The organism is Pseudomonas sp. GW531-T4 (genome assembly GCF_017349615.1).
In the GTDB taxonomy this organism is placed as follows: domain Bacteria; phylum Pseudomonadota; class Gammaproteobacteria; order Pseudomonadales; family Pseudomonadaceae; genus Aquipseudomonas; species Aquipseudomonas chlororaphis_I.
This window is the reverse complement of record NZ_JACMZT010000002.1, coordinates 56099-280697: the sequence shown is the minus strand read 5'-3', so window position 1 is coordinate 280697 and position 224599 is coordinate 56099. Positions and strand designations below refer to the sequence as shown.

The following is a 224599-nucleotide window of genomic DNA, read 5'->3' as shown; positions in this document are numbered from 1 at the left end:
TTCTGTAGGAGCGAGCGGGCGGCGATCCGGCTTGCCCGCGATCAGGCTATTTCAGGCTGGCCTGCACAGCCGCCACGCCATCCTTGCCGTCGAAGCTGCTGACCCCGGCCAGCCAGCGTTGCAGGTCCTCGGGGTGCTCGCGCAGCCATTGCCGCGCCACGTCCTGGGGCGTCTTGCGTTCCATGATCGGCACCATCAACTGGCTTTCCTGGGCCGCGCTGAAGGTCAGGTTTTCCAGCAGGCGCTGGACGTTGGGGCAGCGCTCGGCGAAGTCCGGCGCGGTGACGGTGGACACGCTGGCCGCGCCTTCGTTGGGGCCGTAGACGTCTTCGCTGCCGGTCAGGTATTCGATCCGCATATTGATGTTCATCGGGTGCGGGGTCCAGCCGACGAAGACCACGAACTCCTTGCGGTTGATCGCCCGTTGCACTGCCGCGAGCATACCGGCCTCGCCGGACTCCACCAGCTTGAAGCCCTTGAGGCCGAAGCGGTCGCTGTCGATCATCGTCTTGAGGGTGGTGTTGGCGCCGCTGCCGGGCTCGATGCCATAGATCTTGCCGCCCAGTTGCTCCTTGAAGCGGGCGATGTCGGCAAAGGTCTTCAGGCCCGCGGCGGCGACATAGTCCGGCACGGCGAGGGTGGCCTGGGCGTCGGCCAGGCTCGGCTTATCCAGGACCTTGACTTGCCCGGCCTCGAGGAACGGCGCGATGTTCTTGTCCATCGCCGGTTTCCAGTAGCCGAGGAAGATGTCCAGGCGCTTGTCGCGGATGCCGGCGAAGATGATCTGCTGCACCGCGCTGGTCTGTTTGCTGTCGTAGCCCAGGCCGGTCAGCAGCACGTCGGCCATGCCGCTGGTGGCGATGACGTCGGTCCAGTTGACCACGCCCATGCGCACGGTCTTGCAGGAAGCGGGCTCGCTGGCCCAGGCATTGGCGCCGAGCAGCAGGGCGCCGCAGAGAAGCGGGAGACAAGGCTTGAACAGGGTTTTCATCACAGGGTCTCGTCCGGCAGGTCGTTATTGTCAAAGGCGGCGTCTTGTTGCGCCGTGGGGGTCTGTACGAAAAGTGGCTGCGCTCGGCCATGCTGCGTTAAAAACAGGCTCGGAATGCTCATTTAGGCCCCTAAACTCCGCTTCCTCGCCTGTTTTTGCCTTGCCTGGCCATCGCTCGCCGACTTTTCGTAAAGACCCCAGCACCACTTTAGGTAACGCAGACCGTTATGAAAGCGCCCTGAGGCGACCGGCTCTTGCACTGGGGCGACTCAGTTCAGGCCCACAGGCTGGCCCAGGCCGAGGCCAGCAGCAACAGCGCCATGCCCTGGTTGAAACGCTGCATGGCCCGCGGCGAGCGCAGCAGCTGGGCGGAGCCGGCACCGAGCAGCGCCCAGGTGCCGAGGCAGGGCAGGGACACCAGGAAAAACACCAGCGACAGGTACAGCACCCGGCCTTGGTGTTCGCTGCCGTTGCCGGCGAACACGCTGGCCACGACCAGGGCCATCATCCAGGTTTTCGGGTTGACCAGTTGCAGGCTGGCGGCGCCGAGCAGGCCCAGGCGTCGGTGTGGGGTATCGGCCTGTGGGTCGAGGGACGGGGCCGGGGCGCGGAAGATCTGCCAGGCCAGGTAGCTCAGCCAGATCACCCCGGCCCAGCGCATGGCACTCGGCAGCCCGGGCACTTCCATCAGCGTGCGGCCGAGGCCGCTGCCCACCAGCATGACGATGCCGGCGGCGGCCACGCAGGCGCCGAGCACGATCGGCAGCGCGGCCTTGAAGCCGTAGCGGGCGCTGTTGCTCAGCACCAGGATATTGGTCGGCCCCGGGGTGATCGAGGCGACGAAGGCGAACAGCAGGAAGGGCAGCAGGGTGGATAGGGAAGACAACATCGCAGGCAGGCTCCAGTGAAGATCGATGAAGGCGATCTTCGCCGGCGCGGGTTCAGGCGTCTGGAAGGTTTGAGCAGCGCTTGCGGTAGGCCGCCGGGGTCAGGCCGTAGGCGCGGACGAACCAGCGGCCCATATGGCTCTGGTCGGCGAACCCCAGGGCCATGGCCACCTCGGCCGGTTGTGCGCCGCGGGCCAGCAGGCGCCGGGCCTTGGCCAGGCGCAATTGCACCAGGTAGGCGTGGGGCGGCAGGCCATAGGCGGCCTTGAAGGCGCGGGTCAGGCGGAAGCGGTCGACGCCACAGACCGCGCCCAATTCGTCCAGGCTGATGTCCTGCTGGGCATGGGCATGCAGGTAGTCGCGGGCCTTGTGCGCCACCAGCGGCAGGCGCGGGTCCTGGTGGTAGCGCTTGCGCCAGTGCAGGTGGCCGGTGAGCTGGTCGAGCAGTTGGTCCATGGCACTCTGGCGAACGATGCGCAGCTCGCCGTGGTGCAGGCTGTGGAAGGCCGTGCTGGTGGCCTGGGCCAGGCGCTGGTCGCTGGCCAGGGTGCTGGCGAAACTCAGCTGGCTGTCGGCCGGCGCCTCTTCGAACAACGCGCTCAGCTCACGCTCCAGCCACTGCGGGTCGAGGTACAGCATGCGGTAGGTGAAGCCGCCTTCGGTGGGCGCGTCGCCGTCGTGGATTTCCCCGGGTTCGAGCAAAAACACCTTGCCCGGGGTGCTGTGAAAACGCTCGCGCCGACAGTGGAATTGCTGCACGCCTTCTTCGGTCACGCCCACCAGGTAGCTGTCATGCCAGTGGGGGTCGTAGGCATGGCCGGTGAAATGGGCGCGCAGGGTCTCGATGCCGGTGTCGGCGTCCTGGGCCAGATCGATCCAGTTGTGCGCGTTCATGGAATATCCGTGACGAGGGTTGGACCGCCAGTTAGCGCCCGCCGGCCGGGGCAGATCTAGAACATTTGTGCGGCATCAGCCGAACAGCCCGGCGGCGATGTTGATGGAAAACCCGAGAATCGCGGTGTTGAACAGAAAACCGATCAGCGACTGGGCCAGGACGATCTTGCGCAATTCGCGGGTGGCGACGCCGACGTCGGAGGTCTGCACCGCCACGCCGATGGTGAAGGAGAAATACAGGAAGTCCCAGTAATTGGGGGTGGTCAGGCCTTCGGCGAAACGCAGGGCCGGTTCCTTGCCGCCCCAGGTGTAGTAGAGGCGGGCGTAGTGCACGCTGAAGATCACCCCGATCAGCAACCAGGAACCCAGCACCGTGAGGCCGGTAAAGGCGTAATGCAGCAGGCGTCGGCCGGTTTCCAGGTCCTTGCTGCCGGCCAGGGAGAAGGTGATGGCGGCGAGGCTGGCGATGGCCGCGATGCACACCATGAACAGCACCAGCCCGGCGTTTTCGTCCTCGACCTCGGCGATGCGTTTCACGTCGTCGGCCCTGGACCGTGCGGTGAGCCAGCACATCAGCGCCAGGTAGCTCCAGACCCCGGCGTTCCAGCCGATGAGAATCTTGCTGATCAAGGTGTCGGCCGGCACCAGGATGCCCGCGGCCAGGCCGATAAAGGCGCCGATAGTCAGGCGAGGGTGGGTACGTACAAGAAGGGACATGACGGCTCGCTGTGGCGGATTTGCCGCAAACCTTAGCATGCCGGCCCTGTAGCCGCAGGGCCGGCGGCACCCTGCGGTCACATAGGTCTTCTGCTGTAGGAGCGAAGCTTGCTCGCGATAAGTCCTCAACAATAACGCGGTGCGTTGAAGACCCGCCACATGACTATTCGGCAGCTCCTGGCGCCGTGACGCCCGCTTGTTTGTCACTGCGGCGCCTGACCAGCTTCATCACCACCACGAAGAACACCGGCACGAACACCACCGCCAGGGTCGCGGTGATCATGCCGCCGATCACCCCGGTACCGATGGCCTGCTGGCTGGCCGAGCTGGCGCCGCTGGCGATGGCCAGGGGCACCACGCCGAGGATGAACGCCAGCGAGGTCATGACGATCGGCCGCAGGCGCAGGCGCGCGGCCTGCACCGTGGCGTCCACCAGGTCGTGGCCTTCGTCGTACAGGCTCTTGGCGAACTCGATGATCAGGATCGCGTTTTTCGCCGACAGGCCGATGATGGTGATCAGCCCGACCTTGAAGAACACGTCGTTGGGCATGCCGCGCAGGGTCACCGCCAGTACCGCGCCGAGTACGCCCAGGGGCACCACCAGCAGCACCGAGGTGGGAATCGACCAGCTCTCGTACAGCGCCGCCAGGCACAGGAACACGATCAGCAGCGACAGCCCCAGGAGCAGCGGCGCCTGGCTGCCGGACAAGCGTTCCTGCAGCGACAGGCCGGTCCATTCCTGGCCCAGGCCGGCCGGCAGCTGGCTGACCAGGCGCTCGATTTCCGCCATGGCCTCGCCGGTGCTGTGGCCCGCGCTCGGCTCGCCGGAAATGCTGATGGCCGGGTAGCCGTTGTAGCGGGTCAGCTGGGTCGGGCCCTGGGTCCAGCGCGCCTGGGCAAAGGCCGACAGCGGCACCATCTTGCCGAGGTTGTTGCGCACATGGATCTTCAGCAGGTCTTCCACCTGGCTGCGTCGATCGCCCTCGGCCTGGACCACCACCCGCTGCATCCGCCCCTGGTTGGGGAAGTCATTGATGTAGCTGGAACCGACCGCGGTGGACAGCACATTGCCGATGTCGGCAAAGGACACGCCCAGGGCATTGGCCTGCTTGCGGTCGACTTCCAGGTGCACCTGCGGCGCCTCGGCCAGGGCGCTTTCGCGCACGTTGACCAGGATCGGGCTCTTTTCCGCGGCGGCCAGCAATTCGGTGCGGGCCTGCATCAACGCGGCATGGCCGATGCCGCCGCGGTCCTGCAGGCGGAACTCGAAGCCGCTGGAGGTGCCCAGGCCGTCCACCGGCGGTGGCAGCACGGCGTAGGAAACCGCGTCCTTGATTTCACTGAAGGCGGCGTTGGCCCGGTCGGCGATGGATTGCGCCGAATCGTCGCTACCACGCTGTGACCAGTCCTTGAGGGTGGTGAAGGTCAATGCGGCGTTCTGCCCGCTGCCGGAGAAGCTGAAGCCGAGAATCACCGTGCTGTCGCCGACCCCCGGTTCGCTGGCGTTGTGCGCCTCGATCTGCTCCACCACCTGGATCGTGCGGTTCTTGCTCGCGCCCGGTGGCAGCTGGATGTCGGTGATGGTGTAGCCCTGGTCTTCCACCGGCAGGAACGAAGAGGGCAGGCGGCTGAACAGCAGCCCCAGGCCCACCAGCAGCACCCCATACACCAGCAGGTAGCGGCCGCAGCGTTTCAGCGCATAGGCGACCCAGCGCTGGTAGCCGTCGCTGAGGTGTTCGAAGCGCCGGTTGAACCAGCCGAAGAAGCCGCCTTTTTCATGGTGCTCGCCCTTGGCGATCGGCTTGAGCAGGGTGGCGCACAGGGCCGGGGTCAGGGTCAGGGCGAGGAAGGCCGAGAACAGGATCGAGGTGGCCATCGACAGCGAGAACTGCTGGTAGATGACGCCCACCGAACCCGGCATGAAGGCCATCGGCAGGAACACCGCCACCAGCACCAGGGTGATGCCGATGATGGCGCCGGTGATCTGCTGCATCGCCTTGCGCGTCGCCTCCCGGGGCGACAGGCCCTCGCTGACCATGATCCGCTCGACGTTCTCTACGACCACAATGGCGTCGTCCACCAGGATGCCGATGGCCAGGACCATGCCGAACATGGTCAGTACGTTGATCGAGAAACCCAGCGCCAGCATGGTGGCGAAGGTGCCCATCAGCGCCACCGGCACCACCAGGGTCGGGATCAGGGTGTAGCGGATGTTCTGCAGGAACAGGAACATCACCGCGAACACCAGCAGCATGGCTTCGCCCAGGGTGTAGATCACCTTGGTGATCGAGACCTTGACGAAGGGCGAGGTGTCGTAGGGGATCTTGTATTCCACGCCGGCCGGGAAGTAGCGCGACAGCTCGTCCATCTTCGCCCGGATCAGGGTCGCGGTGTTCAGGGCGTTGGCCCCCGGCGACAGCTGCACGCCGACCGCGGTGGAAGGCTTGCCGTTGAGGCGGGTGGAGAACTGGTATTCCTGGCTGCCGACTTCCACCCGGGCGACATCGCCGACGCGCACGGTGGAGCCGTCCGGATTGGCCCGCAGGACGATGTCGGCGAACTCTTCCGGGGTCGACAGCTGGCCCTTGACCAGCACCGTGGCGGTGATTTCCTGGCTCGAGCTGCCCGGCAGGTCGCCGATACTGCCGGCCGAGACCTGGGCGTTCTGCGCGACGATCGCCGCGTTGACGTCGGCCGGGGTCAGGTTGAAGCCGATCAGCTTCTGCGGGTCGATCCACACCCGCATGGCGCGCTCGGCGCCGTACAGCTGGGCCTTGCCGACCCCGTCCAGGCGGCGGATCTCGTTCATCACGTTACGCGCCAGGTAGTCGCTGAGCGCGGTGTCGTCGAGCTTGCCGTCGTTGGAGGTGAGGGTGATCAGCAGCAGGAAGCCGGCCGAGACCTTTTCCACCTGCAAGCCTTGCTGGGTCACCGCTTGCGGCAGACGCGGCTCCACCACCTTGAGGCGGTTCTGCACGTCGACCTGGGCCATTTCCGGGTTGGTGCCCGGCTGGAAGGTGGCGGTGATGGTGGCACTGCCCAGGCTGCTCTGGGACGAGAAGTACAGCAGGTGATCGGCGCCGTTGAGCTCTTCCTCGATCAGGCTGACCACGCTTTCGTCCACGGTCTGCGCCGAGGCGCCCGGGTACACGGCGTAGATCTCGATGCTCGGCGGGGCGACGTCGGGGTACTGCGCCACCGGCAACTGCGGGATGGAGAGGGCGCCGGCCAGCAGGATAAACAGGGCGACCACCCAGGCGAACACCGGACGGTCGATAAAGAATTGCGGCATGAGGGTTCCTACCTACTGTCCAGTGGTCTGGGCAAGGGGAAGAGGGCTGTCGTCGATCTGCACCTTTTCGCCCGGACGGGCGTGCTGCAGGCCCTCGACGACGATACGGTCGCCGGCCTGGAGGCCGTTGCTGACGATCCAGCGGTCCTTTTGCGCGGCGCCCAGTTGCACCGGGCGCTGCACCACCCGCTGCTCGGCATCCACCAGCAGCACCTGGGCGATGCCGGCGCTGTCGCGCTGGATGGCGCGCTGCGGCACGCTGATGCCCTGGCGGTTCACCGCCTGCTCCAGGCGCACGCGAATGAAGCTGCCGGGCAGCAGGTCGAGGTCCGGGTTGGGAAACTCGCTGCGCAGGATGATCTGGCCGGTGCTCGGGTCGACGCTGATGTCGGCGAACAGCAGCTTGCCCGGCAGCGGGTAGAGGCTGCCGTCGTCCTGGATCAGCGTGGCCTTGGCCTGGTCCTGGCCGACCTGCTGCAACTGGCCGGCGCGGAAGGCCCGGCGCAGGTCGTTGAGCTCACGGGTCGACTGGGTGAGGTCGGCGTGGATCGGGTCCAGTTGCTGGATCAGCGCCAGCGGCGTGGTTTCGTTCTGGCCCACCAGCGCGCCCTCGGTGACCAGGGCGCGGCCGACGCGCCCGGAGATCGGCGCGGTGACGGTGGCGTAGCCCAGGTTCAGCCGGGCGCGCTGCACGGCGGCCTGGTTGGCCGCCACCTCGGCGGCGGTCTGGCGCGCGTTGGCCCGGGCGTTGTCGTATTCCTGGGCGCTGATCGCCTTGTCTTCGATCAACTGGGCGTAGCGCTGCTCCTGCAGCCGCGCCTGGAAGGCATTGGCCTCGGCCTTGCGCAGGCTGGCCAGGGCGCTGTCGAGGTCGGCCTTGAACGGTGCCGGGTCAATGCGAAACAGTACGTCGCCCTGCTTGACGTCGGTGCCTTCGCGGAAGGTCCGTTGCAGCACCACGCCGGCCACCCGCGCACGGACCTCGGCGATGCGCGGCGCGGCGATGCGCCCGCTCAGTTCGCTGCTGATCGACAGCGGGCGAGTTTCGATGGTTTCGATCCGGACCTTGGCCAACGGCGCCTGTTCCTCGGCGGTGGAGGCCTTGTCACAAGCGCTCAGCGCGGCTGCCAGCAACAACAGGCAGAACGGCGCAAACAGGTTTTTCGACATGCTGATACCCCAATGATGACTGCGGCATGCTAAGGGCAAGCCGCAAGAACCGCTGTGAAGCTGTGTAGGTGCTGTGTGAAAAAGTGTGAAGCGAATGCTCGGGCGCGCGCGAGGTTGTATATCCTTTGTGCCTCGCTGATCGGGCGACGGCTTTCCAGGGAACACTCCAAGGAACGTTGTCGCTGTGTTTTTCTTCACTCAAAGACGCTCATTCCCATGCCCAACATTCTTCTGGTCGAAGACGACCCCGCGCTCTCTGAACTGATCGCCAGTTACCTGGAGCGCAACGGCTATCAGGTCAATGTCATCAGCCGCGGCGACCAGGTGCGTGAACGGGCGCGGGTCAATCCGCCGGACCTGGTGATTCTCGACCTGATGCTGCCGGGCCTGGACGGCCTGCAGGTCTGCCGCCTGCTGCGGGCCGACTCGGCGTCGCTGCCGATCCTGATGCTGACCGCCCGTGATGATAGCCACGATCAGGTGCTGGGTCTGGAAATGGGCGCCGACGATTATGTGACAAAACCGTGCGAGCCGCGCGTGCTGCTGGCGCGGGTACGTACCCTGTTGCGCCGCAGCAGCCTCGGCGAACCGCAGACCGCCAGCGACCGGATCCTCATGGGCAACCTGTGCATCGACCTGTCGGAGCGCACCGTGAGCTGGCGCGATCAATTGGTGGAACTGTCCAGCGGCGAGTACAACCTGCTGGTGGTGCTGGCCCGGCACGCCGGCGAGGTGCTGAGCCGCGACCAGATCCTGCAACGCCTGCGGGGCATCGAGTTCAACGGCACCGACCGCTCGGTGGACGTGGCGATCTCCAAGCTGCGGCGCAAGTTCGACGACCACGCCGGCGAGGCGCGCAAGATCAAGACCGTATGGGGCAAGGGCTACCTGTTCAGCCGTTCCGAATGGGAATGCTGAGTCGATGCTGAGAATCCTGATTCGCCTGTACCTGGTGACCATCGTCTCGTTCAGCGCGGCGATCTACCTGGTCCCGGAGCTGGTGGTGAAGGTCTTCCACGAGCGTTTCATCACCTACAACCTGGACTATTCCCGGGGCCTGCAAAGCCTGATCGTCAAACAGTTTCGCGGCGTACCCTCAGAGCAGTGGCCGGCCCTGGCCGCGGAAATGGACCAGGAGTTCCAGCCGCTGCACATCGTCCTGACCCGCAACGACGATGCCGATTTCACCCTGTACGAGCGCGAACGCCTGCAACGCGGCGAGAACGTGGTGCGGGTCGGCGACTGGGGCTGGCGCACCCTCGCGGTGGCGCCGCTGGACGAGCAGATGGCGGTGCAGATGGTGGTGCCGCCGGACCCGATCGACGTCAGCCTGCTGTACTGGAGCATCAACGTGCTGATCGGCGCGACCATGCTTGCCTGCCTGTTGCTCTGGCTGCGGCCGCACTGGCGCGACCTGGAACGCCTGAAACACGCCGCCGAGCGCTTCGGCAAGGGCCACTTGAGCGAGCGCACGCAGATCCCCTCGAGCTCCAACATCGGCAGCCTGGCCAATGTCTTCGACACCATGGCCGGCGACATCGAAAACCTGCTGAACCAGCAACGCGACCTGCTCAACGCGGTGTCCCATGAGCTGCGCACGCCCTTGACCCGGCTCGACTTCGGCCTGGCCCTGGCGCTCTCCGACGACCTGCCGGCGACCAGCCGCGAACGCCTGCAAGGGCTGGTGGCGCACATTCGCGAGCTCGACGAACTGGTGCTCGAGCTGCTGTCCTACAGCCGGTTGCAGATCCCGGCGCAGTTGCCGGAGCAGGTCGAGGTGTCGCTGGACGAGTTCATCGACAGCATCCTCGGCAGCGTCGACGACGAGCTGGAATCCCCGGACATCGTCATCGATGTGTTGCTGCTCGGCAGCCTGGAGCGTTTCACCCTCGATCCGCGGCTGACCGCCCGGGCGATCCAGAACCTGCTGCGCAACGCCATGCGTTATTGCGAAAAGCGCATCAAGGTCGGGGTGCAGGTCAGCGACAGCGGCTGTGAAATCTGGGTCGACGACGATGGCATCGGCATTCCCGACGATGAGCGTGAGCGGGTGTTCGAGCCTTTCTACCGCCTGGACCGCAGCCGCGATCGCGCCACCGGCGGCTTCGGCCTCGGCCTGGCGATCAGCCGCCGGGCCCTGGAAGCCCAGGGCGGGACCCTGACCGTCGAGGCCTCGCCGCTGGGCGGCGCGCGTTTCCGTCTGTGGCTGCCGACGCCGGCCTGAGCCATACCGGGCATCCCCAGCGACGGGAAGGCCCGGCAGTCGGCGTTATGGAAGAGGCTGCATCAGCACAGCGCGGTCGGCTGTAGCTCGCTGGCCTTGATCAGGTTCACGCCTGCCGCGCGCATCTGCCGGGTGGCCTTGTCCAGCGAGCCGTCCATGTCGATGGCCCGGCAGGCGTCGACGATCACGAAGGTATTGAAGCCCGCCGCCCGCGCATCCAGCGCCGACCAGGCCACGCAGTAGTCCAGGGCCAGCCCCACCAGATACACCGTGTCGATGCCGCGCTGGCTCAGGTAGCCGGCCAGGCCGGTCGTGGTGCTGCGGTCCGCCTCGACGAAGGCCGAGTAACTGTCGATATCCGGATTGCAACCCTTGCGCAGGATCAGCTGGGCATGGGGCAGGTTGAGTTTCGGGTGCAGTTCGGCGCCACGGCTGGCCTGCACGCAATGGTCCGGCCAGAGCACCTGCGGGCCATAGGGCAGCTGGATGATGTCGTTCGGCGCGTGGCCTTCGTGGCTGGAGGCGAACGAGATATGCCCGGCCGGGTGCCAGTCCTGGGCGATCACCACCTGCTTGAAGTGGCCGCCCAGGCGATTGATCAAGGGCACGATCTGGTCGCCCCCCGGCACCGCCAGCGCGCCGCCGGGGATGAAGTCGTTCTGTACGTCGATGACCAGCAGCGCCTTGCGTGAGCGACGGCTGCTGGAGGTTTTGGTCGTAGGCATGTGCAAGCTCCCTGGGGTTGAACGATCAGTCCATTCTCCGAGAGCATAGCGCGCCCGGTCCATGGCACCGCTCCGCCGGTCAGGGCGTGGGCGCTGCCTGACGTCAGGTCCGGTTGCCAGCCACAATGGCCGCTTCGTCGCGGCCCTGTTGGGCCAGGCGATTGGTGTAGTCGCCGCGCTCGGCGTCCGGCAATCGGGTGGTGCGCTGGCTGACGCAGCGCTGGTTCCTGCTGTCCCAGACCTGGCCGTCCGGGCAATTGGGGGCGGCCGCCAGCACGCTCGCCAGCAGGCTGCCGGCGAGCAGCAGCGGGGCGCCGAAGACGAGGGGAGGGAGGTTCATCGCGCAGTCTCCATTCGGATAGCGGTCCCCCCATTAAAGGTCCATCGTCCTGGCCGCGCCGCCCAAACTGACAGATTTTTCATGCCGTCAGTCGCCTGGGCGGGGCTATGCTGGGCAGCATTGGCCAATGACCTGGAGGCGACCGATGAAAGACCCGCAACCTTCGATCCATCACGCTGCCGCCGACGGCTACAAGGGCGCGGCCGACACCTATGTGCGTGGCCGCCCGGATTACCCGCCGGCGCTGGACCAGTGGCTGCGCGCCCGCCTGGGCTTGCAGGCCGGCCAGGTGGTGGTCGATCTCGGCGCCGGCACCGGCAAGTTCACCGGGCGTCTATTAGCCACCGGGGCGCGGGTGATTGCCGTGGAGCCAGTGGCGCAAATGCTCACCAAACTCGCCGCCAGCCATCCCCGGGCCGAAGCCCTGAGCGGCTCCGCCACTTCTATTCCGCTGGCCGACGAGTCGGTGGACGCGGTGGTCTGCGCCCAGGCCTTCCACTGGTTCGCCAGCCATGAGGCGTTGAACGAAATCGCCCGGGTGCTCAAGCCGGGCGGCTGCCTGGGCCTGGTGTGGAACCTGCGCGATGCACGGGTGCCGTGGGTGCAACGCCTGGACCGGATCGTCAACGCCCTGCAAGGCGATACGCCGCGCTATTACACCGGAGCCTGGCGCCAGGCCTTTCCCCATCCGCTGTTCACGCCCTTGCAGGAGCAGCATTTCAGCAACAGCCACAGCGGCGCGCCGGAGAATGTGATTTTCGACCGGGTGCGCTCCACCAGTTTCATCGCCGCCTTGCCGGATGCGGAGCGGGCGCAGGTCGACCGGCAGATCGCCGCCCTGATCGCCGAGGAGCCGGAGCTGCGAGACAAGTGCGTGGTCAGCGTGCCTTACGAAACCGCGGCGTTCTGGGCCCACAAAATCCCGTGATCGCGCAATCCCATTGCCCGCAACCTTCCTGTAGGAGCGAGCTTGCTCGCGATGAGCGCAAAGCGCTCGCCTTGAAGATCACCCGTTTAACCTGTGAGTACGCGCGGGTCAGGAATTGAGCGCTACGCGCTCTATCGCGAGCAAGCTCGCTCCTACAGGGGGCCGCAGTGTTGCCAGTCCCGGTTTTGGCCGATGCGCTGCCTTACTGCGCGGCACGGGCCCTTGCTATAGTTCGGGCCTCATTTTTTTGCCCGGTAAGGAATGCTGCCCATGTCCGAATATCAAGCCTTTCGCGTCGAACTTGCTGACAACATCGCCCATGTGCAGATCAATCGTCCGGAAAAGATCAACTCGATGAACGCCGCGTTCTGGAGCGAGATCGTCGAGATCTTCCGCTGGATCGACGACACCGACGCGGTCCGCGTGGTGGTGTTGAGCGGCGCCGGCAAGCACTTTTCCTCCGGCATCGACCTGATGATGCTGGCCGGGGTGGCCAACGAACTGGGCAAGGACGTCGGGCGCAACGCGCGCCTGCTGCGGCGCAAGATCCTGCAGCTGCAGGCGTCCTTCAATGCCGTCGACAACTGCCGCAAGCCGGTGCTGGCGGCGATCCAGGGTTACTGCCTGGGCGGCGCCATCGACCTGATCGCCGCTTGCGACATGCGCTACGCCGCCGCGGACGCGCAATTCTCGATCAAGGAAATCGATATCGGCATGGCCGCCGATGTCGGCACTTTGCAACGTTTGCCGCGTATCATCGGTGACGGCATGCTGCGCGAACTGGCTTACACTGGACGCACCTTCGGCGCCGAGGAAGCGCGCAGCATCGGCCTGGTCAATCGCACCTACGCCGACAGCGAAAGCCTGCTCGACGGCGTGATGGGCATCGCCTGGGAAATCGCCAGCAAGTCGCCGATCGCCGTCAGCGGTACCAAGGAAATGATCAGCTACATGCGCGACCACCGCATCGACGACGGCCTGGAATACATCGCTACCTGGAACGCCGCCATGCTGCAATCCACCGACCTGCGCGTGGCCATGGCCGCCCATATGAGCAAACAGAAACCTGAATTTCTGGATTGATTGAACATGACTTCACGCTGGACCACCGCAGTACTGGATATCGATCTTCCCGGCGGCTGGGCCGTGGCCCGCGGCCCGCAGGGCTTTCTGTTCGACGACAACGGCGCGCTGTTCCCCCGCGAATGGCTCAAGCGCCAGGACCTGCCGATCCTCGCCGAGCACGGCATCGGTCACCTGGATGGCGAGCCGGTCTACCTGCTGGAACTCAAGAGCGTTTCCGAGGTGCCGGGATGCAACTGGAAAGGCCTGCGGGCGTTCATGCTCGACGGCGACCACACCCTGTACAAAGTCCTGGGCTATGCCGCGCAGATCGGCACCTGGGCCCGCGAGCATCGCTTCTGCGGCAACTGCGGCCAGCCCATGACCCAGGTGATGCGCGAGCGGGCGATGTACTGCGAGCCCTGCGACCTGCGCAGCTACCCACGGATCTCGCCGAGCATGATCGTGCTGATCACCCGTGGCGACGAGGTGCTGCTGGCCCGTTCGCCGCGCTTTGTCCCCGGGGTCTACAGCACCCTGGCCGGGTTCGCCGAGCCGGGCGAGTCGGCCGAGGACTGCCTGGTGCGCGAGGTGCGCGAGGAGGTGCAGATCGAGGTCAAGAATATCCAGTACATCGGCAGCCAGTGCTGGCCGTTCCCGCATTCGATGATGCTGGGGTTTCATGCCGAGTACGCCGGCGGCGAGATCGTGCCGCAGGAAGACGAGATCGAGGATGCGCAGTGGTTCAACGTGCATGCGTTGCCGCCGCTGCCGGCGTCGCGCTCGATTGCTCGCTACCTGATCGATCTGTATGTGGCTCGGCGCCTGGGGCTGGCGGAGCCTGTATTGCCGGGTTGAGCTCCGGCTGGAAGGAAGCTGGAAGAAAACGGGGCGGGCGAATCCATTGGGTTCGCCCGCTGTCGTTTCAGGAGGTCAGACGGCGCTGAACCAGTGCTGCCAGGCCAGGCGCACGGTCAGGCCCAGGACCACGGTGATGAACACCGGGCGAATGAATTTAGCGCCGCCGCTGATGGCGGTGCGGGCGCCGAAGAAGGCGCCGACCATCAACGACAGGCCCATGCTCAGGCCGATGGCCCAATCCACCTGGCCCGAGAAAATGAAGATCGACAGCGCCGCGGCGTTGCTGACGAAGTTCATGCTGCGCGCCACGCCGCTGGCCTTGACCAGGTCGATGGGGTAGAGCAGCAGGCTGCTGACGGTCCAGAAGGCGCCCGTGCCGGGGCCGGCCACGCCGTCGTAGAAACCGAGGCTGAAGCCCTGGGTCGATTGCCACTTTTTCTTGATCGGCGCCTCGCTGTCCAGCGGCGCTTTTGGCGTGCCGCCGAACAGCAGGTACACGCCACAGGCGAAGACGATCACCGGCAGCATCTTGTTCAGCCATTCGGCCGGCAGGTAATGGGCTACCACCGCGCCGGTCAGCGCGCCCACCAGCGTGCCGACGATGGCGTGGGTCCATTGCCGCGGGTGGAACAGCTTGCGCCGGTAGAAGGTGAAGCTGGCGGTGGCCGAGCCAAAGGTCGAACTCAGTTTGTTGGTGCCCAGCACCAGGTGCGGCGGCAGGCCGGCGGTAAGCAGCGCCGGTGTGGTGAGTAGGCCGCCACCGCCGGCGATGGCATCGATAAAGCCGGCAATGAAGGCAACGAGAGCAAGAATGGCGAGGGTGGTCAAATCTACGCTGAGTTCGAAAGGCATGGGATCGACTTATTTCGGCGGGGCGCAGAAAAGCTGCGCGAAGGGTCGGTATCTTACCCATAACCTTTCACGCCCGCGACCGCCCGATACCGGTAGGAGCGAGGCTTGCCCGCGATGAGGCCCTTATAAACGCCACAATTCTTTAAGGATAGCGGCGCGGCCACTGACGCCATCGCGGGCAATCGAGCGTCGACCGGCCGCTCCTACAGGAGAGCCTGTGAGGCTGCTATTGGCGTTCGGGCCCGTTGCCGATCTGCCACACGAACGGCGGTTCGCTGCCATTGATCGCCCAGTCGCCGACGATGCGCGCCTTGTAGATCACCGGGTTGTGCGACGACACGGTGCGGGCGTTGCGCCAGTGGCGGTCGAGGGCCTTGCCCTGGCGGATGTCCGAAGCGCCGAGGGCATTGAACAGTTCGCTGGTGGCGCGCTGGATCAGCTCGGTGACCACCACCTGGGCCGTGGCCGACTGGATTTCCGCCGCGACATTGGCCGCCCGTTCCGCCTCGTCATTACCGGCAAAACGCGCCAGGTAGGCCTGCTGCGCCGGTTGCGCCGCGCGCACCGCGCTGGCCTCGGCGGCGTACACCAGGGCCGAGATCTCGCCGACCACCTGCTGCACCTGGGCATCCTCGCTGACCCGTGGCGCATTGCCGTGGCTGTAGATGCGCTTGCGGGTGCGCACCTCGTGGGCCACATCGCGCACGGCGGCGCGGCCGATGCCCGCCAGCGTCGCCAGCAGCACCAACTGGTAGAAGGCGGTCTGGTATTTGAAGCGGGTGGCGAAGTCGATGAGGTTCTCGGCTTCCACTTCGGCATCGACAAAATGCGCGGTGCCGCTGCCGGTGGTGCGCTGGCCGAAGCCGTCCCAATCGTCGCTCTGCACGATGCCCGGCTGGCGGGTGCGCACCGCGGCGATCACGTCGCCACCGGTGTCGCTGCGGCGGGCGTAGACATCGATCCAGTCGGAGAAAATGCTCCCGGTGCTGTAGAACTTCTCGCCGTTGAGCCGCCATTTGTCGCCATCCGGCGAGACCCGGGTGATCACGTCGCCGATGGCCACGTTGCCGATCTCGGTCCAGGCGCAGCCGACGATGTCGCCGTCGACGAAACGCTTGAACCACAGGTCCCGCGCCGGCCCCGGGGCGGCGTTGAGCCGGTCCTCGGCAAAGGCGAAGTGCCCGCGCAAGGCTTGCGGCACGTTGGAATCGGCCTCGGCCAGTTCGATCAGCAGTTGGAACAATTGCGGCAGGGAGGCGCCGCCGCCACCGTATTCCACGGGCACCCGCACTGCGCCAAAGCCGGCTTCCTTGAGCCACAGGATCGCTTCGTACGGCAGGCTGCGCGATTGCTCGCGGGCCACCGCGCCGGCGGCGATCCGGCTGAAGATCGGCCGGAAGCGCCCGGCCAGGGCTTCGTAGTCGACGCCTACGGACAATGGGTTGATTACCTGGTGTTCGGTCATGGGCACAGCTCCTTCTCAGCAATAAATTGGCTCGGCAGTGAAAAGCGTGACTTCTGCGGAGCGGATTGCACGGTCCGTGCCGGGAGGCGGGTAGCCGTAATCAGCGGGCCGGGCGCAGGAAGGCTCGCCGGCAACTGTTGCCCAGCCAACAGTGCATCAACAAATCGACCTGTTGATGGAGGAGACGACGGTCTACCTGTAGCCGCTGCCGCAGGCTGCGATCGGCTGCGCAGCAGACGCCGCTTTTGCCGACGCAGGAAGGCCCTTCGGGCCTTTGCGCAGCCTGCGGCAGCGGCTACAGGGCCTCGGGTGTCTGGCGCCTTCTGGCTGGCACGGTTGCTGCTCTATTCCCCGGACACTTCAGTCGCGAGGACAAGCCAATGAGTCAGCAAGCCGTGAAATTTGCCTACTGGGTGCCGAACGTCAGCGGTGGGCTGGTGGTCAGCAAGATCGAGCAGCGCACCCACTGGGGCATCGACTACAACCGCAAGCTGGCGCAGCTGGCCGAGGCCGCCGGGTTCGAATACGCCCTGACCCAGATCCGCTTCACCGCCGGCTATGGCGCCGAGTTCCAGCATGAGTCCGTGGCGTTCAGCCATGCGCTGCTGGCCGCCACCGAGAAGCTCAAGGTGATCGCCGCGATCCTGCCCGGCCCCTGGCAGCCGGCGTTGGCGGCCAAGCAGCTGGCGACCATCGACCAGCTGACCCATGGCCGGATCGCGGTGAACATCGTCAGCGGCTGGTTCAAGGGCGAATTCCAGGCCATCGGCGAACACTGGCTGGAGCACGACGAGCGTTATCGGCGTTCCGAAGAATTCATCCGTTCCCTCAAGGGCATCTGGAGCCAGGACAATTTCAGCTTCCGCGGCGACTTCTATCGCTTCGACAACTACAGCCTCAAGCCCAAGCCGCTAGGCCAGCCGGAAGTGTTCCAGGGCGGCAGCTCCCGGGCCGCGCGGGACATGGCCGCGCGGGTGTCCGACTGGTATTTCACCAACGGCAACACGCCGGAAGGCATCAAGGCCCAGGTCGACGACATTCGCGCCAAGGCCGCGGCGAACCATCATTCGGTGAAAGTCGGGGTCAATGCCTTCGTGATTGCCCGCGACACCGAGGAAGAAGCGCGCGCGGTGCTGGCCGAGATCATCGACCAGGCCGACCCGGAAGCGGTGAATGCCTTTGGCGATGCGGCGAAACAGGCGGGCAAGGCGTCGCCGGAAGGCGAGGGTAACTGGGCCAAGTCCACCTTCGAGGACCTGGTGCAGTACAACGATGGGTTCAAGACCAACCTGATCGGCACGCCACAGCAGATCGCCGAGCGCATCGTCGCCTTGAAGGCGGTGGGCGTGGACCTGGTGCTGGCGGGGTTCCTGCATTTCCAGGAAGAGGTGGAATACTTCGGCAAGCGCGTATTGCCACTGGTGCGCGAGCTGGAAGCCAAGGCGGCGCTGAAGCGCGAGGATGCCGCGGCTTGAGAGGGACAATTGTAGGAGCGAGCTTGCTCGCGATGCCGGCACCGCGGTCTGTCCGACAGACCGCTATCGCGAGCAAGCTCGCTCCTACAAGGGGATTACAAGCCCAGTTCGGACAGCCCCGGATGGTCATCCGGGCGCCGGCCCAGCGGCCAGTGGAACTTGCGCTCGCTTTCCTTGATCGGCATGTCGTTGATGCAGGCGTAGCGGTTGGACATCAGGCCGTGCTCGTCGAACTCCCAGTTCTCGTTGCCGTAGGAGCGGAACCAGTTGCCCGAGTCGTCGTGCCATTCGTAGGCATAACGCACGGCGATGCGGTTGTCGGTAAAGGCCCAGAGTTCCTTGATCAGGCGGTAGTCCAGCTCCTTGGCCCATTTGCGGGTCAAAAAGCCCTTGGCTTCTTCGCGGTTGTGGGCGAACTCGGCGCGGTTACGCCATTGGGTGTCCAGGGTGTAGGCCAGGGACACCCGCTGCGGGTCGCGGGAGTTCCAACCGTCTTCGGCCAGGCGGATCTTTTCAATGGCCGATTCGCGGGTGAAAGGGGGAAGTGGCGGACGAACTTCAGCGTTAGATGACATGTAAAGTCTCCAATGAAAGTTGAGGTTCAGCAGGGTGTCGAACTTGTTTTAAACGATTACAGGTCCAATAACTTTCGCGCCATGCATTGCGCATTATCGGCGGCACTGCGATCACCCATCACAAGTGCAACGGTAATGGCGCCGTCGATCAGGATCAGCAGCTGTCTGGCTTGCTCCTCCGGATCCTCGGTGCCGTGTTTTTCAGCAATGTGTGCCTTGCAGAGCTCGAGCACGTAGTCGAGCAGTTTCTGTTTGTGTTCCCTGGCCACCACCCGTACCGGGTCCTGCGGGTCGCCGGTTTCGCCGCTGGTATTGATGAAGGCGCAGCCGCGAAAGTCCTCGGAGGCGAACCAGTCGCCCAGCACCGTGAACAGGTTGAGCAGGCGCGCGGCCGGCGTCGGGGCCTTGCCCACCTCGCTGGTGAACCAGTGCATCCAGCGCAGGTCGCGGCGTTGCAGGGCGGCCACCACCAGCTCGTCCTTGGTGGTGAAGTAGCGGTAGATGCTCTTTCTGGAGACGCCGGCGGTCTTCACCAGAAGATCCATGCCAGTGGCGGCGATGCCACTTTTGTAGATCAACTTTTCGGTGACATCCAGAATGATGTCGCGTGTGTCGTTGCTAGTGATTTCGTTCATGTGGCGTACAGTAGAACGATCGTTCTCCTTGGTCAATAAGTTATTTTTCCACTCGCGAAATTATTGTCGTCGCTTATCCAGTTGCGAGCGGTTGTGCGGCGGGGACGAGGGACAGGCGACAAATCTTCACAGCGACCCGCAAGACCCGAACCGGCACCTTGGTGTAAGCTCTTGCGCTCTTTTGGATTCGACCTTCTGCGAGCCCTATGCCGTCGCTTTTCAAACGTTCCCTGCTGCCCAAATTGCGCAGCTTCCCGCTGGCTGCCGATGACCTGACCATCCTCAATGGCGCCGCCGAATTCCGCCGTTGCCTGCTGGAGAAAATCGCCCAGGCCACCCGGCGCATCTATATCGTCGCCCTGTACCTGCAACAGGACGAGGCCGGCCAGGAAATTCTCGATGCCTTGCACGCCGCCAAGGCCGCGCGTCCGGAGCTGGACGTGGTGGTCGTGGTCGACTGGCTGCGCGCCCAGCGCGGGCTGATCGGCGCCGGCAAGCAGCCGGGCAACTCGGCCTGGTACCAGGAAATGACCCGTACCCACGCCAGTGAGGTGCCGGTGTACGGCGTGCCGGTACAGACCCGCGAGCTGTTCGGCGTGCTGCACCTGAAGGGTTTCGTGATCGACGATTGCGTGATCTACAGCGGCGCCAGCCTGAACAACGTGTACCTGCACAAGTTCGACAAATACCGCTTCGACCGCTACCACCTGCTGCACAACCGCGAGCTGGCCGACTCCATGCAGCACCTGGTCCAGCATGGCCTGGTGGCGTCGCGGGCGGTGCATCGCCTGGACCTGCCGAACCTGCCGACCACCCGCAGCCTGCGCAACGACATCGGCGACCTGCGCAGCCGCCTCAAGCACGCGGCCTACGACACCAGTGCCGGTGGGGTGCTCAAGGACACACTGTCGGTCAGCCCGCTGCTCGGGGTGGGCAAGAACAACCCGCTGAGCCGGGTCATCTGCGAACTGATCGCCAGCGCCCAGCAGCAACTGACCATCTGCACGCCGTACTTCAACCTGCCGCTGGCGGTGACCCGGGAAATCAACCGCGCCCTGGCGCGCGGGGTGAAGATCGACATCATCGTCGGCGACAAGACCGCCAACGACTTCTACATTCCGCCGAGCGAGCCGTTCAAGGTCATCGCCGCGCTGCCTTATCTGTACGAGATCAGCCTGCGGCGCTTCGCCAAGCGGCATCAGAAGGCCATCGACAGCGGCCGCCTGAACCTGCACCTGTGGCGCGACGGCGACAACACCTACCACCTCAAGGGCATGTGGGTGGACCAGCGCTACACCTTGCTCACCGGCAACAACCTCAACCCGCGGGCCTTCCGCCTTGACCTGGAAAACGCCTTGCTGCTCGACGACCCCAAGGGCGAGTTGCTGGAGCCGCGGCGCCAGGAGCTGGAAACGATCTTCCGCCACACCCAGCGCATCGAGCACTTCCAGCGCCTGGAAACCCTGGTGGACTACCCGGCGGCGGTCGGCAAGTTCCTGCGCCGGGTCAGCCGGGTGCGGATCGAGCGGTTGCTCTACCGCATCCTCTGAGGTCCGCGGCGAACGATCCACGATGGGGTCGTTCTTGCTGGCCCTGAAGCCCCTGCGGGGCTTATCGCAACCTGCGGCAGCGGCTACACGGAGCCAGGCCCCGATCCCTGTAGCCGCTGCCGAGCCCGCGAGGCTGCGACAAGGCCCGCAGGGCCTTCATCGGTCTCGAGATCGCCGCACCCTTCGGGACGTACGCAGCCTGCGGTAGCGGCTACACGAAGCCAGACCCCGATCCCTGTAGCCGCTGCCGAGCCCGCGAGTCTGCGACAAGGCCCGCAGGGCCTTCATCGGTCTCGAGATCGCCGCGCCCCTTCGGGACGTACACAGCCTGCGGCAGCGACCACGTGAAGCCAGACCCCAATCCTGTAGCCGCTGCCGAGCCTGCGAGGCTGCGACAAGGCCCGCAGGGCCTTCATCGGTCTCGAGATCGCCGCGCCTCTTCGGGACGTACGCAACCTGCGGCAGCGGCTACATGAAGCCAGTCTCCGATCCTGTAGCCGCTGCCGAGCCCGCGAGGCTGCGACAAGGCCCGCAGGGCCTTCATCGGTCTTGAGATCGCTGCGCCCCTTCGGGACGTACGCAACCTGCGGCAGCGGCTACAGCGGTATCGGCGCCCGTATCAATTGGGGCTTTTCGCCGCCGGCCAGCTCGCCACCAACAGCAGCAACAGCGTGGCAATCAGGTAGGGCAGGCGCGGTTCGACGGCGTAGATCAGCGAGCCGGCCAACGGGCCGATCACCACGCCGAACCCCTGGGCCGCACCAATCGAACCGGCGGTGGCGCCTTGTTCGGAGGCGTCCACGGCGTTGGCTGCCAGGGCGGAGAAGGACGGGAAGATCGCGCCCATGCCCGCCGCCGAGACAAAAAAGCCCAGCCACAGCCCCCAGGCATTTTCCACCAGCATGCAGCCGGCAAAGCCACTGGCGGCCAGCAGCGCGCCGGCGCGGATCATCCGCAGCGGTGGCCATTCGAGTTTGCGCACCACCAGTTGCGAGCAGATCAGCGCCACGCCGACCATGGCCAGGGCGATGCCGGCGGCCTGGGCGGCGTCGGCGCTGTCCAGGCCCAGGCGGTCGAGGGCGTAGAAGCTCACGGTGATCTGCGCGATGGACACGCAAAGCATGGCGACGAAGGCCACCGCCATCGGCCGGCGCAGCCGCGGATCGCTCAGGCGTACCGAGCGCGGCGCCTGCTTGAGATGCAGTTCCTGGCGCGGCAGCTTGTACAGCAGCACCAGGAACGCCGCCAGCGGCAGCACGGCCATGGCGTACAGCGGCAGGCTCAAGCTGACGCGGGCGAGCAGCGCGGCCACGGCCGGGCCCAACACCAGGCCGACGGCATTGGCGGCGCCCAGGGTGGCCATGGCGCGGGCCCGATGCTCGGGCTCGACGTTGTCGGCGATCAGGGCAAAGCCGCCCACCGGGATGGCCGCGTAGAACACCCCGATCAGGCCGCGCCCGAGCATCAGGCCGATAAAGGCCAGCCACATGCCCGGCAGCAGGTGCAGCGAGACATCGATAAACAGGCACAGCGCCCAGTAGGCGAGGGTGAAGCCAGCGGTGCCGAGCAGCAGCACCCGACGGCGCCCGAAACGGTCGCTGGCCTGGCCCCAGGGCCGCGCCAGGAGCATCCAGATCACCCCGGACACGGTCACCGCCGCGCCGGCCTGCCAGGTGGCCAGGCCGAGCACACGGACGATCGGGCCGATCAGCGAGACGAAGGCCATCATCGACATGGTGCAGGCCATGTAGGCGAGCATCAGCGGCAAGAGTTTGAACGGGGCGGCGGTCTGCGGCGGTTGGGCCGTTGGGGTGGACATGCAAAATCTTCCATGAAAGTCAGGAGTGCGCGGGACGTTATCGCTAAAACGCGCCGCCGCCCAGGGTTATCGGCGCAGGTGAGGGTAGATCAGCAGCCTGGGTGATGGGGCAAGTCATCAGCACGCCGGCGCTTGTCTGTAGGAGCGAAGCTTGCTCGCGATAGCCGCGCAGCGGCGGTTTAAATGTCACCGCGTTGTCCTGGCGGGTTTATCGCGAGCAAGCTTCGCTCCTACGAAAGATCGGGCCGGGTACCCGAAGCTCAGTTCAGTCCCAACTTGCCGCGCAGGGTCGAGAGGTCTTCGGCCAGGGTGTTGACCGGACCCACCAGCGCCTTGCGGTCGCTGTCCTTGACCTTGTCGTAGGTCTCGAAGCCGCCGTCGGCGGTTTTGTACCTGGCCAGGATCTTGTTCACCGTGGCGAAGTTCTTGTCGACCTTGGCGACGAAGGCTGCATCCTGCTGCTCGATCTGCGGACGGAACAGGTCGACGATTTTCTTCGCCCCGTCGATGTTGCCCTGGAAGTCGTAGAGGTCGGTGTGGCTGTAGCGGTCTTCTTCGCCTGAGACCTTGGTCGCAGCCACTTCCTCCAGCAGGGCGGCGGCGCCGCCGACGACTTTCTCCGGCGGGAAGGTCAGGCCGGCGACGCGGGCCTGCAGGTCCTTGACGTCCTTGTTCAGGCGGTCGGCCAGGGCGTCCAGGCCCTGGGTGGAGTTCTGGGCGAACAGCGAATACTCGATGCGGTGGAAGCCGGTGAAGTCCTCGGCCTCGACGCCTTGTTCGTGGTCGTCGACCCGCGAGTCGATGGCCGCATCGAGGTCGCTGAACAGCTCGGCGATCGGCTCGATCGACTCGTAGTACACCCGGGTCGGGGCGTAGAGCTTCCTGGCGGTGGCCAGGTCACCTTTCTTCACCGCGTCGGTGAAGGCCTGGGTGTGGCTGGCCAGCTCGTCGAGCTGCTCGGTGACGTAGATCTTGTAGTCGGAAATCGGCCCCACCAGCTCCAGCGGCGATGTGGCGGCCACAGCCGACAGTGGAACATGGAGCAAGCCAAGGGTCAGCAACACAGCGAGAGGCGACTTTTTCATGGGACGTTTCCGTGGGGGGGGTGAGTGGTGGTCAGGCGCTGGTTTTCGCTTGGGTGGCCTCGAGCAACCCGCGGCCGAGGAAGTCGCGCTCGCCAGTGACGCCGGGCAGGGTGAAGAAATACCCGCCGCCGACTGGCTTGAGGTATTCCTCCAGGGGCTCGCCGTTGAGGCGGGTCTGCACTGAGATGAAGCCTTGCTCCAGGTCGGCCTGGTAACAGATGAACAGCAGGCCCATGTCCAGTTGGCCGTTCTTGTTCACGCCGTTGGAGTAGTTGAACGGCCGGCGCAGGATCAGGTTGCGCTGGGTCTCGGCGGTGCGCGGGTTGGCCAGGCGGATATGGGCGTCGAGCTTGGTCAGCTGGCCATGAGGATCCTTGCGGTAGTCCGGCACCTGGTGTTCCTGCTGGCCGTCCATGGGCGCGCCCGAGGCCTTGACCCGGCCAATGATGCTTTCTTGTTCCTGCAAAGGCGTGCGGTCCCAGCGCTCGACGAAGTTGCGGATGATGCGCACCGCCTGATAGCTGCCGTGGGCGGCCCAGGCCGGTTCGTCGCTGCCGGGCTGGACCCAGACGATCTGCTCCATGGCCTTGCGGTCGTTGGAGTCGGGGTTGGCCGAGCCGTCGCGAAAACCCAGGAAGTTGCGCGCGCTCTGCGCCGGCTCACCAGGATGCGCCGGGGCCTGGGGCGGCACGCTGCCTTCCTGCTTCCAGCGCACCAGCAGCAGGTCCGGGAGGTTTTTCACGATGTCGCGCAGGGCGTGGATATTGGTGTCGGCGGTGTTGGAGCAGAACTGCAGGCTCAGGTCGCCGTGGCAGCAGTCGGGTTCCAGCGCATCGTTGGGGAAACCGACCATGCGTATCAGGCGCTTGGGTTTGGCCGCGGCCAGGCCGAAGCGTTCGTCGAACAGAGAGGCGCCCACCGAGACGGTGATGGTCAGGTTGTCCGGGGTCACCACCGGGCCGAGGATGCCCGAGTCCAGCGGCGGCAGTTTCGGGTCGACCTGGGGGACCGGGCCGCCGGTCATGAGGAATTTGATGCGCTGGTCGAGGGTGCGCAGCAGTCGCTCCAGGTCTTCGCGATCGCTGGCCAGCACGTCGAACGACACCAGCATGCCGGCCGCCGGGCGCGGGGTGACGATGCCGCTTTGATGCTGGCCGTGGAAATCGTGGCGGTCCTGGGTCTTGTCGCTGCTCGGGGCTTCTGTGACCTGGGCGGTGGTTTTCCCGGTCTGGGCTGCCATTGCCGGGCAGCTCAGGCTGCTGCCGGCCAGGGCGACACCGGCGGCGCCCATGCCCAGCAGCACGCGGCGGCGTTGGGCGGAGAAAGCTGGATTGGATGGATCTGAGTCGTTCATCGGGCGGGCGTCTTCTGCTTACAGGCCTGAGAGGTCAAGGGCGGGATCGATTCCATCGAGTGCATCGGCCAGAACCTTGGCCTGGTCGGCGATCCGCTTGCGCTGATCGGCGCCGACACTGTCGTAGGAGGCATAGCCCTCGGCGCTGCGCAAAGCGCCGTACTGGCTGTCGAGGGCGCCGAGGGCGCTGTCGATCTGCGCCAGCAGCGGGGCGGCGGGCTTGGCCAGCAAGGGGCGCAGCAGGTCGACGACCTTGCGGGTGGTCTCCAGGTTGGCGGCAAAGCCGTTGAGGTCGCTGTGGCTGTAGCGTTCTTCTTCGCCGCTGCTGGCGCGCACCTCGGCGATGCTGCGCTGGGCGCGCGCGACCAGGCTGACCAGTTGCTCCGGTGGCAGCGACTGGGCCAGCAGTTGTTGCTTGAGTGTGGTGACATCGCTGAGCAGGCGCTGGGCGATCGGCGCCAGGCCGCTGAGGTCGCGTTGCTGGAACAGCGCGTATTCGAGGCGGTGGAAGCCGACGAAGCCGGGGTCCTGCTCGCGTTTTTCGAAGTAGTCGGCGCGCGCGTTGATGCTGTTGTCCAGCTCGCCCAGGCGCTGGGCGGCCGGGGCTAGGCGCTGGTAGGCCGCGCGCGCCGGCAGGTACAAGGCCTGGGCCTGGGCCAGGTCGCCGGCCTGGATGGCTTGCTCCAGGGCGCTCACGGCCTTGATCAGGGTTGTGCCCTGGCTGCTCAGGTAGACCCGGAATTCCGACAGCGGGCCGATAAAGGCGACCATCGACGGCCGGGCCTTGGCCTGGGCGTCGGATTCGGTGGTCGGGGTCACATGCAGGGTGCCGCGCGGGTTGCTCAGCAGGCCGCAGGTGATGGCGTAGTCGCCGGGTTGCAGCCTGGCGTTGATCACCTGGCTGAGGCCCGGCGCGATGTTTTCCCGTTCTTCGACCACCAGTACGCCGTCGAGGATTTCCCACTCCACGGCGCGGTCCGAACGGTTGACGATACGGAAGCTCGCCAGCCCGGCCGGCACGCTCAGGGCGTTCGGCTCGCAGCTGTGGGGGTGGATGGTCACGGTGATTTCGTCCTTGTGCGCCTGGCGCTTGCTGGCGGCCAGCTGCGAGGCGTAATAGAACAGCCCGCCGGCGGCGATCATCACCATCACGGAACCCGCGAGCGCCCAGCGCAGGGCGCTCGGTGCCGGGGGCTGTGGGGAGGCTTGCTGGGTCATGGAAAGGCCTTAGTGGCTGGAAACGGAAGACGATGGGCTGGCGACGGGTGCCGCGCCGGGCAGGAAAAACAGCGCCAGGGTCACCAGCAGGTAGAGCAGGTAGGCGCCCAGGGTGCTGACGGTCGGGGTGTCCTGGTAACCGAACATGCCGGCCAGCACCGAGCCCAGCGGGCCGTCCATCGGCAGGCTGGCGCTGAAGTCGAACAGCACGCTCTGCAGGTGGTTCCAGACCCCGGCTTCATGCAGGGCCTGCACCGAGTTGGCGAGGATGCCGGCGGCCACCACCAGGATGAACAGGCCGGTCCAGCGGAAGAACGCGCCGAGGTTCAGGCGCATGCTGCCGGTGTAGATCAGCACGCCTGCGACGATCGCCAGCGCCAGGCCGAGCAGGGCGCCGATCGGTGCCGCCGGGCCTTGGCTCTGCTGGAACACGGCGAGGAGGAAGAACACGGTTTCCAGGCCTTCGCGGGCCACGGCGAAGAACACCATGGCGATCAGCGCCGTGACCTGGTGCCGGGAGCCGGTCAGCGCCTGGTCCAGCGAGGCTTGCAGGGAGTGTTTGATCGAACGCGCGACCTTGCGCATCCAGAACACCATGGAACTGAGGATGCCCACGGCCACCAGGCCGACGATGCCTTCGAAGAGTTCCTGCTGCTTTTGCGGAAACTCGGCGCTCATCAGCTCCAGGCCGCCGCCCACCAGCAGGGCCAGGGCCGCGGCGAGAAACACGCCGATCCACACGGCCGGCATCCACTGGCCGCGCCCGGTCTGTTGCAGGTAACTGGCGATGATGCCAACGATGAGCGCGGCTTCGATCCCTTCGCGCAGCATGATCAGAAATGGAACGAGCATTCAGCACCGGCGGGCAGATAGATAGGGAGCTAAGTTGTAACATGTTGATACGTATTCGCAAATGACTATGGTTGCTATTTGCTGAACGTCAGCTGAACGGAGCGCGTTTGCCAAGTCGGCCTCTGGTCTTTGAGGGTGAGGCTTTTTGTAGGAGCGAGCTTGCTCGCGATAGCGCCAGATCAGATGCCCGCGGTGCTAACTGGATTGATCGCGAGCAAGCTCGCTCCTACAGGGGGCGGGGAGGTCAGGCCAGGTTCTGTTCGGTCAGGCGCTGCACGGCCAGGCGCCGGTAGTGGGAAGGGGTCATGCCCTTGAGTTGCTGGAAGCGCCGGTTGAAGTTGGAGATGTTGTTGAAGCCGGACTCGAAGCACACGTCGGTCACCGGCTTGTCGCCGTCGGCCAGCAGTTCACAGGATTTGCTGATGCGCAGGCGGTTGACGAACTCGACGAAGCAGCGGCCGGTGGCCTGCTTGAACACCCGGGAGAAGTAGGTGGGTTTCATGCCCAGGTAGTCGGCGACTTCTTCCAGCGGCAGCTCGCGGGCGTAGTGGGCGAAGATGTAGTCCACCGCGCGGTTGGTGCGGTCGACGTTGTGCTCGTCGGCCAGTTGCACGTTGGTGGCGCCGGACAGCAACTGGTAGTCGTCACAGGCCGCCAGCAGTTCCAGCAGGATGAAAAAGTGCCCGAGGCGAGTGATGCCGCTGGAGTCGGCGATGCGCTGCATCAGGTCCATGGCCTGGGCGATGGTGCGCTTGCAGCGGAACTCGATGCCGCACTGCGCGCGCTCCAGCAGCGGGGTCAGGCTCTTGAGTTCGGCGAACACCTGATAGCCGCTTTCGAACAGCTCGTCGGTGAAGTTCACCAGCATGTCGCGCTTGGGCACCACTTCGTCCTCGGCCACCTGGCTGATCCAGTTGTGGGGCAGGTTGGGGCCGGTGAGGAACAGCGATTCGGGGTAGAAGTTGCCGATGTAGTCGCCGATGAATACCTTGCCGGAGCTGGCGACGATCAGGTGCAGCTCGTACTCCTTGTGGAAATGCCAGCGCACCAGGGGGCAGGGGAAGCCGTGCTGGCGATAGATGATCGACAGACCGTTGTGGTCGTCCATCAATTCGTAGGAAGGGTCGGTGACTCTCGCTGATCGGCTCATGGCGCTGCGCTTTCTTATCGTTGTTGCGCCAGATCATGCCTCCATCGGATATCCAGCACCAGTGCTGGCCAGGAGATCCCTGCAGGCGCTCGGGCGCGGCGTTCTCAAGATCGCTGAGGGCCTGCGGCCCTATCGCAGCCTCGCTGGTGCCCGGCAGCGGCTACAGGGTTTGTGCCGGCTGACAGATCGAGGCACGGCTCGGTTTCTGTAGCCGCTGCCGAAGGCTGCGATCGCCCCGAAGGGGCGCGCTCTTGACGCCTGCGGCAGCGGCTACAGGAGCCTCAGGCCAGGCGGTTTTTCGCCTCGATCCACTGCGCCATGTACTGGGTGCTCTTGTGGTGATGGTGACGCAGCATGCCACCGGTGAAGTTGTCGCGGCGCAGTTGCGCCAGGTTCGCCCGGCAGTGCTGCAGGCGCTCGATCAGGGCCGGGCCGTGGACCTGTTGCCGATAGCGCGCAAGCAACAGCTGGCGACCCTGTTCCTGGGCCGCGCTCCACAATGCCTGGTCCTGATACAGGCGCACCGCCGCCGCGGCGATGGCGCTGGCCGACTCGGCCACCGCTCCCGGCCAGGGCGCGTCGCCGTGCATGGCTTCGGCGCCGACCGGGGTGGTGACACTCGGCGTACCACAGAGCATGGCGTCCAGCAGCTTGCCCTTGATGCCCGCGCCGAAACGCAGCGGCGCCAGGCAGATCCGCGCGGCGGACATGACCTCCAAGGCATCCTCGGCCCAGTTCATCACCTGGAAACCCTGGGCCGGATTGTGCAGGGCCGCGGCCTTGGGCGGGGTGTAGGCGCCATAGATATGCAGTTGCGCGCCCGGCAGTTGCTGGCGGATCAGCGGCCAGACGGCGTTTTTCATCCACAGCACCGCATCCCAGTTCGGCGCGTGGCGGAAGTTGCCGATGCTCAGGAAGTGCGCCCGTTCGGCGAAGGGCACATAGCTGTGCGGCATCTGCTCGGGCATCAGTGGGCACCAGTGCAGCAGGGCCGGCGGCAGGCCGAATTGCTTGACCAGCAGATCGATTTCGAACTCGGAGATCATCAGGCTCAGGTCGCAGCGGTACAGCGCGGCGATCTCGCGCCGGGCCTGGTCGGTCTCGGCCATGCCGGCGAACTCCTGCTCGGCGACGGGGGCGAACAGGGCGCTGAAGTCATCGTTGTCGTCGCAGGCGCCCAGGCGCTCCTTGAGGCGTTGATGGCGGGCGTGACGCAGGCTCTGCAGGTCGGAAGTCTCCAGCACGCGCAGGGCGCCGGGGCACTGCTGCTCGACGCGCCAGCCGAACTGTTCCTCCATCATGAACTGGTCGAACAGCACGATATCCGGCGCCAGTTCGGCGATGAAGCGGTCGAAACTGCTGTTGTTCAGTTCGATCGGGCACTCGCGGATGCCCAGGGCGCTGAGGTCTTCCTTGTGCTCGCCAGGGTTGGCCGGGCTGCTGAAGGTGATGTCCCAGCCTTGCCCGAGCAGGACCTGGAGGATCTGCATCAGGTGCCCGCTGGCCGCCGAGGAGCGGGGTTCGGGCCAGACGTAACCAATGACCAGGACTTTGGTGGCGGCGGTCGGACTCATGGGTGGGTATTCCTGAAAAAAGCGGGGGTGTTTGCGGGGGCGCCATTAAACCACAGGAGGGCGCTGGCGCGGCCGTCCCTGCGCCCATGGCCCAGGCGCTGGTCGGCTCGGAGCGGGTTACCGGGGGTTCAGCCGAGGATGGCGCGGACCTTGTCGCGCAACTGGTCGATGGAGAAGGGCTTGCCGATCACCGTCATGCCGGCGGGCACCTCGATGTTTTCCGCGTAGCCGCTGGCGAACAGCACCGGCAGCTCCGGGCGCAAGGTGCGGGCATGGGCCGCCAGTTCCTTGCCGTCCATGCCGGGCAGGCCGACGTCGGTCATCATCAGGTCGATTTGCAGCGTGCTGTCCTGCAACCGGGTCAGGGCTTCTTCGCTGCCCGAGGCTTCCAGCACCTTGAATTCCAGCTCCTCCAGCACATCGACAATCAGCATGCGCACGATGGCGTCGTCTTCGACGACCAGGATGGTGGAATCGGTGGGGGACATGGCAAGGCTCTCGAAAAAATGGAAAAAAAGGACGGCGGCGGAAAAAGGTGCTTGTCTCTTGCATCAGTAAATGACGCGCAATGACAAGTTCCCGAAGCTGTACAAAAAAGTAATTCTGTACAAGCTGTGCCAGAATAACCTGTCTGATCGAGGGCGGGCAGTGCAGGATGAAAAATTGCCACCGAGCTTGTCGGAAGAATAGATGCGCTGCCCCCCTTTGGGGCAAACTCCATGGATTTTGACACTTCACCAAGGCCTTTCAATGAGCTCCCCGTCTTCGGTTGATGAACAGAGTTTTCGCAAGCTGCTAAGCCGCAACATCGCGCTTCCCCTGGGGGTGGGCGTGCTCAGCGCGGTGGTCTTCGTGTCCCTGATCAGCTATCTGCTCTCGGCGATCCAGTGGGTCCAGCACAGCGACCGGGTGATCAACAGCATCAACCAGGCCGCCAAGCTGACGGTCGACCTGGAAACCGGCATGCGCGGCTTCCTGATCACCGGCGACGAGCATTTCCTCGACCCGTATGAAGTGGCCAAGCCGCAGATCTTCAGCGAGCTGCGCGAGTTGCGGGGGCTGGTGGCGGACAATCCGCAGCAGGTCGATCGCTTCAAGCGCCTGGAAGCCTTGCAGGAAGAGTGGGGCCTGCACGCGAAAAGCATGATCGAGATGCGTCGCCAGGAGGGCGATTATCGCCGCTCGGTGCAGTCCGGCCGGGGCAAGCGCCTGACCGACCAGATGCGCAAGGAATACGACGAAGCAGTGGCGATGGAGCAGCAGCTGCGGGTCGATCGCAACGAGAACGTCACCCGTACCACGGTCCTCAGCGTGGTCCTGTACCTGCTGTTCGTGGTGGTTATCAGTGGCCTGCTGGCCTTTATCGGTCGCCGCGACCTGCTCAACCTGTCGAAGAGCTACAGCGCCAACCTAGCCGCCCAGCAGAAAAGCGCCCAGAGCCTGGCGCAACAGGCCTGGCTGCGCAGTGGCCAGACCGAACTGGCCGAGCAGTTGCTCGGGCAACTGACGCTGAACCTGCTGGGGCGCAATATCCTGCAGTTCTGCGCGCAATACCTGGGCAGCGCCGTGGCGGCGCTGTACGTGCGTGAAGAGCACGGTGGCCTCAAGCGCGTGGCCGCCTATGGCTTCTCCCGCGAGCAGGAAGAACGCGAACAGTCGATTTTCATCGGTGAAGGCATGGTCGGGCAGGCGGCCCAGCAGGATCGGCTGATCCGCCTGGACGAGGTGCCCGTCGATTATTTCAAGGTCAGCTCCGGCCTGGGCGATGGCGTGCCGCGCAGCGTGCTGGTGGTGCCGACCAGCGACGACGACCGGGTCAACGGGGTGATCGAACTGGGCTTCCTGCGCGCCCTCAGCGAGCGCGATGTCGAGTTCCTGGAGCTGATCGCCGGCAATATCGGCACCGCCATCGAAGCCGCGCGTTATCGCCAGCGCCTGCAGGAAGTGCTGGCCGAGACCCAGCAACTCAACGAAGAGCTGCAGGTGCAGCAGGAAGAACTGAAGACCGCCAACGAAGAGCTCGAGGAACAGTCGCGGGTGCTCAAGGAATCCCAGGTGCACCTGGAAGCCCAGCAGGTGGAGCTGGAACAGACCAACGAGCAACTGGCCGAGCAGGCCCAGGCGCTGGCGCAGCAGCGCGACGCCATGGACCGCAAGAACGGCGAGCTGAACCAGGCCCAGGTGCAGTTGCAAGAACGCGCCGAGGAGCTGCAGCGGTCGAGCAAGTACAAGTCGGAATTCCTCGCCAATATGTCCCACGAGCTGCGCACGCCGCTGAACAGCTCGCTGATCCTGGCCAAGCTGCTGGCGGAAAACCCCCAGGAAAACCTCAGCGCCGAACAGGTGCAGTTCGCCGAGTCGATTTATTCGGCGGGCAACGATCTGCTCAACCTGATCAACGACATTCTCGACATTTCCAAGGTAGAAGCCGGCAAGCTCGAAGTGCGTCCGGAAAACACCAGCGTCGCGCGCCTGGTCGAAGGTTTGCGCGGGCTGTTCCAGCCGTTGACGGCGGACAAGGGCCTGGAATTTCGTGTCGAGTTGCAGCCCGGTACGCCGCAGATGCTGTTCACCGACCGCCAGCGGGTCGAGCAGATTCTCAAGAACCTGCTGTCCAACGCCGTGAAGTTCACCGAGAAGGGCCAGGTCAGCCTGAGCGTGTCGCAGCAGCCCGAGGCGGGCATTGCCTTTATCGTGCGCGACTCGGGCATCGGCATCGCCCCGGAGCAGCAGGAAAGCATCTTCGAAGCCTTCCGCCAGGCCGACGGCACCACCAACCGCCGTTACGGCGGCACGGGCCTGGGGTTGTCGATTTCCCGTGACCTGGCGGCGCTGCTCGGCGGTTCGATCACGGTCGCCAGCGAGCCGGGGCAGGGCAGTGTCTTCACCCTGGTGCTGCCGGAGCAGTACGTCGAGCGTGCGGCAGAGCAACAGGGCGAACTCAAGCCAGTCGCTGCGCCGCTGACCCAGGCGCCGAGCCAACCGGCTCCGGCGCCGGCCCCCCTGGTGCCTGAGCTGGAGATTCCGCGTTTCGCCGACGATCGCGACAAGGCGCCGTTCGCCACCCGCTGCATCCTGGTGGTGGAGGACGAGCCGAACTTTGCCCACATCCTGTATGACCTGGCCCACGAGCTGGGTTACCAGTGCCTGGTGGCCCACGGCGCCGACGAGGGCTACAGCCTGGCCGAGCAGTTCGTGCCGGACGCGATCCTGCTGGACATGCGCCTGCCGGATCATTCCGGCCTGACGGTGTTGCAGCGCCTCAAGGCGCACGCCAGCACCCGGCACATCCCGGTGCATGTGATTTCCGTGGAAGACCGGGTCGAGGCCGCCATGCACATGGGCGCCATCGGCTATGCGGTCAAGCCCACCACCCGCGAAGAACTCAAGGACGTGTTCGCCCGCCTGGAAGCCAAGCTCACCCAGAAGGTCAAGCGCGTGCTGCTGGTGGAGGACGACGACCTGCAGCGCGACAGCATCGCCCGGCTGATCGGCGACGACGACATCGAGATCACCGCCGTCGGCCTGGCCCAGGAGGCCCTGGAGCTGCTGCGCGACAACCTCTACGACTGCATGGTCATCGACCTGAAGCTGCCGGACATGCTCGGCAACGACCTGCTCAAGCGCATGTCCACCGAGGACATCTGCTCCTTCCCGCCGGTGATCGTCTACACCGGGCGCAACCTGACCCGCGACGAAGAGGCGGAGCTGCGCAAGTATTCGCGCTCGATCATCATCAAGGGCGCGCGCTCGCCCGAGCGCCTGCTGGACGAAGTGACGCTGTTCCTGCACAAGGTCGAGTCCCAGCTGTCCCATGAGCGGCAGAAGATGCTCAAGGCCGCCCGCAGCCGCGACAAGGTCTTCGAGGGGCGCAAGGTCCTGCTGGTGGACGACGATGTGCGCAATATCTTCGCCCTCACCAGCGCCCTGGAGCAGAAGGGCGCGATCGTGGTCATCGGCCGCAATGGCCGTGAGGCGATCGCCAAGCTCGATGAAGTCGAGGATATCGACCTGGTGCTGATGGACGTGATGATGCCCGAGATGGACGGTTACGAAGCCACCCTGGAAATCCGCAAGCAGCCGCGCTGGCGCAAGCTGCCGATCATCGCGGTGACCGCCAAGGCCATGAAGGACGATCAGGAGCGTTGCCTGCAGGCCGGCGCCAACGATTACCTGGCCAAGCCGATCGACCTCGACCGGCTGTTTTCCCTTATTCGAGTCTGGTTACCCAAGATGGAAAGAATCTAGTGGAGCGCAATACCGAGATCGAACTGCGCCTGTTGATCGAAGCTATCTACCTCAAGTACAGCTACGACTTCCGCGATTACTCCGGCGCCTCGATCAAGCGCCGGATCAACCATGCGCTGCGCCAGTTCGAATGCAAGACCATTTCCGCCCTGCAGGAGCGGGTGCTGCATGATCCGGGCGCATTCATGCAACTGCTGCAGTTCCTGACGATCCCGGTCAGCGAGATGTTCCGCGACCCGTCGCACTTCCTGGCGATCCGCCAGGAAGTGGTGCCGCTGCTCAAGACCTATCCCTCGATCAAGATCTGGATCGCTGGCTGCAGCACGGGCGAGGAGGTCTATTCGATGGCCATCCTGTTGCGCGAGGAAGGGTTGCTCGAGCGCACCATCATCTACGCCACCGACATCAATCCCAGCTCCCTGGAGAAGGCCAAGCAAGGCATCTTTTCCCTGGAGAACATTCGCGCCTACACCCAGAACTACCAGCAGGCCGGCGGTTTGCGCTCCTTTGCCGACTACTACACGGCGGCCTACGACTACGCGATCTTCGACAAGACCCTGCGCGAGAACGTGACCTTCGCCGACCACAGCCTGGCGACCGACAGCGTGTTCTCCGAAACCCAGCTGATTTCCTGTCGCAACGTGCTGATCTATTTCAACAAGAAGTTGCAGGACCGCGCCTTCGGTCTGTTCCACGAGTCGCTCTGCCACCGGGGCTTCCTGGTGCTGGGCAGCAAGGAAACCCTGGACTTCTCGGCCTATGCCCAGCACTTCGAGCCGCTGGTCAAGCAAGAACGGGTCTACCGCAAATCATGAACGACGACGTCATCAGGCAATCCGCCTTGCCGCGGGTCGAGGCCATCGTGATAGGCGCGTCGGCCGGCGGCGTCGAGGCGCTGCTGAAAATCTTCAGCGCGTTCCCCGAGGGTTTCAGCCTGCCGATAGTGGTAGTGCTGCACCTGCCCGAAGAGCATCGCAGCCAGTTGGCCGAGCTGTTCGCCCTGCGCCTGGCGCTGCCGGTGAAAGAGGCCCGCGACAAGGAGAGCATCGAGCGCGGCACCCTGTATTTCGCCGCGCCCGGTTATCACTTGTCGGTGGAGCAGGACCGCAGCCTGTCCCTGAGCCAGGAGGAGCGCGTGCATCATTCGCGTCCCTCGATCGATTACCTGTTCGACTCCGCCGCCGATGCCTATGGCCCGCGCCTGGCCGCGGTGCTGCTGACCGGGGCCAACCAGGACGGCGCCCATGGCCTGGCCCAGGTCAAGCGACGCGGCGGCCTGAGCATTGTCCAGGACCCGGCCGAGGCCCAGGTGGCGACCATGCCCGAGGCGGCCATCGCGCTGCACCGACCGGATTACATTCTCCCTTTGCACGGCATCAGCCGTCTGCTTGTCGAGCTGGAACGAATCGCATGTTAAGTAATATCCAAGCCAAGCTGCTGATCGTCGACGATCTGCCAGAGAACCTGCTGGCCCTCGAAGCGCTGATCAAGCGCGAGGATCGCCAGGTGTACAAGGCGCTGTCAGCGGACGAGGCGTTGTCGCTGTTGCTCGAGCATGAGTTCGCCATGGCCATCCTCGATGTGCAGATGCCCGGCATGAACGGCTTCGAGCTGGCCGAGCTGATGCGCGGCACCGAGAAGACCAAGAACATCCCCATCGTGTTCGTCAGCGCCGCCGGGCGCGAGCTCGACTATGCCTTCAAGGGCTATGAGAGCGGCGCGGTGGACTTCCTGCACAAGCCGCTGGATATCCATGCGGTGAAGAGCAAGGTCAATGTGTTCGTCGACCTGTACCGGCAGAGCAAGGCCATGAAGCAGCAGGTCGAAGCCCTGGAGCAGAGCCGGCGCGAGCAGGGGGCGCTGCTCAAGCAGTTGCAGGCGACCCAGAACGAACTGGAGCAGGCGGTGCGCATGCGTGACGACTTCATGTCGATCGTCGCCCACGAGGTGCGCACGCCGTTGAACGGCCTGATCCTGGAGACCCAGCTGCGCAAGATGCACTTGGCCCGCGACAATGCTTCCGCGTTCACCCTGGACAAGATGCAGGCCATGGTCGAGCGCGACGAGCGCCAGATCAAAAGCCTGATCCGCCTGATCGAAGACATGCTGGACATCTCGCGGATCCGGACCGGCAAGCTATCGATCCGCCCGAGCCAGGTCGACCTGGTACAGCTGGTGCGTGGCCTGCTGGAGAATTTCGCGCCCCAGGTCGAGGCCGCCGAATCCTCGATCGCCCTGAGCGCCGAAGGCTCGGTGCTCGGCCAGTGGGACGAGTTCCGTATCGAACAGGTGATCTCCAACCTGCTGACCAATGCCTTGCGGTATGGCGCCAAGAGCCCGATCGAAGTGCGGGTCTACAGCGCGGACGGGCAGGCGCGGGTCGAAGTGCGCGATCACGGGATCGGCATCAGCGAGGAAAACCAGGCGCGTATCTTCCAGCAGTTCGAGCGCGTCTCTGTCAATCATGCGGTGGCCGGGCTCGGGCTGGGGTTGTTCATTTCCGAGCAGATCGTCACCGCCCATGGCGGCACCATTGAAGTCGACAGCAGGATCGGCGAAGGTGCGCTGTTTCGCGTTTGTCTGCCGCTGTAGGAAAACACCGGCGCCCACGCAACCTTCTGGATGACCGGATGGTCGTATCAGCAGCTATTGACCGAACAAAGGCTTCTCATGAGTGAAGATGCACAAGACGTCGTACTGATCGTCGAAGATGAACCGGTGATTCTGATGTTGCTCGCCGACTACCTGTCGGGCCTGGGCTACCGGGTGTTGCAGGCGGAGAACGGCGAGCAGGCATTCGAGATCCTCGCCAGCAAACCGCACCTGGATGTAATGATCACCGACTACCGGCTGCCGGGCGGGATTACCGGGGTGATGATCGCCGAACCCGCGGTGAAGCTGCGTCCGGACCTCAAGGTGATTTTCATCAGCGGCTATCCCACCGAGATTCTCGAATCCGGCAGCCCGATCGCCAGAAGCGCGCCGATCCTGGCCAAGCCCTTCGACCTCAACAGCCTGCAAGAGCAGATCCAGCGCCTGCTGGCGTGACACCCCCGAGCCCTGTAGCCCTGTAGCCGCTGCCGAGCCCGCGAGGCTGCGATCGGTTGCGTAGCAACCGCAAGACCGGGCTCCACGATGGATCAGGTAAATCTTGCGCCTGCTACGCAGGCGATCGCAGCCTGCGGCAGCGGCTACAGGGGCGGGTGCGACATTGAAATATCGTCCGGCGGCGCGGGTTTACAGGCCTTGCTGCAAGGCCGGATCGTCGGGGTTCTGTTGTTCCAGCTGGGCCAGGAGGATCTGCACGTTCTGCAGCTGGCCGCTTTCCTTCCAGTATTTGATCAGCAGCACCCGCGCCTTGCGGTTGGCGGGTTGGCGCTGGACGATTTCCTCGAGCTGTTTCTGCGCCGCTTCCAGCTCCTCTTCGCTGTGCAGGGTGGTGGCCAGGTCGTAGCGGTAGTCGGCGTTGTTCGGCTCCAGCTCCACGGCGCGGGACAGGCCGAGCAGGGCGAACTCGCTCTGGTCGTGGTGCAGCAGCCACATGCCCAGGGCGTGTTGCAGGTAGGCGGAATCCTGTTGTGCCTGCAGTTGTTTGGCCAGCAGCTTGCGGGCATCTTCGCTGCGGCCCTGGCGGTCCAGCACCTCCAGTTGCAGGATCACCGCTTGCAGGTTGTCCGGTTGCAGGCTCAAGGCGTGCTCCAGCGTCTGCTGGGCCTGGTCCAGGTTGGCGTTGTGCAGGTACAGGCGCGCCAGCTGGTATTGCGCCTCGACATTCTCCGGCTGGGCCTTGAGCACCTGGGTGTACTCATCGATCACTTGCTGCAGCGGCCCGAAATACAGGCCTTGTTCATCCGGCGACAGGCCGAGCAGGGCGGTGACGGCGGCGAAGCGCACGCTTTGCACTTCGTCGTCCAGCAGCGGGCCGATCAGCAGGCTGCGCTGGCGCGCCGGGACCAGGCCGAGCACTGCCTGAATGGCTGCCTCGCGGACCTCGGGCTCGGCGTGGTGCAGGTCGGCGTCGGCCAGTTTCAACGCCTGCGGGCTGGGGTAGTTGTGCAGCTCGGCGAGCAGGCGGATGCGCCGGCTGTCCGACAGGTCGGGCCGCCCCAGCTGCTGATACAGCACTCGCGCGGCGCCGGGCTGGCCGTTGCGCGCCTGTTCCAGCGCCTTGCCGTAACCGTGCTTGATCGCATCCGGCACCACCGGCGGCGTGGTGCGCAGGAACAGCCACGCCAGGCCCAGGGCCAGGACGACGAGAAGGCTGATCAACAGGGTGCGGCGGGGCTTGGTCATGCAGGCATCCATGGCAGGGGCGGCTTTACGAAGGCGCAAGCTTCGGTCAGGTTCCCCTCGGAGTCAAACCCGCTTGCGGGTCGATGGGCACGACTCGGGTTTTCGCGCCGGGGCCAGGCCGCAAGAGCGGCATCGGCTGGCCCAATCACTCTGCTTGCCCACGCGATTGGCGCGAACGATCGACAGTTCGGGAAAAATTGCCTTCCTGCCGGGAAGGCCGGGACGATAAGCTTTCCCGGCCGCAGACTGACTACGCTAGCCGCAGGTGCCCCTTTGCCCAGAACCCACTCATGCAGCCACTGATCAACTACTTCAAGGTCGTCATTCACCCGGGAGGTGCGGTGCTGCGTTTTGCCCTGCGCACCATCATCGCGGGCCTGCTGACCCTGTACCTGGCGTTCATCTTCGACCTCGACCAGCCCAAGTGGTCGCTGATGGCGGTGATCATCGTCAGCCAGCCCCTGGCGGGCATGGCCCTGGCCCGCAGCTTCGGCCAGGTGATCGGCACCACCCTGGGGGCGGCGGTGGCGGTGCTGATCATGGCGATCTTCCCCCAGGCGCCGCTGCCGTTCCTGGTCACCCTGGGCCTGTGGCTGGCGTTGTGCACCGCCGGCGGCACCCTGTTGCGCTACACCAGTTCCCAGGCGTTCGTGCTCAGCGGCTACACCGCGGTGGTGGTGGCGATGCTGGCGATCCCCGAGCAGGGCAATACCCTGACGCTGGCGATTACCCGGGTCACCGAGACCCTGCTGGCGGTGGCCTGCGTCTGTGTGGTCAGCCTGCTGACGGCGCGCCCGGAGGCCGTGGCCCACGGTTACTTCGCCAAGATCGACCAGGTGCTCAAGCTGCTGGCAACCCACGCCGCGGCGGCGATTCGCACCGACGAAAGCGAGGCCGACTTCCACAAGCGGCAGATGCAGCTGCTGGGCGAGATCAGCGCCCTGGAAGGGTTGCGCCGCCACCTGTATTTCGACGCGCCGCGCCTGCGCAGCGCCGACGGCCTGGTGCAACTGCTGGGCAACCAGCTGGTGCTGCTGACCTCGCGCCTCAGCGTGCTGCGCCACCAGCGCGAACTGCTGCGGGCGCGCTGGGTCGGCGAGCTGCCGGAGGCGATCCAGCAACTGCGCGCCGACGAGCTGGCGTTTCTCGATGAACTGGCGCAGCACGGCCGTGCCTTGCCCGCCGCCTCGCGGCAGCAGTTCGCACAATTGCAGCAGCGTTTCGATGAACAGGCGCGGCGCGCCGAGCGCGAGGCCGACGCCTTGCCCGCCACCTTGCGTTCCCTGGCCTGGGCCCTGCGCTGGGAGCAGGCGCGGATGCTCAAGCAGCTCGAAGACATTCTCGAGTTCAGCGATGCCATCCAGGACGGTCGCCAGGCCAGTTGCCTGTACCGCCAGGGCCGGGCCAATCCGTTGCACCTGGACTGGCCGCTGGCGGCGATGAATGCGCTGCGGGCCTTCACCGCGCTGCTGGTCGCCGGGCTGATCTGGATCGAAACCGCCTGGGACGGCGCGCGCTCGAGCATGGTCCTGGTGGGCATTCTCTGTTCGCTGATGGCGACCTTCCCGCGGCCCTTGGCGGCGGCGCAAAGCTATATGCGCGGCCAGGCCCTGGCGCTGGCGATCTCGGCGGTCTACGTCTTCTCCCTGGTGCCCTTGATTGGCGATTTCGAGTGGCTGGCGCTGTTGCTGGTGCCGCTGCTGTACACGGTCGCGGTGGGCCTGGCCAGCCCGATGACCGCCGGCATCGGCATGGGCCTGGGGCTGTCGAGCCTGCTGATGATCGGCCCGCAGAACATCGGTGCCTGGCAGAACAGTGCCATCCAGTGGTTCGAGTTCGCCGGGGCCTATGTCAGCGGCGGGGTGCTGTCGTTGCTGGTGTACGCCTTTATCTTCCCGTTCAACCCGGTGCTGCGCATTCGCCGCTTGTTCCGCGACACCCGCGAGCAGGTGTACGCCTTGCAGAAAACCACGGCCAGCGACGAGGAGCAGTTTGTCTTCGAGAGCCGCATGGTCGACCGCCTGACCCAGATGCTCGGGCTGTTGCCCGCCGCCGGCGACCGCGCTTCCGCCGAGCGTTTCGAAACCAGCCTGGCCTGCATGACCCTGGGCGTGGCGATGAACCAGCTCAAGCAGCAGAGCCTGGACAACCCCTGGCTGAGCAGCGCGACCAACGCCGACCTGCAGCAGTTGCTGCGGCGGATCGGGCGTTATGTGGCCGGGCGCTCGGCGCTGGAGGTGGATGAGCTGCTGGCGCGGCTGCGGGAGCTGGGCGACTACCTCGACCAGTTGCACACCGACGACCGGCCCCAGGCCCACGAACAGCTGTGGTCGGTGTTCCGCATGCGCGTCTCGCTGCTGATCGTCGGCGCCTTCCTGGAGCGCTACAGCCCCATGCTGCAACCCACGGAAACAGGAGAACCGGCCCTTGCCCATTGATTTCGAATTCGGCGGCGTCTACCTGCCGCCCATCGCCCAGGCCCTGTTGCTGGCCTTGCCGATTTTCCTGCTGCTCGACTGGGGGCTGCGGCGCCTCGGTGTGTTGCGCTTCGTCTGGCACGAAGCGTTGTTCGAAGGGGCGCTGTATGCCTGCGTCTGCGCCACGGTCATTTTGCTGATGGGAAGCCTATGAATCTGAAAAACACCCTGGCCCGCTCGATCACCCTGGTGGCGGTAGTGCTGGCGCTCGTGCTGGGCTGGTTCGCCTGGGAGCATTACACCCGCGCGCCCTGGACCCGCGATGCGCGGGTGCGGGCCGATGTGGTGACCCTGTCGGCGGACGTCGCCGGGCGCATCGTCAGCCTGCAGGTGCAGGACAACCAGCACGTGGACAAGGGCCAACTGCTGCTGGAGATCGACCCGGCGCAATATGCCCTGGCCGTGGAGCATGCCAAGCGTTCGGTGGAAGTGGCGGTCGCCACCCTCGGCCAGTCCGAAGCGGCGATCGCCGCCAGCGCCGCGCAGCTCAAGCAGCGGCAAAGCGAAGAGCGTCGGCGCCGGAGCCTGAAGCAGGGCTTCGCGATTTCCGGCGAGGAGTGGGAGAAGTCCAATACCGATGTGGCGGTGGCCCAGGCCGACCTGTTGCGCGACCAGGCCAATCTCGGCCTGGCCCAGGCCAACGTGCACCTGGCCCAGGCGGCGCTGAAACAGGCCGAGCTGGACCTGCGGCGCACCCGGGTCGAAGCCCCGGTCAGCGGCTACGTGACCAACCTGCAGACCCGCCAGGGCGATTACGCCAGCGCCGGCGCGGCCTTGCTGGCGCTGGTGGACAGCGACTCCTTCTATATCAGTGGTTACTTCGAGGAGACCAAGCTGCCACGGATCGAGGAGGGCAGTGCGGTGCGCATCCAGCTGATGAGCGGCGAGACCTTCGGCGGCAAGGTGCAGAGTATCGCCTTCGCCATTACCGACCGCGAGAACTCCCAGGGCAGCCGCCTGCTGGCCAACATCAACCCCAGCTACACCTGGGTCAAGCTGGCGCAGCGGGTACCGGTGCGGATCGCCATCGACCCCGATTACCCGGGCAAGGACAGGTTGCGCGCCGGGACTACGGCGACGGTGACGGTGCTGGAATAGGCGAGAGGTTGTTGTGGATGAACGATCTTATCGCGGGCAAGCCTCGCTCCTACGGACAGTGGCGTCTGTGGGAGCGAGCGGGCGGCGATCCGACTTGCCCGCGATGCTTTTTTTGAGGCAAAAAAAGCCCCGTGACCGAATGAGAACACGGGGCAAAAATTTGGTTGGTTGCGGCCAACCAAAGGAGCTCGGTTGAAGCCTTACTTGCTGGCGACCGTCTCAGGCTGCCAGCCGCCACCCAGGGCCTTGTAGATGGCGACGATGCCACGGTACAGGTCGACCTCGGCCTGGGCCTGGGAGTCTTCGGCGGCCAGGCGTTCGCGCTGGGCGTCGAGCAGCACCAGGAAATCGACGGTGCCTTCGCGATAGCGGATTTGTGCCAGGTCGGCCGCGGCGCGGCTCGACTCGCTCTGGCGAATCAGCGAGATCAGCCGTTGCTGGCGCTTGCCGTAATCGCTGAAAGCGTTTTCCGACTCTTCCAGGGCCAGCAGCACTTGCTGCTCGTAGGTCGCCAGGGCGCCGTCGGCGTCGGCATTGGCGCCGCGCAGACGGGCGCGCACGCTACCCAGGTCGAAGGCGGCCCAGGTAATGCTCGGGCCCAGGGCCCAGGCATTGGCGGCCGAGGAGCCGATCTGCGAACCACGGCCGGCGGTGAAGCCGAGGAAACCACTGAGGCTGACCCGGGGGAACAGGTCGGCCTTGGCCACGCCGATCCGCGCGGTGGCGGCGGCCAACTGGCGTTCGGCGCTGAGGATGTCCGGACGGCGTTGCAGCAGCTCGCCCGGGTCGCCGATCGGCAGGGCCTTGGCAATCGCCGGCAGCTGCGCGGGCGCAAGATCGACGCTGAGCTTGTCCGGACGCTCGCCCAGCAGGGTGGCGATACGGTTGCGCTGGCGCACCTGTTCGGCCTGCAGTTGCGGCACGCTGGCCTCTACCGCGGCCAGGCGCGCATCGGCGCGGACCACGTCGAGCTGATCGCCGACGCCGGCGTCACGCAGGCTTTCGGTGATCTTGCGCGACTCCTGCTGGTTGCTCAGGTTGGCCAGGGCGATCTTTTCCCGCAGCTGGGCGCCGCGCAGCTGGCCGTAGGCATCCACCAGCTCGGCAATCATGGTGACTTGCAGCTGGTAGAGGTCGGCCTCGGCGGCCTGCTGGTCGGCTTCGCTGGCTTCCAGGTTGCGCTGGATGCGGCCGAACAGGTCCAGTTCCCAGGCCATGTCCAGGCCCAGGTCGTAGCGTTCGCTGTTGACCCGGCGAGTGGTCTGGCCGGGGATCTGACCCTTGGCCAGGTCGCTGCTGGCGCGGCTGGTGATGGTCGGCATCGCATCGTTGCTGGCGTCGTCGCGAATCGCCCGGGCGGCCCGCAGGCGGGCGAAGGCCACGCGCAACTCACGGTTGCCCTGCAGGGACCGGGTCACCAGTTGGTTGAGCACCGGGTCGTCGAACTGTTGCCACCAGATGCCTTCGAAACGCGCGCGGTCGAAATTCTTCTGGCCCGCGGCGCCATCGGTGGCGGCCGTGATGTTGGCCGCCTCGGTCGTCGGGGTCTGGTAGTCCGGGCCGACGGCACAGGCACTCAGGGCCAGTACCAGCAAGCTCGGCAGGAAGACTTTCAGGCTCATTGTTGCGCCTCCAGTTTCAGGGCACGGGTCGCTTTGCGGGCTTCGCTGCGCTCCACATAGTTGCGGATCAGGACGTAGAACACCGGGGTCAGCAGCAGGCCGAAGAAGGTCACCCCGAGCATCCCGGAGAACACCGCGACACCCATGGCATGACGCATTTCCGCACCGGCGCCGCTGGAGAACACCAGGGGCACCACACCCATGATGAAGGCGAACGAGGTCATCAGGATCGGCCGCAGACGCAGGCGGCAGGCTTCCAGCACCGCGGCCAGCGGGTCGAGGCCTTCTTCCTGTTTGTCCTTGGCGAACTCGACGATCAGGATCGCGTTCTTACACGCCAGGCCCACCAGTACGATCAGGCCGATCTGGGTGAAGATGTTGTTGTCGCCACCGGACAGGATCACCCCGGCGATGGCCGACAGCAGGGTCATCGGCACGATCAGGATCACCGCCAGCGGCAGGCTCCAGCTCTCGTATTGCGCGGCCAGTACCAGGAACGCCAGCAGCACGCAGAGCGGGAAGACGAACAGCGCGGTGTTACCGGCAAGGATCTGCTGGTAGGTCAGCTCGGTCCATTCGTAGGTCATGCCGTTGGGCAGTTCTTCCTTGAGCAGTTTCTCGATCGCCGCTTCCGCCTGGCCGGAGCTGTAGCCCGGTGCGGCCGCGCCGTTGATTTCCGCGGTGACGAAGCCGTTGTAGTGCATCACGCGGTCGGGACCGGCGGTGTCACTGACCTTGATGAAGGTCGCCAGCGGGATCATCTCGCCCTTGTTGTTGCGCACTTTCAGCTGGCCGATCTGCTCGGCTTCGAGACGGAACTGCTGTTCGGCCTGGACGTTGACCTGGTAGGTACGGCCAAAACGGTTGAAGTCGTTGGCGTACAGCGAGCCCAGGTAGACCTGCAGGGTGTCGAAGATATCGCTGATGGCCACGCCGTGGGTCTTGGCCTTTTCCCGGTCGATAGCCGCGTCGACCTGAGGCACGTTGACCTGGTAGCTGGTGAACAGCCCGGCCAGTTCCGGCACGCTGCGACTCTTGGCGATGACGTTCTGCACTTCCTTATACAGCTCTTCGTAACCCATGCCGCTGCGGTCCTCGACCTGCAGGCGGAAACCGCCAATGGTCCCCAGGCCCTGTACCGGCGGCGGTGGGAAGATCGCCATGTAGGCTTCCTGGATATCGGCGTACTTGCCGTTCAGGGCGCCGGCGATGGCCCCGGCGGACATGCTCGGGTCCTTGCGCTCGTCGAAGGGCTTGAGGGTCACGAACACGATGCCGTTGTTCGGGCTGTTGGTGAAACCGTTGATCGACAGGCCCGGGAAGGCCACCGCGCTTTCCACGCCCGGTTGCTTCAGGGCGATGTCGGACATGCGCTTGATCACGTCCTCGGTGCGGTCCAGGCTCGCGGCGTCCGGCAGTTGGGCGAAGGCCACCAGGTATTGCTTGTCCTGGGCCGGGACGAAGCCCATCGGCGTGTGGGCGAAGCCGAACCAGGTCAGCACCATCAGGCCCGCGTAGAGGAACAGGGCGATGCCGCTGCCACGGATCACCCGGCGCACGGTGCCGACGTAGCCATGACTGGCGCGGTCGAAGAAGCGGTTGAAGGGTTTGAACAACCAGCCACCCAGCAACTTGTCGAGGAACCTGGAGAAGCGGTCCTTCGGTGCGTGGTGGTCCTTGAGCAAGACCGCGGCCAGGGCCGGCGACAGGGTCAGGGAGTTGAAGGCCGAGATCACCGTGGAGATCGCGATGGTCAGGGCGAACTGCTTGTAGAACTGCCCGGTCAGGCCGCTGATGAAGGCCGCCGGCACGAACACCGCGCAGAGCACCAGGGCGGTGGCGATGATCGGCCCGGTCACTTCGCGCATGGCGCGTTTGGTGGCTTCCACCGGGTTCAGGCCGAGGCCGATATTACGCTCGACGTTTTCCACCACCACGATCGCGTCGTCCACCACGATACCGATGGCCAGGACGAGCCCGAACAGCGACAGGGCGTTGAGCGAGAAGCCGAACAGGTGCATCACGGCAAAGGTACCGATCAGCGAGACCGGCACCGCCACCAGCGGGATGATCGAGGCGCGCCAGGTCTGCAGGAACAGGATCACCACCAGCACCACCAGGATCAGTGCTTCGAACAGGGTATGCACCACTGCCTCGATGGAGCCACGGACGAAGATGGTCGGGTCGTAGACGATGCTGAAGTCCATGCCTTGCGGGAAGCTCTGCTTCAGCTCAGCCATCTTGGCCCGCACTTCGTTGGAGATCTGGATGGCGTTGGAGCCAGGACGCTGGAAGATCGGGATCGCCACCGCCGGCTGGTTGTTGAGCAGCGAACGCAGGGCGTACTGGTTGGAACCCAGTTCGACCCGGGCGATGTCTTTCAGGCGAGTGATCTCGCCGTTGTCGCCGGAACGGATAATGATGTTCTCGAACTCTTCCTCGGTCACCAGGCGACCCTGGGTGTTGACCGACAGCTGGAAGCTGGTGGCGCTCGGTGCGGGCGGGGCGCCCAGGGTACCGGCGGCGACCTGGCGGTTCTGCTCGCGAATGGCGGTGACCACGTCGGTGGCGGTGAGGTTGCGCGAAGCGGTCTTGTTCGGGTCGAGCCAGACCCGCAGCGAGTAGTCGCCCATGCCGAACAGCTGCACGTCGCCGACGCCGCCCAGGCGCGCCAGCTCATCCTTGATATTGAGGATGGCGTAGTTGGACAGGTAGAGCATGTCGTAGCGTTTGTCCGGCGAGGTCAAGTGCACGACCATGGTCAGGTCGGGCGATGCCTTGTCCACGGTGATACCGATGCGCGTCACCTCTTCAGGCAGCTTGGGCTCGGTCCGGGTCACGCGGTTCTGCACCTGCACCTGGGCGTTGTCCAGGTCGGTACCCAGGGCGAAGGTGATGGTCAGGGTGATCTTGCCGTCGGCGGTGGACTGCGAGGACATGTAGAGCATGTTCTCGACCCCGGTGATGGCCTGCTCCAGGGGCGCGGCCACGGTTTCGCCGATGACTTTCGGGTTGGCGCCCGGGAAGTTGGCGCGTACCACCACGGTCGGCGGTACCACTTCCGGGTATTCGCTGATGGGCAGCTGGAACAGCGAGATGGAGCCGGCGATCAGGATCAGCAGCGACAGCACCGCTGCGAAGATCGGCCGTGAAATGAAGAATTGGGAGAAATTCATCTTGAGTCTTTTCCCTTAACCGCGTGGAGTCGCAGCGCTGGCCAGTTTCGCAGCCGCTTCAGGCGCGCCCTTGGCGGGGGCGACTTGAGGCAGGTTGCTGGCTTCCAGGGCTTGTCGTTGTTGCGCCAGGGCGGCGAGGGTTTCCTTGCTGGCCATCGGCACTACTTCAGGGCTGACCGGCGCGCCCGGACGGGCTCGCTGCAGACCCTTGACGATGATGGTGTCGTCCTTGTTCAGGCCGTTGCGCACAATGCGCAGGCCTTCGATCTTCGGCCCCAGCTCGACGGCGCGGTACGCCGGCTTGTTGTCGGCGTCCATCACCAGCACGAACTTCTTGCCCAGGTCGGTCCCCACCGCTTCGTCGTTGATCAGCACGGCGGAGTAGGTGCCGCTGCCCACCAGTTTCAGGCGTGCATAGAGGCCCGGGGTGTAGCTGCCGTCGCTGTTGTCGAACACCGCGCGACCGCGGATGGTGCCGGTCTGCGGGTTGACCTGGTTGTCGACGAAGTTCATCTGGCCCAGGTGCGGGTGGCCATCCTCATTGGACAGGCCGAGGTAGACCGGGGTGGTCTGGCCGCGCTGGCCCTGGCGGGCGAGCTGGGTGTACTTGAGGTACACACGCTCGTCGGCGTCGAAGTAGGCGTAGACCTTGTCGGTGGAGACCACGCTGGTCAGCGGGGTGACGTCGGCGGTCACCAGGTTGCCGGCGGTGATTTCCGCGCGGCTGACGCGACCGCTGATGGGCGCGGTGACCCGGGTGAAGCTCAGGTTGAGCTTGGCCACGTCCAGTTGCGCCTGGATCGCGTCGACCCCGGCGCGGGCTTCCTGGGCGGCGCTGGTGCGGGTGTCGGCCAGTTCGGCGGAAATCGCGTTGCTGGTCAGCAGGCGCTGGCCGCGCTGGGCTTCATTGGCACTGCGGGTGGCGGTGGCGCGGGCTTGTTGCAGCTGGGCTTCCAGGCGGCGTACTTCGGCCTGGAACGGCCGTGGGTCGATCTGGAACAGCAGGTCGCCTTTCTTCACCAGGGCGCCTTCGGTGAAGGCCACCTGGTCGATCTGGCCGGAAACCCGTGGGCGGATCTGGACGGTTTCAGGCGCCTCGAGGCGCCCGGTGAACTCGTCCCATTCGTTGACCGGTTGCTCCAGCACCTTGGCCACACTGACTTTGGCGGCGGGCATGTTGGCGGCCGTTTGCGGTGCCTTGCCACAGGCGCTCATCACCAGCACAGCCAATAATGCGAGAGGGAAGCGTAAGTGTTTGAGTGACTGTTCCATGGATCATCCGCCAATGTATTTGAGATGGGCGGATGATGCTCGGCAGGGGTTGTATCGCACGAATCGAATGAGCCGAAGGTAACTATCATTCGGAATGATATAAGCGCGATGAAAGCTCTCTAGCATGCACCTTTAGTTAGGGTGCTATCAATTCCTTAAATGGAATTTCATTGTTTCCCGGATTGCAAGGGTGGGGAGAGGGGAGGAGTCCCATCGCGAGCCATTGAGCATCGACCCACAGCTTTCTGTACCGGACTTATAAAAGCATCCCTTACGCCTGCTGTAGCGAGCCTGCTCGCGGTGCGCCCGGGTTACCGGGGCGAGGGCTTGGGCGTGCGTGTTACGACAGGGCTGTCTTTAAATGCAAGTTTTGCATATTAAGTTATTCCTAAAATGACTTTTACAGCGCTCCTTGGTGTCGTTAGCTTATAGGCTGTGGTTTTTAAGGTTTCTCCTTATATAACCAAATAAATGACAGCCCCGACTTTCGACTTCCTGGAGATTGCCTTGCGTACACTTCTGCAACTGGCCGCCGCCGCGCTGGCCGCGTCCATCAGCCTCGGTGCCTCGGCGCTCACCCTCACCGTCGGCGACCAAAGCTACAACACCCGCGCGGTGATGGATGCCGCCGGCGTGCTCGACAACCTGCCGTACACCCTGGAATGGAAGCAGTTCACCGCCGGCTCGCCGGTGGCCGAAGCGCTGAACTCCGGCAGCCTCGACCTCGGGCTGTTGGGGGATGCGCCACCGCTGTTCCTCGGTGCCCTGGGGGCGCCGATCAAGGTGATCGCGGTCACCCGGCAGAATCTTTCCGGGGTGGCCATCGTGGTCAACCAGGATTCGCCGATCAAGACCGTCGCCGACATCCGTGGCAAACGCGTGGCGATCTGGAAGGGTTCCTGGAGCCAGCAACTGCTGTTCAGCGCGCTGGACCAGGCTGGTGTGCCCCGTGATGCGGTGGACATCCGCTACCTCAGCGCCCTCGATGCCTTCCATGCGCTGGAAGGCGGCTCGGTGGATGTGATCGCCACCTGGGAACCCTACGTGACGCAACAGGAGCGGCGCGGTGGCCGGGTGATCGCCACGGCGCAAGGGCTGATCCCGGCGCAGAGCTTCGTGGTCGGCAACAACCGTTCCCTGGAAGAAAAACGCGCGGCCATCGGCGACTTCCTGCAACGGCTGAAAAAAGCCCGGGCTTGGAGCGTCAACGATCCTGCCCACAGCGAGGCCTATGCCGATGCCTGGGCCGAGCGCACCCGCGCCGACCGGGAGATCGCCCGTGCCTGGTTCCGTCGGGCGCAAACCGACGTGGGGCCGATCAGCCCGCAGAACATCGCCGACGCGCAGAAGACCGTGGATTTCTTCAGTGGCATCGGCCTGATCAAGTCCTACCCGGCCGCCAGCCTGTTCGACACCTCCTTTAATGCCGCCTTGCAGAATCCTGCTGTGACGGTTCAGGCCGCGCCGTAACCATCAAGGACCTTCCATGAGCACACGACAACTGAAACTGGGCGCCCTGACCATGGGCGTCGGTGGCCCCGGGCGGCACAACCTGTGGCTGGACCCCGAATTGCCGGCCGACGCCAGTGTCAATATCGACTGGTACATCGACATTGCGCGCCAGGCCGAGGCGGCGTTGTTCGACCTGATCTTCATCGTCGACAGCCAGTTCATCACCCCGGGCTCGCCGCCCCATTACCTGAACCGCCTGGAGCCACTGACGCTGCTCTCGGCGCTGGCGGTGAGCACGCGGCATATCGGCCTGGTGGGCACGCTCACCACCTCCTATAACGAGCCGTTCAACGTCGCCCGCCGCCTGGCGTCGCTGGACCTGATCAGCAAGGGCCGCGCCGGCTGGAACGTGGTCACCAGCGGCGACGCCGGCACCGCCGGCAACTACGGGCGCGACGAGCACTACGACTACGACACCCGCTATGGCCGGGCCCGGGAGCATGTGCAGGTGGTGCAGGGCTTGTGGCAGTCCTGGGAGGACGACGCCTTTGTCCGGGATCGCGCCAGCGGGCGTTATTTCGACCCGGCCAAGCTGCACGCGCTGAACCACAAGGGCGAGCATTTCTCCGTGGTCGGGCCGCTCAACCTGCAACGCTCGCCGCAAGGCCAGCCGGTGATCTTCCAGGCGGGGGACTCCGAACAAGGCCGCGAGCTGGGCGCGGCGATTGCCGACGTGGTCTTCACCCATGCGCCGAGCCTGGAGCAGGGCCAGGCGTTCTACCGGGAAATCAAGGAGCGCGCGCTGCGCCAGGGCCGCGATCCGGAACAGGTGCTGGTGCTGCCGGGGGCCGAGGTGTTCGTTGGCGATAGCGACGAGCAGGCGCGGGAACTCGAACGCCATTATCACGCGGCCGATCACAGCTTCGAGCAGGCCCTGCTGGAGTTCGGCCGTTCCTTTGGTTGGCACGACTTCAGCCAGTACGAACTGGATGCACCTTTCCCGGCCCAGGCCCTGGAGTTCGCCCGCAGCAGCTTTTTCACGCTGGCCAAGCGCATCACCGAGCGCGCGGTCAGCGAAGGACTTAGCCTGCGCCAGGCGGTGCAGGCCTCCCGACAGCTGCGCCCCGGCGCCTTTGTCGGCAGCGCCGAAACCGTCGCGGCGAAGATGAGTGAATGGTTCGAGGCGCGGGCCGTGGACGGTTTCAACCTCTACATCGGCCACCCGGGGCAGTTTCGCCGGTTCACCGAGGAAGTAGTGCCCTTGCTCCAGGAGCGCGGGGTGTATCGCCGCGAATACCCGGGCAGCACCTTGCGCGAAAACCTCGGGCTGAGGATTCCGCGCAACCTGCGCTGACGCACAGAAACCCCAGATAGCCAGAGAGTTTTTTACTCTCTAGCAACCACAAAAATCATAATTTCGGCATTTCCCGCCTTCTCCCAGAATGCGTCCTACACCTCCCACGGCTGCCTACGTGGGATCACTCAGTAGGGCGCAGACATGACAACCCATAAAACAACAATCGATACGCTTGTAGTGGGCGCCGGCCAAGCCGGCGTGGCCATGAGCGAACACCTGAGCCGCCTGGGCGTGCCGCACCTGGTGCTGGAACGCAACCGCATCGCCGAAGCCTGGCGCACCGGGCGCTGGGATTCGCTGGTGGCCAACGGCCCGGCCTGGCACGACCGCTTTCCCGGCCTGGAGTTCGAAGGCCTGGACCCCGATGCCTTTGCCGGCAAGGACCAGGTGGCCGACTACTTCGAAACCTACGCCCGCAAGTTCAATGCGCCGATCCGCACCGGCGTCGAAGTCAGGAAGGTGGTGCGTAACGCTAACCGCCCGGGCTTCACCGTGGACACCAGCGACGGTGTGATCGAAGCCCGCCAGGTGGTGGTGGCCACCGGTCCGTTCCAGTGCCCGGTGATCCCGCCGATCGCCCCGCAAGATCAGCGCGTACTGCAGATGCATTCGGCCGCTTACCGCAATCCGCAACAGCTGCCCGAAGGCGCGGTGCTGGTGGTGGGCGCGGGCTCCTCGGGGGTGCAGATCGCCGATGAACTGCAACGCGCCGGCAAGCAGGTCTACCTTTCGGTCGGGGCCCATGACCGCCCGCCGCGGGCCTACCGCAACCGTGACTTCTGCTGGTGGCTGGGGGTGCTCGGCGAGTGGGATGCCGAGACCATGCAGCCGGGCAAGGAGCACGTGACCATCGCCGTCAGCGGCGCCCGTGGCGGGCACACCGTGGACTTCCGTCGGCTGGCCCACCAGGGCATGACCCTGGTCGGCCTGACCAAGGCCTTCGAGAACGGCGTGGCCCGCTTCGAGGCCAACCTGGCCGAGAACATTGCCCGCGGCGACGAAAACTACCTGGCGCTGCTCGACGCCGCCGACGCCTACATCGCCCGTAACGGCCTGGACCTGCCGCAAGAGCCCGAAGCGCGGGTGATGCTGCCGGATCCGCCGTGCCTGACCCAGCCGATCCTCGAGCTCGACCTGGCCAAGGCCGGCGTCGGCACCATCATCTGGGCCACCGGTTATTCGGTGGACTACAGCTGGCTGCAGGTCGATGCCTTCAAGGACAACGGCAAGCCCCGCCACCAGCGCGGCGTGTCCAGCGAGCCCGGGGTCTATTTCGTCGGCCTGCCGTGGCTGTCGCGCCGTGGCTCGGCGTTTATCTGGGGCGTGTGGCACGACGCCCGGCACATCGCCGAGCACATCGTCAAACAGCGCCTCTACTTCGATTACCGCGACGCCGCGCAGCGTCAAGCCGAGCGCGAATCCTCCGTTCAATCCGCCAGCCTCATGGGAGCCCGCTGATGCCTACGCATACCCGCATCCGCATGTTCAACACCAAAGACACCTACCCGAACCAGAGCCTGGACAACGACCTGTGCCAGGCCGTGCGCGCCGGCAACACTGTGTATGTGCGCGGCCAGGTCGGCACCGACTTCAATGGCCAGCTGGTCGGCCTCGGCGATCCGCGGGCCCAGGCCGAACAGGCCATGCGCAACGTCAAGCAATTGCTGGAAGAGGCCGGCAGCGACCTCAGTCATATCGTCAAGACCACCACCTACCTGATCGACCCACGTTACCGCGAGCCGGTCTACCAGGAGGTCGGCAAGTGGCTCAAGGGCGTGTTCCCGATCTCCACCGGGCTGGTGGTCAGCGCCCTGGGCCAGCCGCAGTGGCTGATGGAAATCGACGTGATCGCGGTCATCCCCGAATAAGGAGTTCGCCATGACTTTCTCCATCGTCGGCCGCTGCGCCGAAACCGGCCAGCTGGGCATCGCCATCAGCTCGTCGAGCATCGCCGTCGGCGCCCGTTGCCCCTGGCTGCGCAGCGGGGTGGGCGCGGTGTCGAGCCAGAACATCACCTTGCCGGCCCTCGGCCCGCAGGTGCTCGACGGCCTGGGCGAAGGTCTGGCGCCCGCGCAGGCCCTGGACCGGGCGCTGACCCGCAACGGCTACAGCCAGTACCGCCAGGTGGCGGTGGTGGATGCCCAGGGGCGCACGGCGGTGTTCAGCGGCAATCATGCACTGGGCATTAACAATGCGGTGGCCGGTGAGCAGTGCGTGGCGGCCGGCAACCTGCTGGCCAACAGCACAGTGATCGAGCGCATGGTCGAGGCCTTCGAAAGCAGCGAAGGCTGCCTGGCGGCGCGGCTGCTCAGCGCACTGCAGGCCGGGCAGGATGCCGGGGGCGAGGCGGGCGCGGTGCATTCGGCGGCGCTGTCGGTGGTCGGCGAGCTGGTCTGGCCGATCGTCGACCTGCGGGTGGACTGGGCCGAGGCCAACCCCATCGGCGAGTTGCAGAAACTCTGGAGCGCCTACGAGCCGCAGTTGCAGGACTACCTGACCCGCGCCCTCAACCCGACCCTGGCGCCGAGCTACGGAGTGCCGGGCGATGAGTGAGCTGCGCAGCCGCGCCTTGTTGGCCAGGCTGGTGGGCTTTGCCACGGTCAGCCGCGATTCGAACCTGGCCCTGATCGAGTTCGTCCGCGACTACCTGCACGACCTGGGCGTGAGCTGCGAGCTGATCTACAACGCCGAGCGGACCAAGGCCAACCTGTTGGCCAGCATTGGCCCGGCGCTGGAGGGCGGCGTGGTGCTCTCGGGCCACACCGATGTGGTGCCGGTGGACGGCCAGCCCTGGACGTTCGAACCCTTCAGCCTGACCGAGCGCGACGGCAAGCTCTACGGGCGCGGCACCGCCGACATGAAAGGCTACCTGGCCTCGGTGCTGGCCGCAGTGCCGCTGTTTCTCGCAAGCCCGCTGCGCCGGCCGGTGCACCTGGCGTTCTCCTATGACGAGGAGGTCGGCTGCCTCGGTGTGCGCAGCCTGCTGGAGCTGTTGCCACAGCGCATTCCTCAACCGGCGCTGTGCCTGATCGGCGAGCCCACCGAGCTCAAGCCGGTGCTCGGCCACAAGGGCAAGCTGGCCATGCGTTGCCATGTGCACGGTGCGCCGTGCCATTCGGCCTATGCGCCTTACGGGGTCAACGCCATCGAGCAGGCGGCGCGGCTGATCGGCCGGCTGGGGGAGATCGGCCAGCGCCTGGCGGCCCCCGAGCATCACGACGGCCGTTTCGACCCGGCGTTCTCCACCGTGCAGGTCGGGGTGATCCAGGGCGGCACGGCGCTGAATATCGTTCCGGCCGACTGCCGCTTCGACTTCGAGGTGCGTGCCTTGCCGGCCTTCGAGCCCCAGGCGGTGGTGGACGAACTGCAAGGCTATGCCGAACAGCAGCTGTTGCCGGCGATGCAGGCAATCAAGGCCGACACGGCGATCCGCTTCGAAGCGATCTCGGCCTATCCGGGGTTGGCGACTGCCCCTGAAAGCGCCGCCGCGCAACTGGTGGCGCAACTCTGTGGCAGCGCGGCCTTCAGCACCGTGGCCTTTGGCACCGAAGGCGGACTGTTCCATCAGGCCGGGATTGCGGCGGTGGTCTGCGGCCCCGGCAGCATGGACCAGGGTCACAAGCCGGACGAATTCGTCAGCGTCGAGCAGATGGCGGCCTGCGACCGGCTGATGGAGCGCCTGGCCGAATACCTCTGCAACCCTTCATGACAACTCATAAGAACAAGGAATCCGCGGTGAAAGATTTCAACGAGTGGACAGCCCTGGCGCAACGCCAACGCCTGATCGACAGCGCCTTTATCGACGGCGAGGCGTGCCAGGCCGAGAGCGGCGCGCGCTTCGCTGTGGTCAACCCGGCCACCGAGAAACTCCTGGCCCAGGTGGCCGCCTGCGGTGAGGTCGAGGTCGACCGGGCGGTGCGCAGCGCCCGTCGTGCGTTCGAGCAGGGCCCCTGGGCCAGGATGGCGCCGGGCGAGCGCAAGGCGATCCTGCTGCGCCTGTCGCGGCTGATGCTGGAGCACCGCGACGAACTGGCCTTGCTCGACTCCCTGAGCATGGGCAAGCCGGTGATGGATGCCTGGAACATCGACGTACCGGGCGCCGTCCAGGTGTTCGCCTGGTACGGCGAAAGCCTCGACAAGCTCTACGACCAGGTGGCGCCGAGCGCGAGCAATGTCCTGGCGACCATCACCCGGGTGCCGCTGGGGGTGATCGGCGCGGTGGTGCCGTGGAACTTCCCGCTGGACATGGCCGCCTGGAAGCTGGCCCCGGCCCTGGCCGCCGGCAACAGCGTGGTGCTCAAGCCGGCCGAGCAGTCGCCGTTCTCGGCCCTGCGCCTGGCCGAGCTGGCCATTGAAGCCGGGATTCCCAAGGGCGTGCTCAACGTGGTGCCGGGCCTGGGCGAGGAGGCCGGTCGTGCCCTCGGCCTGCACATGGAGGTGGATGCCCTGGTGTTCACCGGTTCCACCGAGGTGGGCAAGTACTTCATGCAGTACGCCGCGCAATCGAACCTCAAGCAGGTCTGGCTAGAGTGCGGCGGCAAGAGCCCGAACCTGGTGTTCGCCGATTGCCAGGACCTGGACCTGGCGGCCGAGAAAGCCGCATTCGGCATCTTCTTCAACCAGGGCGAGGTCTGCTCGGCCAACTCGCGCCTGCTGGTGCAGCGCTCGATCGCCGACGGGTTCATCGAGCGCCTGGTGGCCAAGGCGCGCCAGTGGCAGCCGGGCAATCCGCTGGACCCGGCGAGCCGGGCCGGGGCCATCGTCGATACGCGGCAGACGCAGCGCATCAGGCAGTACATCGAACAGGCCCAGGCCGAGGGCGCACAGCTGGTGTGCGGCGGTCGGCAACTGAGCTTCGACGGCTCGAGCAACTTCATCGAGCCGACCATCTTCACGGGCGTGACCGCCGACATGACCCTGGCCCGCGAAGAAGTGTTCGGCCCGGTGCTGGCGGTCACGTTGTTCGACGACGAAGACCAGGCGGTGGCCCTGGCCAACGAGCACATCTATGGCCTGGCCGCGTCGCTGTGGACCGACGATCTGAACCGCGCGCACCGGGTGGCACGGCGGCTGAATGCCGGGACGGTGTCGGTGAATACCGTCGACGCGCTGGACGTGACCGTGCCCTTTGGCGGCGGCAAGCAGTCGGGCTTTGGCCGCGACCTGTCGCTGCATTCCTTCGACAAGTACACCCAGCTGAAAACCACCTGGATTCAATTGCGGGGCTGAGGGCCCCGAGCGCAGCACCGATCTTCCAAAAAATAGAACAACAAGACGGAGCAACCGATGAACAGCAATGCAAGCGTGCAAACCGGCGTTCTGGCGCCGCCCGCGAGTCGCAAGAAACTCGGCCTCACCGCACTGTTGGCGGTGGCCATCGGCCTGGTGGTTTCACAAGGCGTGATGGTGCTGATGCTGCAAGGCGTCGGTATCGCCGGCCTGGGCTTTATCGTGCCCCTGGGCCTGGCCTACCTGCTGGCCCTGAGCTACGCCTGTTCGTTCTCCGAGCTGGCGCTGATGATCCCCCGCGCCGGCAGCCTGAGCACCTACACCGAAGTCGCCATCGGCCAGTTCCCGGCGATCCTGGCGACCTTTTCCGGCTACGTGGTGGTGGCGATGTTCGCCCTGTCGGCCGAGCTGTTGCTGATGGAATTCATCATCGACAAGGTCTACCCGCACTCCATGCCACCGCTGACCGTGGCCCTGGCGGTACTGGCGCTGTTCACCGTGCTCAACCTGTTCAACATCGACATCTTCGCCCGCCTGCAAACGGTGCTGGCGGTGGTGATGACCGTGGTGTTGCTGGTGATGGGCCTGAGCGCGATGAACAGCGACATCGTCGCGCCCAACCCGACGCTGTTCGACAGCGCCCACTGGAACCCCATGGGCCTGGGGGTGATCGCCCTGACGGCGATGGCGGTCTGGGGTTTCGTCGGCGCCGAGTTCGTCTGCCCGCTGGTGGAAGAAACCCGGCGCCCCGAGCGCAACATCCCGGGTTCGATGATGCTCGGCCTGACCATCATCTTCGTGATCATCAGCCTGTACGCCCTGGGCGCCTTGCTCACCGTGCCTCAGGCGGAACTGGCCAGCAACGGCCTGCCGCATTACCTGTTCGCCACCACGGTGTTCGGCGAGGCGGGCAAGGTGTTCCTGGTGACCGCGGCGATCACCGCCACCTGCAGCACCCTCAACAGTTCGCTGGCGGCGATCCCGCGCATGCTGTTCGGCATGGCCCGCAACGGCCAGGCCTTTGGCGTGTTCAAGCGCCAGGGCAAACGCACCGGCGCGCCCTGGGTGGCGGTGCTGTTCATTGCCGCGGTCACCGGCCTGCCGTTGCTGTTGATGCACGACCATGCCGATGCGATCAACCAGCTGCTGCTCTCGGCGGCCCTGGCCTGGCTGCTGGCCTACATCATCACCCACGTCAACGTCATCGCCCTGCGCCGGCGCTACCCGCAGGTGGCGCGGCCGTTCCGCACGCCGTTCTACCCCTTGCCGCAGTTGTTCGGCATCGCCGGCATGCTGTTTGCGATCTGCAACGTGTCGCCCAGCCCGGAGATGACCTTTTCGATTTTTGCCTACGCAGGTCTCGTGCTGCTGATCGTCTCGGTCATCGCCGTGCTGTGGATCAAGGGCGTGATGGGCAAGCCACTGTTCAAGCCGGAGCCGCTGGCCAGCGTGCTCGGCACCCTCGATAAAAAACCGCAAGGAGACTCGCAATGACCGCTCAAGTGAAACCCGTGCGCAGCACCGGCGACTACCAGGCCGCGGATGCCGCGCACCACATTCATGCGTTCCTCGACCAGAAGGCGCTGAACGCCGAAGGACCGCGGGTGATCGTGCGCGGTGAGGGCCTGGCGCTCTGGGACAACGACGGCAAGCGCTACCTGGACGGCATGTCGGGCCTGTGGTGCACCAACCTCGGCTACGGCCGCAAGGACCTGGCCGCAGCCGCCAGCCAGCAGCTCGAACAGTTGCCGTACTACAACATGTTCTTCCACACCACCCACCCGGCGGTGGTCGAGCTGTCGGAGCTGCTGTTCAGCCTGCTGCCTGCGCACTACAGCCATGCGATCTACACCAACTCCGGCTCCGAGGCCAACGAGGTGCTGATCCGCACCGTGCGCCGCTACTGGCAGATCCTCGGCAAGCCGCAGAAGAAGATCATGATCGGCCGCTGGAACGGCTACCACGGCTCGACCCTCGGCGCCACGGCGCTGGGCGGGATGAAGTTCATGCACGACATGGGCGGGGTGATCCCGGACGTGGCGCACATCGACGAGCCGTACTGGTTCGCCCACGAAGGCGACCTGACCCCGGCCGAGTTCGGCCTGCGCGCCGCGCGGCAGCTGGAAGAGAAGATCCTCGAACTGGGCGCCGAGAATGTCGCGGCCTTTGTCGCCGAACCCTTCCAGGGCGCCGGCGGCATGATCTTCCCGCCGGAAAGCTACTGGCCGGAGATCCAGCGCATCTGCCGCCAGTACGACGTGCTGCTGTGCGCCGATGAAGTGATCGGCGGTTTCGGCCGCACCGGCGAGTGGTTCGCCCACCAGCATTTCGGTTTCGAGCCCGACACCCTGTCGATCGCCAAGGGCCTGACCAGCGGCTACATCCCCATGGGCGGGCTGATCCTCTCCAGGCGCATGGCCGAGGTGCTGGTGGAGCAGGGCGGGGTGTTCGCCCACGGCCTGACCTATTCCGGCCACCCGGTGGCGGCGGCGGTGGCCATCGCCAACCTCAAGGCCCTGCGCGACGAAGGCATTGTCAGCCGGGTCAAGCAGGACACCGGGCCTTACCTGCAGCGCTGCCTGCGCGAAGTCTTCGACCACCACCCGTTGATTGGCGAAGTGCAGGGCGCCGGGCTGGTGGCGGCCTTGCAGTTCGCCGAAGACAAGGCCAGCCGCAAGCGCTTCGCCAACGAAAACGACATGGCCTGGCGTTGCCGCACCATCGGCTTCGAAGAGGGCCTGATCATCCGCTCGACCCTGGGCCGGATGATCATGGCCCCGGCCCTGGTGGCCAGCCACGCCGACATCGATGAACTGGTCGACAAGACCCGTACCGCCGTAGACAGGACCGCCCGCGAATACGGTCGTCTGTAGGCCCAAAAGCGGCCGGCGCGCGCGGGCGCGTCGGCCTGTTAGAGGAACCGCTACATGTCCAGATCCTTGCGTTGCTGTGTTCCCTTTGCCCTGGCCCTGTTGTGCAGCGCTGTTTCGGCCGCACCGCAGAGCCTCACCGTCATCTCCTTTGGCGGTGCCACCAAGCAGGCCCAGGACAAGGCCTACTTCCAACCTTTCACCGCCAGCGGCGCAGGACGCGTGGTCGCCGGCGAGTACAACGGGGAGCTGTCGAAAATCAAGGCCATGGTCGATGTCGGCCATACCAGTTGGGACGTGGTCGAAGTCGAAAGCCCGGAGCTGTTGCGCGGCTGTGACGAAGGCCTGTTCGAACGCCTCGACCCGGCGCGCTTCGGCGACCCGGCGCAGTTCGTGCCGGGGACCCTGAGCGAATGCGGGGTGGCCACCTATGTCTGGTCGATGGTCATGGCCTACGACCAGGACAAGCTGGCCAAGACGCCGACCTCCTGGGCGGACTTCTGGAACGTCGCCGACTTCCCCGGCAAGCGCGGCTTGCGCAAGGGTGCCAAGTACACCCTGGAAATCGCCTTGCTCGCCGACGGGGTCAAGCCGGAGCAGCTGTACAAGGTGCTGGGCACTCCCGAGGGCGTGACCCGGGCGTTCGCCAAGCTCGACCAGATCAAGGGCAATATCCAGTGGTGGGAGGCGGGCGCGCAGCCGCCGCAATGGCTGATCGCCGGCGATGTGGTGATGAGCGCGGCCTACAACGGCCGGATTGCCTCGGCGCAGAAGGAGGGCATGAAGCTGAGCATCGTCTGGCCGCAAAGCCTGTACGACCCGGAGTACTGGGCGGTGGTCAAGGGCACGCCGAACAAGGCATTGGCCGAAGACTTCATCGCCTTCGCCAGCCAGCCGCAGACCCAGAAGGTGTTCTCCGAGGAGATCCCCTACGGGCCGGTGCACCGTGATGCGCTGGGGCTGCTGCCGACGGCGGTGCAACAGCAACTGCCCACCGCTGCAGCCAACCTGGCCGGGGCGCGGGCCGTGGACGCGGAGTTCTGGGTGGACCATGGCGAGGAACTGGAGCAGCGCTTCAACGCCTGGGCGGCGCGCTGAAATTGCGGCATCGCCGGGCTTGCGAGAGCGGGTAAATCCGCTCCCGCAAGCTCGCTATTTCAGGCCAGCCAGGCCTTGAACTGTTCCTTGCAGTAATCGACGAACAACTGCGCAGGCTTGGTCAGCTGCGCCCGTTTCAGCCAGCCTGCCACCAGCGCCGAACCGGTGACATCCTCGGCAATTTCCACACAGACCACTTCCTGGCCGTCATAGGTGCTGTTGCCATGGGGCCTGGTCACCAGCAAGGCAAAGCCGAACCCCTGGCCGACCATGCCGCGCACCATCTCGATCGACGGCGAGCCGAAGACGATGTTCGGCGTCAGTTGCAGCTCCTCGAAGATGCTCACGAAGTAGGTGCGGCTGGGCTGCACATCCAGCAGGATCATCGGCTCCAGCACCAGGTCGCGCAGTGACACCTGGGCCTGCCCGGCAAAACGGTGCCCGGCCGGCACCAGGGCATAAGGCCGTTGCGGCGCCATCAGCGCCTCGGTCTCGATGGTGCTGTCCAGGTCGTGCTCGTAGAAGATCGCCAGGTCGAAGCGCCCGCCGGTCAAACCCTGCACCAGTTCCTGCTGCTCGCCGTCCTGCAGGCGGATCTCCACCCCCGGAAAGCGTTCGCGAAAACCGGCGATCAGCCGCGGCAGGTAGAGCGGGGCGACGGTCTCGAAACACCCGATATCGATCTGCCCGCACACCACGTCGTTGTCGGCCAGGGCGTTCTGCTCGAACTCATGGGCCATGCGCAGCAGTTCCTGGGCCTTGCGGTAGAAACGCGCGCCGCCGGGCGTCAGGGACACGCCCTGGGCGTGATGACGGATCAGCAACTGCACGCCGAAGCTGTCTTCCAGGCCCTTGACCGCCGTGGAAATCGACGGCTGGGCGATATACAGCTTGCGCGACGCCTCGGCGACGCTGCCACAGTCGACGGTGGTGACGAAATACTTCAATTGACGCAAGGAATAGGACGCCACAGTGCACCTCTGGCTGATTGTTTGGCTCCCACGATACCCGCTCCGCGGGCTGGCACTGCAGCGGATTTTGCTCGGTAGTGGGCATATTTTCGCTGGGTAGGCGCGCAGTGCCGCAAAGGCTTGCGGGTAGAGGTACAGCTTCCAGGTGCCGCCTGGACATGTAGGACTTTTACCTCAAGTTGGGTAGGAGAAATCCTGGAGTACTGGTTATATATCCAGTATTTTCGGGCGATTCCTCTACCAGCGTGATGCAGAACGAAAAATGGGCGCGTGGACAGAAATTCCAGCTCGGTTAATTTGCAGACCTCTCCTTTGGAAAGGGAGAGTTTCTTAAATCAATGGAGTAATAAACATGAACCAACCACAAACCCAATCACCGCTTCGCCATGGTCGCGTCACCTCCCCAGCCTCCCGTGGCGCAGTCGCCATCGACCTGGGCCTGCTGGGCGGCTGGCAGGTCAATGAGATGGAAGGCGGCAAGAACTTCCCGGCCCTGGCCGCCGGTCCGTTCCCTGCACCGTTCGACTCGGACAACCCAAGCGTCGCGCCGCCGGCCGATGGCTTCATCCTCAGCGGTGGCAAGGCCGATGCCCGGGACTGCGTCAACTTCACCGATGAGGAAATGAGCAAGAAGCTCAACCGCGCCTTCACCTGGCCGCTGCTCAACGTCGACCCCGGCCAGATCTTCAAGGTGACCTGGCAGTACACCGCACCGCATACCACCCGTGGCTATCGCTGGCTGATCACCAAGGACGGCTGGGACCCGAAACAGCGCATCACCCGCGCCCAACTGGAGGCCCAACCTTTCGCCGAGGACTTCTATCCGCAGGTGCCTTACTACAGCCATGCCGGCGAATTGAAGGCCAAGGTCGATCACCAGGTGAAGCTGCCGGCCAACAAAAAGGGCCGTCACGTGATTGTCCTGATGTGGATCGTGGCCAATACCGGCAACGCCTTCTATCAGGCCTTCGACGTCGACTTCAAATAAGTCTGCGGATCATTCAAACGTTCTGAAGGATTAGAACATGTCACAGATTGACTTTACCCAACTGAAAGCGCCGCAGGACGATGCCGCGTCGCGGATGCCGAGCCTGGATGGCAAGAAAGTCCTCATGGGCTACTGGCACAACTGGCCGGCCGGCCCCTCGGACGGCTACCAGCGCGGGCAGTTTGCCAATATGAACCTGGAGGATGTGCCCCGCGACTACAACGTGGTGGTCGTGGCGTTCATGAAAGGCAGCGGTATTCCGACGTTCAAGCCGTACAACCTGTCCGACGCCGAGTTTCGTCGCCAGGTGGGCGTGCTGAACAGCCAGGGCAGGGCGGTGCTGATGTCCCTGGGGGGCGCTGACGCTCATATCGCATTGAACCCGGGCCACGAACAGCCGCTGGCCAATGAAATCATCCGTCTGGTGGAAACCTACGGCTTTGACGGGCTGGACATCGATCTTGAACAGAGCGCGATTGACGCTGCCAGCAACAAGATCGTCCTGCCTGCCGCGCTGAAGCTGGTCAAGGATCACTATGCTGCCGAGGGCAAGCATTTCATCATCAGCATGGCGCCGGAGTTCCCCTACCTGACCGCTGCCGGTCGATACGTCGACTACCTCAAGGCGCTGGAGGGCTATTACGACTTCATCGCGCCGCAGTTCTACAACCAGGGCGGCGATGGCCTCTGGGTTCAGGAGGCGAACAACGGCAAGGGGGCCTGGATCGCCCAGAACAACGAGGCCATGAAAGAGGACTTCCTCTATTACCTGAGCGAAAGCCTGGTGAGTGGTACTCGCGGTTTCACCCGGATTGCGCCTGACAAATTCGTCATTGGCCTGCCCGCCAACGTCGATGCCGCTGCCACCGGGTACGTGGTCAACCCGACGGCCGTTTCCAATGCGTTCAAACGCCTCCATGCCAAAGGGCTGTCGATCAAGGGCCTGATGACCTGGTCGGTCAACTGGGACAACGGGTTCAACAAGGACCACGTGCCCTACAACCAGGAATTCAGCCGGCGCTACGGGCCGTTGATCAGCGGTGGCAAGCAGTCCCCGTCAACGCAGGATGAGCCCCTCCCGCAGACCGCCCGCTAGTACTCGATCAAGGAAACATCCGGCAGACGTGCCTGATGCTCCAACAGTCAAGCCTGTTGACTGATCGATGAGGGTAAGCAATGAAAATCCGATGCCTTCCGGCATCGGATTTTTTTTGGCTTTCAAGATGGGTGCCGTCCACCAGGTCCTGGCAGAGGACGGCAGCGTGGAGGACCCGGCTACCGGGTCATTGCAGCTGCTGCGCATCAGTGCCGGCGACAGGCTTGCCTGGGCGCTCAACTGATGAAGATGATCTTCGACACCAGCTCTGCACTGTTCTTGGCCTGAAGCTTCTTCATCAGCCGGGCGCGGTGGACTTCCACGGTGCGGTGGGAAATGCCCAGCTTGCGCGCCACTTCCTTGCAGGTCAGGCCATTGACGATATGCAGCGAGATTTCCCGCTCGCGCGGGGTCAACTGGATCATCGGCGCCGGCTGGCGGTCCAGGCGCTCGAAATGCCAGACCATCAGCTTGAAGGGATCCTCGGCCGTCAGGGAAAAACCGTGGGCGCGGGCCCAGAACACCTCGCCGTTGCGATGCTGCATGAAGCGCTCGTCGGAGTAGAAGGCGCCGGGTCCGTTGCGCAGCCAGTGCTCGCTGCGTTCGCCGATGCTCTGGTAGTCGGCCTGGGAGGGGTACAACAGCAGGGTCAGGTGGCCCTGCAACTGTTCGCGTTCATAGCCGAACAGGCGAACGAAGGCCTGGTTGCAGTCGAGCATCCGGCGATGCCCGGTGATCATCTGCGGTGCGGGGGAAACCTGGAAGGCCAGGCGCTCGAGGTCCTGGAATTGCTGGGCGTATAGGGTCATCAGGCATCCTGCCTCGGGTTTATCGGCGCGTCCCTTTTTTGGGGGGATACGTACTACTTACTGCCGTACGTAGTTGCCCCAACTAGCGTGTGATTCGGGTGCTGAATCATTGTATGGAATACCCGCTTCAAGGACAGAAGAAAATCACCATGACTCACGATTCCGTATCCATCGTCGCTGCCGCCCATAGCCCTTTCGGGCGCCTGGACGGCTTGAACCTCGAAGACCTGATCGTCCAGGTTACCCGCGAGGCCCTGGCAGACGCTGAGATCGACGCTGGACAAATCGACGCGCTGTTTCTCGGGCACTTCAACTCCGGGCTGGTGGCGGATGGTTTCCCCGCCTCGCTGATGCTCCAGGCCGACCCACAACTACGCTTCAAGCCCGCCACTCGCTGCGAGAACGCCTGCGCCTCCGGTTCGGCGGCGATCCAGGCCGGGATCCACGCGATCCGCAGCGGCGCCGCCGAGCTGGTGCTGGTGGTCGGCGCGGAGAAAATGACCGGCAACAGCACCGTCGAAGTCACCCGCGCCCTGGCCGGCGCCGGCTACCAGAACGCCCTCCAGGAGGCCGGCCTGAGTTTCGCCCAGCTGTTTGGCCAGGTGGCGCAGCAGTACGCCGACCGCTACCACAGCCCAATGGCCTCGATGGCCATGATCGCGGTGAAGAACCACGCCAATGCCATGGCCAACCCCCTGGCGCAGATGCACCGCGTGATGGATTTTGAACACTGCAACAACGTTTCCCAGGGCAACCCGCTGATCGCACCGCCGCTGCGCCTGACCGACTGCTCGCTGATCAGTGACGGTGCGGCGGCGATCATCCTGGCTTCGCCGCGGCGCGCCCGTTCGATGCGACGCCAGGTGGCGATCCGCGCCATGACCCAGGTGAACGACTTCCTACCCTTGTCGCGCCGCGACGTGCTGGCCTTCGAGGGGCCGAAACGGGCGATCCACGGGGCCTTGCGCCAGGCTGGCGTGACCCTCGGCGACCTGAGTTTCGCCGAGGTACACGACTGCTTCACCATCGCCGAACTGCTGATCTACGAAGCCATGGGCCTGGCGCCCAGGGGCGAGGGGCACCGGGCCCTCGACGACGGCACCGTGCGCCAGGGCGGACGCCTGCCGGTGAACCTGTCCGGCGGGCTCAAGGCCAAGGGGCATCCGGTGGGCGCCACCGGGGTATCGATGCATGCCCTGGGCTTTGCCCAACTGATCGGCAAACCCATCGGCCTGGGGGTGCCCGGTGCCGAGTTCGGCTTGCTGTTCAACATGGGCGGCATGGCGGTGGCCAACTACGCCAGCGTCCTGCAAGCGGTCAAGGTCTGAGGATGAACATCGCCCATTGGCTGCGCGATGCGGCCGAGCGCTGGCCCCGGCGGCCGGCTCTGTTCGAGGGGCGCCGCCAGGTCGCCGACTACCAGGCGTTTGCCGCGCAGGCCCGGGCCCGCGCGCTGCAACTGCGCCACGCGCACGGCATTGTGCCTGGCGACCGGGTGGCGCTGCTGATGCAGAACAGCTGCGCTTATCTCGAACTGTTGTATGCCATCTGGTGGAGCGGGGCGGTGGCGGTTCCGATCAACAGCAAGCTGCACACCCAGGAAGCCGCCTGGATTGCCGGCAATGCCGGGGCCCGGCTGATCTACACCGATGAGGGCCGAAGCTTCGACGCTGCGACCCTGCCGGCCGGCTGCCGCGAACTGGCCGCGTCCGGGTTGGCCATGCAAGGCCTGGCGCCGAGCGATGAGCTGGTGGAGCCGCACTTGCGGGAGGACACCGACCTGGCCTGGCTGTTCTACACCTCCGGCACCACCGGGCGCCCCAAGGGTGTGATGCTGTCCCATGGCAATCTGATCGCCATGTCCTTGTGCTATCCGCTGGACGTGGATCCGGTGGCCGCTGATGACGCCGTGGTCTATGCCGCGCCGATGTCCCACGGCGCCGGCCTCTACAACTTCATCCACGTGCGCTGTGGCGCCCGGCACGTGGTGCCGGCGTCCCGAGGGTTCCAGGCGGCGGAGTTGTTCGAGCTGGCGCAGGCGCTGGGCCAGGTCAGCCTGTTTGCCGCGCCGACCATGGTCAAGCGCATGGTGGAGCAGGCCCGGCAGCAGGGCTATTGCGGCGAAGGCATCAAGACCATCGTCTACGGCGGCGGCCCGATGTACCTGGCGGACCTCGCCCAGGCCCTGGATACCTTCGGCCCGCGCCTGGTGCAGATCTACGGCCAGGGCGAATGCCCGATGACCATCAGCGCCCTGTCGCGGGAGGCGATTGCCGACCGCGGGCATGCCGACTGGCCGGCCATTGCCGCCTCGGTAGGGCGCGCCCACGCCTGTGTCGAGGTGCGGGTGGTGGATGCTACCGGCCAACCCCTGGCCCCCGGCGAACCTGGGGTGATCGCCGTGCGTGGGGCTGTGGTGATGCAGGGCTACTGGGGCAATCCGCAAGCCACCCGGGAGGCCCTGGTGGACGGCTGGCTGCTCACCGGCGACATCGGTTTCCTGAACGAGCGGGGTTACCTGACCCTGACCGATCGCAGCAAGGATGTGATCATCTCCGGCGGCAGCAACATCTACCCGCGGGAAGTCGAGGAAGTGCTGATCCAGCACCCCGAGGTGTTCGATGTGTGCGTGGTGGGGGAGGCCGACGCCCTGTGGGGCGAGTCGGTGGTGGCCTTCGTGGCCCTGCGCACGGCCGGCAGCCTCGATGCGCAGGCGCTCGAGCAGTGGTTCCTGGCGCGCATGGCCTCGTTCAAGAAACCGAAGAAGTACCTATTTTGCGCCGAGCTGCCGAAAAACAGCTATGGCAAGATTCTCAAGACCCGATTGCGCCAGTGGTTGCAGGACCCCACGGGGCCCTTGAACAACCTCTGAAACGCTGCATTTCATGGATAACACGACGACAGGAGTCACCGACATGGATGTGTCACCTTCCAACTTCCAGCGCCAGCGGCGCCGAGCCTTCATCGGCGCCACTTCCGGCCACTTGATCGAGTGGTACGACTATGGCGTCTACGGCTTCCTGGCCTTGTATATAGGCAAAGCCTTCTTCGTCTCCGACGATCCCACCAGCAGCCTTCTGGCGAGCTTCGCGGCCTTTGCCCTGAGCTTCTTCATCCGGCCCTTGGGCGGCCTGTTCTTCGGCCCCCTGGCCGACAAGATCGGCCGACGCAAGACCCTGATCACGGTGCTGGTGATGATGGCCGGCTCCACCTGCCTGCTGGGCCTGTTGCCGACCTACGCCAGCATCGGCATCGCTGCGCCGGTGATCCTGGTGCTGATCCGCTGTGTGCAGGGCTTCTCCGCCGGTGGCGAGATCGGCACCATCACCAGCTTCATTTCCGAATACGCCGGCCCCGGGCGCCGGGGTTTCGCCACCTGCTGGCTGATGGTCACCGCCGTGCTCGGTCTGCTCCTGGGCGGCGCCGTGGCCAACGGCATGACCTGGGCCCTGGGCGCCGAGCTGATGCAGGAGTGGGGCTGGCGGATCCCGTTCCTGCTCGCCGGTCCCCTGGGCTTCATCTCGCTGTATATTCGCCTGAAGCTGGAAGACAGCCCGGAGTTCCTCGCCCTGGTAGAGGCCGGGCAGACCTCCAAGGCGCCGCTGCGCGAGGTCTGGCAGTGGAAGCGCTCGATCGCCCTGGTGTTCTTCATCATTACCCTGCACAGCTCGATCTTCTACCTGGTGCTGACCTTCGCCTCGACCTACATGTCCAACACCCTCAAGTTCGACAGCGGCACCACCTTGCTCTATGTGTTCGTCGCCAGCCTCTCGGCGGCGGTGGTCATGCCCTTCGGTGGCGCCTTCACCGATCGCTACGGGCGCAAGCCGTTCCTGATGGTGATCGGTACCCTGGCGACCCTGGCCATGTACTGGTTCTTCAAGACAGCGCCCAACGCCACCCCGGCCACCCTGTTCTGGCCGCTGATGGCCGTGGCGATCCTGTTCGGGCTCTACGCGTCCTCGACCTACGCGCTGATGAGCGAGCTGCTGCCGACCCGCATCCGCTCCACCGGCATCGCCGTGGCCTACAACATCCCGGTGGCAGTGTTCGGCGGCAGCGCGCCGCTGATTTCCACCTGGCTGATCAAGCTCACTGGCGACATCACCGCGCCCTGGTACTTCTACGTGGCGACCGGAGTCGCGTCGCTGCTGGCCCTGGTAGTGCTGCGCAAGGAGGACTTCGTCGCCTGTACCCACGACGCCCGGCCCCAGGGCCGCGGGGCTGCGCAACTCCTGGTCAACCCGCAAGCTTGAGCCCACCTGTCGGCGCCGGCCCCGGCTGACTGACGCCACCCGGCCGCGCGTCGCGGCCTGGCGGCCAGGACGTCGGTATGGGGCAGTGGTGGGCAATGGCATCGGGCGGGTCGAACAAGCGCATAGCTGCAACGCTCGGTGTCAGCTCGGAAACAGGAAAGTCCCGCGAGCGGCCAGTCAGGACTGGCCCCTTTTGTCTATGGCAGGGGATCCGGTTTATGGATCAAAGGCTGTCTGGGTCGCCGAAAAACATCTGGATCCGCGAGCGCAACCAGCGTTCGCCCGGGTCGTTGTCCTGGGAGCCGCGCCAGGCCATGTGCAGGTCGAAGGTGCGCGCCGGCAGGGGCAGGTCTTCGGCGCGCACGCCGCCGGCGGCGGTCAGGGCGTCGGCGGTGTAGTCCGGCACGGTGGCGACGATGTCGGTGCCGCTGAGCAGGGTGCTCAGGCCGTTGAACTGCGGCACCGCGAGCACCACGTGACGCTTGCGCCCGAGTTTTTCCAGCTCTTCATCGATAAAGCCACTGAGGTCGCCGGCGAATGACACCAGGGCGTGGGGGCGGGCGCAGAAGTCGTCGAGGCTCAGGGCGCCGGGCATGCTGTCGGCCCGCAGCAGCTTGGGCAGGCTGCGACGCAGCACCTTGCGCTTGGCGTTGGCCGGCAGGTCCTGGGTGTAGCTGACACCAATGGATATTTCGCCGGAGGCCAGCAGGGCCGGCATCAGCAGGTAGTTGGCGCGGCGCACCACCAGCACGATCCCCGGCGCTTCGGCGCGCAGGCGCTTGAGCAGCATCGGCAGCAGGGCGAATTCGACGTCGTCGGACAGGCCGATGCGGAACACCGCGGTACTGGTCGCCGGGTCGAATTCGGCGGCGCGGCTGACCGCGGTGGAGATCGAGTCGAGGGCGGGCGAGAGCAGGGCGAAGATTTCCACCGCCCGGGCCGACGGCTCCATGCTGCGCCCGGTGCGCACGAACAGCGGGTCGTCGAACAGGCTGCGCAGGCGCGACAGCGCCGCACTGATGGCCGGCTGGCCGAGGAAGAGTTTCTCCGCCGCCCGGGTCACACTGCGTTCATGCATTAATGTTTCGAACACGATCAACAGGTTCAGGTCGACACGACGCAGGTCATTACGATTCATCTTGAGTCCTGGCAGAGTCAGCAAACTTGACGAGAGCGACCATATGAGAACAATGGCCGGCATGAATCTTACGGGGAAAGGCTGCTACTCTGCACCGGCTAATTGTTTTTTCCTGTAAGGAAGCCTGCGCTCTGGCACGCTGTTTATCGTTGTTGCAGGTGCCGCGGAATCAATGACAGGCATGTCGACTATTAATAGCCACTGATGGTCTTGGCCAGAAAGCCCAGATAGAGTTCAGGGCATTAGAGGTTACTTTGACGAGGTTTGCGATGTCCCGCACGATCCGTTTTCACAAGTTTGGTCCGGCCGAGGTGCTCAAGTGCGAAGAGCATGCGGCCGCTCTGCCTGCGCCAGGCGAAGTGCAGGTGCGTGTCGAAGCGATCGGCATCAGTTGGTACGACGTGCTCTGGCGCCAGAACCTGGCGTCCTCCCATGCCCGCCTGCCTTCCGGCCTTGGCCATGAGATGGCCGGCGTGGTGACTGCGGTCGGCGAAGGCGTCGATGATCTGGCCGTGGGCGACAAGGTGGCCAGCTTCCCGGCCGAAAGCCCGAACGATTATCCGGTCTATGGTGAGCTGATTGTCCTGCCACGCTCGGCGCTGACCCGCTATCCCGATGTGCTCAGCCCGATCGAAGCAGCGGTGCATTACACGCCGCTGCTGGTGGCCTACTTTGCCTATGTCGACCTGGCGCGGGTCAAGCCCGGGCAGTTCGCCCTGGTTACCGATGCCAGCCACTGCGCCGGTCCGTCCTTTGTCCAGCTGGGCAAGGCACTTGGCGTGCGGGTGATTGCCGCGACCAAGACCGCTGAAGAGCGTGAGTACCTGTTGTCCCTGGGTGCCGAGAAAGTCATCGTCACCGAAGAGCAGGACCTGCTCATGCAGATCAACAAATACACCGACAACCGTGGTGTCGACGTGGTGTTCGATGGCCTCGGCGGTCCGCAGATGTCGATGCTCGGCGACGTCCTGGCCCCACGCGGCAGCCTGGTGCTGTACGGCCTGCAAGGCGGCAACCAGACACCGTTCCCGGCCTGCGCGGCGTTCCAGAAGAACATCCAGTTCTTCGTGCACTGCATCGGCAACTTCACCGGCAAGCCCGAGCTGGGCATCATCCAGGACCAGGTGGCCTTGCAGCGCGCCTTGCGCGACATCAACCAGCTGACGGCGGACCGTGTGCTGCTGCCGCTGAAGACCCGGGTCTTCCCGTTCAACGAGTTCGTCGAAGCCCACCGCTACATGGATGAATGTCCTTGTCGCGAACGGGTCGCACTGCAGGTCGAACCGGCCTGATCCTGACGCCAGGGTTCGCCATCGCGCACTCTGGCGTTTCTGTCTTTGCGGTCACTCCCTTCTTTATTCCTGCCTCGATCCTGAGAGGCTTGCGCGCAGCTGCCGACCATGGCCTGTATCAAGCTGGCCATAGCTGCCTATTGTGCGAGCCGCCACGGATAGATCCCGTCGCGTTGCGGTCAAACTGCCAGTAAACTGCGCAGCACTCACCGAACCATCCATTTCCCGAGGTTTTGCATGACACTCAGTCCTTTTGCGGGCAAACCGGCACCGACAGAATTGCTGGTCGATCTTCCGCGACTGGTAACGGCCTACTACACCGGCCAGCCCGATGCCGCCATCTCTACCCAGCGGGTCGCCTTCGGCACCTCGGGGCATCGTGGCAGCTCGTTCGATCTGAGTTTCAACGAATGGCACGTCCTGGCCATCAGCCAGGCGATCTGCCTGTATCGCCAGGCCCAGGGCATCGATGGCCCGCTGTTTGTCGGCATTGACACTCACGCGCTGTCCACCCCGGCCGGCGCCAGCGCCCTGGAAGTGCTGGCCGCCAACGGCGTGACCGTGATGATCGCCGCGGGCGACGAGTACACCCCGACGCCGGCGGTGTCCCACGCGATTCTCTGCTACAACCGTGGTCGCACCAGCGGCCTGGCCGACGGCATCGTGATCACCCCGTCGCACAACCCGCCACAAAGCGGTGGCTACAAGTACAACCCTACCAACGGCGGCCCGGCCGACACCCACATCACCAAGTGGATCGAAGCCAAGGCCAACGAACTGCTGGCCAACAAGCTGGCCGGCGTGAAGCGCATCAGCTACGAGCAGGCGCTGAAAGCCGACACCACCCATCGTCATGACTACGTCAACACCTATGTCGCCGACCTGATCAACGTTATCGACCTGGATGCCATCCGCAACGCCAAGCTGCGCCTGGGCGTCGATCCGCTGGGCGGAGCAGGGGTGCGCTACTGGTCGGCGATTGCCGAGCACTATCGCCTCGACCTGGAAGTGGTCAACAAGGAAGTCGATGCGACTTTCCGTTTCATGTCCGTCGACTGGGATGGCCAGATCCGCATGGACCCGTCGTCCGGCTATGCGATGCAGGGCCTGATCGGCCTGAAGAATCGTTTCGACGTGGCTTTCGGCTGCGATCCGGACCACGACCGCCACGGTATCGTGACCCCGACTGGCGGCCTGCTGGCGCCGAACAATTACCTGGCGGTGGCCATCGACTACCTGTTCCAGAACCGCCCGCAATGGCGCGCCGACGCGGCCGTGGGCAAGACCGTGGTCAGCAGTGGCCTGATCGACCGCGTGGCCGCGCGCCTGGGCCGTCGCCTGTACGAAGTGCCGGTGGGCTTCAAGTGGTTCGCCGACGGCCTGTTCGACGGCTCCCTGGGCTTTGGCGGTGAAGAAAGCGCCGGTGCTTCGTTCCTGCGCAAGGACGGCGGCGTCTGGAGCACCGACAAGGATGGCCTGATCCCGGCTTTGCTTGCCGCGGAAATGACCGCCCGCACCGGTCGCGACCCGAACCAGGCCTACCGCGCCTTGTGTGACGAGTTGGGCGAGCCGTTCTCGGTGCGCGTCGATGCCAAGGCCAATCCGCAGCAGAAGGCGCTGCTGAGCAAGCTGTCGCCGCAGCAGGTGACTTCGACCCAGCTGGCCGGCGAAAGCATCCAGCAGATCCTCAGCCATGCGCCGGGCAACGACCAGGCGATCGGCGGCCTCAAGGTCATGACCGAGAACGGCTGGTTCGCCGCGCGTCCATCGGGCACCGAAGACATCTACAAGATCTACGCCGAGAGCTTTATTGGCGACGAGCACCTGAAGCAATTGGTGCAGGAAGCGCAGACCCTGGTGGACGGCGCGATCAGCGGTTGATCCGCGATAAGACCCGTAAGCCGGACAAAAAAAGGGGCGACCAGATGGTCGCCCCTTTTTATTGCTGCTGTGTCTTGTAGGAGCGAGGCTTGCCCGCGATGGCTGCCGTTTGAGCGACAACGATCTTCAGCTAGTACGGGAAGGGCGGCTTTGCCGCCCATCGCGAGCAAGCTTCGCTCCTACAGAAGCCGACCGTTTCTTCGCTGTCTCAAGCCAGGTCCACCAGGACGATTTCGCTGTCCTCGAGGGCGGTGACCCGCAGCAGGCGTTCATCCTCGACCGCGACACCGTCTCGAGCTTCGGCGCGCAAGCCGTTGACTTCAATCACCCCGGTCGCCGGTACCAGGTAGGCTCGGCGCCCGTTGTCCAGCGAGTACTCGGCAGACTCGCCGGCCTTCAGGTTGGCGGCCACCAGCCGCGCATCGGCACGGATCCGCAGGCTCTGGTCATCGCCTTGCTTGCCGCTGGCCAGGGTCACGAAACCCTCGCGCTGGCCTTTGGGGAACGGCTTGGCGCCCCAGGACGGCGCCGAACCGGCCTCGTTGGGGATGATCCAGATCTGGAAGATCTTGGTTGCGCCGGCTTCCAGGTTGTATTCGCTGTGGGCGATCCCGGTGCCGGCGCTCATCACCTGCACGTCGCCAGCCTCGGTACGGCCCTTGTTGCCCAGGTTGTCCTGGTGGGTAATCGCGCCTTCACGGACGTAGGTGATGATCTCCATGTCGCGGTGCGGGTGCTGCGGGAAACCGCTGCCGGGGGCGATCACGTCGTCGTTCCACACGCGCAGGTTGCCCCAGTTCATGCGTTTGGGGTCGTAGTACTCGGCGAACGAAAAGTGGTGGTGGGCATCCAACCAGCCATGATGGGCGCCGCCCAGGGATTTGAAGGGTCTGAGTTCAAGCATGATCGTCTCCTGTCAGGGTTCGTCATGGGCGCCTTGATTGAGCCGCAGAACGAGACCGGTGGGTTGATGGCGCCCATCATCCATCAGCCAAACATCGATAAAAAGCGCAAAAAATGCCGTAATCCGATCTAATAAGTAGATATATTTTGTAACCTTTCTTCTGCTTTCAAACATTCAATTGATGGCTTAAGTGAATGACCTGTAAGCATTTCACTAGAAGTCATCGACGAATGAAGCGACCATACCGCCCCATACAGCCTCACACCCTGGAGTCAGCGTGCCGCAACACACACCCGATCTTCCTCCCGAACTCTTGCCCCTGGCCGAAATGCCGCTGCTCAAGCGCTTGGCGGCCAGGTTCTTCGGTCACGGCCTCAGCCGCCTGCGCGCCCAGCATCGCGCGTCCTGGTTGCACGGCCAGGCGGATGGCTTTCGCAGCGGGCACACCGCCGGGGTGGAGTACGGTTACCAGGAGGGCAAGGCCGAAGGCCTGGAGCAGGGCCGTCAGGTCCTGCTGATTCGCGACAGCCGCTCCACCGAGCATCCGGCGCCCGGCGTCGACGATCATCTGTTCGACGATTGGCGCCTGCCGCTGAGCGCCGAGCTGAAGAAACGCATCAAGGCTGACGTTGGCCGCCTGCTGCCGGCCCATGCCCAGCCCAGCAGCGCGCAATGGAAGATGATCTTCAGCGAAACCCCGTCGACCTCGGTGATTGCCGGCGCGGGTGCGGGCAAGTCGACCTCCCTGGTCCTGCGCATCCTGCTGCTCAATCATTACCTGGGCTTCGAGCTCGACTCGATGACCGTGGTGACCTTCACCCGCGAGTCGCGCAAGGACTTCATCAACAAGCTGATGGAGGTGTTCGCGCTCTGGGGCCGGCCCCTGGGGCTCAAGGAGGCGCGGGAACTGGTGCGCACCTTCCACTCGCGTATCCTGCCGATGGTCCGCAGCCTGCCGGGCTTCGAGCGCCTGCAGGCGTTCGAGAACCTCAGCGATCGCCCGGTGGCGGGGGATCTGGAGGTCGACAGCAATCCCTTCGACCTGCGGATCAACGACGCCCAGCGCAAGCACCTGAATGCCTGTTATCAAGCCTTGCATCGGCGCGACGGGCGTTTCCGCGAGGCGATCAAACCGTTGCTGCGCCACGCCCTGCAACTCAAGGAACTGGAGCGTGATCACCCGGATGTGCAAAAACGCATGGCCGTGACCGAACTGGCGGCCAAGCGCGACGAAGAGCTGTGCGACACCCTCGAAGACCTGTGGTTTCGCGCCGGGGCCTGGCCGATCAAGGGCATCGAGCCGAACCGGCAGACGGTGGAGATCAACGGCTCGCAATTCCACTGCCATGGCTACATCGCCGAGCTGGATGCCTGGGTGGTGCTGGGGTTCGATCCTCGGGAAAACCCGCAACTGAGTCGCCCCGGATCGAAGCTTTCGGTACGTGCGGAGTGGGCGGTAAAGCGCACCCTGTTTCAAGCTTTATGTCGTAAACCTATGATTTGGCTGGATAGTTACGATTCAGCAAAGCGGGTTTTGTCGTCTCTGGCCGGCGACGCCACGGCCGGGCCGGGCTTCGATTACAAGGTCAAGGGCGAGCTGGCTTCGGCGCCGCTGCTGGACTGTTTTGTCGCCGCGGCCGGGTTTATCGAGAACCTCGGGCTGGATGTGTCGGTGGCCGTGGGCCAGATGGTTTTCCCCCAGGACGACCCGGATCGCTACTTCTTCGAGGCCCTGAGCCTGTTCTGGCGGGCGCTGGACGACCATCTGCTCGACCAGTCGCCGCCGATCATGAGCTACAACCGCATGTTCTCGCTGTTCGGCGAGAACACCCCGGAGAACTTCAAGCTGCTCAGCGATGAGCGGCTGCGGCCGATGTCGCACCTGATGATCGACGAATTCCAGGACGTCTCGCCGCAGATCGTCTCGTGGATTCGCGCCAGCCTGCGCGAGATCCGCAGTCGCGGGCCGGCGATGCATGTCGGGCGTGGGGCGCAGCGCTCGTCGTTGCTCTGCGTGGGGGACGACTGGCAGTCGATCTACGGCTGGCGTGGCAGTTCGCCGAAGTACTTCATGGAGTTCAACAAGGAATTCCCGTCGCCGGCCACCAGCCGGGTGATGCTCAGTGAGAACTATCGCAGCCATCAGCACATCATCGACGCGGCGGAACATATCGTTCGCGCGGCGCCGGCGATTGCCGGGAAGAAGGCCAAGGCCAGCGGCGAACCCAAGGAAGTGTTGCCGGTGAATGTGCTGGACCGCGACGACCAGGGGCTGGCAGCGCGGCTGGCGGAGCACTATCGCAACGGTGATTCAATCTTGATGCTGTTTCGAAAAAGTAGCGATAAGTTATTGATAGAAGAGCATATTTTACCAATAGTTAATGTTGATTCTAGGTTGCCGGCGGAAGAGCGACGCCTCAAACAGCTGACCTACCACAGCTCCAAGGGCTTGCAGGCGGATGCGGTGTTCCTGCTTGGTGACTGCCAGCACCTGACCAGTTCGCCCTACAAGAACCAGGTCTATCGCATGGCCGGGCTGGGCAAGGATGGCGACAGTGAGCCCTACGACAATGCGCAGAAGGACGAGACCCTGCGCCTGGCCTATGTCGGCATCACCCGGGCGGTGAAACATTGCTACTGGTATGTGGACAGCCCGGACACCCAGGCGGCCAACGCGCCCAAGGCGTCGGACCGGATTCCCCAGGGCAAGCCGTTCTTCGCCGACCTGCGGGCATGAAAAAGCCCGCGCAACGGCGGGCTTGAGAACAACCTGGGGCGGGTCAAGAAAAGAGAGCGGCCCTAGGCTTTCAGGGCGAGTGGCGGCATGAAGGCCTCCAGCTCGTCTTCCACCGCCTCGATTATTCGTTCGACATCGGTGGCGTTCATCACAGTGGCGCAGGGGATGCCGGCAATGGCGATCATGGTCTCCCCGCTGGCACGATCGAAGAGCCGGGCGATCATGCTGCCGGGTGCATCCATGCTGGCCTCGAAGCCCATGGGGTGAAAATGCCAGCGCATCAGCTGGCAGGCGTTGGGAAAGGTGACTTTGCTGGCGGAGACTCTATTCATGGATTGCCCACCTTGTTCATTGAGCGCTTCCTTGTGCTCGCGGTAGGTATGGAAGGACCGTCAATGGACCAACCTGTGGAGCTTTTAAAAATAGCACCGGGATATGACATTCAACGGCTTTTTTTCAGGCCGTTTGGCAATTGCCTTGCACTTTTTTGATGCAGGTCATTTCCGCTAGCGGTTTAGGCAAAACGCCAGTATCCAGGGGCCATGCATTGGCCATTGAAGCGCTGGACGAACTTCGGCAAGCTGCGCCTTTCCGTCCCCCGAGTACCTTAATGTCTGCCCTTGATGATGGCCCGGCGCAAACCCAGGCCACCGGCGAGACGGTGCTGCGCTATCACCTGTGCTGGAAGCACCGCGACCTCGATGGCGTCATGGCGCTGTATCACCCGGAAATCCAATACAACGACTTTTTCCAGAACCGCACCCTGGGCCTGGACGAGTTGCGCGAATACGTGCGCAACAGCATGCCGCGCGCGCCCGACGAGGCCCTGGAGCACAGTGACCGCATCCGCCTGGACGGCAATACCGCGTTCATTCAATACCAGGTGACCCTGCGCGGCGGACAGGGTCTGGTGTCGTTTCGCGCCAGCGAGGCGATCACCGTGCGCGACGGCCTGATCTGGCGCGTCAACGAATACGCTTCCCTGGTGCGCGAGGCGGCGCTGAGCAAGGCCGGTGGCGGCGCGCGGCCGGCGGCCAGCCGCCTGGGCCTGTCGCCGCGCCAGCTGAGCTTCATGGCCGAGGACCTGCAGCAGTACTTCGAGCGCCAGCAGCCGTACCTCGACCCGGAGCTGGACCTGCAGCGGGTGGCGAAGGAGTGCGGCTACAGTCGCAACCAGATCTCCTACCTGCTCAACCAGGTGCTGGGGCAGAGTTTCTACCGCTACGTGAACCAGGCACGCTTGCAGCATTTGCTGGCGGCGCTGGACCAGGCCGCGCCGCCGGTGCGTATCGACGAGCTGGCGTTCGACGCCGGCTTCAATTCGCTGTCGGCGTTCTACAGCTGTTTCCGCCAGCACACCGGCCTGTCGCCCAAGGCTTATGCCAAGCAAATTTCTTTGCGTGCACGCGCGCAAGACAGCCCCTGAGCCCAGGCACTAGGATCGCCGCCATCGAAGTTCGGGTGGCGGAGTGCGTGTATGCCAGCGTGGCGCAACATCAGTTTATGGATGGATCAGCTCGACGAGCCGCTGCTGGCCCGGCCGTCGCTGGAGCAGGACCTGGATGTCGACGTGGCGATCATCGGCGCCGGTTATACCGGGCTGTGGACCGCCTATTACCTCAAGCGCCTGGCGCCGACCCTGAACATCGCCATCGTCGAGGCGCAGACCGCCGGCTTCGGCGCCTCCGGGCGCAACGGCGGCTGGCTGATGGGCAACCTGCTGGGGGAGGACCGGCTGCTGGCCGGGCTCAGCGCGCAGCAGCGCCGCGCCTCCTTCGACTTGCTGCACGGCATTCCCGATGAGGTGGCCAGCGTCCTCGAGCGTGAAGGCATCGACTGCGATTACCGCAAGGGCGGGGTGCTGTACTGCGCCGCGCGTTATCCCGAGCAGGAAGTCACCCAGCGCCGCTACCTGGACAAGCTCTACCGCCAGGGCCTCGACGAGCGCGACTACCGCTGGCTGAGCCCCGAGCAACTGGCCCGGCAGATTCGCGTGGCCAAGGCCTACGGCGGCATCTACGCGCCCCATTGCGCGACCATCCAGCCGGCGAAGCTGGTGCGTGGCCTGGCCCGGGCCGTGGAGCGCCTGGGCGTGCCTATCTACGAAAACAGCCCGGTCAGCCACTGGCAGTCCGGCAGCCTGCAAACCGCCACGGCCAGCGTGCGTTGCCGCTGGATAGTGCCGGCGGTGGAGGGCTATTCGGTAACCCTGCCGCCCCTGGGCCGTTACCAGCTGCCGGTGCAAAGCCTGCTGGTGGCCACCGAGCCCTTGCCAGCCGCGACCTGGGACGAGATTGGCCTGAGCCAGGGCCAGGCGTTCAGCGAAAGCAGCCGCCAGGTCACCTACGGCCAGCGCACCGCGGATAACCGCCTGGTGTTCGGCGCCCGCGGCGGCTACCAGTTCGCCGGCAAGCTGCGCCACGACTTCGACCTGACCCGCAGCGAAGTCGAGCTGCGGCGCTACCTGTTCAGCGAGCTTTTCCCGCAGCTGAAAAACGTGCGGATCACCCATTCCTGGGGCGGCAACCTGGGTATGTCGCGGCACTTCCGGCCGCACATGCTCTGCGACCGCCGGCACGGCATCGCCTTGTCCGGCGGCTACGGCGGCGAAGGCGTGGGCGCCAGCAACCTGGGCGGGCGGACCCTGGCCGAGCTGATTCTCGAGCGCGACAGCGAGCTGACCCGCCAGCCCTGGGTGATCCCCGAGGGTGGCCTCGACGCCTTGCGCGCCTGGGAACCGGAGCCGTGCCGCTGGCTGGGCTACAACGCGATCATTCGCAGCTTCGTCCATGAAGACCAGACCCTGGCCAACCCGGCCACGCCGCCCTGGCGCCGCCGGCTGGCCAGCCGGGTGGCGGGTTTCATGGAAGGGCTGATGCACTGAGCCAGGTTTTTTACAGCAGTTTCCACAGCGGTTTTTCCATCGACAGGTAGCGCCATGAGCATCACTCAATTCAAGAACACCGCCCACGCCACCCTGGAGCAATCGGCCCCGGTGGCCGTGCCCCTGGGCAGTCCGGTCGCCGTGACTTCGGTGACCTGTGTCGAGCGCAACGACGGCGTCGAAACCGGCATCTGGGAGTGCACGCCCGGGCGCTGGCGGCGGCAGATCGTTGCCCAGGAGTTCTGCCATTTCATCCAGGGGCGTTGCACCTTCACTCCGGACAACGGCGAACCCCTGCTTATAGAAGCCGGCGATGCACTGATGTTGCCGGCCAACAGCACCGGGACCTGGGACATCCAGGAAACCGTGCGCAAGACCTATGTGTTGATTTTCTGATCCTTTGATTGCCTGCCAATAAAAACAACCCACACAGGAATCGCCCCATGATCCGTAAAAAACCGGCTTTATCGCTGTGCGTGCCGTTGCTGCTGGTGGCTTCCTTTAGCCAGGCGGCCGAGACCGTGAAGATCTACAACTGGTCGAGCTACATCTCCCCGGACACCCTGAAGAACTTCCAGAAGGAAACCGGCATCGGTTTCAGCTACGACGTCTACGACAGCAACGAAACCCTGGACGGCAAGCTGATGACCGGCCGCTCCGGTTATGACGTGGTGTTTCCCTCCAACCACTTCATGGCCCGGCAGATCGAGGGCGGGGCGCTGAAGAAACTCGACAAGAGCCAGTTGCCGAACTGGAAGAACCTCAATCCGGTGCTGCTCGAGGCCTTGCAGACCAACGACCCGGGCAACGAGCACGGCTTCCCGTACCTCTGGGGCAGTACCGGGATCGGCTACAACGTCGCCAAGGTCAAGGCGGTGCTGGGGGACAACGCGCCGGTGGATTCCTGGGACCTGATCTTCAAGCCCGAATACATGCAGAAGCTGCAGAAGTGCGGGGTGGCGATCCTCGACAACGGCCCCGAGCTGCTGCCGGCGGCGCTGAATTACCTGGGCCTGCCGCACCACAGCAAGAACCCCGAGGACTACAAGAAGGCCGAAGCGTTGCTGCTGAAGATCCGGCCTTACGTCAGCTACTTCCATTCCTCCAAGTACACCGGCGACCTGGCCAATGGCGATATTTGCGTAGCGGTGGGCTTCTCCGGCGATGTGCTGCAAGCCGATAGCCGGGCCAAGGAAGCCAAGAACGGCGTGGAAATCGGTTATGCGATTCCCAAGGAAGGCGCGCCGATCTGGTTCGACATGGTGGCCATGCCCAACGACGCGCCGGACGAAAAGGCCGGGTACGCCTACATGAACTACCTGCTGCGCCCGGAGGTGATGGCCGAGATCACCAACCATGTGCACTAGTAAGTTAAGTGGAATGCTTTTCTCCCTGAGCTATGCTGAGTCGCTCAATGTCAGGAGGCGCGACTATGGCTTCCCACTTGTCCTACCAGCTGATCTTGGACCGGCACCCAACGGTCCAGGACTGGTTATTCATCCTTTCGAGTCTGGGGCGCACACCGGCGACCGTGGATGCCTATGCGCGGGCGTTAGCGCATTACCTTGGTTATTGCGAAGCTCTCCAGTTAACACCAGAAAACGTCAGGCTCGAGCAGATTACGTTGTACATCCGCGAGTTGTTGCCCGGGCAACCCGAGGCGGTGGCCAACTCGACGCTGCATCAACGTTTGACGGCCATTCGATTGTGGTATGACCACCTTGTTTTTTTAGGTCTTTGCGAGAAAAACCCGCTGCCCCGTGGCCAATATTCACCGCAACGGTCGCTCACCAGTCACTCAGGATTTAGCCGAGGACTGGTAGCTCGGTTAATTAAACTGCCTGCTGTCCCGAATGACGATGACTGGTTGCGCATTGTGGCAGTAGCATCCCGGGCATCACTTCGAGATAGATTGATGCTTGCTCTTGCTTACTATGGGGCATTACGTCGTGCTGAAGTAGTGGCATTACAGTTGGAGGATTTGGATCTTGCGCATCGTTTGATGACTTTGCGAGCAGAGACGACTAAAAGCAGACGCAGCCGCATAGTCTGTTACAGCCCAGCGGTTGCACCTATGTTGTGTGAGCATCTTCGGCATTTACACGCAGCTGGTTGGCGCAGCGGGGCGCTGTTTCGCTCGGACTCTGACCGCAATCGGGGGCAGCCCTTGACGCGTTGGACTTGGAGTAAAACCGTAGCCGGATGGGCTAGCGCGGCCGAGCTCAGGGACTTCAGTACGCACAGTTTACGTCATTTACGCTTGACCCATCTCGCACGCGCCGGCTGGAAACTACACGAGCTTACAACCTATGCCGGTCACAGTGACCCTAAGACTACCTTGGTCTACCTCCATCTGTCGGGTATGGACTTGGTCTTTCGAATGGCACAATCGGTAGCCGTTCAGGATGCTCAGTTAGTGGATACTCTTTTTCGTTGTTCGGAGTAGCTATGAACGACTTTTCGCTGATTGAGCAAAGAAAAAATGCTACCTATCAACCTTTTAATCTTTCTGGATTTAATCTTTCTCCCATCTGTAGCGAAGTTGAGTTGCAAGCCATCGCTTCGCGGCTGCAACGATCAAACTGGGAGTGTCTGCAAACAACTGCACCGCGGTTGCTGGAGCCGTTGTTGGCGGTCGTTACGCTCAGTGGTGTCTCAATAGAAGTCGCCAAACTATCGATTGCAGCACTACTTTGGCGTACCAGCAAAAGCAAAACTCCATGTTGGCGTTGGTCAGAAGCCCAGTGGCTAGACTTGTTGAACTCGTCCAGTGGCTCTCGAGTGTATCTGGCGGCTGTGGCCTATCATTTGAGCGGTTTTCGGTCATTTAAGAAGATTAAAAAGTTTCGTCAGCCGGCCCTCTATGCCGTGGCCATCTTTGGGCATTCGATTGTTATGGTCGAGCAGGCGCGTCTTACGAAGGTTCTGCATTCTCAGGGGTATGCGCAACAAAACTTAGACCTATTTTTGTCCAACGCTCTTGGCACCTTAATGCTTGAAAACGGCGATCCTCGTTTGGATAGTTTTACTGCAGATTTACTACGCAGCGGGCAAGCTCATCGCCAGGAAAACGTGGCTCGCGCCATCGGCAAGATTTCACGAGGTCTAGCCGCAATGGGGATCATTGATCATCCACTACATATGAGAGGGTATGTAGGCTGGCGGGAGAAGAGCATCGAGGGGGTGAGTTTTCAATGGGTTGAGTGGTGTCGCCGTTGGCGAGATACCTCAACGCTACGACCAAGAACTCGGGAAAGCAATTACAGTCTGATTTTAAGAGCTGGGCTTTGGTTGAGCCAAACAGCTCCTCACATAACATCTCCCTCTGATTGGGAAATGGCCACGTGTGCCGATTTCATTGCCGCCGTGGATCGAATGGTCATAGGTGAGTGGTCATTGGAATCGGCGCCGGCCAGGCGCCCGCCGGGGCTAGGAGAACCGATCGCGGCGAACTCCAAAAAGGGCTTTTTGCACGCCATGCGGCGATTTTTTATCGACGTGGAACTGTGGGGATGGTGCCGACTACGCTTCAGCCCTCGTTATCATCTGGCGACGCCACGGACGATAGCCTTTAGCAGTGGCGTCAATCCTCGAGTGATCGACGATTCCATCTGGCTTAAGCTGATTTGGGCCAGCTTGCACCTCGAGCAGGAGGACTTACTTTCTGAGATCCATTACCCGCTGAGCATGATTAAGGCCATGGCTGTCATATGGACCCATGCAGGGTTGCGCAGTAATGAAATTATCCGCCTAGCCCGTGGATGCACTCATGCTCAGGATAATGACATCGTTCATGACGACGGATCCTTGATCAAGGCGGGAACCCTCTGTTATCTCGATATCCCTGCCAGTAAAACCTTTAAAGAGTTCGTCAAACCGGTTGCAGTAGTAGTCAAGGCATGTGTCGATGCATGGCTGCTTGAGCGTCCCGAGTATCAAGCTCCGTTGCTGGATGAGCGGACTGGTGAGCGAGTTGAGTATTTATTCCAATATAGGGGTAAGCGCATGGGCACCTCGATATTGAACAAGACAATTATCCCGATCCTCTGCGCCAAAGCCGGGGTTGGGTTGCAGGACAGTCGAGGGCAGATTACTAGTCATCGTGGCCGGGCCTCGGCGGTGACGGCGTTAGCCAATGTGCCACAGGGGATGTCCTTGATCGAGTTGATGCAATGGTCAGGGCATAATTCGCCAACTTCCACCATGCATTACATCCGCATTCGTCCAACCAAACTCGCCGCTTCGTTTGTCAAAGCGGACCAAATGTCTCATATGGTTTCACTGCTGATTGATCACGACGTCATTGCCCGTCATTCGGACGAGCCTTATGCCTTTTACGATCTAGGCGATTCATACTGTGCCAATCCTTTTTGGAGCCGTTGCCCGCATCGCATGGCCTGTGCTGGTTGTGACTTCAACCTGCCAAAAGCCAGCGCAAGGGCTCAGGCCTTGGAAAGCAAAGTTTCCATTGGGCGATACCTGGAGGCAGTGCCGCTGACGATTGATGAGCGGGCAATTGTGGAAGGTGATTTGGAGAAGTTAGACAGTCTTATTCGAAAGCTGGACAATGTCCCAACATTGGATGGTCGTACGCCAAATGAAATTGAGATGAAAAAAGTCTGAACTTTAGAGGGTGTAGACAAGATAAACTAAACGTTCAACATCCCGAGCGAGCAACGGGCTTCGATATGGCTGTAGCCCTGATCGGACATTAGGGCTGTGCAGCCTCGCGTTTGAGCTCAGCGGAAAAGGAAGGATGTTGCTTGGTCATTAGGCACCTCTATCTGGTGAGTATTCTCATCTAAATAAGTGTCCGGTTTAATTAGATCACTATATGACGGGTAGAAGTTGGCGAGAAGCTAGGCTGATAGCTGAGCGTAATGGCTTATGGCGTCTTGTTTCAGCGTCGCTTCATTGACGTCATGCTGTCTTTTTTGTTGCCTCTTGAAGCGCTCGTTTGAGCCGCAGTAGCGTGGCCAGACCGGTTGTCCGGTTGATCCTCATGCTCCGCGTTTTTCATGGTCTCAAAATGCTACTATTCGCGATCGAATTGTGACACTACGTGAACGCGAGGGACGGCATTTGCAAGATCATGAATATTCGGTCATAGGCCATAGCAGGAGCACTGTTGGCCGCTACCTCGGCATGCTGGCCACCGTTGTTGTCTCCTTGCTTCCCGCCGTGGGTATTGGATTGTCAGAGGCGATGGCTAAGATCGGGCTGCCGGAGTGGGGGAAATATTTCCTCGTCATTCCCGTCACCGCAGGTGTGATCTACAGCATCATCCACTGGTGCTTCAACAAATTCGCTTGGCGCCCTCTTAGCCACCTCTCACATATCCCTTATATCGCAGGCCAATGGCACTGTGAAGGAAAGACGTATGCGGACGATGGAAGCGTTGCTCATCACTGGGAAGCGGAACTGAACATTTCCCAGACCTGGGAAAAAATCCGTGTCCGGCTCGAAACCAAGTCATCCATTTCGCACAGCATCTCGGTCGCCCTGATTCCCGAAGCTGATGGCTGCTGGATGCTCATGTACAGCTATATGAACCAGCCCAAGGTTGGCAACCTCGGCCTCAACTCTCATAAGGGCTACGCGGAAATGAGGTTTGCCAAAGGACTGAAAGCTGCGGAAGGCGAATATTTCACGGCGAAGAGCCGTGGAACGGTTGGGTCCATGAAGTTCACTAGGAGACAAGGATGAGTAAGGATGTAAGTCGAAGGCTGTCTGATCTGAAGGCCCGACGGCAGGGTAGTCCTGTGACGCTGGACAGCATTTTAGCTAACAGAGCGGGCATGGAAAGTTTTGAGGCCCGTTCGACCGGCGAATGGGCGAAGTACACTCTTGGGATCATGCAAGAAGTCGACTCCAAGTACACGGCGAACTCGGTCGCTGAGGGCGAGCGTGTAAAGAATCAAATCAAGAACCGCATCAATACTACTGTAGCGTTCGAATATCAGGGCTCTGTTCCTCTGAATGTGCATATTCGTGGCGTCAGTGATATCGACATTTTGGTTCTGCTGGATAGCTACCTGACTTACGATAGAACCGGTTCGCGAGCGTCGGATTATCTTCCTTGGAGCGGCCCTAGCGGTATCGACCTGCTCGTCAATCTGCGTAGAGAACTGGAGGTTGAGCTAAAGGCCGCTTTTCCCCAAGCGGAAGTGGATATTTTGGGTGATAAGGCCATCGGGCTTTCGGGGGGAAGCCTTACGAGAAAGGTTGATGTCGTACCTTCGCATTGGCACGATTCGGCTACGTATCAAGCGAGCCGGAATAAGAAGGATCGCGAGGTCTATATTTTCCAGAAACATACCCGTACAACCTTTGGGAATCGGCCTTTCCTCCACATCGATAAGGTGAATGAGAAGGATCGCCGCTGTAATGGAGGGGCGAAAAAGATCATTCGCATGCTCAAGAACTTGAAGGCGGATAGCGATAATCCTTCGTTAATCTCGGTGAATAGCTACGAGATCGCCGGGCTCGTCTATCACTTCGAGGATCAGCCGATCAGTCTGCCCGTTTATAGGGAGCTTGCGTTGGTCGCTGCGACGAAGCAGCAACTGGATCGTATGATCGACAACAAACTTTGGACGATGGGGCTCACGACGCCAGATGGCATTCGTAAAATCATTGATTCCGAAGCGAAATTCAACTCTCTGAAATTGCTTCAGGCCGAGGTCAACGAGCTGGTTAAAAACCTGGCCATCGAGCTTACTAGGCGTTACTGGGTTGACGACCGTGAGGCAATCCGCGCACTCCAAGAGTCGTATGTTTCCGAACATTGATTGATCTAGAGGGCTGCGCGCATTATTGGCTAGTTTTTCCTAACCGAATTTCAGCCGTATTGCGCAGCCTTCTTTTAGCGATTTTACGCGAAGCTAGTGTCCCGTATGGTTAGTTCATTAATCTAAAAACACTGGAATCACGGGGCAAAGCAATTTAAATAGATAAACGAATTACCCACTCTGGGCACTAGGTCGAGATTAACCACCGCTAATATAGTTACTGTCATCAACAGTTACACGGTGAAGGTGCTTGAAGGAAGCCTGCACCGACCGGATCGTAGCGCGCATCGACCTGCCGGGAGCACATTGCAACCATAGCTTGTTGATCGACCCGCGTGACCGGCTGGCCTTTATCGTGTGCGAAGGTAACGACAAACTCCTCGTCCTGGACATGCGCACGATGCAGGTTATCTAGGCGTTCAATACAGGGGAAACGCCTGACGTCCTGGCATTCGATCCCGTGCCGGGCACACTTTATGTGGCTGGAGAGACCGGCATTGTCTCGATGTTCCAGGTCAAGGAGGCAGTCGTCACGAAAATCGGCAGTGGCCGCGTCGGCCCGCTCGCGCACGTCGTTGCCGTCGACTCCGCGACGCATCGCTCGTATTTCCCACTCAAGGATATCGACGGGCATCCGGTGCTGCGGATTATGGAGCCCCGCTAGCGCATCCGTGCTGCGGCACTGTCGAACGTAAAGGCTCAATTGGCAACGATTTTAGAGCTACTTTCAAAACACAGCCCATAAAAAAGGCAGCCGTCAATGGCTGCCAACAGCCGCGAGGCACCCAACTGAACAGGCGTAACGGTGGGCATTAGCCTAAAATAAGGCTGTCCCGCCAGGGAGAGTTTGACCCGGTCAATGGGAGACAGGGTGACGATCAGAAGGAACCAGTTTGTTGAGTTTCTACGAGTCTGTAGGAAGTAATACATAAATATTGAGGAACCAACACGCCAGACCAAAGGCGGCGCATGGACTCTCGGTCTTGGGAGCGCACGAAGTTTCCGCTACTACGGATTGAGAATGTGAAAGCTGCCAGTGCCATGGCATCTCTTGCAGCCGCGGTCGCCATCACCACAAGACGATGTGGAGGCAACTATGGATACACATGTGCATCAACGCCTACAAGAGATACTGAAGCGGCTTGCAAACGCGGTGCTACCGCTTGAACAGTTGCTGCTCGATGCGCAGAGCCAGAAGCCGAGACCGCCACCGCCGAACGGAAGCCTGATCCCGCCGGTTCAGACGTTGCCGTGGCGGCCGTCAGGTGGGGCGGCCACTCTGGCGCCCGTTGCAGATGCTGCGATGGCTTTTTTCGACGACCTGTTCGAGCGCGACAGTTCCAACGAGCATGTTGCCTCTCGCTGGCTGATGCTTCGGACCAATCCGCTGACACACTTCCTCCCGGCGCAGGGAACGACGAGTGCATGGCGTACTGGCCGTAACCTCAGCCCGTCCGCAAGGTTCGGCGCGTTCGAAGGTGAAAGCGTCAATAGCCCCTACACCGAAACTCTGCCAGATGGTTCGAAGGTGCCGGTGTCGCGGCAGGTCTTCTACGCTGCCTGTTGGGAGCCATTGATGGAGGTCGTCTATGGCTGGAACCAATCGGTCGGCGCAGTGGATCTCAACAAGGTCGACTGGACCGCATTGGCGGCGCAGATGCTCGGAGATGGGCCGACGAACATCTGGCCATTGACAAGCCGAGTCTCCTCGCGTGAGTTCATCAGGCGCTTCGCGGTCGACCTCCTCGTCGCGTGCCTGGGACAGCGCAATGTGGTGTTGGAGCAGCGGGGAGCACCGTGGGGGCGGGCCGTTCTCATTGAGGTGGCAGAGAACCGTCATGTGGGAAATACCTTCTCGCTGGACGATGTGGCGGCCGCGGTGGCCACGCTCGAATCAAAGCTAGGTGTGAAGCCTGTGCCTGCGGGCGCCAATGGAGGCCAGCCATGAAGACTGACGCGACATTCGTGGTTGTGGGCAGCGGTGGTGGGGGCGGTACGATTGCGTGGCTCCTGGCTCGTGCCGGCTACAAGGTGCTCCTACTCGAACAGGGGCCCGATTTCGCGAAGGACAAGCGCAACGACAAACTCGATTTCGATCCGTCGCTGCACGACGAGCACTACTTCCGCCTGCGCAAGCCCGATCCGAAGCGTCGGCTCCGCGGTGACTACAACACCTTCATGGAGCGCGACAAGGATGCGGCGGCGCTGCCGTTCGGCGGCGGCTGGACCGGGTCCATCGTCGGTGGGGGGTCCGTGCTTTGGGGCACCTGGGCGTTCCGTGCCCTACCGATCGACTTCAGGTTGAAATCCTATTACGAGCGGACCAAGGAGTTTGATGGGCTCAAGAATGCGGGCTACTCCATCGTCGACTGGCCCATCTCGTACTCCGAGATGCTGCCGTTCTATACAGTCGCCGAAGCCATGATGGGCGTCAGCGGCGATCGAAGTGCAGTCAACGAGAGCATCCGAAACAGCTGTTGGTTCAAGCACCTCCAGGACATCGGAATGGCTGGCAGCGAGGAGGAGTGGTTCCCCAAACACCCGTACCCGATGCCGGCTTATCCGATGACGCCTGTCGGGCATCTGGTGGCAACAGGTATGGCGGCGGCCTCCAAGATAAAGATGAAGGCGTTCTCGACACCGGTTGCCATCGTGAAGCCCGGCTCGCCGGGTCTGAAGACCAGAGACGCAATCGCAGCGGCTCTTGCGACCAAGGAGGGCGCCGTCGGTGGAGTCTCCCCCTGGACCGCGAAGGCTGACGCGATCTGGTCCGATCAGGTCCGACAAGCCTGCAATATGTGCGGCTTTTGCGGGGAGTACCTCTGCTGGGGCCGTACAGGTCCTAAGTGGGGAACCCAGGACACCGTGCTGAGAGAACACTTGGACCAGTTGACGGTCCGGCCCAATGCCAAGGTGGTCGAAATTCTCTATGACACCGCAAGCAAGCGAGCGACAGGGGTGGCGTACCTCGATCTGGGCGATCCGGACCATCCACACCGTCGTGAGGTCTCTGCAGACTATGTGATCGTGTCCTGCGGAGCGGTCCAATCTGCAAGGCTTCTCCTCATGTCGGGCCCGCCGGCCGGCCTGGGTAACTCAACCGATCAGGTCGGCCGCAATGCAACCTTTCACTTGTTTGGCCTTGGCACCAAGATCACCTTGAATCCAGACTACGACGGCCTGCTCCACGGAGAGTTCGGGCCGACGGGAAATCAGTCAACGTTCGGCACGTACTTCATTCCGGGTGAGTCAGGCTCGTGGATCAAAGCAGGGCATACAACGAGCACGGCGAAGAAGAATCCGCTCGAGGATGCCATTGGTGCCGTGAATCGCGACAGCAAGATCGGGCGCGGCCTGATCGATGCGATGGCCGAACATAACCGAAAGTTGGAGGTGCGACTGACCGCCGATGACTTGCCGATGCCCAGCAACCGCGTCACGCTGGACCCGACCTACGTCGACGAGTACGGCGTGCCAGTGGCCCGGATCGCCCGCAAGTTCGGTGACAACGAATTGCGCCTATTCAAGGCAGCAAGGGCTCCCCTCGAATCGATCTTCACCGATCGACCCAACTGGCAAGGTGTATTCAAGAAGGACTCGATGGTCACCACTGATGCTGACGTCAAGCTGATCGGCGATCATCAGATGGGCACTTGCCGCATGGGTGATGATCCCAAGAGTTCGGTCGTGAACCGCTTCTGTCGGCTGCATGATACGCCCAACGTCTTCGTTGTGGACTCAAGCTTCATGCCGACCGGTCTCGGCCTGAATCCGATGGTCACCGTAGTGGCTAACGCCCTTCGTGTCGGTACACACATCGTCGATCGTCTCGCCAAAGGCCAAGTGCCCGGGACACCGTAGGCAACCACGCAGGAGTAAGCATGATGCGACTCGCGACCTTCAATGTCGAGAACCTGTTCGAACGGCCGAAGATCATGAACCTGCCCAAGTGGTCGGACGGACAGGCCGTGCTTGATGACTACAGAGTGCTTACGGCCGTCCTGCAGAAGCCAGTGTACGCGGCGGCCGACAAGACAAAGATCAAGAAACTGGTGCAGAAGTACGATCTTCAGGATCGGCGGGCCAAGCACGAGTTCATCCAGCTGCGAGAGAACCGTAGTCATCTGATCCAGAATCACAATAATGGCACGTTCGATGTCGTCGCGAACGGCCGTAGCGACTGGGTCGGGTGGGTCGAGTTAACACGAGACTGCATCACCGACGTGGCGTTGAAGAACACCGGCCGGGTCATTGCCGAGGTAAACGCCGATGTCATCGTGTTGGTGGAGGTCGAAGACCGCCTGGCACTTGATCGCTTCAACACGCAGATAGTGTCCCCACAGTTGGAAGCGTTGAACCGGGTGCCCTACCGGTTTAACATGCTCATCGACGGCAATGACGAGCGCGGCATCGACGTTGGCATCCTGTCGCGCTTTCCGATTGTGTCGATGCGCTCGCACATCGACGAGCAGCTGCTTGGTGAAACCAAGCCAGTCTTTGCGCGCGACTGTCCGGAGTATTACCTCGACCTTGGCGGGGGAAGCATGCTGGTGCTACTCGTGAACCACTTCTCAAGCCAGGGTGGCGGTTCAGCAGCAGCCAAGTGGCGAGGCCAACAAGCAGCGCGGGTGCGCGAGATTTATGAGGCCCTGGTTGCCAAGTTCCCCAGCACCATCGTTCTCGGCGATCTGAACGCGCCGCCCGGAGAGAAGCCGACACCTTCGCTCGCACCGTTGCTGAGCAATACCGATCTGGTCGACGTGATGGGCCTGCCGCAGTACGCCCACCCAGATCTGCCCGGCACCTTCCACTACGGCAACGCCAGCGACAAGCTCGACTACATCCTGCTGCCACCAGCGCTCGTCCCCAAAGTGAGCGCGGTAGATGTAGAGCGCAGGGGCATCTTCGTAGCGAAGAAGTGGGTGCCCTTCGACACCGTAACCTCAGACGTTCAGAACGCGTCAGATCACGGTTGTCTGTGGGTTGACCTCGCGCTGCCGTAATGCGTGGCACACAAACGCAGTAGACACTCGAATTACGGCGGTGTTGGCGTAGAGTTAGTAGGCTAGAGCCCGCCGACTTGTCGGGGCTTTTCTATGCCAGTTCTCCGTGTGGCCTGCAGCACTTCTGGGGGGCTAAGGCCGCTTCCTCTGTGGGGGGCCGTAGGTGCATGCAAACGCGGCCTCTTTTTCAGTCGTTGTCGACTCATATGCAGACAGTAAATAGGCTGGAGCTGTTCGATCGGCTATCGATCTCTTCTCTACACCCTGAGACCTTCAGCAAGATCAGGCACTAACGGCATGGATATCACCTGAACTGAAATCCTCGCCCGGGTTTGCGCATATTTCTTAAACTCAATACGCCGCTCTAGAACAGTGGTTCTGCTGGTTTCTGCGGAAGATATCTTCACATTTTTTTCGCATATTTCCGCCAAACTGATTGTCGTTCCCGAAAAGCCCGGGCGCATGCTCCCAACAGAGGAAAGGCTCCCTTACAGTAGCAAATCGACCGGGGGGAAGCGTCCTGACCGCCCTGCAAGAATACATTCCCAACCCCAGGTTCGAAGTGCAGATTGAGCGACTGCTAAAGGCGGCCAAGCTACGTGAATCGGAAGCGACCCTTGAAAACATTGAGTTCAAAACCAATCGCGGGCTAGATCGCAACGAAGTCATGGCCCTGGGTGAATGTGAGTGGCTGCGGCGTTGACAAAACATAATCATCACCGGTGCAACCGGTACCGGAAAACCTAGTTGGCTTGCGCCTTTGGAAGTTAGGCTTGCTGGCTCGGCTCCCATACGGTTTATAGAACCGCCACAAAATATCCCTGTCTTATGCGGATCACACGCTTCCGAAACTTCGCCACCAATTGATCCGCGCCGAGCTCTTGATCATTGATGATCTGGGTATTGGCGGAATTGATGTACAGCTTGGACCTTTCCTCCTGGATGTCATTGATCAACAGTCTCAAAACGGCTTGCTGCTTATCACCAGCCAATATCCAAAGGAGAAGTGGTATGACTTATTCGCTGACCCAACGATTGCAGACGCTATCCTTGACCGGATCGTACACAAACCTCATGTTATTCAGCTCAAGGGAGAGTCTATGCGCAGGGTCAGAAGCCGCAAGCGCTGAGATTCTCACCGAACGTGAGGTTACGGTGGGTGGTGAGCGCGTCGACGGCACTGTGACTGGTCATGTCAAATGCAACTGGTCAAATCGAATGCAAACGCCTGGTCAAATGCCATGCAACGAATTGTTCGATAGCACATATTTTATGTAGTGAGGCGTCTTGCCGAAGCTCGCGCGCGGCTGCCTACAACGCATCGCAGCTGCCTTGGAGGCATTCCTTGAGCGGCTCATCAGTCTTATGGAGCGACATGGCTAGCCCAGATCTTTCAGAGCTTCTCGCTCAAGTAACCGAGCTTGTTGAACGCGCAGGCGTTTTGCTCTCCGAAGAGTGGAGTCGCCCGGATGGACCTCGCGGCCAGGGTGACAAGGCCGTGATTGATATGGAAATTGAAGAAATTTTGAGACCTGAGCTTCTCAGCCTGCTTAGCTGCGATTTTTGGGGTGAAGAGACGGGGCACGTCCTCACAGGGCATGCTTGGTGTTGGGTTGTGGACCCTAACGATGGCACAAGTGACTTTTTGAAGGGATTGAAGGGGTCTGCTATATCGGTGGGACTACTGCATAAAACTATCCCGGTGCTGGGGGTTGTATACGCCCCCGTGACTCCTGAGGGGCTACCCGACTGCATCGGTTGGGCGGAGGGTACTCCCCATTTGATTCGCAACGGCCAATCAGTAGATGTGCGCCTTGCTGATAAAAAGCTGTCGAGCGACAGCACAATTATGGTCAGTGCCGCGGCGGTGAATAAACCGGAGCTCAATCGAGAGCTGTGTGCTCCGGGACGTTTTCATGCAATGCCATCAATCGCATACAGACTGGCAAGAGTAGCCGCCGGCGACGGTGTATGCGGTGTCTCGCTCTACGCTGTTTCAGCACATGATGTTGTAGCTGGGCATGCGCTGTTGAGAGGGGCCGGTGGCGTGCTGCTGGACGAAAATGGAGTCACCATCCAATATGCGACGGAGGCGAATATGGCGACTGTATCGCAACGCTGTTTTGGTGGATCACCTTCCGCATGTCACAAATTAACAAATCGTGAATGGGAGCGAGTGCTCCGAACCTAACGTCACGAATAACAAATCAGACGAATCAAATTTTAGAAAGCTTCTGGACCAGGCTCGACGCCAGTAAACGTGACTTCCACTGGCTCACCTTCACGCTGCCACGCCAACTGATAGACAAGCCATTGATGTTTCCCCTCGCAGCGATCTGCCACGAGCAACAGCGTCCATCCTGCTGTCAGTAGTCGATTGGCATTTTCCTCGCTACGGGTGCTGATCAACGTTAGTGCCCGCAGACTGATGCTGACACCTTCGCTGACTTCAATACTTCAGCACCTTAAAGGACAGCTATGCGAAACGCTGTTGTTTAATAGTCTTGGGTTTTGGACGTTACGGCAAAATCAGCTCTGGCTTGAGTAGATACTTCATGGGCGGCACATCCAGACTCTTGAGCCGCTTCATCAGCATTTCGCTGGCGACCTCGCTGGGTCGCTCGGGCTCGAGTGCCGCGGTGATGCAGTACGCCAACCGACCGCGCCGTCACTGCCGATTAGGGCAATATCCTCCCCCCCGCCTTGAGCTGCCCAGCTCGCTGAGTGCGCATCGGTCGCTGTTGGGAGTGAACTTCACAGAAGTTCAACCTCTTCGGGCCTGAGCCATCCAGCCTCGATCACTCGCTGCTTAGCTAGCTCAGGCTGAGCGGTATAAACCACAATCGCGAGACTTTCTTCGGCCCGGCTGCAAGTTACATACAGCAAGCGACGAGTGCGAGCCAAGGAATCATCTTTGCCCTCGCGTTGATTTTTTACGTCGTTGTCAGAAGCCGGCTTGACCCCCAAAAGCTTCTCGTAACTGAAAAGGAAACCACCGGCTTCTTCGTCATTGAGAATGACCATGACTCTCGGGAACTCTAGCCCTTTCACACCTTGATGAGTGTCAAAAGGGGATAGCCCTTCGGTATAGCCAGCGAATGCAGCCATCTCGGAGAAAGGGCGCCCCAACAGAACCTGGTATGCATGTGTTTCCAGTGCATCACGATCCGATGTTTCGGGAGGGGCATCAGTCGTAGCTCCCAGCAGTAGAGCGGCTACAAGGTGGTCAGGGAGATCTAGCAGGCCTGTTTGGAGCAGAACGTGAGCGACGTCACCTATCAGGGGATCGTTGTCATTGAAAAGTTCGCAAAGTGACTCAGTCGCGCCTCCTGCTTTCTCAAGCAAGGCTAGCTGGTCAGGCGCCTCTTTCATGGATTTAGGGTCGAGAAGCGGAGACTGACACCGCACAGCTTCCATGAGATTGAAATCGTTCGTCTTGGCAGCTTGAAGAATAGGGACTACCCGTTCGAAGAACAGTTTCAGGATTGGTAGTGTTCCGTCCAGTAGCCCCGTTCGCAGGTGCTCAACCCCATACAATGGTGTGAACACACCCTCGAACCCCATTCGGCGTCCGGCCATCTTGTGCTCAAGGATCAGGGTCTTTCTTCCAACGTTACCAACTGCCCACTGAGCGTCGCTGGTGAAGGCTGCCATGCGCTGTGCAATGTCTTCCTCCAATCCGAAACCTTGACCTGGAGGCTGTTGGGTGCAAAACATTCGAACCGTGCCTTCTATGGCGTCGGGCTTTGGCTTCTGCTGATGATTGTCTGCGCTCGCACGGATCACGTTGATCAGATCAACGACCCGTGTTGGGCAGCGACGGTTCATACGTTTTTCGGGAACGGCCCAGTCTCGAGGGATTGCCTCCTCCAAGCGCACCTTTCCATCGTTGTAGATGCGCTGCATGGTATCGCCGAGAAGTCCGAGACAGAAACGCTCAGGAATGAGGGATTGTGCTCGTAGAAAAGCGTCCATGAGTGGCCCGTAGGTATCTTGACTCTCATCAATCAAAAGTACCGGGTGCAGATCTGCCATGACGTTCACCAATGGAGCCTGTTGGATAAAAGCAGCCGCCATTTGGATGACTTCACTATGGTTCAGGGCCTGCTTACCTCGGTTGTCACCGGTAGGGCTGTAAGTGAATGTCGGTATCTCATTCAGGGAGTCGAGCCGTCGAGCCTTACTATCTCTCGAGGCTTGGTTTGCTAGAAAAGTCTTGTTTTGCCGTTGGGCCTTCCCGAGTTTTTCATTAAGCTCTCCGATGTCTTTGGTGAGTTTGACTCGAAGCCACTCACGAATGTCGTCATTGAAGCCCTGAATCATCCTCCAGGAGAAGGCGTGGATGGTTGACACAACCACTAGGGGATCGTGTTCAAGACGGCGGGAAATTTCCTCGCACGCCGCATTGGTATAGGTGATGATCGCGATCTGACGTCCTTCAAACGTCAGTCGTTGTCGCTCCCTATTTTTTAGGCTTTTCACGGCCTCGACTAAAGAGTGGGTTTTTCCAGAGCCAGCGCCGGCGTATAGGAAAAAACTCTTTGGACGGTCGAGATTCAGACAGTCCTGGATAACCTGATCGGCATCTGGAACATTATCCATAGCAGCTTCCGGCTGGTTGGTCATGGAGTTACCTCTACACTCGCTGACGGGATGACCAAGAGCTCCTTGCTTTTTCTTTCGAGTTTGGACTGCAACCACGTCAAACCTTCATGGATATAGGCCGGTACGGTCAATTGGGCAAAATTAGAGTCGCCGAGAACGTGCAGGGCGAACTCAGCCTTATCACCATCCTTGAGCTTGGTAAACAGCTCTGTGCCAAGCTCGAGGGATGTCGCTGCTTCACGTAGTGCCTTGGCGAAGGATCGCATCAACCCGCGTCCTGCTTTGCCAGCAAAATGCTCGGTGTTGCTCAGCACGAGGCTATCTTCAAAGGTATTTGGTAACACTTCGACGTCCATCCCGGTTTTAGGTAGGCGGACGGTAACGGGCGTTTGATAAGCGATCCTGATCGAAAATAGATCGTCAATCTGCTGAGCTTTACTGTCGAAGGGCAGATCCAGTAGTGAATCCACATCATGTCCAAGGCCTGCTGATCGCATCCAATGGCGCACTGTTGGGTTGTTAGTGGATTGGCCTTTCTTTCGCTCAGCAGGTTTGCCGACCTGAAGGATGCCAGCGTCCAAGTCGGTTATCACCAGAGTGACAATACCCAATGCGTCAATCAGTGGCCGAAGACGATGCGCGTGGCTTCCCCCAATGTCCAAAATGGTGATGTAGCACTGGTCAAGGAAACGGAAGTGTTGCCTCAAAAAATGGGGAAGCATCATACGCTCAGCAGTTCCCTCGACGAGGATCACCGCATCTGCAAAGAACAGGTCGGCATGTTGGGCCCGAAGGTAACGGGTAACAAATTCCTTTGTTTGATTGGGCTTGCCGAACACTGTACTAAGGTTCGACACGGTAGAGACCGGGATTGGTACCCCGGCCATGCCTGACGGGAGCCTGCGGAAGTACCTTAGGTTTTCGTAGTCAATCTCATGAGCTACATGGCTAGAGTGAGAACTGACCACTAGCTGTGTCCTGAGGTTGGGGTACTTCGCCAGCAATGGGTCGCTGCACAGCACATGGTAGGCGTGTTTTATGAATGCTTGCTGAACCTGGACGTGCAGGTGAGCCTCCGGTTCCTCGATGAGAACCAAATGGATAGGTTCAACTCCAGTTGCGCTCTGCTCTTCAGGACTCCTGTACTTCTTCAGCCATTCATCTCGAAATGCCATCAATCGGAATATCATTGAGATGAGGTTCTGGTAGCCCAGCCCGTTGGATGTTTCAGGAAGTCGAAGAGATGGGGCACCAGGTGCTCCTCCCACGGAGTCCAGTTCAAAAAGAACAGCCGCTTCGTGGTTCATCCCGTCCGTAGGGGCGAGGCGGGTGGCAACTCGGATGGATGGATCGGAGTTATTCGGATAGCCCAAGCCGGCCACTTCCTGGAGCGCAGGCGCGAAGCTCGTGCTCAAGCGTGTGTCAAAGGCAGTTTGAGCTGCCTCGATTGCTCTGAGTGCCTCCAAGTCTGAAACATCTGGGCTATCGCCTGGATCAAGGTGCCTGCTGTAATACGCTCGCAATTGCTCCGAGAGCTTCCTGCCCGATCCATGTCCTCCTTCCAAGACGCCTTCGTCAGCGCTGTCTCCAAAGCCGCGTTGAGCATTGATCTCGTGGACTCGAATCAGGTCTGTTAAGGGGTTGCGCTCGAGTGGCGTTGCAGTGGCCGCAAGCGGTTGCTGGTTCGCTTTACGAGTTGCAGGATCTGGGGCTCGTAGCTGGCCTGGATCAAGTCGGTACCATCGGATCTTGAAGGTTTTACCAATTCGCCGATTCAGGTAGTCATGCAAGTTCTGCGGCCAGAGCGGAAGCGATGGTGGCTCTGTACCTGGCGCTGCCTGTTTTTGAATTTCCTGCTGAAGCTCCCTCACACGTGCCCGCTCTTTACGGTAATCGACAAATAGCGTTGGCATATCGTCTGGCTCCAACCGGAACCGCATACCAACACGGCCGCCTTTCCAGGCGAAGTTCGGGATGAGATCTCGGATGTGATGAAGCTCGCCCTGAGCTGCTTCGAGCCAAATATCTAGTGTTGGCAGCCAGTCAGCCCATTCATTTGCAACGGGGATAGGGAAGCTCCCATCTGCAGCCTCCCAAGCTTCGCCAATCGCATCGATTGTGGCGAGATGACTCAGAGTCAGATCTTGCAATCTGAAAACCGATGCTTTCGAAAGTAGGAACTTGCGTAAGGCCAACATGGCAGAGGACTTACCACTGTTGTTGGCTCCAACGAGGAGGGTGGTCTCGGTTGCGAGGTCGACTCGTACAGATAGGAGCTTGCGGAAGTTCGCAATTTCCAGATGCTGAATTTGCATAGTCTCTTCCCTGATGACTGCTCAGCGACTGAGCGCCAGGCTGATAGATGCTGGAACTCTAGCTGAGCTGCCCCGGCACTCCAATCACTGTGAAGAAATTTCGCCATCATTGGCGCATTGCTGATTCGAGGCGCTCGCAGGTGTTGGGGGCAGGGTAGTAGCCGCGATCAGAACCGAAAATTGGGTGTTCTAAGTTTTTAGTCCTCATTGATTTTCTATTCCACATAAACGCCAACGGCAACGAGCAGGCCGACAGCCTGGTCGACCCGGCCATCAAGAGCGACACCAAGGTCTACCCGAGCCCGGACATGATGGGCAAGCTGTTCGCCCTGGAAGCCATGCCGCTGAATATCGACCGGATCCGCACCCGGGTGTGGAACAAGATCCGTACCGGTAGCTGAGGCATCGGCAGCGCTCCCCGATCTGGCGACCGGGGAGCGCTGCCTTTATTGCGTTATCTTCAGTCCCATCGCCAGCACCATGCCCAGCAGCGCGGCGGCCAGCACCAGCGCCGCCGGGGCGGACCAGCCGGCATAGGCGACGGCGGCACTCAGGGCGATGGGCGCGAGCACCTGGCCCAGGTAGTTGCCTTGCATGACCAGGCCCAGGCACAGCGGGGCCAGCGCGGGCTGCGGCGAAGTCAGCGAGGTGCTGGCGAGGATGGTGGCGGGGAGCATGCCGGCCACCGCGCAAAAGAAGAAACACAAGGGGATCACCAGATCGGTCGGCGTGGCCGAGAGGAAGATGCCCATCCCGGAAAGCCCCATGACGATACTGGTGCCGGCGAGCAGGACTTGCGGGCGGACGCCGCGTGACAGCAGCAGGCCGGCGCCGATGTTGCCGATGATATTGACCGCCACCACCGCGGCGCTGACCAGCCCGGCGCTGGTGATCGACAGGCCGACGCGCTGCATGAGGAACACCGGCAGGAAGGCCATCACCGCGAAGAACTGCAGGTTGTAGGCGGTGAACATCAGCGCCATCAGCAGCGGCTGGCGGGCGCGCAGCACGCTGCTCAGGGAGTGGCGCAAGCCGGATTGCGGTTGGTGGCGCAGCGCCAGCGGGTCCCTCGGTGTGGTCAGCGGCAACAGCAGGGCCGCCAGCAGAGTCAGGGCCGCGCCGGCGATCCAGCCCTGTTGCCAGCCGCCCAGCAATGGCCCGATAAGCATCGAGGTGCCGATACCGAACGCCATGAAGGTGCTCCAGATGCCGAACACCAGATTGCGTTTGTGCGCCGGGACCAGGCGGTTGAGCACCGCCGGCGCCGCGACCACTACGATGACGAAGCCCAAACCTTCGACAAAACGCGTGGCCAGCAGCCCATGGAAGTCATGCAGGCTGGAACCCAGCGCGCTGGCGCCGCACATGATCAGCAGGCCGAGGACCAGCAGATAACGGTCGCCCCAGCGCTGCACGAGAATGCCGGCGGCGATGCCGCCAAACACCCCGACCAAGGGGAAGGCCGACATGATCCAGCTCAGGGACTCCAGGGAGCGACCGAATTCCTGCTGCAACTCGGGCAAGGCGATGGTGGCCTTGCCGATATGCAGCGCCGCGGCAATGCCGGCAAACAGTACGTTGAACACCGCGGGCCAATAGGCGGTATCGGCGACGGCGTAGCTGAAGGTGTCTGGCTTGGTTGAGGTCATGGGCTTCTCCGAAGGCAGGCGCGCGAGGATGGTCGGGGTGCGGCGCGCCACTGGGTCGGAGCTGACTGTAAAAGTTAAAGTTGACTTCAAGTCAATCGACAAAAACGGGATGTTGCGTTCTGTCCATGACGTCATTCAGCGGCTGATCCCGCCGGGCGCAATGCCCGGGCGGAACGGTGCCAGAAGCGGGGTGGTGATAGTGTCGACGCCCGGTCGGGCGCCGTGGGTGAGGCGTCAGGCTTCAGGTGAACTGGGTGTTTTCCGGCAGCAGGGCGCCGCCATCGACGATCAGGGTCTGCCCGGTGATATAGCCGGCCTGTTCGGACGCGAGAAACAGCATGGCATGGGCAATATCCTGCGGGCTGCCCAGGCGCTTGAGCGGGATGCCCCTGGCCAGGGCCGCGCAATCGCCAAGGTTGGCCATGGCCTGGGTGGCGATCAGGCCGGGTTCGACGCCATTGACGGTGATCCGGTGTTCGGCCAGTTCCAGGGCCGCCGCGCGGATGAAGCCGTTGACCCCGGCCTTGGACGCGGCGTAGTGGGACAGCCCGGGAATCGCCGTGCGCGGCCCGGTCACCGAAGAGGTGATGACGATGCGCGGGTGTTCGGCCCGGCACAACGCCGGCAGCGCCGCCTGGGTCAGCCAGAAACAGCTCTTGAGGTTCACCGCCAGGGTCGACTCGAGGATTTCGTCCCTCAGGTCGCGCAGGTTCTCCATCGGAAACACCGCGGCGTTGTGCACCAGCAGGTCCAGCCCGCCAAAGGTCCTGAGGGTGGCGGCCACCGCCTGGTTGGCCGCGGCCCGGGTGCTCAGGTCCACGGTCAGCAGCTCGGCGCTGCCGCCGGCTTCGCGGATCAGGCGCAGGGTCTCGGTGCCCGAGGCTTCGCTGCGGGTGGCGAGCATTACCTTGGCGCCCTGGGCGGCGAAGACTTGCGCGATGGCGCGGCCAATGCCTTGGCCGGAGCCGGTGACCAGGGCGATACGGCCGGTGAGGTCGAGCATCATGGGTTTTCTCCTTGAGTGACGGTGCCCAGGCATTCGTCCAGCAGACGGTTGTGCAGGTCGACGTCGTCGCTGGTGGCCGCCGGGCACAGCAGCGCCATGTTGTGGAACGGGGTCAGCAACACCCCGCGGTTGAGCAGGTAGAGATGCAGGTAGGCCTCGATCAGGCCATGACGGGCATGGTGGGCTTCGCCGCCGTTGCGCGGCGCGTGGTCCATGAACAGGTATTCGACCCGGGCGCCGATCCGCGTCACGTGCCAGGGCAGGCGGTGCTTGGCGATCAGCGCCTGGACCCCGGCCCGCAGGCGCTCGGCCAGGGCGATCATGTGCGCGTAGTTGGCTTCGCTCATGACCTCGCTGAAGGTGGCGCGCATGGCCGCCATTTGCAGGGCGTTGCCGGCCAGGGTGCCGCCGAAGCCGAAGTGGTTGATCGCCTGCCCGGGCTGGAAGTGCGGCAGCACCTGCCAGATGCGCTCGGCCATGGCCTGGCTGGCGCCCCAGACCGCGGTGGGGATGCCGCCGGCGATGCATTTGCCGAGCACGAAGAAGTCCGGTTGCAGGCCGTGTTCGCCGCTGTAGCCGGCCGGGCCGCAGGAGATGGTGTGGGTTTCGTCGATGATCAGCGGCACATCGAAACGCCGGGTCAGCTCGCGCAAACCATCGTGGAAGCCGGGGGCGGGCGGGACCATGCCGACGTTGGTCATGAAGGGCTCGGTCAGCACCGCGGCCACGTCGCCATGGGCCAGTGCCGCCTCCAGCGCCGGCAGGTCGTTGAATTCCACCAGCCGGGTGGTGGCGTCGTGCCGCAGGCCGTTGGCGTGCACACCTTCGCGGGGAATCATCTGGCCGCTGGCGTCGAACTCGACCTGGGACTCGTCGACGCTGCCGTGGTAGTTGCAGTTGAACACCAGCACTTTCTCCCGGCCAGTGATCATCCGGCACAGGCGCAGCACGAAACGGTTGGCGTCGGTGGCCGAGGTGGTGACCTGCCAGTACGGCAGGCCGAAGCGCCGCACCAGTTCCTGGCCGACCCACAGGCTGTCGGCGGTCGGCAGCATCAGGGTCGAGCCGTGCCGGGCCTGATGGGCGATGGCCTCGGCCACGGCGGGCTGGCCATGGCCGAACATGGCGCCGGTGTCGCCCAGGGCGAAATCGACGTAGCGGTTGCCGTCGCAGTCGGTCAGCGTCGCGCCCTGGGCGTCGGCCACCAGGATCGGGTACAGCCCCGGCCATTGCTGCATCCAGTGCAGCGGCGCGCCGTACAGCCAGTGCTTGAGGTTTTCCCGGTAGAAGCCGGCGGAACGCGGGTGGCGTTCGGCGAACAGCTGCAGCTCGGATTGGTAACGGCTGGCGACGCGGTCGAGATTGAGGCCGAGGGTCATGATTGGAGTCCTGTGGGATTTAGAGGAGGAAGGCGGGTACCTGGGTAGCCGCTGCCGAGCTATAGCGAGGCTGCGATCGGCAACGCAGTTGCCGCGAAACCTGCGCTTGCGGTGCGTCAGGCGGAACGCGTTGCCCGGATTGCGCCCGCTGCGTCGGAGTGCCGCCCAGATCGATCGCAGCCTCGCTATAGCTCGGCAGCGGCTACAGGCGGCTACAGGTCAGCATCAGATGTACGTGGTGCGGTTCAGCACATGGGCGAGGGCGCCTACCGGGAAGTTGCTGGGGGTGGCGAAGTCGCTGCCCTGGTAGCCGAAGATCTTGCCGTCGGTCCTGCCCGCTTGCAGGTCGATCAGCACCAGGCCCAGGGTCGGCACGATCTTTTCGCGCCAGACGAACAGGTACAGCTGTTCGGCGATCTTGTAGTAATGGCAGCGGTCGGTGTCCGCCAGGCCCTGTTCGACGCCCTTGAGGCATTGCCAGCTGTAGAAGTTGCGGTTCAGGTAGACGTGCTCGTAGGCCTCGGTGGCGCTGTAGATGTACTGGTTGCGCAGGCCGACCAGCTCTTCGGTCTGCGCGTGTTGCGCGCTGCTGGCGCTGTGCGGTGCGTCGATGCTGCCATGGATGAACTGCGCCTGGACGCTGGTCAGCTCGCGGCCGGACAGGGCGCGGCTGAACAGATCGACCCGGGTCTCGGCCTGGCTCGGCAGCTGCCCGATCACCGCGGTGAAGATGTTCCGGCCCAGGTCGAGGATCAGGCTCACCGAGTGGACTTGGCCGTTCTCCGACTTGAGAAAGTCCACCAGGTAAATGCCGGAACGTATTGAAGTGGCTCGATAAACAGCCTCGCCGCGGGCGTCGCTTGCAGCGTCCCGCCAATGCAGCGTCTGTGAGCCGAACAGGTGTTCGATGCGCCAGCCGTTGGCGAAATGCAGGGTCAGGCTACGGCCGTTGAGGTCATCCAGGCTGGGTAGGACATGGTTATCGGCGGCAAAGCCTTCGGCCAGGGCGCCAACGGTAATCCATTCGGGTTGCAGGTTCATGAGGGCGGTTCTTGTCGATGAAGGAGAACCTCATGTTCAGCGTGCAAGCCCTTGTTGCCCATCAACCGAATGGTTGAGGCGCGACGGTTTTTTACAGGAACAGCGCGCTCACCAGCTCGGTGCGGTTGTTCACCCCGACCTTGCGGAACAGGTTGATCAGGTGGGTCTTGACCGTCGGCAGGCCCAGCGCCAGTTGCTGGGCGATGGTCTTGTTGCAGGCGCCGTCGCGCAGCAGCCAGGCGATCTGCCGTTCCCGGGGCGTGAGGCTTTCCAGGCGTTCGTCGTGGCGCGAATAGGGCGCCTGGGCGGCGATTTCCAGCAGGCCTTGCAGCACATGCAGGGTGCTCAGTTCGTCAGGTTGGAACGGGCCCAGGCTGGCGTCGCGCAGCAGGGACAGGCCGGCGATAGGGCTGCCGCTGGCATTGCACGCAAGGATCTCCACCACATCCAGCACCCCGTGGCGTTGCAGGAAAGCCTGGTAGACCTCGGTTTCATGCCGACCCTGCTGGGCCATGCCCATGTGCAGCGACAGCACCGGGCGGCCCGCCGCCACGCAGTTGCGCGGGCGCAGTGGGTCGTAGTGGCGGTAGCGTTGCAGGTAGGCCTCATGCATTTGCTGGCTCATGTGGTACAGCGAGAAATGCTCAGCCTGCAGCTGCGCGTCGATGCGGTAGAAGGCGCACAGGGTCGCCGGCACCACCCGGGTAAAGGCGCCGATGCAGCGCTGGCCGAGTTCATGGGCGTTGGGCAGGGGGCTGTTGAGGCTATGGGTACTGATCATCGAAGGGCTCCTGGCGGATACTGACGGCTTCGCGTCAATGGGCAGAAGAAGCGGGCAAGTCGCGATGCAGTATGGACATTGTCGGGATTGCCGTCCGCTCGATCCGGCCGGTTTCCCGATTGCCACAGGACAAAAAACCGCTGCCGGTTCCAACGCCCGGGAGGCGGGGAACGCGGCAGCGGCTATCAGGGCCTCAGCGGCGGGCCTGGGTGAAGCCCAGCTCCAGGGCCGCGACTATGGCGTCGATCTGCGGTGGCTGGATCACCAGCGGCGGCGACAGAATGATCTTGGTCCCCACCGGACGCACCATCACCCCATTGTCGCGAGCGATCTGCGCCACCTGGTTGGCATAACCGCCCATGGGGTCGATCGGCTCGCGGGTGCTCTTGTCGGCCACCAGGTCGAGGGCGATCATCAGGCCCTTGCCGCGCACTTCACCGACGCTGTCGAAGCGTTCGGCGAACGGCAGCAGCTTATTGAGCATGTAGTCGCCCATTTTCGCGGCGTTGGCCGGCAGGTCTTCCTTGACCACGATGTCGAGGCTGGCCAGGGCCGCCGCGCACGCCACCGGGTGCCCGGAGTAGGTGTAGCCGTGCATGATCGCGCCGGTGAAGTTGGCGTTCTTGCTGAACGCCGACTCGATCCGCTCGTTGACCACCGTGGCGCCCAGCGGGATGTAGCCGGAGGTGATGCCCTTGGCCAGGCACATGATGTCGGGTTTCACGCCCCACAGGCGGCTGCCGAACATCGAGCCGCTGCGGCCGAAACCGGTCACCACTTCGTCGGCGATCAGCAGCACGCCGTACTTGTCGCAGACCTCGCGGATCAGCGGCCAGTAGTTGGCCGGCGGCACTATCACGCCGCCGGCGCCCTGGATCGGCTCGGCGATAAAGGCCGCGACGGTGTCGGGGCTCTGGAACTGGATTTCCCGCTCGAGCAGGTCGGCGCAGATCTTGCCGAGTTCTTCCGGGTCCTGGCTGTAGGGGTTGCGGTACAGCCACGGGGTGTCGACGTGGAAGCAGCCGGGCAGCAGGGGCTCGTAGTTGCGCCGGAACACCGTGTTGCCGTTGACCGAGGCGCCGCCGAAATGGGTGCCGTGGTAGCCCTGGCGCAACGAGATGAACTTGGTGCGATCGGCCTGGCCTTCGAGTTTCCAGTACTGGCGGGCCAGTTTCAGCGCGGTCTCGATGGCGTCCGAGCCGCCGGAGCTGAAGGCCACGCGGCGCATGCCTTCGGGTTCCAGCAGGTTCATCACCACCCGCGACAGCTCTTCGGCGCGCGGATGGCTGACGCCGTCGAACAGCTGGAAGTATTCCAGTTCGTCCAGTTGGGCGGTGATCGCCGCCTTCACTTCCTTGCGGTTGTGGCCGACGTTGACGTTCCACAACCCGGCGACGCCATCCACCAACTGGTGGCCCTGGTCGTCGTACACATAGCAGCCATCGCCGCGGACAATACGAATCGGCTCGCGTTGTTGCATTTCGTTGGGGTGCAGCATGGGATGCCAGAAGCGGCTTGGTTCGCTCACGTTGAGTCTCCTGAAAACGCACGGACAGCGTGGGACATAGTAGTGCGCCCTTTACCGGATGCGTGCTTGCCTCTGTGTGCCAGGTACTTGATCGCCACTGCCATCGATCCGCTGTCCCTGATTTCGCTATCCACCTGGAAAACCGTGTTGGCAGGATTTACGACCGCTGCGCGGCCGAGCGCAGGCTTCGCCAGCGGCTACAGGGTGCGCGGCGCTTGTGTAGCCGCTGCCGAGCCTGCGAGGCTGCGAACGGTTGCGGAGCAACCGTAAATCCTGAGTCCGCAATCTGTCTGGAAAAACGCGTTGGCAGGTTTGGCGACGGCTGCGCCGCCGATCGCAGGCTGCGCCAGCGGCTACAGGGTACGCGGCGCTTGTGTAGCCGCTGCCGAGCTCGCGAGGCTGCGATCGGTTGCGAAGCAATCGCAAATGCTGAGTCCGCGGTCTATCTGGATAGATACGCCAGTGGCGGCAAAAGCGTGTGTCGCGGTTTCCCTGGCAGCCAGTGGCAAGTTTCGCGGCAGCCAGGATCAAGACGCTGGCCGGCGTTGGTCTCAGAGTTCGATCCATGAGGCCAACTAACGAGGATTGCCCATGAGTATTGCCATCGACCCACGTGTCGCCGCCTTTATCGACAGCCAGCATGGCCTGTTGATCGACGGACGCAGCCAGCCGGCCTTGTCCGGCGCGCAGATGCCGGTGTTCAACCCGGCCACCGGCGAAGAGCTGACCCGCGTCGCCGCCGGCGCCGACGCCGATATCGACCTGGCCGTGGCCGCCGCGCGACGGGCCTTCGAGGGGCCCTGGGCGGCGCAGCGCCCGGCGGATCGCGAGCGCCTGCTGCTGAAACTGGCGGATCTGCTGGAAGCCCACGGCGAGGAGCTGGCGCAACTGGAGACCCTCAACAACGGCCAGTCGATCCACCTGGCCCGAGCCCTGGAAGTTGGCGCCGCTGCCGAGTTCACCCGCTACATGGCGGGCTGGGCGACCAAGATCGAAGGCAAGAGCCTCGACCTGTCCATCGCCGCCGTCCCGGGCGCCCGCTACCGCGCCTACACGGTGCCGGAGCCGGTGGGCGTGGTCGGGGCCATCGTGCCGTGGAATTTCCCCTTGCTGATGGCCATCTGGAAAATCGTCCCGGCCCTGGCCTGCGGCTGCACCGTGGTGCTCAAGCCGGCCGACGAAACCCCGCTGACCGCCTTGCGCCTGGGCCAGTTGTGCCTGGACGCCGGGATCGCCCCGGGGGTGGTCAATGTGGTCACCGGCAGCGGCGCCCAGGCCGGCGCGGCCTTGTCCGCGCACAAGGGCATCGACAAGCTGGCGTTCACCGGTTCGACCCAGATCGGCAAGGTCATCGGCCATGCGGCGGTGGACAACATGACCCGGTTTTCCCTGGAGCTGGGCGGCAAGTCGCCGGTGATCGTGCTCGATGACTGCGACCCCCAGGCCGCGGCCGCCGGCGCCGCCGGGGCGATCTTCTTCAACCAGGGGCAGGTCTGCACCGCCGGTTCGCGCCTGTATATCCAGCGGGCGATCTTCGACCAGGTGCTGGAGCGCCTGGCGGCCATCGCCGGCTCCCTGAGCATCGGCCCCGGGCTGGACGAACAGGCGCAGATCAACCCGCTGATTTCCGCCAAGCAGCAGAAGCGCGTGCTGGACATGATCGGCCAGGGCGTGGCCGACGGCGCCCGGGTGCTGTGCGGCGGGGTCGCCTATGGCGAGCAGGGCTTCTATGTGCGGCCGACGGTACTGGCCGACGTGCACGCGGGCATGCAGGTGGTGCGCGAGGAAATCTTCGGCCCGGTGGTGGTGGCCACGCCTTTCGACGCTATCGACGAGGTGGTGGCGCTGGCCAACGACAATCAGTACGGGCTGGGGGCGAGCATCTGGTCCAACGACCTGGCCAAGGTCATGGACCTGATCCCGCGGATCAAGGCCGGCACGGTCTGGGTCAATACCCACAACATGCTCGACCCGTCGATGCCGTTTGGCGGCTACAAGCAATCGGGCATCGGTCGCGAAATGGGCCATGCGGCGATCGAGGCGTATACCGAGAACAAGTCGGTGTGCATCGCCTATTGACCTGTAGCTGACCTGTAGCCGCTGCCGCAGGCTGCGATCGCGCCCGCAGGGTGCGCAAGATCTCAAGATCGCCGAAGGCCTTCGGCCTTATCGCAGCCTGCGCCAGCGGCTACAGTCGGATGCAGTCATCCGGCGACTCCAGGCTGCGCAGACAGCCAGGTAAAACACGCCCGCCCGGCGTGCCCTTGAAATGCCTAGAACAACAACATCACCCATGCTTTCGAGGTCCAGCACCATGTCTTTCAACGACAGACTCACCCGCCACCTGAACCAGGGCGTGGTCGGCTTTCCCACGGCCCTGGCCAGCGCCGTCGGCCTGATCATGGCCAGCCCGGTGATCCTCACCGCCACCACCGGCTTCGGCATCGGCGGCGGGGCGTTCGCCGCGGCCATGCTGATCGCGATGCTGATGATGCTCGCGCAATCGACGACCTTCGCCGAAGCGGCCTGCATGATTCCCACCACCGGCTCGGTGTATGACTACCTGGCCTGCGGCCTGGGGCGCTTCTTCGCGATCACCGGGACCATTTCCGCCTACCTGATCGTGCATGTGTTCGCCGGCACGGCGGAAACCATCCTCAGCGGCGTCATGGCCCTGGTGAACTTCGAGTCCCTCAACACCCTGCTGGAACAGAGCGGCAGCGCCTGGCTGGTGGGTGTCGGGCTGGTGATCTTCTTCGGTCTGCTGAACGCCGTGGGCATCACCGCGTTCAGCCGCGCCGAGGTGATCCTCACCTTCGGCATGTGGACCACCCTGATCATCTTCGGCGTGGTCGGGGTGTTCAAGGCGCCGGCGGTGGAGCTGAACGGCTGGTTCGGCGAGTCGATGGTCGGCACCGACCTGACCACCATCCTTTCGCTGGTGGGCATGGCCATGTTCATGTTCGTCGGTTGCGAATTCGTCACGCCGCTGACGCCGGAGGTGCGCAAGGCGGCGAAAACCATCCCCCGGGCCATGGCCCTGGGCCTGGTGGGCGTGGCCACCTGCATGTTCATCTACGGCGCGGCGATGAAGCGCCAGGTGGCGAACACTGCGCTGAGCGAAGACGGCAGCGTGCACTTGCTGGACACGCCCATGGCCATCCCGCAGTTCGCCGAGCAGGTGATGGGGCCGTACGGGCGGATCTGGCTGGGCGTCGGCCTGCTGTTCGCCGGGGCGGCGACCATCAACACGCTGATGGCCGGGCTGCCGCGCATCCTCTATGGCATGGCGCTGGACGGCGCGCTGCCCAAGGCCTTCACCTACCTGCACCCGCGCTTCAAGACGCCGCTGCTGTGCATCGCCGTGGCGGTGCTGATCCCGTGCCTGCACGCCTGGTGGCTGGGCGGCAGCACCGACAACATCATGCACCTGGTGCTGGCCGCGGTCTGTGCCTGGAGCACCGCCTACCTGCTGGTGACCCTGGCGGTGGTGGTGCTGCGCATCCGCCGCCCGGATTTGCCACGGGCCTACAAGTCGCCCTGGTTCCCGCTGCCGCAGATCGTCTCGTCGATCGGCATCCTCCTGGGCATGTGGTTCATCACGCCGCCGGGGATGAACCCGCGGGACATCTACGTGCCCTTTGGCAGCATGCTCGGCCTGACGGCGATCTATGCGCTGGTCTGGACGGTCTTCGTGCAGAAGGTCAACCCGTTCCGCCCGGTGCCGGTGGAGGAGGTGCTGGAGAATGCCTTCAACCTGCAATCCCCTGAAACCCAAGCGCAGACCCTGCCTGGAGCCAAGCCCGATGAGCAGTACAAGCTGGCGGCAAAACCTCTCTGAGTTCTGGCGGCGGCCACCCTCGGGTTATCGCCCGGGGGCGACCCTGAACCAGTTGTGCCGCGACCTGCCGGGGCTCGACTGTGCCGCGCAGGCACCCGGGCTGGCGCACTTCACCTGGGCCGAGGAGGGCTTGGGCTTCGAGGTACAGGAGCTGCCACAGGCGCAGTTCCTGATGCACCTGGTGGTCTGCGAATTTCGCCTGCGCGTCCCCGGTTCGCCGGGGCCGCAGGCGCGGATCGATATCCGCCATACCGGCGCGATCCGTCGCCAGGGCGTCACTGCCAGCCTGAAGCAGGGCGCTCAGGAAGAGTGGGCGGGGCTGTTGCAGCAGTTGCACAGCGATCCGCAACTGCTGGCGGCGTTGCTGCCGCTGGACTTCAAGCGCCTGCAACTGCAGCGCGACGAGCAGGGCTGGCTGGTGCGCCTGGAGCATTTCGGCGCCAGCGAGGTGGTCAACCGGCTGCCCGGTTTCCGCCGTTATATCCGCCTGAGCGCCGAGCAGCGTGGCGCCTTGCTGGCGGCTTTCAAGCGCCTGCATTCACTGTTGCGCAATCACTGAGCCATGCCCACCCGTGCTGGCACAGCCCGTGCTTAGGCTATAACAGACTATCCATTGCGCCGCGCTTCCTTGCCCGGCAAATAGATAACATGTTAATGATATCGCCATAACAACAAAGGCGGTTTCAGCCGGCTTCTGGAGGTGCACAGTGCTTGCTTCGCAAAGTTTCGGTTCCTGGATTGACGCATTGCAGGGGGTTTGCGGTCGCTTCGACGCCCGCCAGGCGTTGAACTCGGCGTTGTTCATCGGTGAAGTCGGCTTGCGCGACTACGCCGGGCTCGAAGTGGCGCAGATCCGCACCAATGCCGGACTGATCTCGCGCAAAAGCACCAGCGTCGATCACGAAGACGACCGCTTCTGCTTCTTGATCATGCAGCGTAGCGGCCATGCCCAGATCAGCCAGGGCGGCGAGCGCATCGAGCTGGCGCCGGGGGAAATGGCCTTGCTGGACTCGGCCGGGGCCTGTGAAATTGTCCCTCACGGCTTGATCGAACATGCCTCGCTGCATTTGTCCCGGGACGAGGTGTATCGCCATCTGCCGGCGCAGCAGCGCAAGTTCGGCAAGCTCTCGCAGAATTGCGCCAGTGGCCGTTTGATGCGCCTGCTGGTGGAGCAGATCTGTGGCGACGAGCTGCAAGGTTGCGCCGCCCAGCAGGAAGGCCAGGCGTTGCAGGAAGCGCTGATCGCCTTGCTCGGCCCGACCCTGCGCCAGACGCCCGGCGCGAGCCTCGACGGTTACGACAGCCAGCACGGCGGCTGCCTGCGCAGCCAGGCCCGGCAGTTGATCAACCAGTCCCTCACCGAGCCCAACCTGACCCCGGTATCACTGGCCAGCCAGATGAATATCTCGGTGCGCCAGCTGTACCGGCTGTTCGAAGAGCAGGGCGACAGCGTCTGCCGTTTCATCCAGCGCGCGCGCCTCGACCGCAGCGCGGCGGACCTGAGCAACCCGCGCCTGCGCCACGCGTCGATCACCGACATTGCCTTCAAGTGGGGGTTCACCGACTCGGCGCACTTCAGCCGCACCTTCAAGAAGCATTTCGAGCAGTCGCCGCGGGATTACCGGGCTCGTTCGCTGAACGCCTGAGGTCCGATCAACCCCAATCCTGTAGGAGCGAGCTTGCTCGCGATAGGGCCGGTGCATTCAACAGGGTTGTCGCCCGCAGGATTGCCATCGCGAGCAAGCTCGCTCCTACAGTTGGGCTGGTTTGCCTGTAGGAGCCAGCGAGCTTGCTCGCGACAAAACCGGTGATGCCTTACGGATTCTCCAGGTCGTGCCCCAGGGACTGGATAAACAGCGAGAACAGTTCCGGCTGTGAAGAAATGTCCAGCTTGGCGTAGAGATGGCGCCGGTGCACCTTGATGGTGTCCGGCGAGATCTTCAGCCGCTCGGCCATGGCCTTGGAAGAAAAACCGCGGAGGATCAGCCGGGCGATCTCCACTTCCCGATCCGACAAAACGCCACAGCCGAAATGACTGAGGGCGTCGCGGATCTGGCTGGCCATTTCTTCCGCGGCGGGCGCTGGCGGACGCTGGTTGCTTTGCTGCCAGTGCTGCTGCATCAGCGGCAGGACCCAGGCCGAGAAGGTGGTGAGCTGGCCGATTTCCTCGGCGCTGAACGGTCGCTGCATGCCCAGCGACAGGGACAGGGTGCCGGCCTCCGGGATCTGCAGGATGAACTGCAGCTCGTCCTCCAGCACGTTGTCGTGGAAGTAGCTGGAGAAATACTCGGTCTGCCGGAAATGGTCCGGCGCCACTTCTTCCAGGCGGTACAGGCCGTTGGGGTAGCCCTCGCGGCAGGCCTGGAAAAACGGGTCCAGCAGGTACAGGCCGTTGAGGTAGGTGAGCATCGACGCCGGCTTGTCCGAGGGCTCGGCATCGTATTCCTCGAGGGCGATGGGCAGGCCGTTGTGGGGATAGAAGATCGCCAGGGCGTTATCGAACGGCAAGGCCTGGTGCAGCAACAGCACCAGTTGCTTCCAGAAGCGCTCGCCGCCGATCTGCGAGAGGGTGCGCCCGAGTCCGGCATGCATGCCGATTTCCCTGAACAGAGTGATCAAATAGGTGGCTCCGCGTCGATGCTGCTATGGCCTGGCGTGCTGCTTTGCGCCAGCTGGAAGCACGGTTTCGGCGATTTGCCCGGCCACGTCAAGGGGGAGTACGCCAATAGGGGAATTGGCCCTGTACCCCCGGCTGCCTAAAGTGGCCTCCATCAAGTGCGACCCAGAGCGCATCCGCCTGACATTCTTCGTTTCTGCCTCAGACCAAAAATAACCACGAGGATAACGACATGAGCTCTCCCTGCGCGCCGCAAGGCGCCCTGAAACCCACGCTGAGCGTGTTCGATGTGGTGGCCATTACCGTGTCGGGCGTGACCCCGGCCAGTTCGGTCTTCGTCATCGCGCCGTTCGCCATTCACCAGGCCGGCAGCGGGGTGTTCCTGGCCTTTGTCATGGCCGGGCTGCTGGCCCTGATGTTCGCCTTCTGCTATGCCGAACTGGGCCGCGCCCACAACAGCGCCGGCGGCGAGTACGTGTACGCCAAGCGGGTGTTCGGCGGCATGGCCGGTTACGCGACCTTTCTCACGGTGCTGGTGATGTTGCTGTTCATTCCGCCGGTGCTGGCCACCGGCGCGGCGACTTACCTGAACAACGCCCTGGGCACGCGTTTCGATTCGCAGACTGTGGCCCTGGTGATCGTGGTCTGTAGCTATGCGCTGGGCATCCTCAATATCAAGCTCAACGCCTGGATCACCGGAACCTGCCTGCTGCTGGAGATTGCCGCGCTGCTGGTGATCGTGTTCCTGGGCTTCGGCAACGCCTCGCAGCCGGCGAGCATCCTGCTGCAACCGCAGATCGTCGAGAACGGCGTGCTGCACATGGCGCCCTGGGCCCTGGTGATCGGCGCGGTGGGTATCGGCCTGTTTTCCTACAACGGTTACGGCCCGGCGGTGCTGCTGGCCGAAGACATGAAATGCAAGGGGCAGGGCGTGCACAAGGCGGTGCTCTGGTCGCTGGCGCTGGTGGTGATCATCGAACTGGTGCCGCTGACCGCGTTGCTGATCGGCGCGCCGTCCCTCAGCGCCATGCTCGCCAGTCCCGACCCCATCGGCTACCTGCTCACCAGCCACGGCAACGAAACCCTGTCGCGGGTGGTCAGCGCCGGGATCTTCCTGTCGGTGTTCAATGCGATTGTCGCCATCGTGATCCAGATCGGCCGGGTGGTGTTCTCCAGTGGCCGCGATGCCTTGTGGACGCCGGGCATCAATCGCCTGTTCACGCGCATTCATCCGCGCTGGGACTCGCCATGGCTGGCCACGCTGTTCCTGGCCGTTCCCTCGGCGGTACTCAGTTTCAGCTCGAACCTGGCCGACCTGACCTCGTTCAGTGTGCTGCTGATCATGCTGGTGTACCTGATCGTCGCCCTCAGCGCGCTGATGAGCCGGGTGCTGCTGCACAATCGCGAGCATCCGTACCGCATGCCGCTGTGGCCGTTACCGGCGCTGCTGGCGGTGATCGGCGCCGGTTATCTGTTGTTCAATCTGTTCCTGGACGCTTCGCTCAGGGACATCATGGTGATCGTCGGCCTGCTGGCGCTGTCGGTGATCCTGTATGGCACCAACGGCCGGTTCAGCCCGGCGTTCCAGAAACTCTAAGGAGAAGTCATGCGCGCACGTCAATTGGGGATCAGCCTGGGCCTGGGTACTCCCGGCCCCTTCAATGCCATCACCGATGTTCCGGGGGTACGGGTAGGCCACAGCACCCTCAGGACCACGGTCGACGGCAAGCAGGTGCGTACCGGGGTGACCCTGATCCAGCCCCGCGAAGGCTTTGCCCGGCTGCAACCCTGTTTCGCCGGCTGCCATGTGCTCAACGGCAACGGCGATGCCACCGGGCTGGAGTGGATCCGCGAGGCGGGCCTGCTGACCACGCCGCTGGCCATCACCAACACCCACAGCGTCGGCGTGGTGCGCGACGCGCTGATCGCCGAGGAGCATGCAAGCCTGGCGGACCCTTCGGAATACTGGTGCATGCCGGTGGTGATGGAGACCTACGACGGCCTGCTCAACGACATCTGGGGCCAGCATGTCGGCCCGCAGCAGGTGCGCGAGGCGCTGACCAATGCCGAGTCCGGGCCGGTGCGCGAGGGCGCGGTGGGCGGCGGCACCGGCATGATCTGCCATGAGTTCAAGGGCGGGATCGGCACGGCTTCGCGCCGGGTGCCGGGGGAGCAGGGCGGCTACACGGTCGGCGCGCTGGTGCAGGCCAACCACGGCAAGCGCGAGGAGTTGCGGGTCGACGGTTATCCGGTGGGGCGGCAATTGACTGGCATTCCGTCGCCCTTCGCCCAGCGCGGTACGCCGGGCATGGGCTCGATCGTGGTGATCCTGGCCACCGACGCGCCCTTGTTGCCGCACCAGTGCCAGCGCCTGGCGCAGCGCGCGTCGATCGGCATCGCCCGCACCGGCGGCGGCACCGAGGATTCCAGCGGCGATATCTTCCTGGCTTTCGCCACCGGCAACCGCGACCTGCCGCCTTCTGCCTATGGGCGCGAGGGCGTGCCCTTCAGCACGCCCCTGGCGATGCTCAACAACGATTACATCTCGGCGCTGTTCAGCGCCGCCGCCGAAGCGGTGGAGGAGGCCATCGTCAACGCCTTGCTGGCCGGCGAACCGATGACCGCGGACAGTGGCGCGAGCGTTCCGGCACTGACCGGGGAAACCTTGTTGGAAGCCATGAAACTAACTGGATGGAACAAACTTTGATGAACTAAAAACTGCGACGTAGTCGGCAAAACTATCTGTACTGTTATTTAATATTTAAATTCGAGATTGTCGGACAATTATCAACGGGTATTGAGGCTTAAAGAATATTTCGACTCACCAGTCATTGTTTTCGGGAGTTTGCTGGAACAGCGAAAATCAGGCGTCAAAAAGTAGTGGACGCCTGATTTCAAATTGTGTCAGGTTGCTTACGCCCGGATAGGGCGAGTGATAGGACGATCTCGCCAGGGATTGTCGCTATCGGACAAAAACTGTTCCATTGATTACAAGGAAGTGTGTTTATGTCGAAAGTTAAATCGAAAGCTATTGTGACCGCCGAACAAGAACTCGTGCCTTTGGCCGCGGCAAGTTCGGCTTACAACCAGATCAATAGCTTCAGCCATCAGTATGACCGGGGCGGCAATCTGACGGTCAATGGCAAACCCTCCTACACGGTCGATCAAGCCGCTACCCAGATACTGCGCGACGGTGCTGCGTACCAGGACCTCAACGGCAGCGGCAAGATCGAACTGACCTATACCTTCCTGACCTCGGCGTCCTCGAGCACCCTGTACAAACATGGCATCTCCGGGTTCAGCCAGTTCAGCGCCCAGCAGAAGGCCCAGGCCGTGCTGTCCATGCAGTCCTGGGCGGATGTGGCCAATGTCACCTTCACCGAAAAGGCTTCCGGTGGTGACGGTCACATGACCTTCGGCAACTACAGCGGCGGTCAGGACGGCGCGGCGGCCTTCGCCTACCTGCCGGGCACCGGTGCTGGCTACGACGGGACGTCCTGGTACCTGATCAACAGCAGCTACACCCAGAACAAGAACCCCGATCTGAACAACTACGGCCGGCAGACGCTGACCCACGAGATCGGCCACACCCTGGGCCTGGCTCACCCTGGCGACTACAACGCCGGGAATGGCAACCCGACCTATAACGACGCGACCTACGGACAGGACACGCGCGGTTACAGCGTCATGAGCTACTGGAGCGAAAGCAATACCAGCCAGAACTTCAGCAAGGCCGGCGTCGAAGCCTATTCGTCCGGCCCGCTGATGGACGATATCGCGGCGATCCAGAAGCTCTACGGGGCCAACACCACCACCCGTACCGGCGACACCACCTACGGCTTCAACTCCAACACCGGTCGCGACTTCCTCAGCGCGACCTCGTCGGCGGACAAGCTGGTGTTCTCGGTATGGGACGCGGGCGGCAAGGACACCCTGGACTTCTCCGGTTTTACCCAGAACCAGAAGATCAACCTCAATGAAACCTCGTTCTCCGACGTTGGCGGCCTGGTGGGCAACGTGTCCATTGCCAAGGGCGTCACCGTCGAGAACGCCATCGGCGGTTCCGGCAGCGATCTGCTGATCGGCAACAAGGTGGCCAACGAGCTCAAGGGCGGTGCCGGCAACGACATCCTCTACGGCGGTGGTGGGGCGGACAAACTCTGGGGTGGCTCGGGTGCCGATACCTTCGTCTTCGGTGCCAGCTCGGACTCCGCTCCGGGTGCCGCCGACCAGATCCTGGATTTTGTCAGCGGCCTGGACAAGATCGATCTGACCGGCATCACCAAGGGCGCCGGGCTGCACTTCGTGAACGCGTTCACCGGTAATGCCGGCGACGCGATCCTCAGCACCTCGGCTGGCAACAGCACCTTGTCGGTGGACTTCTCCGGGCACGGCGTGGCGGACTTCCTGGTCAGCACCGTCGGCCAGGCGGCCTACACCGACATCGTCGCCTGAGTCATTGCGGTAAAGTAAAGGAAGGAGGGTGGCGCCCAGGCGTCGCCCTCCGACCTTGCATTGACTGGCGAACTGCCTGAGGCTGTGCCCCGGAGTGACCCCCTTATGATTCGAACTGCCTTGATCGCTAAGGCCGGCGCGTACCTGATCGCGACGCTGATGATGTTTTATGGAGAGACAAGCATGGCAAGCAGCCTGAGATTGGCGGACCCCGCGGAACTGGCCGGACACTGGCAACTGTCGCAGCCGGCACAACCTGCCAGCCACTGTGCCCTGGACCTCGAGCTGAACGGCACCCTGGGCGCCGGCGCCGAGTGTTTTTCCGCCTGGCTGGGCGATTCGGCCATCGGCTGGTTTCCCGAGCCGGACGGTATTGCCGTGACCGGCAAAGAGGGCTCGAAGATCATCTTTTTAAGTCGCCAGAAAGAAGGCTTATATCAAGGCACTTTGAAATCAGGCATAACGATTATATTGCAGCGAGCCCCCTGAACAATCGCGGCTGTATGCATCTTTAAATGTATCTGTATGGATAAGCGTATAAGGCAGTGCCATATACGCGATGTCCTTCGTTCGATTAAAGACAACTAAATAACTAGAACTCCGTTTCGTCTGGCGGTAGAGTCCTTTCGCCTGTCCGCCACAATAATCCAATAATGTCCCGACTCTAGTACGGGCGGTTTATTTGTCCTGCGCCCCTGGCACGGGATATACAGCTCAGGAAAGACCAATGAAGATGGCGAAGACCACTGCACCGCTGTTCAAGGCACTGGGCGATTACAAAGGCATTCTGATCAGCGTCGGGTGTTTCACCGCTCTGATCAACGTGCTGATGCTGGTCCCCTCGATCTACATGCTCCAGGTCTACGACCGGGTACTTTCCTCGCAGAACGAAACCACCCTGGCGATGCTGTCGCTGATGGTGGTCGGGTTCTTCGCGTTCATCGGCCTGCTGGAGGTGGTGCGCAGCTTCATCGTCATCCGCATCGGCAGTCAGCTGGAGCGGCGTTTCAACCTGCGGGTCTACCAGGCGGCGTTCGAGCGCAACCTGTTTCGTGGCGAAGGGCATGCCGGGCAGTCCCTGGGCGACCTGACCCATATCCGCCAGTTCGTCACCGGACCTGCGTTGTTCGCCTTCTTCGACGCGCCCTGGTTCCCCGTCTACCTGTTCGTGATCTTCCTGTTCAATACCTGGCTGGGGGTGTTCGCCACTGCGGGCGCGGTCTTGCTGATCGCCCTGGCATACCTCAACGAGGCCATGACCAAGAAGCCCTTGGGCGAGGCCAGCGGCTATTCGCAGAAGTCCACGCAACTGGCCACCAGCCACCTGCATAACGCCGAGACCATCCAGGCCATGGGCATGCTCGGCGCGCTGCGCAAGCGCTGGTTCGAGGTGCATTCGCGCTTTCTCGGCCTGCAGAACCAGGCCAGCGACACCGGCGCGGTCATCAGCTCGCTGAGCAAGACCCTGCGCCTGTGCCTGCAATCGCTGGTGCTGGGCCTGGGCGCCTTGCTGGTGATCAAGGGCGACATGACCGCCGGCATGATGATCGCCGGCTCGATCCTGATGGGCCGGGTGCTGAGCCCGATCGACCAGTTGATCGCCGTGTGGAAACAGTGGAGTTCCGCCAAGCTGGCCTACCAGCGCCTGGACTCCCTGTTGCAGGCCTTTCCACCGAGCGACACGGCGATGTCGTTGCCCGCGCCCAAGGGCCAGGTGAGTTTCGAGCAGGTCAGCGCCGGCCCACCGGGCAAGCGCATGGCGACCTTGCAGCAGGTCAGTTTCAACCTCGGAGCGGGGGAGGTGCTGGGCGTGCTCGGCGCTTCCGGTTCCGGCAAATCCACACTGGCCCGGGTGCTGGTGGGCGTATGGCCGACCCTGGCCGGCACGGTGCGCCTGGACGGCGCCGATATCCATCGCTGGAACCGCAACGAACTGGGGCCCTACATCGGTTACCTGCCCCAGGACATCGAGCTGTTTTCCGGGAGCATCGCCGAGAACATCGCGCGCTTTCAGGAGGCTGACCCGCAGAAGGTGGTGCAGGCCGCGCAACAGGCGGGCGTGCACGAACTGATCCTGCGCCTGCCCCAGGGCTACGACACCTTGCTGGGTGATGACGGCAGTGGCCTGTCCGGCGGCCAGAAGCAGCGCGTGGCCCTGGCCCGGGCACTGTATGGCCAGCCACGGCTGGTGGTGCTCGACGAACCGAACTCCAACCTCGACACCGTGGGCGAAAGCGCCCTGGCGTCCGCCATCGCGCAGATGAAGGCCCAGGGCACCAGCGTGATCCTGGTCACCCATCGTTCCTCGGCGCTGGCCCAGGCCGACAAGCTGCTGGTGCTCAACGAAGGGCGCCTGCAGGCCTTCGGCCCGAGCCAGGAGGTGCTCAAGGCGCTGTCCAGTGGTGCCCAGGCTCAGGCACAAAATCAACACCAGGCCCAGCCCCAGGAACAGCAGCAGCGGGAAAAAACCTCGGCCCCGACGGCCCCGGGCGGCTTGAGCATGAGCCGCCAGTATCAGGCCCCGACACGGAACCCAGGCGCATGAGCAAGGACAGCGAAATGATGATCGAACAAGGTTATGCGCCGGAGCGTCCCGAGCGCGATGCGCGGTTTTTCGCGCGTATGGGTTGGGTGCTGGCGCTGGCCGGCGCCGGCAGCTTTTTTCTCTGGGCAGCCCTGGCGCCGCTGGACCAGGGCATCCCGGTGCAAGGCACGGTGGTGGTCTCGGGCAAGCGCAAGGCCGTGCAATCCATGAGCGGTGGCGTGGTCAGCCGGATCCTGGTGCGTGAAGGCGAGGCGGTGAAGCAGGGCCAGCCGCTGTTCCGCCTGGACCAGACCCAGGTCGAGGCCGACGTGCAGTCGCTGCAAGCGCAGTACCGCATGGCCTGGGCCAGCCTGGCACGCTGGCAGAGCGAGCGCGATAACCTCAAGCAGGTGAATTTCCCAGAGGCCCTGAGCGCCGATCCCGACCCACGCCTGGCCCTGGTCCTGGAAGGCCAGCGGCAACTGTTCAGCAGCCGGCGCGAGGCTTTCGCCCGCGAGCAGGCGGGGATCCGCGCCAGTATCGAAGGCGCCACCGCGCAACTGGCGGGGATGCGCCGGGCGCGCACCGACCTCAACAACCAGGCCGAATCCCTGCGCCAACAGCTGGCCAACCTGCAGCCTCTGGCGGACAACGGCTACATCCCGCGCAACCGCCTGATGGAGTACCAGCGCCAGTTGTCCCAGGTGCAGCAGGAACTGGCGCAGAACACCGGCGAAAGCGGGCGGGTGGAGCAGGGCATTCTCGAGTCGCGGCTCAAGTTGCAGCAGCACAGCGAGGAGTACCAGAAGGAAGTGCGCAGCCAGTTGGCCGACGCGCAGCTGAAAAGCCTGACCCTGGAACAGCAACTGACCTCGGCCGGTTTCGACCTGCAGCACAGCGAGATCCTCGCCCCGGCCGACGGCATCGCGGTCAACCTCGGGGTGCACACCGAAGGCGCCGTGGTCCGCCCCGGGGAAAACCTGCTGGAGATCGTGCCCCAGGGCACGCGCCTGGAAGTGGAAGGGCACCTGCCGGTGAACCTGATCGACAAGGTCGGCAGCCACTTGCCGGTGGACATCCTGTTCACCGCCTTCAACCAGAGCCGCACGCCGCGGGTGTCCGGCGAGGTCAGCCTGATCTCCGCCGACCAGATGGTCGATGAAAAGACCGGGGTGCCTTATTACGTGCTGCGCAGCAGCGTCAGCGACCAGGCCATGGAAAAGCTCAATGGCCTGGTGATCAAGCCGGGCATGCCGGCGGAGATGTTCGTCCGCACCGGCGAGCGCTCGCTGCTCAATTACCTATTCAAACCCCTGCTCGACCGGGCGGGTTCCGCATTGACCGAGGAATAAGGATGTTCCGTCGCATGAGTCAGCTTTCCATCTTCGGAGCTACAGTCGCTTTGCTGGTATGCACCAACGCCCAGGCCATGGGGCCGTTCCAGGTCTACGAACAGGCCCTGCGCAACGACCCGGTGTTCCTCGGGGCGATCAAGGAGCGCGATGCCGGCCTGGAAAACCGCATCATCGGTCGCGCCGGGCTGCTGCCGAAACTCAACTACAGCTACAACAAGGGCCGCAACAACTCCGAGGCCACCGTGCCCGACGGCCGCGGCGGCACCAGCCACGATGACCGCAACTACGACAGCTACGGCTCGACCTTCACCCTGCAACAGCCGCTGATCGACTACGAGGCCTATGCCTCCTACCGCAAGGGCGTGGCCCAGGCGCTGTTCGCCGACGAGAACTTTCGCGGCAAGAGCCAGGAGCTGCTGGTACGGGTGCTGACCTTTTACACCCAGGCGCTGTTCGCCCAGGATCAGATCGAGATCGCCCAGGCCAAGAAGAAGGCCTTCGAACAGCAGTTCCAGCAGAACGAGCACATGTTTCGCCAGGGCGAGGGCACCCGCACCGACATCCTCGAAGCGGAATCGCGCTACGAGCTGGCGACCGCCGAGGAGATCGAGGCCCGCGACGAGCAGGACGCGGCGCTGCGCGAGCTGGGGGCGTTGATCGGCGTGCCGACCGTGGACATCCGCGATCTCGACCCGCTGCGCGATCGTTTCGAGTCTTTCACCCTGTCGCCGGCCAACTACGACGCCTGGCATGAACTTGCGATCAGCAACAACCCGAACCTGGCCTCCCAGCGCCACGCCGTGGAAGTGGCGCGTTACGAGATCGAGCGCAACCGCGCCGGCCACCTGCCGCGGCTCAGTGCCTATGCCACCTCGCGCCGGGTCGAGTCGGAAAGCGGCAACACCTACAACCAGCGCTATGACACCAACACCATCGGCATCGAAATCAGCATGCCGCTGTACGCCGGTGGCGGCGTCTCGGCGGCCACCCGCCAGGCCAGCCGGACCATGGAGCAGGCCGAGTACGAGCTGGATTCGCAGACCCGCACCACCCTGATCGAGCTGCGGCGCCAGTTCAGCGCCTGCCTGTCCGGGGTCAGCAAGCTGCGCGCTTATCAGAAGGCGCTGACCTCGGCCGAGGCCCTGGTGATCTCGACCAAGCAGAGCATCCTCGGCGGCGAACGGGTCAACCTCGACGCGCTGAACGCCGAGCAACAGCTGTACACCACACGGCGCGACCTGGCGCAGGCCCGTTACGACTATTTGATGGCCTGGACCAAGTTGCACTACTACGCAGGCACCCTGCGTGAAGATGACCTGGCCCGGGTCGACGAAGCCTTCAGGCCCGGCTCATGAACTGACAAAAAGGCGGCCGCGGGCGGCCCGACCTGACATTTTCGACAAAAACAAAAAACGAGAAGTCATCACATGGATAGACGCTTTTATCAGCTCAAGGCGCTGAGTCGCCGCTCGTTGCTGGCCTGTTCCACGCTATCGGCGGTGGCACTGCCCGGCATGGTCCAGGCGCAGTACCAGGAAACCGGCCAGTTGGGGGTGCCGGCCAGCTGGCAATCGGCCGAATACACCCAGGACTGGGGCCTGGAACGCATGCGCGCCAGCTCCGCCTATGCCGCCGGGATCACCGGCAGCGGGGTAAAGATCGGCGCCCTCGACTCGGGCTTCGACGCCAGCCACGGCGAAGCATCGCCCGAGCGCTTCCACGGGGTCACCGCCAGCGGCACTTATGTCGATGGCTCGCCGTTCAGCGTCTCCGGGGTGCTCAACGGCAACAACGACAGCCATGGCACCCATGTCACCGGCACCATGGGCGCGGCCCGCGATGGCGTTGGCATGCACGGCGTGGCCTTCAATGCCCAGGTCTACGTGGGCAACACCAACAAGAACGACAGCTTTCTGTTCGGCCCGACCCCGGACCCGCAGTATTTCAAGGCGGTGTACGGGGCCCTGGCGGATGCCGGGGTGCGCGCCATCAACAACAGCTGGGGCAGCCAGCCGCCGGGTGTCAGCTACCAGACCCTGGGCGACCTGCACGCCGCCTATGCCCAGCACTATGGCCAGGGCACCTGGCTGGACGCGGCCGCCGATATATCGCGCCAGGGCGTGATCAATGTGTTCAGCGCCGGCAACAGCGGTTACGCCAACGCCAGCGTGCGCGCGGCGCTGCCGTACTTCCAGCCGGAGCTGGAAGGCCACTGGCTGGCGGTGTCCGGCCTGGATGCGAATAACCAGCAGCGCTACAACCAGTGCGGCATCGCCAAGTACTGGTGCGTGGCCGCGCCCGGGCGGTTGATCTCCAGCACCGTGCCGGGCGGCGGTTACGCCACCAAGTCCGGCACCTCGATGGCCGCGCCCCATGCCACGGGCGCGCTGGCCCTGGTGATGGAGCGTTATCCCTACATGAATAACCAGCAGGCCCTGGAGGTGCTGCTGACCACCGCCACCCAGCTGGACGGTTCGATCACCGAGGCGCCCACCCGCCTGGTCGGCTGGGGCGTGCCCAACCTGGAGCGGGCCATGCACGGTCCCGGGCAGTTGCTGGGGACGTTCGACGCCAACCTGGGCGCCGGGCAGGGCGATGTCTGGAGCAACGACATCTCGGACAAGGCGCTGTTGCAGCGCCAGGGCGAAGACGCCGCCGAGCACGCGGCCTGGCAACAGACCCTGAAGGACAAGGGCTGGGAAAACGGCCTGGGTGCCGGCGCCAGCCAGCAGGACAAGACCGACTACGCCGTCGGCATGGCCCGCGACGCGGCCGCGGCGCAGCGGGTGTACGAAGGCAGCCTGATCAAGTCTGGCGCCGGCTGGCTGGTGCTCAGCGGCAACAACAGCTATCGCGGGGCGACCACGGTCAATGGCGGCTTGCTGACGGTCAATGGCTCGCTGGCCTCCAGCGTCACGGTCAATGACGGCGGCACCCTCGGCGGTTCCGGCCGCATCGGCGCGTTGCTGGCCAACAGCGGCGCCACGGTGGCCCCGGGCAATTCCATCGGCACCTTGCAGGTGGCGGGGGACGTGACCTTCCAGCCGGGCTCGACCTATGCCGTGGAGCTGTCGCCCACCAGCAGCGACCGCATCGTCGCCGGCGGCAAGGCCACCCTCAACGGCGCCGGGGTCACCCTGGCCCTGGAAAACAGCCCGCAGTTGCTCAGCCTGGAACAGACGCAAAGCCTGATCGGCAGCCAGTACCAGATCCTCCAGGCGGCGAACGGGATCGACGGACGCTTCGGCTCGGTGGAGCCGAACTACCTGTTCCTCGGTGGCAGCCTCGATTATTCGGCCAGTGGCGTGCAACTGAGCATCGGGCGTAACGCCACCTCGTTCGCCAGTGTCGGCCTGACCCCGAACCAGCGCTCGGTGGCCGCCGCCGCCGAGCAGCTGGGGGCAGGCAACCCGGTGTATGAAAGCCTGCTGCGCTCGCCGAGCGCCGGTGTGGCGCAACAGGCGTTCCAGCAACTGTCCGGGGAAATCTACCCGGCGCTGGGTTCGATGCTGCTCAACGACAGCCGTCAGCTGCGCGAGGCGGTCGGCGAGCGTCTGCAGGTGCCGGGCGCGGTGGTGCAGAGCGAGGGCAACCTCTGGCTCAAAGTGCTGGGCGCCTGGGGCAAGAACGACGGCAGCCACGACACCGAGGCCTACAACACGTCCATCGGCGGGTTGCTGCTGGGGGCCGACGGCGCGCTCAGCGACAGCACGCGCCTGGGCGCCTTCGCCGGCTACAGCGACAGCTCCCTGAGCATGGGCGGCGGCACTCATTCCAAGGCCTCCGTGGACAGCTATCACCTGGGCACCTACCTCGGCCACGAGCTGGGCGCCTGGCGCCTGAGCGCGGGCGCGGCCCACAGCTGGCATCGCGCCGACGTCAAGCGCGACCTGCAGTTCGGCGAAGTCAGCGGCAAGCAGAAAGCCAAGGTCGATGCCCGCACCAGCCAGGTCTTCGGCGAAGCGGCTTATCGCCTGGACCTGCCGGCGCTGGCCCTGGAACCGTTCGCCAACCTGGCCTACGTGCACCTGCACCGCGACAGCTTCAGCGAGAAGGGCGATGCCGCCGCGTTGAAAGGCGGCAGCGACAGCCGCGAAGCCGCACTCAGCACCCTCGGCCTGCGTGCCCTGAAAAGCCTCGAACTGTCCGGGCAAACCCGCCTGGACCTTTCCGGCTCCCTGGGCTGGCAGCACAACCTGAGCAACACCCGGGCCGAAGAGCACCTGGCCTTTGCGTCCGGTGGCACGCCGTTCAGCGTCGAAAGCACCTCGCTGCCGCGCAATGCCGCGCTGGTCGGCGCCCATGCCAGCCTGGCGTTGAGTCGCGACCTGCGCCTGAGCCTGGACTACAACGGCCAACTGGCCAGCCGCGAGAAGAACCACGGGGCAGGGCTGAGCCTGAACTGGCAGTTCTGACCCGGCTTTTGACACCGCCGTGCTGACGCAAGGTCGCGTCGGCACGGCACAGCAGCTATCGGCACAGCACGGGTCGCCGTTGGCGGGCCGGCTGTTCGGTAAAACCAGCCGCGTCGGGTCTGGCGCGGTGTTTCTATCAAGGTAATTGTTTCTAGCAAGGCAACTATTTCCAGCAAGGCAACTAAGGAAGGTACCGATGAAATACAGCTTTACGGGGGCTGCTCCGGCAGCCAACAGCCTGGTGCGCGCCTCCTGCGGCGCTTTGATCTGTGGCCTGGCCGCGGCGGGTAGCGCCCAGGCCGCGCCTTATGTGGAAGGCGGCAAGCCGGGCGATCCCGGCAGTTGGCGCAGTGCCGAGTTCAATGCCGAATGGGGCCTGGGGGCGATCCACGCCGAGCAGGCGTATGCCGCCGGTTATACCGGCAAGGGCGTCAAGCTGGGGATCTTCGACCAGCCGGTGTATGCCCAGCACCCGGAATTCAGCGGCAACAACAAGGTGATCACCCTGGTCACCAGCGGCATCCGCGAATACACCGACCCCTACATTCCGGTCAAGGCCGGCGATGCCTTCCGTTATGACGGCACGCCTTCGGTGGGTTCCGACGGCAAGCTTGGCTCCCACGGCACCCACGTCGGCGGGATCGCCGCTGGCAGCCGCGACGGTGGGCCGATGCATGGCGTGGCCTTCGACGCGCAGATCATCAGTGCCGAGAACGGCGACCCGGGCCCCGAGGACGGGATCATTCTCGGCAACGACGGCGCGGTCTACCGGGCCGGCTGGGACGCCCTGGTGAACAGCGGCGCGCGGATCATCAACAACAGCTGGGGCATCGGCATCACCGATCGCTTCGACCAGGGTGGTCGCGACCCGGCCTTTCCGCATTTCACCGTGCAGGACGCCCAGTTGCAGTTCGACCAGATCCAGCCGCTGCTGGGCACCCGCCAGGGTGGCGCCTACAGCGGGGCGATCGACGCCGCTCGCGGTGGCGTGCTGACCATCTTCGCCGCCGGTAACGACTACAACCTGAACAACCCGGACGCCATTGCCGGCCTGGCCTATTTCGTGCCGGAAATCGCGCCGAACTGGATGACGGTAGCGGCCTTGCAGGTGAACCCGGACACCGCCAGCCCCAATCCCTACACCCTCAGTACCTTCTCCTCGCGCTGCGGCTACACCGCGAGCTTCTGCGTCTCGGCGCCGGGTACACGGGTCTACAGTGCGGTGATCGGCGGCACCAACCTGGACGACATGACCATCGGCTATGCCAACAAGAGCGGCACCTCCATGGCCGCGCCCCATGTGGCGGGCGCGGCGGCGGTGTTGATGGAGCGCTTTCCGTACATGAGCGCTTCGCAGATCGCCACGGTGCTGAGGACCACCGCCACCGACATGGGCGATCCGGGCATCGACGCGTTGTACGGCTGGGGCATGATCAATCTGCAAAAGGGCATCGACGGCCCGGGCATGTTCGTCACCGAAGCGGACATTCCCCAGGAGTTCCGGGTCGAAGGCGCCTACGGCTCCGGCCAGTTCGTCGTCGACCTGCCCGGCATCGGCGCCGTGGTGGATGCCGGCAAACCCACCGAGCGCCTGTGCACTGGCCTGTCTTGCGGGCTGGATGTCTGGCGCAACGACATTTCCGGCCACGGCGGCCTGACCAAGCAGGGCATCGGCACCCTGGTGCTGACCGGCAACAACAGCTACAGCGGCCCGACCCTGGTCAATCAGGGACGCCTGGCCATCAATGGTTCGCTGGCGTCTGCCGTGACGGTCAATGACAGCGGCATCCTCGGTGGCAACGGGCGCATCGCCGCGCTGACTGCCAACCGTGGCGGTACCGTGGCGCCGGGCAACTCCATCGGCACCTTGCAGGTAGCGGGCGACGTGACCCTGCAACCGGGTTCGACCTACGCGGTGGAGCTGTCGCCGACCAGCAGCGACCAGATAGTCGCCGGCGGCAAGGCCACTGTGGAAGGAGCCAACGTGACCCTGGCCCTGGAGAACAGCCCGACCCTGCTCAGCGCCCGCGAGGCGCAAAGCCTGCTGGGCCGCCAATACAACATCCTGCAGGCGGCCGGTGGCATCGAAGGCCGTTTCGGTTCGGTGGCGCCGAACTACCTGTTCATTGGTGGCAGCCTCGATTACTCGGCCACCGGCGTGCAGTTGCAGGTCGCGCGTAACGCGACGTCCTTCAGCGATGTCGGCCTGACCCCGAACCAGCGCTCCGTGGCGGCCGCCGCCGAGCAACTGGGGGCGGGCAATCCGGTGTATGAAAGCCTGCTGCTGTCGGAAAACGCCGCCAGCGCGCAACAGGCCTTCCAGCAATTGACCGGGGAGATCCATCCGGCCATCGGTACGCTGCTGATCAACGACAGCCGCCAGCTGCGCGATGCGGTGGGCGACCGTCTGCGTCAGGACGGCCTGCTCGATTCGTCGGCGCCCGCGGCCAGCGACAACAACGTGTGGTTCAAGGTGCTGGGGGCCTGGGGCAAGGCCGACGGCGGTTATGACCATGCCAACTACACCACCTCGATCGGCGGCCTGCTCGCCGGGGTCGATGGCTTGATCGCCGAGGACACTCGTCTGGGCCTGTTCACCGGCTACAGCGACAGCTCCCTGAGCATGGGCGATGGCACCCATTCCTCGGCCTCGGTGGACAGCTATCACCTGGGTGCCTACCTGGGCCACCAGCTGGATGCCGTGCGTCTGAGCGTCGGCGGTTCCTACAGCTGGCATCGCATCGATGTGAAGCGCGACCTGCAATACGGAGAGTTCTCCGACCGGCAGAAGGTCAAGCGTGACGCCCAGACCGCCCAGCTGTTCACCGAAGCAGCATGGCAAGTGGCGCTGCCAGGCGTGGCCCTGGAGCCCTTCGTCAATCTGGCCTACGTGCATGTGGGCAGCGACAGCTTCCGCGAAAAAGGCGGGGCCACCGCCCTGCGCAGTGGCGATGACAACCGCGACGCGGTGCTCTCGACCCTCGGCCTGCGGGCCAGCAAACGCTTTGCCCTGTCCGATGCCCGGCAGCTGGAACTGGCCGGCACCCTCGGCTGGCAGCACAACCTGAGCGACACCAGCTCGGATCAGCACCTGGCTTTTGCCAATGGTGGTTCGTTCAACATACAGAGCGTTGCGCTGGATCGTAACGCCGCTGTGGTCGGGGCTCGCGCCGGCCTGTTGCTGGGGCGCGATACCCGGGTAAACCTGGACTACAACGGCCTGCTGGGTTCTCGGGACAAGAGTCACGGGGTCGGCCTGACCCTGGACTGGCAGTTCTGAGGCCTGCGGGCCAATGACCATAAGAGTGAGACACAACATGGGTGTATTCGATTACCGGAGTTTCAAGGGCGAGGCGGGCAAGGCGTTGTACAGCGATGCCCTGGCCTTGACGCTCTACGCCTACACGCCCACCGGGCAGCCGCTGGCGTCGGGCTGGACGGCGATTGGCGCCGAGCGGCTGGGGTATCAGGGCAAGGTCGGGCCCCAGGGCACCTTCTTCGGCGAGCAGCCGGGCTTTACCAGCGCCGAAGTGGAAGTGCTGGGGCGTTATGACGAGGCCGGCAAGCTGCTGTCGATCGGCATCGCCTTTCGCGGCACCGGCGGGCTGGGCTTGAGCGATACCCTGGGCGATATCAAGAACAACCTGCTGGCGGCGGTCGGGCCGGTGGGTTACGCGGCGAACTACAGCAAGAATGCCTTCGACAAGCTGTTCGCCAGCGTCGCCGAGTTCGCCAAGGCCCAGGGCCTGAGCGGCCAGGATGTGCTGGTCAGCGGCCACAGCCTGGGCGGCCTGGGGGTCAACAGCCTGGCCGAGCTGAGCGGCGAGCACTGGGGCGGTTTCTACGCCGACGCCCGCTATGTGGCGTTCGCCTCGCCGACCCAGAGCCCGGGGGACAAGGTGCTGAACATCGGCTACGAAAACGACCCGGTGTTCAGGGTGCTCGACGGCACCACCTTCAACGCCTCGTCCCTGGGCAGCCATGACAAGGTCCAGGCGTCGGCGACCAACAACATCGTCAACTTCAACGAGCACTATGCGTCGACCCTGGAGAACCTGCTGCCGCAGAGCATCCTCAACCCGCTGTCGTGGAAGGCCCACGGCTCCGCGGGTTACGCCGATGGCTTGAACCGGGTGGTCGATTCGGCGTTCTACGACCTGACCGGCAAGGACTCGACCCTGATCGTCTCCACGCTGTCCGAGAGCAGTCGCGGCAAGACCTGGGTCGAGGACCTCAATCGCAATGCCGAGCCGCACAAGGGCAGTACCTTTATCTTCGGCACCGATGGCAATGATCTGCTCAAGGGCGGGCGCGGCAACGACTTCATCGAAGGCCGCGACGGCAACGACACCTTCCGCGACGAGGGTGGCTACAACATCCTGCTGGGCGGCAAGGGGCATAACGTCTTCGACCTGCAGCAGTCGTTGGGCAAGTTCAGCGTGGTCAACGATGGCGACGGCAGCCTGTACGTGCGCGATGCCTATGGCGGCATCAGCATGACCCGCGACATCGGTGCGCTGGTGAGCAAGGAGCCGGGTTTTGCCTGGGGCCTGTTCAGCAAGGAGGTGACCCACAGCGTGACCGACCAGGGCCTGCTGGCCGGCAACCAGCTGACCCCCTACAACCACTCGCTCAATGGCGACGCCTACGGCAATGCGCTGGTGGCCAGCGTCGATGGCGACTGGTTGTTCGGGCACGGGGGCGACGATGTGCTGCGCAGCGACAAGAGCGACGTGACCTTTGTCGGCGGCGCCGGCAACGATGTCATGTACTCCAGCGGCGGCGGGGCCAACACCTTCCTGTTCAGCGGCGCCTTCGGCTTCGACGCGATCCATGGCTACCAGGGCAGCGACAAGCTGGTGTTCATGGGCGTGGCGGGCGCGGGGCAGGGCTACGACTACACGCAGCACCTGTCACAGAATGGCCAGGACACCTTGCTCAGCGTCGGCGACTACGCCGTGACGCTGGTCGGGGTCGCGCCGGACAGTCTCTCCGCAGGGGGGATCGTCTTCGCCTAGATAAGAGCGGCAAAAGGCATTGCACTAAGGGCGGGGCGTCTGTTGAGGGCGTCCCGTCCGCGTGAGCTATCTCGAGGATCTGTCCAAAAAGTCGGCGAGCGAAGGTCAGGCAAGGCAAAAACAGGCGAGGAAGCGGAGTGTAGGGACCTACATGAGCATTCCGAGCCTGTTTTTAACGCAGCATGACCGAGCGCAGCCACTTTTTGGGCAGAGCCTAACAAGTTCAACAACAAAGAGAGGCGATACCATGGGTGTGTATGACTACAAAAACCTCGGCACAGAAGATTCAAAGGCGCTGTTTTCCGATGCGCTGGCGATCACGCTGTATTCCTACCACAACCTCGACAACGGCTTTTCCGCCGGTTATCAGCAGTACGGTTTCGGCCTCGGCCTACCGGCGACCCTGGTCACGGCGCTGATCGGCAGCAGCGATTCGCAAGGGGTGATTCCCGGGCTGCCCTGGAACCCCGACTCGGAGAAAGCCGCGCTGGAGGCGGTGCAAAAGGCCGGCTGGACGCCGATCGGCGCTTCCCAGCTGGGCTACGACGGCAAGACCGACTTCAGGGGCACCTACTACGGGGAAAAGGCCGGCTACACCACCGCCCAGGCGGAAGTGCTCGGCAAGTACGACGACCAGGGCCACCTGACCTCCATCGGCATCGCCTTTCGCGGCACCAGCGGGCCCCGTGAATCGGTGATCGGCGACTCCATCGGCGATGTGATCAACGACCTGATGGCGGCGTTCGGGCCCAAGGACTACGCCAAGAACTACGCCGGCGAAGCCTTCGGCAAGCTGCTCGCCGATGTCGCGGCCTTCGCCCAGGCCAACGGCCTGACGGGCAAGGACATCCTGGTCAGCGGCCACAGCCTCGGCGGCCTGGCGGTCAACAGCCTGGCGGACCTGAGCGGCGATCACTGGTCGGGGTTCTACCAGGATGCCAGCTATGTCGCCTACGCCTCGCCGACCCAGAGCGCGGGGGACAAGGTGTTGAACATCGGCTACGAAAACGACCCGGTGTTCCGCGCCCTCGACGGCTCTTCGTTCAACCTGGCGTCCCTCGGCGTGCACGACACGGCGCAGGAATCGGCGACCAACAACATCGTCAGCTTCAACGACCATTACGCTTCGGCGGCCTGGAACCTGCTGCCGTTTTCCATCCTGAATATTCCGACCTGGCTGTCGCACCTGCCCACCGGCTACGGCGACGGCATGACGCGGATCCTCGAGTCGAAGTTCTACGACCTGACGAGCAAGGACTCGACCATCATCGTCGCCAACCTGTCGGACCCGGCCCGGGCCACCACCTGGGTCCAGGACCTCAACCGCAATGCCGAGACCCACAAGGGCAGCACCTTCATCATCGGCACCGACAGCAACGACCTGATCCAGGGCGGCCAGGGCAACGACTACCTGGAAGGCCGCGCGGGCAACGACACCTTCCGCGACGCCGGTGGCTACAACATCCTGCTGGGCGGGCAGGGCAGCAACACCCTGGACCTGCAGCAGTCGGTGAAGAACTTCAGCTTCGCCAACGACGGCGCCGGCACCCTGTATGTGCGCGATACCAATGGCGGCATCAGCATCACCCGCGATATCGGTGCGATCACCAGCAAGGAGCCGGGCTTCCTCTGGGGCCTGTTCAAGGACGACGTGACCCACAGCGTCACCGACAAAGGCCTGCTGGCGGGGAGCAACCTGACCCAGTACGCCTCTTCGGTGAAGGGCGACGCCGCGGCCAATACCCTGACCGCCCACGCTGGCGGCGACTGGCTGTTCGGCCTGGACGGCGATGACCACCTGATCGGCGGCCAGGGCAACGATGTGCTGGTCGGTGGCGCGGGTAACGATTTGCTGCAGGCGGGCGGCGGCGGCAATATCTTCCTGTTCAGCGGCGACTTCGGCCAGGACCGCGTGCTGGGCTACCAGAGCAGCGACAAACTGGTGTTCCTCGGCGTCGAAGGCGTGGTCGCCAACGACGACTTCCGCGCCCACGCCAGCACCGTGGGCAACGATACCCTGCTGACCTTCGGTGGCGACTCGGTGACCCTGGTAGGGGTGAGCCTGGACAGCCTCAACGGCGCGAGTATCACCATCGCCTGAGCACTGACCGCGCGAGGTGGCGATTTTGCCTCGCGCGGTCACGGACTTTCCCTCGGCAGCACTTCTCGCCAAAGCAAGGGGATTCGCCCGTAGGGTGACCCGCAAGCCTGGAAATGACTCCAATACCTGCCCAGCTGCGACGCGGCGCTCGATAGAGCATCGACTCAGCGCCAGGCGGGGTGATGGCGCGCGTGCGTTCCAGGGCCATTAAAGTCCGCAGGAGTTGGCGCGTTATCAAGGCAGGCGGCCGCAGCCCAGGTAGCGGCCAATGCTCATTCAACGGCAACAGTGAACAGCAGGAGAACTACAAGGTGAGTGATAACCAGAGGTATGGCATCGGTCTGGCGCTGGTCCTGATAGCAGGCAGCGTAATGGCCGAGGACTTGCCTCAGCAATCGATCCTGAAGCGCTACGGCGTGACCCCGGACCAGCTCCCGGCCGCTGCGCCGGCCACCGACAAGCAAGTAGAGCCCGAGCCGAGCAGCCGCTTTCATATCGACGCGGAACGGCCTTGGGCGAGCGTGACTCTGGGGGAGGGTAAAAAGCCTGAAACCACCGGCAATATCAGCATCGATAATGCGGCCGCCCGGGAATTCGAGCGTTGCCAGCGGGTGCGTGGAGAGCTGCAGAAGCGTGGGGAACAGCGATACATTTCCTGCGATAACAGCGTGCCGGGGCAGAATTCGGCACCCTGGTCGCCCTGAGGGCGACCAGGTTCGATCGGCTCAGTCCTCCTGGCGGACGGTGGCGACATCGGCCGCCTTGATGCGGATCTTCTTGCCGGCGATGTCTTCGAATTCGTAGAACCCATCGGCGGTCTTGGCGTTAGGCATGTCCTTGGTCAGGTATTGCGTGCCGTTCTGCAGGGTCACCACGGTCGGCGAGGCGCAGCCGCCCAGTGCCAGGAAGGCTGCAACGGCCAACGGCAGGCCCAGGTATTTGACGTTCATAGACAAACCTCTCTTCATGAATCTCTGTGAGTCCACCCATGATTGGCGGCTCGCGACTATATGGCTATCCGCCCTTGGTGTGATTAACCGCAAGAAAGTTCTGCGGCCCCGTAAAAAAACCTGTAACGCCACTTATCCAATAGTGTTTGCCAGGGCAGGTCGGCAGCTGTTATCTGTATGCATAACCAGTATCCACCTCTTTGCGGCGCGCTTGTCCTGTGACTTCCAACCCTCTGGAAAACCCTCTTTATTACCTGCACAACTTCCAGCAGGTGCTGGCCTGGCTCGAGCTGCGCTACGCCGATGTGCTGTCACCTGAAGAGCTTAGCTTCATTGCCGACTTCGCGGCCCTGGCCCAGCCATCCCAGGCCCTGCTGGTGCGCATGATCATGCGCAAGGGCTGTCATTTTCGCATGTCCCGGCTGGTCTATGAAGAAATCGGTGATACCCGCGCGGCCGTCGCACCGCTGGTGCGCCTGGGCTGGGTCGACGAACACGCGCCGCTGACCCTGGAAGAGCTGTTCAACCTGTTGCAGAAGGCGGAAATCCTCCACGGTTTTCGCCCGGTGATCGAGCAGCCGAAGGCCCGTAAGTCCGACTGGCTGGCGGCGCTGGCGCCGCTGTTCGACGAGCCGCGGAGCCTGGACCAATGGTGCCCGGGGCTGGAAGACGGGGTGTGCAGCCTGACGGTCATGGCGCTGTGCGACCGCTTGCGCCTGATGTTCTTCGGCAACCTGTACCAGGACTGGTCGGAGTTCGTGCTGGCCGACCTGGGCATCTTCACCTACGAGAAGGTCGAGTTCCGCGACGACGCCCGGGCCCTGCGCAGCCGCGCCGATGTCGAGGGTTTCCTGTACCTGGAGGATTGCCGGCAGTGCTTCGAAAGCGGCGCGGCGCTGGACGAGGTGCTGGCGGGCATCCAGGCGTTCGCCAGCGACAATCCCTGGCTGCAGCGGCGCCGGGCCAAGCTGCTGTTCCTGCTGGGCCAGCACTGTGAGCGGCTAGCCGAATGGCCGCTGGCGGCCGCCATCTACCAGGCCTGCGCTTATCCCGGGGCGAGAGCGCGGCTGATCCGCGTCTTCGAGCGCAGCGGCGATTACCCGCAGGCGCTGGCCCTGGCCGAGGCGGCGGCACTGGCCCCGTACAACGCGGCCGAGCAGCAGCAACTGCTGCGCCTGCTGCCCAGGCTGCGGCGCAAACTCGGCGGCCCGGCCACGCCGCGTGGCGGCACCCGGCCGACACTGCGCCTGGACCTCAGCCTGCCGCGGGTCGATCCAGAGCTGTCGGTGGAGTTCCATGTGCAGGCCCATCTCCACGAGGAGCAGGCGCCGGTGCACTACGTGGAGAACAGCCTGATCAATTCGCTGTTCGGGCTGCTCTGCTGGCCGGCGATCTTCGCGCCGCTGCCCGGGGCGTTCTTCCATCCGTTCCAGCGCGGCCCGGCGGACCTGTTGAGCGAGGACTTCCACAGCCGGCGCACCGAGCTGTTCCAGGCCTGCCTGGCGGAGCTGGATGACGGGCGTTATGTGCAGACCATCCGCCAGCGTTACCTCGACAAGTGGGGCGTGCAATCGCCCTTCGTGTTCTGGGGCGCCCTCAGCGAAGAGCTGCTGGAGCAGGCCCTGGCCTGCCTGCCGGCCGAGCACCTCAAGCACTGGTTCGACCGCCTGCTGCAGGACATCAAGGCCAACCGCGCCGGCATGCCGGACCTGATCCAGTTCTGGCCGCAGCAGAAAACCTACCGGATGATCGAGGTCAAGGGCCCTGGCGACCGCCTGCAGGACAACCAGCTGCGCTGGCTGGAGTTCTGCCAGCAGCACCAGATGCCGGTGGCGGTCTGCTACGTGCAATGGGCGGAGCAGGGCGCGTGAACTACCGCATCGCGGTACGGGCGCTGTGCGAATTCACCGCCAAGGTCGGCGACCTCGACCTGCGCTTCACCCCGTCGCCCACCGCGCTGGAAGGCATCCAGGGCCACTGCACGGTGGCGGCGCGGCGCAGCGCGAACTATCGGAGCGAAGTGTCCCTCGAAGGCAGCTTCGGCGCGTTGACCGTCAAGGGCAGGGCGGACGGCTACGACCCGGACGCCAACCTGTTGGAAGAGATCAAGACCTACCGTGGCGACCTGGAGCGCATGCCGGCCAACCATCGCCAGCTGCATTGGGCCCAGGCGAAGATCTATGGCTGGTTGCTGTGCCAGCAGTTGCAGTTGAGCAGCATCCGTCTGGCCTTGGTGTACTTCGACATCCTCAGCGAGCGCGAGACGTCGCTGGTGGAAGAGCACGGGGCCGAGGCCCTGGAGCAGTTCTTCAACCAGCAATGCAGCCTGTTCCTGCAATGGGCCGAACAGGAACTGGCCCACCGGCACGCCCGCGACCAGGCCATGGCGGCGTTGAGTTTCCCCCATCCCGACTTCCGTCCGGGGCAGCGCAGCCTGGCCGAGTCGGTGTACAAGGCGGTGAGCACCGGGCGCTGCCTGATGGCCCAGGCACCGACCGGGATCGGCAAGACCCTGGGCACGGTGTTTCCCATGCTCAAGGCGATGCCGGGGCAGCAACTGGACAAGCTGTTCTTCCTCACCGCCAAGACCCCGGGACGCAAACTGGCGCTGGATGCCGCCGAGGTGCTGTTCGAGCGCCGCCCCGGGCTGCCGTTGCGAGTGCTGGAACTGGTGGCCCGGGACAAGGCCTGCGAGCACCCGGAACTGGCCTGTCATGGCGAGTCCTGCCCGTTGGCCAAGGGTTTCTACGACCGTCTGCCGGCGGCGCGGCAGGCGGCGAGCCAGGTGTCGCTGCTGGACCAGCAGGCGGTGCGCGAGATCGCCCTGGCGCATGGGCTGTGCCCGTATTACCTGAGCCAGGAAATGGCCCGCTGGAGCGATCTGCTGGTGGCGGACTACAACTACTACTTCGATTTCAGCGCCTTGCTGTTCGGCCTGGCGCAGGCCAACCAATGGAAGGTTGCTGCGCTGGTGGACGAAGCGCATAACCTGGTGGAGCGCGGGCGCTCGATGTACAGCGCCAGCCTCGACCAGTACCAGTTGAACGCTGTGCGCCAGGTCGCCCCGGAAGCGCTGAAGAAGCCGCTGCAACGGCTCAACCGCGAATGGAATGCCTTGCACAAGGAGCAGCTGCGGCCCTACCAGGCCTATGACCAGGCGCCGGCCCCGTTGCTCAAGGCGCTGTCGCTGTGTATCTCGGCGATCGGCGATTACCTCAACGACCATCCGCAAGGGCTGGACAGTCGGTTGCAGGGCTTCTATTTCGACGCCCTGCAATTCGCCCGGGTGGCTGAACTGTTCGACGAGCAGTTCCTGTTCGATATCAGCAAGCGCGAACTCAATGCCCGCCGCAGCCTGTCCGAGTTGTGCCTGCGCAACGTGGTGCCGGCGGGCTTCCTGGCGCCGCGGCTGAGTGCGGCGCGCAGTACGGTGCTGTTCTCGGCGACGCTCAATCCCTGGCATTACTACCGCGACCTGCTGGGGCTGCCGGAGACCACGGTGTGGGTGGATGTCGAGTCGCCGTTCAGTGCCGCGCAGCTGGACGTGTACATCGTCAGCCGGATCTCCACCCGTTTTGCCCATCGCCAGGCGTCCCTGGCGCCCATCGTCGAGCTGATCGCCAGCCAGTTCCGCCGGCGCCCCGGCAATTACCTGGCGTTCTTCAGCAGCTTCGATTACTTGCAACAGGTGGCCAGCCTGCTGGCCGAACAGCACCCGGATATTCCTCTGTGGCAGCAGTCCCGCGGGATGGATGAAGGGCAACGCCAGGCGTTTCTCGAGCGCTTCGACGCCGATGGCCAGGGAGTGGGTTTCGCCGTGCTGGGCGGGGCGTTCGGCGAGGGCATCGACCTGCCGGGTTCGCGCTTGATCGGCGCCTTTATCGCCACCCTCGGCCTGGCCCAGTTGAACCCGGTGAACGAGCAGTTGAAACAGCGCATGGCAGCGATTTTTGGCGCCGGTTACGACTACACCTACCTGTACCCCGGCCTGCAGAAGGTGGTGCAGGCCGCGGGCCGGGTGATTCGCAGCCAGCAGGACCGTGGCGTGGTGATGCTGATCGACGACCGCTTCGCCGAGCCCAGGGTCCGGCAATTGCTGCCGGGCTGGTGGTCGCTCGACGCCCCGGGCGGCGAGGCGCTTCAGGGCGCCGGGTAGGCGGCGTCGCGGATCTCCCGGGTAAAGGCCCCCGACATGCCCTCGAAAGCGGTGTTGGTCAGCGCCACCACGGTCAGCCTGGCCTGAGGGTCGACGAACCAACTGTGGCCGTAGGCACCGCCCCATTGCAGGGTGCCCCTGGATTGCGGGGTGCCGGCCAGGGCCGGATCGTCCAGCACCGCCCAACCGTAGCCGAAGCCCCAGCCCGGCCCCTGGGTCTGGGCCTGGGCGCCGACCTGGTCGGTCATCATCGCCTGCACGCTGCGCGCGGAAAGCAGCGGGCCGCCACCCTGGCGCAAGGTGTCGAGAAAACGCGCCACATCCATGGCGGTACCGGCCATGCCGGCGCCACCGGAGGGATAGGAGCGCGGGTCGAAGATCCGCTGGAGGGAGAACCGCGTGGTACTTTCGCCGACCCTGATCGCCGCTTCGTCCTGCATCCGACTCGGCCGCGGACGGTCATCGCGGTACACCGCGCCGAGGCGGGCAGGATCCTTGACCGAGAACGCGGTGTCGTTCATGTCCAGAGGCTTGGTGAGCAGTTCCTCGGTCAGGGTCGGCAGGCTTTTGCCGCTGGCCTTTTCCAGCACGGCGCCCAGTACGTCGATGGCCATGGAATAGCGCCATTGCGTGCCCGGTGGATAACTCAAGGGCACGCTGGCAATGCGTTTGAGGTTGTCTTCCAGGCTCATGCCCGGCTCGGCCAGGCCATCCGACACCCCCGCCGTGCGATAAGCCCCGTGCTCGGCCTCGAGAAAGCCGTAGCTCAGGCCCGCAGTGTGGGTCAGCAACTGCTTGAGGGTGATCGGCGGTTGCGTGCCATCGGCCAGCGTTGGGCGGAAATCCGGCAGCCATTGGCTGACTGTGTCGTCCAACGACAGCGTGCCCTGTTCCACCAGGCGCATGGCGACCGCGGACACCATGGGCTTGGTGACGGACGCCAGGCGCAGGATGGTGTCGCCGGTCATGGGCCGGGCCGCTTCGCGGTCGGCGAAACCGGCGGCGCGCTGGTACACCACCTGGCCGTCGCGCATCACCACCACCACGGTGCCGACGATCCGCTGTTCGTCGATGGCCCGTTCGATGGCCGTGTCCATGCGCCTGCCGAGTTCCTCGTCCGGCGTGGCAGCGCCGGCCAGCGAAGCGCCGAGGGTGGCGGCCAGGGCAAGCAGACCTTTACGGGTTCGATCCATGGGAGGAAGCCTCTATAATCACAGTGTTCGTTATGATTAACCGGCATTTGTTCTAATTTCAATAGTGATCACTATGATAAATAACCCTGCTGCCGTGGTGCGCCGTCGTGGACGGCCGATTGCCTTTGATCGCGACCAGGTCCTGGCCCTGGCGGCCGAGGTGTTCTGGCGCCTGGGTTATGAAGGCGCCTCGATGCCGGAGTTGTCGGCGGCCATGGGCATCACGGTGCAAAGCCTGTATGCCGCGTTCAGGTCCAAGGCCGAGCTTTACCAGCAGGCGCTGCTGCATTACCAGCGCAGCACCGGCGCCTTTGCCGAGCGGGCACTGCGCGAGGAGGCGGACGTGGTGGACGGTTTTCTCCGCCTGCTGCGCGAGGCGGCCCATGAGCACAGCCTGCCGGGCCGGCCGCGGGGCTGCATGATCTCCACCGCGACCCTGACCTGCGCGGTGGAAAACGATGCTATTCGTGAATTTGTCAGTGCCCTGAGGGCCAACACCCTCCAGGCCTTTGAAGCGCATATCGAGCAGGGCATCGCCAGCGGGCAACTGCGCGCCGATACCCAGGCCGCGGCGCTGGCCCGGTATATCGGGGCGATCATTCAAGGCATGTCGGTACAGGCCCAGGATGGCGCGGATTGCGCAGCGTTGCTGGCGATCGGCGAGTTGGCGGGACGGGAAATACAGCGGGCCAGGGCCTGACGGGATGCCCGCCAATAAGCGAGCCTCAGCGGTTGCCGAGGCCTGTGCCGTCCTGTGAGACGCGGATGAACCGGCGCAGGGTTTCACCCGGCCCGGTGCGGAACTCGGTGGGCCTGGGTTGGCCCTCGTCCGCGGCGATGAAGACGAATTCATCGCCTTCGAGTCGATAGCTGGCCGGCAAGTGCTTGCCGGTGTCGGCACCCATGGAATCGACCCAGGTAATGGACTTCGGCGTGGTCCGGGTATCGAGGGTAAAACTACCCGCGAGCAACAGCTCGCCTTCAAGCGTCACGACACGGAACCCTTGCCCCTGGATCAGGGTAAGGGCGCCTGGGGCGCCATGTTCGTCAGGTGGGTTGCTGACCCCGTTGTCCTCGTACTCCACCTGTTCCCAGGCACCTTGAAGCTGTTGCAGATCGAACTGGTCGTCGCCGGTCATCGCCGTTCGGGCCTTCTGTCTTCGCTGGGTGAAAGGGGCGGGGTCAGTTGAAGATGTTGCGACCGATGCAGTACGTCAGCAGGTCCTGGTCGCTCTCGACTTCCAGCTTGCGCATGGCGGAGATTTTCTGTGCGCTGATGGTCTTCGAACTGCGGTTCTGGCTTCGGGCAATGTCACTGACGCTCTTGCCGGAAACGAACAGCCGCAGGATTTCAAACTCCTTGGGCGAGAGCATGGAAATCCGGTCGTCGATGCTTGCATTGGACTCGATGACCGAGCTCGGCGCAGGTTCGATACTCTGATAGGAACCTCTTTCGACGATGGTCTTGAGCGCCACCTGGATTTCATTGTGCAGCTGGCTTTTCTGGATCACCCCGACCACCCCCAGCTCATGCAGGCGTGTAAGGATCAACTGGTTGGAGATCATGGTCAGGATCAGTACCTGCAGGCGCGGGAAGTGGCGCTTGAGGTACTCGACCAGCTTGAGGCCGTCGCCGTAGGGAGAATCCCCGGGCATGTTGTAATCGGTAATGACGATATCGACCGGTTGTTGCTCGAGGATTTCGATCAAGCCCTGTGAGCTGATGGCTTCACCGACTATTTCAAAGTTGCTTTCTCGTTCCATCAACTCGCGAACGCCGAGCAGAACAATCGGGTGATCGTCGGCGATGACTACTTTAAATTTTTCCATGACTAGCCACTCGTAATACGCCGGTTGGTAAGGAGAAAGAATAAGGGATTGCGTTCATCAAATCTTGTCGCGTCTCATTCAAGTGCATTAAGAATATCCGTCAAGCTTTGTATCAGGCTTTTCACCTCAAGGGTCACGGAAGAAGTCGTCGCGCTTTGCAGTATCCGGGACTCCAGTTCGGCACAGTTTTTCGCCAGCGTGCTCAACTGCACGGCACCCAGCGCGCCGGCGGCGCTGTGCAGTCGCTCGGCGAGCCGCTTGGCATCCTGGGCGTCGAGGGCGTCGGTCACGCTCTGGATATCCTGGCGCATGGTGGTAATGAACAGCGCACGCATTTTCGGAGACAGCTCGATCATGGTGTCGCCGGTCGCGGGGGGAGGCGTTGCATCGATCATCGGTTGCGGTTCCTGGGCAGGCGCGTTCGCGCAGAGATTCGACAGGTAGTGGTGCAGCGTCTGCAGGCTCAAGGGTTTGACCAGCCAGGCATTCATGCCGACAGCCATGCAGCGGGCACCTTCTTCGCGCAGGGCATTGGCCGTGACCCCGACGATCGGAATTTCCCGGTCGCGCTCACGCAGGGCCCGGGTCAGTTCATAACCGTTGAGCAGCGGCATGTTCACATCGGTCAGCACCAGGTCGAACACCTGCGGCTGCCAGAGCTGCAAGGCTTCTTCGCCGTTGGAGGCGGCGGTCACCGTGCAGCCCAGGGCTTCGAGTTGCTCCTTGATGATCGCCTGATTGATCGCGTTGTCCTCGGCCACCAGTATATGCAGGCCGAGCCTGCTGCTCAGGTCGTATTCGGGAGCGGCGGGCGCAATGGTTTTCCCATGCAGGGTCAGGGAGACGGCCCTGGCAATGGCCCGCACATCATGGGCATCCACGCTGCAGCCTGGCTTTGGCTGTGCCGGCGGGTGTTCGCCGCTGGCGCACAGGACCCGGGGGCCGGCCCAGGCGGGCAGGTTGTCGGAGGGCAGGACATCGACCAGCAGGTTGGCCTGGCGCGACTCTTCGACAAAGGCCGGCAATGGCTTGGCGACCACGCCGAGGCGATTCAGCCAGTCGCAGGTGCTCTGCGTCAGCTCCACGGCGGGCGCCCGCACATACACCGCCTGGGTGGTCGGCAGGATGTCCGCGCAGCCATCCAGCGAGCCCGGCATGACCTTCAGCCCCAGCCGCAGCGAGAAGCTGCTGCCCAGGCCGGGCTCGCTGACCACGCGTATCTGGCCGTCCATCATTTCTGTCAACCAGCGGCATATCGCCAGGCCGAGCCCGGCACCGGCCTCGCTGGAAGCGTCGCGTACCTGGTAGAAGGTGTCGAACAGCCGCTCCTGCTGGGCTGGCGAGATGCCGATGCCGGAGTCGGTGACCTGCCATTCCAGGCTGGCCTGGCCCTCCACGGATTCCAGGACCCTGACCCGCAGCACGACACGGCCGGTGTCGGTGAACTTGATGGCATTGCTGAGCAGGTTGTTGAGGATCTGGCGGATCCGTATCGGGTCGCCCTGCAACTGGTCGGGCAACGTTGCATCGACACAGGCGTACAGCAGCAAGCCCTTGTTTTCGGCGAAGACACTGTAGGCATGCAGCGTGTCCTCGATCATCTGCAACGGGCAGAACGCCTGGGACTCGATCGCCATCTGCCCGGATTCGATCTTGGAAATGTCCAGCACATCGCTGATCAATTGGAACAGGGTGCTGGACGAGCGCTGGATGGTTTGCAGGTGTTCGCGCTGCCGCGCATCCAGGCGCGTCAGCCCGAGCAGTTCCAGGGTGCCCAGCACGCCGTAGAGCGGGGTGCGTATTTCGTGGCTCATGGTGGCGAGGAACAGGGTCTTGGCTTCGCTCGCCGCATCGGCGGAGCGTCGCGCCTGTTCCAGCATGGCCGCGCCCTCGATATGGCTGGTCACGTCGTGGAAGGCACAAAGCACGGCATCCTCGCCCTGGTAACGGGTGGGCACGAACCCTACCTGCAGGTGGGTACCGTCAATGTCCAGCCGGGTTTCACCGGCGACGGACAGGTCCTGCCGGTTCTCCAGGGCCATCCGCAGTTTTGTGCTGCCTTGCCACTGCTGGGCTTTGCGGTTTTCCAGCAGGACCTTGAAGTCCGAGCGACGCACCACGCACAGGCCGGTGGGCGCGCTATCGATCACGGCCCGGCTGAAGGCCTCGCTTTCGGCGGTGCGTTGGTAAGCCTCGTAGACCGGTTTGACGATGCGCGACTGATACCGGCGACTGACCAGCCAGCCACAGCCGATGCCGCCGATCAGCAAGGCCAGCAAGACCGGCAAGGGCCACAGGGTGTAGTTGAAGTAGCTCTTGAAACCGATGGTGTAGAGGGCGGTCCAGGGCTCGGCGGAGTTGCTCGAGACTTTGAAGACCATGCCGTCGCCGGTGATGTTCAGCCCGTCATGCAGCACGTCGCCCGGTTGCAGCGAACCGCTCAGCACCTTGCCGGAGGGGGCGATCAGGGTCACATGGTCATAGGTCGACCACGGCATGAGTCGCTTGATGTCACTGACCAGGTCCATGCTCAACAGCGACGCAATGCCGACCGGGTTGCCGGCGTCCTGGACGCCTGACCCTTGCGGCCCGAGGTGGGCGCTGACATAGGCCAGCAGCCGGACGGGGGCCTCGTTGGCCTGATGCGGGACCAGGGGTTCCCAATCGACCACGCCATCGGCCCGTGCCGGATCGTTCGCCAGCAGCAGCTTGAGTGTTTGCAGGACGAGTGCCTTGTTGGGGGTGTCGTTTTTCCAGAGCGGGTCTCGTGAATGCCCGGCTGCCGGAATGCCGATATTGAAGCTGTCCTCGACATCGAACAGAAAAAACGGCGGTGACTGGTAATGGGAAGTGGACCAGAAGGCGCTGTAGTAATCGGTCAGGTGCTCTCCCAGATCGGATAGCCTGGCCAAGGTGTCAGGTGCGATGTTCTGTTGGTTGACGGACAGGCTGAAGGGCGTGGAAAAGGCGAATTCCTGGCCCAGGTAGTTGTGCAATCCCTCTTCGGGCAAGGCGCTTTTCAGGTACGAACCCGAGTCGCTGGAGCGCAAGGGGACCTGGGTGCCTTGTACGGCGACGCCACGGAGGAAGTCTTCATGTTCGCGGATGTCTTCCATCATCCGCGCAAAGTGCGCCTTGAACCTGTCGTGTTGTTCTTCGAGCAGTTTGTGTGACGACCAGTAACTGATGGCGATCAACAGCAGGGTCAAGCCGAGAAAAATCAACAATCCCTTGTTCAGGCGAGTCGAGTATCGTTTCAGATTCTCGAGAAGCGTGTCCTGGTGGTTCATCACTGGTATCCAAAAAAGCATGAAAAAGTCGAAGCCTTGAGGATTTTACCTTTAAACAACGACTTGTCAGTGATGTGGGGCATGTAATCCTGAAGGGTGGGTGTCCTCGGTTCAATAACTGGCGGCTGGACCGTCGTTCACCAGCAGCTGTTGAAACTGTTCGGAGGGGACTGCGCGAGAGATCAGGAACCCCTGCACCTGGCTACAGTCGATCTTGCGCAACAGCGCCAACTCCTCGGCGCTTTCCACGCCTTCGGCGACCACGGTCAGGCCCAGTTGGCGACCCAGGGCAATGATGCTGGTCAGGGCCTTGGTCAGTTCTTCGCTGGCATGGCATCCCTGGACCAGGGCGCGATCGATCTTCAGCTCGGTGAACGGGGTGGAAACCAGGTTCATGTACGAGCTGTAGCCCTTGCCGAAGTCGTCCTGGGACAGGCCGAAGCCCTTGATGCGCAAGCGGCAGGCGCCGGCATAGAAGTTACTGATGTCCTGGGGCACCGAACATTCCATGAGTTCGAAACAGATCTGCCCCGGTACGCCCTGATGTTCCATGACAAAGTCGAACAGGCGGTCCGCCAGGTCGTGGCTGTTGAGCAGATGGGTCGGCAGATTGATCGACACCGGAATATCGTAGTCATGCTGGCGCCAGCGGGCCTGGGCCTGGATTGCCTGGCGCAGGACCAGCCACAGCAGCTCCTCCTCGAGATCGAAGGACTTGAGGGCGGGCAGGAAGGCGTCGGGGAGCAGCATGCCCTGTGTCGGATGCATCCAGCGGACCAGGGCTTCGGCGGCGACGATGCGGCCGTTGAACAGCGATTTCTTGGGTTGGAACCAGGCCTCGAACTGCTCTTCCTGGATGGCCTGGGCCAGCGCGGCCCGATTGAGCATGGCGGTCGGCAAGGGGCGTGGCGAGCTCGGCTGCGAGATGCTCAGCTGGGTGGTCAGGGTTTGCAGGGCGGCGAGGTTCACCGGTTTCGAAATCAGGCCGATGACTTTCACCCCGAGGTTCTTGGCGACCAGGCTGGCGCTCATCAGCATGCGCCGCGAAGCCGAGCTCATGATCGCCAGCGCCGGCTTGGAGTGCAGGGCCGCCAGTCCCTGGATGAACTGCACGCCATCCATTCCCGGCATCAACAGGTCGGTGAGCACCAGGTCGAACTTGCGCCATTTCAAGCGTTCCAGCGCCTCTTCGCCATCCCGTGCGCCTTCCAGGTAATAGGGGCCCAGCTCACCGAACAGATGCTGCAGGTACATGTGCTGGAAGGGATGGTCTTCAACGATCAATATGCTACAGGGCTTCATTCTTCGCTCTTTCATAGGGCGCTAGGTAATTGAACAGGGCGCGTAATGCAAAAGGTTTGACCAGGCAATGGTTCATTCCGGCCGCCAGACATTGCTCTTCTTCTCCACGCATCGCGTTGGCCGTGGCACCGATGATCGGGACCGTACAGCCACGGCGTCGCAACTCCTTGGCCAGTTCATAGCCATTCATCACGGGCATGTTGACGTCAGTGAGGACCAGGTCGAACCGCTCGGGGTTCCACATCGACAGGGCTTCCTCGCCGTTCGACGCAAGCTCCACGCTGCAGCCCAGCTCTTCGAGCTGATCCCTGAGGATCAACTGGTTGATGACGTTGTCTTCGGCCACCAGCACCTTCAGTTCCAGTTGCTTCAGCGTCCAGTGTTCGTTGTGGCTCTCGGCCTTGGCCACCCACAGCCCCTGGGCCTGGCTGACCGCCTGGTGAATGGAGCGCAGGTGGTTCAGGTTCACGTGCCAGCACCCGGTACGAACCTGCGGTTCGTTGTTGCCGGTGCCGGTGGCGAGGATCAGCGGACCGGGCCAGTCCGGTTGCAGGCGTTGTTCCAGTTCGCCGGGGTGGACCTCCACCAGCAGGCAATCGCTGGTCGGGGCGATCTTCGAGGGATGGCACAGCTGCACCCGGGCTCCCCACTGGCGCAGCCAGCCGCCGATGGACTCCGCGAGCTCCCGCACGCTGGACATCACATAGATGGTTTCCGGCAGCAGCTGGGTGGCGGGCAGGGTGACCGGCCCATCGATCGCGGCTTCCAGGGGCAGGGTGAGGGAGAAGCTGCTGCCCAGCCCCAGTTCGCTGACCATGCGCAGGCTGCCGTTCATCAATTGCGTGAGGCGCTGGCAGATAGGCAGGCCCAGGCCGGTGCCCGCCACCACGTTGGTATTGCCGCCGGTTTGATAGAAGGGTTCGAAGATCAGTGGCTGATGATCCTGGGCAATGCCTTTGCCGGTGTCGGAAACCTGCCACAGGATGCTGGAGCGCTCGCCATCGCGGCTCAGCAGGTTGACCCGCAGCACGATGCGCCCCAGGTCGGTGAACTTCACTGCGTTGTTGAGCAGGTTGCTGAGGATCTGCCGGATGCGGGTGACGTCGCCGATCAGGCGCTCGGGGATCTGCGGGTCCACGCAGGAATAGAGCAGCAGGCCCTTGTTCGACGCGGCGGCGGAATAGCCCTGGATCAGCTCGTGGACCAGGTCCAGCGGCGAGAACTCATTCAGCTCCAGGGCCAGTTGCCCGGCTTCGATCTTGGACACGTCCAGCACATCGCAGATCAGCTGCAACAGGGTCGAGGAAGAACACTCGATGGCGCGCAGGTAGTCGCGCTGCTGGGTATCCAGCTGGGTACGCGCGAGCAGCTCCAGGGTGCCCAGCACGCCATACAGCGGGGTGCGTATTTCATGGCTCATGGTGGCGAGGAACAGGGTCTTGGCTTCGTTGGCGGCGTCGGCCATCTGCCGGGCTTCTTCCAGCGCGGCTTCCACCTGCTTGCGCGCACTGATGTCGCTGAAGGCGCAGAACAACACGTCTTCGCCCTTGTAGCGGGTGGGCGCGGAGCTCAGGTAAAGGTGACGCCCGTCGGCGGTCTCGAAGTAGTCGAAGCGGTTCGGTTCGTGGCTCTTGAAGGCTTGCTGGATCCAGCCGGCGCAGAGTATTTCCCGTTCGATGCCGTCGCCCAGCCACTGCTGCGCCAGGGTGTTTTCCAGGACCACCTGGCCATCGGTACGCCGCAGCACGCACAAGGCCACGGGCGCGGTCTGGATCACGTCGCGGCTGAACAGCTCGCTCTCGACCAGGGCCTGGATACGGCTCAGCGCAGGAGTGATGAAGCGGTGCTCGATGCGGCGGGTCAGCAGGCAGATCAGGCTGATGCTGAACAGGCAGAACACCAGGGCGCCGGCCAGCTGGGGCCAGAGCGCGATCAGCAGCGACTGCAGGCTGAAGGAGTAGACCAGTTGCCAGTCGGAGGTCATCAGTTGCTTGCGGATCACCAGGTGATCGGGCCACCAGCGGCTGCCGACGAAACCGAAGAAGTTGTTGCCTTGCAGTTGCTGCAGGGCTTGCCCCAGGCGCCCGGCCGGGGTGTTGGTGAACAGCAGCGCGCCTTCGGAGTTGAACATCATGAACTCGCCGGCGCTCTGGTCGCTGAGGGCCTTGAGCACTTCCCGCCCATCCATTTCCAGGCCCAGCCAGCCGGAGTCATCGGTGCGCTCGTCGAGCCGGGTGAAAATGTACAGCTGCGAAGTCTGCGTGGACGGGTCGGTGAGCCACAGCTCGTTGGTGTCCGGATGCTCTCCATGGTTGAGCGCCTCAAGCTTGGAGAGGATGGTCCTGGGCAGGTTGGGGGAGGTCGGGTTGCTGCTGTAGAGGCGCATGACCCGAGCCTCGGGACCGGGGCTCACATACAGCAGGTTGACCTGCTTGGCCTTGAAGTATTCGCGCATGCGCACGCTTAGCCAGATGCTCCATGGGTCATCGAGGTCGCCCAGTTGCAGGTGCAGTTCTTCGGTGGAGGGCAGGTACACCAGGGCCTGGGCCTGCTTGGAGCGGCGTACCGCGGACAGGCTGAGGCTTTCCAGCAAGGCCTCGCGGCTGGTGAAGAAGGTCTGGGCTTCGGCGATGGCGCTGCTCATGTAGCCGCGGCGCCGGGAAATGTCGTTGCTGAGGGTGGAATTGAGGAAGTTGTAGACGGCTCCGAGGATACCAACCAAAAGAATGAGCGCGAAAAGACGCAGCAACCTGCTAGCGGCTTCAGGACTGGAAAATACGGGACTGATCTGATGAAGGTAGGTCTTTAATCTCATGGACCCACTCTAAATAAACCCTCCTTAATCCGGGATAGGACGATCCTTAAAGTCGCTGGTATTTCGCCGCTTCCAGCCTTGTCGACGACGAAAAGAGCCTGGCACGGGTGCCAGGTTTTTTCGCTGCGGTGCCGCTCGCGACCGGATCAGACCACTGCCAGTCGCTGCTTGCGCAGTGGCGCGGGGAAGGCCTGGTCGATGGCCGCCAGGTCTTCGTCGTGCAAGCGCAACCCGGCCGCCTCGGCGTTCAGCCGGACATGCTCGGGGTGCACCGCCTTGGGAATGGCGATCACACCTTCCTGGCGCAGGACCCAGGCCAGGGAAACCTGGGCCGTGGTCACGCCATGGCGTTCGGCGACCTGCTGCAGCGCGGGGTGGCGCAGCAGCTTGCCGGCCTGGGCGATAGGGCAGTAAGCCATGAGCGGCAAGCGCTGCTGTTGCGCGGCGGGCAGCAGGTCGAATTCGATGCCGCGTTCCTCGATGTTGTACAGCACCTGGTTGGTGGCGCAGGCCGGGCTCGCCAGTTCCTCGAGGTCATCGAGGTCGAAATTGGAAACGCCCCAGCGGCCGATCTTGCCGTCTTCGCGCAGGCGTTCGAAGGCTTCCAGCGTTTCTTCAAGAGGGTATTGGCCACGCCAATGCAGCAGGTACAGATCGATATAGTCGGTCCCCAGGCGCCGCAGGCTGCGGTCGCAGGCTTGGGGAATGCCTTTGCGGCTGGCGTTGTGCGGGTACACCTTGCTGACCAGGAACACCCGGTCGCGCTGGCCGGTGATGGCGGCGCCAACCACTTCCTCCGCGCCGCCCTCGGCGTACATCTCGGCGGTATCGATCAGGCTCATGCCCCGTTCGATACCGGCCTGCAATGCGGCAATCTCGGCGTTGCGCTGGTGGCGCTCCTCGCCCATGCGCCAGGTACCCTGGCCAATCACCGGGACGGGCACGCCCGCCAGATCGAGTGTTCGCATGACAATCTCCTGAAAGGGTTAGCAAGGACCCAGAGAAGCAAAGGCAAGGGTGCCGGTCAAGGTAACGAAGTGAGGGAGGCGATCTTTTATATTCATTTAAGGAATAAAATAACTACTATTTATTCCTTTTAATTTCTGAAAACACAGGGCACCTTAGAGGCCTGCACGGCGATGCGCCAGTGCCCACCCCAGACAGGAAGGCCCACCATGACCATCAAGGCAATCAACGTTCGCAATCAGTTCAAGGGCGTCATCAAGGAGATCCATGAAGGCCAGGTGGTCTCGGAAATCGATGTGCAGACCGCCTCGGGCATCGTCACCTCGGTGATCACCACGCGCTCGGTGCGCGACCTGGAATTGAAGGTCGGCAGCGAGGTCATCGCCTTCGTCAAATCCACCGAAGTATCGATCGCCAAGCTCTGAGGCTTTCGATCCCGACCCTGCACCTCGCTTGCCACGCTCGCCGAACCCTGCCACAGGGGCACCGGCAAGGGTGGCAAGCCGCCTTTCCCGAGAAAAGTCGGGCCTCCTTAGAATGATTATTTCTTTGGGTTATTGGCTGCGCTGATTCGCGCATATCCATCGCAGCGGAAAACACGCTGCGGTCCTGCTCCCGTCCGCGATGAAATCCATCTGGCTGCTCAAGCGGAAAATCCCGCGCGAACGGCTGCGCTGAAGCTGCCCCGGCAGCCGCGATTGCTGTTCGATCGGCATCTTGTGCGGCATTCGCCACTCCCTAGAATCCGCCCCATCAGCTTCGTCCAACTATCGAATCGCTTAGGGAGTTTCACCATGATGAATGCCATGCAGATGCAAATGCCGATGAACGCCAACATGCCGATGATGCCGATGATGGGCATGCCGATGATGATGGCGACCATGAGCTGCGAAATGATGGACGACGGCATGCTGTGCAAGATGATGCCGGCCGCGGGCATGGACATGGCCATGTTCAAGAACAGCGCGCAAATGATGCAGATGATGATGAACTGCGGCATGCCGATGATGATGCATTGCGCCAACATGAGCATGATGTGCATGTCCCAGGCGAGCATGGCCATGCCGATGATGGGCGCCATGATGCCAATGCCGATGATGGGCATGCCGATGCCGTCGATGAAGTGCGTGATGGAATGCACCCTCGAAGCCGACTGCATGATGTGCAAGATCATGCCGATGGCCGGCATGAACATGGACATGATGAAAAGCTGCTGCGCCCTGATGATGAAGATGATGAACGACTGCGGCATGCCAATGATGATGAGCTGCAACGGCATGCCGATGATGTGCTGCACCTGCTGATTCCTCGCGGCGGCACAAAAAAGCCCGGCCGGGATGATCCCGCCGGGCTTTTTCTATAGAGGGACTATTGGCATTCGTAGCCGCTGGCGCAGCCTGCGATCGGGGCCGCAGGACCCGCCCTGTCAGCACAGTCCCGGCTGGTTCAGTCCAGGCGTTCCGGATAGGTCACCACCAGGTAGGCCACCGCCTCGCTGTCGGCCGGGTTGCGGTAGCGGTGCGGCTGGTCGGCGTAGAACAGGATCGAGTCGCCGGTGGAGAGCAGGTAGCGTTCCTGGTTGACGCTGATTTCCAGTACGCCCTGGGACACTACCAGGTTTTCCTGGACCCCCGGTCCGTGTCCTTCGGACTGGTCTTCGCCGAGCGGGCTCAGGCGCAGCTCGTAGAATTCCGACTGGCGCGCCACGTCGAAGGGGAACAGGGCGCGGCTGACAAAGGCGCCGTTGGCGCTGACCAGGCGTTTGCTCTGGCTCGATGGCAGCACCGCCACACCTTCGAAGGCGCGGTGTTCGAGAAAGGCCGCGACCGACACCTTCAGGCCCTTGGCGATCTTGCACAGCACCTTGATCGACGGCACGCTGCGCCCGGACTCGATCTGCGCCAGCATCGCCCGGCTGACCCCGCACTGGCGGGCCAGGGCATCCAGGGACAGATGACGCTTGCTGCGCAGGCGTTGCAGGTTCTGCGCGACCCGCTCGCTGATCGGGTCTTCTTCCTGAGTTTCCAGATGGCTCAAATCAAGGCCGGGTTCGTCGGCGCTCGCCAGAAAGCGCGAGGGTTCCTGGACGCTCACGCGTGGTATGTCCTGGTCGGCTGGGCCGCCTGAATCCACTGGAACGCCTGGTAACCGGCATTGCGCGCGTACAGCTCCCACATGGCCCGGGCCAGTTGCTGGGCCTGCTTGCGTTTGCGGAACTGGGCGAAGTCGATAACGTTGTCAGTCGGTTTCATAAGGCACTTCACTGTCGTGACCAATGGGCGGGATGAGCTGAGAGTACGTGGTTATTTTTATAACCATAAATACTGATTATTTATTTATTAATTCCTTTGTGTTCTTAGCTTTCGAGCCCGTAACAACGCCCGCTCAAATCACATGGGCCTTGTGCAATTCGGTCAGGGCCAACGCCTTGAGGCGCGCCAGCAGCGGGTCGCGGCGGTCCCGCGGGTGGCTCAGTTGCACCGCCAGTTCCTGGCGAATACGGCTGGGGCGGTTGTCCAACACCAGCACCCGGTCGCTCAGGTACAGCGCCTCGTCGACATCGTGGGTCACCAGCAGCAGGGCGATGGCGTGACGCTCGGCCAGTTGCAGCAGCAGGTCCTGCAGTTTCATCCGGGTAAAGGCGTCCACCGCGCTGAAGGGCTCGTCGAGCAGCAGCACCTGCGGCCGCGAGTACAGGCCGCGGGCAATCGCCACCCGCTGCGCCATGCCGCCGGACAGCGCCTTGGGCAGGGCCTGGGCAAAACCTGCGAGGCCGACTTCCTCGATCAGTTGCGCGACCCAGGCCCGGTCGTAATGCTTGTCGTCGCTGAAGCCGATGTTCTGTTCCACCGTCAGCCAGGGCATCAGCCGCGGCTCCTGGAAGACAAAGGCCAGGCGTTCGGTATGGCTCAGCAGTTGCCCCTGGAAGTCCTTCTCCAGGCCGGCGACGATCCGCAGCAAGGTGCTTTTGCCGCAGCCGCTGGGGCCCAGCAGGCTGACGGTTTCCCGCGGCTGCAATTGCAGGTGGATATCGTCGAGGACGGTGGTGGTGGCGAAGGTCTTGCGCTCCACGTGGATATCCAGCAGGGCTTGGGTCATGGCTCGATTCTCTGTGCGTTAGTCATGGCTGCCTTGGCCATTGAAGGTGTCGCGCCAGGCCAGGCAGCGTTTTTCCAGGCCGGCGAGAAGGCCGTCGCTGAGCTTGCCGAGCACGGCGAGGACGATGATCGCCGCCAGCACGATGTCCGGCCGCGAGGTTTCCCGGCCGTCGCTGAGCAGATAACCCAGGCCCTTGGTGGCGGCGATCAGTTCGGCGGCCACCAGGAACATCCAGGCCAGGCTCATGCCGCTGCGCAAGCCGGTGAACAGCCCGGGCAGGGCGGCTGGCAGGAGAATCCGCCGCACCAGCCGGCGCCGGCCGAAACCGTACATATGCCCGACTTCCACCAGCTTGCGGTCGATATCGCGAATCGCCGCCACGCCATTGAGGTACACCGGGAAGAAGGCGCCGATGGCGATCAGCACCACCTTCGAGGTCTCGTCGATGCCCAGCCACAGCAGGAGCAACGGCACCCAGGCCAGGCTGGGGATCGAACGCAGGCCGGCGAAGGTCGGCTCCAGGTAGGCTTCGGCTTCCCGGCTCAGGCCGACCCAGGCGGCGAATACCAGGGCCAGGCTGGCGCCGATGGCAAAGCCCAGCAGCACCCGCAGCAGGCTGGCGCCGATGTGTTTCCACAGCGCGCCTTGGGCCAGGTCGCCGAGGGTCAGGGCGATCTCGCTGGGGGCCGGCATCTGGTACGACGGCAGCCAGCCGATTCGCACCACGATCTCCAGCAGCAGGATGATCGCTATCGGCAAGGCCAGGCCCTTGAGGCGCAGGCGCCAGCGGACGGGGTTGAAGCGCGGGAGCTTGCCCGGCGCGGACAGGGCCAGGCGGGTCGAGAGGTTGTTGCTGTCGCTGCTCATGGCGATTCTCCGGCAACGCCGAATCCGCGCCAGGCGCGGGCTCGGTTGTCGCCTGGGCGGTAGGTTATTGACGGGCCACGGCCTGCTTGACGCCGGTGTCGAGCAACTGGTCGATCACCTGATCGACGTTCACCCCGCGGCGCACCAGTTCCTCGGAGACCAGGATCGGCGCGGCGGCCTTGGAGGCCAGCACATCCTCGGCACTCAACTGTGGGCTGCCGAGGTTGGTGCGCGACAGTTGCAGCCGGGCCACTTCCAGCGGCAGGCCGGATTCGTCCGCCAGCAGCTTGGCCAGTTCGTCCGGGTGCTTGACCGACCATTCGCGGGCCTGCTCGTAGGCGGCGAGCACGGTGGCGATGGTCTGCGGATGCTCCTTGGCGTACTGCTCGGTGACACTGAGCACGCCGTAGCTGTTGAAGGCGCTGTTGCGGTACAGCAGGCGCGAGCCGGCCTGTACTTCGCTGGCGGCCATGTGCGGGTCGAGGCCGGCCCAGGCGTCGACGTCGCCTTTTTCCAGGGCGGTGCGGCCGTCCGGGTGCTGCAGGTGCACCAGTTCCACATCGTCTTTTTTCAGCCCGGCCTGTTGCAGGCTGCGCAGGGTGAACAGGTAGGGATCGGTGCCCTTGGTGGCGGCGATCTTCTTGCCCTTGAGGTCGGCGACTGTCTGGTATGGCGAATCCTTGCGCACCACCAGGGCGGTCCATTCGGCGCGGCTGTAGACGTACACCGACTTGATCGGGCTGCCGTTGGCCCGGCTCAGCACCGCCGCCAGGCTGGCGGAGGAGGCGAAGTCGACGCCGCCGCTGTTGAGGTATTCCAGGGAGCGGTTGCTGCCCTGGCTGAGGACCCAGCTGACCTTGGTCTGGGGCAGGGCCTTCTCGAGAAAGCCGAAGCGCTTGAGCACCAGGCTGACCGGCGAGTAATAGGCGTAGTCCAGGTGCACTTCGGCCGGCGGGCTTTCCGCGGCCTGGGCCAGGGGTTGCAGGCTCGGACTCAGGAGCAGCGCCAGGGCGCAGGCGCCGAGCAGGTACCTGGCGCGGGCCAGGGGGAAGCGGAAGACGGGTTTCATGGAGCGGCTCCGGACAAGGCGGCGAGAGGGCAATGTTGTTATTTCCGTCTCTTATTTCAAAAGTAACGGAAGGCAGGGGTGAGTCCTGCCGGAAAGGAATATTGCAGGCTCTGTGCCATAGACCGGGGAAGGGCGGTTTCCAGGCGTTGCCAGGAGAAAGAAGCTTCAGGCGATGTTGCCTGGCCAACAGCCTGTTGCCTCGCTGTTTCTCTATCAACAGCTACGGGTTGCGGATGCAGAAGCGGCTATGAGCTTATGCGTTAACAGAATTTCAAAACCAGATTCTAAGAGCGTTATGTTCTATAAAATCCGCTTTTCCAATCATCCAGGAATTTCCCATGACGCTCTCCCGACGCTTGCGCCGCCTGCTCTTCAGCACCCTGTTCGCGGTACCCCTGGTCCAGGCCGCCGAGCCGCTGGTCCTGCATGTCGGCGATCAGAACTACTACAACGTGCGAGCCTCGGTGGAGGCCTCGGGTGTGCTCGAAGGCGCGCCCTACAAGGTCGACTGGAAACACTTCCAGGCCGCCGCACCGCTGGCCGAAGCGCTGAATACCGGCGCCCTGGACCTGGGTTTCCTCGGCGATTCGGGCTTTCTGTTCCTCGCCGCGAAACAGGCGCCGGTGAAGCTGATCGGCGTCTCGCGGCAGAATCCGGACACCATCGCCTTGCTGGTGCCCAAGGACTCGCCGGTGCAGACCATCGCCGACCTCAAGGGCAAGAAGGTCGCCTACTGGCCCGGCGCCTGGAGCCAGCAACTGACCCTGCGCGCCCTGGAGCAGGCCGGCCTGCCGGAGGACCATGTCGAGTTCATCAAGCTGATGCCGATCGACGCCGCCGCGGCCTTGCCCCAGGGCAGCATCGACGCCTTCCCGGTGTGGGAACCCTATATCTCGCAACAGATCCTGTTCTCCGGCGCGCGGCCGATCCTCACCGCGAAGAACCTGATGCCCGGCCTTAGCGCCATCGCCGCCTCGACCCCGGCCATCGACAGCAAGCGCGCCGCCATCGCCGACTTCCTCGGCCGCCTGAAACAGGCCCGTGCCTGGGTCGACAGCCACACCGACCAGTACGCCGACCTGTGGGCGAAAAAGGCCAACCTCGACCAGAACGTTTCGCGCCATTGGCTGCGCCAGGCGCACATGAGCGTCGGCCCGGTAGACCCGCAGGCCGCCGCCGACCTGCAGAGCACCGCGGACTTCCTGTTCAAGGTCAAGGCGCTGCCGGCGCCCTTGGCCACCGCGACTGTTGTCGATACGTCCTTTACCCAGGCGCTGAACCCGTAAGCGAACGCTGAGGACTGCGGAGCGTCAGCGCCCTTCGTGCTGGCGGCGATAAGCCCCCGGCTGCACGCCCACGGCCTTGGCGAAGGCCCGGGTAAAGGCCGCCACCGATTGATAACCCACCGCCGCGCCGGCCTGTTCCACGGTGTGGTTGGCCTTGAGCAACTGGCAGGCGTGGCGCATGCGCAGCGCCAGCAGGACCTGGCCCGGGGATTGCCCGGCCAGTTCGTTGAAGCGCTTGAAGAAGGCCGAGCGCGACAGCCCGGTGCAGGCCGCCATGCTTTCCAGGGGCCAGGGCTGTTCGGGGTGTTCGATCAGCTGTTCCAGCAGCGCGGCGAAGGCCGGGTGCCGGGCCAGCGCCACCAGCCCGCCGAGCCCTTGGTTGTCGGCCACCTGCTGGCGCAACACATAGAGAAACAGCAGATGGCTCAGGCGCTCCAGCAGCGCCGAGGAGGGCGCGGGCGTGCGCTGGCACTCCTCCAGGATCAGCTCGAACAGGGCCCGGGCCGCGCTCAGGGACGGGTCGCCGGCGCGCAGTACGATCCAGTCCGGCAGGCCGTCGATGATCAGCGACGACAGCCCGGAGCTGAAGTGAAAGAAACCGCAGACCAGGCCCACGCCATCTTCGGCCTGATCTTTTGCGTGAGCGTCGAACGCCTGCATGGCCCTGCGTGGCAGTTCATGGGCGGCACTACGCTGTTCGGCGCTGGACAGGCGATAGTCCAGGTCGCGCAGCAGGAACAGCGCGTCCCCGGCATCCAGGCGCTGGGCCTGCTCCTGGCCCTCGATATGCAGCCAGCAGTGGCCCTGCACGATCAGGTGGAAGCTGGCCCGGGCCAGGCCGTGGGTGCTGGCGTGCCAGCCGCCGCAGTAACGGCCGACATGGAACAGGCTGGCGTCGAGTTCGAGGCTTTCTAATAACCAATCAACCAGTGGGCTGGACGAAATCATCTAATGGAAACACTCAGGAGCAAGTAATCGCTACTTTAGAATATGGATCGAAATTCTTATAACCAACAGACTGGCCGGACACCTACACAACAGGAGTCCACCGCATGTCGCGCATCACTCTACACAGCCTGCAAAGCGCTCCCGAAGCGGCCCGGCCATTTTTGCAGAACGCCCAGAACAACTCGGGCTTCATCCCCAATCTGCTGGGCATCCTGGCCAATGCCCCGGCGGCGCTGGAGACCTACGTTACGGTATCGGCGCTCAATGGCAAGGCTGAGCTGAGCCTGGCCGAACGGGAAGTGGTGCAGCTGGTGGCGGCCACCACCCACGGTTGCGATTTCTGCGTGGCCGGGCACACTGCGGTGGCGCAGAACAAGGCCAAGCTGCCGGACGCAGTGATCAGCGCGTTGCGTGAGCGCAGCCCCTTGCCGGAGGAAAAGCTGCAGGCGCTGGCTGCCTTCGCCGCCGAGGTGATCGCCACCCGCGGCAATGTCAGCGATTCGACGTTCACAGCGTTCAAGGCCGCCGGCTACAGCGAGGGCAATGCCCTGGAGGTGATTCTCGGGGTGAGCCTGGCGACCCTGTGCAACTTCGCCAACGTGTTCGCCCGCACGCCGCTGAACCCGGAACTGGCCAAGTACCGCTGGCAAGCGCCGCAGCAATGATGCAGCGGCTGGATTCAAGGCACGGCCGGTGGGCCGCTGCCGCGTAGAAAAGGAGAAAACCACATGCTCGACCCCGCATTGAGTCAATGGCTGGACGCCGAGGCCCAGGCCCTGGATCTGGGCCACTGCGACCCACAGCAGGTGCTGGCGCGACTGGCCGAGGCCCAGGTGCTGCGCATCGGCATCCCGCCTGGGCAGGGCGGTAGCGACGGCGACCTGGGCGCTGCCGTGGAAGCGGTGGCCGCGGTGGCCAGCCATTCCCTGGCGGCGGCCTTTGTGTTCTGGGGCCAGCGGGCCTTTATCGAATACTTGCTGCACAGCCCCAACGCGGCCTTGCGCGAGCGTCTGTTGCCGGACCTGCTCAGCGGCAAGTTGGCGGGAGCCACCGGGCTGTCGAACGCCATGAAGTTCCTCTCGGGCATCGAGGCCCTGCAAGTCCGTGCGTTGCCACAAGCCGGCGGCTGGTGCCTGAACGGGCGCCTGCACTGGGTCACCAATCTGCGCAAGAGCGGTTTTGTGGTGGCCGCGGCCATCGAGCACGAAGAGGGTGGCGCGCCCTTTGTCCTGGCGATTCCCGCGACCCTGGCTGGCCTGCAACGCTCGGAGGACTTGCAACTGATGGGCTTGCAGTCGAGCAACACCGCGGCGCTGGAGTTGCAACAGGTCGAGGTTGGCCATGACTGGTTGCTGCACGAGGACGCCAAGGTCTTTCTGCCGGCGGTGCGCCCGGCGTTTCTCGGCCTGCAATGTGGCATGGCCATCGGCCTGGCGCGGCGCGCGCTGGATGAAGTGCAAACCCATTTGCACAGCGGTCGTTCGATCCTGCGCGAGCCCTTGCAGGAGCAACGCCAGCAGTTGGAGGAGCGCGTCGATGAGCTCAAGCGCGGCCTGCTGGAGGGGTGTTTCCTGACCCAGCCCGCGGCGCTGTTCCGGTTGCGCATCGCCCTGGCCGAGGCCGTCGCCAACGCCGTGCAACTGGAGTTGCAGGCCAGTGGCGGCAAGGCCTACCTGAGCGAACATGGCAGCGGCTTTGCCCGGCGCTGGCGCGAGTCGGCCTTCGTGCCGGTCGTCACGCCGAGCCTGGTGCAGTTGCGCGCCGAGTTGCAGCGCCAGGCGCGGGACGCGGCGGCATGAGCGCGGCCTTGCTCGAAGCCCGGCAGGTCAGCCTCGGCTACCCCGGCGAACACGGCTGGCAAGCGGTGCTGGAAGGCTTCGACCTGCGCTTGCAGCCGGGGGAGGTGGTGTCGATCCTCGGCCCCAGCGGCGTCGGCAAATCCAGCCTGTTGCGGGTCCTGGCCGGCTTGCAGGCGCCTCAGGGTGGCTGCGTCAGCCTGCTGGGGCAAACGCTGGACGGCCCGCATCCACGGGTGGCCGTGGCTTTCCAGGACCCCAGCCTGTTGCCCTGGCTGAACCTGGAACACAACGTCGCCTTCGGCCTCGACTTCGCCCGCCAGCCGGCGCTGGACGCCCAGCAGCGCCAGGCGCGGGTCGACCAGGCAATCGCCGAGGTCGGCCTGCAGCATGCCCGCGGGCACTACCCGGCGCAGCTGTCCGGCGGCATGGCCCAGCGCACCGCGCTGGCCCGTTGCCTGGCGCGCCAGCCACAGGTGCTGTTGCTCGACGAACCCTTCGGCGCGCTGGACGAAGTGACCCGCGCCGACATGCAGCAACTGCTGCTCAAGGTGATTGCCGAGCACCGCACCGCGGCGTTGTTGATCACCCACGACATCGACGAAGCCCTGCTGCTTTCCGAGCGCATTCTGCTACTGGGTAACAGCCCGGCGCGGACCCTCGGCGAGTGGCGCATCGACCTGCCTCAGCCGCGTGCCGAGCTGGTGGAAGAACTGGGCACCCTGCGTATCGAGATTCTCAAAACCCTTCGGCGGGCGAGCCGCACTGCACAACCCCAAGCCTTACCGCAGCCTCTACCCCTGTAGGAGCGAAGCTTGCTCGCGATAAAAACGTCAGAGCGGCGCAGTGTCCCAGACACCCCGTCAACGTTGAGGTTTTTCGCGAGCAAGCTTCGCTCCTACAGGAGATCGCGGCCAAACCCTTGCCCGAATTGTCGGAGATACACCATGTGCCTGGATGACTTCACTCACAGCCGTCGCGACTTCCTCAAACTCAGCGCCTTGCTCACCGCCGGCGGCGCCTTGCCGTTGCTGGGTAGCCTGCAGGCCCGCGCCGCCGCGGAGCCGGACGCGCCGGTGCGCATCGGTTACCTGCCGATCACCGACGCCACGCCCTTGCTGGTGGCCCATAACAACGGCCTGTTCGAGGCCGAGGGCATCCGCTCCGAGCGCCCGGTGCTGTTGCGCAGCTGGGCGCAGGTGATCGAGGCGTTCATTTCCGGGCAGGTCAATGTGATTCACCTGCTGTCGCCGATGACCGTCTGGGCCCGTTATGGCAGCAAGGTGCCGGCCAAGGTGGTGGCCTGGAACCACGTTGGCGGCTCCGGCCTGACGGTGGCGCCGGGCATCACCGAGGTCCGCCAACTGGGCGGGCAGGCGCTGGCGATTCCGTTCTGGTACTCGATTCACAACGTGGTGGTGCAGCAACTGCTGCGCGACAACGGCCTGACCCCGGTGAGCCGGCCGGCCAGCAGCCCGCTGGCGGCCAACGAGGTCAACCTGCTGGTGCTGCCGCCGTCGGACATGCCGCCGGCCCTGGCCAGCAAGCGCATCGCCGGCTACATCGTCGCCGAGCCGTTCAATGCCCTGGCCGAGGAACTCAAGGTCGGCCGGGTGCAGCGCTTTACCGGGGATATCTGGCGCAACCACGCCTGCTGCGTGGTGTTCATGCACGAGCAGGACCTGAACAACCGCCCCGAATGGTCGCAGAAGGTGGTCAACGCCATCGTCAAGGCGCAGCTGTGGACCCGCGACAACCGCGCCGAGGCGGCCCGGCTGCTGTCCCGGGACGGCGCCAACCGCTACACCCCGCATGCGCCGCAGGTGCTGAGCCGGGTGCTGGCGCCGAGTGCCGGCGAGCGCCAGCAATACCTGGCCGACGGCGCGATCCAGCACGCGCAGTGGGACGAGCAGCGCATCGACTTTCAGCCGTACCCGTTCCCCAGCTACACCGAGGAGCTGGTCAAGCGCCTCAAGGACACCCTGATCGAAGGCGACAAGGGTTTCCTGGCCAGCCTCGACCCGCAGCACACCGCCCGCGACCTGGTGGACGAGCGCTTCGTGCGCAACGCCATCGCGTCGGTCGGCGGGCTCAAGGCATTCGGCTTGCCCGACAGCTTCGAGCGCAGCGAGGAGTTCAGCCTCTGATGGCCAAGCGATCCGCATCGAACCTGCCTTGGCTGCTGGGCGTGGGCGGGCTGTTGTGCCTGCTGCTGTTGTGGTGGCTGGGCGTGCGCCTGTTCGGCAGCACCGACGGGCTGGCGGCGCGCTTTTCGCCGGCGGCGACCCTGGCCAGCCTGCTGGAACTGCTGGGCCGCGCCGAGCTGTACGAGCATGTGCTGGTCAGCCTCAAGCGCATCCTGGTTGGCCTGGCCCTGGCCTTGCTGGTCGGCGTGCCCCTGGGCCTGCTGATTGGCAGCTACCGCCACCTGGAGGCGGCCACCACCCCGGCGTTCCAGTTCCTGCGGATGATCTCGCCGCTGTCGTGGATGCCGGTGGTGGTGATGCTGATGGGGGTAGGGGACCAGCCGATCTACTTCCTGCTGGCCTTCGCCGCGGTCTGGCCGATCCTGCTCAACACCGCGGCCGGGGTGCGCCAGCTCGACCCGCGCTGGCTGCAACTGAGCCGCAGCCTCAGCGCCACCCGCTGGGAAACCCTGCGCAAGGTGATCCTGCCCGGGGTGCTGGGCCATGTGCTGACCGGCGTGCGCCTGGCCATCGGCATTTTGTGGATCGTCCTGGTGCCCTGCGAAATGCTTGGCGTCAGCGCCGGCCTGGGCTATTTCATCCTCGATACCCGTGACCGCCTGGCCTATTCGGAACTGATGGCCATGGTGCTGCTGATCGGCGCCCTGGGCTTTGCCCTGGACAGCCTGGCCCGCGGTCTGCACCGACGCTGGACGCACTTGCCGTAACGCCGCGACGGGCGCATTGTCAGTGGGAAGTCTGAAGTCATGCTGGCGTTCGATCCGGCGTTGACGCACCGGCGTTTATAAAGAGGCGCCGGTGGCCGGCGTGGGCGTCCAGCCTATCTGGAGGTGCGCCATGAGCCAGTACCAACGCTTGTTGCTGGTCATCGACCCGGCAATGCGCCAATCCCCGGCGATCCCGCGTGCAGCCGCCCTGGCCAAGGCCAGCGGCGCAACCCTGCATATCGCGGCCTTGCTGAAGCCGGTGTCGATTCTTTCCCTGTTCGAGCACCACGTGCGCAATGAGGCGCGCGAACGTTATCGCCTGGAACATCAGAACTGGTTGCAGGAGGAGGTGCATCGGCTGCGTGGCCATGGCGTCACGGTCAACGGCGAGGTGACCTGGGCCGACGACCTGCTGGAGGAAATCCTGCAGCACGTCGCGGAAATCCAGCCCGACCTGCTGATCAAGGACGTGCAGCACGAACCGGCGCTCAAACGCGCCTTTCTCACGCCGATGGACTGGCACCTGCTGCGCCGGTGCCCGGTCCCGCTGTACCTGATGGGCCGCCACGGCCATACCCTGCCGCAAATGGTGGTGGCGGCGGTCGACCCGTCGCGGCCGGAGTACCAGCACAACGGGCTCAACGACCGGATCATCCACGAAGCCAACAGCCTGGCCCTGCAGTGCAATGCCGAGCTGCACCTGTTGCACGCCTATGACGTGTCGTCGGTCTACCTGGGCGATGCCGGGGGCGGTGGCCTGGTGCTGGCGGACCTGACCCGGGAACTGCGGGTCACCCTGGAAAAAGCCTTCCTCGAACTCGCCGAGCGCTACGGCGTGCCCGAGGAACGGCGGCATTTCATCCTTGGGCAGCCGGTTACGGTGCTGGCCAATTTCGTCACCGAGAACCAGGCCGACGTGCTGGTCATGGGCCGCGTGCATCGCGAGGGCCTGGAGAAACTGGTGGGCAGCACCACCGAGCACGCGCTGTATCAGCTGCCCTGCAGCCTGCTGGCGCTGTAGCCGGGCGCCTGGGGAGGTGAGACATGAGCGAATATCCGTCATTGCAGATGACCTTGCGCAACCGCCAGGCCGCCGGGCAGGGGCTGGTCGCGCCGTTGCAGAAATACAGTCGCCGGCCCGAGGTGATCGTGCTGGCGTTGCCCCGGGGCGGGGTGCCGGTGGCCTGGGAAATCGCCCGGGCCCTGGAGGTGCGGCTGGACCTGATGCTGGTGCGCAAGCTCGGCGTGCCCGGTCATGAAGAACTGGCGATGGGCGCCATCGCCAGCGGCGGCATCCGCATCCTCAATCAGGACGTCCTGAACGGTCATCATATCGGTGATGCCGCGCTGCAAGCGGTGACCCAGCGGGAAACCCAGGAATTGCAGCGCCGCGATCGGGTCTACCGCGGCGACCGGGCCGCGCCCGACCTGCGTGGCCAGGTGGTGATCCTGGTGGACGACGGGCTGGCCACCGGTGCCTCGATGCACGCCGCGGTCCAGGCCACGCGCCTGCAGCACCCGGCGCGGATAGTGGTGGCCGTGCCCCTGGCGCCGCAGGAAACCGTGGACACCCTGAGTTTCGAGGTCGACGAGCTGATCTGCCCGATCACCCCGCTGTGGTTCGTGTCGATCGGCAACGGCTATGCGGACTTTGCCCAGACCTCGGACGAGGAGGTGATCGAACTGTTGCAACAGGCCTGGCAGCGGCCGTGCGAAGGCGCTGCGGTATGAACGTCTCGGCGGCCTGAAACCGGGCGCCCCGGAACCAAAACCCTGGTTGCCCCTCCAAGCTGTGCCCGGCGCTGCGTGCAGGCCGGGCGAGGGATCCATGGGCGAGGGAATTTTGCCATTGAGGTGACGACCGCAACGGTCCGACACAGGGCAAAACATGAAACGAGGCTTCAAGGTTCTCTGTGCAGTGCTACTCGCCGCCGGCCTGGCCGGTTGCATCGCTGCCCCCATCGAAATGACCGCGCAGACCGAGCAACGCTTGCGCGTTCAGGCGCCGATCCGCTTTCTGCTGACCTTCGACGACGGCCCCAGCGCTTCCAGCCTCTACAACCCGACCGAGCGGGTGCTCGACGACCTGCTCGACAACCCGCTGCAACCGGCGATCAAGGCGGTGTTCTTCGTCCAGACCCGCGCCTCGCGGGCCGGCGGCAGCGACATCGGGCGGCGGATAATGGCCCGCGAGCACGCCGAGGGCCATGTGCTGGGCTTTCATACCGCCACGCCGAGGCACACCAACCATCGCTCGCTCGACCCGCAGGAACTGGAGACGTCCCTGAACGACGGCAGCGCCGATATCGCGCTGATCACCGGCGTGCCGCCGAACCTGGTGCGCCCGCCATTCTGGAACTACGACAAGCGCACCTTCGCCGCCTATCAACGGCATGGCCTGCATGTGTTGCTGACCGACCTCAGCGCCAACGACGGCAAGGTCTGGGGGTTCAACGCCAGCCCACGGCGCCGGGCCAACATGCTGCGCCAGCTGTCGGAGGTGCGCGAACGCATTGCCCTGGGCCAGTTGCCGACGGTGGACGGAGCGATCCCGGTGGTGGTGACCTTCCACGACCTCAATCGCTACACCGCCCGGCATACCCGGGAATACCTGCAGATCCTGCTCGACAGCGCTCAGGCCAATGGCCTTCGGACCGCGCCCAAGCCGTTCTACGACGATACCGCGGCGCTGCAACGGGCGGTCATGGCCCGCACCGTCAGCAGCAGCGAGCAGCCGGTGCGGTTGCCGGGGCTGTGGAACTGGCTGTGGGACAGGAATTCCCATTGAGCAGGCGTGACCGTTCGCATGGGACAAGACATGACCGTCGGTCCGCCAGTGCCTTGCCAGGATCGAATAAATCTCTGGTTTTACAGTCACATGGGGGGTTGCAGGCACCGGCGCCGCCGGTTCGCACAGGGCCCGGCGCGTTGCCGGGCTGCTTTGCCAACCCATCGTTCTGACCCAGGTTCTAGGACACTTCCCATGAAGCGATTCGCGACACTCACCCTGACCCTTTGCTCCACGCTGCTGCTGGGTGGCTGCTACCCCCATTGGGACGACGGCCGGCGCTACGATCGCGACCATGACCGCTGGCGCGACCACAGTCGTTATGACCGCGACTACTACCGCGACCGCGATCATGACGACGACCGTTACGACCGCCGCTACGACCGGCGGGACAAGGACGGGCGCTATCGTCGCGACCGTGACGATGACGACGATGACGATTGAGTCGCAGGGCGGTTTTCGCCTGATATGACAACGGCGCCCTTGGGCGCCGTTGTCGTTTGTGCCGGGCGTTACTTCACCGCATAGAACTTGCGCACATAGGCCGTGCTGTGCCACGCGCAGGGCGTGCCCTGGGCAACGAACAGCGTAGCGCCGGGGCCGGCGGTCAGTCGGCTGCCATCCGCACCCTCGAGGGTCACGCTGCCTTCCACCAGGTGCATCAGCTCATGGAGCTTGTGGGGCCGGCCATGACGGCGGTAAGGCGTGGAGTCCCAGACACCGATCCGCAGGTCGCAGGCGTCGTCCTCGAAGGCGTTGCGCGAGCGGCATTGCGGTTCCGGGCCGATCAGGATCTGCGGCTCGGGGGCCGCCGAAGGCGAGAGCATGGCTCGCGGGTCAAGCAGCGTCAGGCCCGGTTCGGCGCCCGCGGCGGCGCGTTTCACTGCGCAGAAGGCCCAGAGCGTGCCGGGTTCGGCCTCGAGCCTGAAGGTGCTGCCACGGCCGATCACCGCGCTGGCGCCCGGGGCCAGTTCCAGGGCCGGTTCCGCAGACGGCCCGGCGCTGTAGAGCAGCACCTTGCCGGCGTGCACCACGAGCATTTCGATGTGGGGGAAATCCTCGATGGCAAAACTGGCGCTGGTGCGCACGACACCGGCGGCAATCCCGTCGCTGCCGTTGTAGGCGACCAGCCGATCGGCGCCGAAAGGGTCGTGGCTGCCCAGGGCAGCGGGGGTGAACAGGCTGGCGTCGAAGCGACCGTCGGCGCCTGCCAGCAGCAAAGCGGCGGGTGTGGACATACAGATGACTCTCTGGGAAGTGGAAAAGGTGCCGCGCGGCGGGCGCCCGCGGCGTTGTGGATCAGCCGATGGCCTGGGTCACCAGGGCGAACTGGCGAACGCCGCCAAGCGCCCGGGGCGGAGTGCCGCGGGCCATCTGCGCGACCTGGTCGACCTGTTTCAGGCCAGCGCTTTGCAGCCAGTCGGCCAGGCCGCAGTCGGCCGGAATGTCGATGCGCACGAAGGTATCGGGAACCTTGCTCAGCAGGCTGGCGATCATCTGCCGGGCCTGCTCGGGGTTTTCTGCAATCACCGGGCCGATGCAGCGACCACGGCCGAACGGCCGCAGCAGGGCGAAGGCGCGCAACTGGCCGTCGCGCTCGATGCCGACGCCGTGCTCGACCACCGCGAACAGGTCTTCCAGCACCTGCTGGCGGTCCAGGCCGCTGCCGGCGTTGGCCAGGCTCAGCTGGCGCAGGCGGTCGGCCTTGCGCAGTGGCCGGCAGCTTTCGCCGGCGGGCAGGGCGCCGACCTCAGGCGCCTGCGCCTGGCCCTGATGCTGCTGGATCATGCCGAACTCGACGAAGCCCTGGCTGGCATACAGTGGCGCGCCGGCCAGGGTGGCGTTGAGGATTGGCGTGCGCGACCCGCAGGCGTGCAGGGCCTTTTCCATCAGGGCGCGGCCGATGCCCTGGCCCTGGTAGTCGTTGCTGACGATCACCAGGCCGATGGTGGCGTAGTCACCCTGGAGGCAGGCGAAGGCGCTGCCGATCAGGCGCTCGCCGTCTTCCACCACGAAGCCCTGGCTGACCCGCTGCAACATCGCCCAGTCTTCCAGGCGATGGGGCCACTTCAATTGCACCGACAGGGCGTGGGCCGCCGGCAGGTCGGCGACAGTCATCGGGCGATACACATAAGCGGGGCGAGGGGTGGCGGACATGGCAAGACTCCGTGGAAAAGATAAGCGCGATCGCCGGCTTTGCTGTGCGGCGATGCGCCTGTATCCCATCTGCGCCGAGACCTGGCAAGAGCCCGGCAGCGATTCGGCAGAATCCCTAAAAGAGCGGCCGGCAGACCACAGTAACTACTTAAAAGGGGCATAAGGTCGGCAGCAAATGCTTGCGCTTTTTTCCTAGGATGGAGGCCTGGTTTTCACCGGCCGGACCGGCCTTCGCCGACCTTATTGCCGCCTTTAGTGGAGTGCTCCATGGATAGCTTCGATCCTCGTCTTGTCGCTGTGCGCAGCGCTCATTTCATCGCCGGCCAGTACCGCGACGCCGCGCCCGGGCTGGAAGTCTTGCGCCCGTCGGACGGCCAGGCCTATGGACAGTTGCCGATCGCCGACGCCGAATGGGTGGACGAGGCGGTGAACAACGCCTGGCAGGCCTTCGCCCGCTCCGACTGGGCCAGCCGTCCGCCCCGGGAGCGGGCGCGGGTGATGCGGCGCTGGGCCGACCTGGTGGAAGCCGACGCGGCGATCCTCGCGCCGCTGGAGGCCGTGGGTTCGACCCGTCCGCACCAGGACGTGATCGCCTGGGACATTCCTTATGTCGCCGAAGGCATCCGCTTTTTCGCCGAGCTGGCGGACAAGCACGGCGGTTCGCTGGCCGCCACCCAGACCGACCGCCTGGGCATGCAGATCGCCGAACCCTATGGGGTGATCGCCGCCATCGCGCCGTGGAATTTCCCGCTGAGCATGGCCTCGTGGAAAGTCGCCCCGGCCCTGGCCGCCGGTAACGCGGTGGTGCTCAAGCCGTCGGAACTGACGCCGTTCTCCAGCCTGCGTTTCGCCGAACTGGCGCTGCAAGCGGGGATCCCGGCGGGCATCTTCAACGTGGTACAGGGCGACGGCCGGGTCACTGGCGATGCCCTGTGTCGCCATCCGCGGGTGGCCAAGGTGACCTTTACCGGCTCCACCGCCACTGGTTCGAGCATCATGTCCACCTGTGCCCTGGTCGGGCCCAAGCCGGTGACCCTGGAGCTGGGCGGCAAGAGCCCGCAACTGGTGTTCGCCGACGTGCCGGACATCGCCAGGACCGCGCGCACCGTGGCCATGGCCATTACCGGCAACGCCGGGCAGGTCTGCGTCTCCGGTTCGCGGCTGCTGATCGAACGCTCGATCATGCAGCCCTTCGTCGAGCACCTGCGGACGTACTTCGAACAATTGCGCCCGGGGCCGACCTGGTCGTCGGCCAGCACGCTGTCGCCGATCATTTCCCGGCAGCAGGCCAACCGCATCGACGGCATCGTCCAGCGTTCGCGCCAGGCCGGCGCCGAGGTGCTCTGTGGCGGCGGCCTGTTCGATGGCCTGGGCGGCGCCTACTACCAGCCGACCCTGCTGGCCGGCCTGGACAACAGCAACCCGGCGGTCTGCGAGGAGATCTTCGGCCCGGTGCTGACGGTGCAGGCCTTCGACGACGAAGCCGAGGCCCAGGGCCTGGCCGAGCACGCCACCTACGGCCTGGCCGCCGGGGTGCACACCGCCGACATCAACCGCGCCCTGCGCCTGGTCCGGCGCCTGGAGGCCGGCACGGTGTGGGTCAACCGCTACGGGCGCAGCAACGACTACATCCTGCCCACCGGCGGCTACAAGCGTTCCGGCATCGGCAAGGACCTGGGGCGCGAAGCCTTCGAGGCCAACCTGCGCTTCAAGAGCGTGCTGATCGATATCGCCGGCTGAAAGCCATGACCGGCGGGCGGCGGGTGAGCGGGGCGGTACGAAGTATGCATTGAACCTTCCGGCGCGGCCGAAGGCCGGCCGCCACCGGTTGGGGATTGACCGGGACACACTCTGCGATTCAGCGAAACGGGCGCTTCCAGACGGGGGCGCCCGTTTTTGTTGGGGCGGCGCAGGTTCTGCGGCGGTCGGGCCCTGGCTTGAGCCCCGGCGGCTGGAAAAGGTCCATAAAAGCGCATGAATACGGGCTTTGCCCAAGGCTGGCGCGCCCCGCAAAGTCTGCTGAGGGCACCCCGAAAAACGGTGGTTTGTATCGAGCAGCCCGCGCTTTTAACGCCATCTGCTGATTTCACGGTGTTGTAATGAAACTGTGATTGCAACGCTGCATCAGGGCTCCGGCAGCCGCGCTCTTGCGTGTCACGCCATGACCTCAACGAACTTCAGGACCGCACTCAATGAGCTTTCTTCGTCCCAAATTCATTACGTTCGACTGCTACGGTACGCTGACCAACTTCCACATGGGCACCATGACCCGCGAGCTGTTCGCCGACCGCGTCAGCCCCGAGCAGATGGACCAGTTCGTCAAGGACTTCTCGGCCTATCGCCTGGATCAGGTGATGGGCGACTGGAGGCCCTACGACGAGATCCTCAAGACCGCGCTGGCGCGGACCTGCAAGCGCTGGGGCGTCGAGTACCGTGACGAAGGCCAGCTGTACTACGACGCGGTGCCGACCTGGGGCCCCCATCCCGACGTGCCGGCCGGCCTGTCGAAGATCGCCGACAAGATCCCCCTGGTGATTTTCTCCAACGCCAGCGACAGCCAGATCATGTCCAACGTCGACAAGCTCGGCGCGCCGTTCCACAAGGTCTTCACCGCCGAACAGGCCCAGGCCTACAAGCCACGCCTGGCGGCCTTCGAGTTCATGCTCGACAACCTCGGCTGCGGCCCGCAAGACATCCTCCACGTGTCTTCCAGCTTCCGTTACGACCTGATGCCGGCCCACGACATGAAGATCAAGCACAAGGCCTTCGTCGCCCGTGGCCACGAACAGCCGGCCAACGCCATCTACGGCTACCAGCAGATCCCCGACATCGGCGGCCTGGCCGCGCTGGTCGGTCTCTGATCGGTCATGGGCGCTCTTCAAGGCATGGTCAGGGAGTCAGGCATGGGCAGTGAATCCTATTGGCTCGACAGTGCGCCGGCGTTCACCGGGGCACAGGCCGGCGCGTTGCCGGACAGCGTCGACGTGGCGATCGTCGGTGGCGGGTTCACCGGGTTGTCCGCGGCCCGCGCGCTGGCCATGAAGGGCGCCCGGGTGGTGGTGCTGGAGGCCGGCCGGGTGATCGGCGAAGCCTCCGGGCGCAACGGCGGCCAGTGCAACACCGGGGTGGCCCAGGATTATGCCGCCCTCAGCGCCAGCCTCGGCGCCGAGCGGGCGCGGGCCTATTACCAGGCCTACGAGCGGGCGGTGCAGAGCGTCGTGGCGCTGGTGGAGCAGGAGGGCATCGGTTGCGACCTCAAGCGCAACGGCAAGCTCAAGCTGGCGGCCAAGCCCTTGCATTACGAAGGGCTGGCGCGCACCTGCGAGCTGATTCGCCGCGAGGTCGATGCCGATGTCGAGTTGCTGTCCGCCGAGCAGGTGCGCGGCGAAGTCGATTCCGCCGGTTTTCACGGCGGCCTGTTGCAGCGCAACGGCGTGCAGATGCATGTCGGGCGCTTCGGCGTCGGCCTGGCGCAGGCGGCGGCGCGCCATGGCGCGCTGATCTATCAGGACTGTGCGGTCAAAGGCTGGCAGGGCAACAGTGGCGGCTACCGGCTCGACACCGCGCGCGGTTCGTTGCAGGCGCGGCAGATCCTGCTGGCCACCGGCGCCTGCCAGCATGGCGACCTTGGCTGGTACCGGCGGCGCATCGTGCCGGTGGGCAGCTTCGTGGTGACCACCGAGGTGCTGCCGCAAGCCCTGGTCGAGCGGCTGCTGCCGCACCAGCGTTCCTATGTCACCAGCCGCACCATCGGCAACTACTTCCGCCTGACCCCGGACAACCGCCTGCTGTTCGGCGGCCGGGCGCGTTTCGCCATGTCCAGCCCCAGCTCCGACGCCAAGAGCGGCAAGGTGCTGCAGGCGGCCATGGTGCAGATGTTCCCGCAACTGGCCGGGGTCGGGATCGACTACTGCTGGGGCGGGCTGGTGGACATGACCAGCGACCGGCTGCCCCGGGCCGGCGAACGCAACGGCATCTACCACGCCATGGGCTACAGCGGCCATGGCGTGCAGATGTCGGTGCACATGGGCCAGGTCATGGCCGAGGTCATGGACGGCAAGGCCAGCGCCAACCCCTGGCAAGACCTGGCGTGGCCGGCGATTCCCGGGCACTTCGGCAAGCCCTGGTTCCTGCCGCTGGTAGGGGCTTACTACCGCTTCCAGGACTATCTGCACTGAGTTTGCTGCACCGTCGTTTTGCGTTTCCAGGACGCTCCGGTCAACCGCGAGCACTCGAGCCTTCTCATTATTCGACAGGTAGAACTGCTATGACTGACAACAAAGTCGATCCGCAACTGATTTCCGGCGAAGAAAGCCTGCGGGTTTTCGAGGGCCTGAACCGTGGCATGTCCCGCCGCAGTGCCTTGCGCATGCTTGGCGTGGCCGGTGTCGCCGCCGCGGGCGCCGGCAGCCTGTTCGGCAGTGCCGGCACCTTGCTCGCCAGCGACAGCGCGGCGCCGGGCAAGGGCAAGCCGGGCGGACGCATCCGCGTCGCCGGCATGTCCAGTTCCACCGCCGACACCCTCGACCCGGCCCGGGGCGCACTGTCCACCGACTATGTGCGGCACTTCATGTTCTACAACGGCCTGACCCGCTTCGACAGCCACCTGGTACCGCAGCTGGAGCTGGCCGAGCGTATCGACAATACCGACGCCACCCTGTGGATCATCACCCTGCGCAAGGAAGTGACCTTCCACAACGGCAAGGGCCTGACCGCCGCCGACGTGGTGTTCTCGCTGTCGCGGCACAAGGACCCGGCCACCGGCTCCAAGGTCATGCCGCTGATGGAGCAGTTCGCCGAGATCAAGGCCACCGGCACCCATGAGGTGCAGATCCGCCTCAAGGCGCCGAACGCCGAGCTGCCGTCGATCCTCGCGGTCTCGCACCTGCTGATCGTGCCCGAAGGCACCACCGACTTCAGCCAGGGCATCGGCACCGGGCCGTTCAAGGTCAAGGAGTTCAAGCCGGGCGTGCGTTCGGTCTCCGCGCGCAACCCGAACTACTGGAAGCCGGGCCTGCCGTACCTGGACGAGATCGAGTTCATCGCCATCGCCGACGAGCCTTCGCGGGTCAACGCCTTGCTCTCCGGCGATGTCAACCTGATCAACGAGGTCAACCCGCGCTCCACCGCGCGCATCGCCGCCAGCGCCGGGCACCGGGTGGTGGACGCGCCGTCGGGCAATTACACCGACCTGATCATTCGCCAGGACCAGTTGCCTGGCCAGAGCCCGGAATTCACCCAGGCGCTGAAGCACCTGCTGGACCGCGAACAGGTGAAATCCGCGGTGTTCCGCGGCTACGCCGTGGTCGGCAACGACCACCCGATCGCGCCCGGTTCGCGTTACTACAACGCCGACCTGCCGCAGACCGTGTACGACCCGGAAAAGGCCCGCTTCCTGCTGAAGAAGGCCGGCATGGAGAAGGTCAGCATGCCGCTGGTGGCCTCGCCGGCCGCCACCGGTTCGGTGGACATCGCCGTGCTCCTGCAGCAGTCGGCCAAGCAGGCCGGGCTGACCCTCAACGTCAACCGCCTGCCCAGCGACGGCTACTGGTCCAACCACTGGATGAAGCACCCGCTGAGCTTCGGCAACATCAACCCGCGGCCGAACGCCGACGTGATCTTCTCGCAGTTCTTCCAGTCCAGCGCGCCATGGAACGAGTCGGGCTGGAAGAACGAGCAGTTCGACCAGTTGCTGATGCTGGCCCGCGGCGAGACCGACGACGCCAAGCGCAGCACCATGTACGCCGACATGCAGACCCTGGTGCACGACCACTGTGGCATCGGCATCCCGGTGTTCATCAGCAACATCGACGGGGTCGACCAGCGTATCAAGGGCTATGGCAGCAACCCCCTGGGCGGCTTCATGGGCTACATGTTCGCCGAGCAGGTGTGGCTGGACGCGTGAGGGGCGAAAGCGGGTTCCGTCGGGGCTGCAAGGCAGGAGGGAAGGGCGATGAATAGCAACACACTGTGGTTGATCGGGCGGCGCATGGGCGCCGCGGTCGTGACCTTGTTGATCGTGTCCATGGTGGTGTTCGCCATCACCGCGGTATTGCCGGGGGACGCGGCGCAACAGGCCCTGGGGCAGTTCGCCACGCCGGAACAGGTGGCGGCGCTGCGCCTGAAACTGGGCCTGGACCAGCCCGGTGTGGTGCGTTACCTGCACTGGTTGCTCAGCCTGCTGGCCGGCGACATGGGCACCTCGGTGTCCAACGCCATGCCGGTCAGCGAGCTGATGGCCGGGCGGGTGCCCAACACCCTGATGCTGGCGGCGGTGACCGCGGTGGTCTCGGTGCCGGTGGCGCTGACCCTGGGCATCGGCTCGGCCATGGGCCGCGGCGGGCGCCTGGACAGCGTCCTGAGCTTTATCACCCTGGCCCTGGTGGCGGTGCCGGAGTTCCTGGTGGCGACCCTGGCGGTGCTAGTGTTCGCGGTGAACCTGGGCTGGCTGTCGGCCTTGTCCTACGCCAGCGAAACCCACTCGCCGCTGCAGTTCCTGCGCACCTACGCCTTGCCGGTGATGACCCTGTGCTTCGTCATCGTCGCGCAAATGGCGCGCATGACCCGCGCCGCGGTGATCGACCAGCTCGACAGCCCCTACGTGGAAATGGCCCGGCTCAAGGGCGTCAGCCCGGTGCGCATCGTGCTGCGCCACGCCTTGCCCAACGCCATCGGGCCGATTGCCAACGCGGTGGCGCTGAGCCTGTCGTACCTGCTGGGCGGGGTGGTGATCGTCGAAACCATCTTCAACTATCCCGGGATCGCCAGCCTGATGGTCGACGCGGTGACCAACCGCGACATGGCGCTGGTCCAGGCCTGCACCATGCTGTTCTGCACGGCCTACCTGGGCTTGGTGCTGATTGCCGACCTGTGCGCGATTCTTTCCAATCCGAGGCTGAGAAACCAATGAGCAATCTCATGCTGAAGTCGACGCCTGCCACGCCCGACCTGGCGCTTGGCAAGGTGTCCCACGGGCCGTCCTGGCTCGGCCTGACCGGGGCCGCGATGTGTGTGCTGTGGCTGCTGGTGGCGCTGTTCGGCCCCTGGCTGGCGCCGCACCCGGTGGGCGAAGTGGTGTCCGCCAATGTGTTCGACGCCATGGGCGCGGCCTATCCGTTCGGCACCGATTACCTGGGCCGCGACATGCTCAGCCGGGTGCTGGTGGGCGCGCGGTTCACCGTCGGCCTGGCGCTGATTTCCGCGGTCCTGGCCAGCGGCCTGGGCACCGCCTGCGCCTTGCTCTCGGTGGTCGCGCCGAAATGGCTGGATGAAGTCATCAGCCGCCTGATGGATGCCTTCATCTCCATCCCGAGCAAGATGCTGGCGCTGATCATGGTCTCGGCCTTCGGCTCCTCGGTGGTGCTGCTGGTGTGCACCGCGGTGCTGAGCTTCACCCCCGGGGCGTTCCGTATCGCCCGCAGCCTGGCGGTGAATATCGAGGCCCTGGAGTATGTGCAGGTGGCCCGCACCCGGGGCGAGCGCCGGCTGTACATCGCCTGCGTGGAGATCCTGCCGAACATGCTCAACCCGGTGCTCACCGACCTCGGCCTGCGCTTTGGCTTCATCGTCCTGCTGCTCAGCGGCATGAGCTTCCTCGGCCTCGGCGTGCAGCCGCCGGACGCCGACCTCGGCTCGCTGGTGCGCGAGAACATCGGCGGCCTCAACCAGGGCGCGCCGGCCATCGTCATCCCGGCGCTGGCCATCGGCACCCTGACCATTGGCGTGAACCTGTTCATCGACAGGATCTCGTCGCGCCGCAGCCGCCGTCCGGGAGGTCATTGAGATGAGCCAGTTGATTCGAGTGGAAGACCTGCGGGTGGTCGCCGGCGGCGAGAGCGGCGAAGTGGAGATCGTCAAGGGCGTGAGCTTCGCCCTGGAGCAGGGCGAGGTGCTGGCGTTGATCGGCGAATCCGGCTCCGGCAAGACCACCATTGCCCTGGCCCTGCTGGGTTATGCCCGCCGCGGTTGCCGCCTGGCGTCCGGGGTGGTGCGGGTCGGCGAACACGACATGCTGGCCCTGGGCGAGGAGCAGTTGCAGGGCCTGCGCGGCAATCGCGTGTCCTACATCGCCCAGAGCGCGGCGGCGGCCTTCAACCCGGCGAAAAGACTCCTCGACCAGGTGGTGGAGGGCGCCCTGATCCATGGCCTGGACAGCCGCGCCAACCTGGAGGCCAAGGCCATCGAGCTGTTCCGCGACCTGGCCCTGCCGGACCCGGAACACATCGGCCAGCGTTACCCGCACCAGGTCTCGGGCGGCCAGTTGCAACGGGTGATGGCGGCGATGGCGCTGATCAGCGACCCGCTGCTGGTGATCCTCGACGAGCCGACCACCGCGCTCGACGTCACCACCCAGATCGACGTGCTGCGGGCCTTCAAGCGGGTGGTGCGCGAACGCGGGGCGACGGCGGTGTATGTGTCCCACGACCTGGCGGTGGTGGCGCAGATGGCCGATCAGATCGTGGTGCTCAACGGCGGCCAGATCCTCGAGCAGAGCGCCACCGCGCCGCTGCTCGAGGGCCCGGCCCACGACTACACCCGCAGCCTGCTGGCGGCGGCGCGCCCGGACTCGACCATTCGCCCGCCCAGCGATATCGCCGAGGACCAGCCGCTGCTGACCATCAAGGGCCTGACCGCCGGCTACGGCAACAAGAACCTGCAAGGCATGCCGATGATCCGCGTGCTGGAGGACATCGACCTGACTGTGCGCCGTGGCCAGGCCATTGGCGTGATCGGCGAGTCGGGCTCCGGCAAGTCGACCCTGGCGCGGGTGGTGGCCGGTTTGCTGAGCCCGGCCCTGGGCCAGCTGAGCTTCGACGGCCAGCCCCTGGGCGGTAGCCTGTCGAGCCGCACCGACGAGCAGTTCCGGCGGATCCAGATGGTGTTCCAGAACGCCGACACCGCTCTCAACCCCATGCACAGCGTCAGCGCCATTCTCAGCCGGCCGCTGAAGATGTATTTCGGCCTCAAGGGCGCGGCCTTGCGCCAGCGCATCGACGAACTGCTGGACCTGGTGCGGCTGCCGCGCAAGCTCGCGGACCGGCGGCCCAGCGAGCTGTCCGGCGGGCAGAAACAGCGGGTCAACCTGGCCCGCGCGCTGGCGGCCAAGCCCGACCTGATCCTCTGCGACGAGGTGACTTCGGCCCTGGATACGGTGGTTGGGGCGGCGATTCTCGAATTGCTGCGTGACCTGCGCCAGGAACTGGGGGTGTCCTACCTGTTCATCAGCCACGACATTTCCACGGTGCGCGCGCTGTGCGACGACATTGTGGTGATGTACAGCGGGCACAAGGTCGAGGCGGGCAGCCGCGCGGCCTTTTCCCAGGCGCCGTTCCATCCCTATACCGACCTGCTGATCCACTCGGTGCCGGAGCTGCGCCAGGGCTGGCTGGAAAGCTGCGGCAGCACCTGCGCCAGCCTGCCGCCGATCGGCGCCAAGGCCAACGTGCCGGAGCTGTGCACCTTCCTCAATCGCTGCCCGGTGCGCATCGACGGGTTGTGCAACCGCACCGCGCCGAACCGCCGCGCCATCGACGGCGGCAGCGAGATTCTCTGCCACCGCGACAGCGGCGAGTTGCTGCAGAGCCAACAGAACTTCAATGGCATGACCGAGGGAGCCTACGCATGAAGGGGCGTTTTGTACGGTTGGGCGAGCGCGAACGGGCGCCGGTCAGACTGTGGGTGGATGGTGCGCCGATCGAGGCGTTGCAGGGCGACACGCTGATGGTGGCGTTGCTGACCCAGGGGACGGCCCTGCGCCAGTCGGAGTTCGATTCCGGCCGGCGCGCCGGCTTCTGCCTGATGGGCGCCTGCCAGGACTGCTGGGTCTGGACCCGTGCCGGCGAACGCCTGCGCGCCTGTTCCAGCGAGGTCCGCGAGGGCCTGGATATTCTCACCACACAACCGGAGGCGGTATGGCCACTGCACGGCTGAACATCCCGTCCGGCGCCGCGCCGCGGGTCGTGATAGTCGGCGCCGGCCCGGCCGGTGTCCGTTGCGCCGAAACCCTGCTGGCGGCCGGCCTGGTGCCGACCCTGGTCGACGAGAACCGTCGCGACGGCGGGCAGATCTACCGCCGCCAGCCCGAAGGTTTCCGCCGCGACTACGCCACCCTGTACGGCAGCGAAGCGCACAAGGCGCGGGCCCTGCACGACAGCTTCGAGCGCCTGCGCCCGCGCATCGACTATCGCCCGGACACCCTGGTGTGGAACCTGACCCCGGGGCAGCTGTGCTGCGTCAGCCAGGGCCGGCACTTCACCCTGGACTATGACGCGCTGATCCTCTGCACCGGCGCCACCGACCGCCTGATGCCGCTCGAAGGCTGGCAACTGGCGGGCACCTACAGCCTCGGCGGCGCGCAGATCGCCCTCAAGGCGCAGTCGGTGTCCATCGGTCACCGCGTGGTGTTCATGGGCAGCGGGCCGCTGCTGTACCTGGTGGCCAGCCAGTACCTCAAGGCCGGGGCGCAGGTCGCCGCGGTACTCGACACCTCGCCGCTGGGCAAGCGCATCGGTGCCTTGCCGAAACTGCTGGCGCGCCCGGGACTGCTCTGGACCGGCATGAAGCTGCTGGCGCAGCTGTGCCTGGCCCGGGTGCCGGTGCACCTGGGGATCCAGCCGGTCCGGGTGCTGGGCGATGCCCTGGGCGGGGTCAGCCTGGTGCAGGTCAAGACCGCCAAGGGCGACAGCCTGGATGTCGAGTGCGATGCCCTGGCCCTGGGCTATCACCTGCGTCCGGAAACCCAGCTGGCCGACCTTGCCGGTTGCCGCCTGGCCTTCGACCCGGCGTCCAGCCAATGGCTGCTGGAGCTCGACGAGGCCGGGCGCACCAGTGTCAGCGGGGTCTATGCCGCCGGCGACGGGGCGAAGATCCGTGGCGCCGACGCCGCCGAACACGCCGGGCGCCTCGCGGCGCTGGCCCTGCTCGAGGATCTGCAACTGCCGGTCAACGGCGCGGAACGCGACGAACAGCGCCAGGCCCTGGCGGTGATGGACCAGTTCCGCCTCGGCCTGGCCCAGGCCTTTCCCTGGCCGAGCGCCCAGGCCGAGGCACTGCCGGACACCGCCATCGTCTGCCGTTGCGAGATGATCAGCGCCGGCGAACTGCGGCGCACGGTACGCGAGAAGGGCGCCTGCGAAGTCAACCGCGCCAAGGCCTTCAGCCGGGTCGGCATGGGCCGCTGCCAGGGTCGCTACTGTTCCCAGGCCGGGGCCGAGGTGATCGCCGCCGCGGCCGGGGTCGCGGTGCAGGAGGTGGGCCGGCAGCGAGGCCAGGCCCCGGTCAAGCCCCTTTCGATGCTCACCGGGGAGGTGACGCCATGACGGTGCAACAGTCCGATGTACTGATTGTCGGCGGCGGCCTGATGGGCTCGGCGGCGGCGTTTTTCCTGCGCCAGCGCGGCCAGTCGGTGACCCTGCTGGAGCGCGACCAGATCGGCCAGTACGCCAGCGGGGTGAACTTCGGCAACGTGCGGCGCCAGGGGCGTTATCTCGGCCAGCTGGAGCTGGCCAACCGTTCCTGGGCCCTGTGGAGGCGCCTGCCGGAACTGATCGACGACGACCTGGAATTCATCGCCAGCGGCCATATGCGGGTGTGTTACCGCGAGGACGAGATCGCTGAGCTCGAGGCCTATGCCGCGGCACCCGAGGCTCGGCAGCTGGACCTGAAGATCTACCGCGGCCGCGAGCTGCATGAGCGTTTTCCGTTCCTCGGGCCGGACGTCAAGGGTGGCTCCTACGCGCCCCATGACGGCCATGCCAACCCGCGCCTGGCGGCCCCGGCCTTTGCCCGGGCGGCGGTGCGCGCCGGGGCGCGGATCGAAGAGCGCACCGAAGTGGCCGAGGTGCAGAAGGTCGGCGGCGGGTTCCGGGTCGGCACCACCGACGGCCGCCAATTCAGCGCCGAACGCCTGCTGATCACCGCCGGCGCCTGGGGCCAGAAACTCTCCGAGCAGTTCGGCGAGCCGGTGCCGCTGGACACCAACGGCCCGCAGATGGCGGTCACCGAGCCGGTGCCTTACGCCTTGCCGACGGTGATCGGGGTCTACACCAAGATCCCCGAGGAGGTGATCTACTTCCGCCAGATTCCCCGCGGCAACATCATCATCGGCGGCGGCTACCGCAGCAAACCGGACATGCTCACACGGTGCGCCCAGGTCGAACCGCGCAGCATCCTCAACCAGATCCAGCAGATGCGCCGGCTGCTGCCGGGCGTCGGCAACCTCAACATCATCCGCGTCTGGAGCGGCATCGAAGGTTATCTGCCCGACTCGCTGCCGATCATGGGTCCCAGTGGCCAGGTCGACGGCCTGTACTACGCCTTCGGTTTCTGCGGCCACGGCTTCCAGCTTGGCCCGGGCGTCGGCGACGTGATGGCCGAGCTGATCGCCACTGGCAGCACCAGCACCCCGATCGAGCCCTTTTCGATTCGCCGCTTCGCCGGCACAACCGCACAACGGAGCAAGGCCTCATGAAACCCCGGGTACTGGAGATCCTCAAGCGCCTGATCGCCTTCGACACCGTGTCCTCGGAGTCGAACCTGGCGCTGATCGAATACGTGCGCGAGCTGCTGCTGGGCAAGGGCATCGAGTCGCTGATCGTCAAGGACGAAAGCGGGCGCAAGGCCAACCTGTTCGCCAGCACCGGGCCGCGGGAGCTGCCGGGGATCCTGCTGTCCGGGCATACCGACGTGGTGCCCGTCGCCGGCCAGGCCTGGACCCTGCCGGCGTTCCAGGTCACCGAGCAAGGAGGGCGCCTCTACGGGCGCGGCAGCTGCGACATGAAGGGGTTTATCGCCCTGGCCATAGACGCCATGCTCGATGCCGCCGACAGCACCTTGAGCCGGCCGCTGCAACTGGCGCTGTCCCATGACGAGGAAATCGGTTGCGTCGGCGTGCGCCGCCTGCTGGACGTGCTGCACCTGGCGCCGGTGCGGCCGTTCCTGTGCCTGATCGGCGAGCCCACGCGCATGCAGTTCGTGCTCGGGCACAAGGGCAAGGGGTCGTACCGCGCCTATTGCCGTGGCCAGGAAGCGCATTCCTCCCTGGCGCCGCTGGCAGCCAACGCGATTCACCTGGCCTGCGATTTCATCGCCGGTTTGCGCGACAGCCAGCAGCGTCTGCGCGAGCAGGGCGCGCGCGATGCCGACTACGACATTCCCTACAGCACCGTGCACGTCGGGCAGATCGGCGGCGGCAAGGCGCTGAACATAGTGCCGAACCTGTGCACCCTGGATTTCGAGGTGCGCAACCTGCCGGCGGACGATCTCGAGCAGTTCCTCGAACAGATGCGCGAACGCGCCGAGCTGATCGTGCGCGAGGCCCGCAAGGTCTCCGAGGTGGCAGCCATCGAGATCGAAACCCTCAATGTCTACCCGGGGCTGGAGACTCATCCGAGTGTCGAGGCGGTGCGTTTGCTCCACGCCTTCGCCGCGCCGGGCACCGGCTACGCCAAGGTCGGCTTCGGCACTGAAGGCGGTCTGTTCAGCCAGCGCCTGGACATCCCGGTGGTGGTCTGCGGCCCAGGCTCCATCGAGCAGGCGCACAAGCCCGACGAGTTTATCGAGGTCAGCCAGATGGACGCCGGCCAGCGTTTTCTCGAAGGCCTGCTGGGTTCCCTGAAACGTTGAGCTGTCACCTGTAGCCGCTGCCGGAGGCTGCGATCGGGCGCTGGCCCGCCAAGCCTGTATCCCGGATCGATCTGACGCACCGTGGTTATCTGTTTTGCGACGGCTGCGCCGCCGATCGCAGGCTGCGCCAGCGGCTACGGGGCGCTGTTCATGTGCTCGGTAGAGCCTGCTGCGCCGCCGCGTTTTTCAGCATCCGACGCTGTCGGCCCGGCGCTTTCAGCATCCTGGGCTGTGGCGCCTGCTTAGACTGGAGGCTGTCTCGGAACAGGACTCGACCATGCTCAAGAATCGTTTGAAAGACCCAAGCCTTTTGGTGGAACTGGCCTATATCGACGGGCAGTGGGTGGCCGCCGACGATGGCGCGACCCTGGCGGTGCTCGACCCGGCCAGCGGCGAATGCCTGGCCCGGGTGCCGGCCCTGCAGGGCGCGCAGACCCGCCTGGCCATCGCCGCCGCCGAACGCGCCTGGCCGGCCTGGCGCGCGCGCCCGGTGGCGGAGCGGGCGCAGCTGCTGGAGCGCTGGTACCAGGCCATGCTCGACAACCTCGACGACCTGGCCCTGATCATGACCGCCGAACAGGGCAAGCCTTTCGCCGAAGCCCAGGGCGAAATCCGCTACGGCGCGGGTTTCGTCAAATGGTTCGCCGAGGAGGCGCGGCGCATCTGCGGCGACACCCTGCCGGCGCCCGCTGGCGACCGGCGCCTGCTGACCCTCAAGCAGCCCGTGGGGGTCTGCGCGGCCATCACCCCGTGGAATTTCCCCAACGCGATGATCACCCGCAAATGCGCGCCGGCCCTGGCCGCCGGCTGCCCGATCATCGTCAAGCCTTCCGACCTTACGCCGCTGTCGGCCCTGGCCCTGGCGGTGCTGGCCGAGCGGGTGGGGATTCCGCCGGGGGTGTTCAGTGTGCTTACGGGCATGCCGACCGGGATCGGCGAAGAGCTGACCGGCAACCCGGCGGTGCGCAAGATTTCCTTTACCGGTTCCACCGCGGTCGGCCGCCTGTTGATGCGCCAGAGCGCCGAGCACATCAAGCGCCTGAGCCTGGAGCTGGGCGGTAACGCGCCGTTCGTGGTGTTCGACGACGCCGACCTGGAACAGGCGATCGCCGGGATCATGCAGAGCAAGTTCCGCAACGCCGGGCAGACTTGCGTCTGCGCCAACCGCATCCTGGTCCAGGACGGCATCTACCAGCGTTTTGCCCAGCGCCTGGTGGAAGAGGTGGCCAAGCTCAAGGTCGGCAACGGCCTGGAGCCGGGCGTGAGCATCGGCCCGCTGATCAATGCCGCGGCGGTGAGCAAGGTCGCCCGGCATATCGACGATGCCCTGGGCAAGGGCGCGACCCTGCTGTGCGGCGGGATTCCCCAGGGCGAAAGCCAGTTCGTGCAGCCCACGGTGCTGGGCGAGGCCAGCCCCGAGATGCTCCTGGCTCATGAGGAAACCTTCGGCCCGGTGGCGCCGCTGATGCGCTTCCACGACGAGGCCGAGGCGCTGGCCATCGCCAACGCCACGCCCTACGGGCTGGGCGCCTACTACTTCACCCAGGACCTGCGCCGCTCCTGGCGTTTCGGCGAAGCGCTGGAGTTCGGCATGGTCGGCCTCAACACCGGGATCATCTCCATGGAAGTGGCGCCGTTCGGCGGCATCAAGCAATCGGGCCTGGGCCGCGAAGGCAGCAAGTACGGCCTGGACGAATACTTGGAAATCAAGGCTTTCCACATCGGCGGCCTGTGACCGGCCCGCACCGACTTCGAGGAGACATGCGACATGAGCAAGGCATTCAGGATCGCCGCCATCGCCGGCGACGGAATCGGCAAGGAAGTATTGCCAGAAGGATTGCGGGTGCTGCGGCAGGCGGCGCGCAAGTGGCAGCTGGACCTGCAGATCGAGGTGCTGGACTGGGCGCACTGCGATTACTACCTGGAGCACGGGCGGATGATGCCCGAGGACTGGTTCGAGCGGCTCAAGGATTTCGACGCCATCTACTTCGGCGCCGTGGGCTGGCCGGACAAGGTGCCGGACCATATTTCCCTGTGGGGGTCGCTGCTCAAGTTCCGCCGCGACTTCGACCAGTACGTGAATATCCGCCCGGTGCGGCTGTTCCCCGGGGTGCCGTGCCCGCTGGCCGGGCGCGAGCCGGGGGACATCGATTTCGTGGTGGTCCGCGAGAACACCGAGGGCGAGTATTCCTCGGTGGGCGGCAAGATGTTCGAGGGCACCGAGCATGAGTTCGTGCTGCAGGAGTCGGTGTTCACCCGGCGTGGCGTGGACCGCATTCTCAAGTACGCCTTCGACCTGGCCCAGACCCGGCCGCGCAAGCGCCTGACGGCGGCGACCAAGTCCAACGGGATTTCCATCAGCATGCCGTACTGGGACGAGCGCACGGCGCTGATGGCCGAGCAGTACCCGCAGGTGAGCTGGGACAAGCAGCACATCGACATTCTCTGCGCGCGTTTTGTCCTGCAACCGGAGCGTTTCGACGTGGTGGTGGCCTCCAACCTGTTCGGCGACATTCTTTCCGACCTCGGCCCGGCCTGTGCCGGCACCATCGGCATCGCGCCCTCGGCCAACCTCGATCCGCAGCGGCGCTTCCCGTCGCTGTTCGAGCCGGTGCACGGCTCGGCGCCGGACATCTACGGGCGCAATATCGCCAACCCGATCGCGATGATCTGGTCTGGCGCGCTGATGCTGGATTTCCTCGGCAACGGCGACCAGCGTTATCGCGCCGCCCACGACGGGATTCTCGAGGCCATCGAACAAGTGATCGCCCAAGGCCCGATCACCCCGGACCTGGGTGGCCAGGCCTCGACCCAGGAGGTGGGCGCGGCGATTGCCGAGAGGCTCTGAGTCCCGTCTTGTAGCCGGGGGGGGGCGGGCGGCGTTCTGACCTGGCGCCCGCCAAAGCCGTATCCCGGATCAGCCTGATACACCGCGGTCAGCGGTCTTGCGACGGCTGCGCCGCCGATCGCAGGCTGCGCCAGCGGCTACAGCGATTGCGGGGTTCCTGCGTTCTTTGTCAACACCGAACCCTGTAGCCGCAGCCGAAGGCTGCGATCGGGCGCCAGCCCGCCAAACCTGCGTCCCGGATCGCCCTGACGCACTGCGGTCAGCGGTCTTGCGACGGCTGCGCCGTCGATCGCAGGCTGCGCCAGCGGCTACAGCGAGGGCGGGGTTCCTGCGTGCTTTGCCAAACGCCGAACCCTGTAGCCGCTGCCGAAGGCTGCGATCGGGCGCCAGCCCGCCAAACCTGCATCCCGGATCGCTCTGACGCATCGCGGTCAGCGGTCTTGCGACGGCTGCGCCGCCGATCGCAGGCTGCGCCAGCGGCTACAGCGAGGGCGGGGTTCCTGCGCTCTTCGCCAAACGCCGAACCCCGTAGCCGCTGCCGAAGGCTGCGATCGGGCGCCAGCCCGCCAAACCTGCGTCCCGGATCGCTCTGACGCACCGCGGTCAGCGGTCTTGCGACGGCTGCGCCGCCGATCGCAGGCTGCGCCAGCGGCTACAGCGAGGGCGGGGGGCCTGCGTTCTTCGCCAAACGCCGAACCCTGTAGCCGCTGCCGAAGGCTGCGATCGGGCGCCAGCCCGCCAAACCTGCGTCCCGGATCGCCCTGACGCACTGCGGTCAGCGGCTACACGATCGCGGGGCTTTCAATAACCCTGGCTGCGGTCGATCTGCCCGAGCATCGGTTCGCCGCGCTGGTGGCGGCGGATATTGTCCAGCAGCACGGCGAAGGCGCTTTCCGGCTGGGTCATGGCGGCGATGTGCGGGGTCAGGAGGATCTGCGGGTGATCCCAGAACGGGTGTTCGGCCGGGGCCGGCTCCTGTTGCAGGACGTCGAGCACCGCGCCGCTGAGCTGGCCGCTGGCCAGGGCGTCGAGCAAGTCCTGCTCCACCAGGTGGCCGCCACGGCCCATGTTGATCAGCGCCGCGCCGCGGGGCAGTTGGCGGAACAGCTCGCGGTCGAGGATGCCCTGGGTCTGTTCGGTCAGGGGCAGCACGCACAGCAGGATGTCGCACTGGCTGAGAAAGGCCGGCAGCTGCTGGTTGCCGGCGAAACACTGCACGCCGTCGATGCGATGGGCGCTGCGGGCCCAGCCGGACAGGGCGAACCCCAGCGGCCGCAGGGTGGCGAGGATCTGCTGGGCCTGTTGGCCCAGGCCCATGACCCCGACCCGGCGTTGCGCCGCCGGTTGCAGCAGGTGCGCCTGCCAGCAGCGGGCGAACTGTTGCTGCCGGTAGCGCAGCATGTCGCGGTGCAGGCTGAGCACGGCGAAGCTGGCGTATTCGCACATGCCCCGGGTGATGCCCGGGTCCAGCAGGCGCACCACCGGCAAGTCCGGCGGCAGGCGCGCGAGGTCCAGCTGATCGACCCCGGCCGAGAGGGCGAACAGCACCTCGAGGTTAGGTAAAAGGCTCAGGTCGTCCGGCGCCTGCCAGGCCGCCAGGTAGCGGATGTCCTCGGGGTTGCCGAGGTCCGGCCAGGCACGCCATTGAATGTCCGGGGCCTGTTCGGCGAACAGCGCTCGCCAGTGTTCGCCACGCACGGGGTCAGCTTTATAGAGGAGGGCCATGGGCGGTTCCTGATCGATGGAGGGATGGGTTTCATGATGCCGCAACGGCAAAGCAGGATCTGTCGAAAGGCCGCGTGCGAAAGCCTTGTGCCGCGCGCTTCGTGGCCCTGGCCGGCAGATTCGGCGGGGCTGAAGGAATCTGCCGTTTGCCGGGGTGAAAACAGTGGATCCGGATTTCTCAGGGGCCAAGTTCGGCTAAGTCGGTTCCGCCGAAGCCTTAATCTGAAGCCATCGCAACCGCTTCCCGGTTGCCTGGCTCAGTATGAGGAACGCCATGAATAGCAAGGTCGACGAAACACCTCATTTGCTCCAGCAGCGCGATCAGTTCGTGCCGCGGGGCGTGGTCACTGCCCATCCGCTGGTCATCGACCGCGCCGAGGGCTCCCAGGTGTGGGACGTGGACGGCGAGCGCTATCTGGATTTCGTCGGCGGGATCGGCGTGTTGAACATCGGCCACAACCACCCGCGGGTGGTGGCGGCGGTGCAGGCGCAGTTGCAGAAAGTCTCCCACGCCTGCTTCCAGGTGGTGGCCTACAAACCGTACCTGGATCTGGCCCGGCGCCTGAGCCAGATGATCGGCGGCGCCGAGCCCTACAAGGCGGCATTCTTCACCTCTGGCGCCGAGGCCGTGGAGAACGCGGTGAAGATCGCCCGCGCCCATACCCAGCGTTCGGCGGTGATCGCCTTTCGTGGCGGTTTCCATGGCCGCACCTTGCTCGGCAGCACGCTGACCGGCATGAGCCAGCCGTACAAGCAGAACTTCGGCACCGCCCCCGAGGTGTTCCATACGCCGTACCCGAACGCCTATCGCGGGGTCAGCAGCGAGATGGCCCTGCAGGCGTTGCAGGAGCTGTTCGCCACCCAGGTCGCACCCGAGCGCGTGGCGGCGATCATCATCGAACCGGTGCAGGGCGACGGCGGTTTCCTCGCCGCTCCGGCGGAATTCCTCCAGGCCTTGCGCGCCCTGGCGACGCAACACGGCATCGTGCTGATCCTCGATGAAATCCAGACCGGCTTCGGCCGCACCGGCAGCTGGTTCGGCTTCCAGCACGCCGATATCCAGCCGGACCTGGTCACCGTGGCCAAGAGCCTGGCCGGTGGCTTGCCGTTGTCCGGCGTGGTGGGCAAGGCGCAGATCATGGACGCGCCGCTGCCCGGCGGCCTCGGTGGCACCTACGGCGGCAACGCCCTGGCCTGCGCCGCGGCGCTGGCGGTGCTGGATGCCTACGAAGAGGAACAGTTGCTGGCCCGTGGCGTGGCGCTGGGCTTGCGCCTGCGCGAAGGGTTGCTGAGCCTGCAGAGGCTGTACCCGTGCATCGGCGATGTGCGTGGCAGCGGTTTCATGCTGGCGCTGGAACTGGTCAAGAACGATGCGGCGCACAGCCCCGATGCCGAGTTGACGCAACGGCTGATCGACCAGGCGCGCCTGGGTGGGTTGCTGGTGATCAAGTGCGGGGTGCACCGTAACGTCCTGCGCTTCCTGGCACCGCTGGTAACAACTCCCGAGCAGATCGACGAAGCCCTGGCGATTCTCGATGCCGCGCTGGCACGAGTCTTGAACTGAGCTGATGCCCCGGTCGGCGCCGGGCTGCCGGGCGCCACCGATGGGCATTTTTGGAGCATGGATCGATGGAACGCATCATAGGAGGCTGTACACGCCATGGGGCTGACTGATTATCGTGCGTTGCTGATCGACTGCGACGCGGTCCTGGTGGACCGTGACTCGGGGGTCTGGGCGGCCTTGCAACCCTTGCTCGACAGTCGCCGTGGGCAACCGGACAAGGAGCAGGTGCTGGGCGAGTTCGCCGAGACGGTGCGGGGCCTGTACCCGCGCTTCGCCGAGCTGGGGTTCAGCGGCCTGCTGTGTTTCGCCCATCGCCAGCTGGCCGAACGCTGGGGCCTGAAGGCGTCCTGGGAGGAGGGCATGAGCTTCGCCCGCTCGGTGGCGGGCTGGTCTCTGTTCGAGGATGCGCCGGGGGCGATGCTGTACCTGCGCAAGTTCTATCGGCTGCTGGTGCAGGGCGATCGCGATGCCGAGGATCGCGCGCTGTTGTGCGAGCGGCTGGGGATCGCCCAGGACGATTTCATCTCCCTGGCCAGCCAGCCGTTGCAGGATCGCCAGTGGCTGGCGGACAACGACCTGCGGGCCCAGGACATTCTCCAGGTGACCCGGCCGCCGGCCGCCGCGGCGCAAGCGACGGCGGGCCTGTGCCTGATCTGCCGTGCCGGCAGCCGCAACCCGCAACCCTGCGCCGCCGACTACTGCATCAACAGCATGGCCGACCTGGTGGCCCAGCATCAGGCGTCGTTACGGCGCTGATCTTGCTTGTCGATTGCATCCCACAGCAATCAAGAGGTAAACGATGGAAGGTTTAGTCAAACTGGACCGTATTGATATCAACATCTTGGTTGAGCTGCAAAAAGACGGACGCATGACCAATGTCAGCCTCGCCGACGCCGTGGGGTTGTCGGCCAGTCCGTGTCTGCAGCGGGTCAAGCGCCTGGAATCGGCCGGCTACATTTCCAGCTACAAGGCGCACCTGAACCTGGCCAAGATCACCGACTCGGTCACGGTGTTCACCGAGATCACCCTGAGCGACCACAAGCGCGAGGACTTCGCCAAGTTCGAGTCCAATATCCGCCTGGTGGACGAGGTGCTGGAGTGTCATCTGATCAGTGGCGGCTACGACTATCTGGTGCGCTTCATGACCCGCAGCATCCAGCATTACCAGGAGGTGGTGGAAAGCCTGCTGGACAAGAACATCGGTATCTCGAAGTACTTCAGCTACATCGTCATCAAGTCGCCGGTCCTCAAAGACGGCGTGCCCCTGCGTAAATTATTGCGCCACTGACTCGTTCTTCTCTCAAAATGAAATGTTATCTGATAACATTTTTCCGTCTGATCAATCACTCATGCGCGCGCCTCTCACCGGGCGCGCTTGCGTCTGGGCCGGCCATTTTGCCTGGCCGGTGAGTGCACAGCGGGTTGCGCGCAAGCAAGCGACACCGGCCATGCAGGCCTCGCGTGCACCCCGATCGGACAATCCACGCACCGTTTACCCCTGGATGCTTCAGCCTGGCGCACACCGCATAAATCGCTGTTTGCCTTGAGAAAACAGCAGGCAACGGGCTTGTGCCGCGGCAAATCGGAACAAAGCACAGAACGGCCTGCGCTGTAATGCCAGCCAGTGGTAGGTGCGCATCGTCGCCCCGGGAAGTTCAACGCCATCAGAGCGGGGGCGGCGATTCGTTGAATGAGAGCACAAAGGAGCGCAACACGATGCGAATGAGTACGGCAAATACCTTGATAGGGCTGGGCGCGCTGATGCTGGCCAGCGGTACCCAGGCTCACCAGATCTGGTACGAACACACGCCGGGGCAGCCCCTGACGCTGTATTACGGCGAGTACGACAAGAACATGCTGGAAGTGACCCCCGGTGGCCTCGATCGCTTCCGCCAGCTCAAGGGCTGGTCGGCGGCGAATCCGCTGCCGGCCCCGGCATTGGGTCTGAGTCTGGGCCTGCAACGCCAGTCGTTCAGCGTTGCTCATCAGCCCAGGGCCGATGAAAGCCTGCTGGCGCAGGACTCGCAGTATCCGCTCTTCGACCTGCATGAAGGCGGCAAGACCCTCAAGACTCATTGGACGCCCGCCACCCGCTGGGTCGGCGACCTGCGCGCGCGCCAGCCGGAACTGGCGCTGGACATCGTCCCCACCGGCGTGGCCGCCGCGGGCAAGGCGCAGTTCCAGGTGTTCTATGAACTCAAGCCGCTGGCCGCCCAGGAAGTGATCCTGGAAACCGGCTCCGGCGAGGTCTTCACCCAGACCAGCGACCAGGACGGCAAGGTCAGCTTCGCGCTGCCGTGGCAGGGCACCTATGTGGTGGCCGCCGAATACAAGGACCGCACCCCGGGCACTCGCCAGGGCCCGGACAGCCAGGCCGAGGCCTACGACCTCAAGAGCTTCAGTTCCACGCTGTCGTTCCACCAGCCACAGGGCAAGCCGCCGTTGCCACGGGCGCCTGCAACGCTGCCGGCCTCGGAAGTCGCGCGCTTGAAAAAGCAATCCTGACCCGCTGCCCCGACCCCTGTGCCGTGTCGGCGACAGGGGGTTGCCCAGGCTTAACGACCTTCAACATGAGTGACTGATATGACCCTTTCTACTGGATTGGCAGGGCAGGCGGGCGTTGCGTCCCCTGCGCTGGCGGGCAGCGTGGCCAAGGCCAATACGCGGATGCTGGCGATCGATGCCCTGCGCGGCTTCGTCATGCTGTGCATGCTGGTGGACCACGTGCGCGAGACCTTCCTCCTGCATCGCCAGGTCACCGACCCGATCGACGCCCTGAGCGTGACCCCGGACCTGTATTTCACCCGCCTGCTCAGCGAGATCTGCGCGCCGGTGTTCATCTTCCTCACCGGCCTGTCGGCCTGGCTCTACAGCCAGAAACACAGCCTTGGGGAAACCTCGGTGTTCCTGCTCAAGCGCGGCCTGTTCCTGGTATTCCTCGAGCTGACCTTCGTGTGTTTTGCCTGGAACGCCGAGTTCCCGCCCAAGACCCTGTGGCTGCAGGTGATCTGGTGCATCGGCATCTGCATGATCGTGCTGGCCGGCCTGCTGCACTTCAAACGCGGCTGGCTGATCGTCCTGGGGGTGGCCATAGTCGCCGGGCACAACCTGCTGGATGACGTGGTGGTGGGCCCCGAGTCGCCGTTCTTCGTGCCCTGGTCGATCCTGCACCAGCGGGTGTTCATCGACATCACCGAGTTCACCCGGGCCCGCACCACGTACCCGGTGCTGCCGTGGATCGGGGTGATCCTGCTGGGCTGGGCCATCGGCCCGTGGTTCGGCAAGGACGTGCAACCGGCGGCGCGGATTTCGCGATTGCTCAAGGTCGGCGTCGGCCTGCTGGTGGCGTTCGTGTTCATTCGTTACCTGAACGTCTACGGCGAGAAGCCCTGGGTCCAGACCGGCGATGCGCTGCGCACCTTCATGAGCTTCATGAGCGCCAAGAAATACCCGCCGTCGCTGATGTTCCTGATGCCGACCCTGGGCCTGGGGCTGATCCTCCTGGCGTACTTCGAGAAGGTCCAGGAACGCTGGTCGACCGCGCAACTGGCGATCTACGGCGGCGCGCCGATGTTCTTCTACCTGCTGCACCTGTACGTGCTCAAGGCCATGTACCTGGTGGCCGTGGCCATCTGGGGCGCCAACCAGGGCACCTACTACGGCTTCGACAACCTGTCCGGGGTCTGGCTGTGGAGCCTGATCCTCGGCGTGCTGCTGTTCTTCCCGACACGCTGGTTCGCAGGCCTCAAGCAGCGCCGCCGCGATATCGCGATCCTCAAATACCTCTGAGTTGGGGTCCCGGTGGTGCGCCCGTACAGCGGCGCACTGCCTGATATCGCCCGCCATTTATCGATTTTCGGGAGTTCGACAGTGAAGACCTTGACCCGACACACCCTGCTGTTGGCATTGGGAGGCCAGAGCCTGCTCGCGCTGGCCGCGGAGCAGGACAATGCCAAGGGTTTTATCGAAGACAGCCAGTGGAGCCTGTTCAACCGCAGCCTCTACGACCGTCGCGACTATGAGCACGGTTCCTTGAGCAACGGCGCGCGCAATGCCTACAAACCCCGCGCCGAACGCAGCGACCTGGCGCAGGAGTGGGCCTACGGCCTGATGGCCGACTACAGCTCCGGTTTCACCCAGGGCACGCTCGGCTTCGGCCTGGATGCCCACGTCTATTCCGGCTGGAAACTCGACAGCGGCGGTGGCCGGGCCGGCAAGGCGCGGCTGCTGGGGGTGGACAACGACGGCCATCCCAAGGATGAATTCAGTCGTGGCGGCGCGGTGGCCAAGCTGCGTTTTTCCTCCACCGAACTGCGCTACGGCGAACAGCGGGTCAAGACCCCGGTGTTCGGTTCCTCCGACAGCCGCCTGCTGCCCGAGACCGCCACCGGCTGGTTCCTCACCAGCCGCGAACTGAGCAATACCACGCTGTACGGCGGCCACTTCAACGAAAGCACCGACCGTAACGCCAGCAGCCACGACCAGGGTTTCGTGGTCAATTATTCCAACGGCAAGCAGGGCGACAGCTTCGACCTGATCGGCGTGCGCAACACCTCGATCAAGGGCCTCAACGCCAGCCTGTTCAGCGCCTTGTACGAAGACACCTGGCGCCAGCAGTACCTTGGCGCGCTCTACAACCTGCCGCTGAGCCAGGGCCAGGACCTGACGTTCGATTTCAACCTGTACCGCACCCAGGACACCGGCAAGGCCCTGTCCGGGCGCATCGACAACACCACCTGGAGCCTGATGTCGACCTACAGGAGCGGCGCCCACAGCTTTGGCCTGGGCTACCAGAAGGTCGACGGCGACACGCCTTACGACTACGTCACCCGCGGCGCGATCCTGCTCAGTAACGCGGTGGCCCTGTCGGACTTCAACGCCCCTGAAGAAGCCTCCTGGCAGGCCCGCTACGACCTCAACATGGCCGGCTACCAGGTTCCCGGCCTGACTTTCAGTGCCCTGTATGTGCGCGGCAGCGGCATCGACGGCAGCCACATGGACCCGCGCGGCGGCTACGCCTGGCTGGGCTACGGCGAAGGCGGCAAGCACTGGGAACGCGACCTGCAGGCCAAGTACGTGGTGCAGTCCGGGCCGGCGAAAAACCTCGCCGTCACCCTGCGCCACGCCGTGCACCGCGGTAATAAAGCCCAGGCCGAACTGGATGCCGACCAGCTGCGGCTGGCGATCGAGTATCCGTTGGGCGGCAGGTTCTAGGGCCCAGGCAAGGCTTGTCGGTGACCAGCCCCTCCCGGTGGAGGGGTTTTTATGGCCGGGCGCCGTTAATGCTGCTATGCCTTGGATAGCCCTTCAGGCTTTACCGCAGCAGTTGTCATGACACGGACGTAGGGTGACACCGGTCCTCGCCTGGCCGACTGGCCGCGCGGGAACCTCACTTGACGACTCTCGAGGGAACCAGGTCGTGGACAACACAAGGATCAAGGCGCGCCAGCTGATTGTTTGCATCGACGGCACCAACAACCGTTTCAGTGACGAGCCGACCAACGTGGTCCGGCTGTTTCGCTCGCTGCCCAAGGACAGCGAAACGCTGCTGGCCTATTACGACCAGGGCGTGGGCACCTTCGGGCTCAGCGAAACCCTGTTCGAATGGCAGAAGGTGCCGTCGCGCATCGCCGGGCTGATGTTCGGCTGGGGTATCAAGCGCAACGTGCTCAATGCCTATCGCTTCCTGATGGAGAACTACAGGGATGGTGACCAGATTTTCCTTTTCGGTTTCTCCCGCGGCTCCTACGCGGTGCGGGTGCTGGCGGCGCTGCTGCATACCATCGGCCTGTTGCCCGCCCATCAGGTCCAGCTGACGGATTTTGCCTGGTCGCTGCTGACTACTCGCCTGCAACCCGATGGAAACGCCCCCAAGCCCGATCGTCAACGCGCCATGAGTTACACCTGGTGGCGCATGAGCGCGGACAAGAAACCGGACTTCAAGTTGATGGGGGAATTCAAGGGCAGCTTTGCCCGGCCAGTGAGCATTCACTTTCTCGGGCTGTTCGACACCGTGAGTTCGGTGGGCTGGGTGTATGACCCGCTGATCGTTCCCTACACCCGCAGGAACGAGGACGTGAAGACCATCCGCCATGCGGTGTCCCTGGACGAACGCCGCAGCTTTTTCCGGCAGAACCTCTGGGCAGAAGGCAAGGGGGTGAACCTGAAACAGGTCTGGTTCGCCGGCGTGCATTCGGATGTGGGCGGCGGTTACCCGGTCGGCGAGTCGCAGCTGGCGCTGATTGCCTTGCGCTGGATGATCGGCGAGTGCCTGGAGGCCGGGTTGAGCATCGATGCCGAAGCCTGTCGCGCCGAACTCTATCCAGCATCCTCGGTGCTACGGGATCCGCTGGCCCAGGCCCACAATTCCCTGACCCGCAACTGGCTGATCGCCGAGTGGGTGCCGCGCCTGGTCTGGAACCCGAGGACCCACAAGCGAACCCTTGAGTACGGTTCGATGCCGCCGTTCGGCAAAGCCCGGTCGCGGGAGATTCCCACCCCTGAAAACGGACAGAAAATCCGGGTCCATGCCTCAGTGGCCGCTCGGCTGAAGGGGCCGCTGAACAGCGACCAGCCGTGGGGCAGCCAACTGAGCTACCAGCCGCAAAACCTGCCGGACATCGATTCCGAGTCGATCGAGCAGGTGGGCGACTCGCCGAGGCTGGATGAGTACAACCTCTAAGGCTGCCAACCCACTCACTGGCGATGCCGGCGCAGCAGCTCGATCTGCTGCGCCGGTACCTGCTGGCGCAGGGCTTTGTACAGGGCGCGGGTTTCCAGCAGGTTCCAGATCCGCAGCAGGGTTTCCAGGGCGTCCAGCGGCTTGCTGATGAAGTCGCGGGCGCCCAGGGCCAGGGCCCGCAGGCGGGTGTCGCGGGTGGCGTCGGCGGTCAGCACCAGGATCGGCAGGTAATCGTCGGCCGGGATCCGCCGGTTGAGCTGTTCGAGCACGGCGAAGCCATCGAACTCGGGCATGTGCAGGTCGAGGATCACCAGGTCCGGCTCGAAGCTGTTGAACAGGTCCAGGGTGCGCAGCGGCTGGGTGCTGCTCAGCACGTTGTGCAGGCCTTCGCGGGCCAGCAACTGCTCCATCAGGTCGAGGTTGGGGCGCTGGTCGTCGATGATCAGGATGCGCAAATCGTGGTTCATGCGGGCTCCGGTAGATGTTGCTCAAGGTGGGCGAGAAACGCCGGGATATGAATGGGCTTGGTCAGGATCGCCGTGGCCCCGGCCTGCAGCAGGGCGCGGTGGGTCAGGGCGCTGGCGTCGGCGGTGATCATCAGCACCGGGGTGCTGGCGGTGCTCGGCGATTCCCGCAGCCGGCGCAGCACCTCCAGGCCCGCAAGGTCCGGCAGGCTGACGTCCAGCAGGATCAGTTGCGGCGCATGTTGGCGCGCGAGGTCCAGGCCCATCTGGCCCTGCATGCTCGACAGCAGGCGAATGCCGGGGCGGCGTTGCAGCAGGGTTTCGATCAGCGCCAGGCTCGACAGGTTGTCTTCGATGCACAGCACCTGGCCACGGTATTCCACGGTCTCGACCCGGGCCGGCAGCACCGACACCGATTGCTCCAGCGCCTGCTGCTCCAGGGCCTGCTGTTCCAGGGGGCGGTGCGCGCCGGCCGCGGCCACCTGGACAAACGGTAGTTGCAAGGTAAAGCAGCAACCCTGGCCCGGCGTGCTGTGCACCCGCAGGCTGCCGTCCATCATCTCCAGCAGGCTCTTGCTCAGGGCCAGGCCCAGGCCGGTGCCTTCCACCCGCGGGTCGGCACCCAGGCGTTCGAAGGGCCGGAACAGCTGGTCCAGGCGCTCCAGGGGAATGCCGGCGCCGGTGTCGCTGACCGCCACCTCGACTCGCGGGCCCAGGACCTTGACCGCGATCCGCACCTGGCCCTGGGGCCGGTTGTACTTGATGGCGTTGGACAACAGGTTGAGCAGCACCTGGATCAGCCGCTGGCGGTCGGCGATCACCCCGCTGTGTTCGCTCAGCGCGGGCAGGGCAGCGAGCTGGACGCCGGCGTCGGTGGCCATTGGCGAGACCAGGGTCAGGGCTTCGTGCAGCGCCGAGGCCAGGGCGATCGGCTCGACAGTCAGCGGCAGGTGCCCGGCCTCGATACGGGCGATGTCCAGCACCTCGTTGATCAGGGTCAGCAGGTGCTGGCCGGCGCGCAGGATATGCCCGACCTGGGGCCGCTGGCCGCTGGGCGAGTCCATGTCCAGCAACTGGGCGAAACCGAGGATGGCGTTGAGCGGGGTGCGCAGTTCGTGGCTCATGCGCGAGAGGAATTCGCTCTTGGCGCGGCTGGCGCTTTCGGCTTCTTCGCGGGCGGTGCGCAGGGCGATTTCCGCGGCGCGGCGGTCGGTGATGTCGCGGGTGATCTTCGAGAAACCGCGCAGCGCGCCGCTGGCATCGTACTGCGCGGTGATCACCACGCTGGCCCAGAAGCGGCTGCCGTCCTTGCGGCAACGCCAGGCCTCTTCCATGTAATGGCCGTCGCGGGTGGCCTCGCGCAGGGCCATGTCCGGGTGCGCCGGGCATTCTTCCGGCAGGTAGAACAGCGAGAAGTGCCGGCCGAGGATTTCCTGTTCGCGGTAGCCCTTGATCCGCTCGGCGCCGGCGTTCCAGGTGGTGACTCGGCCCTGGGTGTCGAGGGCGAAGATCCCGTAGTCCTTGACCCCGTCGATGATCAGCCGCAGGCGCTCTTCGTTATCGCGCAGGGCCCGCTCGCGCTCGGCCAGCAGTTGCCCGGCCTCCACCAGGCGGGTGCCGAGCTGGCCGATCTCGTCCTGTTCCGGGGCCTGCGGGCGCAGCGGTTGGCCGAGGGCCAGGCGCTGGGCGTTGCCTTGCACCTGCTGCACCCGGGCGACGATGCCCTTGGACAGGAACAGCACCGCGACAATCGCCCCGAACAGGCCGCAGAGCGCCGCCAGCAGCGTGGCCATCAGCAGGCGCATGCGGGTCGCCGAGGCCGCGGCGCTGCGCTCGGCGAGCAAGCCGTCTTCGCGGATGCGCATGGCGCTGATCTGCTCGCGCAGCACGTCCAGCACCTGTTTGTTCTCGATCAGGATCGCCGTGATGCTGGCGCTGTCGTCGGGCCGGCCGTTGCGCAGGGCCACCAGGCCGTCGAGCTTGTGGCCGATCAGCGGGGTGATGGCCTTGAGGTGATCGCGCATGCGCGCATCGCGAATGTTGCTGTCCAGCCGTTGCAGCGCGGCCTGGATCAGCGGCTGGGCGCGCTCGTAGCTGGGCAGGAAGTCTTCGCGGCGGGTCAGCAGGTAGCCGCGCACGCTGGCCGCCGCTTCGGCGAGCAGGGTGTGCACGGTCTGGATATCGCCCTGCACCAGCAGCACCCGGCGCACGTCTTCCTCGGCGCGGGCGGTCTGGCGTTCGGTGATGTAGATCAGCACCAGCGACAGCAGGAGGATCACCAGCGGCAGGGAGATCACCACCAGCGCCTTGCTGCGCAGGGGCAGGTCGAGCCAATGCCGGCTCGCCAGCAGCCTCATGGCCAGTCTCCCGCGGGCTGCGCCACCAGCCCCAGGGCGATGCCGCGCACCGCGGCCTGGGTCCGGTCCGCCGCGCCGAGCTTGCCGATTACCCGCTCCACATGGGCCTTGGCGGTGCCGGTGGTGATGCCGAGCTTTTCGCCGATCTCGCGGTTGCTGAAACCGCCGGCCACCAGCCCCAGCACCTGGCGTTCGCGGGCGGTCAGGGCGACGACTTGGGTGCCGCCGTTGCCGCCGGCGTTGCGTTCGGCCATGCGCCGCAGCAGCCGGGCGCTGACTGTGCTGTTGAGGGCTTCCTCGCCCTGGGCCACCCGTTGCAGGGCGCCGAGCACTTCGCTGCGGCTGGCGTCCTTGAGCAGGTAGCCGACCGCGCCGGCGGCAATCGCTGCTTCCAGGTGATCGGGGCTGTCGTCCATGGTGAAGATCACCACCTTGATCGTCGGTTGCCGCTGGTGCAGCAGGCGCGCCGCGCCCAGGCCGTTGAGCAGCGGCATGCGGATATCGAGGATGGCGATGTCCGGTTGCAGGCGTTCGCACAGCTCGAGGGCTTCCTGGCCATCGCGGGCCTGGCCGACCACCTCGAATTCCGGGTGGCCGGCGAGCAGGGCGACAAAGCCGGTGCGGGTGACTTCATGGTCGTCCGCCAGCACCAGGCGCAGGGCAGCGTTCATGGGTGTTCTCCGACAGTGGGCAGCGGCACCCGGGCTTGCAGGCGGGTGCCATCGCCAGGGGTGCTGTGCCAGGACAGCTCGCCGCCCAGCAGGCTGGCGCGTTCCTGCATCGCCGCCAGCCCCAGGTGCTGGCCGCCGCAGCTGGACAGCGGGCTGTCCAGGGCGAAGCCGACGCCGTTGTCTGCCAGCGTCAGCCAGGCCAGGCCATCGACCAGTTGCAGGCTCAGCTCGGCACGGCTGGCCCGGGCATGCTTGAGGATGTTGTTGATGCCTTCCTGGGCGATGCGGAACAGGGCGATCTCGCTGGCACCCGGCAGGCGTGCGCCGGACTGTTGCTGCCAGTGCACCTCGATACCGGCGTCGCGCAGGCGGTCGGCTTCCTTGTCGATGGCCTTGTACAAGCCAAAATCGTCCAGCACGTTGGGGCGCAGGCCGCCGATCAACTGCCGGCCCTCGCCGACGCAACCCTGGGCCAAGGCCAGGATGGTCTGCAGTTCGCCGTGCAGTTCTTGCGGCAATGTCGGACAGCGTCCGGCAAAACCTTGCAGGCGCTGGTGCAGCCCGGCCAGGGTTTGCGCGAGGCCGTCGTGCAGGTCGTAGGCCACGCGCTTGCGTTCGTCCTCCTGGGCGCTGAACAGCCGGTGCACCAGCTCCGACATGGTCCGTTCCCGGGCTTGCAGGGCTTGGAGCAAGCGCTGGTTTTCCAGGTGCGCGGCCAACAGGGTGGCCAGCAGTTGCAGGGATTCCAGGTCCTCGCTGTCGGGCGCGGCCAGGGCCACGCTGTTGGCCAGCAGCAGCGCGCCGAAGGCCTGGCCGTCGGCGCCGGGCAGGGGAATGCGCAGCACCTGGGGTAGAGCGGCATCGGTCTGCGGCAGCCATTCGGGGTGCAGGGTCGCAGACTTGGCCAACGGGTGCAGGGCGGCCAGGCGTTCGCTGCTGCCATGCTGGGCGGTGGCCCGCGGCGGCTGGGCGGCGTGCCATTCCAGCAGCAGGCCATGGTCCATCGCCATAAAGGCGCAGGCCCGTTGCAGGGCGCGCTGGCGCATGGCCGCGGGCGGCAACTGGGTCAGTTCCTGGCCGGTGTCCACCAACAGGCGCAGGCGCGCCGCGCGGCTTTGCGACTGGCGATACTGGCTGCGAATGGCCAGGGCGCTGCCGGGGTCGTGAGTCGGGCTTTGCATGAAAAACAGGCTCCAGCGTGAAGGGCGTGCGCTCGCGAGCAGGCATTAGACCCGCTTGCCGGCTGTGGGCCTATCTGCCGAATGGCATAGGCCGCCGGCACCGGTTGGCCGATGGCGAGGTTGTGCCGGGTGGGCAAAGTGGGCGCATTGAAACCCACTGGAGCCTTCCGATGAAACTGCCAACCCCCGCCATTGCCCTGTTGCTGGCCCTGACCGCGCCCCTGGCCCAGGCCCTGGACGCTACGCCTTATGTGTACCGCACCGTCGCCGCGCAGCCGCAGAGCCAGGGCGACCGGGAGATCGCCGGCCTGTTCGATCGCTGGAACGCGGCCCTGCAAACCGGCAGCGCAAAAAACGTAACCAGTCTTTACGCCGCCGACGCGATCCTTCAGCCAACCGTATCGAACCAGGTGCGCACCACCCCGGCGCAGATCCAGGATTACTTCGAGCATTTCCTCGCGGGCAAGCCGGTGGGCCAGATCAACTACCGGGAAATCCGCCACCTGGGCCCGGACGCAGCCATGGACAGCGGCGTCTACACCTTCACCCTGCACGAGGCCGGTGGCGCGACCCGCCAGGTCCAGGCGCGCTACACCTTCCTCTACGAGCGCATCGACGGCCAGTGGAAGATCCTCAACCACCACTCTTCGGCCATGCCCCAGGCGCAGCCGCCATTGCAGGCCAGCCATCGCTGAATCCTGCCCCCCCTGTAGGAGCGAGCTTGCTCGCGATGGACTCAAGAGCGTCGCGTTCATCCAGTCGGTACGCGCAATCGTTAATGTCCATCGCGAGCAAGCTCGCTTCTACAGTTTTTGTTTGGTCGTTTGTGTTCAGCCTTCCTGGCGATAACGCCCCGGGGTCATGCCGAACCAGCGGCGGCAGGCCTTGTGAAAGCTGCTCTGGTCGCGAAAGCCGAGCAGGGCGCCGATGTACTTGACGCTGCGCGCCGAGTTGCGCAGGAAACTGTGGGCGAGCATCAGCCGTGCCTCGTCGAGCAGGGCCGAGAAGTGCATGTCCTCGCTGCCCAGGCGCCGTTGCAGGCTGCGGCTGCTGACCCCCACCAACTGCGCGATATGCCGCAGGTCGCTGGGCCCGCCCTGGGCCAGGCGCTCGGACAGTACCCGCCTTACCTGCGCGGTCATCGAGCCATCGAGCAGCAGCTTGAGGCGGCTGCGCGCGTATTCCATGTGCAGCACGTCCAGGGCCGGGTCGGCGCTGGGCAGGGCGGTCGCGCAATCGCGCGGGCTGAAGCTCAGGCTGTTGTAGGGCGCGTCGAACTGCAGGTTGGGCCCCAGCAGGCGCTCCAGGGCACGGGTGTCCGCCGGCCGCTGGTAGGTGAAGCTCGCCGCCAGCGGTTGCGGCTTGCGCCCGGGCAGTAGCCAGTGCACCAGGCCCAGGGTCTGCGCGGCGCCGGCATCGATGAAGGCCCGTGGCACCAGGCCCGGTTCGAGGGCGAGGTCGAAGCCGATCAGGGTGACGGCCTGGGGGCTGCGCTCCAGGCGCAGGTAAAAGCCGTTGCTGACCAGCGAGTGATAGTCCACCAGGCGTTGCAGCGCGGTGTCCAGGGTGGCGCCGGACATCAGCGCATAGCCGAGCACTTCCAGGTTGGCCGGGTGGGCCTTGGTGTACGCCAGCAGGCCGAGGTCCGGGTTGCCGCAGAGGTGCACGGCGTCCTGCAGCACCGCGTAGACCAGCTCCAGCCTGACGCCCGTGGGGTTTTCACAGGCCTCCTGGTGGCTGCTGCCGTGGCGCTTGAGCAAGGCCTCGACCTTGACGCCTGCATCGGTCAGGACATCGGCAAGCACCCGGAAACTGGTGCCGGTCATTCTGTGCATAGTACTTCCTGGACTGGTGGCTAATTGATGTCATTGGCGCCGGCGCATGATCGCAATAAACCCTGGGCCACAGTCGAGAAAGGGCGGTGCGGTGTTTCCAAGGACAAACGAAAGGTATCCGGGAACACTTTCGAGCCGCTCGGGCAGGGGGGATCATAAGTGGCAATGAGCCATTATCTCGTCGGGCGCGCCGACGCATCCTGGCCAACCCACCCGGCGCGCTGTCGCCGCTTCGACTACGGATCTGTCATGCAAAGCGTCAAAGACTTTTATCGGGAACTGGCGCAGGGGCGACTGGCGCTGGCCTTCCAGCCGGTGGTGTGGCTGCCCGACGCCAACCGGGTGCTGTACCAGGAAGGTTTGCTGCGCCATGTCGAGCAGCCGGGCAATGGCGTCTACCCGTTCGCCATGCTCGAGCGCCATCAGGTGATGCGCGAGCTGGACCGCAGCGTGGTGGGGTGCGTGATCGAGCGCCTGCTGGAGGACGAGCACCTGCGCCTGGGCTGCAATATCTCGGCGCAGAGCGCGATCATCGATCCGTTCTGGTCCGCCACCCTCGCGCAGTTGCGCGACGCGCCTTCGGTGGCTGCGCGCCTGGTGATCGAAATCACCGAAAGCGCCACGCCGCCGAGCCCCGAGGCGGCCATCGAGTTTGTCCTGTGCCTGCGCGAACTGGGCTGCCGGGTGGCGGTGGACGACTTCGGCGCCGGCCTGGGCACCCTGGAGTTCATCCGCCAGACCCGCCCCGACATGGTCAAGATCGACCAGGGTTACCTGCAACGCGCCCGCAGCGAACCCAACAGCGTGCAGACCCTGAAACACCTGGTGCAGCTGTGCAAGACCCTGGCGCCCTGCGTGATCATCGAAGGCATCGAGAGCGAAGCCGACCGCGCCCTCGCCACCGCCTGCGGCGGCGAGTGGGGCCAGGGCTACCTGTTCGGCCGCCCGCGGCTCGACCGTCTGGGCGCGCCGTGCCGGTTGCGTGGGGTGGTGGCCGAGCCTGTGGTGGCGGGCTGAGTGGTGACGGTTTGCCGATGCTTGCCAGGGATGACAGCGGCGCATTTGAGATCGCCATCGCTGGCAAGCCGGATCGCCGCCCGCTGGCTCCTACAGGTTTGTGGAGCGCCCGGTAGTCCGTATCTGGCACTCGCTTCTGTAGGAGCGAAGCCTGCTCGCGATAGCGGTGGTCCATTCACCCATGCCGCTATCGACCAAACGCGGCTTCAGTAATAAACGCCCTTGGCGTCGTAGGGCAGCAGCACGGTATCGACCGCCGCATCCACCGGCAGGCTCACCACCGCCACCAGCGGACAGACGATGGTTATCCAGCAGAACATCGTGTTGTAGCCCTCGTAGCCGCTGGCGCCGCGCATGGTCAGCAGCTGGATATTCTCCTGGGTGCCTTTGTAGAGGTCGTAGGAGCTGTACTGACTGCGGGCTATCAGGGTGCCGCAGCCCGAGAGGGCGAGTGTGCCGAGCAGGACGAGAGCAGTGAGCGCTTTGATGATGCCATTCCTTAGCAAGCCGGTTTGCGGCGCGCATCTTCGCACCGGTCGAGGTTTCAGGCCAGCCTGTGTGGCAATGATCGCAGCGAGCTGCCAGGGATGATGGCGGCGCATTCGATGACGCCATCGCCGGCAAGCCGGGTCGCCGCCCGCTGGCTCCTACAGGTTTGTGGAGCGCCGGGTAGTCCACGTCTGGCGCTCGCTTCTGTAGGAGCGAAGCTTGCTCGCGATAGCGGTGGTCCATTCGCTTGCGCAGTTACTGCCTTAGCCCAGCACCTCGCGCAACCGATGCCACAGCATGCCCAGCGCCAGCAGCGGCGCGCGCAGGGCCGGGCCGCCGGGGAAGGTCATGTGCGGCACTGCGCTGAAGATATCCAGGCCCCGGCTGTGGCCGGCGTGGATGGCTTCGGCCAGCAGGCGCGCGGTCCAGTGGGTGACGTTGACCCCGTGCCCGGAGTAACCCTGGGCGTAATACACGTTGGGGTACTGGCGCAGGCGCCCGACCTGGGGGAAGCGGTTGGCGGTGATGCCGATCTTGCCGCCCCATTGGTAGTCGATGCCCACGTGCGCCAACTGTGGGAACACTTTGAGCAGCTTGGGCCGCATATAGGCGCCGATGTCCGCCGGGTCGCGCCCGGAGTAGTGACAGGCGCCGCCGAACAGCAGGCGCCGGTCCGCCGAGAGCCGGTAGTAATCGAGGCCGACTTTCTGGTCACAGAGCGCCAGGTTCTGCGGGATCAGTTCGGCGGCCAGGGCCGGCGCCAGGGGCTCGGTGGCGATGATGTAGCTGCCCGCCGGCAGCACCTTGCCGCTCAGCCGTGGCTCCAGGTCATCCAGGTGGGCGTTGCAGGCCAGCACCAGGCTGCCGGCGCGCACCGTGCCGTTGGCGCAGCGCACCTGCACGCTGTCGCCGTGGATCAGTTCCAGCACCGGGCTCTGCTCGAAGATCCGCACCCCCAGCGACCGGGCCAGGGCGGCCTCGCCGAGCACCAGGTTGAGCGGGTGCAGGTGCCCGGAACCCATGTCCACCAGGCCCCCGGCATAGCGCGACGAGGCCACCACCTGGGCCATGTCCTGCGGGGCCACCAGGCGGGTTTCATGCACGTAGCCCAGCGCCGCCAGATGCTCCTGCTCGGCCTGGAACGCCGCGAACTGCGCCGGGGTATTGGCCAGCTCGCAGAAGCCCCAGCGCAGGTCGCAGTCGATGCCGTGTTCGCGCACGCGCTGGCCGACCAGCGCCACCGAGTCGATGCCGGCCTGCTCCAGGTAGCGCACGCCCTCGGCGCCGACGTAGCGGGCAAAACCGCTGACGTCGTGGCCGATGCCGCGGATCAGTTGCCCGCCGTTGCGCCCGCTGGCGCCCCAGCCGATGCGCCGGGCTTCCAGGAGGATCACCGACAGGCCACGCTGCGCCAGTTCGATGGCGGTGTTGACCCCGGTGAAACCGCCGCCGATCACGCAGACATCGGCGCTCAGGTCTGCATTTAGGTCAGTATCCAGCGGCGGGTAGTCCGGCAGCGCGTTGGCCGAGGCGGCGTAGTAGGAGCGGGTGTGTTGCGCGTGGCTGTGCTGGTTCATTTGTTGGACTTCACTTTGCTCCAGGCGCGGGTCATCAGGCGCATGGTCTGCGGGCTTTGGGTGCTGGAGATATACAGCTTGTCGAGCACCGCCTGGGGTGGGTAGACCTCGGGGTTGTTCACCAGCTCAGGGGCCATGAATTGCTGGGACGCCGGGTTGGGGTTGGCGTAGCCGACGTAGGCGCTGACCTTGGCGATCACCTGCGGGTCCAGCAGGTCGTTGATAAAGGCATGGGCCTCCTTGGGGTTGCTCGCGTCCGCCGGGATCGCCAGCAGGTCGAACCACAGGTTGCTGCCTTCCTTGGGAATCGAATAGGCGATCTTCACCCCGTTCTTGGCTTCCTTGGCGCGATTGGCGGCCTGGAACACGTCGCCGGAATAACCGAAGGCCAGGCAGATATTGCCGTTGGCCAGGTCCGAGACGTACTTGGAGGAGTGGAAGTAGGTGATGTAGGGACGGATCGCCAGCAGCTTGGCTTCGGCCTTCTTGTAGTCCGCGGGGTTTTCGCTGCGCGGGTCCAGGCCCATATAGTTGAGCACCGCCGGGAACACTTCGTCCGGCGAGTCCATCATCGACACGCCGCACTGGCTGAGCTTCTTCAGGTTCTCCGGTTCGAAGAACACCGCCCAGGAATCGATCCTGTCGACGCCCAGCACCTGCTTGACCTTGTCGACGTTGTAGCCGATGCCGTTGGTGCCCCACAGGTAAGGCACCGAGTACTGGTTGCCGGGGTCGTTCTGTTCCAGCAGGGCCAGCAGTTTCGGGTCGAGGTTCTGCCAGTTCGGCAACTGCGCGCGGTCCAGCTTGAGAAAGGCCCCGGCCTTGACCTGCCGTGCCAGGAAGTGGTTGGACGGCACCACCACGTCATAGCCGGTGCGGCCGGCCAGCAGCTTGCCTTCCAGGGTTTCGTTGGAGTCGAAGACGTCGTAGATCACCCGGGTCCCGGTTTTTGCCTGGAAGTCGGCGAGGGTGGTCTCGCCGATATAGTCGGTCCAGTTGTACACGCTGACTTTCGATTCAGCCTGGGCCGTGGCGCCGAACAGCACCGTCAGGGCCAGCGGAACCACCGATTTCCATAGACGCATAGCGATACCCCTTTTGCGGTTGTTATTGGTTTGCCAAATTCATGAAGCCCTGTAGCCCGGTCCCCCTGTAGCCGCTGCCGAGCGCCAGCGAGGCTGCGATCGGCGGCGCAGCCGACGCAAACCCGGCAACCGCCTTGCATCAGGTACACCGCGTGCGACGGTCTGGCGATGGCTGCGCCATCGATCGCAGCCTCGCTGGCGCTCCGCAGCGGCTACAACGGTGTGTGCGAAAGCGCGCAAGCCTCAGACGCTGAGCAACAGGAACTCGCGTTCCCAGGAGCTGATCACGCGCTTGAAGTTCTCGTGCTCGGCGCGTTTCACCGCCACGTAGCCGCGCACGAACTTGCTGCCCAGGTAGCGCTCGAGGGTCGGGCACTCTTCCATGCGGGTCAGGGCGTCTTCGATGGTGATCGGCAGGCGCAGGTTGCGCCGCTCGTAGGCCCGGCCTTCCACCGCGGCGCTCGGCTCGATGCCCTCGACCATGCCCAGGTAACCGCACAGCAGGCTGGCGGCGATGGCCAGGTAGGGGTTGGCGTCGGCGCCGGGCAGGCGGTTTTCCACGCGCATGGCTTCCGGGCTGGAGGTCGGCACGCGCAGGCCGACGGTGCGGTTCTCTTCGCCCCATTCGACGTTGACCGGCGCCGAGGTGTCCGGCAGGAAGCGGCGGAACGAATTGACGTTGGGCGCGAACATCGGCAGCACCTGGGGGATGTATTTCTGCAGGCCGCCGATGTGATGACGGAACAGCTCGCTCATGCGGCCCTCGGCGTCGGCGAAGATCGGCTTGCCGGTGGCGCTGTCGACCACGCTCTGGTGCAGGTGCATGGCGCTGCCGGGTTCGTCGGCCACCGGCTTGGCCATGAAGGTGGCGGTGACGTTGTGCTTGAGCGCGGCCTCGCGCAGGGTGCGCTTGAACACGGTGATCTGGTCGGCCAGGTCGAGGGCGTCGCCGTGGCGGAAGTTGATTTCCATCTGCGCCGGGCCGTCTTCGTGGATCAGCGTGTCGAGGTCCAGGCCCTGGGCTTCGCACCAGTCGTAGACGTCCTCGAACAGCGGATCGAATTCGTTGGCGGCGTCGATGGAGAACGACTGGCGGCCGCTCTCGGCCCGGCCGGAGCGGCCCAGCGGCGCCTTCAATGGCAGGTCCGGGTCTTCGCAGCGCTGGGTCAGGTAGAACTCCATTTCCGGCGCGACGATCGGCTGCCAGCCCTTGTCGGCGTACAGCTGCAGGACTTTCTTCAGCACGTTGCGCGGCGACAGCTCGATAGGGTTGCCGAACTTGTCGAAGGTGTCGTGGATGACGATGGCGGTCGGCTCGATGGCCCAGGGCACCAGGTAAATGCCCGAGGCGTCGGGGCGGCAGACCATGTCGATGTCGGCCGGGTCCAGCAGGTCGTAGTAGATATCGTCGTCGACGAAGTCCCCGGTTACCGTTTGCAACAGCACACTTTCCGGCAGGCGCATGCCTCGCTCATGCAGGAACTTGTTGGTGGGCGCTATCTTGCCGCGGGCGATGCCGGTCAGGTCGCTGACCACGCATTCCACTTCGGTAATCTTGTGTTCTTTCAGCCAGGCAGACAGCTGATCGAAAGGGGCATTCATAAGGACCTCGTCAATGATTGTCGGTGACGCGCCAGTGCTTGGGCTGGCCCGGCAAGGCTTCCCCTGTGGCGCGTTGGCGACTATCTTGGGCAAGCCTTGCGGTTCCATCTATCCACTTTAAGCAGCACCAAAGCGCACCAAAAGAGTGCGCAAGGTCCCTTCATGACAGCGTCGACAGCTCTCCAGGTCCAGGCCTTCAACACCTTCGATGTGGCCGATCAGATCCGTGCCACCCCGGGTTGGGTGCAGCATTACCAGCAGATGTCGCCCGGGCATTTCGCCGGGCAGGTGCGTTACCTGGACCTGCAAGGGGTGCAGATCTACGAGGAGTGCATGAACACCCGGGTCGAGCAGAATTTCAGCGCGCCCGAGGACTCTTTGGCGTTCTGTTTCGATCGCAGCGACAACGCCCTGTACCTGCTCAACGGCGAGAGCCGCAACATCTGGATCACCCCGGAGAACTACCAGGAAATCGCCGTGGTGTTCGGCCCGGAATTCGTCCGCGGCCATGGCCTCGACGCGCAGCGCCTCGACGGCCTGTTCCTGGCGCCGCTCAACTGCGGGCAGAACGCCTTGTTCAGCCGCTGGCTCAGCGCGACCCTGACGCGCCTGTCACAGACCCTCGACCCTCCGAGTCGCGAAGCCCTGACCCAGCAGCTGCTCGACGACTGCCTGTTTATCCTCGACAACGCCTGTGTGCGCCTGGACGGCGGCGGCCTGCGCCGGCGCGCCGAGGAGCGGGCGATCATGCAGCGGGTCGCGGAATGGGCGGCGGACGGCCCGGAAGACAGCCTCAACCTGCTGGAGTTGTCGCAGGTGGCCGGGGTTTCCCTGCGCCAGTTGCAAGGCGCGTTCAGGGCCTTCGCCGGCATGGCGCCGACCCAGTGGCTGCGCCTGCGCCGGCTGAACAGCGCGCACCGTGAACTGCTCAGCCGCGGCCCGGACGAAACCACCGTGGCCGAGGTGGCCATGCGCTGGTCGTTCTGGCACCTCGGGCGGTTCTCCAGCAGCTACCGCGCGCTGTTCAAGGAACTGCCGAGCGAGACCCTGCGCCGCGGCCAGCGTTGAGGCTTGGCTGACCGTGGGCCCGCAGGCTCGTCGCCATTTCACACCTCATGCGCGGGGATCGCGGTCGGCCGAAGGGCGGCGCTGGCCGTTGCGGCTCGGCCGCGGCGGCCTGGCCTGGTCATCCTCGTGCGCGCTTCCCTCAGGGTGCTCGCGCAGGTAGCGCCACAGCGCCTGGGCGATGGTATTGCCGTTGAGCCCATTGCCGAAGACTTCCTGGCCAATGCTCAAACCGAGCTTGCGATAGCTCTCGAACTGCGCTTCGTCGAAGAACTGGTCGACGGTGGGCTGGTTGGGGAAGGACTGGTTGATCAGCGCGTAGTTCTGCACGTCCGGCGATACCGAGGCGATCAGCCGTGGCTTGAGCACCAGGATGCGGCTGATCAGGGTGTCTGGCTTGGTGCAGGCGTAGACGTTGAGCAGCAGCGCGCAATGCAGGTCCGCCGGCGAAGGCGCGGTCTTGAAGTACTCCATGCGCGCGAACACCTTGCCCAGCACCTCGTCATCGGCGATCTGCGTGTCTTCCCTGATCTCCAGGCCATGGTCGATGCGCGCCAGGCGGATGAGGTTGCTCAGGTCGTCGAACTGGTAATCGGGGTCGCAGCCACAGTCGCACATCACGATCAGCTCGACCTGGCGTGCCTCGCGCAGCAGTTCGTAGGCCGCGGTGTTCTCGAAGTGGCCGCCGTCGGAGAGGTACTGATAGTCGCGCCGATGGCCATGGAAGTGCGCGGTCAATTCGTAGAACAGGTAGGTCTGGGTCGGCAGCCAGTGCGACAGCTTCAGGCCCAGGGACTGCTTGGGTTTTTCCGGCCTGTCCTCGATAAAGCCGCTGGGCCACCAGTTGCCCAGGCGCACGTTGGCCAGGCCCAGCAGCAGCGACATGCCGAGGCTGGTGGCGCGTCCCAGGCCGGTGGTGAAGGCCGCGCCGGAAACGCCTATCCATTGGCCGATGGTCAGCGGGTAGGCGATTTCCGAAGCGGGGATGTTGTCCACGTCGCGCTGATAGACCTTGCCGTCGAGGATGAAGCTCCCTTCGCCCTTGACGCTGCCCGGCGCCAGGCACAGCGGCTTGCCTTTGCGATCGCGCTGCACCAGTTGTTCGGCCGGGTCGACCGTGAGGTTCATGGTCACGTTGATCAGGTGCAGCGGGCCGGCGCTGGGCGTGCCGTAGTAGTGCTCGACGCTGATGTCGTCGTTGCTCAGCGGCTCGGCCACGCTCATGTGCTTGCGCCGTTGCTCGGGCGTGCCGTCGAAGCGCTTGCCGTTGGTGGCGCCCATGTAGGCGCGAACCAGGCGGGCGCTGTAGTAGGACTGCAAGGACGAGGTATTGAGGAAGCCGACGAAGCGGCTGCTGACCCAGGTCAGGGCCGCCGCGACGCCCGCCAGCACGGCCAGCCGCAGCACATAGCCGTCTTCCTGCAGGCGGATACCGCCATCGGCGGTGACCCACAGAACGAACAGCATCCACACCAGGCAGACCGCGGCCAGCAACAGCAGGCCGCCGATCAGGCTCATGACCTCCAGGGGCAGCAGGCGCAGCCAGTCCGGCAGGCTCTTCTCGTCCCGCAACAGCGCCAGGCGGCGCACCAGCCAGATCAGCAGTGGAAGGATGCCGACGGTGCCCTGGGTCAGGCTCTGCAGGTGCAGGTAGATCGCTTCGGAGAGCGACACCAGGAACGCGGCGAACAGCAGCGCGCCGAGGGCCATGATGACCTGCGACAGCACCCGGGTGACTGCGACCCGGTAGTTGCGCACGGTAAAGATCCCGTCTTCGTCGTTGGCCTTGCGGGTCCGGTACTTCAGGTGCCAGATCAGCAGCCAGGCGTAGACGATGCCCAGCAGCGCGATGGCGGCGAACCCGAGGAACAGGTAGCGCACGTTCGGCCTGTCGTCTGGCTGTTGCAGCAGCGCCCAGATACCGACGAAGAGCAGCGCCATCACCGTGCAGGCCGCGGCCGCCAGGTTGCTCAGGGCCGGCGGATTGCTCAGGCTGTTTTTCGGCAGCACCAGCCAATAGGCCAGGCAGCAGGGCAGCAAGCCGAGGATGAACAGCGCGCCGGGCAGCAGGAACAGATTGGGCAGGTACTTCACCTGCAACAGCATCAGCAACGACAGCAGCAGGACGATCGGCATGCCGATGACGAAGTGCAGCGACAGCCAGTTGCGCCAGGTGATCGCCAGGGCGTAGAGCGCGTCCCCCGAGCCGGTCGGAGTCAGGTAGCGGCCGTTCTCCCGGAGCCAGGCAGTGGGGCCCTTGCCGATGTCTTTTTCGCTGGAAAAGTCGATGGCGGTGCTGATGCGTCCCGGCGGCTCGTAGTGCAGCACCTCATAGGCGTTGATCGCGGCGGTCCTGGCCGCTTGCTGGGCGGGCGACAGGTGCGAGGCTTCGGCGCGCTCCTGGGCCTGCTCGCGGCGCAGGCGATTGGGGATGAACAGGCTGGAGAAGAAACTGCCGATATAACCGCCGCCGCTGACCGTGGAGAGGTAGTCGAAACGCGGCAGCAGGGTGGTGGTGAGGTTGTCTTGCGCTGTTCTCGACTTGCGTGGGTTGGCCTGTTCCGGCGCGTTGGCCCGGGCCATCGCCTGCAACACCCCCAGGCAAAAGGTGGCGCTGCGGATGCCGCCGCCGGACAGCGCCAGGCCCCAGGTCTTGAGGGGCTGGCCGTCCGGCGCGGGAAGGTATTTGAGACCCAATGCAGCACGGCGGTTCTCGATGCGCTTCCTTTCCCCCTCGTAGTGCTGGGTCGAGTCCATGATTGCTCCTTGCAAACTGAAGTAGGGCATTGTGCAAATAGGATTAAAGCAGAACGCCGTCAGATTTTTCCGAATACAAGGAGCAACTCTGGATGAAGTTCACGAAATATTCTTTATTTAGAAATGTAATTAAAAATCATAGGCTTAGAGGGTTAATGCGGCTGTATCAGGATCAATGAATGCCTTGACCCCGGCCTGCAACCGCCGTGTAACTTGCTTGTTACTTGAGGTCACTACTTTGCGTGGGTCGCTATTTCCCGCCCTGTAACTTCAAGGAATTCAACCGCGTATGCCTACTCTCACTCGCAGGAAGCTCATGCAGGCCGCCGCCATCGGATCGGCCTTTACCTTACTGCCAGACTCCATCCGCCAGGCCCTGGCGATCCCCGCCAACAACCGCACCGGCACCATTCGCGACGTCGAGCACGTGGTGATCCTGATGCAGGAAAACCGCTCCTTCGACCATTACTTCGGCACCTTGCCCGGGGTCCGCGGTTTCAGCGATCGCTTCACCATCCCGCTGCCCGGCAAGCGTTCGGTGTGGGAGCAGCAGGGCGTCGGGCGCGTGGTGCTGCCGTATCACCTGGACAGCTCGCGGGGCAACGCGCAGCGGGTCAACGGCACGCCGCATTCGTGGATCGACGAGCACGCGGCCTGGGGCAGCGGGCGCATGAGCGCCTGGCCGACCTTCAAGACCAACACCTCCATGGGCTACTACCGCGAACAGGAGCTGCCGTTCCAGTTCGCCCTGGCCAACACCTTCACCCTGTGCGATGCCTACCACTGTTCGGTGCACGCCGGGACCAACCCCAACCGCCTGTTCCACTGGACCGGCACCAACGGTCCGACCGGGGCCAACGTGGCCGCGGTGGTCAACGAATGGGACGGGCCGGGCGCGGTGGACGTCGGCTACACCTGGAAAACCTACCCCGAGCGCCTGGAAGAGCGGGGCGTCAGCTGGAAGATCTACCAGTACCTGCCGGACAACTTCGGCGACAACCCGCTGGCCGGTTTCCGCCAGTACCGCCGCGCCAGCGTGGCGGCCGGCAACCCGGCGCAGCCGCCGGAAGACTTCACCGCCTTCGTGCCTTACAGCGACGCGCTGAATGCCCGGGTGCCGCTGTACAAGGGCAATGGCAACACCTTGCCGGCCCGCAGCGGCAGCGATCTGGAAGGCATGATCGCGGGGTTTCGCAACGACGTGCAGCAGGGCAAGCTGCCCAAGGTCAGCTGGATCGTCGCGCCGGCCACCTATTCCGAGCACCCGGGGCCGTCGAGCCCGGTGCAGGGCGGCTGGTTCACCCAGGAAATCCTCAAGGCGCTGACCGACAACCCCGAGGTCTGGAGCAAGACCGTGCTGCTGGTCAACTACGACGAGAACGACGGTTTCTTCGACCATGTGCCGTCGCCCTCGGCGCCTTCGCGGCGCCTGGACGGCAGCTTCGCCGGCAAGTCGACGGTGGATTTCGACAGCGAGGTGTTCACCCACCCGGCGCCACCGGGGACCACCCAGCAACCGCGTCCGGACGGTGGCATCTACGGCCCCGGCCCGCGGGTGCCGATGCTGGTGCTGTCGCCGTGGAGCCGCGGCGGCTGGGTCAACTCCCAGGCGTTCGACCACACCTCGGTCCTGCAATTTCTCGAGAAGCGCTTCGGCGTGCGCGAGCCGAACATCAGCGCCTGGCGCCGCGCGGTGTGCGGCGACCTGACCTCGGCCTTCAACTTCGTCAATCCCAACAGCGAGATCCTCCCGCCGCTGCACACCACCACCCGCCAGGCCGCGGACCTGCTGCGCCAGCGCCAGGAACAACTGGCCCAGGTGCCGCTGCCGGACGCCAGTCGCCAGCAACTGCCGCAGCAGCAGCGCGTGGCCCGGCCGTCGCGGGCCTTGCCGTATCGGCTGAATGTCGAAGCCAAGGCCAAGCGCAAGGCGTTGAGCCTGACCCTGAGCCTGCAGAACAGCGGGGAGCAGGGCGCGGTGTTCCATGTCTACGATCGCCTGCACCTGCTGGACATTCCCCGGCGCTATACGGTGGAGGCGGGCAAGCAGCTCAAGGACAGCTGGCAGACGGCGGGGCGCTACAAGCTGTGGCTGCTGGGGCCCAACGGTTTCCACCGCAGCTTCCACGGCAACCTGCTGGAGCGTCAGCCCGAGGTGTCGATGTTCAGCCGCGGCAACAACCTGCAGCTGACCCTGAGCAACCCGGGCAAGGAGCCGGTGTCGATCACCATCGACCGTTGCCCCTACACCCATCAGGGGCCATGGCGCTTCGACGTGCCCGGGCGCAGCGAGATCCACCAGATGTTCGCCTGCCAGGCCAGCGGCGGCTGGTACGACCTGACCGTGCGTGCCGAGGGCGGCTGGCTGCGCCGCCTGGCCGGGCGCCTGGAAACCGGGGCCCACAGCATCAGCGACCCGTTGATGGGCGTGTAACCCGCGCACCCGTGCCCGGCCCGCAAGGGGCCGGGCGCTGTTCCAGCCCCCGACAAGGCCCTGCGCCTGGAACGCTGCATGCCCCTGGGACCATGGTCCCAGGGCGCCCGCCGATTTTCCCCGTCAGATGAAAACTAGACGCGTATCACACGAAAGGACTTGGTTTGCCTTATGAATATTAATTAGAATCAGTCTCATTTGAATAATCCTTCGCGCAGGGCTCTTGACATGATTGAAGCAGCGACGCCACCGGAGCAAAGCCTACATGCCCTGTACCGCGACCATCGAAGCTGGCTCGAGAGTTGGTTGCGCCAGCGCATGGGCAACGCCTGGGATGCGGCGGACCTGAGCCAGGACACCTTCCTGCGCGTGCTCACCAGCTCCCAGCAACTGGTCGACCTGCGCGAGCCGCGGGCCTACCTGGTGACCGTGGGCAAGCGCCTGCTGAGCAACTTCTATACCCGGCGCAAACTCGAACAGGCCTACCTGGACGCGCTGGCCAGCCTGCCCGAAGACAGCGTGCCGTCCCCGGAACAGCGCTGGGTGCTGCTGGAAACCCTGCAAGCCCTCGACGAACTGCTCGACGGCCTGCCGCCGCTGGTGCGCCGGGCATTTCTCTGGAGCCAGCTGGAAGGGCTGGGCTACCGCGAGATCGCCGAACGCCTCGACGTCTCGGAACGCACCGTCAAGCGCTACATGGCCCAGGCCTACGAACACTGCCTGCTGGTGGAGCTGTGATGCGCTCGGCGCCGTCCAGCGAAACCCGCGAAGTGGCCCGCGCCGCGGCCCAGTGGCTGGCGCTGCTGGAATCCGGCGCGGCCAACGCCGACGATCACGCCCGCTTGCAGCACTGGCGCAACAGCAACAGCCGTCACGAAAGCGCCTGGCAGAAGGCGCAGCAGCTGCGCCAGCGTTTCTCCGCGCTGCCGTCGGCCCTGGCGCTGGCCACCCTGGATCGTCCCGAGCCGTCGCGGCGCGCGGTACTCAAGCGCGCCCTCGGCGTCGCCGCACTGGTGCCGACCGCCTGGCTGCTGACCCGCCAGTTACCCCTGGACGTATGGCGCGCCGACCTGCAGACCGGCACCGGTGAACACCGCACAGTGCCCCTGGCCGATGGCAGCTCCTTGCAGTTGAACACCGCCAGCGCAGTCAACGTCGACCTGGGTGCGCGGCAAGTGACCCTGGTGCGCGGCGAGATGGCGCTCAAGGTGGCGGGCAGCGCGCCGCTGACCATCCAGGCGCGTTACGGGCGCATCATCGTCAGCCGCAGCGAAGTCTGCGTGCGCCTCAACGAGCACGATTGCCGGGTGTCGGTGGTCAGCGGCTCGGTGCAGCTGCAACCCTTGTTCGGGCCGCAACTGGTGTTGCGCGAAGGCCAGCGGGTCCGGCTGCGCGCGGAGGGCGTCGGGCAGATCGATGCCTTCGACGCGCAGTTGCCGGGCTGGCGCGACGGCGTGCTGATGGCGCAGAACCAGCCGCTGGGGGACTTCCTGCGCGAGCTGAGTCGCTATCGTCCGGGCCTGCTGCGCTGGGACCCGGAACTGGAAGCCTTGCGCGTCACCGGCAGCTTCCGTCTCGACAACACCGACCGCGTGCTGTCGCTGCTGGCCGCCAGCCTGCCGCTGCAAGTGCATTCGCGCACCCGCTACTGGGTGACGCTGATCCCGCAGAAAAGCCAGCCGAAAAACACCCCGCCAAAAAATATTGGCTGAAGCCTGTCCCTTTTTTTCGCCTCGCCGGTCATTCCAGGTAAGTGAACAAAAAACGAGAGCTTCCTCCCATGCCCGCAGTATTGCCTTACCGTTTGCGCCCGGTTGCCCCCGGCCTGCGCCCGTTGTTGCACTTGGGCCTCATGCTGTCCCTCAGTTCCAGTCCGTTCTTCATCCAGGCCAGCTGGGCCGACGATGCCGCGCGGCGCAGCTATCAGGTGCCGGCCGGCCCGCTGAGCGCCGCGCTGACCCGTTTCGCCGGCCTGGCGGGGGTCAACCTGTCGGTGGACCCGCAGCTGGTCAGCGGGCGCAACAGCAGCGGCCTGTCCGGCGAGTACGGGGTGGAAGAGGGCTTTGCCCGTTTGCTGCAAGGTTCCGGCCTGCAACTGCAACCGGTGGGCGAACAGGCTTATATCCTCACCCCGGCGCCGCAAGGCGGCAGCCTGCAACTGGCGCCGACCTCGATTCTCGGTGCCAGCGGCGCGACCGACAGCGACGTCTTCGCCGGCGGCCAGGTGGCGCGCCGGGGTTCCCAGGGCCTGCTGGGCTCGAAGGACTTCATGGAAACGCCGTTCAGCATGACCACCTACACCAGCGAGGTGGTGAAGAACCAGCAGGCGCGGACCCTCGGCGACCTGATCGCCAGCGACCCCTCGGTGCGCGCCACCAACCCGGCGGGCGGCCGCTACGAGCAGTTCACCATCCGCGGTTTCAGCCTGTTCAACAGTGATGTCGCCTACAACGGCCTGTACGGCGTGCTGCCGACCTACACCATCGACATGGAAATGGCCGACCGGGTGGACATCCTCAAGGGCCCGACCCAGCTGATCAACGGCATCTCGCCGCGGGGCAGCGTCGGCGGCGGGATCAACGTGGTGCCCAAGCGCGCCACCGACAAACCGATCACCGAACTCACCGGCAGCTACGCCTCCGACAGCCAGGTCGGCGGCGCGGTGGACATCGGCCGGCGCTTCGGCGAGGACAACAAGTTCGGCGTGCGCCTGAACGCGGTCAAGCAGTCCGGCGACACTAAGTGGGATCATCAGAGTGTCGACCGCGAGATGGCGGTGCTGGGCCTGGACTTCCGTGGCGAACGCCTGCGCCTGTCGACGGACATCGGCCACACCGAGCGCGATACCGACGCGCCCCAGGAGCGGGTGCAGATCGGCGCCAACGCCAAGGTGCCGGACGCCGACGATGTGCGACACAACTATGCGCAGTCCTGGAGCAAGGCGCGGACCAAGGACACCTTCGGCACGGTCAACGCCGAATACGACGTCAATGATTCGGTCATGCTGTACGGCGGCGTCGGCGCGCGCAAAAGTAACCACGACTTCCTCCGTCATGCCGTGTCGATCACCAACGACGCCGGCGACTTCAGCGTCCAGCCCCGCGACTTCACCCGCGACGAAAACGTGCGCACCACCACGGCGGGCGTGCGCAGCTGGTTCCATACCGGCCCGGTGAGCCATGAGGTCAACCTGGCGGCCAGCTACTTCTACATGGATTTCGAAAACGGCGGCGCGCGCTATGCCGCATCCCCCAGCAACCTCTACAACCCACGGCCGACGCCGACGCCGTCGCGGCCGACGCGTTTGGACCCCAAGGTCTACACCGAGAACCGCTTCAGCGGCGTGGCGCTGTCCGACACCCTGGGCTTCTTCGATGACCGCCTGCTGCTGACCCTCGGCGCGCGCTGGCAGCGGGTCAAGGTCGACGACTGGAGCGACGGCGTCAAAGGCGACACCGCCTACGACGAGGAAAAGGTCTCGCCTTCGGGTGGCCTGCTGTTCAAGGCCACCGATCAGTTGTCGCTGTACGTCAACTACATGGAAGGCCTGAGCCAGGGCAAGATCGCGCCGTCGACCTCGATCAACGAAGACGAAATCTTCCCGCCGTTCATCAGCCGCCAGGTCGAGGCCGGCGCCAAGTACGACGCCGGGGCGTTCGCCCTGACCGCCGCGGTGTTCCGCATCAAGCAGCCGGCCTACGAGACCAACGCCACTACCCGGGTCTTCGGCCCGAACGGCAAGCGCCAGAACGACGGCGTCGAGTTGAGCGTGTTCGGCGAGCCGCTCAAGGGCTTCCGCCTGCTGGGCGGGGTGATGTACATCGACAGCGAACTGAAGGACACCACCAACGGCACCTTCGACGGCAACCGGGCGCCGGCCACGCCGAAGTACAACGTCAACCTGGGTGCCGAATGGGATGTGCCGAAAGTCCAGGGCCTGACCCTGACCGCGCGCGGCATCTATTCCAGCTCGCAGTACCTGGACCAGGCCAACAGCAAGGAAATCGACTCCTGGGAGCGTTTCGACCTGGGTGCGCGCTACGCATTCAAGCTCGACGACAAGGACATCACCTTGCGCGCCAATGTCGAGAACGTGCTGGACAAGCGTTACTGGAGTTCGGCCGGGGCCTCGGACGACAGCGAGCCGGGCTTGACCCTGGCGACGCCACGGACCCTGTTGCTTTCGGCAACCGTAGGTTTCTGAGAAACGATGCGGACAAGCGCCACAGGGAAGGGCGCACCACCGTATCGATCGGCCATGACCGGTTCCCCGGTCGAGGAAGGATGTATGCCCGTTATTACATGATGAACTTGCCGGCCTCTTGAATGAGGTATTGGCCATTTAATGGCAACTAACGAAGTTGTCAGGAAGATGGCAATAACATGGCTAACTCATGGCATCGTTAATGACTTTTCCCAGGTTTATCAACTTGGTTTTTGGCGTGCGCGCGCTATTTAACTTATGCCTGGAAGTGCTATGTAAATTTCCAAATAAGTTCGAATAAGCAGTTGCACCTTTTTATTAATGATAATAATTTGCATGTCGAATTTAACGAGGGTGAACAGATGTTGAATGATGGCATATTGCGCACTAGTCCTCTGCAAAAAACCAATGCCGACTATCTGGCCCGGCAAGGCAAGTTCGAATCCAATGTGCGCAGTTATCCGCGCAAGTTGCCGCTGGCCATCGCCAAGGCACACGGGGTCTGGGTCACCGACGTCGAAGGCAAGACCTACCTGGATTGCCTGGCCGGCGCCGGCACCCTGGCCCTGGGGCACAACCACCCGGCGATCATGGCCAGCCTCGACAGCTTCCTGGCCTCGGGCCTGCCCATGCACACCCTGGACCTGACCACAGTGGTCAAGGACGCCTTCAGCGAAACCCTGCTCAGCCTGCTGCCGGGCCAGGGGCGCGACTACTGCCTGCAATTCTGCGGGCCGTCGGGGGCGGACGCGGTGGAAGCGGCGCTGAAACTGGCCAAGACCCACACCGGGCGGCACAACGTCATCAGTTTCTCCGGGGCCTACCACGGCATGACCCACGGCGCCCTGGCGCTGACCGGCAATACCGCGCCGAAGAACGCCATCGCCGGCCTGATGCCGGGGGTCCAGTTCATGCCGTACCCCCACGAATACCGTTGCCCGCTGGGCATCGGCGGCGAGGCCGGGGTCGAGGCGCTGACCCATTACTTCACTCAGTTCATCGAGGACGTGGAAAGCGGCGTGTCCTTGCCGGCGGCGGTGATTCTCGAGGCCGTGCAGGGCGAGGGCGGGGTCAACTGCGCGCCGGCCAGCTGGCTGCGGGCGATCCGCGAGGTGACCCGCAAGCACGGCATCGTGCTGATCCTCGACGAAGTGCAGGCCGGTTTTGCCCGCACCGGCAAGATGTTCGCCTTCGAGCACGCCGGCATCGAGCCGGACATGATCGTCATGTCCAAGGCGGTGGGCGGCGGCCTGCCGATGGCGGTGCTGGGCATCAAGCGCGAGTTCGATGCCTGGGAGCCGGGCAACCACGCCGGCACCTTCCGCGGCAACCAGATGGCCATGGCCGCGGGCCTGGCGACCCTGCAGGTGCTGCGCGAGCAGAACATCGCGGCCCTGGCCGAGCGCCGCGGGCAGTGGCTCAAGGAGCAATTGATGGCCTTGCAACAGAACTATCCGGCCCTGGGCCAGGTGCGCGGGCGCGGCCTGATGCTGGGCATCGAGATCGTCGACGAGCGCCAGCCGGCCGACCGCCATGGGCATTTCCCGTCGGACCCGAGCCTGGCCGTGGCCATCCAGCAGCACTGCTTCAAACAGGGCCTGCTGCTGGAGCGCGGCGGACGCCGGGGCAACGTGATTCGCCTGTTGCCGCCGCTGGTCATCGACGACGAACAGTGCCAGCAGGTTATCCAGCGGTTTACCCGCGCAGTGGCGGACGCTTTATTGCAGAGCCGTTCTTGAAGGGCTGTTTCGGGGATTAACCGAAGTCGATAAAAGTGTGTCGTTTTTCACACTTTAAGTTCCTGATAGAAAAAACTGTCAGATGAAAATTTTTATTTGAAAGTGTAAGCGGACGATTTCGTCCGACGGGTATCTGTCGGCTTTTCAGTGTGGCCGAAGAGCAACTAACCATTTGCCGCGACATTACGCAGCCAGTGACCGCACGGGCTACTGTGGAGCACCTATGAATTATTCAGATCGCGATGTTTTATCAAAGCATGTTTTATCGAAGATGGTCAGTGAACTGGCGACCACACGCGCCTTGCTCAATTGCCTGATCAAAGAGTTCGCCTTGCCGGAAAACTGCCTCAGTTACAGCTGGCCGACACAGATGCAGGGCATTGCCCCCGGCAGTTATCTGGACGGCCTGGAATGGAAGGGCATCCCGCTGACCATCGACCTGCCCAACCAGCAGCAGTTCTTCGTCATGGTCGATCGCCGCGATCACCTGGGCAGCCATCGTTACCTGTCGGACGTGTATGCCCGGCGCGAGGGCGAGACCTGGCGCTGCCTGGCCTTTGCCGAGTTCGTCGAGCAACTGCTCGGCGCCTGCGAGCACATGACCCGGGCCAGCAACGACGAGCTGCTGGACCAGGTGCTGCAAAGCCAGCTGCTGACCGCCGCCATCGTCGCCCACAACATGGACGGCCAGGGCCCGGCGCCGCTCAGTGGCTACCTGGCCAGCGAGCAGGGCCTGTGGTTCGGCCACCCCAACCACCCGGCGCCCAAGGCGCGGCTGTGGCCGGCGCACCTGGCCCAGGAAACCTACGCCCCGGAGTTCCAGGCCGAGACCGCGCTGCACCTGTTCGAAGTGCCGCGCCAGGGTTTGCGGGTGACCGCCAGCGGCCTCAGCGAGGAGCAGGTGATGGCCGGTTTCGCCGACCAGGGCCGGGCGCGTCCGGGGCACGCGATGATCTGCATGCACCCGGTGCAGGCCGAGCTGTTTATGCAGGACCGCCGCGTGCAGCGCCTGCTGGAGCTGGGCGAGGTGGTCGACCACGGGCCGACTGGGCCGCTCGCCAGCCCGACGGCGTCGATGCGCACCTGGTACATCGAGGACCACGACTTTTTCATCAAGGGCTCGCTGAACGTGCGCATCACCAATTGCGTGCGCAAGAACGCCTGGTACGAGCTGGAAAGCACGCTGATCATCGACCAGTTGTTCCAGCGCCTGCAGCGGACCCAGGCCGAGACCCTCGGCGGGCTGTCAGCGGTGGCCGAGCCGGGCTCCATGAGCTGGGCCCCGCTGCACGCCAGCGAAGCCGATGCCCATTGGTTCCGCGAACAGACCGGGGCGATCCTGCGGGAGAACTTCTGCCGCCGCGCCGGCGCCGAGCGCAGCGTGATGGCCGGCACCCTGTTTGCCCGCGACATCCATTCGCGGCCGCTGGTGCATGACTTCCTGCAAGGCTTCAACGCCCAGCCACTGGCGGACGAACAACTGGTGGACTGGTTCGACCAGTACCAGGCGCTGCTGCTGCGGCCGGTGCTGGCGCTGTTCTTCAACCACGGCGTGGTGATGGAGCCGCACCTGCAGAACAGCGTGCTGATCCACGACCAGGGCCAGCCGCAACAGCTGCTGTTGCGGGACTTCGAGGGGGTCAAGCTCACCGATGAGCTGGGCATGGCGCAGATCGAGGTTGGCCTGCACCCGCGGGTGCGTCAGTCGCTGCTGTATTCCCGCGAGCAGGGCTGGAGCCGCATTACCTACTGCCTGCTGATCAACAACCTGTCGGAAGCGGTGCTGGCCCTGAGCTGGGAACGCCCGCACCTGGCGCCGCTGATGTGGCAACGGGTCGAGCAGCAGTTGCGGCGCATCCGCGACGAGCTGGTGCGCCCGGCGCCGGAGCTGGACGCGCTGATCGCCGGCCAGCCGATCGCCTGCAAGACCAACCTCAAGGTGCGCCTGGCCGCCAAGGCCGATCGCCAGGCCGGCTACGTCAACCTGAGTTCGCCGTGGAGCGAGGAGGCCCGTTATGGCTGAGTTGTCCCAGGCAGTCCTGAACGCCATCGACCAGGCCCGGGCCGGCAGTGCCGATCCGCTGGCGGCCTTTATCTACGATCTGGATGCCTTGCAGGCCCATGTGCGCCGGGTGATGGCGGCGTTGCCGGCCGGGGTCGAGCTGTATTACGCAATCAAGGCCAACAGCGAGGCGCCGGTGCTGGCGGCGCTGGCCCCGCTGGTCGGCGGTTTCGAGATTTCCTCGGGCGGCGAGATCGAGCGGGTGGTGGCCTGTCCGACCCGCAAGCCCTATGTGTTTTCCGGCCCCGGCAAGCTCGACTCCGACCTGCGCGCGGCCCTGGCCCAGCAGGTGGAAGCGGTGCACCTGGAAAGCCTCAACGAGATCGAGCGCTTGCAACGCCTGGCGGTGGAAGCCGGGCGGGTGCAGCCGGTATTCATCCGCATCAACCCGCAGTTGCCGCAGAACCAGTCGAGCCGGCTGGCCATGGCCGGCACCGCCACGCCGTTCGGCATCGACGAGGCGGAACTGGCCGAGGCCGTGCAAAGGGTCGACCGGGCCAGCCATCTGCGCCTCAAGGGGTTCCATGTGCACGCCATGTCCCACCAGCAGTCGGTGGAGCGCCATGAGCAGTTGCTGGACTTCTATCTGCAACGCTGGCCGCTGTGGAAGGCCCTGGCGGCGCACCCCGAGCAACTGACCCACCTGAATGTCGGCGGCGGCATCGGCGTCGATTACCTCAGCGGCCAGCAGTTCGACTGGCAGCGCCTGTGCCGCTACCTGGAACGCCGGCTGGCGGAGCAGGGCAGCGAGGCGCCGATCCTGCGCTTCGAGCCGGGGCGCTTTATCAGCGCCTTCTGCGGTTACTACGTGATCGAGGTGCTGGACACCAAGACCAGCCATGGCGAGCACTTCCTGGTGTGCCGCGGCGGCACCCACCAGTTCCGCCTGCCCGCGGCGCAGAGCCACAACCACCCGTTGATTCACCTGCCGCGCACGCCGCAGCCGGCGCACACCGCGGAGCAGGCCTGGACCGTGGTCGGCCAGCTGTGCACGCCCAAGGATGTGCTGAGCCGGGCCCAGCCGCTCAGGGGCGTCAGCGTCGGCGACCTGCTGGTGCTGCCGATGGCCGGGGCCTATGGCTACAACATTTCCCACGCCGATTTCCTCTGCCATCCACGGCCGGCGCAGCACTTCCTGCGCCAGGGTGAATTGCTCGAAGGAGCCGCGCTGTGAGCTTCAACGCACCGCGTAGCTGGGTGGTGGTCAACGTGCTGCTCGGCACCCTGACCGTCAGCCTCAACAACAGCTCGCTGAACCCGGCGCTGCCGGCGTTCATGGAAGCCTTCGCCATCGGCCCGCTGATGGCCACCTGGATAGTCGCGGCCTTCATGACCAGCATGGGCATGACCATGCCGCTCACCAGTTTCCTCAGCCAGCGCCTGGGCCGCCGGCGCCTGTACCTGTGGGGCGTGGCGCTGTTTATCGGTGGTTCGCTGCTCGGTGCATTGGCTGATTCGATTGCCCTGGTGATCGCCGCGCGGGTGGTGCAGGGGATCGCCAGCGGGCTGATGATCCCGCTGTCCCTGGCGATCATCTTCTCGGTGTACGCCAAGGACGAGCGCGGCCGGGTCACCGGCCTGTGGGGCGCGGCGGTGATGCTCGCGCCGGCGGTGGGCCCGCTGTGCGGCAGCCTGCTGCTGGAGTGGTTCAGCTGGCGCTCGCTGTTCTTGATGAACGTGCCGATTGGTGTCGTCGCGCTGCTGATGGGCCTTGCGGTCCTGCCGGCTGCCGAGCCGGCCGAGCGCAAGCCGTTCGACCTGGCCGGCTACCTGCTGATCGCCTCGGGCATCGGCCTGCTGATGATCGCCATCAGCCGCCTGCACCACGCCGCCGGGCTGGTTGACCCGATGAACCTGGGCATGCTGCTGGTGGCGCTGCTGTGCCTGGTGGCCTTTGTCCGCCTGGAGCTGCGCCGCGAGGCGCCGTTGCTCAACCTGCGGATCTTCGCCCTGCGCGGTTATCGCCTGAGCGTGATCATCGCCGTGGTGCAGTCGGTGGGCATGTTCGAGTGCCTGGTGCTGCTGCCGTTGCTGGTGCAGACGGTGCTCGGCTACAGCGCCATCTGGACCGGCCTGGCGCTGCTCTGTACCGCGGTGTTCGCCAGCCTGTTCGGGCGCATGGGCGGCAGCGCCCTGGATCGCCACGGGCCGCGGCTGGTGGTATCCGTTGGCTTGCTGCTGACCGGCCTGTCGACCCTGGCCCTGGGCCTGCTCCGGGCCGATGCGGCGATCGGCCTGGTGTTCGTGCTGATGATGCTGCGCGGCGCCGGCCTGGGCCTGTCCTACATGCCGGTGACCACCGCCGGGCTGAATGCCTTGCCCGAGCCGATGGTCACCCAGGGCGCGGCGATGAACAACATCTCGCGGCGCCTGGTGTCGTCCCTGGCCATCGTCATCGCCTCGCTGTGGCTGGAGTTCCGCCTCGTCGACGGCGGCGCGCAGGCCCAGCAGGCGGGCATGTCGGGCGCCATCAGCGAGGTGTTCGTGGTCACCGGCCTGCTGATCCTGCTGGCACTGCCCTGTGCCTGGCGTTTCCCCCTTTCCGACGAGACCGCCGAGGCAGTGCCCGGCGCGCTCGAACACCGTTAACCCCTCTTTGCACAAGGTATGAACATGGCGACTGCAATCTCGACAACCTCAAGCCAGCACTCCGGCCCCGGCGCCTGGCTGGCCAGGGTGGATGGGCGTATCGACGAAAAAGTGCAGCAGCGGGTGGTCGGCCAGCTGTTGCAGACCCTGCTGTATGAAGGCGTGCTGGCGTTCGACAGCCAGCCGCTGGACGGCGGCCAGCGGCGTTTCGTGGTGCTCGGCGTCGATGGCCGCCAGGAGCGGGTGGAGTACCACTGCAACGGCCTGCTCAGCGCCAGCTTCGATTTGATCCGCCTCGATTCCGCCAGCCTGGAACGCCTCGACAGCCGCGGCCAGCGCAGCGTGCCGGACCTGCACCAGGCCCTGGCCGAGCTGCTCGGCGACTACCAGGACAGCCCGCACCTGGGGCGCTTCATCCAGGAACTGGAGCAGACCCAGCTCAAGGACCTGCAAGCCCGCAGCCAGGGTTACCAGGCCGAAAAGCCGGCCCACCAGCTGGACGTGGACGCCCTGGAGCAGCACTTCATGGACGCCCACAGCTATCACCCGTGCTACAAGTCGCGCATCGGTTTTTCCCTGGCCGACAACCAGGCCTACGGCCCGGAGTTCGCCACGCCGATCGCCGTGGTGTGGCTGGCGGTGGCGCGCAACCGGGCCTCGCTCAACCATTCGCAAAAACTCGATTTCCCGGCCTTTATCCGCCAGGAGCTGGGTGCCGAACGCTGGCAGCAGGTCGAGCGACAACTGGCCAGCCAGGGCCGGGCGCTGGACGACTACCAACTGCTGCCGGTGCACCCGTGGCAGTGGGAAAACCTGATTGTCTCGACCTTCTACCCGGAGCTGCTCAACGGCGAGCTGATCTACCTCGGCACCTCGGATGACCAGTACAAGGCCCAGCAGTCGATCCGCACCCTGGCCAACGCCACGGCCAAGCAGCGGCCCTACGTCAAGCTGGCCATGAGCATGACCAACACCTCCAGCACACGCATCCTGGCCCGGCACACAGTGATGAACGGGCCGATCATCACCGACTGGCTGCAACAGCTGATCGCCAGCGACAGCACCGCGCGCCAGCTGGATTTCGTGATCCTCGGCGAAGTGGCCGGGGTCAGCTTCGACTACCAGCACCTCCCTGAGTCCCGCGGGCCCCAGGCCTACGGCACCCTGGGGGCGATCTGGCGCGAAAGCATCCATCAGTACCTGAAGGCCGACGAGCAGGCCGTGCCGTTCAACGGCCTGAGCCATGTGGAGAACCGCTACGGCACGGGGCCGCAGCAGCCGTTCATCGATGCCTGGATCCGCCAGTACGGCTTGCAGGCCTGGACCCGCCAGCTGTTGCAGGTGACGGTGCCGCCGATCATCCACATGCTCTACGCCGAAGGCATCGGCATGGAATCCCACGGCCAGAACATCGTGCTGATCGTCAAGCAGGGCTGGCCGCAGCGCATCGCCCTCAAGGACTTCCACGACGGCGTGCGTTACTCGCCGGCGCACCTGGCGCGTCCCGAGCTGTGCCCGGAGCTGGTGCCGCTGCCGGCCAGCCACGCCAAGCTCAACCGCAACTCCTTCATCCTCACCGACGACGTCAACGCGGTGCGCGATTTCTCCTGCGACTGCTTCTTCTTCATCTGCCTGGCGGAGATGGCGATCTTCCTGCGCCAGCACTACCAGCTGGACGAAGGCCAGTTCTGGCAGATGACCGCCGAGGTGATTCTCGACTACCAGAACGCCCATCCGCAGCACCGCGACCGTTTCGGCCTGTTCGACGTGTTCGCGCCGAGCTACGAGGTGGAAGAGCTGACCAAGCGCCGCCTGCTGGGCGACGCTGAACGGCGCTTCAAGTCGGTGCCCAATCCACTCCACGCCTACAGGCCGCAAGCATGCTGAGAAGCAACCAGCTGAAACGCAAACTGACGGCCGGGCAGGCGGTGTACGGGCTGATCAGCTCGATCCCGGCGCCGGCGGCCATCGAACTGATCGCCGAGGCCGGGTTCGACTTCGTGATCATCGACATGGAGCACGTGCTGATCAATCCGGAAACCGTCGAGCACATGATTCGCACCGCCGAAGCCTACGAGCTGACACCGCTGGTGCGGGTCGCCGACCTCAACCCCAAAACCCTGCTGCGCCTGCTCGACGGCGGCGCCCAGGGCATCGTGCTGCCGATGATCGAATCCGCCGAGCAGTTGCAGGCGGCGATTGCCGCCTGCAAATACCACCCGCTGGGCCAGCGCAGCCTCAACGCCGGGCGCCCTGGCAGTTTCGGCAAGCACAGCCTGGCGCAGTACGTGGCCGAGGCTAACGAACAGATCATGCTGGTGGCGATGATCGAAAGCGCCGCCGGCGTGCGCAACGCCGCGCAGATCGCCGCGGTGCCGGGCCTGGACATGATCCTCGAAGGCGCGGCCGACCTGTCGCAATCCCTGGGCATGCCCTGGCAGATCGACCAGCCGGCGGTCCAGCAGGCCCTGCTCGATGCCTGGCAGGCGGCGGACCATGCCGGCGTGCCGTACTGCGCGATCCCCCGGCAGGCCGGTGACCTGGGCCGCTGGCGCGAGCGCGGGGTCCGCGCCTTTGTCCTCGGCGACGAACGCGGCATTGCCTTTCGTGCTCTCCAGGCCAGGTTGGCCACCCTTTCTCTAGAAGGAAACTGATCCGATGAACTTCACAACCATGGCCGCCGAACTGGTGATGCAGGACCTGATCGATTGCCTGCTGGCCGAAGACTTCTTTGGCCGCGAACCCTTGCCGCTGCTGACAGCCAGCCAATGGCGCCAGGCCCATCCTGAAGCGCCAGCCCTTGAAGCCTCAACCCTTGAAGCGCCAGCCCTTGAAGGCGCGGATGCCCGGCAGCGGATCTGGGAATGGTGCTGCGACGCCCAGGAGCAGCGCTTTATCAGCATCGCCCTGCGCCCGGGCATCACCCAGCAATGGGAGAAGGTCCCGGGCACGCAGGTTTTGGCCCGCCAGGAGCAGCGTTGGACCGCGCTGACTCCGGTGGACTTTATGCGCCGGGTGTTCACCGGCATGGGCCCGCGTTTCCAGGACAATGAAAAGGGCCTGACGCTGTTCCTCGAAGTGCTGCATATCAGTGTCTGGCAGACCGCCCTGTCCCTGGAGCACCGGGTCGACCACCAGGGCCTGATGGCCCAGAACGGCGCTACCTTTTTCCGCACCATGGAGCAGTGGGCTTCGCTGCGCGATCGTCCGTACCACCCGCTGGCCAAGGCCAAGCAGGGTTTGCTGCAGGCCGAATACCAGCAGTACCAGGCCGAGTTCGCCCAGCCGGTGGCGCTGAACTGGGTGGCGGTGCGCAAGGACCTGCTGCAAGGCGGCGAGGGCGTGACGGACCTGGAGCAGGTCTACCCGGCGCGCTACCTGTTGCCCGAAGCCTTGCAGGCACGCCTGGCCGGTGAACTGCGCGAGCGCGGTATCGGTGACAGCCACGTAGCCTTGCCGGTGCACCCGTGGCAGTTCGAGCATGTGTTGCAGGCGCAACTGGGCGATGCCTTCGCCCGTGGCGACTGCCAGCGCCTGGACTTCAGCGAAGCCACGGTGTTCGCTACTTCGTCGCTGCGCTCGATGACCCCTTGTTTCGCCAGCGCCGACTACCTGAAGCTGCCCATGGCCATCTACTCCCTGGGCGCCTCGCGTTACCTGCCGGCGGTGAAAATGATCAACGGCGGCCTCAGCGAGGCCTTGCTGCATCAGGTACGGCGCCTCGACCCGGTGCTGGAACAGAGCCTGCACCTGTGCGACGAGAGCAAGTGGTGGGCCTTTATGCCGCCGCAGGCGACCCTGTTCGACGAGGCGCCGCGGCACCTGTCGGCGATGGTCCGCGGTTACCCGCAAGCCTTGCTCGACGACCCGGACTGCCGCCTGCTGCCGATGGCCGCCCTGGGCACGCCATTGCCCGGCAGCAACCGGCACTTCTTCGATGAATGGATGCAGTACCGCCAACTGCCAGTGACCCAGGCTTCGGTGCTGACCCTGTTCAGCGAGCTGTGCCAGCGCTTCTTCGACGTCAACCTGCGGATGTTCCGCCTCGGCATGCTCGGCGAGGTGCACGGGCAGAACGCGGTGCTGGTGTGGAAGGCCGGCCAGGCCCAGGGCCTGCTGCTGCGCGACCACGATTCGCTGCGCATCTTCGTGCCGTGGCTGGAGCGCAACGGCATGGCCGACCCGGAGTACCGGATCAAGAAAGGCCACGCCAACACCCTGTACCACCAGCGTCCCGAGGACCTGCTGTTCTGGCTGCAGACCCTGGCGATCCAGGTCAACGTGCGGGCGATCATCGACACCCTGGCCCAGGTCTACACCTTGCCGGCGACTGCAC

178 protein-coding genes and 2 pseudogenes (1 of these 180 only partly in view) are annotated in these 224599 nt (G+C 64.5%); 113 read left to right on the top strand and 67 right to left on the bottom strand.

Features of this window, described 5'->3' with window-relative positions:
- Window positions 1-46: 46 nt before the first annotated feature.
- The 6 genes from J4D28_RS02865 to J4D28_RS02840 form a co-directional block, all read right to left on the bottom strand.
- The gene (locus tag J4D28_RS02865) at window positions 47-991 is read right to left on the bottom strand and encodes a choline ABC transporter substrate-binding protein (protein WP_009049290.1); all 945 of its coding nucleotides are present in this window, start codon (window positions 989-991) and stop codon (window positions 47-49) included.
- A gap of 274 nt (window positions 992-1265) precedes the next feature.
- Window positions 1266-1880, bottom strand: coding sequence for a LysE family translocator (locus J4D28_RS02860; RefSeq protein ID WP_016704147.1), 615 nt, complete (start codon window positions 1878-1880; stop codon window positions 1266-1268).
- Window positions 1881-1932: 52 nt separating this feature from the next.
- Window positions 1933-2772 carry an AraC family transcriptional regulator gene (locus J4D28_RS02855; RefSeq protein ID WP_009049288.1) on the bottom strand — a complete coding sequence of 280 codons (840 nt, stop codon included), beginning with the start codon at window positions 2770-2772 and terminating at the stop codon, window positions 1933-1935.
- A gap of 75 nt (window positions 2773-2847) precedes the next feature.
- Complete coding sequence (locus J4D28_RS02850; protein WP_009049287.1) at window positions 2848-3489, bottom strand: DUF1345 domain-containing protein; 642 nt, start codon at window positions 3487-3489, stop codon at window positions 2848-2850.
- 163 nt (window positions 3490-3652) lie between these two features.
- A complete protein-coding gene (locus J4D28_RS02845; RefSeq protein ID WP_009049286.1) occupies window positions 3653-6781 on the bottom strand; it encodes an efflux RND transporter permease subunit in 3129 nt (1042 codons plus the stop codon).
- 12 nt (window positions 6782-6793) lie between these two features.
- The gene (locus tag J4D28_RS02840; protein WP_103330639.1) at window positions 6794-7951 is read right to left on the bottom strand and encodes an efflux RND transporter periplasmic adaptor subunit; all 1158 of its coding nucleotides are present in this window, start codon (window positions 7949-7951) and stop codon (window positions 6794-6796) included.
- Between the two features lie 216 nt (window positions 7952-8167).
- On the opposite strand from J4D28_RS02840, the gene J4D28_RS02835 reads away from it, so the two are divergent.
- Window positions 8168-8869 carry a response regulator transcription factor gene (locus J4D28_RS02835; RefSeq protein WP_007926528.1) on the top strand — a complete coding sequence of 234 codons (702 nt, stop codon included), beginning with the start codon at window positions 8168-8170 and terminating at the stop codon, window positions 8867-8869.
- Between the two features lie 4 nt (window positions 8870-8873).
- Window positions 8874-10175 carry an ATP-binding protein gene (locus J4D28_RS02830; protein WP_009049284.1) on the top strand — a complete coding sequence of 434 codons (1302 nt, stop codon included), beginning with the start codon at window positions 8874-8876 and terminating at the stop codon, window positions 10173-10175.
- Window positions 10176-10237: 62 nt separating this feature from the next.
- Here J4D28_RS02830 and pncA read toward each other — a convergent pair whose 3' ends face one another.
- On the bottom strand, window positions 10238-10900 hold the full coding sequence (pncA, locus tag J4D28_RS02825) for a bifunctional nicotinamidase/pyrazinamidase (RefSeq protein WP_016704153.1): 663 nt from the start codon (window positions 10898-10900) through the stop codon (window positions 10238-10240).
- Between the two features lie 103 nt (window positions 10901-11003).
- Window positions 11004-11240 (bottom strand): hypothetical protein, encoded by a 237-nt coding sequence (locus J4D28_RS02820; protein ID WP_041983473.1) that lies wholly within the window; start codon window positions 11238-11240, stop codon window positions 11004-11006.
- 145 nt (window positions 11241-11385) lie between these two features.
- Between J4D28_RS02820 and J4D28_RS02815 the strand changes: the two genes are divergently transcribed.
- From J4D28_RS02815 to nudC, 3 genes are all read left to right on the top strand, one after another.
- Complete coding sequence (locus tag J4D28_RS02815) at window positions 11386-12168, top strand: class I SAM-dependent methyltransferase (RefSeq protein WP_103330640.1); 783 nt, start codon at window positions 11386-11388, stop codon at window positions 12166-12168.
- Between the two features lie 270 nt (window positions 12169-12438).
- Window positions 12439-13251: a crotonase/enoyl-CoA hydratase family protein gene (locus tag J4D28_RS02810; protein ID WP_009049280.1), complete on the top strand. Its 813-nt coding sequence runs from the start codon at window positions 12439-12441 to the stop codon at window positions 13249-13251.
- Between the two features lie 6 nt (window positions 13252-13257).
- A complete protein-coding gene (nudC, locus tag J4D28_RS02805) occupies window positions 13258-14088 on the top strand; it encodes an NAD(+) diphosphatase (RefSeq protein WP_009049279.1) in 831 nt (276 codons plus the stop codon).
- Window positions 14089-14163: 75 nt separating this feature from the next.
- Here nudC and J4D28_RS02800 read toward each other — a convergent pair whose 3' ends face one another.
- Window positions 14164-14943 (bottom strand): TSUP family transporter, encoded by a 780-nt coding sequence (locus J4D28_RS02800; RefSeq protein WP_009044159.1) that lies wholly within the window; start codon window positions 14941-14943, stop codon window positions 14164-14166.
- 226 nt (window positions 14944-15169) lie between these two features.
- Window positions 15170-16408 (bottom strand): acyl-CoA dehydrogenase family protein, encoded by a 1239-nt coding sequence (locus J4D28_RS02795; protein ID WP_103330641.1) that lies wholly within the window; start codon window positions 16406-16408, stop codon window positions 15170-15172.
- A 380-nt stretch (window positions 16409-16788) separates the two neighbouring features.
- Here J4D28_RS02795 and sfnG point away from each other — a divergent pair, with 380 nt between their 5' ends.
- On the top strand, window positions 16789-17883 hold the full coding sequence (gene sfnG / locus J4D28_RS02790; protein WP_009049277.1) for a dimethylsulfone monooxygenase SfnG: 1095 nt from the start codon (window positions 16789-16791) through the stop codon (window positions 17881-17883).
- 95 nt (window positions 17884-17978) lie between these two features.
- Here sfnG and J4D28_RS02785 read toward each other — a convergent pair whose 3' ends face one another.
- Both J4D28_RS02785 and J4D28_RS02780 read right to left on the bottom strand, forming a co-directional pair.
- On the bottom strand, window positions 17979-18458 hold the full coding sequence (locus tag J4D28_RS02785; RefSeq protein WP_009049276.1) for a nuclear transport factor 2 family protein: 480 nt from the start codon (window positions 18456-18458) through the stop codon (window positions 17979-17981).
- Window positions 18459-18514: 56 nt separating this feature from the next.
- Window positions 18515-19093, bottom strand: coding sequence for a TetR/AcrR family transcriptional regulator (locus J4D28_RS02780; protein ID WP_028682570.1), 579 nt, complete (start codon window positions 19091-19093; stop codon window positions 18515-18517).
- Between the two features lie 206 nt (window positions 19094-19299).
- On the opposite strand from J4D28_RS02780, the gene pssA reads away from it, so the two are divergent.
- On the top strand, window positions 19300-20643 hold the full coding sequence (gene pssA / locus J4D28_RS02775; RefSeq protein WP_009049274.1) for a CDP-diacylglycerol--serine O-phosphatidyltransferase: 1344 nt from the start codon (window positions 19300-19302) through the stop codon (window positions 20641-20643).
- A 619-nt stretch (window positions 20644-21262) separates the two neighbouring features.
- On the opposite strand, the gene J4D28_RS02770 is transcribed toward pssA, so the two are convergent.
- From J4D28_RS02770 to J4D28_RS02735, 8 genes are all read right to left on the bottom strand, one after another.
- Window positions 21263-22462 carry an MFS transporter gene (locus tag J4D28_RS02770; protein WP_028682572.1) on the bottom strand — a complete coding sequence of 400 codons (1200 nt, stop codon included), beginning with the start codon at window positions 22460-22462 and terminating at the stop codon, window positions 21263-21265.
- Between the two features lie 260 nt (window positions 22463-22722).
- Entirely contained in the window at window positions 22723-23547 is an 825-nt protein-coding gene (gene efeO, locus J4D28_RS02765; RefSeq protein WP_053269190.1) for an iron uptake system protein EfeO, read from the bottom strand.
- A gap of 31 nt (window positions 23548-23578) precedes the next feature.
- Window positions 23579-24901, bottom strand: coding sequence for an iron uptake transporter deferrochelatase/peroxidase subunit (efeB, locus tag J4D28_RS02760; protein WP_103330642.1), 1323 nt, complete (start codon window positions 24899-24901; stop codon window positions 23579-23581).
- An 18-nt stretch (window positions 24902-24919) separates the two neighbouring features.
- The gene (efeO, locus tag J4D28_RS02755; protein WP_103330643.1) at window positions 24920-26119 is read right to left on the bottom strand and encodes an iron uptake system protein EfeO; all 1200 of its coding nucleotides are present in this window, start codon (window positions 26117-26119) and stop codon (window positions 24920-24922) included.
- 9 nt (window positions 26120-26128) lie between these two features.
- Window positions 26129-26971, bottom strand: coding sequence for an iron uptake transporter permease EfeU (gene efeU / locus J4D28_RS02750; protein ID WP_009049269.1), 843 nt, complete (start codon window positions 26969-26971; stop codon window positions 26129-26131).
- A 244-nt stretch (window positions 26972-27215) separates the two neighbouring features.
- The gene (locus tag J4D28_RS02745; protein WP_016703823.1) at window positions 27216-28121 is read right to left on the bottom strand and encodes an AraC family transcriptional regulator; all 906 of its coding nucleotides are present in this window, start codon (window positions 28119-28121) and stop codon (window positions 27216-27218) included.
- Between the two features lie 281 nt (window positions 28122-28402).
- A complete protein-coding gene (locus J4D28_RS02740) occupies window positions 28403-29695 on the bottom strand; it encodes a glycosyltransferase (protein ID WP_103330644.1) in 1293 nt (430 codons plus the stop codon).
- Window positions 29696-29823: 128 nt separating this feature from the next.
- Window positions 29824-30183, bottom strand: coding sequence for a response regulator (locus J4D28_RS02735; RefSeq protein WP_103330645.1), 360 nt, complete (start codon window positions 30181-30183; stop codon window positions 29824-29826).
- Window positions 30184-30445: 262 nt separating this feature from the next.
- Between J4D28_RS02735 and J4D28_RS02730 the strand changes: the two genes are divergently transcribed.
- From J4D28_RS02730 to J4D28_RS02710, 5 genes are all read left to right on the top strand, one after another.
- Entirely contained in the window at window positions 30446-33943 is a 3498-nt protein-coding gene (locus J4D28_RS02730; protein ID WP_103330646.1) for a response regulator, read from the top strand.
- Window positions 33943-34758: a protein-glutamate O-methyltransferase CheR gene (locus J4D28_RS02725; RefSeq protein ID WP_009049264.1), complete on the top strand. Its 816-nt coding sequence runs from the start codon at window positions 33943-33945 to the stop codon at window positions 34756-34758. Before J4D28_RS02730 ends, J4D28_RS02725 begins: the two co-directional genes overlap by 1 nt.
- A complete protein-coding gene (locus J4D28_RS02720; protein WP_103330647.1) occupies window positions 34755-35360 on the top strand; it encodes a chemotaxis protein CheB in 606 nt (201 codons plus the stop codon). Before J4D28_RS02725 ends, J4D28_RS02720 begins: the two co-directional genes overlap by 4 nt.
- Entirely contained in the window at window positions 35354-36535 is a 1182-nt protein-coding gene (locus J4D28_RS02715; protein ID WP_053269187.1) for a hybrid sensor histidine kinase/response regulator, read from the top strand. Before J4D28_RS02720 ends, J4D28_RS02715 begins: the two co-directional genes overlap by 7 nt.
- A 78-nt stretch (window positions 36536-36613) precedes the next feature.
- Window positions 36614-36991, top strand: coding sequence for a response regulator (locus J4D28_RS02710; RefSeq protein ID WP_009049261.1), 378 nt, complete (start codon window positions 36614-36616; stop codon window positions 36989-36991).
- Window positions 36992-37180: 189 nt separating this feature from the next.
- Here the strand turns inward: J4D28_RS02710 and J4D28_RS02705 are convergent, their stop codons facing one another.
- Window positions 37181-38236, bottom strand: coding sequence for a tetratricopeptide repeat protein (locus J4D28_RS02705; RefSeq protein WP_053269186.1), 1056 nt, complete (start codon window positions 38234-38236; stop codon window positions 37181-37183).
- Window positions 38237-38526: 290 nt separating this feature from the next.
- On the opposite strand from J4D28_RS02705, the gene J4D28_RS02700 reads away from it, so the two are divergent.
- The 3 genes from J4D28_RS02700 to J4D28_RS02690 are packed head-to-tail and all read left to right on the top strand — an operon-like array spanning window position 38527 to window position 41811.
- The gene (locus tag J4D28_RS02700; RefSeq protein ID WP_103330648.1) at window positions 38527-40674 is read left to right on the top strand and encodes an FUSC family protein; all 2148 of its coding nucleotides are present in this window, start codon (window positions 38527-38529) and stop codon (window positions 40672-40674) included.
- The gene (locus tag J4D28_RS02695; protein ID WP_007924845.1) at window positions 40664-40867 is read left to right on the top strand and encodes a DUF1656 domain-containing protein; all 204 of its coding nucleotides are present in this window, start codon (window positions 40664-40666) and stop codon (window positions 40865-40867) included. The genes J4D28_RS02700 and J4D28_RS02695 overlap by 11 nt, the downstream gene beginning before the upstream one ends.
- A complete protein-coding gene (locus J4D28_RS02690; RefSeq protein ID WP_103330649.1) occupies window positions 40864-41811 on the top strand; it encodes an HlyD family secretion protein in 948 nt (315 codons plus the stop codon). Before J4D28_RS02695 ends, J4D28_RS02690 begins: the two co-directional genes overlap by 4 nt.
- Window positions 41812-42011: 200 nt before the next feature.
- On the opposite strand, the gene J4D28_RS02685 is transcribed toward J4D28_RS02690, so the two are convergent.
- The 3 genes from J4D28_RS02685 to mexE are packed head-to-tail and all read right to left on the bottom strand — an operon-like array spanning window position 42012 to window position 47881.
- The gene (locus J4D28_RS02685) at window positions 42012-43433 is read right to left on the bottom strand and encodes an efflux transporter outer membrane subunit (protein WP_009049257.1); all 1422 of its coding nucleotides are present in this window, start codon (window positions 43431-43433) and stop codon (window positions 42012-42014) included.
- Entirely contained in the window at window positions 43430-46609 is a 3180-nt protein-coding gene (locus J4D28_RS02680; protein ID WP_103330650.1) for an efflux RND transporter permease subunit, read from the bottom strand. The genes J4D28_RS02685 and J4D28_RS02680 overlap by 4 nt, the downstream gene beginning before the upstream one ends.
- A gap of 15 nt (window positions 46610-46624) precedes the next feature.
- The gene (gene mexE / locus J4D28_RS02675; protein ID WP_009049255.1) at window positions 46625-47881 is read right to left on the bottom strand and encodes a multidrug efflux RND transporter periplasmic adaptor subunit MexE; all 1257 of its coding nucleotides are present in this window, start codon (window positions 47879-47881) and stop codon (window positions 46625-46627) included.
- 507 nt (window positions 47882-48388) lie between these two features.
- Here mexE and J4D28_RS02670 point away from each other — a divergent pair.
- From J4D28_RS02670 to J4D28_RS02625, 10 genes are all read left to right on the top strand, one after another.
- Entirely contained in the window at window positions 48389-49351 is a 963-nt protein-coding gene (locus J4D28_RS02670) for an ABC transporter substrate-binding protein (RefSeq protein ID WP_028682587.1), read from the top strand.
- Between the two features lie 16 nt (window positions 49352-49367).
- Window positions 49368-50687 carry an LLM class flavin-dependent oxidoreductase gene (locus J4D28_RS02665; RefSeq protein WP_009049253.1) on the top strand — a complete coding sequence of 440 codons (1320 nt, stop codon included), beginning with the start codon at window positions 49368-49370 and terminating at the stop codon, window positions 50685-50687.
- Window positions 50688-50831: 144 nt separating this feature from the next.
- Window positions 50832-52148, top strand: coding sequence for an NAD(P)/FAD-dependent oxidoreductase (locus J4D28_RS02660; RefSeq protein WP_103330651.1), 1317 nt, complete (start codon window positions 50832-50834; stop codon window positions 52146-52148).
- Window positions 52148-52558 carry a RidA family protein gene (locus J4D28_RS02655; RefSeq protein ID WP_007924833.1) on the top strand — a complete coding sequence of 137 codons (411 nt, stop codon included), beginning with the start codon at window positions 52148-52150 and terminating at the stop codon, window positions 52556-52558. The genes J4D28_RS02660 and J4D28_RS02655 overlap by 1 nt, the downstream gene beginning before the upstream one ends.
- Window positions 52559-52568: 10 nt before the next feature.
- The gene (locus tag J4D28_RS02650) at window positions 52569-53243 is read left to right on the top strand and encodes a DUF1028 domain-containing protein (protein ID WP_103330652.1); all 675 of its coding nucleotides are present in this window, start codon (window positions 52569-52571) and stop codon (window positions 53241-53243) included.
- Window positions 53236-54399 (top strand): acetylornithine deacetylase, encoded by a 1164-nt coding sequence (gene argE / locus J4D28_RS02645; protein WP_103330653.1) that lies wholly within the window; start codon window positions 53236-53238, stop codon window positions 54397-54399. Before J4D28_RS02650 ends, argE (J4D28_RS02645) begins: the two co-directional genes overlap by 8 nt.
- Window positions 54400-54425: 26 nt before the next feature.
- Window positions 54426-55919, top strand: coding sequence for an aldehyde dehydrogenase (locus tag J4D28_RS02640; protein WP_103330654.1), 1494 nt, complete (start codon window positions 54426-54428; stop codon window positions 55917-55919).
- A 57-nt stretch (window positions 55920-55976) separates the two neighbouring features.
- Complete coding sequence (locus J4D28_RS02635; RefSeq protein ID WP_101282600.1) at window positions 55977-57413, top strand: APC family permease; 1437 nt, start codon at window positions 55977-55979, stop codon at window positions 57411-57413.
- Entirely contained in the window at window positions 57410-58792 is a 1383-nt protein-coding gene (locus J4D28_RS02630) for an aspartate aminotransferase family protein (protein WP_103330655.1), read from the top strand. The genes J4D28_RS02635 and J4D28_RS02630 overlap by 4 nt, the downstream gene beginning before the upstream one ends.
- 54 nt (window positions 58793-58846) lie before the next feature.
- Window positions 58847-59887, top strand: coding sequence for an ABC transporter substrate-binding protein (locus tag J4D28_RS02625; protein ID WP_103330656.1), 1041 nt, complete (start codon window positions 58847-58849; stop codon window positions 59885-59887).
- A 59-nt stretch (window positions 59888-59946) separates the two neighbouring features.
- On the opposite strand, the gene J4D28_RS02620 is transcribed toward J4D28_RS02625, so the two are convergent.
- Entirely contained in the window at window positions 59947-60858 is a 912-nt protein-coding gene (locus J4D28_RS02620; RefSeq protein ID WP_009049245.1) for a LysR substrate-binding domain-containing protein, read from the bottom strand.
- Window positions 60859-61210: 352 nt separating this feature from the next.
- On the opposite strand from J4D28_RS02620, the gene J4D28_RS02615 reads away from it, so the two are divergent.
- From J4D28_RS02615 to J4D28_RS02605, 3 genes are all read left to right on the top strand, one after another.
- Window positions 61211-61846, top strand: a complete 636-nt coding sequence (locus tag J4D28_RS02615) for a lytic polysaccharide monooxygenase auxiliary activity family 9 protein (RefSeq protein ID WP_016703840.1) — start codon at window positions 61211-61213, stop codon at window positions 61844-61846.
- 37 nt (window positions 61847-61883) lie between these two features.
- The gene (locus J4D28_RS02610; RefSeq protein ID WP_016703841.1) at window positions 61884-62942 is read left to right on the top strand and encodes a chitinase; all 1059 of its coding nucleotides are present in this window, start codon (window positions 61884-61886) and stop codon (window positions 62940-62942) included.
- A gap of 91 nt (window positions 62943-63033) precedes the next feature.
- A complete protein-coding gene (locus J4D28_RS02605; RefSeq protein ID WP_158250317.1) occupies window positions 63034-63186 on the top strand; it encodes a hypothetical protein in 153 nt (50 codons plus the stop codon).
- Here the strand turns inward: J4D28_RS02605 and J4D28_RS02600 are convergent.
- Window positions 63179-63751: a LuxR C-terminal-related transcriptional regulator gene (locus J4D28_RS02600; RefSeq protein ID WP_028682598.1), complete on the bottom strand. Its 573-nt coding sequence runs from the start codon at window positions 63749-63751 to the stop codon at window positions 63179-63181. The genes J4D28_RS02605 and J4D28_RS02600 overlap by 8 nt on opposite strands.
- A 149-nt stretch (window positions 63752-63900) precedes the next feature.
- On the opposite strand from J4D28_RS02600, the gene J4D28_RS02595 reads away from it, so the two are divergent.
- From J4D28_RS02595 to J4D28_RS02585, 3 genes are read left to right on the top strand one after another with little or no spacing between them, the layout of a single operon-like run.
- Window positions 63901-65079: an acetyl-CoA acetyltransferase gene (locus J4D28_RS02595; RefSeq protein WP_096374436.1), complete on the top strand. Its 1179-nt coding sequence runs from the start codon at window positions 63901-63903 to the stop codon at window positions 65077-65079.
- 2 nt (window positions 65080-65081) lie between these two features.
- On the top strand, window positions 65082-66623 hold the full coding sequence (locus tag J4D28_RS02590; RefSeq protein ID WP_028682600.1) for a class I adenylate-forming enzyme family protein: 1542 nt from the start codon (window positions 65082-65084) through the stop codon (window positions 66621-66623).
- A 43-nt stretch (window positions 66624-66666) separates the two neighbouring features.
- Entirely contained in the window at window positions 66667-68007 is a 1341-nt protein-coding gene (locus J4D28_RS02585) for an MFS transporter (RefSeq protein ID WP_038578760.1), read from the top strand.
- Window positions 68008-68230: 223 nt separating this feature from the next.
- On the opposite strand, the gene J4D28_RS02580 is transcribed toward J4D28_RS02585, so the two are convergent.
- Window positions 68231-69145: a LysR family transcriptional regulator gene (locus J4D28_RS02580; protein ID WP_009049242.1), complete on the bottom strand. Its 915-nt coding sequence runs from the start codon at window positions 69143-69145 to the stop codon at window positions 68231-68233.
- 269 nt (window positions 69146-69414) lie between these two features.
- Here J4D28_RS02580 and J4D28_RS02575 point away from each other — a divergent pair, with 269 nt between their 5' ends.
- The gene (locus J4D28_RS02575) at window positions 69415-70437 is read left to right on the top strand and encodes a zinc-dependent alcohol dehydrogenase family protein (RefSeq protein WP_009049241.1); all 1023 of its coding nucleotides are present in this window, start codon (window positions 69415-69417) and stop codon (window positions 70435-70437) included.
- 237 nt (window positions 70438-70674) lie between these two features.
- The gene (gene pgm, locus J4D28_RS02570; RefSeq protein WP_103330657.1) at window positions 70675-72318 is read left to right on the top strand and encodes a phosphoglucomutase (alpha-D-glucose-1,6-bisphosphate-dependent); all 1644 of its coding nucleotides are present in this window, start codon (window positions 70675-70677) and stop codon (window positions 72316-72318) included.
- Between the two features lie 208 nt (window positions 72319-72526).
- Here the strand turns inward: pgm and J4D28_RS02565 are convergent, their stop codons facing one another.
- Complete coding sequence (locus J4D28_RS02565) at window positions 72527-73222, bottom strand: pirin family protein (RefSeq protein WP_041983574.1); 696 nt, start codon at window positions 73220-73222, stop codon at window positions 72527-72529.
- A gap of 277 nt (window positions 73223-73499) precedes the next feature.
- Here J4D28_RS02565 and J4D28_RS02560 point away from each other — a divergent pair, with 277 nt between their 5' ends.
- Window positions 73500-75959, top strand: a complete 2460-nt coding sequence (locus J4D28_RS02560; protein ID WP_103330658.1) for a UvrD-helicase domain-containing protein — start codon at window positions 73500-73502, stop codon at window positions 75957-75959.
- Window positions 75960-76021: 62 nt separating this feature from the next.
- On the opposite strand, the gene J4D28_RS02555 is transcribed toward J4D28_RS02560, so the two are convergent.
- A complete protein-coding gene (locus tag J4D28_RS02555) occupies window positions 76022-76291 on the bottom strand; it encodes a DUF1652 domain-containing protein (RefSeq protein WP_007924808.1) in 270 nt (89 codons plus the stop codon).
- Window positions 76292-76569: 278 nt separating this feature from the next.
- Here J4D28_RS02555 and J4D28_RS02550 point away from each other — a divergent pair, with 278 nt between their 5' ends.
- The 8 genes and pseudogenes from J4D28_RS02550 (at window position 76570) to J4D28_RS30365 (ending at window position 85634) form a co-directional block, all read left to right on the top strand.
- A complete protein-coding gene (locus J4D28_RS02550; protein WP_103330659.1) occupies window positions 76570-77385 on the top strand; it encodes an AraC family transcriptional regulator in 816 nt (271 codons plus the stop codon).
- Between the two features lie 51 nt (window positions 77386-77436).
- Window positions 77437-78843 carry an FAD-binding oxidoreductase gene (locus J4D28_RS02545; RefSeq protein WP_103330660.1) on the top strand — a complete coding sequence of 469 codons (1407 nt, stop codon included), beginning with the start codon at window positions 77437-77439 and terminating at the stop codon, window positions 78841-78843.
- Between the two features lie 54 nt (window positions 78844-78897).
- Complete coding sequence (locus tag J4D28_RS02540) at window positions 78898-79239, top strand: cupin domain-containing protein (protein ID WP_009049235.1); 342 nt, start codon at window positions 78898-78900, stop codon at window positions 79237-79239.
- A gap of 47 nt (window positions 79240-79286) precedes the next feature.
- Window positions 79287-80207, top strand: a pseudogene (locus J4D28_RS02535) (polyamine ABC transporter substrate-binding protein); the annotation flags it as partial.
- Window positions 80208-80275: 68 nt separating this feature from the next.
- On the top strand, window positions 80276-81289 hold the full coding sequence (locus J4D28_RS02530) for a site-specific integrase (protein ID WP_103330661.1): 1014 nt from the start codon (window positions 80276-80278) through the stop codon (window positions 81287-81289).
- A gap of 2 nt (window positions 81290-81291) precedes the next feature.
- Window positions 81292-83466: a tyrosine-type recombinase/integrase gene (locus J4D28_RS02525; RefSeq protein ID WP_103330662.1), complete on the top strand. Its 2175-nt coding sequence runs from the start codon at window positions 81292-81294 to the stop codon at window positions 83464-83466.
- A 459-nt stretch (window positions 83467-83925) separates the two neighbouring features.
- The gene (locus J4D28_RS02520; protein ID WP_146043823.1) at window positions 83926-84549 is read left to right on the top strand and encodes a hypothetical protein; all 624 of its coding nucleotides are present in this window, start codon (window positions 83926-83928) and stop codon (window positions 84547-84549) included.
- On the top strand, window positions 84546-85634 hold the full coding sequence (locus J4D28_RS30365; protein WP_103330664.1) for a hypothetical protein: 1089 nt from the start codon (window positions 84546-84548) through the stop codon (window positions 85632-85634). The genes J4D28_RS02520 and J4D28_RS30365 overlap by 4 nt, the downstream gene beginning before the upstream one ends.
- A 226-nt stretch (window positions 85635-85860) precedes the next feature.
- Here the strand turns inward: J4D28_RS30365 and J4D28_RS02510 are convergent, their stop codons facing one another.
- Entirely contained in the window at window positions 85861-86268 is a 408-nt protein-coding gene (locus tag J4D28_RS02510; RefSeq protein WP_158250318.1) for a hypothetical protein, read from the bottom strand.
- 462 nt (window positions 86269-86730) lie between these two features.
- Between J4D28_RS02510 and J4D28_RS02505 the strand changes: the two genes are divergently transcribed.
- The 5 genes from J4D28_RS02505 (at window position 86731) to J4D28_RS02485 (ending at window position 92828) form a co-directional block, all read left to right on the top strand.
- Window positions 86731-87582 carry a hypothetical protein gene (locus tag J4D28_RS02505; protein ID WP_103330665.1) on the top strand — a complete coding sequence of 284 codons (852 nt, stop codon included), beginning with the start codon at window positions 86731-86733 and terminating at the stop codon, window positions 87580-87582.
- The gene (locus tag J4D28_RS02500; protein WP_103330666.1) at window positions 87579-89495 is read left to right on the top strand and encodes a GMC oxidoreductase; all 1917 of its coding nucleotides are present in this window, start codon (window positions 87579-87581) and stop codon (window positions 89493-89495) included. Before J4D28_RS02505 ends, J4D28_RS02500 begins: the two co-directional genes overlap by 4 nt.
- Window positions 89496-89515: 20 nt before the next feature.
- Window positions 89516-90637: an endonuclease/exonuclease/phosphatase family protein gene (locus J4D28_RS02495; protein WP_103330667.1), complete on the top strand. Its 1122-nt coding sequence runs from the start codon at window positions 89516-89518 to the stop codon at window positions 90635-90637.
- A gap of 881 nt (window positions 90638-91518) precedes the next feature.
- On the top strand, window positions 91519-91767 hold the full coding sequence (locus tag J4D28_RS30360) for an ATP-binding protein (protein WP_256587551.1): 249 nt from the start codon (window positions 91519-91521) through the stop codon (window positions 91765-91767).
- Between the two features lie 245 nt (window positions 91768-92012).
- On the top strand, window positions 92013-92828 hold the full coding sequence (locus J4D28_RS02485; protein WP_103330668.1) for an inositol monophosphatase family protein: 816 nt from the start codon (window positions 92013-92015) through the stop codon (window positions 92826-92828).
- Window positions 92829-93391: 563 nt separating this feature from the next.
- Here J4D28_RS02485 and J4D28_RS02480 read toward each other — a convergent pair.
- Window positions 93392-95263 (bottom strand): UvrD-helicase domain-containing protein, encoded by a 1872-nt coding sequence (locus tag J4D28_RS02480; protein ID WP_103330669.1) that lies wholly within the window; start codon window positions 95261-95263, stop codon window positions 93392-93394.
- A complete protein-coding gene (locus J4D28_RS02475) occupies window positions 95260-97557 on the bottom strand; it encodes an AAA family ATPase (protein ID WP_103330670.1) in 2298 nt (765 codons plus the stop codon). The genes J4D28_RS02480 and J4D28_RS02475 overlap by 4 nt, the downstream gene beginning before the upstream one ends.
- A 230-nt stretch (window positions 97558-97787) precedes the next feature.
- Here J4D28_RS02475 and J4D28_RS02470 point away from each other — a divergent pair.
- Window positions 97788-97958, top strand: a pseudogene (locus J4D28_RS02470) (spermidine/putrescine ABC transporter substrate-binding protein PotF); the annotation flags it as partial.
- A 45-nt stretch (window positions 97959-98003) separates the two neighbouring features.
- Here the strand turns inward: J4D28_RS02470 and J4D28_RS02465 are convergent.
- The 6 genes from J4D28_RS02465 to J4D28_RS02440 form a co-directional block, all read right to left on the bottom strand.
- The gene (locus tag J4D28_RS02465) at window positions 98004-99206 is read right to left on the bottom strand and encodes a CynX/NimT family MFS transporter (RefSeq protein ID WP_103330728.1); all 1203 of its coding nucleotides are present in this window, start codon (window positions 99204-99206) and stop codon (window positions 98004-98006) included.
- A 241-nt stretch (window positions 99207-99447) separates the two neighbouring features.
- Window positions 99448-100212 carry an SDR family oxidoreductase gene (locus J4D28_RS02460; protein ID WP_016703848.1) on the bottom strand — a complete coding sequence of 255 codons (765 nt, stop codon included), beginning with the start codon at window positions 100210-100212 and terminating at the stop codon, window positions 99448-99450.
- Window positions 100209-101591: an aspartate aminotransferase family protein gene (locus tag J4D28_RS02455; RefSeq protein WP_103330671.1), complete on the bottom strand. Its 1383-nt coding sequence runs from the start codon at window positions 101589-101591 to the stop codon at window positions 100209-100211. The genes J4D28_RS02460 and J4D28_RS02455 overlap by 4 nt, the downstream gene beginning before the upstream one ends.
- A 225-nt stretch (window positions 101592-101816) precedes the next feature.
- On the bottom strand, window positions 101817-102632 hold the full coding sequence (locus tag J4D28_RS02450; RefSeq protein ID WP_103330672.1) for a molybdenum cofactor biosynthesis F family protein: 816 nt from the start codon (window positions 102630-102632) through the stop codon (window positions 101817-101819).
- A gap of 91 nt (window positions 102633-102723) precedes the next feature.
- Window positions 102724-103413, bottom strand: a complete 690-nt coding sequence (locus J4D28_RS02445) for a LuxR C-terminal-related transcriptional regulator (protein ID WP_009049229.1) — start codon at window positions 103411-103413, stop codon at window positions 102724-102726.
- Window positions 103414-103606: 193 nt separating this feature from the next.
- Window positions 103607-104941: an aspartate aminotransferase family protein gene (locus tag J4D28_RS02440; protein WP_009049228.1), complete on the bottom strand. Its 1335-nt coding sequence runs from the start codon at window positions 104939-104941 to the stop codon at window positions 103607-103609.
- A 591-nt stretch (window positions 104942-105532) separates the two neighbouring features.
- Here J4D28_RS02440 and J4D28_RS02435 point away from each other — a divergent pair.
- The 4 genes from J4D28_RS02435 to feaR all read left to right on the top strand — a co-directional run bounded on the left by J4D28_RS02435 (window position 105533) and on the right by feaR (window position 110428).
- Entirely contained in the window at window positions 105533-107020 is a 1488-nt protein-coding gene (locus tag J4D28_RS02435) for an aldehyde dehydrogenase (protein WP_016703853.1), read from the top strand.
- A 235-nt stretch (window positions 107021-107255) separates the two neighbouring features.
- Window positions 107256-108782, top strand: coding sequence for an APC family permease (locus J4D28_RS02430; protein WP_028684160.1), 1527 nt, complete (start codon window positions 107256-107258; stop codon window positions 108780-108782).
- Complete coding sequence (locus tag J4D28_RS02425) at window positions 108748-109341, top strand: DUF3156 family protein (RefSeq protein ID WP_177477858.1); 594 nt, start codon at window positions 108748-108750, stop codon at window positions 109339-109341. The genes J4D28_RS02430 and J4D28_RS02425 overlap by 35 nt, the downstream gene beginning before the upstream one ends.
- Window positions 109342-109489: 148 nt before the next feature.
- Window positions 109490-110428 (top strand): transcriptional regulator FeaR, encoded by a 939-nt coding sequence (gene feaR / locus J4D28_RS02420; RefSeq protein ID WP_041983590.1) that lies wholly within the window; start codon window positions 109490-109492, stop codon window positions 110426-110428.
- 169 nt (window positions 110429-110597) lie between these two features.
- Here the strand turns inward: feaR and J4D28_RS02415 are convergent, their stop codons facing one another.
- On the bottom strand, window positions 110598-111401 hold the full coding sequence (locus tag J4D28_RS02415) for a helix-turn-helix transcriptional regulator (RefSeq protein ID WP_009049223.1): 804 nt from the start codon (window positions 111399-111401) through the stop codon (window positions 110598-110600).
- A 230-nt stretch (window positions 111402-111631) separates the two neighbouring features.
- Between J4D28_RS02415 and J4D28_RS02410 the strand changes: the two genes are divergently transcribed.
- The 12 genes from J4D28_RS02410 to J4D28_RS02355 all read left to right on the top strand — a co-directional run bounded on the left by J4D28_RS02410 (window position 111632) and on the right by J4D28_RS02355 (window position 131971).
- Window positions 111632-112996 (top strand): APC family permease, encoded by a 1365-nt coding sequence (locus J4D28_RS02410; protein WP_103330674.1) that lies wholly within the window; start codon window positions 111632-111634, stop codon window positions 112994-112996.
- Window positions 112997-113005: 9 nt separating this feature from the next.
- The gene (locus J4D28_RS02405) at window positions 113006-114106 is read left to right on the top strand and encodes a P1 family peptidase (protein ID WP_103330675.1); all 1101 of its coding nucleotides are present in this window, start codon (window positions 113006-113008) and stop codon (window positions 114104-114106) included.
- 299 nt (window positions 114107-114405) lie between these two features.
- Window positions 114406-115854 (top strand): serralysin family metalloprotease, encoded by a 1449-nt coding sequence (locus J4D28_RS02400; RefSeq protein ID WP_009049220.1) that lies wholly within the window; start codon window positions 114406-114408, stop codon window positions 115852-115854.
- Between the two features lie 105 nt (window positions 115855-115959).
- Window positions 115960-116343, top strand: a complete 384-nt coding sequence (locus tag J4D28_RS02395; protein ID WP_009049219.1) for an AprI/Inh family metalloprotease inhibitor — start codon at window positions 115960-115962, stop codon at window positions 116341-116343.
- A 238-nt stretch (window positions 116344-116581) separates the two neighbouring features.
- Window positions 116582-118399, top strand: a complete 1818-nt coding sequence (locus tag J4D28_RS02390; RefSeq protein WP_016705118.1) for a type I secretion system permease/ATPase — start codon at window positions 116582-116584, stop codon at window positions 118397-118399.
- 14 nt (window positions 118400-118413) lie between these two features.
- Window positions 118414-119730: an HlyD family type I secretion periplasmic adaptor subunit gene (locus tag J4D28_RS02385; RefSeq protein WP_009049217.1), complete on the top strand. Its 1317-nt coding sequence runs from the start codon at window positions 118414-118416 to the stop codon at window positions 119728-119730.
- 2 nt (window positions 119731-119732) lie between these two features.
- Complete coding sequence (locus tag J4D28_RS02380) at window positions 119733-121088, top strand: TolC family outer membrane protein (RefSeq protein WP_009049216.1); 1356 nt, start codon at window positions 119733-119735, stop codon at window positions 121086-121088.
- 72 nt (window positions 121089-121160) lie between these two features.
- On the top strand, window positions 121161-124148 hold the full coding sequence (locus J4D28_RS02375; protein ID WP_103330676.1) for an autotransporter serine protease: 2988 nt from the start codon (window positions 121161-121163) through the stop codon (window positions 124146-124148).
- 196 nt (window positions 124149-124344) lie between these two features.
- Window positions 124345-127428 carry an autotransporter serine protease gene (locus J4D28_RS02370; protein ID WP_103330677.1) on the top strand — a complete coding sequence of 1028 codons (3084 nt, stop codon included), beginning with the start codon at window positions 124345-124347 and terminating at the stop codon, window positions 127426-127428.
- 37 nt (window positions 127429-127465) lie between these two features.
- The gene (locus J4D28_RS02365; RefSeq protein ID WP_103330678.1) at window positions 127466-129166 is read left to right on the top strand and encodes a polyurethanase; all 1701 of its coding nucleotides are present in this window, start codon (window positions 127466-127468) and stop codon (window positions 129164-129166) included.
- A 247-nt stretch (window positions 129167-129413) separates the two neighbouring features.
- Window positions 129414-131267: a polyurethanase gene (locus J4D28_RS02360; RefSeq protein ID WP_103330679.1), complete on the top strand. Its 1854-nt coding sequence runs from the start codon at window positions 129414-129416 to the stop codon at window positions 131265-131267.
- 311 nt (window positions 131268-131578) lie between these two features.
- Window positions 131579-131971, top strand: a complete 393-nt coding sequence (locus J4D28_RS02355) for a hypothetical protein (protein WP_016705125.1) — start codon at window positions 131579-131581, stop codon at window positions 131969-131971.
- Window positions 131972-131992: 21 nt separating this feature from the next.
- On the opposite strand, the gene J4D28_RS02350 is transcribed toward J4D28_RS02355, so the two are convergent.
- A complete protein-coding gene (locus J4D28_RS02350) occupies window positions 131993-132217 on the bottom strand; it encodes a YgdI/YgdR family lipoprotein (protein WP_007922767.1) in 225 nt (74 codons plus the stop codon).
- Between the two features lie 218 nt (window positions 132218-132435).
- Here J4D28_RS02350 and J4D28_RS02345 point away from each other — a divergent pair, with 218 nt between their 5' ends.
- Both J4D28_RS02345 and J4D28_RS02340 read left to right on the top strand, forming a co-directional pair.
- Window positions 132436-134088, top strand: a complete 1653-nt coding sequence (locus tag J4D28_RS02345; protein ID WP_038632671.1) for a VRR-NUC domain-containing protein — start codon at window positions 132436-132438, stop codon at window positions 134086-134088.
- Window positions 134085-136373: an ATP-dependent DNA helicase gene (locus tag J4D28_RS02340; RefSeq protein WP_103330680.1), complete on the top strand. Its 2289-nt coding sequence runs from the start codon at window positions 134085-134087 to the stop codon at window positions 136371-136373. The genes J4D28_RS02345 and J4D28_RS02340 overlap by 4 nt, the downstream gene beginning before the upstream one ends.
- Here the strand turns inward: J4D28_RS02340 and J4D28_RS02335 are convergent.
- Window positions 136358-137566, bottom strand: a complete 1209-nt coding sequence (locus J4D28_RS02335; RefSeq protein ID WP_103330681.1) for a serine hydrolase — start codon at window positions 137564-137566, stop codon at window positions 136358-136360. The two genes, J4D28_RS02340 and J4D28_RS02335, sit on opposite strands and share 16 nt — an antisense overlap.
- Window positions 137567-137639: 73 nt before the next feature.
- On the opposite strand from J4D28_RS02335, the gene J4D28_RS02330 reads away from it, so the two are divergent.
- Window positions 137640-138266: a TetR/AcrR family transcriptional regulator gene (locus tag J4D28_RS02330; RefSeq protein WP_103330682.1), complete on the top strand. Its 627-nt coding sequence runs from the start codon at window positions 137640-137642 to the stop codon at window positions 138264-138266.
- Window positions 138267-138291: 25 nt separating this feature from the next.
- Here J4D28_RS02330 and J4D28_RS02325 read toward each other — a convergent pair whose 3' ends face one another.
- The 6 genes from J4D28_RS02325 to J4D28_RS02300 all read right to left on the bottom strand — a co-directional run bounded on the left by J4D28_RS02325 (window position 138292) and on the right by J4D28_RS02300 (window position 147771).
- Window positions 138292-138705, bottom strand: coding sequence for a TIGR03067 domain-containing protein (locus J4D28_RS02325; protein WP_028684103.1), 414 nt, complete (start codon window positions 138703-138705; stop codon window positions 138292-138294).
- Window positions 138706-138748: 43 nt separating this feature from the next.
- Window positions 138749-139396: a response regulator gene (locus J4D28_RS02320; protein WP_009049205.1), complete on the bottom strand. Its 648-nt coding sequence runs from the start codon at window positions 139394-139396 to the stop codon at window positions 138749-138751.
- Between the two features lie 74 nt (window positions 139397-139470).
- Window positions 139471-142686: a hybrid sensor histidine kinase/response regulator gene (locus J4D28_RS02315; RefSeq protein WP_103330683.1), complete on the bottom strand. Its 3216-nt coding sequence runs from the start codon at window positions 142684-142686 to the stop codon at window positions 139471-139473.
- Window positions 142687-142797: 111 nt separating this feature from the next.
- Entirely contained in the window at window positions 142798-143988 is a 1191-nt protein-coding gene (locus J4D28_RS02310; protein ID WP_009049203.1) for an EAL domain-containing protein, read from the bottom strand.
- Window positions 143975-146803, bottom strand: a complete 2829-nt coding sequence (locus tag J4D28_RS02305; protein ID WP_103330684.1) for a response regulator — start codon at window positions 146801-146803, stop codon at window positions 143975-143977. The genes J4D28_RS02310 and J4D28_RS02305 overlap by 14 nt, the downstream gene beginning before the upstream one ends.
- A 146-nt stretch (window positions 146804-146949) precedes the next feature.
- Window positions 146950-147771 carry an aldo/keto reductase gene (locus J4D28_RS02300; protein WP_009049201.1) on the bottom strand — a complete coding sequence of 274 codons (822 nt, stop codon included), beginning with the start codon at window positions 147769-147771 and terminating at the stop codon, window positions 146950-146952.
- 207 nt (window positions 147772-147978) lie between these two features.
- Here J4D28_RS02300 and J4D28_RS02295 point away from each other — a divergent pair, with 207 nt between their 5' ends.
- A complete protein-coding gene (locus tag J4D28_RS02295) occupies window positions 147979-148194 on the top strand; it encodes a molybdopterin-binding protein (protein ID WP_009049200.1) in 216 nt (71 codons plus the stop codon).
- Window positions 148195-148323: 129 nt separating this feature from the next.
- Here J4D28_RS02295 and J4D28_RS02290 read toward each other — a convergent pair whose 3' ends face one another.
- A complete protein-coding gene (locus J4D28_RS02290; RefSeq protein WP_016705134.1) occupies window positions 148324-148497 on the bottom strand; it encodes a hypothetical protein in 174 nt (57 codons plus the stop codon).
- A gap of 66 nt (window positions 148498-148563) precedes the next feature.
- Between J4D28_RS02290 and J4D28_RS02285 the strand changes: the two genes are divergently transcribed.
- On the top strand, window positions 148564-149073 hold the full coding sequence (locus J4D28_RS02285) for a hypothetical protein (protein WP_016705135.1): 510 nt from the start codon (window positions 148564-148566) through the stop codon (window positions 149071-149073).
- Window positions 149074-149215: 142 nt separating this feature from the next.
- Here J4D28_RS02285 and J4D28_RS02280 read toward each other — a convergent pair whose 3' ends face one another.
- The 5 genes from J4D28_RS02280 to J4D28_RS02260 all read right to left on the bottom strand — a co-directional run bounded on the left by J4D28_RS02280 (window position 149216) and on the right by J4D28_RS02260 (window position 152804).
- Window positions 149216-149806, bottom strand: coding sequence for a helix-turn-helix domain-containing protein (locus J4D28_RS02280; RefSeq protein WP_371356831.1), 591 nt, complete (start codon window positions 149804-149806; stop codon window positions 149216-149218).
- A gap of 53 nt (window positions 149807-149859) precedes the next feature.
- Window positions 149860-150021, bottom strand: a complete 162-nt coding sequence (locus tag J4D28_RS02275) for a hypothetical protein (RefSeq protein ID WP_009049197.1) — start codon at window positions 150019-150021, stop codon at window positions 149860-149862.
- A gap of 133 nt (window positions 150022-150154) precedes the next feature.
- Complete coding sequence (locus J4D28_RS02270) at window positions 150155-150868, bottom strand: ABC transporter ATP-binding protein (protein WP_009049196.1); 714 nt, start codon at window positions 150866-150868, stop codon at window positions 150155-150157.
- Between the two features lie 18 nt (window positions 150869-150886).
- Window positions 150887-151735, bottom strand: a complete 849-nt coding sequence (locus tag J4D28_RS02265) for an ABC transporter permease (protein ID WP_009049195.1) — start codon at window positions 151733-151735, stop codon at window positions 150887-150889.
- 64 nt (window positions 151736-151799) lie between these two features.
- Window positions 151800-152804 (bottom strand): aliphatic sulfonate ABC transporter substrate-binding protein, encoded by a 1005-nt coding sequence (locus tag J4D28_RS02260; protein WP_009049194.1) that lies wholly within the window; start codon window positions 152802-152804, stop codon window positions 151800-151802.
- 338 nt (window positions 152805-153142) lie between these two features.
- On the opposite strand from J4D28_RS02260, the gene J4D28_RS02255 reads away from it, so the two are divergent.
- A complete protein-coding gene (locus J4D28_RS02255) occupies window positions 153143-154090 on the top strand; it encodes an ABC transporter substrate-binding protein (protein ID WP_009049193.1) in 948 nt (315 codons plus the stop codon).
- Between the two features lie 24 nt (window positions 154091-154114).
- On the opposite strand, the gene J4D28_RS02250 is transcribed toward J4D28_RS02255, so the two are convergent.
- Entirely contained in the window at window positions 154115-155038 is a 924-nt protein-coding gene (locus tag J4D28_RS02250) for an AraC family transcriptional regulator (RefSeq protein ID WP_009049192.1), read from the bottom strand.
- A 104-nt stretch (window positions 155039-155142) separates the two neighbouring features.
- Here J4D28_RS02250 and J4D28_RS02245 point away from each other — a divergent pair, with 104 nt between their 5' ends.
- From J4D28_RS02245 to J4D28_RS02205, 9 genes are all read left to right on the top strand, one after another.
- Complete coding sequence (locus tag J4D28_RS02245; RefSeq protein ID WP_038632659.1) at window positions 155143-155703, top strand: carboxymuconolactone decarboxylase family protein; 561 nt, start codon at window positions 155143-155145, stop codon at window positions 155701-155703.
- 63 nt (window positions 155704-155766) lie between these two features.
- Window positions 155767-156837, top strand: a complete 1071-nt coding sequence (locus tag J4D28_RS02240) for an acyl-CoA dehydrogenase family protein (protein WP_038632657.1) — start codon at window positions 155767-155769, stop codon at window positions 156835-156837.
- Window positions 156834-157640, top strand: coding sequence for an ABC transporter ATP-binding protein (locus J4D28_RS02235; RefSeq protein ID WP_009049189.1), 807 nt, complete (start codon window positions 156834-156836; stop codon window positions 157638-157640). Before J4D28_RS02240 ends, J4D28_RS02235 begins: the two co-directional genes overlap by 4 nt.
- A 141-nt stretch (window positions 157641-157781) precedes the next feature.
- Entirely contained in the window at window positions 157782-158981 is a 1200-nt protein-coding gene (locus tag J4D28_RS02230) for an ABC transporter substrate-binding protein (protein WP_009049188.1), read from the top strand.
- A complete protein-coding gene (locus tag J4D28_RS02225; RefSeq protein WP_038632653.1) occupies window positions 158981-159748 on the top strand; it encodes an ABC transporter permease in 768 nt (255 codons plus the stop codon). The genes J4D28_RS02230 and J4D28_RS02225 overlap by 1 nt, the downstream gene beginning before the upstream one ends.
- Before the next feature lie 130 nt (window positions 159749-159878).
- The gene (locus J4D28_RS02220; RefSeq protein ID WP_016705147.1) at window positions 159879-160769 is read left to right on the top strand and encodes a universal stress protein; all 891 of its coding nucleotides are present in this window, start codon (window positions 159879-159881) and stop codon (window positions 160767-160769) included.
- Window positions 160770-160792: 23 nt separating this feature from the next.
- Window positions 160793-161479 carry a phosphoribosyltransferase gene (locus J4D28_RS02215; protein ID WP_038632651.1) on the top strand — a complete coding sequence of 229 codons (687 nt, stop codon included), beginning with the start codon at window positions 160793-160795 and terminating at the stop codon, window positions 161477-161479.
- A 157-nt stretch (window positions 161480-161636) separates the two neighbouring features.
- A complete protein-coding gene (locus J4D28_RS02210) occupies window positions 161637-162536 on the top strand; it encodes a polysaccharide deacetylase family protein (RefSeq protein ID WP_028684093.1) in 900 nt (299 codons plus the stop codon).
- A gap of 195 nt (window positions 162537-162731) precedes the next feature.
- Window positions 162732-162980 carry a hypothetical protein gene (locus J4D28_RS02205; RefSeq protein ID WP_041983638.1) on the top strand — a complete coding sequence of 83 codons (249 nt, stop codon included), beginning with the start codon at window positions 162732-162734 and terminating at the stop codon, window positions 162978-162980.
- A 68-nt stretch (window positions 162981-163048) separates the two neighbouring features.
- Here J4D28_RS02205 and J4D28_RS02200 read toward each other — a convergent pair whose 3' ends face one another.
- Both J4D28_RS02200 and J4D28_RS02195 read right to left on the bottom strand, forming a co-directional pair.
- Window positions 163049-163774, bottom strand: a complete 726-nt coding sequence (locus J4D28_RS02200) for a cupin domain-containing protein (protein WP_103330685.1) — start codon at window positions 163772-163774, stop codon at window positions 163049-163051.
- A gap of 61 nt (window positions 163775-163835) precedes the next feature.
- Window positions 163836-164693, bottom strand: coding sequence for a GNAT family N-acetyltransferase (locus J4D28_RS02195; protein WP_103330686.1), 858 nt, complete (start codon window positions 164691-164693; stop codon window positions 163836-163838).
- A gap of 267 nt (window positions 164694-164960) precedes the next feature.
- Here J4D28_RS02195 and J4D28_RS02190 point away from each other — a divergent pair, with 267 nt between their 5' ends.
- The 13 genes from J4D28_RS02190 (at window position 164961) to J4D28_RS02130 (ending at window position 181164) form a co-directional block, all read left to right on the top strand.
- Entirely contained in the window at window positions 164961-166433 is a 1473-nt protein-coding gene (locus J4D28_RS02190) for an aldehyde dehydrogenase (RefSeq protein WP_103330687.1), read from the top strand.
- A gap of 452 nt (window positions 166434-166885) precedes the next feature.
- A complete protein-coding gene (locus J4D28_RS02185) occupies window positions 166886-167554 on the top strand; it encodes a haloacid dehalogenase type II (RefSeq protein ID WP_009049179.1) in 669 nt (222 codons plus the stop codon).
- A 42-nt stretch (window positions 167555-167596) separates the two neighbouring features.
- Window positions 167597-168871, top strand: coding sequence for an FAD-binding oxidoreductase (locus tag J4D28_RS02180; RefSeq protein ID WP_009049178.1), 1275 nt, complete (start codon window positions 167597-167599; stop codon window positions 168869-168871).
- A gap of 89 nt (window positions 168872-168960) precedes the next feature.
- The gene (locus J4D28_RS02175) at window positions 168961-170598 is read left to right on the top strand and encodes an ABC transporter substrate-binding protein (RefSeq protein WP_016705154.1); all 1638 of its coding nucleotides are present in this window, start codon (window positions 168961-168963) and stop codon (window positions 170596-170598) included.
- A 48-nt stretch (window positions 170599-170646) separates the two neighbouring features.
- Window positions 170647-171603 (top strand): ABC transporter permease, encoded by a 957-nt coding sequence (locus J4D28_RS02170; protein ID WP_009049176.1) that lies wholly within the window; start codon window positions 170647-170649, stop codon window positions 171601-171603.
- Window positions 171600-172475 (top strand): ABC transporter permease, encoded by an 876-nt coding sequence (locus J4D28_RS02165; protein ID WP_028684087.1) that lies wholly within the window; start codon window positions 171600-171602, stop codon window positions 172473-172475. The genes J4D28_RS02170 and J4D28_RS02165 overlap by 4 nt, the downstream gene beginning before the upstream one ends.
- Before the next feature lies 1 nt (window position 172476).
- A complete protein-coding gene (locus J4D28_RS02160) occupies window positions 172477-174318 on the top strand; it encodes an ABC transporter ATP-binding protein (protein ID WP_053269139.1) in 1842 nt (613 codons plus the stop codon).
- Entirely contained in the window at window positions 174315-174623 is a 309-nt protein-coding gene (locus J4D28_RS02155) for a (2Fe-2S)-binding protein (RefSeq protein WP_009049173.1), read from the top strand. The genes J4D28_RS02160 and J4D28_RS02155 overlap by 4 nt, the downstream gene beginning before the upstream one ends.
- Complete coding sequence (locus tag J4D28_RS02150) at window positions 174605-176011, top strand: NAD(P)/FAD-dependent oxidoreductase (RefSeq protein ID WP_103330688.1); 1407 nt, start codon at window positions 174605-174607, stop codon at window positions 176009-176011. The genes J4D28_RS02155 and J4D28_RS02150 overlap by 19 nt, the downstream gene beginning before the upstream one ends.
- The gene (locus J4D28_RS02145; protein WP_103330689.1) at window positions 176008-177162 is read left to right on the top strand and encodes an FAD-binding oxidoreductase; all 1155 of its coding nucleotides are present in this window, start codon (window positions 176008-176010) and stop codon (window positions 177160-177162) included. The genes J4D28_RS02150 and J4D28_RS02145 overlap by 4 nt, the downstream gene beginning before the upstream one ends.
- Entirely contained in the window at window positions 177159-178316 is a 1158-nt protein-coding gene (gene argE / locus J4D28_RS02140) for an acetylornithine deacetylase (protein ID WP_009049170.1), read from the top strand. Before J4D28_RS02145 ends, argE (J4D28_RS02140) begins: the two co-directional genes overlap by 4 nt.
- 277 nt (window positions 178317-178593) lie before the next feature.
- Window positions 178594-180051: an NAD-dependent succinate-semialdehyde dehydrogenase gene (locus tag J4D28_RS02135; protein ID WP_103330690.1), complete on the top strand. Its 1458-nt coding sequence runs from the start codon at window positions 178594-178596 to the stop codon at window positions 180049-180051.
- A gap of 33 nt (window positions 180052-180084) precedes the next feature.
- Window positions 180085-181164, top strand: coding sequence for a tartrate dehydrogenase (locus J4D28_RS02130; RefSeq protein WP_009049168.1), 1080 nt, complete (start codon window positions 180085-180087; stop codon window positions 181162-181164).
- A gap of 801 nt (window positions 181165-181965) precedes the next feature.
- Here J4D28_RS02130 and J4D28_RS02125 read toward each other — a convergent pair.
- Window positions 181966-182889, bottom strand: a complete 924-nt coding sequence (locus J4D28_RS02125; protein ID WP_009049167.1) for a glyoxylate/hydroxypyruvate reductase A — start codon at window positions 182887-182889, stop codon at window positions 181966-181968.
- A gap of 274 nt (window positions 182890-183163) precedes the next feature.
- Between J4D28_RS02125 and gabT the strand changes: the two genes are divergently transcribed.
- The 7 genes from gabT to J4D28_RS02090 all read left to right on the top strand — a co-directional run bounded on the left by gabT (window position 183164) and on the right by J4D28_RS02090 (window position 191135).
- Window positions 183164-184453 carry a 4-aminobutyrate--2-oxoglutarate transaminase gene (gene gabT, locus J4D28_RS02120; RefSeq protein ID WP_009049166.1) on the top strand — a complete coding sequence of 430 codons (1290 nt, stop codon included), beginning with the start codon at window positions 183164-183166 and terminating at the stop codon, window positions 184451-184453.
- A gap of 96 nt (window positions 184454-184549) precedes the next feature.
- Window positions 184550-185209, top strand: coding sequence for a hypothetical protein (locus J4D28_RS02115; RefSeq protein WP_009049165.1), 660 nt, complete (start codon window positions 184550-184552; stop codon window positions 185207-185209).
- Between the two features lie 43 nt (window positions 185210-185252).
- On the top strand, window positions 185253-185741 hold the full coding sequence (locus tag J4D28_RS02110; RefSeq protein ID WP_009049164.1) for an Lrp/AsnC family transcriptional regulator: 489 nt from the start codon (window positions 185253-185255) through the stop codon (window positions 185739-185741).
- 434 nt (window positions 185742-186175) lie between these two features.
- On the top strand, window positions 186176-186958 hold the full coding sequence (locus J4D28_RS02105; RefSeq protein ID WP_256587552.1) for a DUF4198 domain-containing protein: 783 nt from the start codon (window positions 186176-186178) through the stop codon (window positions 186956-186958).
- 78 nt (window positions 186959-187036) lie between these two features.
- On the top strand, window positions 187037-188242 hold the full coding sequence (locus tag J4D28_RS02100) for a DUF1624 domain-containing protein (protein WP_009049162.1): 1206 nt from the start codon (window positions 187037-187039) through the stop codon (window positions 188240-188242).
- Between the two features lie 81 nt (window positions 188243-188323).
- Entirely contained in the window at window positions 188324-189667 is a 1344-nt protein-coding gene (locus J4D28_RS02095; RefSeq protein ID WP_028684081.1) for an OprD family porin, read from the top strand.
- 205 nt (window positions 189668-189872) lie between these two features.
- Window positions 189873-191135, top strand: coding sequence for a DUF2235 domain-containing protein (locus J4D28_RS02090; RefSeq protein ID WP_103330692.1), 1263 nt, complete (start codon window positions 189873-189875; stop codon window positions 191133-191135).
- A gap of 14 nt (window positions 191136-191149) precedes the next feature.
- Here J4D28_RS02090 and J4D28_RS02085 read toward each other — a convergent pair whose 3' ends face one another.
- From J4D28_RS02085 to J4D28_RS02070, 4 genes are read right to left on the bottom strand one after another with little or no spacing between them, the layout of a single operon-like run.
- Complete coding sequence (locus J4D28_RS02085) at window positions 191150-191602, bottom strand: response regulator (protein WP_009049159.1); 453 nt, start codon at window positions 191600-191602, stop codon at window positions 191150-191152.
- Window positions 191599-193956, bottom strand: coding sequence for an ATP-binding protein (locus tag J4D28_RS02080; protein ID WP_101282545.1), 2358 nt, complete (start codon window positions 193954-193956; stop codon window positions 191599-191601). The genes J4D28_RS02085 and J4D28_RS02080 overlap by 4 nt, the downstream gene beginning before the upstream one ends.
- Window positions 193953-194627, bottom strand: a complete 675-nt coding sequence (locus J4D28_RS02075) for a response regulator transcription factor (RefSeq protein ID WP_041983662.1) — start codon at window positions 194625-194627, stop codon at window positions 193953-193955. Before J4D28_RS02075 ends, J4D28_RS02080 begins: the two co-directional genes overlap by 4 nt.
- Complete coding sequence (locus J4D28_RS02070; protein ID WP_103330693.1) at window positions 194624-195808, bottom strand: sensor histidine kinase; 1185 nt, start codon at window positions 195806-195808, stop codon at window positions 194624-194626. The genes J4D28_RS02075 and J4D28_RS02070 overlap by 4 nt, the downstream gene beginning before the upstream one ends.
- A 170-nt stretch (window positions 195809-195978) precedes the next feature.
- Between J4D28_RS02070 and J4D28_RS02065 the strand changes: the two genes are divergently transcribed.
- Window positions 195979-196503 carry an SgcJ/EcaC family oxidoreductase gene (locus J4D28_RS02065; protein WP_009049155.1) on the top strand — a complete coding sequence of 175 codons (525 nt, stop codon included), beginning with the start codon at window positions 195979-195981 and terminating at the stop codon, window positions 196501-196503.
- A 135-nt stretch (window positions 196504-196638) separates the two neighbouring features.
- Here J4D28_RS02065 and J4D28_RS02060 read toward each other — a convergent pair whose 3' ends face one another.
- Window positions 196639-197643, bottom strand: a complete 1005-nt coding sequence (locus tag J4D28_RS02060; RefSeq protein WP_103330694.1) for an AraC family transcriptional regulator — start codon at window positions 197641-197643, stop codon at window positions 196639-196641.
- Between the two features lie 249 nt (window positions 197644-197892).
- Between J4D28_RS02060 and J4D28_RS02055 the strand changes: the two genes are divergently transcribed.
- The gene (locus tag J4D28_RS02055; RefSeq protein ID WP_028684075.1) at window positions 197893-198660 is read left to right on the top strand and encodes an EAL domain-containing protein; all 768 of its coding nucleotides are present in this window, start codon (window positions 197893-197895) and stop codon (window positions 198658-198660) included.
- Between the two features lie 206 nt (window positions 198661-198866).
- On the opposite strand, the gene J4D28_RS02050 is transcribed toward J4D28_RS02055, so the two are convergent.
- From J4D28_RS02050 to J4D28_RS02035, 4 genes are all read right to left on the bottom strand, one after another.
- A complete protein-coding gene (locus J4D28_RS02050; RefSeq protein WP_103330730.1) occupies window positions 198867-199166 on the bottom strand; it encodes a YceK/YidQ family lipoprotein in 300 nt (99 codons plus the stop codon).
- A gap of 246 nt (window positions 199167-199412) precedes the next feature.
- Window positions 199413-200726 (bottom strand): FAD-binding oxidoreductase, encoded by a 1314-nt coding sequence (locus J4D28_RS02045; RefSeq protein WP_103330695.1) that lies wholly within the window; start codon window positions 200724-200726, stop codon window positions 199413-199415.
- Window positions 200723-201811 (bottom strand): polyamine ABC transporter substrate-binding protein, encoded by a 1089-nt coding sequence (locus J4D28_RS02040; RefSeq protein WP_103330696.1) that lies wholly within the window; start codon window positions 201809-201811, stop codon window positions 200723-200725. Before J4D28_RS02040 ends, J4D28_RS02045 begins: the two co-directional genes overlap by 4 nt.
- A 243-nt stretch (window positions 201812-202054) precedes the next feature.
- On the bottom strand, window positions 202055-203413 hold the full coding sequence (locus J4D28_RS02035; protein WP_009049149.1) for a glutamine synthetase family protein: 1359 nt from the start codon (window positions 203411-203413) through the stop codon (window positions 202055-202057).
- Window positions 203414-203575: 162 nt separating this feature from the next.
- Between J4D28_RS02035 and J4D28_RS02030 the strand changes: the two genes are divergently transcribed.
- Window positions 203576-204481, top strand: a complete 906-nt coding sequence (locus J4D28_RS02030) for a helix-turn-helix domain-containing protein (RefSeq protein ID WP_009049148.1) — start codon at window positions 203576-203578, stop codon at window positions 204479-204481.
- 45 nt (window positions 204482-204526) lie between these two features.
- On the opposite strand, the gene J4D28_RS02025 is transcribed toward J4D28_RS02030, so the two are convergent.
- Entirely contained in the window at window positions 204527-207235 is a 2709-nt protein-coding gene (locus J4D28_RS02025; protein ID WP_103330697.1) for a hypothetical protein, read from the bottom strand.
- A gap of 289 nt (window positions 207236-207524) precedes the next feature.
- On the opposite strand from J4D28_RS02025, the gene J4D28_RS02020 reads away from it, so the two are divergent.
- The 11 genes from J4D28_RS02020 to J4D28_RS01970 form a co-directional block, all read left to right on the top strand.
- Window positions 207525-209669 carry a phosphocholine-specific phospholipase C gene (locus J4D28_RS02020; protein ID WP_053269125.1) on the top strand — a complete coding sequence of 715 codons (2145 nt, stop codon included), beginning with the start codon at window positions 207525-207527 and terminating at the stop codon, window positions 209667-209669.
- Between the two features lie 228 nt (window positions 209670-209897).
- A complete protein-coding gene (locus J4D28_RS02015) occupies window positions 209898-210407 on the top strand; it encodes a sigma-70 family RNA polymerase sigma factor (RefSeq protein ID WP_007925423.1) in 510 nt (169 codons plus the stop codon).
- Entirely contained in the window at window positions 210407-211381 is a 975-nt protein-coding gene (locus tag J4D28_RS02010) for a FecR domain-containing protein (protein WP_009049145.1), read from the top strand. The genes J4D28_RS02015 and J4D28_RS02010 overlap by 1 nt, the downstream gene beginning before the upstream one ends.
- A 68-nt stretch (window positions 211382-211449) precedes the next feature.
- On the top strand, window positions 211450-213873 hold the full coding sequence (locus tag J4D28_RS02005; RefSeq protein ID WP_103330698.1) for a TonB-dependent receptor: 2424 nt from the start codon (window positions 211450-211452) through the stop codon (window positions 213871-213873).
- Between the two features lie 362 nt (window positions 213874-214235).
- Window positions 214236-215612: a diaminobutyrate--2-oxoglutarate transaminase gene (locus J4D28_RS02000; RefSeq protein ID WP_103330731.1), complete on the top strand. Its 1377-nt coding sequence runs from the start codon at window positions 214236-214238 to the stop codon at window positions 215610-215612.
- Window positions 215613-215835: 223 nt separating this feature from the next.
- Complete coding sequence (locus tag J4D28_RS01995) at window positions 215836-217635, top strand: IucA/IucC family siderophore biosynthesis protein (protein WP_103330699.1); 1800 nt, start codon at window positions 215836-215838, stop codon at window positions 217633-217635.
- Window positions 217628-218848, top strand: a complete 1221-nt coding sequence (locus tag J4D28_RS01990; protein ID WP_103330700.1) for a type III PLP-dependent enzyme — start codon at window positions 217628-217630, stop codon at window positions 218846-218848. Before J4D28_RS01995 ends, J4D28_RS01990 begins: the two co-directional genes overlap by 8 nt.
- Window positions 218845-220263 carry a DHA2 family efflux MFS transporter permease subunit gene (locus J4D28_RS01985; RefSeq protein ID WP_103330701.1) on the top strand — a complete coding sequence of 473 codons (1419 nt, stop codon included), beginning with the start codon at window positions 218845-218847 and terminating at the stop codon, window positions 220261-220263. Before J4D28_RS01990 ends, J4D28_RS01985 begins: the two co-directional genes overlap by 4 nt.
- A gap of 18 nt (window positions 220264-220281) precedes the next feature.
- Window positions 220282-222150, top strand: coding sequence for an IucA/IucC family siderophore biosynthesis protein (locus tag J4D28_RS01980; RefSeq protein ID WP_177477859.1), 1869 nt, complete (start codon window positions 220282-220284; stop codon window positions 222148-222150).
- Window positions 222144-222917 (top strand): HpcH/HpaI aldolase/citrate lyase family protein, encoded by a 774-nt coding sequence (locus tag J4D28_RS01975; RefSeq protein WP_103330702.1) that lies wholly within the window; start codon window positions 222144-222146, stop codon window positions 222915-222917. Before J4D28_RS01980 ends, J4D28_RS01975 begins: the two co-directional genes overlap by 7 nt.
- Before the next feature lie 4 nt (window positions 222918-222921).
- A protein-coding gene (locus J4D28_RS01970) for an IucA/IucC family siderophore biosynthesis protein (protein ID WP_103330703.1) crosses the window boundary here: on the top strand, window positions 222922-224599 show its 5' portion. Its footprint extends 221 nt past the window's final position; only the first 1678 of its 1899 coding nucleotides appear in the window; the start codon lies at window positions 222922-222924; its stop codon lies beyond the right edge, outside the window.

What these genes read in the sequence shown, in the direction of transcription:
- J4D28_RS02865 (WP_009049290.1), bottom strand. Translation starts at nt 991, where the DNA reads ATGAAAACCCTGTTCAAGCCTTGTCTCCCGCTTCTCTGCGGCGCCCTG.
- J4D28_RS02860 (WP_016704147.1), bottom strand. Translation starts at nt 1,880, where the DNA reads ATGTTGTCTTCCCTATCCACCCTGCTGCCCTTCCTGCTGTTCGCCTTC.
- J4D28_RS02855 (WP_009049288.1), bottom strand. Translation starts at nt 2,772, where the DNA reads ATGAACGCGCACAACTGGATCGATCTGGCCCAGGACGCCGACACCGGC.
- J4D28_RS02850 (WP_009049287.1), bottom strand. Translation starts at nt 3,489, where the DNA reads ATGTCCCTTCTTGTACGTACCCACCCTCGCCTGACTATCGGCGCCTTT.
- J4D28_RS02845 (WP_009049286.1), bottom strand. Translation starts at nt 6,781, where the DNA reads ATGCCGCAATTCTTTATCGACCGTCCGGTGTTCGCCTGGGTGGTCGCC.
- J4D28_RS02840 (WP_103330639.1), bottom strand. Translation starts at nt 7,951, where the DNA reads ATGTCGAAAAACCTGTTTGCGCCGTTCTGCCTGTTGTTGCTGGCAGCC.
- J4D28_RS02835 (WP_007926528.1), top strand. Translation starts at nt 8,168, where the DNA reads ATGCCCAACATTCTTCTGGTCGAAGACGACCCCGCGCTCTCTGAACTG.
- J4D28_RS02830 (WP_009049284.1), top strand. Translation starts at nt 8,874, where the DNA reads ATGCTGAGAATCCTGATTCGCCTGTACCTGGTGACCATCGTCTCGTTC.
- pncA (WP_016704153.1), bottom strand. Translation starts at nt 10,900, where the DNA reads ATGCCTACGACCAAAACCTCCAGCAGCCGTCGCTCACGCAAGGCGCTG.
- J4D28_RS02820 (WP_041983473.1), bottom strand. Translation starts at nt 11,240, where the DNA reads ATGAACCTCCCTCCCCTCGTCTTCGGCGCCCCGCTGCTGCTCGCCGGC.
- J4D28_RS02815 (WP_103330640.1), top strand. Translation starts at nt 11,386, where the DNA reads ATGAAAGACCCGCAACCTTCGATCCATCACGCTGCCGCCGACGGCTAC.
- J4D28_RS02810 (WP_009049280.1), top strand. Translation starts at nt 12,439, where the DNA reads ATGTCCGAATATCAAGCCTTTCGCGTCGAACTTGCTGACAACATCGCC.
- nudC (WP_009049279.1), top strand. Translation starts at nt 13,258, where the DNA reads ATGACTTCACGCTGGACCACCGCAGTACTGGATATCGATCTTCCCGGC.
- J4D28_RS02800 (WP_009044159.1), bottom strand. Translation starts at nt 14,943, where the DNA reads ATGCCTTTCGAACTCAGCGTAGATTTGACCACCCTCGCCATTCTTGCT.
- J4D28_RS02795 (WP_103330641.1), bottom strand. Translation starts at nt 16,408, where the DNA reads ATGACCGAACACCAGGTAATCAACCCATTGTCCGTAGGCGTCGACTAC.
- sfnG (WP_009049277.1), top strand. Translation starts at nt 16,789, where the DNA reads ATGAGTCAGCAAGCCGTGAAATTTGCCTACTGGGTGCCGAACGTCAGC.
- J4D28_RS02785 (WP_009049276.1), bottom strand. Translation starts at nt 18,458, where the DNA reads ATGTCATCTAACGCTGAAGTTCGTCCGCCACTTCCCCCTTTCACCCGC.
- J4D28_RS02780 (WP_028682570.1), bottom strand. Translation starts at nt 19,093, where the DNA reads ATGAACGAAATCACTAGCAACGACACACGCGACATCATTCTGGATGTC.
- pssA (WP_009049274.1), top strand. Translation starts at nt 19,300, where the DNA reads ATGCCGTCGCTTTTCAAACGTTCCCTGCTGCCCAAATTGCGCAGCTTC.
- J4D28_RS02770 (WP_028682572.1), bottom strand. Translation starts at nt 22,462, where the DNA reads ATGTCCACCCCAACGGCCCAACCGCCGCAGACCGCCGCCCCGTTCAAA.
- efeO (WP_053269190.1), bottom strand. Translation starts at nt 23,547, where the DNA reads ATGAAAAAGTCGCCTCTCGCTGTGTTGCTGACCCTTGGCTTGCTCCAT.
- efeB (WP_103330642.1), bottom strand. Translation starts at nt 24,901, where the DNA reads ATGAACGACTCAGATCCATCCAATCCAGCTTTCTCCGCCCAACGCCGC.
- efeO (WP_103330643.1), bottom strand. Translation starts at nt 26,119, where the DNA reads ATGACCCAGCAAGCCTCCCCACAGCCCCCGGCACCGAGCGCCCTGCGC.
- efeU (WP_009049269.1), bottom strand. Translation starts at nt 26,971, where the DNA reads ATGCTCGTTCCATTTCTGATCATGCTGCGCGAAGGGATCGAAGCCGCG.
- J4D28_RS02745 (WP_016703823.1), bottom strand. Translation starts at nt 28,121, where the DNA reads ATGAGCCGATCAGCGAGAGTCACCGACCCTTCCTACGAATTGATGGAC.
- J4D28_RS02740 (WP_103330644.1), bottom strand. Translation starts at nt 29,695, where the DNA reads ATGAGTCCGACCGCCGCCACCAAAGTCCTGGTCATTGGTTACGTCTGG.
- J4D28_RS02735 (WP_103330645.1), bottom strand. Translation starts at nt 30,183, where the DNA reads ATGTCCCCCACCGATTCCACCATCCTGGTCGTCGAAGACGACGCCATC.
- J4D28_RS02730 (WP_103330646.1), top strand. Translation starts at nt 30,446, where the DNA reads ATGAGCTCCCCGTCTTCGGTTGATGAACAGAGTTTTCGCAAGCTGCTA.
- J4D28_RS02720 (WP_103330647.1), top strand. Translation starts at nt 34,755, where the DNA reads ATGAACGACGACGTCATCAGGCAATCCGCCTTGCCGCGGGTCGAGGCC.
- J4D28_RS02715 (WP_053269187.1), top strand. Translation starts at nt 35,354, where the DNA reads ATGTTAAGTAATATCCAAGCCAAGCTGCTGATCGTCGACGATCTGCCA.
- J4D28_RS02710 (WP_009049261.1), top strand. Translation starts at nt 36,614, where the DNA reads ATGAGTGAAGATGCACAAGACGTCGTACTGATCGTCGAAGATGAACCG.
- J4D28_RS02705 (WP_053269186.1), bottom strand. Translation starts at nt 38,236, where the DNA reads ATGACCAAGCCCCGCCGCACCCTGTTGATCAGCCTTCTCGTCGTCCTG.
- J4D28_RS02700 (WP_103330648.1), top strand. Translation starts at nt 38,527, where the DNA reads ATGCAGCCACTGATCAACTACTTCAAGGTCGTCATTCACCCGGGAGGT.
- J4D28_RS02690 (WP_103330649.1), top strand. Translation starts at nt 40,864, where the DNA reads ATGAATCTGAAAAACACCCTGGCCCGCTCGATCACCCTGGTGGCGGTA.
- J4D28_RS02685 (WP_009049257.1), bottom strand. Translation starts at nt 43,433, where the DNA reads ATGAGCCTGAAAGTCTTCCTGCCGAGCTTGCTGGTACTGGCCCTGAGT.
- J4D28_RS02680 (WP_103330650.1), bottom strand. Translation starts at nt 46,609, where the DNA reads ATGAATTTCTCCCAATTCTTCATTTCACGGCCGATCTTCGCAGCGGTG.
- mexE (WP_009049255.1), bottom strand. Translation starts at nt 47,881, where the DNA reads ATGGAACAGTCACTCAAACACTTACGCTTCCCTCTCGCATTATTGGCT.
- J4D28_RS02665 (WP_009049253.1), top strand. Translation starts at nt 49,368, where the DNA reads ATGAGCACACGACAACTGAAACTGGGCGCCCTGACCATGGGCGTCGGT.
- J4D28_RS02660 (WP_103330651.1), top strand. Translation starts at nt 50,832, where the DNA reads ATGACAACCCATAAAACAACAATCGATACGCTTGTAGTGGGCGCCGGC.
- J4D28_RS02655 (WP_007924833.1), top strand. Translation starts at nt 52,148, where the DNA reads ATGCCTACGCATACCCGCATCCGCATGTTCAACACCAAAGACACCTAC.
- J4D28_RS02650 (WP_103330652.1), top strand. Translation starts at nt 52,569, where the DNA reads ATGACTTTCTCCATCGTCGGCCGCTGCGCCGAAACCGGCCAGCTGGGC.
- argE (WP_103330653.1), top strand. Translation starts at nt 53,236, where the DNA reads ATGAGTGAGCTGCGCAGCCGCGCCTTGTTGGCCAGGCTGGTGGGCTTT.
- J4D28_RS02635 (WP_101282600.1), top strand. Translation starts at nt 55,977, where the DNA reads ATGAACAGCAATGCAAGCGTGCAAACCGGCGTTCTGGCGCCGCCCGCG.
- J4D28_RS02630 (WP_103330655.1), top strand. Translation starts at nt 57,410, where the DNA reads ATGACCGCTCAAGTGAAACCCGTGCGCAGCACCGGCGACTACCAGGCC.
- J4D28_RS02625 (WP_103330656.1), top strand. Translation starts at nt 58,847, where the DNA reads ATGTCCAGATCCTTGCGTTGCTGTGTTCCCTTTGCCCTGGCCCTGTTG.
- J4D28_RS02615 (WP_016703840.1), top strand. Translation starts at nt 61,211, where the DNA reads ATGAACCAACCACAAACCCAATCACCGCTTCGCCATGGTCGCGTCACC.
- J4D28_RS02610 (WP_016703841.1), top strand. Translation starts at nt 61,884, where the DNA reads ATGTCACAGATTGACTTTACCCAACTGAAAGCGCCGCAGGACGATGCC.
- J4D28_RS02605 (WP_158250317.1), top strand. Translation starts at nt 63,034, where the DNA reads ATGCCTTCCGGCATCGGATTTTTTTTGGCTTTCAAGATGGGTGCCGTC.
- J4D28_RS02600 (WP_028682598.1), bottom strand. Translation starts at nt 63,751, where the DNA reads ATGACCCTATACGCCCAGCAATTCCAGGACCTCGAGCGCCTGGCCTTC.
- J4D28_RS02595 (WP_096374436.1), top strand. Translation starts at nt 63,901, where the DNA reads ATGACTCACGATTCCGTATCCATCGTCGCTGCCGCCCATAGCCCTTTC.
- J4D28_RS02590 (WP_028682600.1), top strand. Translation starts at nt 65,082, where the DNA reads ATGAACATCGCCCATTGGCTGCGCGATGCGGCCGAGCGCTGGCCCCGG.
- J4D28_RS02585 (WP_038578760.1), top strand. Translation starts at nt 66,667, where the DNA reads ATGGATGTGTCACCTTCCAACTTCCAGCGCCAGCGGCGCCGAGCCTTC.
- J4D28_RS02580 (WP_009049242.1), bottom strand. Translation starts at nt 69,145, where the DNA reads ATGAATCGTAATGACCTGCGTCGTGTCGACCTGAACCTGTTGATCGTG.
- J4D28_RS02575 (WP_009049241.1), top strand. Translation starts at nt 69,415, where the DNA reads ATGTCCCGCACGATCCGTTTTCACAAGTTTGGTCCGGCCGAGGTGCTC.
- pgm (WP_103330657.1), top strand. Translation starts at nt 70,675, where the DNA reads ATGACACTCAGTCCTTTTGCGGGCAAACCGGCACCGACAGAATTGCTG.
- J4D28_RS02565 (WP_041983574.1), bottom strand. Translation starts at nt 73,222, where the DNA reads ATGCTTGAACTCAGACCCTTCAAATCCCTGGGCGGCGCCCATCATGGC.
- J4D28_RS02555 (WP_007924808.1), bottom strand. Translation starts at nt 76,291, where the DNA reads ATGAATAGAGTCTCCGCCAGCAAAGTCACCTTTCCCAACGCCTGCCAG.
- J4D28_RS02550 (WP_103330659.1), top strand. Translation starts at nt 76,570, where the DNA reads ATGTCTGCCCTTGATGATGGCCCGGCGCAAACCCAGGCCACCGGCGAG.
- J4D28_RS02545 (WP_103330660.1), top strand. Translation starts at nt 77,437, where the DNA reads ATGCCAGCGTGGCGCAACATCAGTTTATGGATGGATCAGCTCGACGAG.
- J4D28_RS02540 (WP_009049235.1), top strand. Translation starts at nt 78,898, where the DNA reads ATGAGCATCACTCAATTCAAGAACACCGCCCACGCCACCCTGGAGCAA.
- J4D28_RS02530 (WP_103330661.1), top strand. Translation starts at nt 80,276, where the DNA reads ATGGCTTCCCACTTGTCCTACCAGCTGATCTTGGACCGGCACCCAACG.
- J4D28_RS02525 (WP_103330662.1), top strand. Translation starts at nt 81,292, where the DNA reads ATGAACGACTTTTCGCTGATTGAGCAAAGAAAAAATGCTACCTATCAA.
- J4D28_RS30365 (WP_103330664.1), top strand. Translation starts at nt 84,546, where the DNA reads ATGAGTAAGGATGTAAGTCGAAGGCTGTCTGATCTGAAGGCCCGACGG.
- J4D28_RS02510 (WP_158250318.1), bottom strand. Translation starts at nt 86,268, where the DNA reads ATGCCCGTCGATATCCTTGAGTGGGAAATACGAGCGATGCGTCGCGGA.
- J4D28_RS02505 (WP_103330665.1), top strand. Translation starts at nt 86,731, where the DNA reads ATGGATACACATGTGCATCAACGCCTACAAGAGATACTGAAGCGGCTT.
- J4D28_RS02500 (WP_103330666.1), top strand. Translation starts at nt 87,579, where the DNA reads ATGAAGACTGACGCGACATTCGTGGTTGTGGGCAGCGGTGGTGGGGGC.
- J4D28_RS02495 (WP_103330667.1), top strand. Translation starts at nt 89,516, where the DNA reads ATGATGCGACTCGCGACCTTCAATGTCGAGAACCTGTTCGAACGGCCG.
- J4D28_RS02485 (WP_103330668.1), top strand. Translation starts at nt 92,013, where the DNA reads ATGGCTAGCCCAGATCTTTCAGAGCTTCTCGCTCAAGTAACCGAGCTT.
- J4D28_RS02480 (WP_103330669.1), bottom strand. Translation starts at nt 95,263, where the DNA reads ATGACCAACCAGCCGGAAGCTGCTATGGATAATGTTCCAGATGCCGAT.
- J4D28_RS02475 (WP_103330670.1), bottom strand. Translation starts at nt 97,557, where the DNA reads ATGCAAATTCAGCATCTGGAAATTGCGAACTTCCGCAAGCTCCTATCT.
- J4D28_RS02465 (WP_103330728.1), bottom strand. Translation starts at nt 99,206, where the DNA reads ATGACCTCAACCAAGCCAGACACCTTCAGCTACGCCGTCGCCGATACC.
- J4D28_RS02460 (WP_016703848.1), bottom strand. Translation starts at nt 100,212, where the DNA reads ATGATGCTCGACCTCACCGGCCGTATCGCCCTGGTCACCGGCTCCGGC.
- J4D28_RS02455 (WP_103330671.1), bottom strand. Translation starts at nt 101,591, where the DNA reads ATGACCCTCGGCCTCAATCTCGACCGCGTCGCCAGCCGTTACCAATCC.
- J4D28_RS02450 (WP_103330672.1), bottom strand. Translation starts at nt 102,632, where the DNA reads ATGAACCTGCAACCCGAATGGATTACCGTTGGCGCCCTGGCCGAAGGC.
- J4D28_RS02445 (WP_009049229.1), bottom strand. Translation starts at nt 103,413, where the DNA reads ATGATCAGTACCCATAGCCTCAACAGCCCCCTGCCCAACGCCCATGAA.
- J4D28_RS02435 (WP_016703853.1), top strand. Translation starts at nt 105,533, where the DNA reads ATGAGTATTGCCATCGACCCACGTGTCGCCGCCTTTATCGACAGCCAG.
- J4D28_RS02430 (WP_028684160.1), top strand. Translation starts at nt 107,256, where the DNA reads ATGTCTTTCAACGACAGACTCACCCGCCACCTGAACCAGGGCGTGGTC.
- J4D28_RS02425 (WP_177477858.1), top strand. Translation starts at nt 108,748, where the DNA reads ATGAGCAGTACAAGCTGGCGGCAAAACCTCTCTGAGTTCTGGCGGCGG.
- J4D28_RS02410 (WP_103330674.1), top strand. Translation starts at nt 111,632, where the DNA reads ATGAGCTCTCCCTGCGCGCCGCAAGGCGCCCTGAAACCCACGCTGAGC.
- J4D28_RS02405 (WP_103330675.1), top strand. Translation starts at nt 113,006, where the DNA reads ATGCGCGCACGTCAATTGGGGATCAGCCTGGGCCTGGGTACTCCCGGC.
- J4D28_RS02400 (WP_009049220.1), top strand. Translation starts at nt 114,406, where the DNA reads ATGTCGAAAGTTAAATCGAAAGCTATTGTGACCGCCGAACAAGAACTC.
- J4D28_RS02395 (WP_009049219.1), top strand. Translation starts at nt 115,960, where the DNA reads ATGATTCGAACTGCCTTGATCGCTAAGGCCGGCGCGTACCTGATCGCG.
- J4D28_RS02390 (WP_016705118.1), top strand. Translation starts at nt 116,582, where the DNA reads ATGAAGATGGCGAAGACCACTGCACCGCTGTTCAAGGCACTGGGCGAT.
- J4D28_RS02385 (WP_009049217.1), top strand. Translation starts at nt 118,414, where the DNA reads ATGATGATCGAACAAGGTTATGCGCCGGAGCGTCCCGAGCGCGATGCG.
- J4D28_RS02380 (WP_009049216.1), top strand. Translation starts at nt 119,733, where the DNA reads ATGTTCCGTCGCATGAGTCAGCTTTCCATCTTCGGAGCTACAGTCGCT.
- J4D28_RS02375 (WP_103330676.1), top strand. Translation starts at nt 121,161, where the DNA reads ATGGATAGACGCTTTTATCAGCTCAAGGCGCTGAGTCGCCGCTCGTTG.
- J4D28_RS02370 (WP_103330677.1), top strand. Translation starts at nt 124,345, where the DNA reads ATGAAATACAGCTTTACGGGGGCTGCTCCGGCAGCCAACAGCCTGGTG.
- J4D28_RS02365 (WP_103330678.1), top strand. Translation starts at nt 127,466, where the DNA reads ATGGGTGTATTCGATTACCGGAGTTTCAAGGGCGAGGCGGGCAAGGCG.
- J4D28_RS02360 (WP_103330679.1), top strand. Translation starts at nt 129,414, where the DNA reads ATGGGTGTGTATGACTACAAAAACCTCGGCACAGAAGATTCAAAGGCG.
- J4D28_RS02350 (WP_007922767.1), bottom strand. Translation starts at nt 132,217, where the DNA reads ATGAACGTCAAATACCTGGGCCTGCCGTTGGCCGTTGCAGCCTTCCTG.
- J4D28_RS02335 (WP_103330681.1), bottom strand. Translation starts at nt 137,566, where the DNA reads ATGGATCGAACCCGTAAAGGTCTGCTTGCCCTGGCCGCCACCCTCGGC.
- J4D28_RS02330 (WP_103330682.1), top strand. Translation starts at nt 137,640, where the DNA reads ATGATAAATAACCCTGCTGCCGTGGTGCGCCGTCGTGGACGGCCGATT.
- J4D28_RS02325 (WP_028684103.1), bottom strand. Translation starts at nt 138,705, where the DNA reads ATGACCGGCGACGACCAGTTCGATCTGCAACAGCTTCAAGGTGCCTGG.
- J4D28_RS02320 (WP_009049205.1), bottom strand. Translation starts at nt 139,396, where the DNA reads ATGGAAAAATTTAAAGTAGTCATCGCCGACGATCACCCGATTGTTCTG.
- J4D28_RS02315 (WP_103330683.1), bottom strand. Translation starts at nt 142,686, where the DNA reads ATGAACCACCAGGACACGCTTCTCGAGAATCTGAAACGATACTCGACT.
- J4D28_RS02310 (WP_009049203.1), bottom strand. Translation starts at nt 143,988, where the DNA reads ATGAAGCCCTGTAGCATATTGATCGTTGAAGACCATCCCTTCCAGCAC.
- J4D28_RS02305 (WP_103330684.1), bottom strand. Translation starts at nt 146,803, where the DNA reads ATGAGATTAAAGACCTACCTTCATCAGATCAGTCCCGTATTTTCCAGT.
- J4D28_RS02300 (WP_009049201.1), bottom strand. Translation starts at nt 147,771, where the DNA reads ATGCGAACACTCGATCTGGCGGGCGTGCCCGTCCCGGTGATTGGCCAG.
- J4D28_RS02295 (WP_009049200.1), top strand. Translation starts at nt 147,979, where the DNA reads ATGACCATCAAGGCAATCAACGTTCGCAATCAGTTCAAGGGCGTCATC.
- J4D28_RS02290 (WP_016705134.1), bottom strand. Translation starts at nt 148,497, where the DNA reads ATGCCGCACAAGATGCCGATCGAACAGCAATCGCGGCTGCCGGGGCAG.
- J4D28_RS02285 (WP_016705135.1), top strand. Translation starts at nt 148,564, where the DNA reads ATGATGAATGCCATGCAGATGCAAATGCCGATGAACGCCAACATGCCG.
- J4D28_RS02275 (WP_009049197.1), bottom strand. Translation starts at nt 150,021, where the DNA reads ATGAAACCGACTGACAACGTTATCGACTTCGCCCAGTTCCGCAAACGC.
- J4D28_RS02270 (WP_009049196.1), bottom strand. Translation starts at nt 150,868, where the DNA reads ATGACCCAAGCCCTGCTGGATATCCACGTGGAGCGCAAGACCTTCGCC.
- J4D28_RS02265 (WP_009049195.1), bottom strand. Translation starts at nt 151,735, where the DNA reads ATGAGCAGCGACAGCAACAACCTCTCGACCCGCCTGGCCCTGTCCGCG.
- J4D28_RS02260 (WP_009049194.1), bottom strand. Translation starts at nt 152,804, where the DNA reads ATGAAACCCGTCTTCCGCTTCCCCCTGGCCCGCGCCAGGTACCTGCTC.
- J4D28_RS02255 (WP_009049193.1), top strand. Translation starts at nt 153,143, where the DNA reads ATGACGCTCTCCCGACGCTTGCGCCGCCTGCTCTTCAGCACCCTGTTC.
- J4D28_RS02250 (WP_009049192.1), bottom strand. Translation starts at nt 155,038, where the DNA reads ATGATTTCGTCCAGCCCACTGGTTGATTGGTTATTAGAAAGCCTCGAA.
- J4D28_RS02245 (WP_038632659.1), top strand. Translation starts at nt 155,143, where the DNA reads ATGTCGCGCATCACTCTACACAGCCTGCAAAGCGCTCCCGAAGCGGCC.
- J4D28_RS02240 (WP_038632657.1), top strand. Translation starts at nt 155,767, where the DNA reads ATGCTCGACCCCGCATTGAGTCAATGGCTGGACGCCGAGGCCCAGGCC.
- J4D28_RS02235 (WP_009049189.1), top strand. Translation starts at nt 156,834, where the DNA reads ATGAGCGCGGCCTTGCTCGAAGCCCGGCAGGTCAGCCTCGGCTACCCC.
- J4D28_RS02230 (WP_009049188.1), top strand. Translation starts at nt 157,782, where the DNA reads ATGTGCCTGGATGACTTCACTCACAGCCGTCGCGACTTCCTCAAACTC.
- J4D28_RS02225 (WP_038632653.1), top strand. Translation starts at nt 158,981, where the DNA reads ATGGCCAAGCGATCCGCATCGAACCTGCCTTGGCTGCTGGGCGTGGGC.
- J4D28_RS02220 (WP_016705147.1), top strand. Translation starts at nt 159,879, where the DNA reads ATGAGCCAGTACCAACGCTTGTTGCTGGTCATCGACCCGGCAATGCGC.
- J4D28_RS02215 (WP_038632651.1), top strand. Translation starts at nt 160,793, where the DNA reads ATGAGCGAATATCCGTCATTGCAGATGACCTTGCGCAACCGCCAGGCC.
- J4D28_RS02210 (WP_028684093.1), top strand. Translation starts at nt 161,637, where the DNA reads ATGAAACGAGGCTTCAAGGTTCTCTGTGCAGTGCTACTCGCCGCCGGC.
- J4D28_RS02205 (WP_041983638.1), top strand. Translation starts at nt 162,732, where the DNA reads ATGAAGCGATTCGCGACACTCACCCTGACCCTTTGCTCCACGCTGCTG.
- J4D28_RS02200 (WP_103330685.1), bottom strand. Translation starts at nt 163,774, where the DNA reads ATGTCCACACCCGCCGCTTTGCTGCTGGCAGGCGCCGACGGTCGCTTC.
- J4D28_RS02195 (WP_103330686.1), bottom strand. Translation starts at nt 164,693, where the DNA reads ATGTCCGCCACCCCTCGCCCCGCTTATGTGTATCGCCCGATGACTGTC.
- J4D28_RS02190 (WP_103330687.1), top strand. Translation starts at nt 164,961, where the DNA reads ATGGATAGCTTCGATCCTCGTCTTGTCGCTGTGCGCAGCGCTCATTTC.
- J4D28_RS02185 (WP_009049179.1), top strand. Translation starts at nt 166,886, where the DNA reads ATGAGCTTTCTTCGTCCCAAATTCATTACGTTCGACTGCTACGGTACG.
- J4D28_RS02180 (WP_009049178.1), top strand. Translation starts at nt 167,597, where the DNA reads ATGGGCAGTGAATCCTATTGGCTCGACAGTGCGCCGGCGTTCACCGGG.
- J4D28_RS02175 (WP_016705154.1), top strand. Translation starts at nt 168,961, where the DNA reads ATGACTGACAACAAAGTCGATCCGCAACTGATTTCCGGCGAAGAAAGC.
- J4D28_RS02170 (WP_009049176.1), top strand. Translation starts at nt 170,647, where the DNA reads ATGAATAGCAACACACTGTGGTTGATCGGGCGGCGCATGGGCGCCGCG.
- J4D28_RS02165 (WP_028684087.1), top strand. Translation starts at nt 171,600, where the DNA reads ATGAGCAATCTCATGCTGAAGTCGACGCCTGCCACGCCCGACCTGGCG.
- J4D28_RS02160 (WP_053269139.1), top strand. Translation starts at nt 172,477, where the DNA reads ATGAGCCAGTTGATTCGAGTGGAAGACCTGCGGGTGGTCGCCGGCGGC.
- J4D28_RS02155 (WP_009049173.1), top strand. Translation starts at nt 174,315, where the DNA reads ATGAAGGGGCGTTTTGTACGGTTGGGCGAGCGCGAACGGGCGCCGGTC.
- J4D28_RS02150 (WP_103330688.1), top strand. Translation starts at nt 174,605, where the DNA reads ATGGCCACTGCACGGCTGAACATCCCGTCCGGCGCCGCGCCGCGGGTC.
- J4D28_RS02145 (WP_103330689.1), top strand. Translation starts at nt 176,008, where the DNA reads ATGACGGTGCAACAGTCCGATGTACTGATTGTCGGCGGCGGCCTGATG.
- argE (WP_009049170.1), top strand. Translation starts at nt 177,159, where the DNA reads ATGAAACCCCGGGTACTGGAGATCCTCAAGCGCCTGATCGCCTTCGAC.
- J4D28_RS02135 (WP_103330690.1), top strand. Translation starts at nt 178,594, where the DNA reads ATGCTCAAGAATCGTTTGAAAGACCCAAGCCTTTTGGTGGAACTGGCC.
- J4D28_RS02130 (WP_009049168.1), top strand. Translation starts at nt 180,085, where the DNA reads ATGAGCAAGGCATTCAGGATCGCCGCCATCGCCGGCGACGGAATCGGC.
- J4D28_RS02125 (WP_009049167.1), bottom strand. Translation starts at nt 182,889, where the DNA reads ATGGCCCTCCTCTATAAAGCTGACCCCGTGCGTGGCGAACACTGGCGA.
- gabT (WP_009049166.1), top strand. Translation starts at nt 183,164, where the DNA reads ATGAATAGCAAGGTCGACGAAACACCTCATTTGCTCCAGCAGCGCGAT.
- J4D28_RS02115 (WP_009049165.1), top strand. Translation starts at nt 184,550, where the DNA reads ATGGGGCTGACTGATTATCGTGCGTTGCTGATCGACTGCGACGCGGTC.
- J4D28_RS02110 (WP_009049164.1), top strand. Translation starts at nt 185,253, where the DNA reads ATGGAAGGTTTAGTCAAACTGGACCGTATTGATATCAACATCTTGGTT.
- J4D28_RS02105 (WP_256587552.1), top strand. Translation starts at nt 186,176, where the DNA reads ATGAGTACGGCAAATACCTTGATAGGGCTGGGCGCGCTGATGCTGGCC.
- J4D28_RS02100 (WP_009049162.1), top strand. Translation starts at nt 187,037, where the DNA reads ATGACCCTTTCTACTGGATTGGCAGGGCAGGCGGGCGTTGCGTCCCCT.
- J4D28_RS02085 (WP_009049159.1), bottom strand. Translation starts at nt 191,602, where the DNA reads ATGAACCACGATTTGCGCATCCTGATCATCGACGACCAGCGCCCCAAC.
- J4D28_RS02080 (WP_101282545.1), bottom strand. Translation starts at nt 193,956, where the DNA reads ATGAGGCTGCTGGCGAGCCGGCATTGGCTCGACCTGCCCCTGCGCAGC.
- J4D28_RS02075 (WP_041983662.1), bottom strand. Translation starts at nt 194,627, where the DNA reads ATGAACGCTGCCCTGCGCCTGGTGCTGGCGGACGACCATGAAGTCACC.
- J4D28_RS02070 (WP_103330693.1), bottom strand. Translation starts at nt 195,808, where the DNA reads ATGCAAAGCCCGACTCACGACCCCGGCAGCGCCCTGGCCATTCGCAGC.
- J4D28_RS02065 (WP_009049155.1), top strand. Translation starts at nt 195,979, where the DNA reads ATGAAACTGCCAACCCCCGCCATTGCCCTGTTGCTGGCCCTGACCGCG.
- J4D28_RS02060 (WP_103330694.1), bottom strand. Translation starts at nt 197,643, where the DNA reads ATGCACAGAATGACCGGCACCAGTTTCCGGGTGCTTGCCGATGTCCTG.
- J4D28_RS02055 (WP_028684075.1), top strand. Translation starts at nt 197,893, where the DNA reads ATGCAAAGCGTCAAAGACTTTTATCGGGAACTGGCGCAGGGGCGACTG.
- J4D28_RS02045 (WP_103330695.1), bottom strand. Translation starts at nt 200,726, where the DNA reads ATGAACCAGCACAGCCACGCGCAACACACCCGCTCCTACTACGCCGCC.
- J4D28_RS02040 (WP_103330696.1), bottom strand. Translation starts at nt 201,811, where the DNA reads ATGCGTCTATGGAAATCGGTGGTTCCGCTGGCCCTGACGGTGCTGTTC.
- J4D28_RS02035 (WP_009049149.1), bottom strand. Translation starts at nt 203,413, where the DNA reads ATGAATGCCCCTTTCGATCAGCTGTCTGCCTGGCTGAAAGAACACAAG.
- J4D28_RS02030 (WP_009049148.1), top strand. Translation starts at nt 203,576, where the DNA reads ATGACAGCGTCGACAGCTCTCCAGGTCCAGGCCTTCAACACCTTCGAT.
- J4D28_RS02025 (WP_103330697.1), bottom strand. Translation starts at nt 207,235, where the DNA reads ATGGACTCGACCCAGCACTACGAGGGGGAAAGGAAGCGCATCGAGAAC.
- J4D28_RS02020 (WP_053269125.1), top strand. Translation starts at nt 207,525, where the DNA reads ATGCCTACTCTCACTCGCAGGAAGCTCATGCAGGCCGCCGCCATCGGA.
- J4D28_RS02015 (WP_007925423.1), top strand. Translation starts at nt 209,898, where the DNA reads ATGATTGAAGCAGCGACGCCACCGGAGCAAAGCCTACATGCCCTGTAC.
- J4D28_RS02010 (WP_009049145.1), top strand. Translation starts at nt 210,407, where the DNA reads ATGCGCTCGGCGCCGTCCAGCGAAACCCGCGAAGTGGCCCGCGCCGCG.
- J4D28_RS02005 (WP_103330698.1), top strand. Translation starts at nt 211,450, where the DNA reads ATGCCCGCAGTATTGCCTTACCGTTTGCGCCCGGTTGCCCCCGGCCTG.
- J4D28_RS02000 (WP_103330731.1), top strand. Translation starts at nt 214,236, where the DNA reads ATGTTGAATGATGGCATATTGCGCACTAGTCCTCTGCAAAAAACCAAT.
- J4D28_RS01995 (WP_103330699.1), top strand. Translation starts at nt 215,836, where the DNA reads ATGAATTATTCAGATCGCGATGTTTTATCAAAGCATGTTTTATCGAAG.
- J4D28_RS01990 (WP_103330700.1), top strand. Translation starts at nt 217,628, where the DNA reads ATGGCTGAGTTGTCCCAGGCAGTCCTGAACGCCATCGACCAGGCCCGG.
- J4D28_RS01980 (WP_177477859.1), top strand. Translation starts at nt 220,282, where the DNA reads ATGAACATGGCGACTGCAATCTCGACAACCTCAAGCCAGCACTCCGGC.
- J4D28_RS01975 (WP_103330702.1), top strand. Translation starts at nt 222,144, where the DNA reads ATGCTGAGAAGCAACCAGCTGAAACGCAAACTGACGGCCGGGCAGGCG.